Source organism: Streptomyces mobaraensis NBRC 13819 = DSM 40847 (assembly GCF_017916255.1).
GTDB classification, from domain to species: Bacteria; Actinomycetota; Actinomycetes; order Streptomycetales; family Streptomycetaceae; genus Streptomyces; species Streptomyces mobaraensis.
The window spans coordinates 1367310-1594451 of the sequence record NZ_CP072827.1; the positions used below are offsets into that span (position 1 = coordinate 1367310).

Annotated in this window: 203 protein-coding genes, 2 tRNA genes, 6 pseudogenes and 1 CRISPR repeat array (2 of these 212 running past the window's edge); of the genes and pseudogenes, 76 read left to right on the forward strand and 135 right to left on the reverse strand. The window is 73.0% G+C overall.

Going from position 1 to position 227142, the window contains the following annotated elements; all coding sequences use genetic code 11:
- The 5 genes from cbiE to J7W19_RS05320 all read right to left on the reverse strand — a co-directional run.
- Positions 1-1207: the 5' portion of a precorrin-6y C5,15-methyltransferase (decarboxylating) subunit CbiE gene (gene cbiE, locus J7W19_RS05300; RefSeq protein ID WP_004942269.1), read on the reverse strand. 41 nt of this gene lie to the left of the window's left edge; 1207 of the gene's 1248 nt are visible here — the first part of the coding sequence; it begins with the start codon at positions 1205-1207; the stop codon falls past the left edge of the window.
- A gap of 189 nt (positions 1208-1396) precedes the next feature.
- Positions 1397-2053, reverse strand: a complete 657-nt coding sequence (locus tag J7W19_RS05305; RefSeq protein WP_004942267.1) for a GNAT family N-acetyltransferase — start codon at positions 2051-2053, stop codon at positions 1397-1399.
- A gap of 269 nt (positions 2054-2322) precedes the next feature.
- The gene (locus tag J7W19_RS05310) at positions 2323-3192 is read right to left on the reverse strand and encodes a MetQ/NlpA family ABC transporter substrate-binding protein (protein ID WP_004942265.1); all 870 of its coding nucleotides are present in this window, start codon (positions 3190-3192) and stop codon (positions 2323-2325) included.
- A gap of 97 nt (positions 3193-3289) precedes the next feature.
- Positions 3290-4087, reverse strand: coding sequence for a methionine ABC transporter permease (locus J7W19_RS05315; RefSeq protein ID WP_004942263.1), 798 nt, complete (start codon positions 4085-4087; stop codon positions 3290-3292).
- Positions 4084-5139: a methionine ABC transporter ATP-binding protein gene (locus J7W19_RS05320; RefSeq protein ID WP_004942260.1), complete on the reverse strand. Its 1056-nt coding sequence runs from the start codon at positions 5137-5139 to the stop codon at positions 4084-4086. The genes J7W19_RS05315 and J7W19_RS05320 overlap by 4 nt, the downstream gene beginning before the upstream one ends.
- 476 nt (positions 5140-5615) lie before the next feature.
- On the opposite strand from J7W19_RS05320, the gene J7W19_RS05325 reads away from it, so the two are divergent.
- Together J7W19_RS05325 and J7W19_RS05330 are read left to right on the forward strand one after the other, a co-directional pair.
- Positions 5616-5975: a hypothetical protein gene (locus J7W19_RS05325; protein WP_004942259.1), complete on the forward strand. Its 360-nt coding sequence runs from the start codon at positions 5616-5618 to the stop codon at positions 5973-5975.
- 2 nt (positions 5976-5977) lie between these two features.
- The gene (locus tag J7W19_RS05330) at positions 5978-6403 is read left to right on the forward strand and encodes a hypothetical protein (protein ID WP_004942256.1); all 426 of its coding nucleotides are present in this window, start codon (positions 5978-5980) and stop codon (positions 6401-6403) included.
- Positions 6404-6526: 123 nt separating this feature from the next.
- Here J7W19_RS05330 and J7W19_RS05335 read toward each other — a convergent pair whose 3' ends face one another.
- The 3 genes from J7W19_RS05335 to J7W19_RS05345 all read right to left on the reverse strand — a co-directional run bounded on the left by J7W19_RS05335 (position 6527) and on the right by J7W19_RS05345 (position 8977).
- Positions 6527-7030 carry a GNAT family N-acetyltransferase gene (locus J7W19_RS05335; RefSeq protein ID WP_040892775.1) on the reverse strand — a complete coding sequence of 168 codons (504 nt, stop codon included), beginning with the start codon at positions 7028-7030 and terminating at the stop codon, positions 6527-6529.
- Between the two features lie 85 nt (positions 7031-7115).
- On the reverse strand, positions 7116-7679 hold the full coding sequence (locus tag J7W19_RS05340) for an RNA polymerase sigma factor (RefSeq protein ID WP_004955743.1): 564 nt from the start codon (positions 7677-7679) through the stop codon (positions 7116-7118).
- Between the two features lie 95 nt (positions 7680-7774).
- Positions 7775-8977 (reverse strand): glycerophosphodiester phosphodiesterase, encoded by a 1203-nt coding sequence (locus J7W19_RS05345; protein WP_040892776.1) that lies wholly within the window; start codon positions 8975-8977, stop codon positions 7775-7777.
- 246 nt (positions 8978-9223) lie between these two features.
- On the opposite strand from J7W19_RS05345, the gene J7W19_RS05350 reads away from it, so the two are divergent.
- A complete protein-coding gene (locus tag J7W19_RS05350; protein WP_004955746.1) occupies positions 9224-9901 on the forward strand; it encodes a lysophospholipid acyltransferase family protein in 678 nt (225 codons plus the stop codon).
- Between the two features lie 30 nt (positions 9902-9931).
- Here J7W19_RS05350 and J7W19_RS05355 read toward each other — a convergent pair whose 3' ends face one another.
- From J7W19_RS05355 to J7W19_RS05375, 5 genes are all read right to left on the reverse strand, one after another.
- Entirely contained in the window at positions 9932-10768 is an 837-nt protein-coding gene (locus J7W19_RS05355) for an alpha/beta fold hydrolase (protein ID WP_004955748.1), read from the reverse strand.
- Between the two features lie 261 nt (positions 10769-11029).
- Positions 11030-12592 (reverse strand): MFS transporter, encoded by a 1563-nt coding sequence (locus tag J7W19_RS05360; RefSeq protein WP_004955750.1) that lies wholly within the window; start codon positions 12590-12592, stop codon positions 11030-11032.
- On the reverse strand, positions 12589-13137 hold the full coding sequence (locus tag J7W19_RS05365; protein WP_004955752.1) for a TetR/AcrR family transcriptional regulator: 549 nt from the start codon (positions 13135-13137) through the stop codon (positions 12589-12591). The genes J7W19_RS05360 and J7W19_RS05365 overlap by 4 nt, the downstream gene beginning before the upstream one ends.
- A 316-nt stretch (positions 13138-13453) precedes the next feature.
- The gene (gene argH / locus J7W19_RS05370) at positions 13454-14887 is read right to left on the reverse strand and encodes an argininosuccinate lyase (protein WP_004952137.1); all 1434 of its coding nucleotides are present in this window, start codon (positions 14885-14887) and stop codon (positions 13454-13456) included.
- A gap of 82 nt (positions 14888-14969) precedes the next feature.
- Complete coding sequence (locus J7W19_RS05375; protein ID WP_004952138.1) at positions 14970-16163, reverse strand: argininosuccinate synthase; 1194 nt, start codon at positions 16161-16163, stop codon at positions 14970-14972.
- Positions 16164-16318: 155 nt separating this feature from the next.
- Here J7W19_RS05375 and J7W19_RS05380 point away from each other — a divergent pair, with 155 nt between their 5' ends.
- The 5 genes from J7W19_RS05380 to J7W19_RS05400 all read left to right on the forward strand — a co-directional run bounded on the left by J7W19_RS05380 (position 16319) and on the right by J7W19_RS05400 (position 22100).
- A complete protein-coding gene (locus tag J7W19_RS05380; protein ID WP_004952140.1) occupies positions 16319-16933 on the forward strand; it encodes a Uma2 family endonuclease in 615 nt (204 codons plus the stop codon).
- A gap of 101 nt (positions 16934-17034) precedes the next feature.
- Positions 17035-18441 (forward strand): hypothetical protein, encoded by a 1407-nt coding sequence (locus tag J7W19_RS05385; protein WP_004952143.1) that lies wholly within the window; start codon positions 17035-17037, stop codon positions 18439-18441.
- Between the two features lie 127 nt (positions 18442-18568).
- Positions 18569-18642, forward strand: a tRNA-Pro gene (locus J7W19_RS05390).
- Positions 18643-19078: 436 nt separating this feature from the next.
- Positions 19079-21376 (forward strand): sensor histidine kinase, encoded by a 2298-nt coding sequence (locus tag J7W19_RS05395; protein WP_210455281.1) that lies wholly within the window; start codon positions 19079-19081, stop codon positions 21374-21376.
- 115 nt (positions 21377-21491) lie between these two features.
- Positions 21492-22100 (forward strand): response regulator transcription factor, encoded by a 609-nt coding sequence (locus J7W19_RS05400; RefSeq protein ID WP_004952147.1) that lies wholly within the window; start codon positions 21492-21494, stop codon positions 22098-22100.
- 188 nt (positions 22101-22288) lie between these two features.
- Here the strand turns inward: J7W19_RS05400 and J7W19_RS05405 are convergent, their stop codons facing one another.
- The 4 genes from J7W19_RS05405 to J7W19_RS05420 form a co-directional block, all read right to left on the reverse strand.
- Positions 22289-23278: a glycerophosphodiester phosphodiesterase family protein gene (locus J7W19_RS05405; RefSeq protein WP_004952148.1), complete on the reverse strand. Its 990-nt coding sequence runs from the start codon at positions 23276-23278 to the stop codon at positions 22289-22291.
- 224 nt (positions 23279-23502) lie between these two features.
- On the reverse strand, positions 23503-24261 hold the full coding sequence (locus J7W19_RS05410) for a hypothetical protein (RefSeq protein ID WP_004952151.1): 759 nt from the start codon (positions 24259-24261) through the stop codon (positions 23503-23505).
- Positions 24262-24368: 107 nt separating this feature from the next.
- On the reverse strand, positions 24369-25700 hold the full coding sequence (locus J7W19_RS05415) for an IS701 family transposase (RefSeq protein WP_420877667.1): 1332 nt from the start codon (positions 25698-25700) through the stop codon (positions 24369-24371).
- A gap of 174 nt (positions 25701-25874) precedes the next feature.
- The gene (locus J7W19_RS05420; protein WP_004952155.1) at positions 25875-26210 is read right to left on the reverse strand and encodes a hypothetical protein; all 336 of its coding nucleotides are present in this window, start codon (positions 26208-26210) and stop codon (positions 25875-25877) included.
- A gap of 137 nt (positions 26211-26347) precedes the next feature.
- Here J7W19_RS05420 and J7W19_RS05425 point away from each other — a divergent pair, with 137 nt between their 5' ends.
- Both J7W19_RS05425 and J7W19_RS05430 read left to right on the forward strand, forming a co-directional pair.
- Positions 26348-27169, forward strand: coding sequence for a helix-turn-helix domain-containing protein (locus J7W19_RS05425; protein ID WP_158688825.1), 822 nt, complete (start codon positions 26348-26350; stop codon positions 27167-27169).
- The gene (locus J7W19_RS05430) at positions 27166-27351 is read left to right on the forward strand and encodes a DUF397 domain-containing protein (protein WP_004952160.1); all 186 of its coding nucleotides are present in this window, start codon (positions 27166-27168) and stop codon (positions 27349-27351) included. Before J7W19_RS05425 ends, J7W19_RS05430 begins: the two co-directional genes overlap by 4 nt.
- A 31-nt stretch (positions 27352-27382) precedes the next feature.
- Here the strand turns inward: J7W19_RS05430 and J7W19_RS05435 are convergent, their stop codons facing one another.
- Positions 27383-27733, reverse strand: a complete 351-nt coding sequence (locus J7W19_RS05435; protein ID WP_004952162.1) for a RidA family protein — start codon at positions 27731-27733, stop codon at positions 27383-27385.
- A gap of 17 nt (positions 27734-27750) precedes the next feature.
- Between J7W19_RS05435 and J7W19_RS05440 the strand changes: the two are divergent.
- Positions 27751-27963 (forward strand): annotated as a pseudogene (locus J7W19_RS05440) (winged helix-turn-helix transcriptional regulator); the annotation flags it as partial.
- 81 nt (positions 27964-28044) lie between these two features.
- Positions 28045-28433, forward strand: a pseudogene (locus J7W19_RS05445) (VOC family protein).
- 1 nt (position 28434) lies between these two features.
- On the opposite strand, the gene J7W19_RS05450 reads toward J7W19_RS05445, so the two are convergent.
- Positions 28435-29418 (reverse strand): BtrH N-terminal domain-containing protein, encoded by a 984-nt coding sequence (locus J7W19_RS05450; RefSeq protein WP_004952165.1) that lies wholly within the window; start codon positions 29416-29418, stop codon positions 28435-28437.
- 58 nt (positions 29419-29476) lie between these two features.
- On the opposite strand from J7W19_RS05450, the gene J7W19_RS05455 reads away from it, so the two are divergent.
- Together J7W19_RS05455 and J7W19_RS05460 are read left to right on the forward strand one after the other, a co-directional pair.
- Entirely contained in the window at positions 29477-29842 is a 366-nt protein-coding gene (locus J7W19_RS05455; RefSeq protein WP_004952166.1) for a DUF6980 family protein, read from the forward strand.
- Entirely contained in the window at positions 29839-30384 is a 546-nt protein-coding gene (locus J7W19_RS05460) for a hypothetical protein (protein ID WP_004952167.1), read from the forward strand. The genes J7W19_RS05455 and J7W19_RS05460 overlap by 4 nt, the downstream gene beginning before the upstream one ends.
- A gap of 17 nt (positions 30385-30401) precedes the next feature.
- Here the strand turns inward: J7W19_RS05460 and J7W19_RS05465 are convergent, their stop codons facing one another.
- On the reverse strand, positions 30402-31130 hold the full coding sequence (locus tag J7W19_RS05465; protein ID WP_004952168.1) for a GNAT family N-acetyltransferase: 729 nt from the start codon (positions 31128-31130) through the stop codon (positions 30402-30404).
- A gap of 118 nt (positions 31131-31248) precedes the next feature.
- On the opposite strand from J7W19_RS05465, the gene J7W19_RS05470 reads away from it, so the two are divergent.
- Positions 31249-31848: a DUF6058 family natural product biosynthesis protein gene (locus J7W19_RS05470; RefSeq protein ID WP_040892004.1), complete on the forward strand. Its 600-nt coding sequence runs from the start codon at positions 31249-31251 to the stop codon at positions 31846-31848.
- A 160-nt stretch (positions 31849-32008) separates the two neighbouring features.
- A complete protein-coding gene (locus J7W19_RS05475) occupies positions 32009-32455 on the forward strand; it encodes a nitroreductase family deazaflavin-dependent oxidoreductase (RefSeq protein ID WP_004952170.1) in 447 nt (148 codons plus the stop codon).
- A gap of 388 nt (positions 32456-32843) precedes the next feature.
- Here the strand turns inward: J7W19_RS05475 and J7W19_RS05480 are convergent, their stop codons facing one another.
- Genes J7W19_RS05480 through argC form a run of 5 tightly spaced genes read right to left on the reverse strand, consistent with a single transcriptional unit; the run spans position 32844 to position 37824 of the window.
- Complete coding sequence (locus J7W19_RS05480; protein WP_004952171.1) at positions 32844-33386, reverse strand: arginine repressor; 543 nt, start codon at positions 33384-33386, stop codon at positions 32844-32846.
- A 7-nt stretch (positions 33387-33393) separates the two neighbouring features.
- Positions 33394-34677: an acetylornithine transaminase gene (locus J7W19_RS05485; RefSeq protein ID WP_210455283.1), complete on the reverse strand. Its 1284-nt coding sequence runs from the start codon at positions 34675-34677 to the stop codon at positions 33394-33396.
- Complete coding sequence (gene argB / locus J7W19_RS05490) at positions 34674-35651, reverse strand: acetylglutamate kinase (RefSeq protein WP_004956498.1); 978 nt, start codon at positions 35649-35651, stop codon at positions 34674-34676. The genes J7W19_RS05485 and argB overlap by 4 nt, the downstream gene beginning before the upstream one ends.
- Positions 35648-36799 (reverse strand): bifunctional glutamate N-acetyltransferase/amino-acid acetyltransferase ArgJ, encoded by a 1152-nt coding sequence (gene argJ, locus J7W19_RS05495; RefSeq protein WP_210455285.1) that lies wholly within the window; start codon positions 36797-36799, stop codon positions 35648-35650. The genes argB and argJ overlap by 4 nt, the downstream gene beginning before the upstream one ends.
- Positions 36796-37824 (reverse strand): N-acetyl-gamma-glutamyl-phosphate reductase, encoded by a 1029-nt coding sequence (gene argC, locus J7W19_RS05500; RefSeq protein WP_210455287.1) that lies wholly within the window; start codon positions 37822-37824, stop codon positions 36796-36798. The genes argJ and argC overlap by 4 nt, the downstream gene beginning before the upstream one ends.
- Before the next feature lie 284 nt (positions 37825-38108).
- Here argC and J7W19_RS05505 point away from each other — a divergent pair, with 284 nt between their 5' ends.
- Positions 38109-38615 carry a hypothetical protein gene (locus tag J7W19_RS05505; RefSeq protein ID WP_004954731.1) on the forward strand — a complete coding sequence of 169 codons (507 nt, stop codon included), beginning with the start codon at positions 38109-38111 and terminating at the stop codon, positions 38613-38615.
- Here the strand turns inward: J7W19_RS05505 and J7W19_RS05510 are convergent.
- Positions 38554-39918, reverse strand: a complete 1365-nt coding sequence (locus tag J7W19_RS05510; RefSeq protein WP_004954728.1) for an MFS transporter — start codon at positions 39916-39918, stop codon at positions 38554-38556. The genes J7W19_RS05505 and J7W19_RS05510 overlap by 62 nt on opposite strands.
- 57 nt (positions 39919-39975) lie before the next feature.
- Here J7W19_RS05510 and J7W19_RS05515 point away from each other — a divergent pair, with 57 nt between their 5' ends.
- Positions 39976-40968, forward strand: coding sequence for an ArsR/SmtB family transcription factor (locus J7W19_RS05515; RefSeq protein ID WP_004954726.1), 993 nt, complete (start codon positions 39976-39978; stop codon positions 40966-40968).
- 197 nt (positions 40969-41165) lie between these two features.
- Positions 41166-41516, forward strand: a complete 351-nt coding sequence (locus J7W19_RS05520; RefSeq protein WP_004954721.1) for a hypothetical protein — start codon at positions 41166-41168, stop codon at positions 41514-41516.
- Positions 41517-41547: 31 nt separating this feature from the next.
- On the opposite strand, the gene J7W19_RS05525 is transcribed toward J7W19_RS05520, so the two are convergent.
- Positions 41548-42210, reverse strand: coding sequence for a hypothetical protein (locus J7W19_RS05525; protein ID WP_004954719.1), 663 nt, complete (start codon positions 42208-42210; stop codon positions 41548-41550).
- A 204-nt stretch (positions 42211-42414) separates the two neighbouring features.
- Here J7W19_RS05525 and J7W19_RS05530 point away from each other — a divergent pair, with 204 nt between their 5' ends.
- Complete coding sequence (locus J7W19_RS05530) at positions 42415-42960, forward strand: GNAT family N-acetyltransferase (protein WP_233478230.1); 546 nt, start codon at positions 42415-42417, stop codon at positions 42958-42960.
- Between the two features lie 116 nt (positions 42961-43076).
- Here the strand turns inward: J7W19_RS05530 and J7W19_RS05535 are convergent, their stop codons facing one another.
- On the reverse strand, positions 43077-43976 hold the full coding sequence (locus J7W19_RS05535) for a DUF2268 domain-containing putative Zn-dependent protease (RefSeq protein WP_004954713.1): 900 nt from the start codon (positions 43974-43976) through the stop codon (positions 43077-43079).
- 276 nt (positions 43977-44252) lie between these two features.
- On the opposite strand from J7W19_RS05535, the gene J7W19_RS05540 reads away from it, so the two are divergent.
- The 6 genes from J7W19_RS05540 to J7W19_RS05565 all read left to right on the forward strand — a co-directional run bounded on the left by J7W19_RS05540 (position 44253) and on the right by J7W19_RS05565 (position 49954).
- A complete protein-coding gene (locus J7W19_RS05540) occupies positions 44253-45056 on the forward strand; it encodes a S1 family peptidase (protein WP_004954709.1) in 804 nt (267 codons plus the stop codon).
- 304 nt (positions 45057-45360) lie between these two features.
- Positions 45361-45981 carry a LysE family translocator gene (locus J7W19_RS05545; RefSeq protein ID WP_004954706.1) on the forward strand — a complete coding sequence of 207 codons (621 nt, stop codon included), beginning with the start codon at positions 45361-45363 and terminating at the stop codon, positions 45979-45981.
- A 21-nt stretch (positions 45982-46002) separates the two neighbouring features.
- Positions 46003-46575, forward strand: a complete 573-nt coding sequence (locus J7W19_RS33605; protein WP_078588270.1) for an MOSC N-terminal beta barrel domain-containing protein — start codon at positions 46003-46005, stop codon at positions 46573-46575.
- Positions 46572-46784, forward strand: a complete 213-nt coding sequence (locus J7W19_RS33610; protein WP_078588269.1) for a DUF2867 domain-containing protein — start codon at positions 46572-46574, stop codon at positions 46782-46784. Before J7W19_RS33605 ends, J7W19_RS33610 begins: the two co-directional genes overlap by 4 nt.
- 106 nt (positions 46785-46890) lie before the next feature.
- Positions 46891-48594, forward strand: coding sequence for a glycosyltransferase family 39 protein (locus J7W19_RS05560; protein ID WP_233478070.1), 1704 nt, complete (start codon positions 46891-46893; stop codon positions 48592-48594).
- A 133-nt stretch (positions 48595-48727) separates the two neighbouring features.
- Complete coding sequence (locus J7W19_RS05565) at positions 48728-49954, forward strand: beta-ketoacyl-[acyl-carrier-protein] synthase family protein (protein ID WP_210455289.1); 1227 nt, start codon at positions 48728-48730, stop codon at positions 49952-49954.
- A 208-nt stretch (positions 49955-50162) separates the two neighbouring features.
- Here the strand turns inward: J7W19_RS05565 and J7W19_RS05570 are convergent, their stop codons facing one another.
- The 3 genes from J7W19_RS05570 to J7W19_RS05580 all read right to left on the reverse strand — a co-directional run bounded on the left by J7W19_RS05570 (position 50163) and on the right by J7W19_RS05580 (position 53621).
- Positions 50163-50777: a hypothetical protein gene (locus J7W19_RS05570; protein ID WP_004952873.1), complete on the reverse strand. Its 615-nt coding sequence runs from the start codon at positions 50775-50777 to the stop codon at positions 50163-50165.
- 311 nt (positions 50778-51088) lie between these two features.
- Positions 51089-52741: an ABC-F family ATP-binding cassette domain-containing protein gene (locus J7W19_RS05575; RefSeq protein WP_004952869.1), complete on the reverse strand. Its 1653-nt coding sequence runs from the start codon at positions 52739-52741 to the stop codon at positions 51089-51091.
- A gap of 367 nt (positions 52742-53108) precedes the next feature.
- Positions 53109-53621, reverse strand: coding sequence for a MarR family winged helix-turn-helix transcriptional regulator (locus J7W19_RS05580; protein ID WP_004952867.1), 513 nt, complete (start codon positions 53619-53621; stop codon positions 53109-53111).
- Between the two features lie 239 nt (positions 53622-53860).
- Here J7W19_RS05580 and J7W19_RS05585 point away from each other — a divergent pair, with 239 nt between their 5' ends.
- Positions 53861-54940, forward strand: a complete 1080-nt coding sequence (locus J7W19_RS05585) for an alkene reductase (RefSeq protein WP_004952864.1) — start codon at positions 53861-53863, stop codon at positions 54938-54940.
- On the opposite strand, the gene J7W19_RS05590 is transcribed toward J7W19_RS05585, so the two are convergent.
- The 3 genes from J7W19_RS05590 to J7W19_RS05600 form a co-directional block, all read right to left on the reverse strand.
- A complete protein-coding gene (locus tag J7W19_RS05590) occupies positions 54919-55830 on the reverse strand; it encodes an ATP-grasp domain-containing protein (protein ID WP_004952861.1) in 912 nt (303 codons plus the stop codon). The genes J7W19_RS05585 and J7W19_RS05590 overlap by 22 nt on opposite strands.
- Position 55831: 1 nt before the next feature.
- Positions 55832-56500: a response regulator transcription factor gene (locus J7W19_RS05595; RefSeq protein ID WP_004952858.1), complete on the reverse strand. Its 669-nt coding sequence runs from the start codon at positions 56498-56500 to the stop codon at positions 55832-55834.
- Between the two features lie 477 nt (positions 56501-56977).
- A complete protein-coding gene (locus tag J7W19_RS05600) occupies positions 56978-58318 on the reverse strand; it encodes a sensor histidine kinase (RefSeq protein ID WP_004952856.1) in 1341 nt (446 codons plus the stop codon).
- A 220-nt stretch (positions 58319-58538) separates the two neighbouring features.
- Between J7W19_RS05600 and J7W19_RS05605 the strand changes: the two genes are divergently transcribed.
- Together J7W19_RS05605 and J7W19_RS05610 are read left to right on the forward strand one after the other, a co-directional pair.
- Positions 58539-58754 (forward strand): hypothetical protein, encoded by a 216-nt coding sequence (locus tag J7W19_RS05605; RefSeq protein ID WP_040892168.1) that lies wholly within the window; start codon positions 58539-58541, stop codon positions 58752-58754.
- Positions 58755-58828: 74 nt separating this feature from the next.
- Positions 58829-59317, forward strand: coding sequence for a GNAT family N-acetyltransferase (locus J7W19_RS05610; protein ID WP_004952851.1), 489 nt, complete (start codon positions 58829-58831; stop codon positions 59315-59317).
- Between the two features lie 89 nt (positions 59318-59406).
- On the opposite strand, the gene J7W19_RS05615 is transcribed toward J7W19_RS05610, so the two are convergent.
- From J7W19_RS05615 to J7W19_RS05625, 3 genes are all read right to left on the reverse strand, one after another.
- Positions 59407-60627, reverse strand: coding sequence for an MFS transporter (locus J7W19_RS05615; protein WP_004952848.1), 1221 nt, complete (start codon positions 60625-60627; stop codon positions 59407-59409).
- An 88-nt stretch (positions 60628-60715) separates the two neighbouring features.
- Complete coding sequence (locus J7W19_RS05620; protein WP_004952845.1) at positions 60716-61297, reverse strand: TetR/AcrR family transcriptional regulator; 582 nt, start codon at positions 61295-61297, stop codon at positions 60716-60718.
- 32 nt (positions 61298-61329) lie between these two features.
- The gene (locus tag J7W19_RS05625; protein ID WP_004952842.1) at positions 61330-62904 is read right to left on the reverse strand and encodes an FAD-dependent monooxygenase; all 1575 of its coding nucleotides are present in this window, start codon (positions 62902-62904) and stop codon (positions 61330-61332) included.
- 50 nt (positions 62905-62954) lie between these two features.
- On the opposite strand from J7W19_RS05625, the gene J7W19_RS05630 reads away from it, so the two are divergent.
- Positions 62955-63602: a TetR/AcrR family transcriptional regulator gene (locus J7W19_RS05630; protein WP_004952839.1), complete on the forward strand. Its 648-nt coding sequence runs from the start codon at positions 62955-62957 to the stop codon at positions 63600-63602.
- A gap of 191 nt (positions 63603-63793) precedes the next feature.
- Positions 63794-64187: direct repeats of the CRISPR family, unit length 28 nt; unit sequence GGACCACCCCCGCGCGTGCGGGGAAGAC.
- 95 nt (positions 64188-64282) lie between these two features.
- On the opposite strand, the gene J7W19_RS05635 is transcribed toward J7W19_RS05630, so the two are convergent.
- Complete coding sequence (locus J7W19_RS05635; protein ID WP_004952837.1) at positions 64283-65737, reverse strand: aminotransferase-like domain-containing protein; 1455 nt, start codon at positions 65735-65737, stop codon at positions 64283-64285.
- Between J7W19_RS05635 and J7W19_RS05640 the strand changes: the two genes are divergently transcribed.
- Both J7W19_RS05640 and J7W19_RS05645 read left to right on the forward strand, forming a co-directional pair.
- Positions 65736-66638: a DMT family transporter gene (locus J7W19_RS05640; RefSeq protein WP_040892167.1), complete on the forward strand. Its 903-nt coding sequence runs from the start codon at positions 65736-65738 to the stop codon at positions 66636-66638. The genes J7W19_RS05635 and J7W19_RS05640 overlap by 2 nt on opposite strands.
- A gap of 328 nt (positions 66639-66966) precedes the next feature.
- Positions 66967-67167, forward strand: coding sequence for a DUF1918 domain-containing protein (locus J7W19_RS05645; protein WP_004944320.1), 201 nt, complete (start codon positions 66967-66969; stop codon positions 67165-67167).
- A 15-nt stretch (positions 67168-67182) separates the two neighbouring features.
- On the opposite strand, the gene J7W19_RS05650 is transcribed toward J7W19_RS05645, so the two are convergent.
- Positions 67183-68403, reverse strand: a complete 1221-nt coding sequence (locus tag J7W19_RS05650) for a glycoside hydrolase family 10 protein (protein WP_004944317.1) — start codon at positions 68401-68403, stop codon at positions 67183-67185.
- Positions 68404-68566: 163 nt separating this feature from the next.
- On the opposite strand from J7W19_RS05650, the gene J7W19_RS05655 reads away from it, so the two are divergent.
- Together J7W19_RS05655 and J7W19_RS05660 are read left to right on the forward strand one after the other, a co-directional pair.
- Positions 68567-69427 carry a 3-hydroxybutyryl-CoA dehydrogenase gene (locus J7W19_RS05655; RefSeq protein WP_004944315.1) on the forward strand — a complete coding sequence of 287 codons (861 nt, stop codon included), beginning with the start codon at positions 68567-68569 and terminating at the stop codon, positions 69425-69427.
- Between the two features lie 218 nt (positions 69428-69645).
- Positions 69646-70401, forward strand: coding sequence for an IPT/TIG domain-containing protein (locus J7W19_RS05660; protein ID WP_004944312.1), 756 nt, complete (start codon positions 69646-69648; stop codon positions 70399-70401).
- Positions 70402-70440: 39 nt separating this feature from the next.
- Here J7W19_RS05660 and J7W19_RS05665 read toward each other — a convergent pair whose 3' ends face one another.
- Together J7W19_RS05665 and J7W19_RS05670 are read right to left on the reverse strand one after the other, a co-directional pair.
- Positions 70441-70668 (reverse strand): hypothetical protein, encoded by a 228-nt coding sequence (locus tag J7W19_RS05665; protein ID WP_004944311.1) that lies wholly within the window; start codon positions 70666-70668, stop codon positions 70441-70443.
- A gap of 27 nt (positions 70669-70695) precedes the next feature.
- Entirely contained in the window at positions 70696-71319 is a 624-nt protein-coding gene (locus J7W19_RS05670) for a LysE family translocator (protein ID WP_004944308.1), read from the reverse strand.
- Between the two features lie 134 nt (positions 71320-71453).
- Between J7W19_RS05670 and J7W19_RS05675 the strand changes: the two genes are divergently transcribed.
- On the forward strand, positions 71454-71909 hold the full coding sequence (locus J7W19_RS05675; RefSeq protein WP_004944306.1) for an Lrp/AsnC family transcriptional regulator: 456 nt from the start codon (positions 71454-71456) through the stop codon (positions 71907-71909).
- Positions 71910-72061: 152 nt separating this feature from the next.
- On the forward strand, positions 72062-72319 hold the full coding sequence (locus tag J7W19_RS05680; RefSeq protein WP_004944304.1) for a hypothetical protein: 258 nt from the start codon (positions 72062-72064) through the stop codon (positions 72317-72319).
- A gap of 45 nt (positions 72320-72364) precedes the next feature.
- On the opposite strand, the gene J7W19_RS05685 is transcribed toward J7W19_RS05680, so the two are convergent.
- The 10 genes from J7W19_RS05685 to infC all read right to left on the reverse strand — a co-directional run bounded on the left by J7W19_RS05685 (position 72365) and on the right by infC (position 83099).
- Positions 72365-72895: an NUDIX hydrolase gene (locus J7W19_RS05685; RefSeq protein WP_004944303.1), complete on the reverse strand. Its 531-nt coding sequence runs from the start codon at positions 72893-72895 to the stop codon at positions 72365-72367.
- Positions 72896-72953: 58 nt separating this feature from the next.
- Positions 72954-74291, reverse strand: coding sequence for a tetratricopeptide repeat protein (locus tag J7W19_RS05690; RefSeq protein WP_004944301.1), 1338 nt, complete (start codon positions 74289-74291; stop codon positions 72954-72956).
- An 86-nt stretch (positions 74292-74377) separates the two neighbouring features.
- The gene (locus tag J7W19_RS05695) at positions 74378-75553 is read right to left on the reverse strand and encodes a PP2C family protein-serine/threonine phosphatase (RefSeq protein WP_004944299.1); all 1176 of its coding nucleotides are present in this window, start codon (positions 75551-75553) and stop codon (positions 74378-74380) included.
- 188 nt (positions 75554-75741) lie between these two features.
- Complete coding sequence (pheT, locus tag J7W19_RS05700; RefSeq protein ID WP_004944297.1) at positions 75742-78249, reverse strand: phenylalanine--tRNA ligase subunit beta; 2508 nt, start codon at positions 78247-78249, stop codon at positions 75742-75744.
- Complete coding sequence (pheS, locus tag J7W19_RS05705; protein WP_004944295.1) at positions 78249-79367, reverse strand: phenylalanine--tRNA ligase subunit alpha; 1119 nt, start codon at positions 79365-79367, stop codon at positions 78249-78251. The genes pheT and pheS overlap by 1 nt, the downstream gene beginning before the upstream one ends.
- 163 nt (positions 79368-79530) lie before the next feature.
- Positions 79531-80631 (reverse strand): sensor histidine kinase, encoded by a 1101-nt coding sequence (locus J7W19_RS05710; protein WP_004944293.1) that lies wholly within the window; start codon positions 80629-80631, stop codon positions 79531-79533.
- Between the two features lie 57 nt (positions 80632-80688).
- Entirely contained in the window at positions 80689-81522 is an 834-nt protein-coding gene (locus tag J7W19_RS05715) for a TrmH family RNA methyltransferase (protein WP_004944291.1), read from the reverse strand.
- Positions 81523-81639: 117 nt separating this feature from the next.
- Positions 81640-82026 (reverse strand): 50S ribosomal protein L20, encoded by a 387-nt coding sequence (gene rplT, locus J7W19_RS05720; protein ID WP_004944290.1) that lies wholly within the window; start codon positions 82024-82026, stop codon positions 81640-81642.
- 103 nt (positions 82027-82129) lie between these two features.
- Positions 82130-82324 (reverse strand): 50S ribosomal protein L35, encoded by a 195-nt coding sequence (gene rpmI / locus J7W19_RS05725; RefSeq protein ID WP_004944288.1) that lies wholly within the window; start codon positions 82322-82324, stop codon positions 82130-82132.
- A gap of 136 nt (positions 82325-82460) precedes the next feature.
- Positions 82461-83099, reverse strand: coding sequence for a translation initiation factor IF-3 (infC, locus tag J7W19_RS05730; protein WP_078588007.1), 639 nt, complete (start codon positions 83097-83099; stop codon positions 82461-82463).
- 355 nt (positions 83100-83454) lie between these two features.
- On the opposite strand from infC, the gene J7W19_RS05735 reads away from it, so the two are divergent.
- Positions 83455-83838: a DUF1844 domain-containing protein gene (locus tag J7W19_RS05735; protein WP_040889653.1), complete on the forward strand. Its 384-nt coding sequence runs from the start codon at positions 83455-83457 to the stop codon at positions 83836-83838.
- Positions 83839-84023: 185 nt separating this feature from the next.
- On the opposite strand, the pseudogene J7W19_RS05740 reads toward J7W19_RS05735, so the two are convergent.
- The 4 genes and pseudogenes from J7W19_RS05740 to J7W19_RS05755 all read right to left on the reverse strand — a co-directional run.
- Positions 84024-84710, reverse strand: a pseudogene (locus J7W19_RS05740) (MIP family channel protein); the annotation flags it as partial.
- Between the two features lie 101 nt (positions 84711-84811).
- On the reverse strand, positions 84812-85546 hold the full coding sequence (locus tag J7W19_RS05745; protein WP_004944281.1) for an SseB family protein: 735 nt from the start codon (positions 85544-85546) through the stop codon (positions 84812-84814).
- Between the two features lie 179 nt (positions 85547-85725).
- Positions 85726-86841 carry a type VII secretion-associated serine protease mycosin gene (gene mycP / locus J7W19_RS05750; protein ID WP_004944279.1) on the reverse strand — a complete coding sequence of 372 codons (1116 nt, stop codon included), beginning with the start codon at positions 86839-86841 and terminating at the stop codon, positions 85726-85728.
- A 293-nt stretch (positions 86842-87134) separates the two neighbouring features.
- The gene (locus J7W19_RS05755) at positions 87135-87980 is read right to left on the reverse strand and encodes a hypothetical protein (protein WP_004944278.1); all 846 of its coding nucleotides are present in this window, start codon (positions 87978-87980) and stop codon (positions 87135-87137) included.
- A gap of 222 nt (positions 87981-88202) precedes the next feature.
- Between J7W19_RS05755 and J7W19_RS05760 the strand changes: the two genes are divergently transcribed.
- Positions 88203-89420 carry an amino acid deaminase/aldolase gene (locus J7W19_RS05760; protein WP_004944276.1) on the forward strand — a complete coding sequence of 406 codons (1218 nt, stop codon included), beginning with the start codon at positions 88203-88205 and terminating at the stop codon, positions 89418-89420.
- A gap of 28 nt (positions 89421-89448) precedes the next feature.
- On the opposite strand, the gene J7W19_RS05765 is transcribed toward J7W19_RS05760, so the two are convergent.
- From J7W19_RS05765 to J7W19_RS05780, 4 genes are all read right to left on the reverse strand, one after another.
- A complete protein-coding gene (locus J7W19_RS05765) occupies positions 89449-90729 on the reverse strand; it encodes an HAD family hydrolase (protein ID WP_004944275.1) in 1281 nt (426 codons plus the stop codon).
- 109 nt (positions 90730-90838) lie between these two features.
- Positions 90839-91621 (reverse strand): 3-oxoacyl-ACP reductase, encoded by a 783-nt coding sequence (locus J7W19_RS05770; RefSeq protein ID WP_004944274.1) that lies wholly within the window; start codon positions 91619-91621, stop codon positions 90839-90841.
- A 251-nt stretch (positions 91622-91872) separates the two neighbouring features.
- Positions 91873-93228, reverse strand: a complete 1356-nt coding sequence (locus tag J7W19_RS05775) for an aldehyde dehydrogenase family protein (protein ID WP_004944271.1) — start codon at positions 93226-93228, stop codon at positions 91873-91875.
- 11 nt (positions 93229-93239) lie between these two features.
- Positions 93240-94607, reverse strand: a complete 1368-nt coding sequence (locus J7W19_RS05780) for a glutamine synthetase family protein (RefSeq protein ID WP_004944269.1) — start codon at positions 94605-94607, stop codon at positions 93240-93242.
- A gap of 87 nt (positions 94608-94694) precedes the next feature.
- Here J7W19_RS05780 and J7W19_RS05785 point away from each other — a divergent pair, with 87 nt between their 5' ends.
- Together J7W19_RS05785 and J7W19_RS05790 are read left to right on the forward strand one after the other, a co-directional pair.
- The gene (locus J7W19_RS05785; protein ID WP_004944267.1) at positions 94695-95426 is read left to right on the forward strand and encodes a FadR/GntR family transcriptional regulator; all 732 of its coding nucleotides are present in this window, start codon (positions 94695-94697) and stop codon (positions 95424-95426) included.
- A gap of 204 nt (positions 95427-95630) precedes the next feature.
- Positions 95631-96431 carry a gamma-glutamyl-gamma-aminobutyrate hydrolase family protein gene (locus tag J7W19_RS05790; protein ID WP_004944265.1) on the forward strand — a complete coding sequence of 267 codons (801 nt, stop codon included), beginning with the start codon at positions 95631-95633 and terminating at the stop codon, positions 96429-96431.
- 24 nt (positions 96432-96455) lie between these two features.
- On the opposite strand, the gene J7W19_RS05795 is transcribed toward J7W19_RS05790, so the two are convergent.
- Entirely contained in the window at positions 96456-97388 is a 933-nt protein-coding gene (locus J7W19_RS05795) for a LysR family transcriptional regulator (RefSeq protein WP_004944263.1), read from the reverse strand.
- 70 nt (positions 97389-97458) lie between these two features.
- Here J7W19_RS05795 and J7W19_RS05800 point away from each other — a divergent pair, with 70 nt between their 5' ends.
- Positions 97459-98634 (forward strand): TDT family transporter, encoded by a 1176-nt coding sequence (locus J7W19_RS05800; RefSeq protein ID WP_004944261.1) that lies wholly within the window; start codon positions 97459-97461, stop codon positions 98632-98634.
- Here the strand turns inward: J7W19_RS05800 and J7W19_RS05805 are convergent.
- The 3 genes from J7W19_RS05805 to J7W19_RS05815 form a co-directional block, all read right to left on the reverse strand.
- On the reverse strand, positions 98561-99307 hold the full coding sequence (locus tag J7W19_RS05805; RefSeq protein ID WP_004944259.1) for a helical backbone metal receptor: 747 nt from the start codon (positions 99305-99307) through the stop codon (positions 98561-98563). The genes J7W19_RS05800 and J7W19_RS05805 overlap by 74 nt on opposite strands.
- A 250-nt stretch (positions 99308-99557) precedes the next feature.
- On the reverse strand, positions 99558-101360 hold the full coding sequence (locus J7W19_RS05810; RefSeq protein ID WP_004944257.1) for an ABC transporter permease/substrate binding protein: 1803 nt from the start codon (positions 101358-101360) through the stop codon (positions 99558-99560).
- Positions 101353-102384, reverse strand: a complete 1032-nt coding sequence (locus tag J7W19_RS05815) for a quaternary amine ABC transporter ATP-binding protein (RefSeq protein ID WP_004944255.1) — start codon at positions 102382-102384, stop codon at positions 101353-101355. The genes J7W19_RS05810 and J7W19_RS05815 overlap by 8 nt, the downstream gene beginning before the upstream one ends.
- A 243-nt stretch (positions 102385-102627) precedes the next feature.
- On the opposite strand from J7W19_RS05815, the gene J7W19_RS05820 reads away from it, so the two are divergent.
- The 3 genes from J7W19_RS05820 to J7W19_RS05830 all read left to right on the forward strand — a co-directional run bounded on the left by J7W19_RS05820 (position 102628) and on the right by J7W19_RS05830 (position 105766).
- A complete protein-coding gene (locus J7W19_RS05820; RefSeq protein ID WP_004944253.1) occupies positions 102628-103548 on the forward strand; it encodes a 5'-3' exonuclease in 921 nt (306 codons plus the stop codon).
- A 74-nt stretch (positions 103549-103622) separates the two neighbouring features.
- On the forward strand, positions 103623-104489 hold the full coding sequence (locus J7W19_RS05825; protein ID WP_040889633.1) for a siderophore-interacting protein: 867 nt from the start codon (positions 103623-103625) through the stop codon (positions 104487-104489).
- Positions 104490-104725: 236 nt separating this feature from the next.
- The gene (locus J7W19_RS05830) at positions 104726-105766 is read left to right on the forward strand and encodes a hypothetical protein (protein WP_004944249.1); all 1041 of its coding nucleotides are present in this window, start codon (positions 104726-104728) and stop codon (positions 105764-105766) included.
- A gap of 82 nt (positions 105767-105848) precedes the next feature.
- On the opposite strand, the gene J7W19_RS05835 is transcribed toward J7W19_RS05830, so the two are convergent.
- From J7W19_RS05835 to J7W19_RS05905, 15 genes are all read right to left on the reverse strand, one after another.
- Entirely contained in the window at positions 105849-106622 is a 774-nt protein-coding gene (locus J7W19_RS05835) for an ABC transporter permease (protein WP_004944247.1), read from the reverse strand.
- Entirely contained in the window at positions 106619-107632 is a 1014-nt protein-coding gene (locus tag J7W19_RS05840; RefSeq protein WP_004944246.1) for a daunorubicin resistance protein DrrA family ABC transporter ATP-binding protein, read from the reverse strand. Before J7W19_RS05840 ends, J7W19_RS05835 begins: the two co-directional genes overlap by 4 nt.
- 253 nt (positions 107633-107885) lie before the next feature.
- Entirely contained in the window at positions 107886-108491 is a 606-nt protein-coding gene (locus J7W19_RS05845) for a PadR family transcriptional regulator (RefSeq protein WP_004944245.1), read from the reverse strand.
- Positions 108492-108722: 231 nt separating this feature from the next.
- Positions 108723-111539 (reverse strand): DEAD/DEAH box helicase, encoded by a 2817-nt coding sequence (locus J7W19_RS05850; RefSeq protein ID WP_004944244.1) that lies wholly within the window; start codon positions 111537-111539, stop codon positions 108723-108725.
- Between the two features lie 258 nt (positions 111540-111797).
- Positions 111798-112700, reverse strand: coding sequence for a diacylglycerol kinase (locus tag J7W19_RS05855; protein ID WP_004944242.1), 903 nt, complete (start codon positions 112698-112700; stop codon positions 111798-111800).
- Between the two features lie 66 nt (positions 112701-112766).
- A complete protein-coding gene (gene tatC, locus J7W19_RS05860; RefSeq protein WP_004944238.1) occupies positions 112767-113744 on the reverse strand; it encodes a twin-arginine translocase subunit TatC in 978 nt (325 codons plus the stop codon).
- Positions 113745-113809: 65 nt separating this feature from the next.
- Positions 113810-114091, reverse strand: coding sequence for a Sec-independent protein translocase subunit TatA (tatA, locus tag J7W19_RS05865; RefSeq protein ID WP_040889645.1), 282 nt, complete (start codon positions 114089-114091; stop codon positions 113810-113812).
- A gap of 270 nt (positions 114092-114361) precedes the next feature.
- Positions 114362-114577 carry a hypothetical protein gene (locus J7W19_RS05870; protein WP_004944231.1) on the reverse strand — a complete coding sequence of 72 codons (216 nt, stop codon included), beginning with the start codon at positions 114575-114577 and terminating at the stop codon, positions 114362-114364.
- Between the two features lie 192 nt (positions 114578-114769).
- The gene (locus J7W19_RS05875; protein ID WP_004944228.1) at positions 114770-115015 is read right to left on the reverse strand and encodes a CpXC domain-containing protein; all 246 of its coding nucleotides are present in this window, start codon (positions 115013-115015) and stop codon (positions 114770-114772) included.
- A 10-nt stretch (positions 115016-115025) separates the two neighbouring features.
- Complete coding sequence (locus J7W19_RS05880; protein WP_004944225.1) at positions 115026-115988, reverse strand: helix-turn-helix transcriptional regulator; 963 nt, start codon at positions 115986-115988, stop codon at positions 115026-115028.
- Between the two features lie 126 nt (positions 115989-116114).
- Entirely contained in the window at positions 116115-117224 is a 1110-nt protein-coding gene (locus J7W19_RS05885) for a helix-turn-helix transcriptional regulator (protein ID WP_210455291.1), read from the reverse strand.
- Positions 117225-117350: 126 nt separating this feature from the next.
- The gene (locus J7W19_RS05890) at positions 117351-117725 is read right to left on the reverse strand and encodes an FKBP-type peptidyl-prolyl cis-trans isomerase (protein WP_004944219.1); all 375 of its coding nucleotides are present in this window, start codon (positions 117723-117725) and stop codon (positions 117351-117353) included.
- 82 nt (positions 117726-117807) lie between these two features.
- Positions 117808-118896, reverse strand: a complete 1089-nt coding sequence (locus J7W19_RS05895) for an FKBP-type peptidyl-prolyl cis-trans isomerase (protein ID WP_004944217.1) — start codon at positions 118894-118896, stop codon at positions 117808-117810.
- A 167-nt stretch (positions 118897-119063) separates the two neighbouring features.
- On the reverse strand, positions 119064-120425 hold the full coding sequence (gene pafA, locus J7W19_RS05900; protein ID WP_004944214.1) for a Pup--protein ligase: 1362 nt from the start codon (positions 120423-120425) through the stop codon (positions 119064-119066).
- Positions 120426-120434: 9 nt separating this feature from the next.
- Positions 120435-121694, reverse strand: coding sequence for an MFS transporter (locus J7W19_RS05905; protein ID WP_004944211.1), 1260 nt, complete (start codon positions 121692-121694; stop codon positions 120435-120437).
- A 226-nt stretch (positions 121695-121920) separates the two neighbouring features.
- Here J7W19_RS05905 and J7W19_RS05910 point away from each other — a divergent pair, with 226 nt between their 5' ends.
- Positions 121921-122907, forward strand: coding sequence for a LacI family DNA-binding transcriptional regulator (locus tag J7W19_RS05910; RefSeq protein ID WP_004944203.1), 987 nt, complete (start codon positions 121921-121923; stop codon positions 122905-122907).
- Positions 122908-123124: 217 nt separating this feature from the next.
- Here J7W19_RS05910 and prcA read toward each other — a convergent pair whose 3' ends face one another.
- From prcA to arc, 6 genes are all read right to left on the reverse strand, one after another.
- Positions 123125-123877: a proteasome subunit alpha gene (prcA, locus tag J7W19_RS05915; protein ID WP_004946302.1), complete on the reverse strand. Its 753-nt coding sequence runs from the start codon at positions 123875-123877 to the stop codon at positions 123125-123127.
- A gap of 62 nt (positions 123878-123939) precedes the next feature.
- A complete protein-coding gene (gene prcB / locus J7W19_RS05920; RefSeq protein WP_004946301.1) occupies positions 123940-124785 on the reverse strand; it encodes a proteasome subunit beta in 846 nt (281 codons plus the stop codon).
- Positions 124737-125093: an endonuclease domain-containing protein gene (locus tag J7W19_RS33395; protein WP_078588064.1), complete on the reverse strand. Its 357-nt coding sequence runs from the start codon at positions 125091-125093 to the stop codon at positions 124737-124739. Before J7W19_RS33395 ends, prcB begins: the two co-directional genes overlap by 49 nt.
- The gene (locus tag J7W19_RS05930; protein ID WP_004946299.1) at positions 125090-125308 is read right to left on the reverse strand and encodes a ubiquitin-like protein Pup; all 219 of its coding nucleotides are present in this window, start codon (positions 125306-125308) and stop codon (positions 125090-125092) included. Before J7W19_RS05930 ends, J7W19_RS33395 begins: the two co-directional genes overlap by 4 nt.
- A 148-nt stretch (positions 125309-125456) precedes the next feature.
- Positions 125457-126968 carry a depupylase/deamidase Dop gene (gene dop, locus J7W19_RS05935; RefSeq protein ID WP_004946296.1) on the reverse strand — a complete coding sequence of 504 codons (1512 nt, stop codon included), beginning with the start codon at positions 126966-126968 and terminating at the stop codon, positions 125457-125459.
- Positions 126969-127301: 333 nt separating this feature from the next.
- Positions 127302-129068, reverse strand: coding sequence for a proteasome ATPase (gene arc / locus J7W19_RS05940; protein WP_004946292.1), 1767 nt, complete (start codon positions 129066-129068; stop codon positions 127302-127304).
- 242 nt (positions 129069-129310) lie between these two features.
- Here arc and J7W19_RS05945 point away from each other — a divergent pair, with 242 nt between their 5' ends.
- Positions 129311-129646 (forward strand): ferredoxin, encoded by a 336-nt coding sequence (locus tag J7W19_RS05945; protein WP_004946289.1) that lies wholly within the window; start codon positions 129311-129313, stop codon positions 129644-129646.
- Positions 129647-129650: 4 nt separating this feature from the next.
- Here J7W19_RS05945 and J7W19_RS05950 read toward each other — a convergent pair whose 3' ends face one another.
- The 3 genes from J7W19_RS05950 to J7W19_RS05960 form a co-directional block, all read right to left on the reverse strand.
- On the reverse strand, positions 129651-130208 hold the full coding sequence (locus J7W19_RS05950) for a hypothetical protein (RefSeq protein ID WP_004946287.1): 558 nt from the start codon (positions 130206-130208) through the stop codon (positions 129651-129653).
- Positions 130209-130351: 143 nt separating this feature from the next.
- Positions 130352-131251, reverse strand: coding sequence for a tRNA (adenine-N1)-methyltransferase (locus J7W19_RS05955; RefSeq protein WP_004946284.1), 900 nt, complete (start codon positions 131249-131251; stop codon positions 130352-130354).
- An 83-nt stretch (positions 131252-131334) separates the two neighbouring features.
- Positions 131335-132612, reverse strand: a complete 1278-nt coding sequence (locus J7W19_RS05960) for a site-2 protease family protein (protein WP_051072628.1) — start codon at positions 132610-132612, stop codon at positions 131335-131337.
- Between the two features lie 130 nt (positions 132613-132742).
- On the opposite strand from J7W19_RS05960, the gene J7W19_RS05965 reads away from it, so the two are divergent.
- On the forward strand, positions 132743-133720 hold the full coding sequence (locus J7W19_RS05965; RefSeq protein ID WP_004946277.1) for a RecB family exonuclease: 978 nt from the start codon (positions 132743-132745) through the stop codon (positions 133718-133720).
- 58 nt (positions 133721-133778) lie between these two features.
- Positions 133779-134450, forward strand: a complete 672-nt coding sequence (locus tag J7W19_RS05970) for a response regulator (RefSeq protein ID WP_004946275.1) — start codon at positions 133779-133781, stop codon at positions 134448-134450.
- A 79-nt stretch (positions 134451-134529) separates the two neighbouring features.
- Here the strand turns inward: J7W19_RS05970 and J7W19_RS05975 are convergent, their stop codons facing one another.
- The 4 genes from J7W19_RS05975 to metH form a co-directional block, all read right to left on the reverse strand.
- Complete coding sequence (locus J7W19_RS05975; RefSeq protein WP_004946273.1) at positions 134530-136125, reverse strand: ABC transporter substrate-binding protein; 1596 nt, start codon at positions 136123-136125, stop codon at positions 134530-134532.
- Between the two features lie 146 nt (positions 136126-136271).
- Positions 136272-137870 carry an ABC transporter substrate-binding protein gene (locus J7W19_RS05980; RefSeq protein WP_004946269.1) on the reverse strand — a complete coding sequence of 533 codons (1599 nt, stop codon included), beginning with the start codon at positions 137868-137870 and terminating at the stop codon, positions 136272-136274.
- A 454-nt stretch (positions 137871-138324) separates the two neighbouring features.
- On the reverse strand, positions 138325-139026 hold the full coding sequence (locus J7W19_RS05985; RefSeq protein ID WP_004946266.1) for an HAD family hydrolase: 702 nt from the start codon (positions 139024-139026) through the stop codon (positions 138325-138327).
- A 373-nt stretch (positions 139027-139399) separates the two neighbouring features.
- Entirely contained in the window at positions 139400-142900 is a 3501-nt protein-coding gene (gene metH, locus J7W19_RS05990) for a methionine synthase (RefSeq protein ID WP_004946263.1), read from the reverse strand.
- A 273-nt stretch (positions 142901-143173) separates the two neighbouring features.
- On the opposite strand from metH, the gene J7W19_RS05995 reads away from it, so the two are divergent.
- The 7 genes from J7W19_RS05995 (at position 143174) to J7W19_RS06025 (ending at position 152036) form a co-directional block, all read left to right on the forward strand.
- On the forward strand, positions 143174-143938 hold the full coding sequence (locus J7W19_RS05995; RefSeq protein WP_004946260.1) for an IclR family transcriptional regulator: 765 nt from the start codon (positions 143174-143176) through the stop codon (positions 143936-143938).
- 406 nt (positions 143939-144344) lie between these two features.
- Positions 144345-145127 (forward strand): MIP/aquaporin family protein, encoded by a 783-nt coding sequence (locus J7W19_RS06000; RefSeq protein ID WP_004946258.1) that lies wholly within the window; start codon positions 144345-144347, stop codon positions 145125-145127.
- A gap of 44 nt (positions 145128-145171) precedes the next feature.
- Complete coding sequence (glpK, locus tag J7W19_RS06005) at positions 145172-146698, forward strand: glycerol kinase GlpK (RefSeq protein WP_004946255.1); 1527 nt, start codon at positions 145172-145174, stop codon at positions 146696-146698.
- Between the two features lie 14 nt (positions 146699-146712).
- Complete coding sequence (locus J7W19_RS06010) at positions 146713-148320, forward strand: glycerol-3-phosphate dehydrogenase/oxidase (protein ID WP_004946252.1); 1608 nt, start codon at positions 146713-146715, stop codon at positions 148318-148320.
- A gap of 126 nt (positions 148321-148446) precedes the next feature.
- Entirely contained in the window at positions 148447-149505 is a 1059-nt protein-coding gene (locus J7W19_RS06015; RefSeq protein WP_004946250.1) for a glycoside hydrolase family 18 protein, read from the forward strand.
- 166 nt (positions 149506-149671) lie between these two features.
- Positions 149672-151030, forward strand: a complete 1359-nt coding sequence (locus J7W19_RS06020) for a PAC2 family protein (protein WP_210455293.1) — start codon at positions 149672-149674, stop codon at positions 151028-151030.
- 160 nt (positions 151031-151190) lie between these two features.
- On the forward strand, positions 151191-152036 hold the full coding sequence (locus J7W19_RS06025) for a LolA-like protein (protein ID WP_004946243.1): 846 nt from the start codon (positions 151191-151193) through the stop codon (positions 152034-152036).
- A 12-nt stretch (positions 152037-152048) separates the two neighbouring features.
- Here J7W19_RS06025 and J7W19_RS06030 read toward each other — a convergent pair whose 3' ends face one another.
- The 6 genes and pseudogenes from J7W19_RS06030 to J7W19_RS32760 form a co-directional block, all read right to left on the reverse strand.
- Complete coding sequence (locus J7W19_RS06030; RefSeq protein WP_040890220.1) at positions 152049-152750, reverse strand: bleomycin resistance protein; 702 nt, start codon at positions 152748-152750, stop codon at positions 152049-152051.
- A gap of 69 nt (positions 152751-152819) precedes the next feature.
- Positions 152820-153746 carry a ribosome-inactivating family protein gene (locus J7W19_RS06035; RefSeq protein WP_004946237.1) on the reverse strand — a complete coding sequence of 309 codons (927 nt, stop codon included), beginning with the start codon at positions 153744-153746 and terminating at the stop codon, positions 152820-152822.
- Positions 153747-153981: 235 nt separating this feature from the next.
- Positions 153982-154428 carry an ASCH domain-containing protein gene (locus J7W19_RS06040; protein ID WP_004946234.1) on the reverse strand — a complete coding sequence of 149 codons (447 nt, stop codon included), beginning with the start codon at positions 154426-154428 and terminating at the stop codon, positions 153982-153984.
- A gap of 61 nt (positions 154429-154489) precedes the next feature.
- Positions 154490-156757 (reverse strand): annotated as a pseudogene (locus tag J7W19_RS06045) (glycoside hydrolase family 31 protein); the annotation flags it as partial.
- A gap of 380 nt (positions 156758-157137) precedes the next feature.
- Positions 157138-157821, reverse strand: a complete 684-nt coding sequence (locus J7W19_RS06050; protein WP_040890201.1) for a response regulator — start codon at positions 157819-157821, stop codon at positions 157138-157140.
- Positions 157818-159038, reverse strand: coding sequence for a sensor histidine kinase (locus J7W19_RS32760; protein WP_004946222.1), 1221 nt, complete (start codon positions 159036-159038; stop codon positions 157818-157820). Before J7W19_RS32760 ends, J7W19_RS06050 begins: the two co-directional genes overlap by 4 nt.
- Positions 159039-159179: 141 nt before the next feature.
- Between J7W19_RS32760 and J7W19_RS06060 the strand changes: the two genes are divergently transcribed.
- A complete protein-coding gene (locus tag J7W19_RS06060) occupies positions 159180-160388 on the forward strand; it encodes an alpha/beta hydrolase family protein (RefSeq protein WP_040890194.1) in 1209 nt (402 codons plus the stop codon).
- Between the two features lie 199 nt (positions 160389-160587).
- Here the strand turns inward: J7W19_RS06060 and J7W19_RS06065 are convergent, their stop codons facing one another.
- The 5 genes from J7W19_RS06065 to J7W19_RS06085 all read right to left on the reverse strand — a co-directional run bounded on the left by J7W19_RS06065 (position 160588) and on the right by J7W19_RS06085 (position 165019).
- A complete protein-coding gene (locus J7W19_RS06065; RefSeq protein WP_004946216.1) occupies positions 160588-161025 on the reverse strand; it encodes a nuclear transport factor 2 family protein in 438 nt (145 codons plus the stop codon).
- A gap of 136 nt (positions 161026-161161) precedes the next feature.
- Positions 161162-162391, reverse strand: a complete 1230-nt coding sequence (gene mshC / locus J7W19_RS06070) for a cysteine--1-D-myo-inosityl 2-amino-2-deoxy-alpha-D-glucopyranoside ligase (protein ID WP_004946215.1) — start codon at positions 162389-162391, stop codon at positions 161162-161164.
- Between the two features lie 224 nt (positions 162392-162615).
- Positions 162616-163422 (reverse strand): SCO1664 family protein, encoded by an 807-nt coding sequence (locus J7W19_RS06075; RefSeq protein ID WP_004946212.1) that lies wholly within the window; start codon positions 163420-163422, stop codon positions 162616-162618.
- A 167-nt stretch (positions 163423-163589) separates the two neighbouring features.
- Positions 163590-164180 (reverse strand): DUF3090 domain-containing protein, encoded by a 591-nt coding sequence (locus J7W19_RS06080; RefSeq protein ID WP_004946210.1) that lies wholly within the window; start codon positions 164178-164180, stop codon positions 163590-163592.
- A gap of 134 nt (positions 164181-164314) precedes the next feature.
- Positions 164315-165019, reverse strand: a complete 705-nt coding sequence (locus J7W19_RS06085; RefSeq protein WP_004946207.1) for a histidine phosphatase family protein — start codon at positions 165017-165019, stop codon at positions 164315-164317.
- Positions 165020-165241: 222 nt separating this feature from the next.
- Here J7W19_RS06085 and J7W19_RS06090 point away from each other — a divergent pair, with 222 nt between their 5' ends.
- Positions 165242-166225: a magnesium and cobalt transport protein CorA gene (locus J7W19_RS06090; RefSeq protein WP_004946204.1), complete on the forward strand. Its 984-nt coding sequence runs from the start codon at positions 165242-165244 to the stop codon at positions 166223-166225.
- A gap of 111 nt (positions 166226-166336) precedes the next feature.
- On the opposite strand, the gene J7W19_RS06095 is transcribed toward J7W19_RS06090, so the two are convergent.
- Together J7W19_RS06095 and J7W19_RS06100 are read right to left on the reverse strand one after the other, a co-directional pair.
- Positions 166337-167128, reverse strand: coding sequence for a hypothetical protein (locus J7W19_RS06095; protein WP_004946201.1), 792 nt, complete (start codon positions 167126-167128; stop codon positions 166337-166339).
- Between the two features lie 238 nt (positions 167129-167366).
- Positions 167367-168416, reverse strand: coding sequence for an LLM class F420-dependent oxidoreductase (locus J7W19_RS06100; RefSeq protein WP_004946196.1), 1050 nt, complete (start codon positions 168414-168416; stop codon positions 167367-167369).
- A gap of 459 nt (positions 168417-168875) precedes the next feature.
- Here J7W19_RS06100 and J7W19_RS06105 point away from each other — a divergent pair, with 459 nt between their 5' ends.
- Positions 168876-169859, forward strand: a complete 984-nt coding sequence (locus J7W19_RS06105) for an aldo/keto reductase (RefSeq protein WP_004946193.1) — start codon at positions 168876-168878, stop codon at positions 169857-169859.
- Positions 169856-172660, forward strand: a complete 2805-nt coding sequence (locus tag J7W19_RS06110) for a helix-hairpin-helix domain-containing protein (protein ID WP_210455295.1) — start codon at positions 169856-169858, stop codon at positions 172658-172660. Before J7W19_RS06105 ends, J7W19_RS06110 begins: the two co-directional genes overlap by 4 nt.
- A gap of 445 nt (positions 172661-173105) precedes the next feature.
- Here the strand turns inward: J7W19_RS06110 and J7W19_RS06115 are convergent, their stop codons facing one another.
- Positions 173106-173975, reverse strand: a complete 870-nt coding sequence (locus J7W19_RS06115; protein ID WP_004953924.1) for a hypothetical protein — start codon at positions 173973-173975, stop codon at positions 173106-173108.
- A 47-nt stretch (positions 173976-174022) separates the two neighbouring features.
- Between J7W19_RS06115 and J7W19_RS06120 the strand changes: the two genes are divergently transcribed.
- The gene (locus J7W19_RS06120; RefSeq protein WP_078588254.1) at positions 174023-174211 is read left to right on the forward strand and encodes a DUF5703 family protein; all 189 of its coding nucleotides are present in this window, start codon (positions 174023-174025) and stop codon (positions 174209-174211) included.
- Positions 174212-174669: 458 nt separating this feature from the next.
- Here J7W19_RS06120 and J7W19_RS33620 read toward each other — a convergent pair whose 3' ends face one another.
- The 3 genes from J7W19_RS33620 to J7W19_RS06135 form a co-directional block, all read right to left on the reverse strand.
- Positions 174670-175575 (reverse strand): chaplin, encoded by a 906-nt coding sequence (locus J7W19_RS33620; RefSeq protein WP_004953927.1) that lies wholly within the window; start codon positions 175573-175575, stop codon positions 174670-174672.
- A 158-nt stretch (positions 175576-175733) separates the two neighbouring features.
- Complete coding sequence (locus J7W19_RS06130; RefSeq protein WP_004953931.1) at positions 175734-175967, reverse strand: chaplin; 234 nt, start codon at positions 175965-175967, stop codon at positions 175734-175736.
- Positions 175968-176121: 154 nt separating this feature from the next.
- Positions 176122-177438, reverse strand: coding sequence for a M20/M25/M40 family metallo-hydrolase (locus tag J7W19_RS06135; RefSeq protein WP_004953934.1), 1317 nt, complete (start codon positions 177436-177438; stop codon positions 176122-176124).
- Between the two features lie 238 nt (positions 177439-177676).
- Between J7W19_RS06135 and J7W19_RS06140 the strand changes: the two genes are divergently transcribed.
- A tRNA-Leu gene (locus J7W19_RS06140) sits at positions 177677-177761 on the forward strand.
- A gap of 87 nt (positions 177762-177848) precedes the next feature.
- On the opposite strand, the gene J7W19_RS06145 is transcribed toward J7W19_RS06140, so the two are convergent.
- The 13 genes and pseudogenes from J7W19_RS06145 to J7W19_RS06205 form a co-directional block, all read right to left on the reverse strand.
- Positions 177849-178703, reverse strand: coding sequence for a hypothetical protein (locus J7W19_RS06145; protein ID WP_004953936.1), 855 nt, complete (start codon positions 178701-178703; stop codon positions 177849-177851).
- Positions 178684-179589, reverse strand: coding sequence for an aldo/keto reductase (locus tag J7W19_RS06150; RefSeq protein ID WP_004953939.1), 906 nt, complete (start codon positions 179587-179589; stop codon positions 178684-178686). Before J7W19_RS06150 ends, J7W19_RS06145 begins: the two co-directional genes overlap by 20 nt.
- Positions 179586-180773 (reverse strand): cupin domain-containing protein, encoded by a 1188-nt coding sequence (locus J7W19_RS06155; RefSeq protein WP_004953942.1) that lies wholly within the window; start codon positions 180771-180773, stop codon positions 179586-179588. The genes J7W19_RS06150 and J7W19_RS06155 overlap by 4 nt, the downstream gene beginning before the upstream one ends.
- A 14-nt stretch (positions 180774-180787) precedes the next feature.
- Complete coding sequence (locus tag J7W19_RS06160) at positions 180788-180925, reverse strand: hypothetical protein (protein WP_162835720.1); 138 nt, start codon at positions 180923-180925, stop codon at positions 180788-180790.
- A 552-nt stretch (positions 180926-181477) separates the two neighbouring features.
- On the reverse strand, positions 181478-182311 hold the full coding sequence (locus tag J7W19_RS06165) for a helix-turn-helix domain-containing protein (RefSeq protein WP_040892413.1): 834 nt from the start codon (positions 182309-182311) through the stop codon (positions 181478-181480).
- The gene (locus tag J7W19_RS06170) at positions 182308-182820 is read right to left on the reverse strand and encodes a DUF6879 family protein (protein WP_004953946.1); all 513 of its coding nucleotides are present in this window, start codon (positions 182818-182820) and stop codon (positions 182308-182310) included. The genes J7W19_RS06165 and J7W19_RS06170 overlap by 4 nt, the downstream gene beginning before the upstream one ends.
- Complete coding sequence (locus J7W19_RS06175; protein ID WP_078588255.1) at positions 182804-183013, reverse strand: hypothetical protein; 210 nt, start codon at positions 183011-183013, stop codon at positions 182804-182806. Before J7W19_RS06175 ends, J7W19_RS06170 begins: the two co-directional genes overlap by 17 nt.
- A gap of 199 nt (positions 183014-183212) precedes the next feature.
- Positions 183213-184844 (reverse strand): AMP-binding protein, encoded by a 1632-nt coding sequence (locus J7W19_RS06180; protein WP_040892416.1) that lies wholly within the window; start codon positions 184842-184844, stop codon positions 183213-183215.
- A 111-nt stretch (positions 184845-184955) separates the two neighbouring features.
- Positions 184956-185975, reverse strand: coding sequence for an acyl-CoA desaturase (locus J7W19_RS06185; RefSeq protein WP_004953955.1), 1020 nt, complete (start codon positions 185973-185975; stop codon positions 184956-184958).
- Between the two features lie 65 nt (positions 185976-186040).
- Positions 186041-187342 carry an isocitrate lyase gene (gene aceA / locus J7W19_RS06190; protein WP_210455297.1) on the reverse strand — a complete coding sequence of 434 codons (1302 nt, stop codon included), beginning with the start codon at positions 187340-187342 and terminating at the stop codon, positions 186041-186043.
- Between the two features lie 33 nt (positions 187343-187375).
- Positions 187376-190543, reverse strand: a pseudogene (locus J7W19_RS06195) (type I polyketide synthase); the annotation flags it as partial.
- An 89-nt stretch (positions 190544-190632) separates the two neighbouring features.
- Positions 190633-196425, reverse strand: a complete 5793-nt coding sequence (locus J7W19_RS06200) for a type I polyketide synthase (protein WP_210455299.1) — start codon at positions 196423-196425, stop codon at positions 190633-190635.
- An 89-nt stretch (positions 196426-196514) separates the two neighbouring features.
- Positions 196515-197480, reverse strand: a complete 966-nt coding sequence (locus J7W19_RS06205; protein WP_004946064.1) for a beta-ketoacyl-ACP synthase III — start codon at positions 197478-197480, stop codon at positions 196515-196517.
- Between the two features lie 888 nt (positions 197481-198368).
- Here J7W19_RS06205 and J7W19_RS06210 point away from each other — a divergent pair.
- Positions 198369-198638: a helix-turn-helix domain-containing protein gene (locus J7W19_RS06210; protein WP_004946062.1), complete on the forward strand. Its 270-nt coding sequence runs from the start codon at positions 198369-198371 to the stop codon at positions 198636-198638.
- A gap of 272 nt (positions 198639-198910) precedes the next feature.
- Here J7W19_RS06210 and J7W19_RS06215 read toward each other — a convergent pair whose 3' ends face one another.
- From J7W19_RS06215 to J7W19_RS06235, 5 genes are all read right to left on the reverse strand, one after another.
- Positions 198911-199852 carry an SDR family NAD(P)-dependent oxidoreductase gene (locus J7W19_RS06215; RefSeq protein ID WP_004946058.1) on the reverse strand — a complete coding sequence of 314 codons (942 nt, stop codon included), beginning with the start codon at positions 199850-199852 and terminating at the stop codon, positions 198911-198913.
- Between the two features lie 66 nt (positions 199853-199918).
- Positions 199919-200923, reverse strand: a complete 1005-nt coding sequence (locus J7W19_RS06220) for an SDR family oxidoreductase (RefSeq protein WP_004946055.1) — start codon at positions 200921-200923, stop codon at positions 199919-199921.
- The gene (locus J7W19_RS06225) at positions 200920-202245 is read right to left on the reverse strand and encodes an NAD(P)/FAD-dependent oxidoreductase (RefSeq protein ID WP_004946052.1); all 1326 of its coding nucleotides are present in this window, start codon (positions 202243-202245) and stop codon (positions 200920-200922) included. Before J7W19_RS06225 ends, J7W19_RS06220 begins: the two co-directional genes overlap by 4 nt.
- 46 nt (positions 202246-202291) lie before the next feature.
- A complete protein-coding gene (locus J7W19_RS06230; protein WP_004946049.1) occupies positions 202292-203182 on the reverse strand; it encodes an SAM-dependent methyltransferase in 891 nt (296 codons plus the stop codon).
- The gene (locus J7W19_RS06235) at positions 203179-203427 is read right to left on the reverse strand and encodes an acyl carrier protein (protein WP_004946046.1); all 249 of its coding nucleotides are present in this window, start codon (positions 203425-203427) and stop codon (positions 203179-203181) included. The genes J7W19_RS06230 and J7W19_RS06235 overlap by 4 nt, the downstream gene beginning before the upstream one ends.
- Before the next feature lie 584 nt (positions 203428-204011).
- Here J7W19_RS06235 and J7W19_RS06240 point away from each other — a divergent pair.
- Positions 204012-205124: a 3-oxoacyl-ACP synthase III family protein gene (locus J7W19_RS06240; protein ID WP_004946043.1), complete on the forward strand. Its 1113-nt coding sequence runs from the start codon at positions 204012-204014 to the stop codon at positions 205122-205124.
- Between the two features lie 242 nt (positions 205125-205366).
- On the opposite strand, the gene J7W19_RS06245 is transcribed toward J7W19_RS06240, so the two are convergent.
- Positions 205367-205867, reverse strand: coding sequence for a hypothetical protein (locus J7W19_RS06245; protein ID WP_004946041.1), 501 nt, complete (start codon positions 205865-205867; stop codon positions 205367-205369).
- 111 nt (positions 205868-205978) lie between these two features.
- Here J7W19_RS06245 and J7W19_RS06250 point away from each other — a divergent pair, with 111 nt between their 5' ends.
- The 3 genes from J7W19_RS06250 to J7W19_RS06260 all read left to right on the forward strand — a co-directional run bounded on the left by J7W19_RS06250 (position 205979) and on the right by J7W19_RS06260 (position 209833).
- Positions 205979-206887: a class I SAM-dependent methyltransferase gene (locus J7W19_RS06250; RefSeq protein WP_004946039.1), complete on the forward strand. Its 909-nt coding sequence runs from the start codon at positions 205979-205981 to the stop codon at positions 206885-206887.
- A gap of 157 nt (positions 206888-207044) precedes the next feature.
- Entirely contained in the window at positions 207045-209474 is a 2430-nt protein-coding gene (locus J7W19_RS06255) for a hypothetical protein (protein ID WP_004946037.1), read from the forward strand.
- Positions 209475-209515: 41 nt separating this feature from the next.
- Positions 209516-209833 (forward strand): acyl carrier protein, encoded by a 318-nt coding sequence (locus tag J7W19_RS06260; RefSeq protein WP_004946035.1) that lies wholly within the window; start codon positions 209516-209518, stop codon positions 209831-209833.
- Positions 209834-210047: 214 nt separating this feature from the next.
- Here the strand turns inward: J7W19_RS06260 and J7W19_RS06265 are convergent, their stop codons facing one another.
- Together J7W19_RS06265 and J7W19_RS06270 are read right to left on the reverse strand one after the other, a co-directional pair.
- Complete coding sequence (locus tag J7W19_RS06265; RefSeq protein ID WP_040890086.1) at positions 210048-211619, reverse strand: APC family permease; 1572 nt, start codon at positions 211617-211619, stop codon at positions 210048-210050.
- Positions 211620-211728: 109 nt separating this feature from the next.
- A complete protein-coding gene (locus J7W19_RS06270; protein ID WP_040890084.1) occupies positions 211729-212745 on the reverse strand; it encodes a hypothetical protein in 1017 nt (338 codons plus the stop codon).
- 247 nt (positions 212746-212992) lie between these two features.
- Here J7W19_RS06270 and J7W19_RS06275 point away from each other — a divergent pair, with 247 nt between their 5' ends.
- Positions 212993-213874: a DMT family transporter gene (locus J7W19_RS06275; RefSeq protein ID WP_004946028.1), complete on the forward strand. Its 882-nt coding sequence runs from the start codon at positions 212993-212995 to the stop codon at positions 213872-213874.
- An 18-nt stretch (positions 213875-213892) separates the two neighbouring features.
- A complete protein-coding gene (locus tag J7W19_RS06280; protein ID WP_004946026.1) occupies positions 213893-214432 on the forward strand; it encodes an NUDIX hydrolase in 540 nt (179 codons plus the stop codon).
- A gap of 76 nt (positions 214433-214508) precedes the next feature.
- Here the strand turns inward: J7W19_RS06280 and J7W19_RS06285 are convergent, their stop codons facing one another.
- The gene (locus J7W19_RS06285) at positions 214509-214985 is read right to left on the reverse strand and encodes a MarR family winged helix-turn-helix transcriptional regulator (protein WP_004946024.1); all 477 of its coding nucleotides are present in this window, start codon (positions 214983-214985) and stop codon (positions 214509-214511) included.
- A gap of 73 nt (positions 214986-215058) precedes the next feature.
- Between J7W19_RS06285 and J7W19_RS06290 the strand changes: the two genes are divergently transcribed.
- The 4 genes and pseudogenes from J7W19_RS06290 to J7W19_RS06300 all read left to right on the forward strand — a co-directional run bounded on the left by J7W19_RS06290 (position 215059) and on the right by J7W19_RS06300 (position 218541).
- A complete protein-coding gene (locus tag J7W19_RS06290) occupies positions 215059-215973 on the forward strand; it encodes an alpha/beta hydrolase (protein WP_040890083.1) in 915 nt (304 codons plus the stop codon).
- Between the two features lie 143 nt (positions 215974-216116).
- Positions 216117-217289 (forward strand): hypothetical protein, encoded by a 1173-nt coding sequence (locus J7W19_RS06295; RefSeq protein ID WP_004946020.1) that lies wholly within the window; start codon positions 216117-216119, stop codon positions 217287-217289.
- A 209-nt stretch (positions 217290-217498) separates the two neighbouring features.
- A pseudogene (locus tag J7W19_RS32765) lies at positions 217499-218281 on the forward strand (helix-turn-helix domain-containing protein); the annotation flags it as partial.
- Positions 218282-218319: 38 nt separating this feature from the next.
- The gene (locus tag J7W19_RS06300; RefSeq protein ID WP_040890080.1) at positions 218320-218541 is read left to right on the forward strand and encodes a DUF397 domain-containing protein; all 222 of its coding nucleotides are present in this window, start codon (positions 218320-218322) and stop codon (positions 218539-218541) included.
- 55 nt (positions 218542-218596) lie between these two features.
- Here the strand turns inward: J7W19_RS06300 and J7W19_RS06305 are convergent, their stop codons facing one another.
- Positions 218597-218803, reverse strand: coding sequence for a tautomerase family protein (locus J7W19_RS06305; RefSeq protein WP_004946014.1), 207 nt, complete (start codon positions 218801-218803; stop codon positions 218597-218599).
- Positions 218804-218866: 63 nt separating this feature from the next.
- Positions 218867-219649: an SDR family oxidoreductase gene (locus J7W19_RS06310; protein WP_040890101.1), complete on the reverse strand. Its 783-nt coding sequence runs from the start codon at positions 219647-219649 to the stop codon at positions 218867-218869.
- Between the two features lie 106 nt (positions 219650-219755).
- Here J7W19_RS06310 and J7W19_RS06315 point away from each other — a divergent pair, with 106 nt between their 5' ends.
- Positions 219756-220628 carry a helix-turn-helix transcriptional regulator gene (locus J7W19_RS06315; RefSeq protein WP_051072626.1) on the forward strand — a complete coding sequence of 291 codons (873 nt, stop codon included), beginning with the start codon at positions 219756-219758 and terminating at the stop codon, positions 220626-220628.
- A gap of 187 nt (positions 220629-220815) precedes the next feature.
- On the opposite strand, the gene J7W19_RS06320 is transcribed toward J7W19_RS06315, so the two are convergent.
- Both J7W19_RS06320 and J7W19_RS06325 read right to left on the reverse strand, forming a co-directional pair.
- A complete protein-coding gene (locus tag J7W19_RS06320; RefSeq protein ID WP_004946008.1) occupies positions 220816-221736 on the reverse strand; it encodes an NADP-dependent oxidoreductase in 921 nt (306 codons plus the stop codon).
- A gap of 68 nt (positions 221737-221804) precedes the next feature.
- Positions 221805-223316, reverse strand: a complete 1512-nt coding sequence (locus J7W19_RS06325; RefSeq protein WP_004946005.1) for an MFS transporter — start codon at positions 223314-223316, stop codon at positions 221805-221807.
- Positions 223317-223466: 150 nt separating this feature from the next.
- Between J7W19_RS06325 and J7W19_RS06330 the strand changes: the two genes are divergently transcribed.
- Together J7W19_RS06330 and J7W19_RS06335 are read left to right on the forward strand one after the other, a co-directional pair.
- Positions 223467-223901 (forward strand): MarR family winged helix-turn-helix transcriptional regulator, encoded by a 435-nt coding sequence (locus J7W19_RS06330; protein WP_004946003.1) that lies wholly within the window; start codon positions 223467-223469, stop codon positions 223899-223901.
- A 191-nt stretch (positions 223902-224092) separates the two neighbouring features.
- A complete protein-coding gene (locus J7W19_RS06335; RefSeq protein ID WP_004946001.1) occupies positions 224093-225091 on the forward strand; it encodes an MBL fold metallo-hydrolase in 999 nt (332 codons plus the stop codon).
- Positions 225092-225115: 24 nt separating this feature from the next.
- Here J7W19_RS06335 and J7W19_RS06340 read toward each other — a convergent pair whose 3' ends face one another.
- The gene (locus J7W19_RS06340) at positions 225116-225742 is read right to left on the reverse strand and encodes a TetR/AcrR family transcriptional regulator (RefSeq protein ID WP_051072623.1); all 627 of its coding nucleotides are present in this window, start codon (positions 225740-225742) and stop codon (positions 225116-225118) included.
- 254 nt (positions 225743-225996) lie between these two features.
- Here J7W19_RS06340 and J7W19_RS06345 point away from each other — a divergent pair, with 254 nt between their 5' ends.
- Positions 225997-227142 carry the 5' portion of a hypothetical protein gene (locus J7W19_RS06345; RefSeq protein WP_004945997.1) on the forward strand. It continues 186 nt past the right edge of the window, so 1146 of the gene's 1332 nt are visible here — the first part of the coding sequence; its start codon is at positions 225997-225999; its stop codon lies beyond the right edge, outside the window.

Here is a 227142-nt window from a genome sequence, read left to right on the forward strand (position 1 = left end):
ACCGCTCGGCTTCGGTCCAGTCGGCGGTGTCCAGGCGCACGGCCTGGAGCAGGGTGCATTCGACGGCGTACCCGCCCTCGGCGAGCGCCCGTCCGATGGCCTCGGCCTCGTCGCGGGTGACGGCGTGCGCCACGATGGCCTCGGGGCGGCGGTCGGCGCAGGCGGCGACGACAGGCGCCCCGCCGCCGCCGACGCGGACGACGTCGGGTTCGGGCAGGTCCTCCAGGACGTGCGGCGCGGTGCCGTGCACGGTCTGGAGCTGGACGCCGTAGTGGCGGGCGGCGGCGAGGGTGCGGGCGCAGGCGTCGGCGTCGCGGTCGACGGCGATGACGGCCGCGCCGAACCGGGCGGCCTCGACGGCGGCGGCGCCGCTGCCGGAGCCGATGTCCCAGACGAGGTCGCCGACGCGGGGGGCGAGCCGGGCGAGTTGGGCGGCGCGCAGTTCGGTGCCCTCGCCCTCGCCGAGGACGGTGCCGTAGGCGCCGCCGGGCAGGGCCCAGCCGCGCGGGCCGGGGAGCCGGCCGGGGTCGCGGCCGGCGATCCAGCCGCCGGCGCGCTGGCCGGGGACGGCGGGGGCGGCGGGAGTGTCATCGGGGCCCGTCCCGGTCCCGCCGATGACGATGACGACGTTGGGGTCGCTCCAGGTGTGGTCGGCGACCTTGTCGGAGGTCAGGACGGTGACGCGCTCGCGGGCGGTGCCCAGTTGCTCGCAGATGACGAACGTGCGGTGGACCGGGCCGAGCAGCAGGGCCAGTTCGGCGGGTCCGGCGCCGGGCGAGGTGAGGACGGCGACCTTGGGGTGGGCGCGGCAGACGTTGACGGCCCGTCGCAGGTCGCGGCTGTGGGCGACGACGATCTGGGCGTCGTCCCACGGCATGCCGGCCCGGGCGAAGGCGGCGGCGACGGAGGAGACGGCGGGCACCACCTCGACCTCCAGGCCGTGCTCGGGGGCGCGCAGGGCGCGGACGACCCCGAAGAAGCCCGGGTCTCCGTCGGCGAGGACGACGGCGGTGCCGCGGTGCCGGGCGATGCGGCGGGCGGCGAGGTCGACGCTGCCGAGCCGGACGCGTTCGGCGGTGGGCGGGATCTCGGGCAGCGCCAGGTGGTGCGCGGCTCCGGCGACGAGGGTGGCGGCGCCCACGGCGGAGCGGGCCGCCTCCGTCAGCGGTGAGCCGTCCCATCCGATCACCGTGACCCGGTCGGCCATCGTCGTCTGTCTCCTGGGGGTGTCTCGGGGAGCCCCGTGGCGGGACTTCCAAGGCTGGGATGTCAACGGTGCCAGGGCGAGGGTGCCGAGGCGGGGGTCCCGCTCCTGCGCGGCGGGCATGGTGAGAGTACCCCGGCAGGTCCGGACCACCGTCCGGAACGCGGGGCGGATGGTTGCGCGCGGGGGGCGTCAGCGCCAGCCGGGCGACCAGCCGGGGAACGCGGCGGCGTAGCCGGTGCCGTCCCCGGTGTGCTGTTCACGCACCTCGTCGAGGTCCTCGGGGAGCAGGCTCCAGACGATGAGGTCGGTGCGGATGTCGGTCCAGCCGCCGTCCTCGGTGCGGCTGCGCGCTATCCAGGCGTTGCGGAGGACGCCCTCGCTGATGCAGCCGATCTTCTGGGCGACCTGCTGGGAGGCGGTGTTGTCGGCGGCGGTGCGGAGTTCGAGGCGTTCGAACTTCTGGTCCCGGAAGAGCCACTGGGCGACGGCGAGCACGGATTCGCAGGCGTAGCCCTCGCCGCGGGCCCAGGGGGCGGTGACGTAGGCGATCTCGCTGGAGAGGGTGTGCCAGTCGGTGTGCTGGAGGCGCACGGTGCCGACGAGGCGGTGGGTGAGGAACTCGGTGACCGCAAAGACGATTCCGCGTCCCGAGGCGCGTTCGCCGGGGGCGATCCTCAGGACCCAGTCGCGGGCGTCGGCGGTGGTGTACGGGTGCGGGGCGGACGTCCACGCGGTGATGAGCTCGTCGTTCATCATCTCCGTGAGCGCGGGGACGTCCGTCGCGTCGAACGGGCGCAGCACCAGCCGGTCCGTACTGATGGAGATGTCCGGAAAGGTGGAAGTCATGCGCTGCTCCAACGCCGGAGGGGGTTCCCCGCGCTCCGTGCGGGCGCGGGGAGGGTGGCCGGGTTCCGTCCCGGCGGTCGCGCCGGTCTCGGGTGCACCAGCATGCAGTATGGCCACAGTGGTGCGCCAAGCGCGGCGGCCCCGCGCACGCGTGGCGTGTGCGGGGCCTGCGTCCGCCGAGACGGCTGAGAGTACCGGCGGTTCCTGCGCTGCGCAGGGCGGGCGGCACGATCCGGCGTCCGTTTCGGCCGGGGCCGTCCGTTCGGGCGTCAGCTCTTGGCGGGGCCGAAGGCCGGGATGACGGCCCCGTTGCTGAACTTCTCCTCGATGAACTTCTTGACCTCGTCGGAGTTGAGCAGCTTGGCGAGCTTGACGATGCGCGGGTCCTGCTCGTTGCCCTTCTTCACGGCGAGGAAGTTGGCGTAGGGGTTGCCCTCGGCCTTCTCCAGGGCCAGGGAGTCCTTGGCCGGGTTGAGCTTGGCGCCGATGGCGAAGTTGCCGTTGATGACGGCGGCGTCCACGTCGGCGAGGCGGGGCGGGATCTGGGCCGCCTCGATCTCGGTGAACTTGACGCCCTTGGCGTCCTTGACGTCCTTCAGGGTGGCGGAGGCGCCCACGCCGTCCTTGAGCTCGATGACGTTGTTGTCGGCGAGCAGCTTGAGCGCGCGGCCCTCGTTGGTGGCGTCGTTGGGGACGGCGATGGTGGCGCCCTCGCCGAGGTCGGAGACCTTCTTGACCTTCTTGGAGTAGAGGCCGAGCGGCTCGATCTCGACGTTGACGACCGGGACGATGTCCGTCTTGTTCTTCTTGTTGAAGTCGTCGAGGTATGGCTTGTGCTGGAAGAAGTTGCCGTCGACCTCGCCGTTCTGGACGGTCGTGTTGGGCGCGTTGTAGTCGTTGTACTGCTTCACCTCCAGCTTCAGGCCGGCGTCCTTGGCGAGGTGGTCGCGGACGTACTCGAGGATGACGCTGTGCGGCGTGGGGCTGGCGGCGATGATCAGCTTGGCCGCCGGGTCCGCGTCCTTGCCCTTCTTGGTGGAGGACGAGGAGGTGTCGGAGGGGGCGCTGCAGGCGCTCAGGCCGAGGGTGAGTGCGGCGGCAGCGGCGACGGCGGCGGTGAGCTTGAGGGTGGTACGCACGAAGAGTGCCTCTTTCTTGTTCTCACGAGGTGTTGCCGCCCGGCAAAGGGTCCGGGCTCGTGGTGTCCTCGGGGCCGTCGATGGGCCCCGCGGAGATTCAGGGAGCGTCGACAGCCGCCTTGGGCTGGTCGGCGGCGTCGGCAGTCCGCTGGGGGGGGACAGCCGTGGTGTCCGCGGCCTTCGCGGCCTGCGGGGTGCGGCGCAGGCGCCACAGGCCGACGGGCGCGGACTGACGTCCGGTGCGCCGGGCGAGGCGGCGGACGGTCAGGTCGCCGGCGATCTGGACTACGGTGACGATGATGACGAGCAGCACGATGGTGATGTTCATCAGCTCGTGCTCCTGCCGCTGGTAGCCGTAGTTGATAGCGACCGCGCCGAGCCCGCCGCCGCCGACGGCACCCGCCATGGCGGAGTAGCCGATGAGGGCGATCACGGTGGTGGTCAGGCCGGCCACGAGCGAGGCCAGGGCCTGCGGGAGCAGCACCTTGAAGATGATCGTCCAGGTGCCGCCGCCCATCGCCTGGACAGCCTCGATCAGTCCGCCGTCGACCTCGCGCAGGGAGGTCTCGACCAGCCGGGCGAAGAAGGGGATGGCGCCGATGGTGAGGGCGACGACGGCGGCGCTCGGGCCGATCGACGTGCCGATGACCAGGCGGCTGAAGGGGATCAGCCAGACGATCAGGATGATGAACGGCACCGATCTGGCGATGTTCACCACCACGCCGATGACCCTGTTGACCACGACGTTCCGGATGAGTCCGCCGCGGTCGGTCAGATAGAGCAGGATGCCCAGCGGCAGACCGCCCACGACCGTCCAGACCGCGGACCACCACACCATGAAGAGGGTGTCGAGACAGCCGTCGCGCAGCAGTGGCTGCATCTCGTTCCAGGTCACTTGGCACCTTCCTTAAGGAGGGCGTCGGCCGCGGCCTCCGCACCGGCGGTCACGGGCGCCACCTCGACCTGGAGGCCCTGCTCGCGCAGGAAGCCGATGGGGACCACGTTCTCCTCGAAGCGGCCGGGCAGCTCGATGCGCATCCGGCCGACCTGGCGGCCGGCGACGGTGTCCATCGCGGCGCCGAGGATCGAGATGTCGATGTTGTACGTGCGGGAGAGCTGCGAGATGACCGGCTGGGTGGCCGCGTCGCCGTGGAAGGTGACGTCCACGACCGTGCGGTCGGGGCCGGACGGCTCGCCGCCCACCGGGAACAGCTCGGTCGCCAGCTCGGAGCCGGGCGTGGCCAGCAGCTCGGCGACGGTGCCGGACTCCAGCACCCGGCCCCCCTTCATCAGGGCCGCGGAGTCGCAGATGGACTTGACGACGTCCATCTCGTGGGTGATCAGCAGCACGGTCAGGCCGAGCTGCCGGTTGAGGTCGCGCAGCAGCTGGAGGATCGAGCGGGTGGTCTCCGGGTCGAGCGCGGACGTCGACTCGTCGGAGAGCAGCACCTTGGGGTCGCCGGCCAGGGCGCGGGCGATGCCGACGCGCTGCTTCTGGCCGCCGGAGAGCTGGCCCGGGTACGCCTTGGCCTTGTCGGCGAGGCCGACCAGGTCCAGCAGCTCCAGGGCCTTGCGGGAGCGCTCCTTGCCGGACAGGCCGAGGATCTCCAGCGGGAGCTCCACATTGGCCTGGACGGTCCGCGAGGACAGCAGGTTGAAGTGCTGGAAGACCATGCCGATGCGGCTGCGCGCCTGCCGGAGGGCGGCGCCGGCGCGCGGGCCGCGGCCGGCGAGCGCCGTGAGGTCCTGGCCGGCGACGGTGACCGTGCCGGACGTGGGCCGCTCCAGCAGGTTGACGCAGCGGATGAGCGTGGACTTGCCGGCGCCGCTCTGGCCGATGACGCCGTACACCTCGCCCTCCCGCACGTGCAGGTCGACGCCGTCGAGGGCGGTGACCTCGCGGCCGCGTGAGCGGTAGACCTTTGTCAGGCCCGTAGTGGTGATCACAGGGGTTTCCGTCACTGTCGAGTGCGCGGCTTGTGGGGCGCCGGCGCACGGGAATTCATTGCGGAACGCGGCGTGGGATCCCGTCGGCGGCCGTCGTGTCGGCGGCGGTGGCGGGGATCCGGTGTCGCGGAGGGTGGAGAGCGGGCGGTCCGGCGATGGACGCGGGCTCTACGGGTCTCGCTTCGGGGCGCGAGGCTCGGAACGGGGGCCCTCAGCGGTCACACATTCGACACATGCGACGAGCAGCACCGGGCGTCGTCATCGCCTCGGTCGCAGAGATGCGGGTGCTCGTCGTGGTCATGCGGGCAAGTAAAACAGACGTACGCGCGAACAGGCCAAGGTTGTCCGAATGGCGGACATCCTCGGTCACCCCGTGGACAGTGCGGGCCGGGCGCGGCGGGCGCGCGGGGGCCGTCTAAAGTCGTCCCCATGCCTGTCACGCCCCATCCGCACGCCGGTGCCGCCCGGGGGTCACGGTGATCGACGCGCTGACGCTCGCGGTCGGTGTGACCGCTCTCGCGCTCGCCGTCTGGTGCGGCCACGCCGCGTACCGTGACCAGCCGACCAAGGACTGGCACTTCATCGGCATGGCCGTCGTCTCCGTCCTCGCCCTCGCCCAGCTGGTCGTCGGCGTGGTGCAGCTCGCCCGGGGCGAGCGGCCCGTGAAGGGCACCGCCCTCTTCGTGGCGTACCTGCTGGGCGCCGCCGCGTGCGTGCCGGGCGCCGGATTCATGTCGCTCGCCGAACGCACCCGCTGGGGGTCCGCCACCGTGGCCGCCGGCGCCGTCATCCTCGCCGTGCTCCAGGTACGGCTCTACGACATCTGGGGAGGCTGACCGTGACCGAACCCGCCACCACCGCCGGGGAGGGCGGCCTGGGCAAGGGCCCGGGACGGCTGCTGGTCTGGCTGTACGGGGTGTTCACCGTGGCCGCCGCGTCGCGGTCCATCGTGCAGATGGCCCTGCACTTCGGGGACGCGCCGCTCGCGTACGTGCTCTCGGCCGTCGCGGCCGTGGTGTACGCGTTCATCACGTACTCGCTGGTGCGGGGTGGGGAGGGGGCTCGGCGGGCGGCCTTGGTGTGCTGCGCGCTGGAGCTTCTCGGAGTGCTCACGGTGGGGACGTGGACGCTCGCGGATCCCGGGGCGTTCCCCGATGCGACCGTGTGGTCGGACTACGGGATGGGGTACCTGTTCATTCCGGTGATCCTGCCGGTGACGGCGGTGGTGTGGCTGCGGCGGGCGCCGGTTTCCGCTTCGCGGTGAGGGTGCCCCGGACCCGCCCTTTCACCGTTTCCTGGGGGCGAGCCCCCAGACCCCCCTTTCGCGGCTTCGCCGCTCGTCCTCAAGCGCCGGACGGGCTGAAATCAGCCCGTCCGGCGGCAACCCTCACCCGGCCGCGGCCAACTCCCCCACCTCAGCGGACTTCTCGAGCGTCACCACCGTCAGCGCCTTGCTGACCACTTCCGTCCCCACCGCCTCGTACCCCCGCTTCCGGCACAGCCGCAGCGTCAACTCGCTCCGCCGGCCGACAGCCAGGCGGAAGCGTCGTGCCGAGCCGTCCGCGGCGAGGCGCTCCTCCACGGCGGCGAGGAGCCGGCCGCCGAGGCCGTGGCGGCGGAGGCGGGGGTGGACGATGAGACCATTGAGGGTTGCGGTGCCCTCAGGGTCGACCGTGCCGCGGACCGAGCCGACGACCTCCTCCCCCAGCCGGGCCACCAGCACGCACCCGGCCCCCAGTTCCGCACGCAGCTCGTCCAGGGTCTGGGTCAGCGGCTCGAGGGAGTAGTCCCCGTACAGCTCGGCCTCGCCCTGGTAGCAGAGGTACTGGAGCTTCAGGATCCGTTCGGCGTCGTCCTCGGTCGCCGCCGCGATGGTCACGCTCATACCCATGTGCGCATGCCTCCCCTGGTCAGTCCCGTACGTTCCGTCTGACAGGAGCCGCCGCGGTACACGTCGCCTCCGTGGCGCCTGTTGTCTACCGCTCCCTTCCCCAAGGTCCAGGAGCCGCAATCGCCGCCGTCAGCATTCTGCGCAGGCATCCCAGGCAACGGGAACGGATCGGCCCCAAAGATCCTTGTGAGATACCCAACTCTCCTGCGATTTCTCGGTAGGTCGGGTCTCCGGAGGAGAGGAGGGCACGCATCAGGCCGGGGCAGCGGCCGGGGAGGCGGCGGACCGCGGCGCGGAGTTCGCGGCGGGACTCGGCGGCCAGGACCGCCCGTTCGACGCCGGAGCCGGGCGCGTCCGCGCGGTCGGCCGGTTCGGCGGCGATGGGGTCGTACGGCACCTCGCGGCGGGCCAGGCGGCTCGCGGCGCGGGCCTCGGCGCGGACGGCGGCGCGTAACCGGAGGGCGGGCGGCTCGGCGCGGCGTCGGCCCTTCCGCCGGCCGGCGGGCGCGCCGTCGTGCCGGTCGCTCAGCAGTCGGACCCAGACGGCCTGTTCGAGGTCGGCCGCGTCGATGCCGGCCGCCGGCGCCTCGGCGGCGCATTCGGCGGCCAGCAGCGGCCGGAGCGAGGTGACGAGGTCGTTCGGTGTCATGCCCGGCGGGACGTGGGCCCACGCCCCGCCGGTTGCCGACGCCCTCGGGCGTCACTCGTCCGTGTGGATTCAACCGGAGGAAGACCCGGCGGACGTCAGCCCTTGCGTCCCTTCAGGAACTCCTCCCGCGCCAGGACCGCCGTGTCGCAGTTGTCCGAGAAGATGCCGTCGATCCCCGTCGCGTAGTACGTCTTGAAGGCGCCGATGGCGTCGCCGTACGCGTTGGGGTCGGTGCCGCGCCGGAAGTCGGCGGGCAGGAAGTTGTTCTCGTTGCGCATGGTGTACGGGTGCAGGACGAGGCCGGCCGCGTGGGCGTCACGGACGAGCGTGGTGGGCTTGGTGAGCCGGTCGTTCTTGTCCCGCGGGATGATCAGGTTGAGCCACGGGCCGATGCCCTGCGCGAAGCCGGAGACCCACTTGAGGCCCTTGGGGGTGATGAGGTCCGCGACCGTGCGCGGGTCCTTGGCCTCGACGAAGTCCCAGGGGCGGGTGGGCAGGTCGTCCAGGAGCAGGATCTTCGGGCAGTCGAGGCCGAGCCGGCCCAGCCGCTGGAGGCTGCTCGGCTCGAAGGACTGGAGGAACGTATACGAGTTCCGGCCCGCGCGCCCGTACCGGCGCAGCAGCTTCGCCAGCCGCTCCTCCAGACCGAGGCCCAGCTTGCGGAAGTAGGTGGGGTGCTTGGTCTCGACGTGCAGCCAGATGCGCCGGCCGCGCTTGCGCCCTTCCTCGTCGGCCCACTTGAGGACCTCTTCGAAGGTGGGCACGGTCCAGTGGCCGTCGTAGAGGGTGTTGTGCTGCCGGACCTGGGGCAGGCGTTCCTTCGCACGCAGGGTCTTCAGCTCGGCGAGGGTGAAGTCCTCGGTGAACCAGCCGGTGTGGGACTCGCCGTCGACGGTCTTGGTGGTCTTGCGGGAGGCGAACTCCGGACGGGAGGAGACGTCGGTGGTGCCCGTGATGTCGTTCTCGTGGCGGCAGACCAGGTGGCCGTCCTTGGTGGGGACGACGTCCTGCTCGATGACGTCCGCGCCGTTGTCCAGGGCGAACCGGTAGGAGCCGAGGGTGTGCTCGGGCCGGTATCCGCTGGCGCCGCGGTGTCCGACGACCGTGGGCACCGGCAGGTCCCGCAGGCCACCGCCGCCGTGGCCGTGGCCCGGCCGCCGGTCGCCCGCCGTCGCCGGGATCGCCGAGGGGGCCGCCGCCGCCACGCCGGCGCCGCCGCCGAGGGTGACCGCTCCCGCGCCGAGGGCCGCCGCGGCCCCCAGCACCGAGCGCCGGCCCGGCCGCTGCTCCTGCTGCATGTACATTCGCTCCTTCGTTCCGGGGCCGGTGGTTCCGGCTCCCTTTCGGACGCGCAGATCGTAGGTGCGTCCGTCTTTCGTACAGAAGGCCGTGGTCGAAACGGAGTGAAAACTCACGTCAACACTGCGTATCGAGTCGGTTAACCCGGTGTGCGGAAAGGCCGTACCCGCGAGTATCGTCCTCACCTGCCACCAGGCCCGGCCGTCCACCGACCGAACACGACACAAGACAAGACCGGAGGATCCGTGTCCCGCATCCTGCTCAAGGCGTTCCTCGGACTTCTCATGCGCGTCCTGTACCGCCCCAAGGTCGAGGGCATGGAGCGCATCCCCGCTTCCGGGCCGGTCATTCTCGCGGGGAACCACGTCACGTTCATCGACTCGCTGTTCCTGGCCCTGGTGGTCAAGCGGCAGGTGTTCTTCATCGGCAAGGACGAGTACGTGACGGGCAAGGGGCTCAAGGGCCGGCTGATGGCCTGGTTCTTCGGCGCCTCCGGCATGATCCCGGTGGACCGCGACGGCGGTCACGGCGGGGTCGCCGCGCTGATGACGGGCCGTCGGGTGCTGGAGGAGGGCAAGATCTTCGCGATCTACCCGGAGGGCACCCGCTCCCCCGACGGCCGCCTGTACCGCGGCCGGACCGGTATCGCCCGCCTCGCGCTGATGACCGGCGCGCCCGTGGTGCCGTTCGCGATGATCGGCACCGACAAGGTGCAGCCGAGCGGCAAAGGCCGCCCGCGCATCAGCCCGGTGACCGTCCGCTTCGGTGAGCCGCTGGACTTCGAGCGCTACGAGGGCATGGACCGCGACCGCTACGTCCTGCGGGCCGTCACCGACGAGGTGATGAGCCACGTCATGCGGCTGTCGGGGCAGGAGTACGTGGACATGTACGCCACCAAGGCGCGGGCGGCGAAGGCCGCCTGAGCCGGGCCCCGTTCGGGCAGCCGGTGGCCGTCAGGCCCCGCCGAGGCACCGCGGCTGGAAGCCCGGGTCGGCGGGGCCTTTCCGTGCCAGGGCGTTGAGCACCCACTGGTGGACGACCGGGTCCTTGGTCGCCTGGTCGTGCATGAACGGGTCGAACGGGCACTTGTCCTGGAGGACGACGTTGGTCAGCCGCTCGGCGGGACCGGTCAGCAGGGCGCTGGTGTAGGGGATGACGACCTCGTCGTACCGGGTGGTGACGACGGTGTAGTCGGGCCCGGCGGGCGTCTCGTCGCCCTCGTTGAGCTTCTTCAGCAGGTCGGATCCGGCGCGCTGGTCGAGACAGGACGGGCAGACGGTGTACCCGGCCGGGATGGCCAGCGGGTTCTTGGTGCCGTGGTTGGAGGGGACGATGGCGACGAGGTCGTCCACCTTGTCGGCGCCGCCGAGGAACTTCACGTAGTAGCGCGGCATCATGCCGCCCTGGCTGTGGCCGACGATGTCGACCTTGGCCGCGCCGGTCGCCCCGCGGACGGCCTCGACGAAGTCGCGCAGTTCGGCCGCCGCCTGCGGGATGGGGTCGGTCTCCATGTGCCCGTAGTTGAAGGCGAAGACGCAGTAGCCGTTCTCCTTCAGCTTCGGGGAGAGCTTGGCCCAGTTCTCCGCCATGAGCTTGAACGTGCCGTTGACCAGGACGACGGGCTCCGGATGCGCCGAATCCGGCTTGCAGGACCAGTCGTTGGCACCCTTGGGCGGGATGTCGAGCACCGACGCGGAGGCGGGGGCCGCCGTGGCGGACATTCCGGTGAGGGTGAGGGCCGCGGTGGCCGCCGCGGCGAGCAGGGCTCTCACTTTGGTGCGCAGACGCATGGGGGTTCCTTCCGCACAAGGACGACGTCGACTCAGGGCGTCGGGTTCACTTCGCCGAACCGCGTTCGGCAATACCGACCAGTAGTCGCAGATCGTTCCCGCGCGACAAGAACACGTCAAGGGACGGTACCGCCGGAAAAAGTCACACGGGCCGGGACTTGCCGCCCCGGCCCGTGTGCGATTAGCTCATCTGAGCCTTTTCGCGCTCAGCTCGGCGTCTCGGTCAGGCTCGGCATCCCAGCGCCTCAGTGCCTTGGCGCCTCAGTGCTCGGCGTCCGCGCTGTCCTCCAGGCGCTGGCCGCGCAGCAGGAACCACGCCGCCACCGCCGTCCCCAGCAGCACCAGCGCGCCGACCGCGGACGCGAGCCGCAGCCCGTCGACGAACGCGTGCTGCGCGGAGCTCAGCAGGGCTGACCCGGTGTCGGCCGGCAGCGTCATCGCCGCCTCGACCGCACCGCCCAGCGACTCGTGCGCGTCCGCAGCGGCGCCCGACGGGACCCCGGCCGGGACACCGAAGTCCCGGTAGACACCGGTGACGATCGAGCCGAGCAGCGCGATGCCGAGCGCCGCGCCCAGTTCGTACGCCGTCTCGGAGACGGCCGAGGCGGCGCCGGCCTGCTCCTTGGGGACGCTGGAGAGGATGACGTCGGCGGTGACGGTGAACGAGAAGCCCGCACCGACGCCGACGACCAGCAGCACCGCCCCGAGCAGCGGGTAGGAGGTGTCGGTCCGCAGGGCGGCGAGGGCGGCGAGGGCGATGCCGATGGCGCCGAGTCCACCGCCCACCACCGACCGTACCGACCAGCGGCGGGCCGCCTGCCCGGCCAGCAGGCCGGCCGTCACCGCGCCGACCGCGGCCGGGAGTTCGGCCAGGCCGGCCTCCAGCGGGTCGCGGCCCTGCACCAGCTGGAGGAACTGCGACAGGAAGAACACCATGCCGGACAGGCCGAGCACCGTCAGCAGGTCGGCCAGGACGGCGGCGGAGAAGCCCCGGTTGCGGAAGAGGCGCATGTCCAGCAGCGGCGCGGGCAGCCGGAGCTGCCGGCGGACGAACCAGGTCAGGCTCCCCACGCCGATGACCGCCGCGACGGCGATCTCGGCGCTGAACCCGTGCGTCGCGCCCTCCTTGACCGCGTAGACGACGCCCACGACGCCGGCCATCGACAGCACGACGCTCAGCACGTCCCAGGGGCCGGGCGACGGGTCGCGCGACTCGGGCAGCAGCTTGATGCCCACGAGCACCAGCACCGCCATCACCGGCAGGTTGATCAGGAAGACCGAGCCCCACCAGTAGTTCTCCAGCAGGAACCCGCCGACCACCGGGCCCACGGCCGCGCCGGCCGAGGCCATCGCGCCCCAGATGCCGATGGCGAGGCTGCGTTCGCGCGGGTCGTGGAAGAGGTTGCGGATCAGCGCCAGGGTGGACGGCATCAGGGTCGCGCCGGCGACGCCCAGCAGCGCGCGGGCGGCGATCATCATCTCCGGGCTGGAGGCGTACGCGTTGAGCACCGAGATCGCGCCGAACGCGACGGCACCGCTGAGCAGCAGCTTCTTGCGGCCGATCCGGTCGCCCAGGCTGCCCATGGAGACCAGCAGGCCGGCGATGACAAAGGAGTAGATGTCGCCGATCCACAGCAGCTGGGTGCCCGAGGGCTTGAGGTCCTCGCTGAGGAACGGGGTCGCCAGGCCGAGGACGGTGGCGTCGACGGCGACCAGCAGTACGGCCAGGACGAGGACGGCGAGGGCCAGCCAGCGGCCCCGGTAGGGGGCTTCCCCGGACCCGGAGGCGTCCGCGGGCTGGGTGATCGTGCGCTGGCCGCTCATCGTTCCATCCTCCGTCGCGCGCCGCCGAGCAGCAGCTCGGAGACCATCCGGGTGCGGTCCTTGGCCGCCACCCGGCCGTCCTGCACGGCCCAGGCGCCGATGCCGATCAGCCCGTAGAGCGCCTCGGTCAGCCAGGCGGCCGAGAGGTCGAGGCGGAAGGCGCCCTCCTCCTGGCCGCGGGTGAAGAGCCGCTGGACGCGGGTGTCGAGCCGCTTCCAGCCCTCGTTGCCGCCGTTCTCGTAGAGCTGGTTCTCGGTGAAGAGGAACGCGAGGATGCCGGAGACCGGCTCGGACAGGGCGATCAGCCGAGCGACCGCCTCGGCCGCGTCCCCCTCCTCCGGCCTCGCTTCGTCGAGCGCCCGCTCGAACTGTTCGATCCCCAGGTCCTCCAGCGCCCGGACGAGCGCGTCCCGCCCGGCGAAGTGCCGGTGGAGCGTGGCGCGGCTGATCCCCGCCGCTCTCGCGATCTCGTCCATGGAGGCCGTCGCCTTGCGGGTGAGCAGGGACGCGGCCGCGTTCAGTACGTGCTGTCGGTCGAGCCTCATGAGACGAGGGTAACCCGAATGAGACGGTGATGTCTCATTCGGGGCTGTGGTGTCTCGCACTGCGCGCGGGTGGGGTGCCCCGGTCCCGCCCTTTCACCGTTTCTTGCAGGGGCTGCCGCCCCCGCACCCCCGAAACCGCGCTCCGCGCGGTTGTCCTCAAGCGCCGGACGGGCTATTCAGCCCGTCCGGCGCTTGAGGACGAGCGGCGAAGCCGCGACAAGCGGGGTCTGGGGCGGCAGCCCCAGGAAACTGGGGGCACCTCCCAGCGGTAGCTGGGGGAGAAAGGGCAGGACCGGGGCACCCCCGCCCGAAGGGCTCACCCCCGCTTCGCGCCCGCCCACTCCCGCTGGACCACGAGGTCCGCCTTGACCTCGGCAAGCTGCGCGGCGACCGCGGAAGGCGCCGTCCCTCCCCGCCCACTACGGGAAGCGAGCGCCCCCGGGACGTCCAGAACAGTCCGCACCTCCGGCGTCAGATGCGGCGAGATCGCCGCGAACTGCTCGTCCGTGAGCGCGTCCAGCTCGATCCCCAGCCGCTCGCACTCCTTGACGCACTCCCCCGCCACCTCGTGCGCGACCCGGAACGGCACGCCCTCCCGCACCAGCCACTCGGCGATGTCCGTCGCCAGGGAGAACCCGGCGGGAGCCAGCTCCTCCATCCGCTCCCGGTGGACGGTGAGCGTCGCCATCATCCCGGTGAAGGCGGGCAGCAGGATCTCCAGCTGGTCGCAGGAGTCGAAGACCGGCTCCTTGTCCTCCTGGAGGTCGCGGTTGTAGGCGAGCGGCAGCGCCTTGAGAGTGGCGAGCAGTCCGGTGAGGTTGCCGATCAGCCGCCCGGACTTGCCCCGCGCCAGCTCCGCGATGTCCGGGTTCTTCTTCTGCGGCATGATCGACGAGCCGGTCGAGAACGCGTCGTGGAGGGTCACGAAGGAGAACTCCTTCGTGTTCCAGATGATGACTTCCTCCGCGATCCGCGACAGATCGACGCCGATCATCGCGGTGATGAACGCGAACTCGGCGACGAAGTCCCGGGAGGCCGTGCCGTCGATGGAGTTGCCCACCGAGCCGCGCTCGAAGCCGAGGTCGGCGGCGACCGCCTCCGGGTCCAGGCCCAGGCTGCTGCCGGCCAGGGCACCGGAGCCGTACGGGGAGACGGCCGTCCGCTCGTCCCACTGGCGCAGCCGCTCCGCGTCCCGGCCGAGCGCCTGGACGTGGGCGAGGACGTGGTGGGCGAAGAGGACGGGCTGGGCGTGCTGGAGGTGGGTCCGGCCGGGCATCGCCACGTCCTGGTGCGCCTCGGCCAGGCCGACGAGCGCTTCCTGGAGCTCGGCGAGCAGCCCGCCGATGATCCGCGCGTGGTCGCGCAGGTACATCCGGAAGAGGGTGGCGACCTGGTCGTTGCGGGAGCGGCCGGCGCGCAGCTTGCCGCCGAGGTCGGGGCCGAGCCGTTCGAGGAGGCCGCGCTCCAGCGCGGTGTGGACGTCCTCGTCGGCGACGGTGCCGGTGAAGGCGCCGGTGGCCACGTCGGCCTCCAGCCGGTCGAGGCCGTCCAGCATCGCGGCGAGTTCGTCGGCGGTCAGCAGACCGGCCTTGTGCAGCACGCGGGCGTGGGCGCGGGAACCGGCGATGTCGTAGGGGGCCAGGCGCCAGTCGAAGTGGACGGAGGCGGACAGCTTGGCCAGGGCCTCGGCGGGGCCGTCGGCGAAGCGGCCGCCCCAGAGCCGGACGTCGTCGGTGGTGCCGTTGCTCACGTGCGTGCTCCTCGTGGGTGGTGGGGGGCGGCCGGCCGCCGTGGGGGTGTCAGGCGGAGGGACACGGCGGCCGGCCGGTCGGTCAGACCAGGTCCCGCTTGGCGGCGATCTTCGACGAGAGGCCGAAGATCTCGATGAAGCCCTTGGAGAGCGACTGGTCGAAAGTGTCACCCGTGTCGTAGGTGGCGAGGTTGAAGTCGTAGAGCGACTTGGCCGACTTCCGGCCGGTGACGACGGCCCGGCCGCCGTGCAGGGTCATCCGGATGTCGCCGGTGACGTGCTCGTTGGCCTCGGCGATGAAGCCGTCCAGCGCCCGCTTGAGCGGCGAGAACCACAGCCCGTCGTAGACGAGTTCGCTCCACCGCTGCTCGACCTGCCGCTTGTAGCGGGCGAGTTCGCGCTCGACGGTGACGTTCTCCAGCTCCTGGTGGGCGGTGATCAGCGCGATGGCGCCGGGCGCCTCGTAGATCTCCCGGGACTTGATGCCCACGAGCCGGTCCTCGACCATGTCGATCCGGCCGATGCCCTGGGCGCCGGCCCGCTCGTTGAGCTGCTGGATGGCCTGGAGGACGGTGACGGGCTTGCCGTCGATCGCGACCGGGACGCCGGCCTCGAAGGTGATGACGACCTCGTCGGCGTCGCGCGGGGTGGCCGGGTTGGCCGTGTAGTCGTAGACGTCCTCGATGGGCGCGTTCCAGATGTCCTCCAGGAAGCCGGTCTCGACGGCCCGGCCGAAGACGTTCTGGTCGATCGAGTACGGCGACTTCTTGGTGGTGGCGATCGGCAGGCCCTTGGCCTCGCAGAACGCGATGGCCTTGTCCCGCGTCATCGCGTAGTCCCGCACCGGGGCGATGCACTTCAGGTCCGGCGCGAGCGAGGAGATCCCGGCCTCGAACCGCACCTGGTCGTTGCCCTTGCCGGTGCAGCCGTGGGCGACCGTGGTGGCGCCGTGCTTCTTGGCGGCGGCGACGAGGTGCTTGACGATCGTCGGCCGGGAGAGGGCGGAGACCAGCGGGTAGCGGTCCATGTAGAGGGCATTGGCCTTGATCGCCGGGAGGCAGTACTCCTCGGCGAACTCGTCCTTGGCGTCGGCGACCTCCGCCTCCACCGCACCGCAGGCGAGCGCGCGCTTGCGGATGACGTCCAGGTCCTCGCCGCCCTGGCCGACGTCCACGGCGACGGCGATGACCTCGGCGCCCGTCTCCTCGGCGATCCAGCCGATGGCGACGGAGGTGTCCAGGCCGCCCGAATAGGCGAGTACGACGCGCTCGGTCACGGGGTTCTCCTTACCTTGCATGCGGTGATGGGTATAACTATGCAGTCCCCCGTATGTTTCGTCAACGCCTCGGAAGAGTGAATCGTCTGCAGGCGGGCGGGGGAGGAGCGTTCTACGATGCGACTATCGCGAGACCCGAGCAGGGGAGGCAGACCATGACTGCGCAGATGGAGTCCCCGCACGACGCGCGGATCGAGTCCTCGCGCGACACGCGGACCGAGTCGCTGCGCCACGCGCGGATCGAGTCCATGCACCACGCCATCGAACGCGTCACACCCCTGCTGAAGGGCTTCAAGATCGAGGCAGTAGGGGACCGGATTGTCATGACGCCGCAGAGCAGCGTTCAGAGCCTGACCATTTTCGAAGTTCGGGATGCCACTCTGCAATCGGGCATCGGCAAGGAACGCGTCTTGTCCGACGTGGAGTTCACCTTCCCCGGAGAGCCCAAGCGCTGCCCGGATGTGTCGATCACCGAAGAGGGCGCCACGGAGCCGTTCTCCCACGAAGACCTGCTGATCGCTGTCGAAATCGTCTCGTCGAGGCACGACAGGAACGACTACGCGATCAAGACGCGGCAGTACGCCCACTTCGGCGTTCCCGCCTACCTCATCATCGACCCGTTCCGCGGCGAATGCGACCTGCTCACCAACCCCAGGGACGACGCGTACGCCTCCCGGCAGACGTACAAGTACGGCGACACCATCCCGCTGAGCCTGCAGGACGGCTCGGAGATCGAGATCCCCACCGCCTCCTTCAAGCGCCGGAGCTGAGCCCGACCCCGACCCCGACCCCGACCACTCCCCTCTTTCACGCCGGATCTACGATCATCACTTCCGGACGATCGAACCGACCGAAACAGGGACGCACCCCCGTGAACCGCGAGTACGGACTGGCCTACGCGACCCTCCGGGCCGCCCGCTCCGGGGGCGACGTCCCGTTCGACGCCGCCGATCCGGCGGCGTGGATCGACGTCGACTACGGCGTGCGCGAGCACCTGCTCTGGGAGAACCTGTCCATCGACTGGCTGCGCGCCGGCGAAACCGCGCCCGGCGGCGCGGCGGTGGCGGTCGCACTGTGCCATCCCGACGGGCGGGTGCGCGAGGCGGCGCTGCGGCGGCCGGAAGCGGCCGGGTTTCCGGCGCTGGTGGTACTGCGGTGCGCGGACTGGGCGCGGCCGGTGCGCGAAGAGGCACGGCGGGCGCTGGCCGGATTGCTGCCTGGTGTCTCGCCGGGCACCGTGGCGCTCGTCGCGGTGGTCGCCCTGCGCGCGGCCGTCCGGCAGCGGGGCGACTTCGCCCGCGACCTGGTCATGTCGTTCGTCCGGAGCCCCGACCGGATCGACGCGCTGCTGGCGTGCGCGGACCGGGGAGCCCGCCGGCTGGGGTACCGGGTGGCCGTCGAGGAGGGGCACCTGTCCGCCGCCGAGCTGGCGCGGGCCGCCGCCACGGACCCGGACGTCGTCGTGCAGGACCTGTGCGCGGACGCCGCGCTCGCCCACACCCGGGACGGGGATCACGGGAACGTCCTGCGTCCGCTGCTCGCCTCCCGGCAGCCGCGCGTCCGCGCCGCCGGGGTGACCGCGCTCGGGCGGACCGGGGAGACCGAGGAGGCGGCCGGCTTCCTCGCCGACCGCTCCGGGCTGGTCCGCGCCTGCGCCCGCTGGGTGCTGCGGCGGCACGGCGTCGACCCGTTGCCGCTGCACCGGGCCGCCTGCGCCGGCCCCGACGTCCTCCCCGGCGCGCCCGCCGGGCTCGGCGAGACCGGGACGCGTGCGGACGCGGCGCTGCTGTGGCCGCTGGTCGGCCACCCGCGTCCGGCCGTACGGGCCAAGGCCGTCGCCGCCCTGCGGGTGCTGGACGCGGGCGCGCCCGAGCGGCTGGAACCGCTGCTGGACGACCCGTCGGTCTCCGTCGTCCGCGAGGCGACCACGGCGCTCCTGCCCGTCGCCGACCGGCTGTCCGAGGACTGGTTGTACGACCGGCTGGCGGACGACCGCCCCCGGCATGTCCGCGTCTCCGCCTTCCGGCTGCTGTCCGCGCACGGCCCGACCGCCCAGCTGCGCTGCTTCCTCCGGCTGTCGGACGACGAGGACCCGGTGCTGCGCGAGCGGGCCCTGACCGCCCTCGACGGCTGGGGGCCCGCCGGTGCCGCGACGGCCTACCGGGCCCTGCCCGGGCCCCGCCGCGCCGAACTGGACGCGCTGCTGGAACGGGCCGCGGCCGGGCCGGGCGAGGGGCAGGTCGCCCGGGTCCGCTGGTTCCTGACGGCTTTCCGCTGACCTTGGAGGGACCTCCCTCGGAGTCCCCCGGGGAGCCCGCCCGCCCCCGGATTTGGATCACGGCGCGGAACAGGATATTTTCTTTCTGCACGCCCCACCGGGACGAAAACCGGAGGGAACGGGCAAACGGGACGTGGCGCAGCTTGGTAGCGCACTTGACTGGGGGTCAAGGGGTCGTGGGTTCAAATCCCGCCGTCCCGACACGTAGGGCAACCGCCTGATCCGGAATCTTCCGGGTCGGGCGGTTTCTCGTTGTGCGCCTTCGGCCGGCAGCGCGCTCCCGGCGGTGGCTCTCGTCCGGCCGCTGCTGCCCGGCTCTCGTCCCCCTCCGCCCGGCGACAGCCTCGCCGATCAAGACCCGTGGTAACCCTGACTTTTGGTCAGGTAACACACATTCTTTGCTGCGGCCCCTTACTACCGTCCCCTATGCTGCCCTCACATGTGAGACGCGTGTGATCGGGGAGGGGCGTCGTCGCAGATGGGATCGCGCGATCGGTTCGGGGGAGCGAGCGGGTCGGGAAACGGCGCCGAGGGGGACGGTGGGCGAGGGGCTACGGAGCAGGGCGGCGGCCGTCGTCAGGAGGGGCCGGGGCCGCACAGGGAGGTGCCCGGGCCGCCGACCCCCTGGCTGGCGCGTGTGCTCTTCGCCGGTGTCCTGATCTCGTATCCGAGCATGTGCATGCTCAACCTCGCCGAGGTGGTGGGCCTGGGCAAGCTGTTCTGGGCCGGCGTGCTGATCGCCGTGCTCTGCGCCCTTCAGTGCGCCCACTCCTCGTCGACGGTCAGGGGCCGCCTGGGCCGCTGCGCCTATCTGACCCTGGCCGCGCAAGGGGTCCTCACCTTTCTGCCGCTCACCGTCTTCGGGTTCTACTGGGTGACGATGGCCGGCCTGTTCGTCGGGTCGGTCCTCGTGGTGCTGCCGCCGCGCCTGACCTGGGTGCTGTTCGGCCTGCTGGGTGTCGTGCTGCTGGCCGTCACCGTCCACCACGGCTACGGGTGGGTGGAGTGCGTCTACTGGCCCCTGGGGCTGGAGGGCTGCGGTTTCATCGTCTTCGGCCTGTCGCACCTCTCGAAGCGCATCCGCGATCTCCGCGACGCCCGGACCGAGCTGGCCCAGGCCGCCGTGACCAAGGAACGCCTGGCCTTCGCGCGTGACGTGAACGACCTGCTCGGCAGCAGCCTCTCCGCCATCACCCTCAAGAGCGAACTCGTCCGCCGCCTCATCCCCACCCGCCCGGACCGGGCCGTCGACGAGGTCGCCGGGGTGCTGACCGTCTCCCGGCAGGCGCTCTCCAACGTCCGCGCCGTCACCAAGGGCTACCGCGACATGTCGCTGGAGCGCGAGATCACCTCCGCGCGCGAGGTCCTCGACTCCGCCGACGTCGACGTACGCGTACGGACGCGAGTCACGGTGGGGACCGTGGACCGGCGGGCCGAGACCGTCCTCGCGGCGGTCCTGCGGGAGGCCGTCACCAACGTCCTGCGCCACAGCCGGGCCACCACCTGCGACATCACCGCCGCCCGCACGGATCACGGGATGATCCGCCTGTCGGTGACCAACGACGGCGCCGCTTCCGCCCCGCGCGCTCCCTCCGAGGGCGACGGCACCGGGCTGGGCAGCCTGGCCGCCCGGCTGCGGGCCCTCGGCGGCGGCCTGACGGCGGACCGTACCGCCGACGGCAGGTTCCGCCTGGTCGCCGAGGTCCCGGCCGAACACGCGGAGGCGCCCGCCGCGCACCGCCGCCGGCCGAACGACCGCGCGAGCCTCTTCCCCACACCGGCGTCCCGGACGGCGCTGGGCATCTCCGTCGCCGTGCTGCTGGACTACGTGGCCACCATCGCCATGAACATCCTGCGCCGGGACATGTCCGCCACCGCCACCCTGGCCTGCCTCGCCGCCCTGGCCGTGAGCGCGGCGATCCAGTGCGTCCACTTCTGCCCGCGCGCCCGTCGCCGGCTGGGCCGTCGCGCGTACGTCACGCTGGGCGTCCAAGGCGTGCTGGCCTACCTGCCGATCGTCGTCCTCGGGCAGTGGTGGGGGTCCATGGCCGGATTCTTCTGCGGCTCGCTCCTGCTGCTCCTGCCCGCCCGGCCGGCCTGGGCGCTGTACTGGGTGGTGGGTCTGAGCCTGCCCGTCTCCGCGTACGTCGGCGGCCAGGCCGGATCCTGGTGCTACTACTACGGCCAGTCCACGCTGCTCTGCGGCATCGTCGTCTACGCGATCGCCCACTTCTACGACGTCATCTGGCAGTTGCACCGCACCCGCGACGGACTCGCCCGCGCCGCCGTCGCCCAGGAGCGGCTGCGCTTCGCCCGCGACCTGCACGACCTCCTCGGCTACAGCCTCTCCTCGATCACACTCAAGAGCGAACTCGTCCGCCGTCTCATCCCCGTCCGCCCCGAGCAGGCGATGGCGGAGGCCGACGAGGTGCTGGCCGTCGCACGGCAGTCGCTCGCCGACGTCCGGACCGTCGTGAGCGGCTACCGCGACCTGTGTCTGGAGGACGAGATCTCCTCCGCGCGCTCGGTGTTGTGTGCCGCCGGGATCGCCCTGTACGTCGAGTGCGCGCCCGGTCCCGTCGGGCCGGAGGCAGACACCGTGCTCGCCACCGTGCTGCGCGAAGCCGTCACCAACCTCCTGCGCCACAGCAAGGCACGGCACTGCACGCTCGCCGTGGCCCGGACGTCGGACGACCGGGTCCGTCTGACGGTCCGCAACGACGGTGCCGCACCCGCCCACCGCGACACCTCGCCCGACGGTGGCAGCGGTCTCGGCAACCTCGTCGTGCGGCTGGCGGCGGTCGGCGGCCGGCTGATGTACGAGCATGGGGAGAACGGAACGTTCCGGTTGACCGCCGAGGTCCCCGCACAGCGCTCCGCGTCCCTTCCCGCCCCCATGGACCCGGTGAACGAGCCTGAGCTGGCGGTACGTTGACAGGCCACGGGCGGTAAAGATCACCGAACGACGAGACCGCGGGCGATAAGATCACGTACCTCGCGGGACCGCACAGGACGCCGGCCCCGCGGCACGCTACAGACGAGGGCACCCCGTGATACGGATACTTCTGGCCGAGGACATGCACATGGTCCGCGGCGCACTCGTGGCCCTGCTCGACCTCGAACCGGACATCGAGGTCGTGTGCCAACTGGAGCGCGGCGACGAGATCGTCGAGGCCGCGCTCCGGCACCGGCCCGACGTGGCGGTCATCGACATCGACCTGCCGGGGACCGACGGGCTCACCGCCGCCGCCGAGTTGCGGGAGCGGCTGCCCGAGTGCCGCACCCTCATCCTCACCAACCTCGGCCGCCCCGGCACCCTGCGCCGGGCGCTGGCCGCCCACGTCTCCGGTTACCTGCTCAAGGACGCGCCGCCGGACGAACTGGCCGCCGCCATCCGCCGGGTGGCCGCCGGTCAGCGCGCCATCGACCCCGAACTGGCCCTCGCCGCCTGGGGTGGCGCCGAGAGCCCGCTGACCGCCCGCGAGACCGAGGTGCTGCGCCTGGCGGCGGAGGGCGCCGAGGCCGGGGAGATCGCCGCACGGCTCCACCTCTCCGCCGGAACCGTCCGCAACTACCTGACGACCGTGGTCACCAAGCTCAACGCCCGCAACCGGGTGGACGCCATCCGGATCGCCCGGGACTCGGGCTGGCTCACGTGAACGGGCTCTCGTAGGCGGACGTACGAAGGGGGGCTCGCGCAGGCGGACGCCGACGAATCCGGACGGCGGAGGCCCCGTGCTCACGGCCCGCCCTGAACTCGGGCCGTGAGCACGGGGCGCTCCCCGGTGCCTGTCGCCTGTCGCCTGTCGGCTCTCGCCTGACGCCTGACGCCTGACGGAACGGTCGGCTACTTGAACAGGCGGTCCGCGCCGGTGGCCATCCGGTGCGTCCCGCCGTGGCGGTCCACCCAGTCGCGGATGAGCTTGATGGCGTTGGCGCACTGCCAGCCGTTGTCGTACTCGCGCTCACCGGTGAAGTGGCCGTAGCCCGCGATGATGCCGTCCACCCGCGCGTCGCCCAGCAGCTTGTCGACGTACCACGGGTCGTTGTACGTGGTCGTCCAGGACAGCGTGGCCGCGAGGCGGCCGGCGGCGCGGTCCGCGGCGCCCTTCTTCAGCTCGGCACAGGTGTTGTAGGAGGGTTCCGTGCAGTTGCCGAACCCGTTGGGGATGTTGGTGTCGCCGTAGTCCATCACCCGGCGGCCGTTCGGGAACCCGGCTCCGGACCGGTTGAAGGCGTCGAGGACCTTCTCGCGCGACCCGGTCGTGGTGATGCCCTCCAGCTTGCCGAGCTTTCCCTCCAGGCTCTTCCAGCCCCGGCCGCCGACGTCCGGGTCGCTGCCGCCGTGGTACTCGTAGAAGCCGTAGAGCACCTGGATTCCGGCGGCCGTCAGCCGCTGCGCCTTGTCACGCAGACCGGCGACGCTGCACGTGCGGTTCGGCTGCTCGCCGCAGTAGTTGGGGTCCTTGATGTCCAGCCAGACCAGCGCCGGCCGGCGCCCCGCCTTCGCGTTGGAGAGGATCCGGTCGATCATGCTGTCGAAGCTGGGGCCCCGCCGGTTCTCACCGGCCGAGGAGCAGTCGTGGTAGGCACGCCATTCGTTGGGGTTCCACCAGGCGCAGACGTCGATCTCGATGGCGTTGGCGCCGTGGTTGAGCGCGGCGTCCACGCCGTCCACGGTGTCGACGCGGTGGGCGATGGCGTAGATCGCGTGCCGTTGGTCGGCCGCCGCGGCCGGGGTCGGCCCGAGCACGGTGGCGCCGATGAGCCCGCACAGTGCCGCCACCAGGGCGAGCACCGCCCGCGGGCCGGTGGCGCGGCGGAGGTGAGTGGTCAAGGAAGGCGCTCCTTCACGTGTCACATGAGTCCCGTCCTGAACGTTCGATCACCCGAGCTTGCGGGACGACACCGTCCGGCCGCCATGCGGACCGGCGACTTCGGGACACGGGAACGCGCCCGCGGGCCCGGCCAGGGGCGACGCGGACCGCTTGGAACGCCTGGGTGGGACGCGGGGGCGCGCCGGGCGGTCCATGTGATGTGACGCGGCCTCACCCGCCGCTCTCACCCCACGCGCAGCCCGGCCCGCTCCCCCGCCGGAGCGAGCATCTCCGCCGCGGCCAGGTAGGCCAGGATCTCCCGGGTCATCTCCCGCGGCAACGGCAGCCCGGCGGACGCCGCTTCGGGCGTCACCGGCCAGGCGAGCATGCCGAGCACCCACACGGCCTCCGGCCGGTGCAGCACCACGCGGTACCGGGCGTCCGCGCGTTCCAGCGTGAACCCGGAGCGCCAGGGCGTGAGTACGGCGTCGGCCGGCAGCCGTACGGGGGTCTCCTCCGGTAGCGGGGCCGGTACGAACGAGCCGGTCCTGGCCACTGGGGAGACCGAGAGTAAAGGGCCCCTGAGGTCGTCCACGCCGAGTGTCCGCACGATGAGGTGCGACAGCCGGCCCACCACCCGCATCATGATCAACCGGCCCTGGTCCGGCCCGTCACTCCGCCGTCGCCCACGCCCCTCCCCCGGGCCCTGTCCCGGGCCTTGTTTCTGCCCCGGGCCGGGTTTCCGACCTTGCCCCGTGCCCTGTCCGGCCCGCTCGCGCCCCGGACCGCCGACGCCCCGCTTTCCCGTCTCGACGTTCGCCAGCAGGACCGGCCCCAGCTCCATCCGCCGCAGCGCCTCGCGCACCGCGGGCACCGGCCGGTCGATCCACTCCGCCCCCCAGCGGCCCCTGACCACCATCGCGCCGTTCGCCCGGTGCTCGACCACCACGTCCTCGCTCAGTGACCACAGGTGCAGCACGCGGTGTCCGGTGCCGATCCGCATCGTCCCTGTCCCTCTCCCCCCGGCCCCCCGGCCCCCTGTCGCGCTCAGTATGCGATCAGTCGCCCATCAGGTGACAGCCATTCGGTCATCCCGGTGGTGTGAAGTTTTCACATGCCGCGGCGCCCCACCCCCGGGGCGGAGGACGCGCCCGGCCCCGGCAGGTGCGGGCCGTCGCCCGCCGGATCGGTCGGGTCGGTCGGACCGGCCGGCGGGGACAGCAGGGCGACGGCGTGGGCGACGGACGCGAGCGTCGCGTGCCGGTGCCAGCCGCCGAACGACCGCCCGGTGAAGTCCCGGATGCCCACCCGGTCGGCGATCGACGTGAAGTCGCGGTCCACCCGGTGCAGCAGCCCGCTCAGCCGGACGAGCGCGGCCGGTGCCACGTTCACCAGATCCGTCAGCCACAGTTCGTCCGGCCAGCGGTCCGCGTTCTCTCCCATGCCCACCAGCAGCATCTCCCGCAACCGCCCCCGGCCCGCGCCTCCCTGCGGCACCGGCAGCCCCACCCGTACCCCGGCGGTGAGCGATGTGCCCAACGCGTCCGAGTCCGGGTCGTGCCGCCAGATCACCGGGCGGCGCAACTCCCGCGCGCCCGCCATCACCAGCGACGCCGGCGACATCCGGGTCTCACGCCCCGACAGCGGCGAGTCCGCCACCGCCACCCGCAGCGAACCGCTCACCCGCGCCAGTACGGGCACCCCGCAGGCACGCAGCCGGTGCAGCGCGGACAGCGCGTCCGGTTCCCGCGCGTCCAGCACCAGGGGGCGCACCGGCAGCCCCCAGTCGCGCATCATCCCGGCGTACGCCTCCACCGCGCACTCCCCCGGCGTCTCCGTCCGCACCGCGTCCGGGATCGCCGCCTGCCCGCGCCGCACCGGGTCCCCCAGCCACCCCTCCGACAGCATCAGCCGCCAGTTGACCGGCGCGCTGCGGTACGCGGACGCCGCCCAGACGCCCACCGCCTGCTGGGCGTTGAGGACCTGCCCCGCCTCCCGGAAGAACCGCCGCTCGACCCCCACCGAGTTCTCCCCGGCCTTCGGTATCACCATCGGCCGCACCACCCACGCCTGCGGCGCGAGCGTCCGTACGAGGTGGTGCGCCAGCGCCTGCCGCATCGGCCGCCAGTCCCACGGCGAACTGGAGACGAAGTGGTGCAGGCTCTGCTCCGGCGCCGCCCCGCCCGCCAGCCCCGCGATGTTGCGGATCGACTTCCGCCCCCGCGCCCGCAGCAGTCCGCGCAGGTACGCCTCCCCGTGCCGGCGCTGGTCGCTGCGGGCCAGCGTCGCCAGCGCGACGCGGCACAGTTCCGCCAGCACGTCGTCCTGCGTCTGCGTCTGTGCACGGGCCCGGAATCGGGCCCGCGTCCCGGCGGCCGGCACCGCGACGGACCGCGCCCCGCGCTCCGCACCCGATCTCACGGCAATGGCAGCACCACTCATGGGGATCCCTCACATCCGCTGTACGAACACCCCGCCCGGGTTCCCCCGGTGACGGTGTCGACGGTCCCAGGTAGCGGGTGCGTCCCGGCAGTGAGCCGGGCACGAGTTGAGGGATGAATGCGAGCAGGCCCCGGGTATGTTTTTTTCATACCCGGGGCCCGCGGGGGCCGTGCGCTACGCGTGCGCCAGGCGGAGGTGGACCCCCATGGCCTCCGTCAGCTCCACCGCCGTCTTCAGGTCACCCGCCGCCAGCGCGAGGCTGCGCCTCCGCTTGATGTCCCGGCACTCCACGCACCGCGAGGGCCGGTACACCCGCCACGCGTCCTGGTCGGTCGCCGGCCGCACGTCGCACGGCAGCGCCTCCCACGGATCCCCGCCCGTCGGCGGCCGGAGCCGCACCCTCCCCTCACCGGTGTCGGTGACCTCCCCGACGCGCTCACGCCGCGCGTCGACCACCAACTCGCCGACGGCGGGCGCGCGCTGGTGCTGTGGAGCGGGTGGCTTGTCCATGCTGGTGTTCCTCTCGCGGGATCTTGCGATTCGATTCCCAGCATCTCCGCGCAGCGGTACCGTGACCAGGAGTAACGGCTGTAGGAAGGCCGCTCCCGTTGCAGGGATGCCCGGCTTCAACGGAGGGGCGAACAACTGTGCCCGCACCAAAGCGGATCGAACCCACCAATTTGAACGAGTGGTTCGGCGACAAGATCCGCAGACTGCGCAAGGCGCGCGGCTGGTCCCAGATTCAGCTGGGCGAGGTGGTACGGCTCTCGGGGAGCCGCATCGCCCAGTTCGAACGCGCGGAGGACGTTCCGCCGCAGGACATCACGGAGTTGCTGGACCGGGAGTTGGGGGCGGGGGGCCAGCTGGTCGAGATGCGGCCGTTCCTGGCGCGCAGCTGGGAAAAGAAATGGCCTGAGGAAATCGAGGACATCGAGGCCCAGGCCAGCCGGATCCAGCTCTACACTCACGTGGTTCCCGGTTTTTTCCAGACGAAGGAGTACGCGACGGCTCTGCTCGGGGCCGGCATCCCCTTCTTCGGTGGAGACCTCGACGAGAAAGTCGGCCTTCGCTTGGCCCGGCGTAGTGTCGTCGACGGGCCCCACTATCCGTGGGTCCGATGTGTGTTGGACGAGTCGGCGCTCTACCGGGCCGTCTGCCCCTCCCACGTCATGCGCGACCAGCTCCTGCACCTGCTGAAAGAATGCGAACAACCGCATGTGGTGGTTCAGGTACTGCCCTTCGCAGCCAATCGTGCCGTCATCCCGGGGCTGGCTTGGGCCACCATCTGGACACTCGCGGACGGGCGTACGGTCGTGTACCAGGAGACCATGAACAACGGGTACTTCGTGACGAAGCCCCGCGAGGTCGGTATCTACGTCAGCCTCTACGATCAATTGCACACGGATTCCCTGTCCGCTGAAGCGTCCAAGGCCCTCATCCGCCGAACGCTTGAGGACAGATACTCATGATCTGGCGCAAAAGCAAGCACAGCGCTACTTCCAATGACTGCCTTGAAATAGCCGGTTCCGCCGACGACCTCATACACATACGCGACAGCAAGCGCGCCGCCGACCCCACCCTGATCATCACCACACGCCCCGCCGCCTGGGCCGCGTTCCTCAGTTCCCTGCGAGCGTGTGCGCGCGACTGAATTCCGCGGCCGCCGCCCGCAGGGCAGCCGCTCAGTCGAGGATCGCGGTCGCCTCGATCTCGACCAGGTGATCGGGGGCGGAGAGCGCCGCGACGCCGGTCAGCGTGGCCGGCGGGACCGGGGTGACCCCGAGTTTCGCGCTCGCCCGGGAGATGCCGTCCAAGAGCGAAGGCATCTTGTCGGGGGTCCAGTCGACGACGTGGGCGGTCGGTTTCGCGACGTCGTCGAACGAGCCGCCGGCCCCGCTCAGGGCGGTGCCGACGTTGAGGTAGCACCGCTCGCCCTGGGCGGCGAGGTCACCTTCGCCGATCGTGCGCCCCTCGGCGTCCCAGGCGACCTGTCCGGCGACGAAGACCAGCTTCGATCCGGTGGCGATCGACACCTGCCGGTTGGCACCGAGGCATCAGCCACAAGATGCTCACGCGGAACCTGCGCATGCTGGAGCGCAACGGCCTGGTCGAGCGCACCGCGCACCCGACGGTGCCGCCGCGGGTCGAGTACACCCTCACCGCACCGAGCCGGGGCCTGCTCGCGACCGTCGACGCGATGTGCGAATGGACCCACACCTACCTCGGCCGCATCGAGACCGCCCGCCGCCGCTTCGACGCCTGACGCCCGCAGCGGTAATGAAGGCCCGCGCTGCACGGTTTTATTGGGCGGCAGGCACCGAAGCCCCTTCGCTACAGTGGCCCGATGGCATCGGTCAAGAAATTCCAGGTCACCTTCGATTGCGCGGAACCCGGACGCGTCGCGCGTTTCTGGTCCGACGTGTTGGGCTACGACGTAACGCTGCCGCCGGATGGCGGGACAAGTGGGCCGCGTGCGCCGATCCCACGGGTGCGGGTCCGCGCATGTACTTCCAGCGCGTCCCCGAAGGGAAGGTCGTCAAGAACCGGGTGCACCTCGACGTCCGGGCCGGCACCGGACTCGTCGGAGAAGAACGCCTGGCCGTGCTCAAGGCCGAATGCGAGCGCCTGGTCGCGCTCGGCGCGGTATGCGTGGAGGTGCTGCTCGCCGACGAGGAGAACGAGTCGTGCATCGTGATGCAGGACATCGAGGGCAACGAGTTCTGCCTCGACTGATCTAGAGCTCGATGAGCGCCCGCATCGCGTCGCGTTCGATGCGTGAGAGTTCGTGGAGGAGGGAACCGGCGGCCACGAGGTTCTCCTCGTCGCCGGATTCGCCTGCCGCCGCGACGAGTGCGGCCACCTGCGTCCAGAGGGCGGCGGCCGCCGCGTACAGATTGTGTCCGGTGCGCAGGTGGCGGCTGTCGTTCAACTGGACGCATTCGGCAAGGAAGTCGCGGTAGAGATTACGGAAGAGGGCACCGCCCGTTCCGGCTTTCTCCATGAGGACGGCGGCTCGGGGCAGGTCCTCCTGCGGATTGCCGCTGCGCCGCAGCCACTTCGGCACGAGCCCGGCGGCCTTCTCGATGCCCCGGTGGCCGAGGTTGGCGATGGGCGGGTTCAGGAAGGCGTCGGCACAGGACTTGATCGCGGGGACGATGTGTCCCCACGGTGAGACCGGGTCGCCGGACGCCGTGATGGTGAAGGAGCGGTGCCGGGCGGTCATCGGACCGCGCTCGGCCCGGGCCCTGGCGAGCCCGGCGAGGCCGGTCGTGACGGCTCCGCCCTGAGGGGCGGTGTCCACCAGGTAGGCATCCTGATCGTCGTAGCCGTACATGGCCACGACGTGCCCGCCGAAGTGCACCTTGGTGGTGAAGTAATCCAGGTGGTAGCTGTCGAGTTGCAGGCCGACCGGCCGGCCGCCGTCGATGGGTGCCGCCACGTTCCGCCACGCCTTGCGCGGGGACGTGGTCTCCCGGACGTGCAGGTCGAGCCCGAGGGCGGCGGTGAGGTTCCTGGTGAGCTCGAACGGCTTGACCCGGCCTCCCAGGAAGGGGAAGCCCATGTTCTTGCCGTCCCAGTAGACGAAGGACAGCCCGGAACCGAGGCCGAACAGCATGGGATCGGACAGGTCGAGTCCGTCATGCCGCAGCAGCACGCCCAGCGCCGTCGTCTGGCAGTGCTGCGTCCCGCGGACGTCGATGTCTTCGATCACGGCCATGCCGCACATTCTGCTCACCCCGGCCGGGCGCGCAGGGCGCGGGTGGGAGAATCGGCCGGTGAACGATCACTGCTGCGAGACGATGACGCGCCGGCTCGCATGGCGCTGCGAGACCCACACCGACGTGTACGCCTGCCCGGACGCGCTCGTCGTCTACAGCGCGAGGTTCCGGGAGTACGGGCTGGTCGTCCACGACGGAGGGACCTCGTCCATCGGGATCGACTTCTGTCCTTGGTGCGGGCTGCGGCTGCCGGAGTCGGAGCGGGACCGGTGGTTCGAGGAGCTGGAGGCGCGGGGCATCGACCCGTGGGAGGACGACGTCCCGGCCGAGTTCCAGGACGGCACCTGGCTGCGCTCGCCGTCCGGCGCCGTCGCCGCCGCGCTCCCCGGACCCCCGGCACCGAGCGGCCGGGAGAGAAGGTGAGCCGACCGCTCCTGTTCCTGGACGTGGACGGGCCGCTCAATCCCTACGCGGCCCAGCCGGAGCGGCGCCCCGACGGGTACACCACGCTCCGGGTGCCCCGGGACGGCGATCCGGACGGCTCGCCGTCGCTCCGCCGGCGCCCCCTGCGCGTCTGGCTCGCCCCGGAGCACGGGCCGGCACTGCTCCGGCTCGGCTACGAACTCTGCTGGGCCACCACGTGGATGGCGGAGGCCAACCGCTGGATCGCCCCGGTGCTCGGCCTCCCCGCGCTCCCGTTCGTCGACTTCGGCGAGGCCCTGTTCCGGGAGCGGCCCGACGGGGTCCACTGGAAGACCGCTCCGCTGGTGGAGTACGCGGCGGGCCGCCCGTTCGCCTGGGTCGACGACGAACAGAGCGGCGCGGACGAGGCGTACGTGACCGCCCACCACCCCGGACGCGCCCTCCTGCACCACGTCAACCCCCGACTCGGCCTCCGGAACCCCGACTTCCGCACCCTCGCCGACTTCGCCCGCTCGCCGGCCGCCCCGCGCCCCACGGACTGAGCCGGGCGGCGTTGCGCTCACGTGCCGTCGGCGAGGCGGATGCTGAGCTGCGTCCCCAATTCCCGGAAGCCCAGTGCGAGCGCGACCCGCCTCGACGCGTGCGTCCGCGCTCGCCACTGCGGGAGGAGCCCGGCGTCCAGCGCACGGGCCACCGCCGCGGACGCCACCACTCGCGCGAGCCCCCGGCCACGGGCGTCCGGCGCGACCAGGACGCTGAGGTGGGCGACCGATCGCGGCCAGGCGCGGAAGCCGGCCGCGGCGATCACGTCGTCGCCGTCGCGGAGAACGCACGCGGGAGAGGTGATCTCCGCCAAGCCGCTTTCCTCCACGTCCTCCTCGCCGGCGCGGGCCGGCAGTACCGCCGACCGGTCGCCGTCGCATGGCGTCACCTCCACCGCGGCGCCTTCGTCCCGGCGGCGGAAGGCGGTCCGGTCGAGGTAGTGGAGGGAGGCGGGTCCCCGTACGTCGAGGAGGGGGAGCGTGCCGCGCAGGCGGTCCGGGTCGACGAGTTCGCCGGGCGACAGCTCGTCCGCGGCATCCGCGAGCAGGGCGGCGGTCCGGGTGTTCGGCGCGGTGGCTATCCCGGCCCCGTCGAGCACCACGATCCCCGTCCACGACGGCGGGCAGAGCCGTGAGCGCGGGGAGACCGCCACGTCCACGTCGGGCGTGGTGGGGAACCGGACCGGCGCGGACGCCAGTTCGGTCCACAGTTCCCGGGCCCGGTGCGGCAAGAGGTCGGCGGGCATGGCCCTAGCGTGCCGGAAAGCTCGTCCGTCCACGGTTCGGTGAGCGCCGAACCGTCCGGCCTATAGCGTGCGGAGGCCCGCGCGGGAGACGCCCGCGCCGATGACGCCGGAGGCCCCCGTGCCGGATACGGACCTGAAACAGCGGCTCGCCGAGCGGTTCCGCGAGGTCAACGGTGACCATCCGATGACCGGTGCCGACGACGCCTACGTCAGCGCCCAGTTCGTCACCCTGGAGGAGCTGTGCGCGGCGCACGGCCGTGACGCCGACGCGGTCCGCCGGCTGATGCTCGGGCGGCGGCTGCCGCTGCCGGGGTACCTGCGTTCCGACGGAGCCGAGATGGTGCCGGCCGACCTGTTCGCCCTCGCCGACGAGGCGGGTGGCGTGGAACTGCTCGAAGGGTGGTTCACCGCGCACTGGGCCGACCCGGCCGCCGGGGAGGCGGAGTGGAACGCGTACCTGAGCGGACAGTACGTGTGTCTGCGTTCGGTGACCCCGGTCGCCATCCGGCGGAAGGAGTACCTGACGGCCGCGATCGGCGCGGCGGCGGGCGAGCCGGACGCCGGTTCGGCGCGGTGGTCGGCGCGGCTGCACGCTCTGGTCGACGAACTGGACGCGCTGGAGCCGGCGTTCACCGCCTACGACCGGCTCCGGTTCGGCGGTCCCACGTCCCGGGACATCTGCGTCGACGCGGTGCGGGCGCGCTTTCCCCGGCGGTGATCCCGGGGCGCGGCCGGAAGGGTCGCCGCTCTCTTCGGGCCGAGGGGGCTGCTGACCGAGCGGGAACGGCGGTCTCCCTTTCGCGCGCGGCTTGTGCTGGACTGTACCGACGTAGTCCCTGTCCCCGTCCTTGTCCGCACACGGCACTGGGGTGCATGCGATGCCTCTTGAGGGCGAGTACGAGCCGAGTCCGGCGCAGTGGGTGCGCGAGCAGGTCGAGTTGTACGAGAGGTCGGGTGGCACCGAGGGCACGACGCTCTGGGACACCGGCCTGCCGGTCGTCATCGTCACGATGCGCGGTGCGAAGAGCGGCAGGATCCGCAAGGTTCCGCTGATGCGCGTGGAGCACGAGGGGCGGTACGCGGCGGTAGCCTCGAAGGGCGGCTTCCCGCGCCACCCGGTCTGGTACTTCAACCTCAAGGCCGACCCGCGGGTGGACCTCCAGGACGGCCCCGAACGCCGGTCCATGGTGGCCCGTGAGCTGGCCGGGGAGGAGAGGGCCCAGTGGTGGCGGCGCGCGGTCGCCGCGTATCCGGCGTACGCCGAGTACCAGGAGAAGACCGACCGGGTGATCCCGGTCTTCGTGCTCGAACCCGAGCCGGTGTAGGCCCCGGCGGCGCTGAGGGACCGGATTCCGCGCCGGGCGGGACGGCCGGGCCCCTTTCGCGGGCTCGCCGTCAGCGTCCACGCGCCTGAGCGTGCCGTTGCCGCAGCCCTCGGTTGGGCATGCGTTCCGCCTCGTCCGCGGCGGGCGACGGCCGTCCGACGTCGGCACGCGGTCTCGTGCGGTGCCGCGGCCGAGTGGACCGGCGGGCCGGTCGACCGGGCTGATCCGTCAGCCGCACCGGCCGGTCAGTCGAGCCGGATCGGGCCGGATCGGGCCGGTCAGCCAGGCCGAACCGGTCAGCCGGACCGGGCCGTCAGCCTGCCAGGCCGGTCAGCCGGACCGGGCCGTCAGCCTGCCAGGCCCTCAGCCAGGCCCGGTCGTCAGCCCGTCACCGCTCCTTCTGCGCCAGCCGCAGCAAGTGGTCGGCCAGCGCCTGGCCGCCCGTCGGGTCGCGGCTGATCAGCAGGACCGTGTCGTCGCCGGCGATGGTGCCGATGATCTCGTGGACGCCCGCCTGGTCGATGGCGGAGGCGAAGAACTGGGCGGCGCCCGGCGGGGTGCGGAGGACTACGAGGTTGGCGGACGCCTCGGCGGAGATGAGGAGCTCGGCGGCGAGGCGGCCCATGCGGGCCTCGGTCGCCGACTCGCCGAGGGGCGCGCGGGGGGTGCGGTCGCCGCCCTCGCCCGGGACGGCGTAGATGAGTTCGCCGCCCGTGTTGCGGATCTTGACGGCGCCCAGTTCGTCGAGGTCGCGGGAGAGCGTGGCCTGGGTGACGGAGAGGCCGTCGTCGGCGAGCAGCCGGGCGAGCTGGCTCTGGGAACGGACGGCCTGCCGGCTGAGGATGTCCACGATCCGGCGGTGGCGTGCGGTGCGGGTCTGCGGCACGGCCTGCCCGCCGTGGACCGGCTCGGTCTCCTGCGCCTCGGTCATCGTCTCGTCAGTCTCCGGATCGTGGTTCTCCTGAGCCCCCCGTCAGGGCTGCGGCGGCCGCCCCTCCCCCGGCGGCGCCGGCGGCGGCGTCGAGGACGCCGGGGAGCGCCCGGAGGAACGTCTCCACCTCATCTTCCGTGATGATCAGTGGAGGAGCCAGCCGCACCACGTCGGGCGCGACCGCGTTCACCAGGAGACCGGCTTCCTGAGCCGCCCGCTGCACATCCGGTGCGAAGGGCTTGGAAAGGACAATACCCAGCAGCAGGCCCGCGCCACGGACGTGGTCGACGAGTGGGTGGCCGAGCGCAGCGATCCCGTCACGGAGCAGAGTCCCGGTCCGGCCGGCGCGCGCCGGAATGTCCTCGGCGGCGAGGGTGTCGAGGACGGCGAGGGCGGCGGCGCAGGCGACGGGGTTGCCGCCGAACGTCGAGCCGTGCTGACCGGGGGTCAGCAGGCCGGCCGCCTCGCCGAAGGCGAGGGTCGCGCCGATGGGGAGGCCGCCGCCGAGGCCCTTGGCGAGGGTGACGACGTCGGGTTCGACGCCCTGGGCGAGGTGCTCGAACCAGTGGCCGGTGCGGCCGATACCTGTCTGGATCTCGTCCAGGACGAGCAGGGCCCCGGCCGCCCGGGTGATCTCACGGGCCGCCGCGAGGTAGCCGGGCGGTGGGACGACGACGCCGTTCTCGCCCTGGACGGGTTCGAGGACGACGGCGGCGGTCTGTTCCGTCACGGCGGCGCGCAGGGCGTCGGCGTCGCCGTAGGGGACGTGGGTGACGCCGCCGGGCAGCGGGAGGAAGGGCTGCTGTTTGGCCGGCTGGCCGGTGAGGGCGAGGGCGCCCATCGTGCGGCCGTGGAACCCGCCGTGCGCGGCGACGACGTGCGGCCGCCCGGTCCGCCGGGCGATCTTGAACGCGGCCTCGACCGCCTCCGCCCCGGAGTTGGAGAAGAACACCCTGCCCTCGCGGCCCGCCAGCTCCAGCAGCCGCTCGGCCAGCGCCACCGGCGGCTCGGCCACGTACAGGTTCGACACGTGCCCGAGCGTCGCGATCTGGTCGGAGACCGCGCGGACCACGGCCGGGTGGGCGTGGCCGAGCGCGTTGACGGCGATACCGCCGACGAAGTCGAGGTACGCCTTGCCGTCGGCGTCCCAGACCGTGCTGCCCTCGCCGCGCACGAGCGGGACGCGTGGGGTGCCGTAGTTGTCCATCAGGGCGTGCTGCCAGCGGCGGGTCAGGGTGGCGTTGGTCGGTTTCACGTCGGGCCGCTTCGTGTCGGTGGCGGTCGTCGTCATGAGGTTCCCCCAGGCTGATCGGCGTCCGTGTCCGTACTCTCCGGGCCGTCCGGACTCTCCAGGCCGTCCGGGACGACCATCGTCCCGATCCCCTCGTCCGTGAAGATCTCCAGCAGGATCGAGTGCTGCACCCGCCCGTCGATGACACGGGCGTTGGCGACTCCGTTGCGGACGGCGTGCAGACAGCCCTCCATCTTGGGCACCATGCCGCTCGACAGTTCCGGGAGCAGCGCTTCCAGTTCGCTCGCGGTGAGGCGGCTGATGACGTCGTCGCTGTGCGGCCAGTCCGCGTAGAGCCCCTCGACGTCGGTGAGGACCATCAGGGTCTCGGCGCCGAGGGCGGCGGCGAGCGCGGCGGCGGCGGTGTCGGCGTTGACGTTGTAGACGTGTCCGTCCTCGGCGCTGCGGGCGATCGAGGAGACGACGGGGATCCGGCCGTTGTCGAGGAGGGCCTGGACGGCGCCGGTGTCGATGGCGGTGATCTCGCCGACGCGCCCGAGGTCCACGCGTTCGCCGTCGATGCGGGCGTAGTGCCGGGTGGCGGTCATGGTGTGGGCGTCCTCGCCGGTGAGGCCGACGGCGAGGGGGCCGTGCCGGTTGAGCAGGCCGACGAGTTCGCGCTGCACCTGTCCGGCGAGGACCATCCGGACGACGTCCATCGCCTCCGGCGTGGTGACCCGCAGGCCCGCCTTGAACTCGGACGCGATCCCGAACCGGTCGAGCTGCGCGCTGATCTGCGGCCCGCCCCCGTGCACGACGACCGGACGGAGCCCGGCGTGCCGGAGGAAGACGACGTCCTGGGCGAAGGCGGCCTTCAAGTCGTCGTCCACCATGGCGTTTCCGCCGAACTTGATGACGACCGTCTTGCCGTGGTGCCGCGTCAGCCAGGGCAGCGCCTCGACGAGGGTGCGGGCCTTGGGGAGGGCGGTGTGTTTGCGGGTGCTGCCGCTACCGCTGGTGGTCGTGGTGCTCATGAGGAGTAGGCGCTGTTCTCGTGGACGTAGTCGGCGGTGAGGTCGTTGGCCCAGATGACGGCGGATTCGCCGCCCTCGGCCAGGTCGGCGGTGATGCGGACTTCGCGGTAGCGCATGTCGACGAGGTCGCGGTCGTCACCGACGGAACCGTTGCGGCAGACCCACACGTCGTTGATCGCCACGTTCAGCCTGTCCGGATCGAAGGCCGCGGACGTGGTGCCGATCGCGGACAGCACCCGGCCCCAGTTGGGATCCTCGCCGTGCAACGCGCACTTGAGGAGGTTATTGCGGGCGATGGACCGGCCCACCTCCACCGCGTCCTCCTCCGACGCCGCGTTGATCACCTCGATGCGGATGTCCTTGCTCGCCCCTTCCGCGTCCCCGATCAGCTGCCGGGCCAGGTCGTCGCAGACCTCGCGCACGGCATCGGTGAACGCGGCGGCGTCCGGAGAGATACCCGAGGCGGCCGAGGACAGCAGCAGGACGGTGTCGTTGGTGGACATACAGCCGTCGGAGTCGACCCGGTCGAAGGTGGTACGGACGGCCGCGCGCAGGGCCTCGTCCAGGCCGGGGGCGTCGACGTCCGCGTCGGTGGTGAGGACGACGAGCATGGTGGCCAGGCCCGGCGCGAGCATCCCCGCACCCTTGGCCATACCCCCCACCACCCAGCCGTCCCGCTCCACGACGGCCGTCTTGTGCACCGTGTCCGTCGTCTTGATCGCGATGGCGGCCTTCTCACCGCCGTGCGCCGACAGGCTCGCCGCGGCCTTCTCCACGCCCGGCAGCAGCTTGTCCATGGGCAGCCGGACGCCGATCAGACCGGTGGAGGCCACCGCCACCTCGCCGGCGCCGCAGCCGAGCACCTCTGCCGCCTTCTCCGCCGTCGCGTGGGTGTCCTGGAAACCGGCGGGGCCGGTGCAGGCGTTGGCGCCACCGGAGTTGAGGACGACGGCCGCCACCTCCCCCGACCTCAGCACCCGCTGCGACCACAACACCGGAGCCGCCTTGACCCGGTTGGAAGTGAACACCCCCGCCGCCGCCCGACCCGGACCCCGATTCACCACCAACGCCACATCCGGCGCACCACTGTCCTTCAGCCCGGCAGCCACACCCGCCGCCGTGAACCCCTTCGCCGCCGTCACACTCACGGAGCCACCCCTGTCGTGGAAAGTCCCAGCTCCTCGGCCAGCCCGAGGGCGATGTTCATGCTCTGCACCGCACCACCGGCAGTGCCCTTGGTCAGATTGTCGATCGCACTGACCGCGATCACACGCCGCGCGGACTCGTCCAGGACGACCTGGACCTGCGCGGCGTTGGACCCGGTCACCGCCCCGGTCGACGGCCAGCACCCCTCGGGCAGCAGACGGGCGAACGGCTCGCCGCCGTACGCCTTCTCATACGCCGCGCGCACGGCGCCGGCGGTGACACCGGGCAACGCCCTGGCACTGCACGTGGCCAGGATCCCGCGGGGCATGGGCGCCAGCGTCGGCGTGAACGACACACTCACCGGCCCACCCGCCACAGCGGCGAGATTCTGCGCGATCTCCGGCGTATGCCGATGCCCACCCCCCACCCCGTACGGACTCATCGACCCCATCACCTCACTGCCCAGCAGATGCGGCTTGACCGCCTTGCCCGCCCCGGAGGTACCCGACGCCGCCACGACCACCGCCTCCGGCTCCACCAACCCCGCCCCGAAAGCAGGCCACAACGCCAACGACACCGCCGTCGGATAACACCCCGGCACCGCCACCCGCCGCACCCCCCGCAACGCCTCCCGCCCCCCGGGCAACTCCGGCAACCCATACGGCCACACCCCCGCATACGGCGACCCGTAGAACCGCACCCACTCCCCCGCATCCCGCAACCGGAAATCCGCACCACAATCGATAACCAGGACGTCCGGGCCCAGCCGCTCGGCGACCGCGGCCGACCGCCCGTGCGGCAGGGCCAGGAAGACGACGTCATGCCCGGCGAGCGCCTCGGCGGAGGTCTCCTGGAGGACCCGGTCGGCCAGCGCAGGCAGATGGGGCTGCACCTCACCGAGCGTCCGGCCGGCGCTGCTGTTGCCGGTCAGCGCCCCGATCTCGACACGGGGGTGCCCGAGCAGCAGACGCAGCACTTCGCCGCCCGCGTACCCGCTCGCTCCGGCCACTGCCGCTCGTATCGCCATCGGGGTGCCTCCTTCTCGATGGCATGACTATACGAATGGAAGAAGATTTATGCAATAGCGTGCGGCGACAGGCGGGGGGAGTGCCCCGGTCCCGCCCTTTCGCCGTTTCTCGCAGGGGCTACGCCCCCGCACCCCCCGAGCGCGCCTGCGGCGCGCGTCCTCTAAGGGGCGCGGGGGCTCCCCGCAGAAACGGCGAAAGGGCGGGACCGGGGAAGGACCCGCCAGAAACACCAGAGCGAGGAAATCGGTTTCCCGGGCCCGGGTCCGACCGGGGATACTGCCGCATGGCCGTCACACAGCAACTCGCCCGGGTGAGCGGGGAATATCTGGAGCGCTGCCGCGCCACGGCGGTGGCCCGTCCCGACGCCGATCCGGACTGGTACCCACCGGTCGACGACCTGCTCGACCTCGACTGGGCACCATCGCCCCTCATCGACGTCTTCGGGCTCGCCGGAGTGGCACCGTCCACGCGCGCGGCACTCGTCCGCGCGCTGGACGGTGACCCGGAGGTCGACGTCTCGTACCTCCGCCACCCGGAGGCGACGGGCTGCTTCGGGCCCCCGCCCACGGCTCTGGCTCCGGAATCGGTGGCCGGTGTCGCGGCCGAACTCACCGCGCTGGACGGGGTCGAGGTGCTGGCCGCGATCCCCGCGGACCGCTACGCGGCCCTCGTCGGCGACGGCTTCACAGGCGACCCGTCGGCCTATCTGACCACCCACTTCACGGCGCTCAGGGACTTCTACGAGAACGCGGCGCGGCGGGGCCTGTTCGTCGTGCTGTGGTGGGACTGAGCGCGCCCGCCCACCCGCACCCAGGCACCGGCCGGGCCTCCGGCGCCACCGTCAGGGCCGCGGACGGAGTCGTCGACGGGAGCGTGCGCAGTGTCCGCAGCGGCGAGCAGAGGACCGGGAGGAACGCGCCCGCCATGCACACCGCGCCCGTCCACGCCGCGGCGCGGACGCCCACGTACTCGCCGACAAGGCCGCCGAGCGCGGAGCCGATGGCGAGCGCTCCGGTCAGCAGGAAACGGAAGGTGGCGTTCATGCGGCCGGAGAGGGAGTCCGGGGTGAGGTGCTGGCGGAGGCTGACGCCGAGGACGTTGTCAATCCCTGTCTTCGTCATGGTGATCAGCCAGCCGGCGCCGGCCAGCCAGAGCCACGGACCGCGCCCGACCAGTCCCACGGTCAGGGCGGCGGGGGCGACCCACAGCCCGGCCAGTCCCAGGGTGCGCCCGTGGCCGAGGCGTCCGCCGAGGCGGCGGGCGCAGGCCGCGCCGAGGAGGAGTCCGACGCCGCCGATCGCCCAGTACAGACCGAGCGCCCCGACGGGGAGGTGCAGCCGGCGGGTGAACAGCACCGGCAGCATGGAGTTGATCATCTGCGCGCCGAGGTTGGCGAGCGTCCCGGTGAGCACGAGGGCGCGCAGCTCCGGGCTGCCGAAGACGTGCCGCAGCCCCTCCGCCACCTCGGCCCGCAGCCGACGGCGGGCGGCCGGCGCCGGGGCGGGCGCGCCCTGGCCGATCCGGGTGAGGCCGAGGGCCGAGGCCAGATAGGCGAGGGCGCCGCCCGCTATCGCCAGGGGGGCGGTGAACAGTTGCACAAGGAAGCCGCCGGCGCCGCGTCCCGCGATGGCGGCGCCGGCCATCAGGCTCACGATCACGGAGTTCGCCCGGACCAGGCGTTCGCGGCCGACGAGCGCCGGCAGGATGCTCTGCGAACCGACGTCGAAGAACACGGTGGCGCACCCGTTGAGCAGCACCACGGCGTACAACTGCGACAGTGACAGGGCGTCCAGCCACCAGGCGACGGGGACGGAGGCGAGCAGCGCGGCGCGGGCGGCGTCGGCGGCCACCAGGACGCGTCGTCCCGGCATCCGGTCCAGCCAGGCGCCCGCGGGCAGGCCGATCAGCAGGAAGGCGACGGTGGACAACGCGGCCAGTGCGCCCGCCTGTCCGGGGCTCGCGTCGAGGGTGGTGACGGCGAGCAGCGGAATCGCGACGTAGCCGACGTTGGTGCCGAGGTGGCTGAAGACGTCGGCGGCGAAGAGCGTGCGGAACTCGCGCAGGTGCCACGGGGAATCGGGTGCTGGGGTCATGCGGTGCACAGTGCGGGCCCGCCCGCCACCGCACCCACTGATTTAGCCTGGGCTGAAATGATCGAGTTCGAGTTCGGTACGGAAGACCTGGCCCATACGCGCTTCGCGCTGTCCCCGCTCTGGGAGGTGATGGCGAGCGTGCGCGTGCTGAAGGGCGTGGACGAGCAGGGCCTGCACCGCCCGTGGGTGGAGCGGGTGCGGCCGCGGATCGCCGCGGCGGACGTCGATTTCTCCCCGCTGTTCGACCTGGTTCCCGTACCGACGCGTTCGCCCTGGTCGGGCTGTGTCCCGGGGTTCGTGTGCCCACCGCCCGCGACCCCATTGCCGTCCCTGCGGGTGGAGTTGGCGATGGTCCGGGCCACCCCGCCGGCGATGCTGCGGACCACCGGCCGGGTGCCGGCCGCGCGCCTGGCGGCGCTGCGCGCGGATCCGGCACGGGAGCTCGGCCGGCTGACGGACGTCATCGAGGCGTACTGGGAGCTGGCGCTGGCCCCCTACTGGGCACGCGTCCTCACCCTGCTGGAGGACGACATCCGCTACCGGGCGGTACGTCTGGTGGAGGGCGGCACGCAGCACCTGTTCGCGGACCTGGACCCGCAGATCACCTGGGCGGGGGGCAGTCTGCGCCTGGAGCACCGGTCCGTCCACGGACCGCGCCGGCTCGACGGGCGGGGCCTGCTGCTGATGCCCTCCGCGTTCGTCTGGCCGCGCGTCTTCTCGACGATGACCGACGACGCGCCGCAGCCCGCGCTGCGCTATCCCCCGCGCGGCATCGGCACGTTGTGGCACGCGCGCCCGACGACGGTGTCGGAGGCCCTGGCGGGTGTGGTCGGCCGTTCCCGCGCGACGCTCCTCGCCGAACTGGCGGCCCCCGCCTCGACCACCGATCTCGCCCGCCGCACCGGCCTCACGCCCGGCGGCGTCTCCCAGCACCTGACCGCCCTGCGCACGGCCGGGCTGGTGAGCGCCCACCGCATGGGACGACAGGTGCTGTACGCGCGCACCCGGGCCGGGGAGACGGTGGTGGAGGCGGCCGGCTCGGGGGGCTGAGCGCGCGCCGGGCGCCGGGCGGGACACGGCGCACCGTGGGGAAGTGGCCGTCGGTGGCCCGGACGTCGGCGCAGTGTGAACACGCCGAGCAGCACGGCGGGGTCGGGCGCGGCCTCGGCGAACGCGGCTAGTTGGGGCGCGTGCCGGGTTGCCGAGGCGTGGCTGCGCCGTGCTGCGGGTCGCCTACGCTGCCTGTCATGCACAGCACCCTCACCGAGTACGCCCGCTGCCTCTACGGGGACGAGTACCGGCCCACGCCGGAGTGCGCCGCGCAGCACGCGGAGCACTACTTCGTCGAGGAGCTGACCTTCGCCGGCGCGGACGAGATCGTCGCCATGCTGCGCGAGTTGAGCCCGCACCTGGTCGACGGCCACCTGCCGGTGTGGATCCGGAACCTGGCGTACCGGCTGGCGCTGCTGCAACGGCCGGACGATCCGGTACTGCTGCGGGAGGCGGCGGACAGCCTGTGGCTGCACGGGCCGGACTGGGACGGCATCGCCGCGGAACTGAAGGAGCGGGCCGCCGCGCTGGAGGCGGGCGGGGCGTGAGCGTTCCGGCCTGAGGTGCGGCGGGGTGCCGTCAGCTCGTGGTCCGGTCGGCCCTTCGCAGGCGGTCGGCCTGGGCGCGGGCCAGGGTGAGGAGGACCTGGGCGCTGTCCTTGTTCTTGTCCGCGTCCTGGTAGGTCAGCTTGGCGACGGCATCGCCCACGCGGAACACCATGTCGGTGCTCGGGGTGGCGTGGCGGGCCGCCGGAGTGGAGTAGGCCGTGCTCTCGTCGCCGACCCTCGGCGTGGTGATCTCCCGGGTGCCCTCCGGCGCCTTCCTCCGGTTCGCGAACGCGGTCTCGGCGGTCCTCCGGTCCGGGTACGCCAGCAGCGTCCAGTACACGGAACCGGAGTCACCGGGCGCCCGGTACTGCGCGTCGGCGATGGCGTGGAACATCGAGCAGTCGTTTCCGTGCGCGGTGTCCTCCGCACACCGTCGCGCGCGGGGCACTTCCTTGGCCCTCGGCGGCGTCACGCCCGTCCGCCAGCCGGGCGGCAGGCCGTGCGGGTCCGGCAGGGCCTGCCGCAGGGCCTCGGCGTCGAGCGCTCTCCCCGAAGCGGCGGGCACGGACCCGCCCTTGGGGCCGGCCTCCGCGTCGGAGTCCGTTCCACCGTCACCGCAGCCGGCCGCGCAGAACAGCAGCCCGGCCGCCAGGACCCCCGCGCGCGAGCGCGCTCCCCACCTGGTGCGACGCACCGTTCCTCCCCCTCAGAGTCGATCGTTTCGGAACGGTCGAGCATAAGGCGGCGAACAGGCTGTGCGGTTCCGGCCGGGGCTCGGGGCCGTGCGACGATCACCGCCGTGAACGAGACACGCCTCTACCAGGACGACGCGAGCCGCTTCGGCGGCGGCGGGACGCGCTTCCGCCGGGTCGCCGGTACCGACACCGATCTCGCGGCCCTGGTCCGCCTCCGCGACGAAGCCGCCCGCTGGATGCTCGCCCGGGGCATCACCGGGCAGTGGCGGCCCGGTGAGCTGGACGCGGACCACTTCCGCCGGGTCGCCGAGCACGGCGAGGTGTGGCTGGCGGAGGCGGGCGGGCGGGTGGTCGGCGCCTGGGAGCTGTGGTGGGAGGACGAGGACGCGTGGGGGCCGCAGGCACCCGTGGCCGGGTACGTCCACCGGCTGATGGTGGACCGGGAGGCCGCCGCCCCCGGGACGGGCCGGCTGCTGCTGCGGGCCGCCGAGCGGCGGGTGGCCGAGGCCGGCCGGGACCTCGTCCGGCTCGACTGCCTCGCCGGCAACGCGCGCCTCACCGCGTACTACCTGGACGCCGGCTACCGCGTCGTCGGCCACAAGGCCGGCAAGCCGCAGCCGGGCGGCGCGCCGAAGGCATTCACGCTGCTGGAGAAGGCACTGCCGGGGAAGGCACTGCCCGGGAAGGCACTGCCCGGGATGGGGCCGGCGGAGAAGGAGCCGGCGGAGGAGGGGTTGCCGCGGGGCTGAGCCCGGCCGTCGTCGCGTCCGGCCGGATCGGGCGGCCTGAACAGGCGGTCTGCACAGGCTGCCTGATCCGGCGGCCTGAACAGGCGGTCCGCATCAGGCGAGCGGTCGCGCGGGGTTCACGCCTCCGTCGCCACCCCCGCGTTGCGCAGGATCTCGCGCGCCGGCAGCGCCACGCTCTCGGCGGCGGTCAGGCCGGTGGCCGCCATGTGCGCCTCGACGATGCGCAGGCCGACGCCGTAGCCCGCGAAGTCCGGGAGTCCGACCGGCTCCTGGCCCACCAGGCGGGCGGTGGCGTCGCCGAGGACGTAGGCGAACGCGTTCCCCATCCCGGCCACGTCGATGTCGGCGGTGATCCGCTCGTAGGCGCGGTCCAGGCGGTCGCCGGTCAGCGCCCTGGTCCAAGGGCACAGCCCCCGCTCGCCGGCCAGTTCCCGGGCGAACGCCTCGGCCAGCCCTTCCGCGACGACGTGTTCACCGACCGTCACGGCCGCCGGGTCCCAGGTCACATTGGCGTAGCGCACGTTGTGGTGCAGCTCGTGGGCGGCGGCGTGGCCGATGTTCCGCAGGCTGGTGTCCGTGGGCCACATGACGAGCTGGATGGCGCCGGGGAAGCCGCCGAGGCCGAAGTAGCCGGAGCTGCGGACGGTGAGGTGCTCGTCGTCGGGGTCGCCGAGGACGATGACGACGTGCACGGTCTCGGCGTGCTTGACGCCGGGCACGGCGGCGTCGATCCGCTCCCACGCGGCGTCGAGCGAGTCCGCCACCCGCTGCCACACCCCCGCGTCCCGCATCCGGTGCAGGGCGGCGGGGAGCCGCGGGTCGTCGCCGCCGCCGGCGTCGCCGAGTGGGAAGCCGCTGCCCATGCGGTGGGCCTGGACGGGGTCGAAGTGCCCGGTGACGGACATCGGGCCCGCGAGGGGGGCGTAGAGGTCCCGCAGGGCGTCGGGGCGCTCCGCCGGCGGGCGGCGGAGGAGGTCGAGGGTGGCGGAAGCGGTGTCGTGCACGATGATCTGCATGGGACGGAACCGTAGAAGTTGACGTTACGTCAAGGTCAAGCGTGGCCGGGAGTTCGAGTCGCCTGGGGAAACGTGCGTCCCGTGTTCCCGTCCGCCGTTCCAGGAGTGGGTGTTTACGCAGGTCAGGGCCGGGCGTAGCGTTCCGGCGTCCCGTATCCGGCGGTGGGTCTGGCGGGCCGGCGGGACGCGGGGGCAGGGTGTGCGCCGTCACCACCGCACAGACCGATCACGGGGGACCCCATGCCCGCAAGCACACCCGGGACCACGAGCGCGCTCATGCCCGCAGGCGCGCCCGAGCGCACGTCCACGTCCGCACGCCGCCGGTTCGCCGCCGCCCTCCTGGCCGGTGCCGCCCTCGCCGCCGCCGCGGGCGTCGCGGCGCCGCCGGCCGCCGCCGTGCGCGGCGGGGCGTCGGCCACGGTCGGCGAGGCGCCGTTCGCCGTGCTGATCAAGAACCCGGACGCCGCCGAGGGGCCCGACAGCACGTGGTGCGGCGGCACGCTCGTCGCACCCGACAAGGTGCTGACGGCCGCCCACTGCGTGTCCAACGCCCCCCGCCCCACCGCGCTGACCGTCGTCGGCGGCCGTACCGACCGGCTCTCGTCGGCCGGGCAGGAGCGGCGCGTCACCCGCGCCACGCTGGATCCGAAGTACACCCCGGACCTCGTCCATGACGCGGCCGTGCTCACCCTGGACCGCCCGCTCCCGTACAAGCCGCTGCGCGTCGCGAAGGACGAGGACGCCGCGCTCTACGCGAACGGGCGCACCGCCACGGTCTACGGCTGGGGGCACACCAGCGGGGACACCCAGGGGCGGAAGCTGCGGAAGGCCGCGCTGACCCTCTCCCCGCTCGCCGCCTGCGAGCCGTTCTCCGACACCACGGACACCACCCTGAAGGTGTGCGGCACACCGGCGAAGGGCCGGTCGGACAGCATCTGTTCGGGCGACTCGGGCGGGCCGCTGGTGGCGGACGGCGTGCTCATCGGCATCGTCTCGACGGGCAACAAGTACTGCGACGCGACGTACCCGGTGTCCGTCTTCACCAAGGTGAGCACGGTCGCTCCGGAACTGGGGCTGTGACGACCGGGGTCGCGTCCGGAGCCGCGCCCTGACCCCGTGCGTACTCCTGGGGCCGGTGGCCGCTCGACGCCGTCTACGCGCCGCCCCTCCTCTGGGGTCCGCTACCGGCCACGGCCACCGTCCCTTACTACCGGCGCCGGACGGCCGCGGCGGGCCCGGTGCCGGTGTGAGGCCCGTTCCCGGAAGGGCCGCCGAAGACACTGCGTAGGATCCACGGGAAGCCCGTCCGCCGACCCGCCCCGAACGGCACCGGCGGCATGGTGGGCGGACGCAAGGCCGACGAGACGCGACGGGGGAACGCACGATGTGGACGCAGACGGCGACGGCCGCGGGGGTGCTCGCCCTGCTCACCGTGGTACCGGGCCCCGACATGGCCGTCGTCACCAAACGGGCCGTCGCCGCCGGGCGGGCGGAGGGCCTGCGCACCGCCGCGGGCATCACCGCCGGCCTGCTGGCCTGGGGCGTGTTCACGGTGGTGGGGCTGGCGGCGGTGCTCGCCGCGTCGGCCGAGGCGTACCTCGCCGTCAAGCTGCTCGGCGCCGGCTACCTGGGCTTCCTCGGCCTCCAGGCGCTCTGGCAGAGCCGGCGCGGGGCGCCCGCCCCCACGGCGGAGGCGGCACCGAGGGGTTCCCGGGGCGCGTTCGTCACCGGCCTGGTATCCAACCTCCTCAACCCGAAGATCGCCGTCTTCTACACCGGCGTCCTGCCCACCCTGGCCCCGGACGGCCTCTCCGCGACGGCGGGCATGAGCCTGCTGGTCCTGCTGCACGCGGTGCTGACCCTGTCCTGGCTGGGCACGTACGCGTACGTCGTCTCCCGCGCCCGGTCGGTCTTCGAACGGCCGCGGGTGCGGCGCGCGTTGGACCGCGTGACGGGCGTCGTCCTGCTCGGCTTCGGCGTCCGCATCGCGGCCGAGGCCGGCTGAGCGGCCGGCCCGGGCGGGCGCATGCGCTCGGCACTCGGCACGGTCGAACGGATCCGGCGCTACCCGCTGAAGTCCACCGGCGGCGAACGGCTGGAGCGCGCGGACATCGAGGCGCGGGGGCTCGCGGGCGACCGGCTGTACGCGGTCCGGGACGCCGAGGGCCGGTTCGGCTCGGGGAAGAACACCCGCCGCTTCCACCGGATGCCCGGCCTGCCGCGGCTGCGTTCCCGCTACCCGGACGGCTCGGACGCGCCGCGGCTCCTCGACTCGCCGAGGACGAGGGGGAGTACGACTCCTCACCCGTCGCCCGGACCCTCTTCGCCATCCGGTGGAAGCTCGGGGCGCTGCTGGGCCGGGACCGGCCCGACGCCGGGCCGGCACCCGGGTGCCGACGCTGCCCGACCGGCTGCCGGCCGACCTCCGCGAGGGCCCGAGGCGGCCGGAGGCGCCCGGCGGTCCGTTCCGTCCCCTGTACCGGACCCAGGACGAGTGGGCCTGCGAGATCGCCGACCGGACCGTGCACGCGGTGCGGCACATCGGCTGGGTGCCGGACGGCAAGGGGAGGCTACCGCGGCCGGCCAGCCGTCCTCGTGAAGCCCGACGGCCTGCTCGGCAGGGCGTACATGGCGGCGATCAAGCCGTTCCGGTACACCGCGGTCCCACCCGGCGATGCTCCGGGGCATCGGCCGCGCGCGGCAGAGGGAGCTCGCCCCGCCTCCCGCCCCGCCGCGCACACGTACCACCCGGCACCCATCACCCCGCCCCGGCCGCACTTTTGGCCGCTAGGTCCGCATTGCGGATAATGGGCCGAACGAGGGGGGCGCATTCCGTTCGGTGTCGCGCGCGACGCCGTACGCCGCCCGGCCCGGCACCACCCGGTGCGGAAGTGCCGGTGACGAAAGCAGCACCGTGACGACGACCTCGCCCGATACCGCCCTGTCCCGGCCCGCCCCGCCCGGCGCGTCCGCGGCCGGCCGCGCCCGCTGGACGCGCGTGGCCGGGTGGGCGGCGCCCGTCGTCGCGTTCGTCCTGGGCGTGTGGGGGAACACGCGCCCCTCCGCCTGGACCGACGAGATCGTCACCATCGACGTGGCACGGCGGTCCTGGCCCGAACTGCTCGACCTGCTGGGCCGGGTCGACGCGGTGCACGGCCTGCACTACACCCTGATGTACCTGGTCGGGCGGGCGAACGGCGGCCTCAACGAGTTCACGGCCCGGGTGCCGTCCGCGATGGCGGTGGCCACGGCCGTGGCCGGCCTCGTATGGCTGGGGCGGCTGCTGGGCGGCCCGCGGCTCGGGCTGTGCGCGGGACTGCTGCTCGCCGTCCTGCCGACCGCGTCGCGGTACGCGCAGGAGGCCCGGTCGTTCGCCTTCGTCATGGCGGTGGCGGTCCTGGCCACGGGCGCCCTGGTGAAAGCGCTGGCCGGGCGGCCCGGACAGGCGGACCGGCCCCGGAAGCGGTGGCTCGCCGGTTACGCCCTCCTCATCGCCCTGCTGGGCTGGTTCAACGTGATGGGGCTGCTGCTGGTGGCCGCCCACGCGGTCACCGTGGCCCTCCGGCGCCCCGGCCGCCGCGTCACCGTACGCCTGCTCGGGGCCCAGGCCGCGGGCGTCGCCGCCGTCGTCCCGCTGCTGGTCCTCGGCTCCGCGCAGAGCTCCGCCGTGGGCGAGGCCGCACCGGTCACGGCCGGAACGCCGGTCAACTACTTCACCTGGCTCCTCACCCCCGGCCAGGACACCCTGCCCACCGCGCCGCGGCTCCTGCTCACCCTCACCGCCCTCGCCGCCCTGGCCCTCCTCGCGGCGCGCCGGCACGCGGCCCCGTCGCCGGCCCTCGCCGTCGGCGTGCCCTGGCTGGCCGTCCCTCCGCTGCTCCTGATGGCCGTCTCCTTCGGCCATCCCCTCTTCGCCTACCGCTACCTGCTGTTCTGCCTCCCGGCCCTGGCCCTGCTGATCGCCACGGCCGCCTCCGTCGTCCCCCCGCGCCGACGGCTGGTGCTGCCGCTCCTGGCGGCCGTACCCCTCGCCGCGTCCCACGTCGCCATCCGCCAGGAGGACAGCCGCCAGTGGGACACCCGCGCCGTGATCAGGACCCTGCGCATCCACGACGCCCCCGGTGACGCCGTCCTCTTCAGCGGCGCCCGGTGCGGCCTGCTCGCCACAGCGTTCAAGGAGGCGTTCACGAACCGCCCGGACCTGGGCCGGGCGGAGACCGCCGCCGGACTCGGCGCCCTGGACAACCTGCCCGCCGACCCGGCCCTGCTGCGCGAGCGCCTGGACGGCACGCTCCGGGTCTGGCACATCACCTGCACCCACCTCTCGTCCGGCGCCCGCGAGGCCGCCGCCCGTACCACCGAGGCCCAGGAACGGGTCCTCTCCGAAGCCGGCTTCTCCCCCGCCCTCCACCACAGCGCCCGCGGGGTGGACATCACCCTCGAACAGCGGCCCGGCGGGAGCCCGTCGGTCCGGGCCGTCGGCGCGCGGCGGGCTCCGGCGCCGGGCGACGGCTGGGAGCCGCCTGATCCCCCGCCCGGATCACACCGCTCAGGGGCGAGGGGCCACACGACGACCCTTGTAGGGATCTCACAGGGGAACATCACCGGAATGATTTGATCAAGGTATCCACAGATCGCCACTTCCCTTGGCAGGGTGGGCATATAAGCCGACACCCGCGCCGCTTCCACGACGCGGGATCTCGCTTGCCTGTTCTCGTACCACAAAGCCCGCACTACAGAGGGGACCACCAGTGAGCGCTGGGAACGCCGACGCCGTACTGGTCACCGGCCTGGGGGCCACGACACCGCTGGGCGGGGACACCGCGTCCACCTGGGCGGCGATGCTGGCCGGGGAGTCGGGGATCGGCCCCATCGAGGAGGAGTGGGCGGCCGCGCTGCCCGTCCGGATCGCCGGCCGGCTGAAGGTGGAGCCCACCGAGGTGCTGGACCGGGTGAAGGCCCGCCGCATGGACCGCTGTGAGCAGATCGCCCTGATCGCCGCCCGTGAGGCGTGGGCCGACGCGGGCCGGCCCGAGGTCGACCCCGAACGGCTGGCCGTCGTCATCGGTACGGGCACGGGAGGCGCCCTGACCCTGCTCGGCCAGGACGACGTCCTGGAGACCTCCGGCGTCCGGAAGGTCTCCCCGCACACCGTGCCCATGCTGATGGCCAACGGCCCCGCCGCCTGGGTCAGCATCGAACTGGGCGCCCGGGGCGGCGCCCACACCCCGGTCAGCGCCTGCGCCTCCGGGGCCGAGGCCATCGCCCAGGGCCTGGACCTGATCCGGCTGGGCCGCGCCGACGTGGTCGTGGCGGGCGGCACCGAGGCGTGCGTCTGCGCCCTGCCGATGGCCGGGTTCGCCCAGGCCAAGGCGCACTCGACACGCAACGACGAGCCGGAGCGGGCGTCCCGGCCGTTCGACGTCGACCGCGACGGCTTCGTCATCGGCGAGGGGGCCGCCGTGGTCGTCCTGGAACGCGCCGGATTCGCGGCGGCCCGGGCGGCCCGCGCCCACGCGGCGCTCGCCGGGGCCGGCGTCACCTCCGACGCGCACCACATCACCGCCGCGCACCAGGACGGTCAGGTACGGGCCATGCGCCGGGCGCTCACCGACGCCGGGCTGTCCCCGCGCGACATCGCGCTCGTCCAGGCCCACGCCACGTCCACCCAGCTGGGCGACCTGACCGAGGCCCGTTCGGTCGCGGAGGCCCTCGGCACCCATCCGGTCGTGACGGCCACCAAGTCGATGACCGGCCACCTCTTCGGCGCGGCGGGCGCGCTCGGCGCGATCGCCACGATCCTCGCCCTCCGCGACGGCGCCGTCCCGCCCACCCGGAACCTCGACACCCAGGACCCGGACATCCCCCTCGACATCGTCACCGGCGAGCCGCGCCGCGGCCCGTTGACGGCGGGCCTGGCGAACGCCTTCGGCTTCGGCGGCCACAACGCGTCGCTGGTGTTCACACCGGCGCCGTGAGGGCAGCGGCCGGCTTCGGGGGCCGACTCCCGCCAGGGGGACGGTAGTTCACGTGCCGGCCCGTCACACCGCCGACTCTGTCCGCCTCGTACGCGTCTTCGGTACCGCCGCCGAGGCCGCGATGCAGTGCACGGTCTTCCGCGCCGATCCGCCCGACGGCGGCGCGGTCGACGCCGTACGCCACGATGGCGCGCCGAAGCGGGCTCGGTCATCTCGGCTGGTAGGAGAGGACGGGGTCAGCCCACCCGCCGAGCCGACGGCTGATCCCGAAGCGCGCCGGGAGCCACCGACGCCTTCGGATGTGCCGCTCGCTCACGGCCGACCATCGGGGGCCCGAGAGGTCTCCCACCCCCCACCAGGTCTTCACCGCCTTGCTGCCGTTCAACTTCAGCAACGGCCAACGCGGCAGATGCAGTCCGACGAAGAACATCGACACGTCATGGCCGCACTTTGTCGTGTAGAAGTACTTCTCGGCGTCCGTATAGCTGGCACCCAGCCCGCACTCCAGTCCCATGGTTCCACCGAGCCACGTCAGAGCCAGCCTGCCGCCCACCGGGATCGACGGGACCAGCACAGGGTTGAACCACTGTTCCCCGTTCAGGCCACGCGTGAGCGAGGTCCGTTCGGTCTGGGCGACGACGATGTTGGTGGCGGGGCCGGTTCCGACATTGACCAGCCACCACTTCGGTTCCCCACGGCCTTGCCCGCTCTCCCACATGAACTGAAGGACGGGCATGTGGGACCGGCGGCTGGACGCATAGGAAACGCCCAGTGATCCCAGCGAGACGAGAACAGCCAAGATCGAAACCAAGAGCGCCAGCACGGTTGCTCCCCCTGCGCGACAGCGTTTCCACCGGACATACCCGTCGAGGTGGCCAACCCCTCTGCACCATCCGAAGCCGACGCAGACGCGCGGGCCCACCCCACTCGCGTTGCCATGGTCTCAACTACGGGCGGGTACAGTCCCGTTCGCGCTCGGAATCCCGCGAAAGCGGGGCAGGTCCCTTCCGGGACCCGCGTCCGCGAAAGCGCCGGTCCTGTCGGGCTCCCAGCGGCCTTCCGCTGCCGACCGGTCGGACGCCCCGCCACCGATGCCCGACCGCCCGGCCGCCGGCGCGCGGCCGGCGCCCCCGCTCAGGCGTCGGTCATGTCCGCCCGCACCTCCTCCACCGTCGTGTCCCGCAGCCCGCCGTCGAGCCGGAGCCAGCGGGTGACGCCGATGGACTCCAGGAAGCGGAGGTCGTGGGAGGCCACGATCAGCGCGCCCTCGTAGGACTCCAGGGCGGTGGTCAGCTGTCGGACGCTCGCCATGTCGAGGTTGTTCGTCGGCTCGTCGAGGAGGAGGAGTTGCGGGGCGGGCTCCGCGAGCATGAGGGCCGCCAGGGCGGCGCGGAAGCGTTCGCCGCCGGAGAGGGTGGCGGTCCGCTGCGCGGCCCGGGCGCCCCGGAACAGGAAGCGGGCCAGGCGGGCCCGGATCTCGTTGGGCGTCGCCTCGGGAGCGAACCGCGCCACGTTCTCGACGACGGTCAGCCCGTCGTCGAGGACGTCGAGCCGCTGGGGCAGGAACCGCAGCGGAACATGGGCGGTCGCCGTGCCGGAGACGGCGCCGAGCTCCCCGGCGACGGTCCGCAGGAGCGTCGTCTTGCCGGAACCGTTGCGCCCGACGAGCGCGACCCGCTCGGGCCCGCGCAGCTCCAACTCGCCGTCCACCCGGGCGCCATGGGGCAGCACGAGCTCGCGCAGCGTCAGCACCGAGCGGCCCGGCGGTACGGCCGTGTGCGGCAGGTCGACGCGGATCTCGTCGTCGTCGCGCACCGCCTCCACCGCCTTGTCGAGCCGTTCCCGCGCCTCGGCGACCCGTTCCTCGTGCAGGATGCGGTGCTTGCCCGCGGAGACCTCGGCCTGCCGCTTGCGCATCCCCATGACGATCTTCGGTTCGCGTTTGCTGTCCCGCATCTTCTGGCCGTACCGCTTGCGGCGCGCCAGGACGACGTGGGCGTCGGCCAGTTCGCGCCGCTGCTTGCGCAGGTCGGACTCGGCCACCCGGACCATGCGCTCGGCGGCCTCCTGTTCGGCGGCCACCGCCTCCTCGTACGCGGAGTAGCCGCCGCCGTACCAGGCGACCCCGCCGGCGCGCAGATCGGCGATCCGGTCGACGCGTTCGAGGAGTTCGCGGTCGTGGCTGACGACGATCAGCACACCGGACCACGCCTCGACGGCCGCGTAGAGGCGGCGACGCGCGTACAGGTCGAGGTTGTTGGTGGGTTCGTCGAGGAGCAGGACGTCCGGACGGCGCAGCAGCAGCGCGGCCAGGCGCAGCAGGACCGACTCGCCGCCCGACAGCTCGCCGGTGGTGCGGTCGAGGCCGATGTGGCCCAGGCCGAGTCCGGCGAGCACCGCCGTGGCGCGTTCCTCGACGTCCCAGTCGTCGCCGACCGCGGCGAAGTGCTCCTCGCGGGCGTCGCCCGCCTCGATGGCGTGCAGGGCGGCGCGGGTGGCGGCGATGCCGAGGACGTCCTCGACGCGCGGCGCGGTGTCCAGCGTGACGTTCTGCGGCAGGTAGCCGACCTCGCCGGCCACCCGGACGCTGCCGCCGGACGGCCGGATCTCGCCGGCGATCAGCTTCAACAGGGTCGACTTCCCGGACCCGTTGACGCCGATCAGGCCCGTCCGGCCGGGCCCGAAGGAGACGTCGAGCCCGTCGAAGACGGTGGTGCCGTCCCGCCACTCGTGGGTGAGGGACGAACAGGCCACGGAGACGGAGGAAGCAGGGGAGGGATGTGACATACGGGCCTCGCAAGGTCGTGTGAGGTGGGCACGTGGACGACGGCACACGAGAACACCGCGGGGCGACCTTGCGGAGCGGAGGGAAGCGGGAAGAGGCTCCCCGCACCGGCGGGAGGACGGCTGAAGCGTCGAGGTCGCACACGGAACGCGGGCAGCGGACGCGAGAACGGCGTGGCTGCGCGGCGCGCGGTGTCTCAGGACCTCAGACGAGCAACGTCCTTCTCCGATCGACGGCAACAGGGGCGGTGTACACCGTAGGGAGCGCGGCGGAGGCCCGTCAACGGGTTTTCCCGTCGCCGCGAACCGTACCGCCGCCGAGGGCGTACGGGCCCGGCCCGCCCCGGAACCGCCCGCCCCTGTCAGCGGCTCAGCCGCCGGCCGCTGTCCGGGCCAGGTTCTCCTCCAGGCGTTCCAGCGCCCGGAGGGCGGCGGTCCGCTCCTCGGCGGCGAGGCCGCCGGTGGCCGCTTCCTCCAGTTCGGTCCAGACGCGTTCGACCTCGTGCCGCAGCGCGCGGCCGGCCACGGTGGACTCCACCAGCACCGCCCGCCGGTCGTCCGGGCAGGGGCTGCGGCGGACGAACCCGGCCTGTTCGAGGCGCTGGACGGTGCGGGTCATGGTGGCCGCGTCGGAGTCGAGCAGCCGGACCAGATCGGCCTGCCGCTGCGGGCCCAGCTCCCACAGCTGCATCATCACCAACTCCTGCCCCGGGTGCAGACCGACGCCGCGCAGCAACTGCCCGGCGATCATGCGGTGCAGGCGGGCCACGCGGAAGATCGCGTGGCTGACCGGCCCGGTCCGCGCGGAGGCGGGGACGGGCACGGTGGCCCCGTCCGCCGTCTCCTCCGGACTCCCGGCGTTCCCACTCCTCGACCGGCTCATCCCGGCACCTGTCCTTTCGCTGGTCGCGCGGACCGTGGCCGACGACGGCGATCTCCGCCGCCGACCATGGAACTGTCTGGACAATCATTCTCCCTCATTCGAGGGCCTCACTCCACTCCCCAGCAGGCAAGTCGGCCACCGAAGGGGATTACTTGTTCGAACAGGTAACTCCGTGCATGATGGTCCCCACGAGCCGCTCCCCAAGAGCGCCCCCCGCCACACAGGCGAAAGGAACCGTCATGACCTCCGCATTCGAACCGATCGAGCTGGGCGGCAAGCGGCTGGCCAACCGCATCGCGATGGCCCCGATGACCCGCAGCCGCGCCTTCGGCCCCGGCGCCGCCCCGACGCCCTCGACGGCCACGTACTACGCCCAGCGGGCGAGCGCCGGCCTGATCGTCACGGAGGGCGTCCAGCCGTCCGTCGTGGGCCAGGGCTACCCCGACACCCCGGGCCTGCACTCCGCCGAGCAGGTGGCGGCCTGGCGGACGGTGACCGACGCCGTCCACCGCGAGGGCGGGACGATATTCGCCCAGCTGATGCACACCGGCCGGATCGGCCACCGCAGCCTGCTCCCCGACGGCCTGGCGCCGGTCGCGCCGTCGGCCGTCACCCCGAAGGGCCGGGTCTTCACCCACGAGGGCCCGCGGGACTTCGAGACGCCCGAGGCGCTCGACGAGGCCGGGATCCGCGCGACCATCGCGGACTTCGCCGCCGCCGCCCGCAACGCGATCGCCGCCGGCTTCGACGGGGTGGAGGTGCACGGCGCCAACGGCTACCTCGTCCACCAGTTCCTCGCCCCGAACGCCAACCGGCGCACCGACGGCTGGGGCGGCTCCGTCGAGGGCCGCGTCCGCTTCGCCGTCGAGGTGGTCACGGCCGTGGCCGAGGCGGTCGGCGCCGAGCGGACCGGCCTCCGGATCTCCCCCGGCAACCCGTTCAACGACATCGCGGAGAACGACCGGGACGACCTGGAGGAGACCTACGGCACGCTCCTGGAGCGGCTGGCCCCGCTGGGCCTGGCCTATCTGCACCTGATGGAGGGCCCGGACCGCGACCTGACCCCGCGGCTGCGCAAGGAGTGGCCGGGCACCTTCCTCCTGAACCCGTTCAACGCGCCCGGGTTCACCGGCCCGGAGGCGCTCGCCCTCGTCGAGAACGGCGCGGCCGACATGGTCGTCTTCGGTGCGCTGTTCCTGGCCAACCCCGACCTGCCCCGCCGCCTGCGGGTCGGGGGCCCCTTCAACACCCCGGACCGCGCCACCTTCTACGGCGGCGGCGACCAGGGGTACACCGACTACCCCGCGCTGCCCGCCTGAACGGCTTCCCCGCCCCCGTCCCCGTACCGTTCGCCGTTCCCGTACCGATCGCCGCTCCCGTACCGATCGCCGCTCCCGCTCCCGTTCCCGTCACGGTCCCGGCAGAAGCGGCGGTCCCGGCCGGACAGCCGCTCGCGGGGGCCCGCCGCGCGGAGGACGACGTCCAGCGCCCGGTCCGGGTCGGCCGCGTAACAGTTGCTGAACCAGGCCATGTTGGCCTCCACCACCGCCCACTCCGCGTCCGGCGCCCGCTCGGTGCGCAGCAGCCCGACGTCGACGACGACCGCGCTGGGCAGCGTGTCGCCACAGGCGCCGAGGAGGCGGCGGGCGAAGGAGAGGACGGCGGCGCGGTGCCGGTGCCCGTCGAGCGGAGCGGACTCCAGGCGCCCGTGGACGGCGTACTGACTGCCGGTGCGCACCTCGCCGTCCAGGACGAACAGCCGGAACTCGACCGCCCAGTCCACCACGTCGGCGACCTGCACCGGCGTCCCGTCCGGCAGGTCCGCCGCGGCCGGGAGCCCGCCGCCGTCGGCGTGGACGGCGGCCCGGAAGCTCTTGTCGGACGGCGGTTTCACGAAGGCGGGCCGGTCCAGGCGGCGGGCGGCGCCCAGGGTGGTCAGGACCGTGTTGCGGCGGCGGAAGGCGAACGGCAGCCGGGGCAGCCAGTCGTCGGCCGGCTCCAGGAGGGCCACCCCGAGGCCGGCGCCGAACCGGGCGGCGTAGTGAGGGCCGCCGTAGTAGTGGCCGCCCGGGCCCGTGCCGTCGCCCGTCGGCCGCGCGGGCAGCGTCACGACGTCCATGCCGCGGTGCCGGGCGGCGCGGGCCAGCAGTTCGCGGGTCGAGGTGTACTGCGGGGCGAGGCAGAGGGGGCCCGCGGCGGCCGGCGGCACGTCAGAGCTCCCCGGCGTCGTTCACCAGGAGCGCGATCTGCACCCGGTTGTTCAGGTCGAGCTTGGTGAGGATGCGGGAGACGTGCGCCTTGACCGTGGGCACGCTCAGGTAGAGCAGCGCGGCGATCTCCGCGTTGGACTGACCGCGGCCGACGGCCACGGCCACCTCCCGCTCGCGCTCGCCGAGCAGCGCGAGCCGCCGCCGGGCGAGGGCCGCCCGGTCGCCGGGCCCGGAGCCGTCCGCCACCTGGGCGATGAGCTGCCGGACGACGGCCGGGGAGAGCACCGGCTCCCCCGCGGCCACCTTCCGTACGGCCTCCACGATCTGCGGCGGCGGAGTGTGCTTGAGGACGAAACCGGCGGCGCCGGCCCGCAGGGCGCGCAGGACGTGGTCGTCGGTGTTGAACGTGGTCAGCATGACGACCTCGGGCGGGCGCGGGCGGCGGCGCAGCGCCTCGGTGGCCGTGAGCCCGTCGACGGTCGGCATCCGGATGTCCATCAGGACGACGTCCGGGGCGTGCGCGTCGACCAGCGGCTCCACCTCGGCACCGTCCGCCGCCTCCGCGACGATCTCCAGGCCGGAGGCGCCGCCCAGCATCAGCCGCAGCCCCGACCGGACGAGCGGGTCGTCGTCGACCAGGAGGACGCGGATGCTCGCGGGCTCGGTCACCGGGGTTCCTCGGGCTTCTCGGGCTCCCTCGGGGGTGGGAGGGCGGCTGCGGTCTGGGGACGGCTCGCTCACCTTATCGGCCGACCGGGTCCGGCGCCGGGGAGAGCGGGCCGTCTTCGGGGGCGGGGGGGCCGGGGAAAGCAGCCCGGGGGGGGCGGCCCGGGGAGGGCGGCCCGGGGAGGGCGGCCCGGGGAGGGCGGCCCGGGGAGGGGCGCTCCCCCGCCCAGGGGCGGGGCGTCTTGGTGGGAGCGTCTCGGGGGCGGACGGCCGCCACAGGGATGGCCCGTCTCGCGGGCGGCCGCCCCCGGGACGGCCCGTCTCGCGGACGGCCCGTCCCGGGGACAGCCCGTCCCGGGGACAGCCCGTCCCGGGGACGGTTCACCTCCAGCGAGCGGCGGCAAGCGGCGACAGGCGACAGGCGACAGGCGACAGGCGACAGGCGACAGGCGACAGGCGACATTAAGCAGCAGGGCAGCCTCACGCCACCCGTACGCCGTCCGCACCCCCACCACCCCCGACCGCCTCACGCGCCGGGAACGAGGACGAGCGCCGGCCGTCCCAGGGCAGCCACGCGCGCAGCCGGAACTCCCCGTCCACGCGGCCGTGTTCCAGCCGGCCGTCCGCCAGCCGGGCCCGTTCGGCGAGGCCGGTGAGGCCCTGCCCGGCGCCCGGGACACCGCTGCCCGGGATACCGCCGTCCGAGGCGCCCGCGCCCGGAAGGGCGGCGCCGAGCGTGCCGCCGCCCCGCAGCACGCCGCCCGGCAGCCCGCCACCGTGCAGAGCGCCGGCCGCCACCGCCACCGGAACGGCGTTGCGCACCTCCACCACCAGACCGGTGTCCGGACCGCCCTCGACCGTGACGGTGACGTCCGCACCGGGCGCGTGCTTGCGGGCGTTGGTGAGCCCTTCCTGAACGATCCGGTACGCGGTGCGCCCGGTGACGGCGGTCGGCGGCCCACCGGCGGACGTATCAGCGGAGGCACCGGCGGACGCACCGGCGGCGGCCCGCATGTCGACCTCCACCCGCATCCCGGCCTCCCGGGACTCCTCCACGAGCCGGGGGATGTCGTCGAGGGTCGGCTGCGGCCGGTCCGGGGCGTCCCCGGAGGGCAGCCGCAGGACGCCGATGATCTCGCGCAGGTCCTCCAGGGCCTGGTACGCCGCGTCCCGGATGATCCCGGACGCCCGCCGGACGTCCTCGGCGGGGGCGTCCGGCCGGAACTCCAGCGCCCCCGCGTGCACGCTGAGCAGCGAGAGGCGGTGCGCGAGCACGTCGTGCATCTCGCGCGCTATCTCCTCGCGCACCTGGCGCCGCGCCTCCTCCGCCGCCCGGTCGGCGCGCTCCCGCAGCCCGGCGATGAGCCGGCCCCGGGAACGGACGTACAGGCCCCAGCCGAAGGCGCCCGCGACCAGGGCGAAGTAGGTGAACGCGGAGGCGGTGCCGGGTTCGTCGAGCGCCGGCCGGCCGAGCAGGAAGACGGGCAGCGGCAGGACCGTGAACGCGGCGACCCACCCGGTGACGCGCGGCGGCCGGTGCGCCGCGACGGTGAACAGGGCGACCATGATCGGACCGGCGGCGAAGTGCGACAGCGAACCGGTCACCACGAGCGCCACCGCGACCTGGACGGGCCACCGCCGCCGCAGGAACAGCGCGGCGCACGCCAGGCCGCCGGCCAACTGGTCGGCGAAGAGGACCGTTTCGGACAGCCGGCGGCCGTCCAGCGCGTCCTCGGCGGTGGCCACCGAGAAGGCGGCGGCGAGCAGGAAGCAGCCGAGGTCGGCGAGCCGGTCGCGGGTGGCGGGACGGAGACGGGTCATGACCGGAAGGTACGCGTTCCGGGCGGCGGCCGTACCGCCCGGCGACCGGCCCGATACCTTCGGAGCCGACTCGCATACCTTCGGGGCACGGCCCGCATACCTTCGGACGCGGCCCGGTACCTTCGGACTTCACCGGGCCCGCCGGATGCCTCCCTTCGGCCGGCGCACCGTCTCCCGACGGCCGACGCCGCGCCCGCCCGGCACCTCCTACCTTCGCCGCATGAAGAGTGTGCTGGGTTTTCTGAGTTTCGTCCTGACGGCCGGCGGGATCAGCGGTCTGCTGCACGAATGGCTGGGCTGGTTCCGGCTCTTCGGCTTCCTGCGGTACCTCGCCCCCGACGGCTACGCGGTCTACGCGAACACCGTCTTCGTGGTGCTGGGCATCGCCCTGGGCCTCCTCAGCGGATCCCTGGGCCGGCGCGGCGGCTCCTCCTGAGGGGCGGGAGCGGGTACCCGGCCGCCACCGAAAAGCCCTGGCGCCCCACCCCTCCCCCGTGGAAGATCACGGCCATGCAGATCCGAGAGGCCACCGGGCACGACTGGGCCGCCATCTGGCCGTTCCTCCGCGAGATCACCGCGGCCGGCGAGACGTTCGTCTACCCGCTCGACCTCGACGAGGAGGCGGCCCGCGCGCTGTGGCTGCTCCCGGCCCCGAACCGCACCGTCGTCGCGACCGACGACGCCGGTACGGTCCTGGGCACCGCCAACATGACGGTCAACCGGCCGGGCAACGGCGACCACATCGCCAGCGCCAGCTACATGGTGGACCCGGTGCACGCGGGCCGGGGCGTGGGCCGGGCCCTGTGCGCATACACCCTGGAGTGGGCGCGGGCGGCGGGCTTCCGAGGGATGCAGTTCAACGCGGTCGTGGAGTGCAACGAGCCGGCCGTGCGGCTGTACCAGTCGCTCGGCTTCGAGGTGGTGGGCACCGTGCCGGGCGCGTTCCGGCATCCGCGGGAGGGCTACGTCGGCCTGCACGTGATGTACCGGGAGCTGTGAGCGAAACGAGGCAGGACGGGGGCGGAGCGCGTACGGGCGACGGTCGCCCCGCCCCCGTCCCGTTCCCGTCCGCCCGCGCCCCGCGCCCGTCACCCGCGCGCCGCGCACAGCTCCTTCTCGGCCTCCCTCGTCCCCTTCGCCACAACAGCCGTGCCGCTCCCCCGGCGCCGCAGGTCGGGGACGAGGGTGAGCAGGCCGAGGACGGCCAGGACGGCGCCGAGCCACACCGGTCCGCGCAGGCCGAAGCCGGAGACGGTCAGTCCGCCGACCGAGGACCCGATGATGATCCCGAGGGTGATGAACGAGGAGTGGACCGTGTTGACCAAGGGACGGGCGTTGGCGGTGCGGTGGACGCGAGTGATCATCGCCGGGTTCATGGTCACGCCGACCAGTCCGATGCCCATCATGCAGACCACCGCGGGCACTGCGAGGTGGGCGAGCAGGGCGAGGCCGGTGAGGAACAGGGCGTTGAGGAGAAGACCGGTGAACAGCACCGGGAGGGCGTGGCGGTCGGCGAGCCGGGCGACGACGGAGTTGCCGAGCACGGTGGCGGCGCCGTACGCGATCAGCAGCAGCGGCACGGTGCCGGTGCCGAATCCCGTGACCTCGGTGAGCAGCGGGTTGAAGTAGCTGAAGGCGGCGAAGGTGGCCCCGATGATCAGGGTGCTGGTGGACAGCACCAGCCACAGCCGGGGGTTGCGGAAGGTGTCCAGCTCCCGCCGGAAGCTCTCGCCGCCCTCGGGCCGGCCCGGGCGCGGGACGCCGACGGCGGTGCACAGCGCGGCGACGGCGGTGAGCAGGCTGATCGCCCAGAACGCGGCCCGCCAGCCCAGGTGTTCGCCGACGAGGGTGGCCAGCGGCAGGCCCAGCAGCGTGCCGAGCATCAGCCCGTTCATGACCGTGCCGAGCGCCCGGCCGCGCGTCTCGGGGCTCGCGAGCTGCGCCGCGAGGGAGACGCCGATGCCGAAGAACGCCTGGGAGGCGACGCCGGTGACGATGCGGGCGACCAGCATCACCGGGTAGTCGGTGGCGGTGGCGGCCAGTACGTTGCCGGCCAGGAAGACGGCGAACAGCACGTACAGCGCGCTCTTCTGGCACATCCTCATCAGCGCGACGGTGAGGAAGGGCCCGCCGAGGGCCATGGCGGCGGCGTAGGCCGTGATCAGGTACCCGACCTCGGGCACGGTGGCGTCCAGCCCCTCCGCGAGCTGCGGCATCAGCCCGGCGACCACGAACTCGCTGGTGACCATGGCGAAGATGCCCAGCGCGAGCACGTAGACGGGCCGGGGGACGGTGGTGGCTCGGCTCATACGGCAACACCTTTCCTAACCGATCGTTCCAATAAGGAGGCGAAGGAAAACCCCCTGGAGCACAGGGGGTTTCGGACGCCGGGCGGGCTCAGCGCAGGACGCTCAACGCCCCGTCGACCGCGTCCTCCACCCGTCGGCGCCCGTCGGCGGTCTTGCCGACGACGCGCAGGCCCTGGAGGAAGGTGACGAAGAACCGGGCGAGGGCGCGCGGGTCGGCGCCCTCCGCCAGCTCGCCCTGGTGGCGGGCCCGGACGAGGGCGCCGGCGACGGCCGTCTCCAGTTCGTCCAGGGCCGACGCGACCCGCCGTTCGGCCTGCTCGTCACCGGGCAGCACCTCGACGGCGGTGTTGGTGACCAGGCAGCCCTTGCGGTCCGGGTCGTCCAGGGTCTCGGCGGCGTACCGCAGCAGCAGTTCCCGGACGGCGGGCAGGGCGGGACCCGGCCGGCCGAGCAGCTCCAGACTGGCCTCGCCCTTGAGTTCGCAGTACCGGTCGAGGGCGCGCAGATAGAGGGCGTGCTTGCTGCCGAAGGTCGCGTAGAGACTGCCCCGGTTGACACCGAGGTGGTCCACCAGGTCCTGCATCGACGTGGCCTCGTACCCCTTGCGCCAGAACAGGTCCAGCGCGGACCGCAGCGCGGCGTCGGGATCGAACTCCTTGTTCCTGCCCATAGGGCGGACGCTATACGAATCGAACCGAACGTTCAAGAATGGAGCGGCACGGGCCGCGGCTCCCCGAACCACCGGCGGAGCGCGCCCTCCAGCCCCTTCCGGTCGCCCTCCCCGTCAGCGGCCCAGGCGACGACGCCGTCCGGCCGGACGAGCAGGGCGGCGAGCCCCGCCCGGTCCGGGCAGTCGGCAGCGATCACCTCGACCCGGCCCCCGTAACCGTCGGCGGACGCGCGGAGTTCCGGGTCGCCGAGGAGGTCGACGAACAGGGCGCGGCCGCGGTGCAGACGGTCGCCCAGCCTGCCGCCGTCCGCGAAGGCCAGATCCGGGGCGCTGCGCCCGGTCAGCGGGTGGTCGCCGGGGAGGTCGTACCGCTGCCACACACCGGAGATCCTCTTGACGAGGTGGGTGGTGCCGTCGACGGTCCCGGCCAGGTCGCGGACGACCGCCCGCAAGGCGCGGGCGTGCGGATCGGGCCGCATCATGGCCACTTGGGCCCGCGTCCACTCCAGCACCCAGGCGCCGATGGGGTGCCGCTCGGCGGTGTAGGTGTCGAGCAGGCCGTCGGGCGCCCACCCGTGGACGGTGGCGGCGAGCTTCCAGCCGAGGTTCATGGCGTCGCCGACCCCAAGGTTGAGGCCCTGGCCGCCGAACGGCGAGTGGACGTGGGCGGCGTCGCCGGCGAGCAGAACGCGGCCTTTGCGGTAGGTGGTCGCCTGGCGGGCGTTGTCGGTGAACCGGGTGGCGGTGTGCACGGCGGTGACGGTCACGTCGACGCCGGTGACCCGGCGCAGGCTGTCCTCGATCTCCCGGGCGGTGACCGGGGATTCGCGGTCGGCGGGCGGTCCGTCGAACTCCACTGTGAGGACGCGGCCGGGCATCGGGCCGTGGGCGTAGTGCCCGGTGGCGGTGGTCTGCCAGCCGGCGCCGAGCGCTTCCGCGCCGGTCATCTCGACGAGCGCCTGCCGGCCGGTGATCTCGGGGTCGGTGCCGGGGAAGGCGAAGCCGGCGTGCTTGCGGACGGTGCTCCGGCCGCCGTCGCAGCCGACGAGCCAGCCGGTGCGGACCGGGCCCGCGTCCGTGTGGACGGTCACGCCGGTGTCGTCGGCCTCGAAGCCGGTGAGGGTCACGCCGCGGCGGAACTCCACGCCCAGTCCGGCCGCCCGCTCGGCGAGCAGCCGCTCCAGGGGCTCCTGGGGGACGAGGCCGACGTCCGCCGCCGGTCCGGCGTTCCCGAAGTCGGGGTCGGACGCGTCGAAGAGGTCGGCGCGGAGCGGTATCGCCGCGAAGTGCCCGGCGAACCGGGGCGCCGGCGCGGGTCCGGACGCTCCGGCGGCCTTCGCCGCGGCGACGAAGGAGCTGAAACGGCCCAGCGCCTCCCGCTGGATCCCCGCGAGGGCGGGCAGCATGCCCCGGCGGTAGAACGCCTCCGCGGTCGGGGTGTTGATGGCGCCCGCCTTGATGGTCCGGTCCACCTCGGTGCGGCGTTCGAGGACGAGGACGCGGGTGCCGGCGAGCGCGAGTTCGCAGGCGAGGGTGAGTCCGACGGGGCCGCCGCCCGCCACGACGACGTCGTGTTCCGCGGATTCCGTGAGCTGCGTGGGCTTCATGGAGGTCACTGTAGTCACTAAATCTTTGTATTCGATATAGCCTCTTGCTCATGAGTGGACGGAAGGCACCGGAACCGGCGGAGCTGCCGCTCCGGGAGCGCAAGAAACTGCGGACGCGGCAGCGGATCTCGGACGTGGCCACGCGGCTGTTCTTCGAGCGGGGCTTCGAGGAGGTGACGGTGGCGGAGGTGGCCGCGGCGGCGGAGGTCTCCGCCATGACCGTCTTCAACCACTTCCCGCGCAAGGAGGACCTGTTCCTCGACCGCATCCCCCAGGGCATCGACCTGAGCGTCGCGGCCGTCCGCGACCGCGCCCCCGGGGAGACACCGGTCGCGGCGCTCCGCGGCCTCGCGCTGCGGCTCCTCGACGAGGGGCATCCGCTGTCGGCGGTCGGGCACCTGCCGTTCTGGCGGATCGTGTACGGGTCGCCCGCGCTGCGGGCCCGCCTGCGCGAGGGGATGGACGAGCTGGAGGCCGCGCTCACGGCGGCGATCGCGTCCCACCCCGGCCCGGCCCCCGCCGACCCCCAGCCCCGGATGACCGCGGCCCTCGCCGTCGCCGCTTACCGGGGCGCCTGCGCGACGTCGCTGCGGCGGCTGTTCGCAGGGGAGCCGACGGGCACGGTGCTGCCCGCCCACCGGGCGCTGCTGGAGCGGACTTTCGGGGAACTGGAACGGGTGCTGCCGCTCGGGGGGTAGCGGTCGGGGGCGAACCGCGGGCTGCGGCGTCGGCCGCCGGTGGGCCGGTGGGCCAGTGGGCCGGTGGGCCGGTGGGCTGGCCGAGGGCGTCGCCTTCGGACATCCGCGCCCCGGGACCGCCGGCCTCTGGGGCGGCAGCGCCGCGCGTGCGGGGAAGGCCCGACGCCGCGACGTAATAGTCCGGAACCTCCGGACCACCCCCGCGCGTGCGGGGAAGACGACGTTGATCAGCCCGGCAGCAGTGCGGCCGCGGGACCACCCCCGCGCGTGCGGGGAAGACCCCAACCACATGCTGAAGCAGTTCAGCAGGGAGGGACCGCCCCCGCGCGTGCGGGGAAGACGCGGCGGCGTACTTGTCCTGGGCGGTCGCCGCCGGACCACCCCCGCGCGTGCGGCGAAGACGACCTCCATCGCGGCCGGGATGAGCACGGCAAGGGACCACCCCCGCGCGTGCGGGGAAGACGTGTCGAAGGCGGTCGGCCGCCGCTGCGCGGTCGGACCACCCCCGCGCGTGCGGGGAAGACGAAGTACATGGCTGCATGGGGCATCACCGAGGGGGACCACCCCCGCGCGTGCGGGGAAGACACTTCGTGACCTGCAGCTTCTCACACGCTGCACCCGGTTTTCCTTCACATGCCGTTCCCGGCCCGAGGCCCTCGCATGCCCGGTGCACGCGGACGTCAGTCCCACCGGGGAAGGGCCAGGGCCTCCCCCAACCGCCGCACCCCCTCCACCAGTTCCGCCTCCCCCGCCACAGCCGCCACGCAGACCCGGACGTGCGGTGCCGGCGGCTCGGCCGCGTAGTACAGGCGGCCGGGTGCGACGGCGACCCCCGCGCGCAGTGCCGCCGCGACGAAAGCGGCCTCCTCCGTGCCGTCGGGCAGGCGCAGCCACAGGTGGAAGCCGCCCGGCGGCACGTGGTCGACCGCCACGGAGGGCAGTTCCCGACGTACCGCCGCGAGGAACGCCTGGCGCCGGGTGCGGAGTTCGGCGGCGACGGTCCGCGCGTGCCGCGCCCAGGCGGGCGATCCCACCAGTTCCAGGGCCGCCTCCTGGAGCGGCCGGGGCACGAAGAAGCTGTCGATGAGCTGGACCGCGCGCAACCGCTCGACCACCGGCCCCCGGGCCGCGAGCGCGCCGACCCGCAGGCTGGGCGAGACGAACTTCGTCAGCGACGTCACGTGCACCACGACGCCGTCCGGATCCTCGGACGCCAGGGTGGGCGGCTGCGGGGGCGCGTCCGCGTGGGCGAGGCTCCGGGCGAAGTCGTCCTCGACGACGAACGCCCCGGCGGCCCGGGCGAAGCGCAGGACCTCGCGGCGACGCTCGGCGGAGAGGACGGCGCCGGTCGGGTTCTGGTAGAGCGGCTGGCAGAAGAAGACCCGGGCCCCGGTGGCCCGGAACGCGTCGGCCAGCAGGTCGGTGCGGACCCCGTCGGCGTCCAGCGGGACGGGCACGGGGCGCAGCCCGGAGGCGTACGCGGCGGCGAGTACGCCGGGGTACGTGGGCGACTCGACGAGCACGGGAGCGCCCGGGGGCGCCAGGGCGCGCAGCGCGGTGGTGAGCGCGCTCTGGCCGCCGGCGGTGATCAGGACGTCGGAGGCGGCGACCGTGCCGTCCGGCCCGCCGATCGCCCGCGCGAACCAGGCGCGGAGCGCGTCGACGCCCTCGACCGGGGGCCGGCCCCAGGCGCCGGGGCGGCGGCCCGCCCGGCCGAGGGCCGCGGCGAGGGCGCGTTCGGGTTGCAGCGAGGCGTGCAGATAGCCGCCGGCGAGGTCGATGGTCCCGGACGGCGTGGGGGTGAACGTCGCGCAGACGCGGGCCGCCTCGACGGAACGCGGCACCGTGCGGTCGCCCGGTTCGGCGCTCAGCGCCACCTGCTGCCAGGAGGTGTCCCCCAGCGGCACCCGGTCGGCGGCCGTCCGCGTCTCGGCGCGGAACGCGCCCGCCCCCGGCCGGGTGACCACCAGCCCTTCCGCCGCGAGGACGGCGAGGGCCCGGGAGACGGTGACGGGGCTGACCCGGAACCGGTCGATCAGGGTCCGGCTGGACGGCAGCTTCTCACCCGGCGAGTAGCGGTTGACCTCCTGTCGCAGGAGTCCGGCCAGTTCGGAGACGCTGCTACGCTCGTGCATGACAGCACAAGATAGCGCTACTCGCCCGATGTCGATAGCGGTCAACGGCAGCCCGGCAGCGGGTGGCACGCTCCTCGCCCTGCTCGCCGTGGGCATGTTCTCGCTGACCTTCCCGGCGACGGTCTGGGCCCTGGACGGGCTCGGCCCCTGGTCGGTGGTCACCTGCCGCGCCGTCCTCGCCGCCCTGCTCGCGGGCGGCTTCCTGCTCGCCGGCCGGGTGCCGCCACCGGAGCGCCGGCACTGGGGCGGGCTGTGCGCGGTGGCGGCCGGCTGCGTCGTCGGCTTCCCCCTGCTGACCACGCTGGCCCTGGAGTCGTCGACGACCTCGCACGCGGCGGTGGTCGTGGGCCTGCTGCCGGTGACCACCGCCGTCTACGCCACCCTGCGCACCGGGGCCCGGCACTCCCGCGCCTTCTGGGTCGCGGCCGTGGCCGGGGCCGTGGTGGTCATCGCGTTCGCCCTCCACCAGAGCGGCGGCCGGCCGGGCACCGGCGACCTGTACCTGTTCGCCGCGCTGCTGGTGTGCGCCTCCGGCTACGCCGAGGGCGGCCGGCTGGCCAGGGAACTGCCCGGCTGGCAGGTCATCGCCTGGGCCCTCGTCCTCTGCCTGCCCGCCGGCGCCGCCGGGGCGGCGGCCGCGCTGGCCCTGGAACCCGTCCACGTCACGGCGAAGGCGACGGCCGGCCTCGGCTGGCTGGCGTTCTCCCAGTTCGTGAGCATGTGGCTCTGGTACCGCGCGATGGCGGCGACCGGCGTGGCCCGCGCGGGCCAGCTTCAGCTTTTGCAGCCGCTGCTCACTTTGGTGTGGGCGGTGGCGCTGCTCGGCGAGCGGCTTTCGGCTGCGGCGCCGGTTGCGGCTGTCGCGGTGCTTTTGTGTATCGCGGTGACGCAGCGGTCGTGAGGCGGTGGGGGTTGCCCCGGTCCCGCCCTTTCACCGTTTCTTGCGGGGGCAAGCCCCCGCACCCCCGAAACCGCGCTCCGCGCGGTTGTCCTCAAACGCCGGACGGGCTGATACAGCCCGTCCGGCGTTTGAGGACGAGCGGCGAAGCCGCGAAAAGGGGGTCTGGGGCGCAGCCCCAGGAAACGGTGAGAGGGCGGGACCGGGGCAACCCCCAATCGGGCCGTAGCCCGGGCCGGCGCGCCTCCGCGCCCCTAGACTCGAAGGGACCGCGCGCGTCAGCGCGCACGCGCACAAGCCACGGCCGACCCCGACGAAAGGAGCCGCGTCGATGCATGCGAGCAAGGGCGACCACCTGGTCGTACACGGCAGGGTCGTCGGAAAGCAGGACCACGTCGTGGAGATCGTCGAGGTCCTCGGGCCCAACGGCACACCCCCGTATCGGGTCCGCTCCGAGAACGGCCACGAGACCATCATGTCGCCGGGCCCCGACTCGGTGGTGGACCACCGCAAGGCGACGGGCGAGCGGTAGCCGCACGCCGCGGGATCAGCGCGGCGGGCGCGCGCGGCGGGGGTAGTGGTCCCCGACCACGCGCGCCATCGCCCCGATCGGGTCGTCGCGCACCTGCCGGGCGGAGAAGTAGACGTTCCCGCCCACCTCGCGATGGCGCCGGCAAAGCGTGAGGTGGCGGGAGAGTTCGGCCGGGTCCTGCCAGGGGGCGGGCTGTGACGGGTCGCCCTGCCGGTAGAGCGCCTCGCCGATGTACAGGCCGACGCGGGTGCCGCGCACGGTCCGGGCCCACCACGGTACGAGCGTCGCGTAGTCGGCCGCGGCGTTGCCGATGTGCCAGTAGACCTGGGGGACGATGTAGTCGATCCATCCCTCGCGCACCCACTTCCGGGTGTCCGCGTACAGGTCGTCGTACGTCTGCACGCCGGCCCGGGTGTCCGAACCCCGGGAGTCCGTCGCCTTATTGCGCCACACGGCGAACGGGCTCACCCCGAACCGCACGTGTTTCTTGCGCCGCTTGATGCGCTCGCCCGTCTCGCGCACCAGCCGGTCGATGTTGTCCCGCCGCCAGGCGCCCCGGTCGGAGAACTTCCCGCCGTACCGCCGGTAGGCCGCCGCGTCGTCGAACTCCTGCCCCGCCACCGGGTACGGGTAGAAGTAGTCGTCGAAGTGCACCCCGTCGAGGTCGTAGCGGAACACCGCGTCGAGCATGGCGTCCTGGACGAACCGCCGGACGTCGGGCAGGCCAGGGTTGTAGTAGAGCTTCCCGCCGTAGGGCACCGCCCAGCCCGGGTGCTTCCGCGCCGGGTGGGACGGCACGAGCCGCCCGGGGTCGGTGTGGTTGGCGATGCGGTACGGGTTGAACCAGCCGTGCAGTTGCAGGCTCCGCCGGTGCGCCTCGCGGACGGCGAAGTCCAGCGGGTCCCAGCCCGGGTCCTTCCCCTGCGTGCCGGTCAGGAACTCGGACCACGGTTCGTACCGCGACGGCCAGAACGCGTCGGCGGTCGGCCGGATCTGGAGGAGGACGACGTTGAGCCGCCGCTTCACGGCGGAGTCCAGGAGGGCGAGGAGTTCCTCGCGCTGCCGGTCCCGGCCGAGCCCCGGGCGGGACGGCCAGTCGATGTTGGCGACGGTGGCGGCCCATACGCCCCGGAACTCCGTGGGAGTCCCGGCGTCCGCCGCCCGTCCCGCGCCCGGGAACAGGCCCAGGGCCGTCACCGCCCCCGCCCCGACCGCCGTGAACCGTCTTCGCGTCATACGCACCATATGTTGCTCACTCCTTGTCGGATGTGTCACACCGTGCGCGCTGAGCATGCCCTCCCCGGGCCCCCCGCTACCGGACCGCGCGGAGTAACGTCTGACCGAGGCGGGAGCGACCCCGGCACCCGCCGGTCGACGAAGAGCACCGAAAGGCAACGTCTTGAGCGACATCGAACGCGTGGGAGTGGTCGGCTGCGGCCAGATGGGCGCGGGCATCGCGGAGGTGTGTGCCCGGGCGGGCCTGGACGTCAAGGTCGCCGAGACCACGGGCGAGGCCCTGGAGATCGGCCGCACCCGGCTGACCAACTCCCTCGGCAAGGCCGCCGAACGCGGCAAGATCACCGAGGCGGAGCGGGACGCCGCCCTGGAGCGGCTGAGCTTCACCACCGACCTCGGCGAGTTCGCCGACCGCGACCTGGTCATCGAGGCCGTCGTGGAGAACGAGCAGGTCAAGACCGAGATCTTCCAGGTACTCGACCAGGTCGTCACCCGCCCGGACGCCATCCTCGCGTCCAACACCTCGTCCATCCCGCTGGTCAAGCTCGCGGTCGCCACCTCGCGCCCCGACCAGGTCATCGGCATCCACTTCTTCAACCCGGCCCCGGTGCAGAAGCTGGTCGAGATCATCCCGGCGCTCACCACCTCCGACGAGACCGTCAAGCGCGCCGAGGCGCTGGTGGCCGGCGTCCTGGACAAGCACCCCATCCGCGCGCAGGACCGCTCCGGCTTCATCGTCAACGCGCTGCTCATCCCGTACCTGCTGTCGGCCATCCGGATGTTCGAGTCCGGCATCGCCAGCCGCGAGGACATCGACAACGGCATGGAAATGGGCTGCGCCCACCCCATGGGCCCCCTCAAGCTCTCCGACCTCATCGGCCTGGACACCGTCGCCTCGGTCGCGGACAGCATGTACGCCGAGTACAAGGAGCCGCTGTACGCCGCTCCCCCGCTGCTCCAGCGGATGGTGGACGCGGGCCGGCTCGGCCGGAAGTCCGGCGCGGGCTTCTACACCTACGGCTGATCCCGCCTTTCCCGCAGGGCTGATCCGGCCTCCGCGCACGGACGGTAAGCCGGGGCGCTCCGCACCGAGCGCCCCCTCGGCCGCCCTCAGGGCGCCGGACGCTCCTCCGGCCTCCGCGCGCCCCGCCACAGCGCTCCGGTGCGCCGGGCACCCCGGCCGGTATCCGGGGAAAAGGCCGGCCCGCCACGGCCGGGCCGCGACCCGCGAGGAGCGCCCCCATGCTGACGCGCCGGCCCGTCACCATCTCATCGGTCGAACCCTCCGAAGGCCGCGAGGGAACCCTCGTGACCATCCGGGGCACGGGTTTCGCCCCGCACGTGCGCAACAACTGTGTCGTGATCGGGGGCATGGGCGCCTGCGCCCGGCCCGAACCGGGCTCCACGGACACCGAGTTGAAGGTCAGGATCGGCCCGGTGGCCCGGGCGGCCGAGGGCGACCTGCTCATGTGGCCGGGCACGGGCACCGACGTCCACACCGAGCGCATCGCCTTCGGGGGGACGACACTGACGTTCTCCGAGGTCGCGGTGTTCCGCAACGGCGCTCCGGTCGCCTCGGCGGGCGTCGGCTTCCGGCTGACGGATCCCTCGCCGCGGACCTACGCCGGGTTCGTCGGCCGGTCCCCGACCCGGGTGGACCTCGGCGGCCTGGAGGGCGGGCCGGCGCTGTGCGTCCGTTTCCCGCACGGTTCCGGGGCCGCGTCCGTTCCCGAGTGGTCCTCGGTGGACATCTGCCTGGTGCTGAAGGAACCGACGCTCGCCATCGACTTCTCCGCCGAGTTCTCCGGCGACCGAAACCCGGCGAACTGCCTGGGCGCCGTGGCCAAGGCCGTCACCGCCAACGCCGCGCTGGTCGGGGAGCGGGTGTACGCGGACGTCGTCGACGGCGGGGATGCCGGGGAGTGCGAGCTGTACGTCACCAAGCCGTACCTGACGAACGGGATGCTCGTGCTCCGCTTCGGTGCCGCCGCGAGCTGACACCGCGTCCGACGCGCGCTCGCCGGCCCGACGGCCCCGTCAAGTGCGCCCGGCGGCTCCATCACACGCGCCCGTCGGCCCGGCACTGCCCCCGGCGTCTTCGTCGGCCCGGTGCCGTCGGACCGAGCGGACGGCGGCCCGGGCCAGGACGAGCGCGCCCGCGCCGAAGACCGCGTTGCCGGTCACGGCGACGGCGAACGGGGCGTCGGAGTCCGCCGCCTGGGTGAAGCCCGCCCAGACGTAGGTCAGCAGGGCCCCGACGGCCACGGCGACCCGGCCCCCGCCCGCGTCCCCTCAGGCGGCCACCAGCCGCTCCACCAGCAGGAACGCTCCGATGCCCACCATCGCCACGCCCGACAGCCGGCTCACCGTGCGGGCCACGGACGGCCGGGCCCGCAGTACCCGGCGGGCCAGTGTCCCGACGCCGAAGTAGACCACGCCGCAGGCCGCCACGTGCAGCACGCCGAGCGTTCCGGTCTGGAGCGCCACCGGCCACGTCCCGTGCCGGTCGACGAACTGCGGCAGCAGCGAGACGTAGAGCAGCAGCCCCTTGGGGTTGAGGCCGCTGGTGCCGGCGCCCTGGAGCAGGACGCGGGCCGGCCCGAGCCCGGCCGGTGCCTCCGCCGCCGCGCCGGGCACGGACGGCCGGCGCAGCGTCGCCACCCCCAGCCAGAGGAGGTAGCCCGCGCCGAGCACGGTGAGCGCGGTCAGCAGGCTCGGCGTCCCGGCGACCACCGCGGCGACGCCGGCCACCACGACCACCGTGAGTGCGACGTAGCCGAGCATCAGACCGCCGACCGCCGGTATGACCGAGCGGTCGCGCAGCCCGGCGGCTATCGCGTAGGCCCAGTCGGCGCCGGGGACGAGGAGGAGCAGGACGGAGACGGTGAGAAAGGCGGTCATGGAGCCGACGGCCATGCGCTGCGCACCCCTTCCGGACGGTGTCCGATTCCGATGAATTGCCGTTGCGGTGGGGAAGGTTATGCGTGATCCGGCGGGAAGTGTTGTCGGCTTTTGTCCCGTACCGGCGAGGCGGAGGGAGAATATCGCCCATGGACAGCCTCGATCGGAAAATCCTTGCCGAGCTCCAGCAGGACGGCCGCCTCACCGTCACGGAACTGGCCGCCCGGGTGCGGCTCAGCGTCTCCCCCTGCCACCGCCGGCTGCGCGAGCTGGAGCGCTCGGGGGCGATACGCGGCTACCGGGCCGTGGTGGACCCGCGCGCCCTCGGGCTGGCCTTCGAGGCCCTGGTGTTCATCACCATGCACCAGGAGGACCGCGAGACGGTCAGCGACTTCGAACGGGCCGTCGCCGCCGTTCCGCAGGTGGTGCGGGCGGAGCGGCTGTTCGGCGACCCGGACTACATGCTGCGCGTGGTCACCGCCGACCTCGACGCCTACCAGCGGCTCTACGACGAGCACCTGGCCACGCTGCCGGGTGTGCTGCGGCTGGACTCCACCCTGGTGATGAAACGCGTGGTCGAGGAACGCCCGCTCCCTGAGCGCTAGTTCGCCGCAAGCCCGTTCACACGGGGTGTGCGGAACTGACCCGTACTCACCCTCCGCACACGCTCCCGCCCCGGCCCGCCCCGCGCTTTCCTTGTCGTACAGCGCGTTCACCACGGAAACAGCCGTGGGGCCTTCCGGAAGGAGTACGGACCGTGACCATGCATCCCGAGCACGCCGCGAAGACGGCAGAGCTCGCGGAGCTCCGGCGCAGACTCGACGTGGGCGTCGTCCGCATCGACGGGCGCCTCGCCCTGCTCACCCAGCGCAGCGACCAGGCGCAACGCGAGATCACCGAAGTGGAGGAGCGCGTCAAGGCGCTGGAGAGCGGCCGCTGGCCGGTCTCCTCCCTTGCCGCGCTCACCGGCCTGGCCGGGCTGGGCCTCGCCGTCTGGCAGATGCTCGGCCGGTGAGCGCGGGGGTCCCCCGCCGCCCTCGCCGATCAAGTGATCAGGCGATCAGCCGAGGCGCGTGTGGTGCAGCAGGAGCAGGGCGGCGGCCATGTTGGCGGCCGGCACCTCACCCCGGGCGATCAGGTCCGGCACCAGCTTGAGCGGGACCCACTCGCGGCGGTCCGACTCGAAGCCGTCCTCCGGTTCACCGATGTACTCGGCCTCGTCCGTCCAGTAGACGTGATGCCGGGCGTCGGTGAGGCCGTTGGACGGCTCGACGGTCATCAGGTGCCGCAGCGGGCCGGGACGCCAGCCGGTCTCCTCCTCCATCTCCCGGGCCGCGGCCCGGGCGACATCCTCGCCGTCCTCGACGACCCCGGCGGCCAGCTCCCAGCCCCAGGTGTCGGTGATGAACCGGTGCCGCCAGAGCAGCAGGACCTCGTTGGCCTCGTTGACCACCGTGGCGACGGCCACGGGCCGCATCCGGATGAGGAAGTGGTCGAGGTGCCGGCCGTCGGGGAGTTCGACGTCCGCGAGATTGACCCGGAACCAGCGGTTCTCATAGACGTTCCGCTCCGCGAGATTCTTCCAACGCACGTGTTGCCACCTTCCGCCGAGGTGGCCACCTACCCGGGCGTCGCCCGCACAAGGGTCGTCACAAGGGCACCCGCAGCGCCCCTTCGATCATTTCGGCGGCCTCGGCGGTGGCCGCGCACCCGCTTTCGACCAGGTGCTCGCGCACCGCCCGGAGCCGGTCCCGTAAGCGCTGCGATTCCATGCCCCTCGCCTGCTCGGTCATCTCCTGAGCGGTGGCCACCGCCTTGTCCGCGTCTCCCTGACGCAGTTCGATGTGCGTGAGCATGGCGAGCCGGTGGACACGGCCCCGGTCGTGGGCGGGGGTGTCGACGGCCCGGTCGGCGTGCTCACGGGCGGGTCGGAGATCACCGAGGCTGAGCAGGGCCTCGGCCACCTGGACGTTGACCAGTCCCGGCTGGACGTAGCCGGTCTCGGCGGGCTCCTGGCCCCGGTGGATGCGCTCGGCGGCCGACTCGGCGCGGCGGATGCAGCCCAGCGCCCCGGCGCCGTCGCCGAGCCGCGCGTACGCCTTGGCCTGCATGGCGTAGAGGTCGGCGGTCAGGGCGGGGGTCAGGTGCGGGCCGCCGGAGCGCAGCGCGGACTCGGCGAAGGCGACGGCCTGCCGGTACTCCCCCAGGAACAGCGACTGGTTGACCAGCAGGGCTATGACGTAGGCGCCGAGCCCCCGGTCCCCGCTGGCCTTCGCCAGCCGCAGCGCCTGGTGGAAGTAGCGCTGGGCGAGGCCGTGCGCGTCGGAGTCGTAGGCGCAGATGCCGGCGACGGCGACCAGCCCGCCGGTGGCGCGGTGGAGGTGGCGGCCGGTGGCGTCGGAGTAGCTGCCGCGCAGCAGCGGGGCGGTCTCGGCGTTGAGGAAGCCGACGATCCGGGCGCGGGTCGCGATCCCGCCGGCCTTGCGGTACATCTGCTCGTAGTGCGTGCGGGCGGCGCGCAGCATGGCGATGTCGTCCATGGAGACGCGGGTGAGGCCGCGCCGGGAGACGTCGGCGTCGTCGGGCGGGTTCTCCCACTCCCAGACGGGCATGACGGCGTGGGTGCCGGTGACGGCGGGGGCGGTGACGACGTGCTCGCGCTGCTGTTCGTCGGAGCGCCACAGGGCGGTGGCCCGCTCGACGAAGCCGGACAGCGGGGTGCCGGGGACCCGGGGGGCGCCGGGGGTGCCCAGGCCGATGTCGTCGAGGGTCAGCGGCCGGTGCAGCCGCTCGCCCAGCACCTCGCAGATGAGGTCGGGCACCTGCCCGCGCGGCCGCTGGCCCTTCAACCAGCGGGCCACGGCGGTGTGTTCGTAACGCAACGCCAGACCCCGGGCCCGGCCCGCCGCGTTGACGTGGGCGGCCAGGCCGGCGTGGGACATCCCCGCCTCGTCGAGTATGGCGTCGAGCAGAGTGTTGGGCTCCATGCCGCCCCTCCGTGAGCGCTCGGTCGACCCAGCGTAACGGAAACGGATTCGCACGGGGTGTGAACGGGCCCGGTGGGCACGGGAGTTCAGCCGTGCGGGCAGCTGCCGACCAGCGGTCCGCGCGGGGTGCGGTCCGGGGCGCGGTCGTTGCGCAGGGCGAGCAGGGCGAAGTCGTCGGTGAGGACGCCGCCGGTGTGCCGGAGGACGGCCGCACGGACGCGGTCGACGACGGCGGCGGGGACGACGGGCGCGCTCGCGGCGGCCTCGGCGAGGGCGCGGGTGAGCGGGAAGAAGCGGCCGGCCGCGTCCCGGGCGTCCTCGACGCCGTCGGTGTGCAGCACCAGGGTCTCACCGGGCAGCAGCCGGGTGAGGCGGCGGACGGGCGGCTCGGCGGGGAGCGGGAACATGCCCAGTGGGGGCAGCGGTTCGCCGGCGGAGAGGACCTCGGCGCGGACGCCGGCGGGCGGGCGGTGGTCGCCGCCGGTCAGCCGGTGCGGCCAGGGGTGGCCGCAGTTGAGGGCCGTGACCTCGTTCTCCGGCCCGACCTGGAGGACGAGGACGGTCGCGAAATCCTCGCCGGACGGCGGCGACTGGCCGGACGCGCGGTCGCCGAGGTGGCGGTGGAAGGCGCGCTCCATGCGGCGCAGCACGCCGGGGAGGCCGTCCTCGTCGTGGGCGGCCTCGCGGAAGCTGCCGAGCAGGGCGGCGACCGTGCCGAGGGCGGGCAGGCCGTGGCCGCGGACGTCCCCGATGACCAGCCGGACGCCGTGCCGGGTGGCCAGCGCCTCGTAGAGGTCGCCGCCGAGGAGGGCGCCCTCGCTGGCGGAGCGGTGGCCGCCGGCCAGGGTGAGCCCGTCGAGGCGGGGCGGCAGTGGGCGCAGCACGGCGTGCTGGGCGGTGGCGGCGATCTCCCGGAGCCGTTCGAGCTCGCGGGTCAGCCGCAGTCGGCGGTGGCTGGTGAGCCAGGCCGCGGCGACGACGGCGAGGACGGCGCAGCAGGTGCCCAGCCGCATGGCCGGATCGGCGCGGCCCGCCGATCCCAGCGGGACGAGGGCGAACAGCGCGCAGCCGCCGCCGAGCAGCACGCACTGGCGGCGCCCGCTGCCGGCGCAGGCGATGGCGGGGGCGGCGGCGAGCAGTTGGACGAAGTGCACGCCGAGCGGGCTGAGCAGCTCCCAGACCACCACTCCGGCGACCCAGAGGCCGGGCAGCGCGAGCACCGCACCCCGTCGGCAGCGCGCCGCCGCCTTGGTACGGATCATGCCGTCGGCCCCCCTTGCGCAATGACGCGCTCGATTCTTGCGAGCGCCGGCGCGGAAGTAACGACCTGAACCCCGTTTTCCACCCCATCGGGTGAAGCCCGGTGGGTGCGAGGCTGACGGTGCGCAAGGGGCGCCCCGGAAAACCGGAGCGCCCCTTGGACCTTGGAGAGCAGTACGACCAGCCGTGCCTACGCGCCGCGCAGCACCGCGCCGGTGCGCTCGACGGCCGCCTGGACGGCGGCGTCACGGGCCGCGGACGCCTCGTCGGCGGTCAGCGTGCGGTCGGTGGCGCGGAACCGCAGCGCGTACGCCAGCGACTTCCGGCCCTCGCCCAGCTGCTCGCCGGTGAAGACGTCGAACAGCCGCAGCGACTCCAGCAGTTCGCCGGCGCCGGACCGCAGCGCGGCCTCGACCTCACCGGCCGGCACACCCGCGTCCACCACGAGGGCGACGTCCTGCGTGGCCACCGGGAAGGCGGAGACGCGCGGCGCCTCGACCGGCCCGGCACCGGCCTGCTCCAGCCGGTCCAGCTCGATCTCCATCGCGCAGGTGCGCTCCGGCAGGCCGAACGCCTTGATGACGCGCGGGTGGAGCTCACCGGCGTTGCCGACCAGCACCTCCTGCCCGTCGATCACGGCCAGCAGCGCGGCGCAGCGGCCCGGGTGGAACGGCGCCACCTGGTCCTGCCGGACGATCAGCTCGACACCGGCCTCGCGGGCCACCGTGCGGCCCGCCTCGACGGCGTCCGCCCAGCCCGACGGGCGGGCCTGGCCCCACCAGCCGGCGCGCTCCCGGGCGCCGGCGAGGACCACGGCCGCCCGGCGCGGCTGCCGGGGCAGCGCGGCGTCGAGGGTGGCGATCTCCTCGTCGGTGGGACGGCGGTCCACCGGCAGCCGGCGGGCCGGCAGCTCCTCGCCGGTGGGGCGGAAGACCAGGCCGGTCTCGAACAGGGCCAGGTCGTGCTCGCCCCGGCTGTCGTTGCGGCGCAGCGTGGCGAACAGCCCCGGCAGCAGGGTGGTGCGCAGCGCGGGCTCCGCCTCGGAGAGCGGGTTGACCAGCCGCACGGTCAGCCGGCGGGCGTCGTCGGCCTCCAGGCCCAGGTGGTCCAGGGCCCAGTCGCCGACGAACGGGTAACTGGGCGCCTCGACGTACCCGGCGCCGGCCAGGGCGCGGCCGACGCGCCGGTGCAGGCGCTGCCGTGCGGTCAGACCGCGGCCGGCGGGCGGCTTGGGCAGCGTGGAGGGCAGGCTCTCGTAGCCCTCCAGCCGGATGACCTCCTCGGCGAGGTCGTTGGGGTCGGTGAGGTCGGGCCGCCAGCTCGGGACGGTGACGATCAGCTCGTCCTGCCCGTAGACGTCGCAGCCGACCTCCTGGAGGCGGCGGACGACGGTCTCCCGGCCGTACGCCACACCCGCCACCCGGTCGGGGTGGTCGGCGCGCAGCGCGATGGTGCGGGGGGCGCTGGGGGTGATGAACTCGGTGACCCCGGCCTCCGGGGTGCCGCCGGCGAGCAGCACCAGCAGGTCGACGGTCCGCTGCGCGGCGGCCGAGGCCGCCTGCGGGTCGACGCCGCGCTCGTAGCGCTTGGCCGCCTCGGAGGACAGCTTGTGCCGGCGCGCGGTGCGGGCGATGGAGACGGCGTCGAAGTGCGCGGCCTCGATGACGACCTCGGTGGAGCCGCCCTCGGCCGCCCCGGCGATCTCGGTGCCGGCGCCGCCCATGACACCGGCGAGCCCGATGGGGCCGTTGTCGTCGGTGATGACCAGGTCCTCGGCGTCCAGGACGCGCTTGGTGCCGTCGAGGGTGGTCAGCTTCTCGCCCGGCTCGGCGCGCCGGACGCCGATCGTCCCGGCGATCCGGGAGCGGTCGTAGGCGTGCAGCGGCTGGCCGAGCTCCAGCATCACGTAGTTGGTGATGTCGACGGTCAGCGAGACCGGGCGCATGCCGGCCTTCTGCAGCCGGCGCTGGAGCCAGATCGGCGACCGGGCCTCGGGGTCGATGCCGGTGACCGTGCGGGCGGTGAAGCGGTCGCAGCCGGCCGGGTCGGCGACGCGCACCGGGTGGCCGTACGAGTTGGGCGCGGGCACGTCCAGCAGCGCCGGGTCGCGCAGCGGCAGGCCGTACGCGGTGGCGGTCTCGCGGGCGATGCCGCGCAGGGACAGGCAGTACCCGCGGTCCGGGGTGACGGCGATGTCCAGGACGTCGTCGCGCAGCTCCAGCAGCTCGATGGCGTCGGTGCCGACCTCGTGCTCCGGCGGCAGCACGATGATGCCGTGCGAGCCGTCGTCGCCCATGCCCAGCTCGTCGCCGGAGCAGATCATGCCGCGCGACATCCGGCCGTACGTCTTGCGCTCGGCGATGGCGAAGTCGCCGGGCAGGACGGCACCGGGGAGCGCCACGACGACCTTGTCGCCGACGGTGAAGTTGCGGGCACCGCAGACGATCTCCTGCGGCTCGCCGGTGCCGTTGGCGGCGCCGACGTCCACGGTGCAGAAGCGGATCGGCTTGCGGAAGCCCTCCAGCTCCTCGATGGTGAGGACCTTGCCGACGACCAGCGGGCCGGTGAGGTCGGAGCCGAGGTGCTCGACCCGCTCGACCTCCAGACCGGCGGCGACGAGCTTGGCCTGCACGTCGCGGCCGGTGGTGCCGGCCGGCAGGTCGACGTATTCCCGCAGCCAGGAAAGCGGGGCGCGCATCAGATCTCCATCCCGAACGGCCGGGTGAAGCGCACGTCACCCTCGACCATGTCTCGCATGTCCTCGACGTTGTGGCGGAACATCAGCATCCGCTCGATGCCGAACCCGAAGGCGAATCCGCTGTACTTCTCCGGGTCGATGCCCGCGGCGACGAGCACGCGCGGGTTGACCATGCCGCAGCCGCCCAGCTCGATCCAGCCCTCGCTGGAGCAGGTGCGGCAGGGGCGCTCGGGGTTGCCCACCGAGGCGCCGCGGCAGACGTAGCACTGCATGTCCAGCTCGGCGGACGGCTCGGTGAACGGGAAGTACGCCGGACGCAGCCGCGTCTCCAGGCCCTCGCCGAACAGCGCCCGGGCCATGTGCTCGATGGTGCCCTTGAGGTCCGTCATGGTCAGGCCCTCGTCGATGGCGAGGAGCTCGACCTGGTGGAACACCGGGGTGTGGGTGGCGTCCAGCTCGTCCGTGCGGTAGACGCGGCCGGGGCAGACGACGTAGATGGGGGGCTCACGGTCCAGCATCGAGCGGACCTGCACCGGGGAGGTGTGGGTGCGCAGCACGACGCCGGTCTCGGCGTTCTTGGGGCCGGCCACGAAGAAGGTGTCCTGCATGGCGCGGGCCGGGTGGTCCGGCTCGAAGTTGAGCGCGTCGAAGTTGAACCACTCCGCCTCGACCTCGGGGCCCTCGGCGACCTCGTAGCCCATGGCCACGAAGACGTCCTCGACCCGCTCCATGAACGTGGTCAGCGGGTGGCGGGCGCCGGCCGGCACGCGGTCGTACGGCAGGGTGACGTCCACCGCCTCCTCGACCAGCACACGGGCGTCGCGCTCCGCCTCCAGCTCGGCCTGGCGCGCGGCCAGGGCCTTGTTCACGGCACCGCGGGCCATGCCGACGCGCTTGCCCGCCTCGGCCTTGGCCTGCGGCGGGAGGGCGCCGATCTCGCGGTTGGCGAGGGCGAGCGGGGAGCGGTCGCCCATGTGGGCGGTCTTCGCCTCCCGCAGGGCGTCCAGGTCGGCGGCGGCGGCGAAGGCGGCGAGCGCCTCGTCCCGCATGCGCTCGATCTCTTCCGGTTTCAGTGCCTCGACCTCGACAGGGTCGTACGACTTATTGGGTGCCGACATCTCTTCCCGTACTTCCGAAGTGGCTGGCTCCGCTGGCTGCGCGGCTTCGCCCGACTGTATTGGCCAAAGTGGCCCCAGAAACGTGCCAAAGGTCGAGTCTAAGGGGCGCGGGGGTCCGGAGAGCCCGCGGGCCCGCTGCGTCGGCCCCGGGAGAAGGTGAAGCTCAGCCCTGGGACAGGAACGCCGGCGCGCCCACGGGCAGGGTAAATCGGAACCGGGCGCCGCCGCGGGCCGCCCGCCCGACGGTGATCGTCCCGCCGTGCGCCTCGACGATGCCCTTGACGATGTAGAGGCCCAGGCCCGTGCCGCCGCGCTTGCTGCCCCGCCAGAAGCGGGTGAAGACGCGGGTCATGGCGTCCTCGGGAATGCCGGGTCCCTCATCGCTCACGGTGACCGCCGTTCCCTCCGTACGCGCGTTCGTCAAGGCGGGTGCCACCTCTATGGTGACGGTTCCGCCGCCGTGGCGCACCGCGTTTTCCAGGAGGTTGCCGAGCACCTGGTCGATCTTGTCGGGGTCGGCCCAGAGCGGGGGCAGCGGCTCGACGACCCGGACCACGAAGCGGTCCGCGCGCTGGCCGCGGGTGATCTGCGCGGCGACGTGCCGACGGACGGCGGCGGCCATGTCGACGGGCTGCCGGCGCACCTCCAGCCGGCCGGAGTCGATCCGGGAGATGTCCAGCAGCTCGGCGATGAGCCGGGTGACGCGGTCGGCGTCCGCGTCCACGGTCTCCAGCATCAACCGCTTCTGGTCGTCGGTGAACCGTTCCCACTTCGCCAGCAGCGTCGCCGTGAAGCCCTTCACGGAGGTCAGCGGGGAGCGCAGCTCGTGGGCGACGGTGGCGATCAGCTCGGCGTGGCTGCGCTCGGTGCGCCGCCGGGCCTCGGTGCCGCGCAGCTGGACGACGAGCCGCACCAGCGGCCCGAGCGGGCGCTCACGGACGTAGCGGGCGGAGACCAGCACCTCGCGCCCGCCGGGCAGCAGCAGGTTGCGCTCCGGCTGGCCGGTGCGGGTGGCGAGGCCGCCGTACGGGTCGGACAGCGGCCACCAGCGGCGGCCGTCCAGGTCCTCCAGCGGCAGGGCGCGGTCCAGCGGCCGGCCGAGCGCGTCGGCCGGGCGGAGCGCGGTGATCCGGGCCGCCGCGGCGTTGAACGCGACGACGCGGCCCGCGGCGTCGGCGACGACCAGGCCGTCCGGCAGGTCGTCCGGGTGCAGCACGCATCCGGCCCCGACAACGCCGTCATCGATGACGGCGGCACCGCCCACGGCAGCTTCCCCACTCACACCCGACGCCCCCTCCCGAGCCCCAGGTGCGTCACCCTACTAGCTGGAGGTAACAGAGCGGCACCCTCCGGACGCGCGCTGCGCACGGGCGGACGCGTAGAGGCACACGGCGGCGGCCGTGGCGAGGTTGAGGCTCTCGGCCTTGCCGTGGATCGGCACCCGCACCACGGCGTCCGCCAGCGCGCGCGTCTCCTCCGGCAGGCCCCACGCCTCGTTGCCGAAGACCCAGGCGGTGGGACCGCCCATGGTGCCGCCGTCCAGCTCGGCGTCGAGGTCGCGGTCGCCCGCGCCGTCGGCGGCGAGGATCCGCACCCCCGCGCCGCGCAGGCCGCGCACGGCGTCCTCGACGGGGACGCCCACGGCGACGGGCAGGTGGAAGATGCTGCCCACGGAGGCCCGGACGGACTTGGGGTTGTACAGGTCGACGGAGGCGTCGGTGAGCACGACGGCGTCGGCGCCCGCGGCGTCCGCGCAGCGCAGGACCGTACCGGCGTTGCCGGGGTCGCGGACGTGGGCGAGGACGGCGACCAGCCGCGGCCGGGCGGCGAGGATGTCCTCGAAGGGCGTGTCCAGGAAGCGGCAGAGGCCGACCAGGCCCTGCGGGGTGACCGTCTCGGACATCTCCGCGATCACTTCGTCCGTCGCGGTGAGGACGGGCACTCCGGCGGCGCGCACGGCGGCGACGATGTCGGCGTGGCGCTCGGCCGCGTCCGGGGTCACGTAGAGCTCGACGAGGTGGTCGACGGCCTCGCGGACGGACTGCGGGCCCTCGGCGAGGAAGCGGCGCTCCTTGCCGCGGAAGCTGCGCTTGGCGAGGCGGCGGGCCGCGACGACGCGGGGCGATCGCAGGGAGGTCAGCTCGGGGGCCGCCATGGGCTCACTTTCGGTCGCTCGGTTGGGGTTGCGGAAGGGGCCGGAACGCGACCGGACCCGCAGACCGGGAGGGGCCTGCGGGTCCGGACCGTGCCAGCGGATGCCTCACGGCATCGGTCAGGCGGCAGCCTTCGGCGCGTTGACGTCGGCCGGCAGCGCCTTCTGGGCGACCTCGACGAGCGCGGCGAACGCGTTCATGTCGTTGACCGCGAGCTCGGCCAGGATCTTGCGGTCCACCTCGATGTTGGCGGCCTTCAGGCCCTGGATGAGGCGGTTGTAGGTCATGCCGTTCTGGCGGGCGGCGGCGTTGATGCGCTGGATCCACAGCTGGCGGAAGTCGCCCTTGCGCTTCTTCCGGTCGTTGTAGTTGTAGACCAGGGAGTGGGTGACCTGCTCCTTGGCCTTGCGGTACAGGCGCGAGCGCTGACCGCGGTAGCCGCTGGCCTGCTCCAGGATCGCCCGGCGCTTCTTGTGCGCGTTGACTGCGCGCTTGACGCGTGCCACTTGTTAACTCCTTGTAGCGGGGCCGCGGACGGTTCTCACGCGGCCCGGAAACGATTGGGTCCCGGTCTCGACGTGCGCCCTGCCGTACGGCGGGCGCGGTACGTCACTTGCCGAGAAGCTTCTTGATCTTCTTGGCGTCGCCCGGGGCCATCTCGGCGTTGCCGGTGAGGCGACGCGTCAGACGGGACGACTTGTGCTCGAGCAGGTGGCGCTTGCCGGCACGCTCGCGCAGGACCTTGCCGGAGCCAGTGACCTTGAAGCGCTTGCTGGCACCGCTGTGCGTCTTGTTCTTCGGCATCGCGCCGTATCTCCTCGTCGGTGGCGCTCCCCGCCCGTGGTGCGGGCGCATGGGAGCGTCAGCTCTGTTCGTTTGCTGTCCGGGGCCTGGCGGCACCGGCGGTGAACCGGGGCTGACGGGCATCAGCCCCCGGTGTTCACGCCTCTGCGGGCTCCTCGGCGGCGTCCGCACCCGAACCGCCCTGGCGCTCGGCCTTACGGGCGGCCTGGGCCTCGCGGGCTTCGGCCATCGCCTCGGTCTTCTTCTTGTGCGGACCGAGAACCATGATCATGTTCCGGCCGTCCTGCTTGGGGTTGGACTCGACGAAGCCCAGCTCCTGGACGTCCTCCGCGAGCCGCTGCAGCAGTCGGTAGCCCAGCTCGGGCCGGGACTGCTCGCGACCACGGAACATGATCGTGATCTTGACCTTGTCGCCCTGCTTGAGGAACCGTACGACGTGACCCTTCTTCGTGTCGTAGTCGTGCGGGTCGATCTTCGGCCGGAGCTTCATCTCCTTGATGACCGTGTGCGCCTGGTTCTTGCGCGCCTCACGGGCCTTCATGGCCGACTCGTACTTGAACTTCCCGTAGTCCATGAGCTTGCAGACCGGCGGGCGGGCGTTGGCCGCCACCTCGACCAGGTCGAGGTCGTACTCCTGCGCAAGCTCCAGGGCCTTGGCAAGCGGCACGATGCCGACCTGCTCGCCGCTGGGACCGACAAGTCGCACCTCGGGAACGCGAATCCGGTCGTTGATGCGGGGCTCGGCGCTGATGGATCCTCCTCGGTAGCACCACACGGCCGCCTGGCGGGCTGCCGCGTAACGTCTTTTCGTAAGACCAACCGCGCCGACGCATCAAAAAATGCCCCGGACGGGACACAGGCGGGGCTCCATTGCAACCGGAACACCGCCACGGTGCACCCGTGGGGCTATCGGACGGTTCCATCGTCCGTACGGAACGATGGTGACCGTCTGACCGGAGACCTGCCGACCGTGAGCCGGCGAGGTGGGAGTGCGGAGCCTCCACTTGTGGGTCGGGCACGCAGATGTCCGACCGGTCGATCCACCACTCTACCAGCAGGGGTGCGGGGGTGCTAACCCAGGACAAAACCCGCGGCGAACCCGTGTTCCCCCGGGACGTATCGTGTCCGCCATGAGCGACGCAACCCCCTCCGCCGGCTCCTCCGGCTCCTCCGAGGCCGGCCCCGACTTCGACAGCATGACCCGCGACATCGCCGACGTCCCGGCGGTCGAGGTGATCACCACCGTGGCGGTGCACCTGATGAGCTCGGCGGCCGTCAACCTCGGTCTGGCCGAGGAGGGCGACCAGCACAAGGACCTGGACGAGGCCCGGAAGCTGATCACCGCCCTGGCCGGGCTGGTCACGGCCAGCGCCACCGAGATCAGCAACTTCCACGCGGGACCGCTGCGCGACGGCCTGAAGTCGCTCCAGCTCGCCTTCCGCGAGGCGTCGGTGGTGCCGGACGAGCCGGGGCAGGGGCCGGGCGAGAAGTACACGGGCCCGGTGTTCGGCTGAGCCGTCGCCTAGAGCCCGACCGGCGGGTTGGGGCCGTCCGTGGAACCGCCCCGGCCGCCCTGGCCCGCCGGGGGCTCCGGGGGCCGGCGCCGCCCCGCCTCGACCTCGGCGGTGTCGGGCGGCAGCTCGTAGGCCCGGTGGCCGCCGATGGCCCGCTCGTCCGCGATCAGCACGGGCGCGCCGCGCGGCTGGACGACCTGGTGGACGAAGGCGGCCAGGGCGGCGCCGATCAGCGGCGCGATGAGGAACAGCCACACCTCGGAGAACGCGTCTCCGCCGGCGAAGATGGCCGGCCCCAGGCTCCGCGCCGGATTCACGGAGGCGCCGGTCAGCGGGACGCCGATGAGGTGGACCAGCGCCAGGGTGAAGCCCAGCGCCAGCGGCCCGAAGCCGACCACCGCCACCTTGTGGGTCACCGCGAGCCAGACGAAGACCAGCAGGAACGTCAGGACGACCTCGGCGAGGAACGCGCCCCCGGTGTTGATGTGGACCGCCGACCGGTCGCCGTACCCGTTGCTGCCGAACGTCCCGTCGGTGCTGAGCCCCGGGACCTGCTTGGCCAGCAGGAGCAGCAGCGCGGCGCCGACGATGGCACCGAGGATCTGCGCGATCCAGTACTCGATGGCCGTGCGCAGCGCGATGCGCCCCTCCAGCAGCATGGCGAGGGTGACCGCCGGGTTGAGGTGCGAGCCGGAGACCGGCCCCAGCGCGTAGGCCAGGGCCATCAGGGTGAACCCGAACGCCAGCGCGATGCCCAGGGCACCGATGTAGTCCGCCGCGAGGACGGCGGACCCCACGGCGAAGAAGACCAGCAGCAGGGTGCCGAGGAACTCGGCCGCGACCGTCCGTGTCTCCACGGGGTCCAGCTTCATGGGGTCCAGCTTCGCGTCCATGGCGTCCTCCCGGGGATCTCGTGGACTGTCCTCGCATTGTCGGACGGTCCGCTCCGGGGCGCCTGTCGAAAGATCGCCGCTCAGCGGCTGAACAGCGGCTCCCCGGGCACCTCGGCGCCCACCGGCAGCAGGGCCAGGTCGAGGCCGCGGACCAGCCGGGCGCGCAGCACCTCGTCGGCGGCCAGGGCCCCGGCGATCCGCCGGGCCACGTCGGCGGGCGCGGCCCCGTCGGCGAGCGCCAGCGCCAGCGTCCCGTCCGCGTCGCCGGAGGGGACGAGGTGCGCCCTGAGCACTCCGTCCTCGGCGGCCAGCAGCCCGCGCAGGGCGTCGGCGACGGCGGGGTCGGCGAGCGGGTCGGTGCTGGTCCGGCCCTCGGCGAGGGCGAGCAGTGCCCGGCCGGTCAGCGGGTAGGTGACGGGTCCCGCCATGTCCACGACGATCGTGTCGGCCTTCTCGTGCGCCGCGGCCTGGAGCGCCTGGTGCAGCGGGACGGCGACGGGCCGGGCGTCGGCGCGCCAGCGGTGGAGCGTCTCCATCGACGTGAACGCGGGCAGTGCCCGGCGCCCGTCCGGCGCCTGGAGGGTGGGGACGGCCATGTCGCTGGTCTTCTCCCGCTTCAGCCCGTCCGGCCCGGTCTCCACCTCCCCCAGCACGGCCACCACCGGCACCAGCAGCCGCGCGTCCTTGAGCGCGGCCAGCACCCGCCCCTCCGCCGCCCGATCGGCGGCCCAGGCGGCGAGCGCCTCGGCGAGTACGGGGTCGGCGGAGCCGTCGTCGTCGGAGAAACCGGGGTCCGGGATGTTCTTGAGGGCCACGGGTCGAGGGTATCGGCAGGCGAACGGTGCTCAGGGTGGGGGTTCGGCCTGGGGGTGGGGGCCGGGTGGCTCTTGCGGGGGGCCGGCTTCAGCCCGTCCGGCGCTTGAGGACAACCGCGCGGAGCGCGGTTTTGGGGGTACGGGGGCCTGCCCCCCGTAAGGAACGGCGAAAGGGCGGGTCAGGGGCACCCCACGCGCCCCCGGCGCCACCTCAGCACCCCCGCGGCCAGCAGCAGAACCACCCCCGCGGCCCCGGCACCCAGCACCGGAGCCCCCGGCCCGGGATCCGGCACGGCAGAGCGCCGAGCCCCCGGCCCCGCCCCGAAGTACCGCGGCGCCACCCCCACCGGCCCCGACGTGTCGGGCAGGGGCCGAGCCGCCAGAGCGAGCGCCCCCACCGGATCCACCACCCCGGCCCCGAGCTCGTCACTCCGCCCCCCAGCCGGCACGTTCCGCGCGCTCGCCACGAGAAGCCGCCGCACCTCGGCCGGAGCCAGCCCGGGATGAGCGGAGCGGAGCAGCGCGGCCGTCCCGGAGACGAAGGCCGCGGCGGCGCTCGTCCCCCACCCCTCGTAGTAGCGCCGGTCGGGATCGGCGATGACGACACCGACGCCCGGCGCGCTGAGCGTCGCGTACCACCGGCGGGTGGAGAAGGCGGCCCGGCCGCCGTTCCGGTCGACGGCGGTCACGGCGATGACGCCGGGGTACGCGGCCGGGTAGGAGGCGTGGTCGCCGTCCCGGCCGCCGTTGCCGGCGGAGGCTACGACGACGGCGCCCTTGGCGAGGGCGTAGCGGACGGCGGCGTCCTCGCCGGCGTCCGGGTGGGCGGTGGCGCTGTCGTCGCCGAGGGAGAGGTTGATGACGTCGGCGCCGTGGTCGGCGGCCCAGCGGATGCCGTCGGCGAGCGCGCCGCCGCGCGCGCCGCGCGCCCGGGCGCGGGCCGGGTCGGCTTCCTCCAGGATGACGCGCACGGGCAGGATCCGGGCCTCGGGGGCGACGCCCAGCACCCCGTCGCCGTCGCCGTACCCGTGCCCGCGGCCCGCGACGATCCCGGCCATGGCGGTGCCGTGCCGCGCCCAGGTCCGGTCGCCGCGCCGGGCGCCGAAGCCGACGAGGTCCTTGCCGGGCAGCACCCGGCCGCGCAGGTCGGGGTGGCCGGCGTCGACGCCGGTATCGAGGACGGCGACGGTCACCCCGGCCCCGCGCGTGGTCCGCCACGCCTCCTGGAGGCGCAGCGCGTCCAGGGCCCACTCCTGCACCCGGATCGCGTCGGCGCGCGCGGGGGCGGCGCCCACGATGGTGAGAACGGCCGCGAGAGCGGCTGCCGCGCGGCGCGTGCCACGCCTTGCGGAGGCGGGCCGCCGGGCGCCGAGCCCGCGTCCCGGACCGCGGAGGGCGGCGCGGAGGGACCGCGCGACGTGCGGGACCCCCCTGGGCCGGGGACCGCCCCGGGAGAGCCACCGGCCCGGCCGCGCTCCGACCGCTGCGGCGCGGGCACCGCTCGCGGCCGGACGAAGGGCCACCGCGGCGCGTGCCGCTCCGGACCGCGAGCCCGGACGGCCGGGCTCCCGCCCCGCCCCCGCCGCGCTCATCGCGCGCCCCCGCGCGCCGCCGCCCGGTACGCCCGCTCGACGTGCGCGGCCAGCGCCGTCGCGTCGTGGCCGAGGCCCGCTTCGGCGGGGGCCGTGGTGGCGGTGGGGGCGACGGCGCGGGCGGCCGGTTCGGGGCGGGCCACGGGACGGCCGTCGGCGAAGGCGCTGACCGACCAGACGACGACCGGCAGGTCGGTGAGCACACCGACGCGCCAACTGGCGCGCTGCGCCTCGCCGAACCGCTCGGCGGGGGTGCCGGACGGGGCGTACGGGCGCGGCAGCATGTCCGGCCGCTCGTCGAGCCGTTCGGCGGCGAACCGGTCGTGGAGCGCGCGCATGCCGTCGGCGTCCGCCTCGGTGACGAGCAGCCCGACGGTGGTGACGCTCGACGACGTGGCGTCGGCGTACGTCGCGCGCAGCAGCCGCGTGCAGCCGGCCGGGCGCAGGGCGAGGGCGAGCGCCGGGTCGAAGGCGTCGGCGCAGCCGGTGTCGGGGGCCACGCCCAGCCGGATCCAGTCGCGGGACGCGCCGCCGGGCCCGGCGGTCGCGTCGTGCACGGCGGGCGGGAAGAGGCGGTCGACCGGCACGGTCTCCCAGACGGTGGCCGCGCGGGCGTACGCGGCCTCGGCGACGGTCCGTTCCGGCGGCCGGGCGGTGAGCCAGCCGCCCGCCGCCGCGCCGCCGAGGAGCCCCGCGCCGAGGATCGCGCAGACGGCCGCGGCGGCCCCGCGCCCGGCACGCCCCGATCCGGCAACGGACGGGGGACGAGCGGGACGCGGCGGCAGGGCCACGGGGACGGGGACGGGGGCGGGCATCCGGAGCCGTTCCGCCTCGGTGCCCACCCTGCGCTCCCCCGCCCGGACGACCTGTCGTCCGCCTCTCGACTGCCCTGCGGGGCGGGCCGGTTGCCGCCGGGCCCGGCCTCCCCGCGCTGTACGCGGCCGTGGTGATCCACGGCGCGCGTCACTCTACGGGCACGCCGCGCCGGAGGCCATCCACCGGGGTTCCCGCTCCGCCGCGCACACCCCTACCCAGGGGTAATCCGCTCTGGCAAGCTGCGCGCCATGACGCCCGCCTTCGCCCACGCCACCGGCGCCTTCGCCGACCGGGCCCGCTACGACCGGGCCACCGCGCACCTCGACGCCCCGCTGGCCGTCGTCGACCTGCGGGCGTTCGACGCCAACGCGGCGGATCTGGTGCGCCGGGCGCGGGGCAAGCCGGTCCGGGTGGCCAGCAAGTCGGTGCGCTGCCGGGCCCTGTTGGAGCGGGTGCTGGAGCGGGACGGCTTCGCGGGGGTGATGAGCCACACGCTCGCCGAGTCGCTGTGGCTGGCCCGTTCGGGCGTGGCCGACGTGCTGCTCGCCTACCCGTCCGCGGACCGCGCCGGGTTCGCCGAGCTGACGTCCGACGCGCGGCTCGCCCGCGCGGTCACGGTCACGGTGGACGACCCGGCGCAGCTCACGCTGATCGACGCGGCCCGGACGGGACGCGAGGAGATACGGGTGTGTCTCGAACTGGACACGTCCCTCCGCCTGTTGGCCGGCCGCGTCCGCGTGGGCGCCCTGCGCTCGCCGCTGCACGATCCGGCCCGGCTGGTGGCGCTGGCCCGCGCGGTGGTCCGCCGGCCCGGTTTCCGGCTGGTGGGCCTGATGGCGTACGAGGCGCAGGTGGCGGGGGTGGGGGACGCGGTGGCGGGCCGCCCGCTGCGCTCCCGCGCGGTCCGGCTGCTGCAGGCGGTGTCCCGGCGGGAGTTGGCGGTGCGCCGGGCGGAGGCGGTCCGGGCGGTCCGGGCCGTCGCGGACCTGGAGTTCGTCAACGGTGGCGGGACGGGCAGCGTCCACCACACGGCGGCCGAGGCGGCGGTCACGGAGGTGGCGGCGGGGTCGGGGCTGTACCAGCCGCGCCTGTTCGACCACTACACCGGTTTCACGGGCCGCCCGGCCGCCCTGTTCGCCCTGCCGGTGGTCCGCCGGCCGGGCCTCGGCGTCGTCACCGTCCTGGGCGGCGGCCTGCCCGCCTCCGGCCCGTCCGGCCGCGACCGGCTGCCCGTCCCCCACCTCCCGGCGGGCCTGCGCCTGACCCGCCAGGAGGGCGCCGGCGAGGTGCAGACCCCGCTGCTCGGCGCCCCGGCGGACGACCTGCTCGTCGGCGACAAGGTGTGGTTCCGCCACGCCAAGGCCGGCGAACTCTGCGAGCGCTTCGCCGGCCTGCACCTGATCGACGGGGACCGGGTGGTGGCGACGGTGCCGACGTACCGGGGTGAGGGAAAGACGTTTCTCTGACCCCTGACCCCGGTACACCGGCGGCCTGTCAGAGGGCCGCGGTGTCCGTCTGGTCCGGGATCACCGAGCCGTCCGTGCGGCGGACGGGGGCGAGGGTGCCGTCGGGACGGGTGTAACCGGCCGTGGCGCAGGGGTACGTGCCGGTCTTGCGCGGCATCGGGTCGATGAACATCGGGTTGGCGACCCAGCGGCCGTCCTCGTTGTCGTACGCCCGGCACATCAGCTCGGCCTTGTTGCGGTTGATCGCCAGGTGGGCGCCGGTGGCGTCGCCGACGAAGGTGACGTCCGTGTCGGCGTCACCGGCGCCGAGGGCGATGCGGTGCCGGAAGTCCTGCTGCTGCCACGCCTTGGCGCCCTTGATGCCGAAGATGTGCTCGTTGATCATGCAGCGCTTGCCGTCCATGTACGGCAGGGCCTCGCCCATGCCGTCCTTGACGTCGCCGCAGCCCTTGATGCCCGCGGTGAGGCGGCCGTTCTTGACGATGCTGCGGATGCCGATGGTGTGGGCGCGGTCCAGACCGACGCCGCCGGACCAGGCCTCGGCGATGGGCTCGGAGGAGGCGGAGACGATGTAGACGTCGAAACCGGCCGCCTTGAGCGTCCGGATGAGGTCCTTCTGCTGGTCGTAGTAGCGGACGTAGCCGGCGATGGTGTGGGTGCCGACCGTCTGCTTGCTGCCCACGGGCGCGGCGAGCTGCTCGGCGCGGGCCTTGCGGGCGAAGGAGGAGAGCGCGGCCGGGGTGTGGCCGGAGAACAGCTGCGGGATCCAGGCGTACGCGGGAACGGTACGGCGGTGGTTCCAGTCGCCCGCGAACGCCGCCTCGCCGGCCATCGTCTTCGACTTCTCGCGGATCTCGAATATCTCGTCCGCGCAGCGGGTGTTCTTCGAGGTCGGCAGCGGCTTGCCGGCCGGCACGGAGGTGCCGCAGGCGGCGGTGAGGGCCCGGTCGGCGGCCGGGGTCAGCCACTTGCTGGTGTCCTTCCAGCTCTTCGGCCGGAGGATCTTGTCGTGCTTGAGCGACCAGGCGAGGGTGGCGTCGGTGATGTCGTTCTTGACGACGGTGTTGTCCCAGTCGAACGCGGCGACGGGACGGGGGCCGGTCCGGCCCGAACAGGTGCCGCGCTCGTCGATCATGCGCTGGAGCTTGGCGCGGTTGGTGCCGAACCAGGAGATGTTCTTGTCCAGCTGGGGACAGTGGGCCGCGGTCCGGGCGCCGTGCGCCGCCGGGGCCGCGCCCGCGGTCGGCGCCGAGGTGGCGAGGGTTGCGGTGACCAGGAAGCCGGCGGCGATGGCGTACTTCGTGCGCATGCGTACTCTTCGGTGCTCGGTGCTGAAAGGGCAGGACACACGCCCGGGCCGGACGGGAACGTCCGGCTCCGGCGTCTGATCATGGACCTTACAGGCGGAGCGCCGATGGCTACAGGGGGGTCACATACGCCCCGGAGATCCCCCCGTCCACCAGGAATTCCGCCGCGTTCACGAACGACGCGTCGTCACTCGCCAGGAACGCCACGGCCGCCGCGATCTCCTCCGCCTCCGCGAACCGGCCCACCGGCACGTGCACCAGGCGCCGCGCGGCCCGCTCCGGATCCTTGGCGAACAGCTCCTTGAGGAGCGGCGTGTTGACCGGCCCCGGGCACAGCGCGTTCACCCGGATCCCGTCCCGCGCGAACTGCACCCCCAGCTCCCGGGACATCGCCAGCACACCGCCCTTCGACGCGGTGTAGCTGATCTGCGACGTCGCCGAGCCCAGCACCGCGACGAACGACGCGGTGTTGATGATCGACCCCTTGCCCTGGGCGCGCATGTACGGCAGCGCCGCCTTGCAGCACAGGTAGACGGAGGTGAGGTTCACTTCCTGGACGCGCTTCCAGGCGTCGAGGCCGGTGGTCAGGATCGAGTCGTCGTCGGGCGGGGAGATGCCGGCGTTGTTGAACGCGATGTCGACCGAGCCGTAGGTGTCGTTCGCGGCTTTGAAGAGGGCTTCGACCTGGTCGGCGTCGGTGACGTCGGTGCGGACGAACAGGCCGCCGACTTCTTCGGCGGCCGCCCGGCCCGCCTTCTCGTCGACGTCGGCGCAGACGACGTTGGCGCCCTCGGACGCGAGGCGGCGGGCGGTGGCGAGGCCGATGCCGCCGGCTGCGCCGGTGATGACGGCCGTTCGGCCGGGGAGGCGGCGGCAGGTGGGGGTGTCGGACACGAGGGTTCCCTTTCCGTGGGTGGTGGGTGGTGCCTGCGGCGGGCTGGTGCCCCGGTCCCGCCCTTTCACCGTTTCTTGCAGGGGCTCTGCCCCCGCACCCCCGAAACCGCGCTCCGCGCGGTTGTCCTCAAACGCCGGACGGGCTGATTTTTCAGCCCGTCCGGCGTTTGAGGACGAGCGGCGAAGCCGCGAAAAGGGGGGGTCTGGGGCGCAGCCCCAGGAAACGGAGAAAGGGCGGGTCCGGGGCACCCTCACTCCACAGCAACGAACACGTTCTTCACCTCCGCGAACGCGGCAACCGCATCGGGCCCCAACTCCCGCCCCAGCCCCGACTGCTTGAACCCCCCGAAGGGCGTCCAATACCGCACGGAACTGTGCGAGTTGACGGACAGGTTCCCGGCCGCGACGGCCCGCGACACGCGCAGCGCCCGCGAGACGTCCCGCGTCCAGAGCGACCCGGACAGCCCGTAGTCCGTCGCGTTGGCGATCCGCACGGCCTCGTCCTCGTCCTCGAAGGGGATGACGACGGCGACGGGCCCGAAGACCTCCTCGCGCGCCACCCGGTCCCCGGCGGAGCCCTCCAGCACCGTGGCGGGGTACCAGAACCCCTTCCCCGAGGGGGCGTCGCCGCGGATCGCCGCGGGCGCAGACTCCGGGACGTACGAGCGGACCCGCTCCCGGTGGGCCGCCGAGATCAGCGGGCCCATCCCGGTGGCCGGGTCGGCGGGGTCGCCGACGACGACGGACCGGACGGCCGGTTCCAGCAGCTCCATGAAGCGGTCGTACACCGGGCGCTGGACGAGGATGCGGCTGCGCGCGCAGCAGTCCTGGCCGGTGTTGTCGAGGAACGAGCCGGGGGCGGTCGCGGCGGCGCGCTCGACGTCCGCGTCCGCGAAGACGATGTTGGCGGACTTGCCGCCGAGTTCGAGGGTCACCCGCTTCACGCGCTCGGCGCACTTCGCCATGATCCGCTTGCCGACGCCCGTGGAACCGGTGAAGACGATCTTGGCGACGCCGGGGTGCTCGACGAGCGCGTTCCCGGCCTCCGGGCCGGTCCCCGGGAGGGCTTGGAGCAGTCCCTCCGGCAGTCCGGCCGCCAGGGCCAGCTCCGCCAGCCGCAGCGCGGTGAGCGGCGTGGTCTCGGCCGGTTTGAGGAGGACGGCGTTGCCGGCGGCGAGGGCGGGGGCGAAGCCCCAGGCGGCGACGGGCATGGGGAAGTTCCACGGGACGATGACGCCGACGACGCCGAGCGGCTCGTGGAAGGTCACGTCCAGGCCGCCGGCCACCGGGATCTGCCGGCCGGTGAGCCGTTCGACGCCGCCGGCCGCGTAGTCGAGGAGGTCGCGGACGTTGCCGGCCTCCCAGCGGGCGCTCCCCACCGGGTGCCCGGCCTCGCGGACCTCCAGCAGGGCCAGTTCCTCCAGGTGCGCGTCGACGACGCCGGCGAAGCGGCGGAGCAGCCTGGCACGGTCGCCGGGGGCGAGGGCGGCCCAGCCGCGCTGCGCCTCGGCGGCCCTCCGGACGGCCGCGTCCACGTCCTCCGCCGTGGCGGCGAGGACGGTGGCGACGACCTCCTCGGTCGCGGGGTTGAGAACTTCCAGCAGCACGGTTCCGTCCCTCACATGCGCTCGAAGGAGCGGTAGCGCTCCCAGTCCGTCACGGCGGTGTCGTACGCCTCCTGCTCGACCCGGGCCATGGTCAGGTAGTGCTCGACCACCTCGTCCCCGAACGCGGCCCGGGCCAGGGCGCTGCCCTCCCACAGCTCCGCCGCCTCGCGGAGTGTCGCGGGAACGTGCCGGGCGTCACCGGCGTAGGCGTTGCCGGTGCACACCTCGGGGAGCTCCAGCTCGTTCTCCACCCCGTGCAGTCCGGCCGCGATCATGCCGGCGACGGCGAGGTAGGGGTTGACGTCGCCGCCGGGGAGGCGGTTCTCGAAACGGTGGGAGCGGCCGTGGCCGACGACGCGGAGGGCGCAGGTGCGGTTGTCCGGCCCCCAGGCGACGGCGGTCGGGGCGAAGGAGCCGGGGCGGAACCGCTTGTAGGAGTTGATGTTGGGCGCGTAGAGGAGGGTGAACTCCCGCAGCGCGGCGAGCTGCCCGGCGAGGAAGTGCCGCATGGTGTCCGACATGCCGTACGGGCCGTCGTCGTCGGCGAGCACCGGCCGCCCGGCCGCGTCGCGCAACGAGAGGTGGATGTGGCAGGAGTTGCCCTCGCGCTCGTCGTACTTGGCCATGAAGGTGAGCGCCATGCCCTCCTGGGCGGCTATCTCCTTGGCGCCGGTCTTGTAGACGGAGTGCTGGTCGCAGGTGACGAGGGCCTCGTCGTAGCGGAACGCGATCTCGTGCTGGCCGAGGTTGCACTCGCCCTTCGCGCTCTCGACGACGAGTCCGGCGGCGCCCATCTCGTTGCGGATGCGACGCAGCAGCGGCTCGACCCGGCCGGTACCGAGGACGGAGTAGTCCACGTTGTACTGGTTCACGGGAGTGAGCCCCCGGTAGCCGCCGTTCCACGCCTCCTCGTAGGAGTCCTTGAAGACCATGAACTCCAGTTCCGTGCCCACCTGGGCGGTCCAGCCGCGCTCGGCGAGCCGGTCGAGCTGGCGGCGGAGGATCTGCCGGGGCGAGGCGAGCACCGGGGAACCGTCGTGCCAGGTGAGATCGGCCGTGACCAGGGCGGTGCCCGGGTTCCAGGGGGTGCGGCGCAGGGTGGACAGGTCCGGGCGCATCGCGAAGTCGCCGTAGCCGCGTTCCCAGGAGGCCATGGCGTAGCCGTCGACGGTGTTCATGTCGGCGTCCACGGCCAGCAGGTAGTTGCAGCCCTCGGTGCCGTTCTCCAGCACGTCGTCGAGGAAGAAGCGGGCAGCGAACCGTTTCCCCTGGAGCCGCCCCTGCATGTCGGTGAAGGCGAGGACGACGGTGTCGGTCTCCCCGGCGTCGACGAGCCGGCGGAGCTCGTCGACGCTGAGCGGGGGCGTGCGGTCTGCCACAGGTGAGCCTCCCTGTCGGTGCGGTCCGTGCGGTGCGACCGGAGGTCTTAAGGTATGCCGGTAGACCATTGGTTGGGAAGGGGTCCGATGAACGGGAGCGCGGCCGACCGGCTGTCGTCGGTGCTGCGGCCGGTGCACGCGGGCAACGGCTTCGAAGAGGCCCTGGAGCGGATACTGCGGATCATACGCCTCGGCCTGGTGGCCGACGGCGAACGGCTGCCGTCGGAACGGGAGTTGGCCGAGCGGCTGCGGATCAGCAGGGTGACGCTCCGCGAGGTGCTGCGGGTGCTGCACGAGCAGGGGCTGGTGGAGAGCCGGCGCGGCCGGTACGGCGGAACGTTCGTCCACGCGCGCCCGGCACCGGCCCCGACGGCGGACGCGGCCGAACTGCGCCGCCGGGTCGCGGACGTGGACGTGGAGGACACCCTGCGGTTCCGCGAGGTCCTGGAACTCGGCGCGGCCGAACTGTGCGCCGCCCGGCCGCTCCCGCCCCAGGCGGCGGACCGGCTGCGCGCGGCCCTGACCGCCACCCGCGACGCCGCCCCGGACGACTACCGCCGCCACGACACCCTCTTCCACCTCACCCTGGCCGAGCTGTCCGGCTCGGCGTCGCTGGCCGCGCAGTACTCGGCGGTGCGGGCGACCGTCAACCAACTCCTGGACTGCATCCCGCTGCTGGTCCGGAACCTGGAGCACTCGCAGCGCCAGCACGCGGCCCTCGCCGAGGCCGTCCTCCGGGGCGACCGGGACGCGGCGCGCGCGGCCATGCGCGAGCACTGCGCGGGGACGGCGGCACTGCTGCGGGGCTTCCTCGCCTGAACCGGGCGCGGACGGGAGCGGGGGCGGCGGAGGGCGCGTCCAAGGGGCGCGAGGCGCGCGGGGGTTGCGCCACACGCCGTCCACGGGCAAAGGTACGGGGGGCGACCTTTACCGGCTCCCCACCGACGGGCGACGCCCGGCGGACGACGCCCGACCGGACCCCACCCCGGCCGGTCCCCGCCACCGGAAAGGACGCGAGGACGCGTGACAACCCAGCAGAGCCGGCCCGTGCCCGCCCCTCGGGCGCCCCGGACCCACCAGCCGCTGATCGGGGTCAGCACCTACTCCACCCGGGCCCGCTGGGGCATCGCCTGGGACCAGCACGCGGCGCTGCTGCCGAGCACCTACCCGGAGTACGTCCGGCGGGCGGGCGGCCTGGCCGTCATGCTGCCGCCCGACGCCCCGGACGCCGCCCCCGCGCTCGTCGCACGCCTCGACGGCCTGGTCCTGGCGGGCGGCGAGGACGTGGACCCCGCCCTCTACGGCGAGGAGCCGCACCCGCGCACCGGCCGCCCGGTCCCGGAGCGCGACCTGTGGGAACTGGCCCTGCTGGACGCGGCGTCGCGGCGCGGCATCCCGGTGCTGGGCATCTGCCGGGGCATGCAGCTGATGAACGTCCACGCCGGCGGCACCCTCAACCAGCACCTCCCGGAAACCGTGGGCCACAAGGGCCACAACCCTCGGGTCGGCACCTTCGGCGACCACCTCGTGGAGGTGGTCCCGGGCACCCTGACGGCCCGTCTGATGCCCCTCCCGGTCGACGTCGCCACCCACCACCACCAGGGCGTCGCCCGGCTCGGCCGCGGTCTCGTCGCCTCGGCCCACGCGGAGGACGGCACCATCGAGGCGCTGGAACTCCCGTCCCCCGAGGGCCGCTTCGCCGTCGGCGTGCAGTGGCACCCGGAGGTCCGCGACGACCTGCGCCTCATCCGCGGACTGATCGCGGCTACCACGTCCCCGGCCCTCGCCACCGGGCGCGCTCCCGGCCGCCACCGGGCCCCGTGAAGCCCGTCCCGCGAGAGGCCGCGCCTACCCCCGCGTCAGTCCCAGCAGGTCCCACGCCGGCCCCACCGGCCGCTGGCCCAGGGGCCAGACCGCGCGCAGGTCGCGTCGGAGGCCGAGTCCGGTGACGGGGACCTCGACGAGGCGGCGGGTGGCGAGTTCGTCGACGACGGCCAGTTCGCTGAGGACGGACGGGCCGGCGCCGCTCACGACCGCCGCCTTGACGGCCGTGGTCGAGGCGAGTTCCAGCAGTGGCGGGGCCGGGCCGTCCTCGGCGGCGAGGGCCGCGTCGAGGACCTGCCGGGTGCCGGAGCCGCTCTCGCGGAGGATCAGGGGGGTGGCTGCGAGCTCGGCGCGGGTGAGGGGCGTCCGGCGGCGGGCCCAGGGGTGGGTGGGCGCGGTGACCAGGACGAGCCGGTCGTGGCCGATGACGGCGCCGTCGAGGCCGGGCGGCACCTCCAGGCCCTCGACGAAGCCGAGGTCCGCCCGGCCCGCGAGGAGGCGGGCCGCCACGGCCGCCGAGTTGCCGGCGAACAGGGAGACGGCCGTCCCCGGCCGCTCGGTGCGCAGCGTGATCAGCCAGCCGGGCAGCAGGTACTCGGCGATGGTCATGCTCGCCGCGACCCGCAGCCGCGAGTCGCGGCGGGTGCGCAGCGCCTGGGCCCCGGCGTCCAGGGCCTCGGCCGCCTCGACGATCCGGCGCGCCCAGTCCGTCACCAGGACGCCCGCCGGGGTGAGCCGGGAGCCGCGCGGCGAGCGTTCCACCAGGGCGACGCCCAGCATCCGCTCCATGCCCCGGAGGCGCCCGCTCGCGGCGGGCTGGGTGATGCCCAGTTCGCGGGCCGCGCGGCCGAGGCTGCCCAGCCGGGCCACGGCGAGCAGCAGTTCCAGGGCGGCCAGGTCGGGGACGCGCTCCGCGATCGGCCGCGGCGGGCCGAACGAGTCCGACGGGTAGGTCATAAGTCCAGGTTATGTGGTCATAGGAAGGCGGTCCCTGGTACGGGAGGGCCGGAAGGGCGAGCGTGGAGGCATGAGCACGGTCGGTTCCCTCACCCCAGTCCCCCGCCCGGCGGCCCCGGATCCCGCCGCACCCTCCCCCGGCGTCCGCCGGCTGCGGCACCTCGGTCCGAACTGGTACGCGACGGTCATGGGCACCGCCATCGTGGCGAGCGCCGGCGCGGCGCTCCCGGGGCGGGCCCTGCCGCGCCCGGCACTGGAGGCCGTCTGGGTGCTGGCGACCGCGGCCCTCGTCGCGCTCCTCGCCGCCCGGGCCGCGCACTGGGCGCGTCACCGGGACCAGGCGGTCCGGCACCTCGCCGACCCGGCGGTGGCGCCGTTCTACGGCTGCCTGGCGATGGCCCTGCTGGCGGTCGGCGGCGCGACGCTCTCCGTGGGAGCGGGCGTGATCGGCGAACCGGCGGCGGTGGCGGTGGACGCGGTGCTGTGGTCGGCGGGCACCGTCGCCGGCCTGGTCGCCGCCGCCGGCGTCCCATACCTGATGGTGGCGCGGCACCGGGTCGAGCCCGGCACCGCCTCGCCCGTGTGGCTGCTGCCGGTCGTGGCGCCCATGGTGTCGGCGGCGCTCGGCCCGGCGCTCGTCGCGCACCTGCCGGCCGGGCAGCCGCGGGAGGCCCTGCTGCTCGGCTGCTACGCGCTGTTCGGGCTGAGCCTGCTGATGACGCTGCTGATCCTGCCGGTGCTGTTCTCCCGGCTGGTCCACCACGGCCCGCTGCCGCTCGCCCTCACCCCGACGCTGTTCCTCGTCCTGGGCCCGCTGGGGCAGTCCACCACAGCGGTGAACAACCTCGCCGACGCCGCCCCGGGCGCGGTCGGCGGCCCGTACCCGGCGGCGATGACGGCCTTCGCGGTGCTGTACGGCGTGCCGGTGCTGGGCTTCGCCCTGCTGTGGCTGGCCTTCGCCACGGCCATGGTGGTCCGGGCGGCCCGCTCCGGCATGGGGTTCACGATGACCTGGTGGGCGTTCACCTTCCCGGTCGGCACCTGCGTCACGGGCGCCGCGGGGCTGGCGCGCCACACCGGGCTGCACGCCCTCACCTGGCTCGCGGTCGCCCTGTACGCGGTGCTGGTGGCGGCCTGGGCGGTCGCGGCCGTGCGGACCGCGGGCGGGCTGGTCAGCGGACGGCTGTTCGCAGCGCCCGTCCCAGCACCTCGGGCGCCTGCGTCAACGACGGCCCGTACCAGGTGAGATGACGGCCGCTGACCAGCGCGGCGGGGAGCCCGGGGAACGCCTCGGGCCCGTCGTCGCGCGTGAAGCGGTACGGCTCGTCGGGCAGCACGACCAGGTCCGCGCCGCTCGCCCGCAGCTCCTCCAGCGGGACGCGCGGGTAGCGCTCGGCATGGTCGGCGTGGACATGGCGGACGCCGAGCCGGGCGAGGACGTCGCCGGCGAAGGTGTCCCGCCCGAGCACCATCCACGGCCGGCGCCACACCGGAACCACCGCGCTCAACACGGGAGTCGCGGCGCCCACATCCCGCCAGGCGTCCCGCGCGTCCGCCAGCCACCCGGGCGCGGACAGCCCGCAGCCGGCCACGAGCAGCCGCTCCAGCTCGTCGAACGCCTGCTCCAGCGAACGCACTTCGGTCACCAGCACCGCGAGTCCGGCCGCGCGCAGGGCGGCGAGGTCGGGAGCGCGGTTCTCCTCCTCGTTGGCGACGACGAGGTCCGGCGCGAGCGCGGCGATCCGCGCGACGTCGGGGTTCTTGGTCCCGCCGACCCGGACGACGTCCAGCCCCGGCGGGTGCTCGCACCAGTCCGTGGCCCCGACGAGCACCTCGGGCGCGGTGGCGGCGACGGCCTCGGTGAGCGACGGGACGAGCGAGACGACGCGGCGTACGGTTCGCTTGGGCGACGTGGTCACCGTGCCACGGTACGCCGCCGACGGGGGGATGCCCCGGTCCCGCCCCTTCGCCGTTTCTTGCGGGGGCAAGCCCCCGCACCCCCGAAACCGCGCTCCGCGCGGTTGTCCTCAAGCGCCGGACGGGCTGAATATTCAGCCCGTCCGGCGCTTGAGGACGAGCGGCGAAGCCGCGACAAGCGGGGTCTGGGGCGGCAGCCCCAGGAAACGGTGAAAGGGCGGGACCGGGGCACCGCCCGCCGCAGGCGCTACCTCAGGACGTCTTCACCGGCGCCAGCCGGTCCAGCAACCCCGGGTGGGCATCAAGCCAACGCCCGGCGGACGCCTTCTCCTTGCCCTTGCCGCCCTTCTGGATCTCGGCCTCCAGGGAGGCGAGGTCCTTCTCGGACATCGAGAACCCCTTCACCCACTCCGCGATCCGCGGGAAGTCGGCGGCGAAGTCCTTCTTGCCCACGACGTGCAGCTTCTCGCCCTTGCCCCAGGCCCCCTTGGGGTCCTTGAGCTTCTTGAGGTCGTAGGTGCCGTACGCCCAGTGCGGCGACCACAGGGTGGTGACGACGGGCTCCTTGTTCTTGATGGCCCGGTCGAGCTCGGCGAGCATCGTGGAGGTGGAGGACGAGACGACCTTGTACTCGCCGTCCAGGCCGTAGTCCTTGAGGACGTTGCCGTTGAGCTTGCCCATCATGCCGGCGCTGGCCTCGATGCCGACGATCTTCCCGCCGAACTTCCCGGCCTTGCCCTTGAGGTCCTCCAGCGAGTTCACGTCCTTGACGTAGGACGGGACGGTCAGCTCCAGGGAGGTGGGGCCGTACCAGGTGCCGAGGTCGCTGAGCTTGTCGCCGTAGCGGTCCATGTACTGCTGGTGCGTGGTCGGCAGCCAGGAGTCGAACTGGACGTCCATCTGGCCCTGGGCCAGCGCGGTGTACAGCGGCCCGGGGTCGAGCTGCTTGACCTCGGGCTTGTAGCCGCGGGCCTCCAGGACGTTCTGCCAGAGGTAGGTGGTGGCGACGGCCTCGTCCCAGGGGAAGTAGCCGATCTTCACCTTCTGGCCGCGGCCGACGTCGGCCCCGGCGGCGACGCTCTCCCGCTCGCCGCCGACCAGGTGCATACCGCCCGCGACGAGGGCGAGGACGACGACGCCGACGGTGGCGACGGCGGTGCCGGGCCGGTAGTTCAGCACGGCCGAGGGCCGGGCGGTCGCGGCGGACTTGGCGGACGCGCGGCGGCCGAGCGGGGAGACCCGCTTGCCGAGCGCGCCGGTCATCCGGTCCAGGTACATGGCGAGGACGACGACCGCGAGGCCGCTCTCCACACCGCCGCCGATGTCGACCTGGGTGACGGCCGCGTACACCGTCTCACCGAGGCCGCCCGCGCCCGCCATGCCCGCGATGACGACCATGGACAGCGCCAGCATGATGACCTGGTTGACGCCCGCCATGATGGTGGGCAGCGCCAGCGGGAGCTGGACGCGGGTGAGGGTGTGCCGCGGGGTGGTGCCGAACGCCCGGGCGGCCTCGACGAGTTCGCCGTCCACCTGGCGGATGCCCAGCTCGGTCATCCGGACGCCGGGCGGCATCGAGAAGATGATCGTCGCGAACAGGCCCGGGATCGGGCCGATCGAGAAGAACATCACGCCGGGGATCAGGTAGACGAACGCCGGCATGGTCTGCATCAGGTCCAGCACCGGCCGCAGCGCCCGGCTGACGCGCTGGTCGCGGGCGGCCCAGATGCCCAGCGGCACCGCGAGCAGCAGGGTGATGAAGCTGGCGACGAGGACGAGCGACAGCGTCGCGGTGGCCTCGTCCCACAGCTCGAAGGAGTCGATCAGGGCGAGCCCCGCGAAGGCGAACACCCCGGCGAGCAGCCCGCGCAGCCACCAGGCGACGACGGCCAGGATGCCCGCCATCAGCAGCGCGTCGGGGGCTTCGAGCACCGCGTGCACACCGTCGTAGAGGCCGGTCAGGACGGTGCTGATGGCGTCGAACAGCCAGGAGAGGTGGGTCTGGAGCCAGTCCACGGCGGACTGCGCCCAGGAGCCGAGCTTGATCCTAGGCATGGGCGGTCACCCCCGCCGGCTGCTCGCCGAGCACGGCCAGCAGCCGGTCCCGGGTGACCACCCCCGCCGGGGCGCCGTCGGCGCCGGTCACGGCGACCGGGCCGGTGCCGAGGGCCAGCGGGGCGAACAGGTCGGCCAGCGGCGTGTCCGCGGCCACGGTGGCGACGGCGTCCGCGCCGGAACCGTCCTCCGCGACGGAACCGGCGGTGAGGACCCGCGAGCGGTCGACGTCCTGGATGAAGGAGGCGACGTAGTCGTTGGCGGGCCGGACGAGGATGTCCTCGGCGGTGCCGTTCTGGACGATGCGGCCGTCGCGCATGACGGCGACGCGGTCGCCGAGGCGCATGGCCTCGTTGAGGTCATGGGTGATGAACACGATGGTCTTCTTCAGCCGCTTCTGCAGGTCCAGCAGCTGGTCCTGCATATCGCGGCGGATCAGGGGGTCGAGGGCGCTGAAGGACTCGTCCATCAGCAGCAGGTCGGCGTCGGTGGCCAGGGCGCGGGCGAGGCCCACGCGCTGCTGCATGCCGCCGGACAGCTCGTCGGGCCAGGAGCGCTCCCAGCCGCCGAGCCCGGCGAGTTCCAGGGCCTCGGCGGCCCGCCGGTCGCGCTCGGCGCGCGGGACGCCGCGCACCTCCAGGCCGTAGCCCGCGTTCTCGAGCACGCTGCGGTGCGGGAAGAGGGCGAAGTGCTGGAAGACCATGCTGATGTTGCGCGAGCGGACCTCGCGCAGCTCGGCGGGGGTGAGGGCGGTCAGGTCGCGCCCGTCGTAGGAGACCCGGCCGGAGGTGGGGTCCAGGAGGCCGTTGAGCATCCGGAGCAGGGTGGACTTGCCGGAGCCCGAGAGACCCATCACGACGAAGATCTCGCCGGCCTCGACCTCGAACGAGGCGTCGATCACGGCTGCCGTGGTGCCGTCCGCACGCAGCTCGTCGCGGCTCGCGCCGCCTTCGAGCCGCTTGACGGCGGCTTCGGGTCGTTTGCCGAACACTTTGTACAAGTGCTCGGCCTTCAGCCTGGACACATACACCTCACGGGTCGAACCTGGTGACGCCCGCCTCCCCCCGGCGGGCGGCCGTGGAACGGGACGGGCATCGGGCCCGCGTCCCGTGCGCGCCGTTCCGGCACAGACGGGTCCGCTCCGCGGCCGCGCCTGCCCCGGTTTCCCGGGAGCAAACGGAAGAGTGATCCACTTCACATCCGCTCCACTTGGGGCCGAGGGTGTGTCAGTGACGTACGGCATGATCGGGGTGTGACGCGACGCCTGATGCTCCTCGACACCGCCTCCCTCTACTTCCGCGCGTACTTCGGCGTCCCGGAGTCGGTGCGGGCCCCCGACGGCACGCCCGTGAACGCGGTGCGCGGCCTGCTGGACTTCATCGCCCGCCTCGTCCAGGACCACCGCCCGGACGACCTCGTGGCCTGCATGGACGAGGACTGGCGCCCGCAGTGGCGGGTGGACCTCATCCCGTCCTACAAGGCGCACCGGGTGGCCCGAGAAGGAGGGGCGGTCGCGGGCGGAACGGACGAGGAGGAGGTGCCGGACACCCTCTCCCCCCAGGTCCCGGTGATCGAGCAAGTGCTGGACGCGGTGGGCATCGCCCGCGTCGGCGCGCCGGGATACGAGGCCGACGACGTGATCGGCACGCTCACCGCGCGGGCCGCCGGCCCGGTGGACGTGGTCACCGGCGACCGGGACCTCTACCAGCTGGTCGACGACGCCCGCGGAGTACGCGTGCTCTACCCGGTGAAGGGCGTCGGCACGCTCCAGATGGTGGACGAGGCGGTACTGCGGGAGAAGTACGGGGTGGACGGCCCCGGCTACGCCGACCTGGCGCTGCTGCGCGGCGACCCCAGCGACGGGCTGCCCGGCGTGCCGAGCGTCGGTGAGAAGACGGCGGCGAAGCTGCTGGCCGCGTACGGCGACCTGGCGGGGATCCTCGCGGCCGTGGCCGACCCGGCGTCGAAGCTGACCCCGGCCCAGCGGCGGCGGCTGGACGAGGCGCGCCCGTATCTGGCCGTGGCGCCGAAGGTGGTGCGGGTGGCGTCCGACGTGGCGCTGCCGCCGTTCGACGCGGCCCTGCCCGCCGGCCCGCGCGACGCGCACGCCCTGAACGCGCTGGCCGAGCGGTGGGGGCTGGGCGGATCCTTGCAGCGGCTGCTGTCCGCCCTTCCCGGGGAGGAGTAATGTTAGGTTAGGCAGACCTAACTAAGATCTCGCCGCAAGACCCCGCAACCGCGCGTGCTCAGGGAGACCGTCCAATGGCAGAACGCCCCGCCCCCAGGAAACGACCGGTCCACCGGGCGCACGTGCTGCGCACCGAGCGCCTGACGCCGCACATGACACGGGTGGTCCTGGGCGGCGAGGCCCTGGACGCGTTCCCCGCCGGGGAGTTCACGGACCACTACATCAAGCTCCTCTTCCCGTACGAGGGCGTCGCCTACCCGGAGCCCTTCGACATGGAGGTCATCCGCCGGGACCTGCCGCGCGACCAGTGGCCGCGCACCCGGACGTACACCGTCCGCTCCTTCGACCGGCTCGCCCGCGAACTCGTCGTCGACTTCGTCGTCCACGGCGACGAGGGCCTGGCCGGCCCCTGGGCCGCCCGCGTCGAACCGGGCACCGAGGTGCTGTTCATGGGCCCGGGCGGCGCCTACGCGCCCGACCCGGAGGCCGACTGGCACCTCCTCGCGGGCGACGAGAGCGCCCTCCCCGCCATCGGCGCCGCCCTGGAGCGGCTGTCGGCGACCCGCCCCGACGCCACGGTCCGGGCGTTCGTCGAGATCGCCCACGAGGACGAGGAGCAGAAGCTCGACCTCGCCCCGGGCATCGAGGTGACCTGGCTGCACCGCGGCGCCGCCACCGTCGGCGAGGCCCTGGTCACCGCCGTCCGCTCCCTCGATTTCCCGCCCGGCGACGTGCACGCCTTCGTCCACGGCGAGGCCGGCTTCGTCAAGGAACTCCGCCGCCACCTCCGCCTGGAACGCGAGATTCCCCGCGAACGCCTCTCGATCTCCGGCTACTGGCGCCGGGGCCACGACGAGGACGGCTGGCAGGCATCCAAGCGAGAGTGGAACCAGCAGGTGGAGGCGGAACAGGAGAAGGCGGCGAGCCCGTCCGGCGTCTGAGGGCGGAACGCGAACGCTGCCCACGCCCATCCCTCCAGCGTTTGAGGACGGCGCGCGAACGCTGCCCCCGCCCGACCCTCCAGCCCGTCCGGCGTTTGAGGACGCGCGCCGCAGGCGCGCCGGGGGGGGTGCGGGGGCGCAGCCCCCGCAAGAAACGGAGAAAGGGCGGGACCGGGGCACTCCACAACAGCCACGGCCCGCAGCCGCCGCCCGCCCCCGGGGATAGGCTCAGCGCCATGCGCCCCGCACGGATATCCCTCGCGAGCACGGCCGCCGCGGTCCTCGCCCTGGCGACGGCCGGACCCGTCCTCGCCACGCCCGCCCCGGCCACGCCGCACACGGAGATCACCAGCGCCGCCCCGGCCCCGCGCGGCGGCGACGCCGAGTTCGTCGTGACCGTCGAGGGCCCCGCCCCCGAGGGCGTCGACTCCATAGTCGTGGAGTCGCCCGTCTTCGACGCGAAGATCACCGTCCCCAAGAAGGACTTCGGCCACAACAAGGCCGACGACACCACCGTGCCGGTCCGCGCCCGGGTCCGCTGCGACGCCCGGCCCGGCGACCACCCGGTCCAGGTGCTGCTGAACGGCGCGGACGAGCCCGCCGCCGCCACGCGGCTGACGGTGACCGGCGGGCGCGCCGGCGCCTGCGCCGGCGGCTCGCCCCGGCCCACCGCGTCCACCGCGTCCACCGGCCCGGCCGGCGCGCCCACGCTGGGCCTCCGCCCCGGCGGCCGGGAGCCGCAGCGCGGCGGCGAGGCCGTGTTCACCATCACCACCGACCGTGCCACCCTCGACGCGCACGACGCCCTCACCCTCCGCTCCCCCGCCTTCGTCACCCCCGTCAAGCGCCTGTCCAGGAACTTCAAGGAGGGCAAGGCCGACGGCTGGTGGACCGACCTCGCCGGCATGGTGCGCTGCGACGTCCAGCCCGGCACCTACGCGGTGGACCTCGTGGCCGGCGGGGGCGACGAGGAGGAGGACTCGCCCCTGGCGTCCGTGAAGCTCACCGTGCCCCAGGCCATGGACCCGGCCAACCGCGACTTCTGCGCCGGCCCCCACGCGTACAAGGAGATCGTCGACCGGACCAGCGAGACCGCGCCCGACGAGGACGGTTCCGGTGACGGCGATCACGCGGCCGGTGGCGGCGAGGGCGGCCCGGGCACCGGCGCGATCGTCGGCATCGCGTCCGCCGCGGCCCTGGTGGCGGCATCGACCACGTACGTCCTCGTCGGCCGCCGCCGCAAGCGGGCACGGAAGCGGCCTGACGAGTCCTGGTAGGCCCAGCCCGCTTCCCGGCGTTCAGGGGACAAGCGGCGAAAGGAGGGGGCAAGGCCGAGCCGGAACCCCGCCCCCACCCGGCCTACACGGACCGCTGGTAGGCCCGGAACGTCCGTCCCGAAACCCACACCGCGACCGCCCCGGCCGCCATCAGCAGCCCGCCCCGGCCCAGCACCAGGCCCCAGTCCGGGTCACCCGCCAGCGCGGACCGGCTCATGACCAGCGCCCAGTCGACGGGGTTGTAGTCGACGGCGTGCCGCATCCACCCCGGCATCAACTCGGGCTTCATGAAGGCGGACGAGACGAACGTCAGCGGCAGCAGCAGAAACGTGTTGAGCGCGATGATCGACTCCCGCTGCCGGGCCAGCACCCCGATCGTGTTGGACACCGCCCCCGTCACCACGGCCAGCAGCACGGAGGCGAGCACCAGCACGGCCAGGCCACCGGCCCCACCCGGATAGTCCGCGCCACCGGCCAGCCCCAGCAGCAGGATGACGACCGACTGGACGGCCGTGCTGACGGCCTGCTGCACGACGTTGGCGTTGAGCAGCGCGCCCCGGCTCACCGGCGTGGTGAGGAAGCGGTTGAGCGTGCCGCGCTCTATCTCGTCCAGCGTGCTCATCCCCGCCCACATGGCGCTGGAGAGGGCACTCATGACGACGACCCCCGGCACCAGGTAGTCGAGGTAGCTGCCGCCGAAGCCGGGCAGTTCGACCACCCGGCGGAAGAGGGCGCCGAAGAGGAACAGCCAGATCACCGGCTGGATCAGGGTGATCACCATGAAGGCGGGCTGCCGCACCACGGCGGTCAGTTGACGCTGCGTCATGTACCAGGTGTGCCGGAGGGCGACGCTCATCGGACACCCCCCGCCGGAACGGCCCGCGCGTCGACGTCGGCGTCCGCGAAGCGCCGCCCCGCGTGCCGCAGGTACACGTCGTCGAGGGAGGGCCGGGCCACGGTGACGGCCGCGACCGGGACCCCGGCCCCGGCGAGCACGGCCAGGACGGCGGGGACGGCCGCGGCGCCGTCGTCCGCCCGGGCGCTCAGCCGGCGCCCGTCGAGGACGGTCTCCCGGACGCCCGCGGACGCGCCGAGCGCCGCCGCGAGGGACGGTCCGGCCGCCGGGTCCACGGGATCACGCAGCTCGACGTGCACGGCGTCGCCGCGCAGTTCGCCCTTGAGCCCGTCGGGCGTGCCGGTCGTGACGACGCGCCCCCGGTCGACGATGGCGATCCGCTCGGCGAGCCGGTCGGCCTCGTCCAGGTAGTGGGTGGTGAGCAGGATGCTCAGCCCCTCCTCCCCGGCGAGCCGGTCGATCTCCTCCCACATGGCCGTCCGCGCCTCGGGGTCGAGCCCGGTCGTCGGCTCGTCGAGGAACAGCACCTCGGGCCGGTGGACCAGCCCGATCGCGACGTCGAGCCGGCGCAGCATGCCGCCGGAGTACGTCCGGGCGGGCCGGCCGGCCGCGTCGGCGAGGGCGAAGCGGGCCAGCAGTTCGTCGGCACGGGCGGCCAGGGCGGGCCCCCGGAGTCCGTACAGCCGGCCTTGCAGCAGCAGGTTCTCCCGGCCGGTGGCCGTGGGGTCGGCTCCGGAGCGCTGGGCGACGACGCCGATGGCGCGGCGTACGCGCTCGGGCCGGCGGAGGACGTCGTGGCCGGCGACGGACGCGGTGCCGGCGTCCGGCCGGGCCAGGGTGGTGAGGATCTTGACGGTGGTGGACTTGCCGGCGCCGTTGGGGCCGAGGAGCCCGAAGACGGTACCGGCCCGGACGGTCAGGTCGAGCCCGTCCAGGGCGGCGACCCCGCCGGGGTAGGTCTTGGTCAGCCCGCGCGCCTCGATGGCGGGCGCGGCGGTGCCGACGGGCATGGCTGTGCTCATGGCTGAGCGGCCTCCGTGTGTCGGTGGGTTCGGTGCAACCGAATCCGGTGCCGCCGGATTCGGGTGTATGACGAACCGGTCCACGGGGGTGCCGGGCTATCCTGGGTGTGCCGCACCTCGACAGCCGGCCTGCCCCGCAGGCCCGTTCGGGGTTCCGGGGTCCCGGTGGGGGCTGTTGCAGCAGCACCCGCCGGGACCTCGTCATCTCGCTCTCTTCGGGCGGTCTCGGGGAGACCGTCCCTCACTCCGCGTTCTCGCTCGCGGCCTCCTCCAGTTTCCGCAGGGTCTCCGGTATCCGGCCGGTCTCGCTCAGCTCCCGCCATTCGGCGGTGCCGCCGACCGCGTCCCGGTCGAGGTCGGCGCGGAAGCCGTGCAGCCAGTCCAGTTCGGCCTCCAGCATGTGCAGCCGGAACTCCGCCTCGACGAGCAGCAGCCGGGGCAAGGTGCCGTCGAGCTCCCGGAGCGCCTCGCGGTGCCCGGCGGCCTCGTCCTCGCGGGCGGCGATCCGCTCGTCGAACAGGGCGCGGGCGTCGTCGTACGGCAACGCCATGAGCAGCGACAGGGCCGTCTCGAACAAGGGGTACTCCCGCACCGGGACGGCCACCAGGTCGGCGAGCCAGTCGCGCGCCTCCCGCCGCCCGGCGGAGGTGAGCCCGTAGAGCGTGCGCTCCGGGCGGTTGCCCCGGCGGTCGGTACCGGCCTCCTCGACGAAGCCGTGCTTCTCCAGGTTGCGCACCACGGTGTAGAGCGAACCGTAGTTGATCTTGATGCTCTGATCCTTGCCCCGCAGTCGCAGCACCCTGGCGATCTCGTACGGGTGCAGCGGCCGCTCGAACAGCGTGACCATGACGGCCAGCGCCAGGGGATTGCTCAGCTTGCGACGGACTGTGCGGACTGCCCTCGACACGTCGACTCCTCGTCGTCGTATATCCGTTCGCAAGCATATCGCGTTACCCGAAAAAGACAAGCCCGCGATGTATCGCGTTTCGAGGATCCTCCGGAACGCGAGAGAGCCCGCCCCCGGAGGACTTCCGGGGGCGGGCTCTCACCGAGGAACCGATACGGCGACCGGCGCGGCTCACCCCACCGAGGAGTACGCCACCACCCCGCGCAGCAGACCGTCGACCGCCTTGCGGGCGTTGCGCGCGACCGGGCTGCCGTGCGGCGCGGCCGCCGCGATCTGGCCCAGGACGTCGATCAGCTGCTTGGTCCAGCGGACGAAATCGCCGGCCGGCATCTCGATCTCGCGCAGCACCTCGTCCAGCCCGTGCCCGGAGGCCCAGCGGTAGGCGGCCCAGGCGAACCCGAGGTCGGGCTCGCGCTGTCCCACGCCCTCCGCCTGGTTGATCCGGTGCGCCTCCTCCAGGGCGTCCAGCCGGCCCCAGATGCGGACCATCTCGCCCAGGGCCGCCTTGGCGGCACCGGACGGCAGCTTGGGTGCCACCGCGTCGTCGCTCATCCGCGCCTCGTAGACCAGCGCGGACGCGCAGGCCGCCAGCTCGGCCGGGGCCAGCCCGTCCCAGACGCCCTCGCGCAGGCACTCGGAGGCGAGCAGGTCCAGCTCGCCGTAGAGCCGGGCGAGCCGCCGGCCGTGCTCGGTCACCTCGTCGTTCCGCAGGTAGTCGAGGTCGGTCAGCAGCGCGCAGATCCGGTCGAAGGTACGGGCGATGGTGTTCGTCCGGCCCTCGATCCGCCGCTCCAGCTGCCGGGTGTCCCGCAGCAGCCGGTGGTAGCGCTCCGCCCAGCGGGCGTGGTCCTCGCGCTCGTCGCAGCCGTGGCAGGGGTGCGCCCGGATCGCCGTCCGCAGCCGGGAGATCTCGGCGTCGTCGACGGCCGCCGACCGGCCCTTGCGGTGCCGCTCGGGGACGATGTGCCCGGCCTTGGTGCGCAGCGCCGACGCGAGGTCGCGGCGGGACTGCGGGCTGCGCGGGTTGAAGGTGCGCGGGATGCGCATCCGCTCCAACGGCTCGACGGGCACCGGGAAGTCGAGCGCGGCCAGCCGCTTGACCTGCCGTTCGGCGGTGAGCACCAGCGGGCGCGGCCCGTCGTACGCGTCCCAGCCGCGGTGCCGGTCGGTACGGCCGGGCAGCCCGGGGTCGAGCACCAGGGCGAGCCCGGCGAACTTGCCGGTCGGCACATGGATCACGTCGCCCGGCTTGAGCTTCTCCAGGGCGGCGGCCGCGGCGGCGCGGCGCTGGGCGGCGCCCTGCTTGGCCAGCTCGGTCTCCCGCTCCTTCAGCTCGCGGCGCAGCCGCGCGTACTCGTCGAAGTCGCCGAGGTGGCAGGTGATCGCCTCGCGGTAGCCCGCCAGGCCCTCCTCGTTCTTCTGCACCTGACGCGAGATGCCGACGACCGAACGGTCCGCCTGGAACTGGGCGAACGAGGTCTCCAGCAGCTCCCGCGACCGGTGCCGGCCGAACTGGGAGACGAGGTTGACCGCCATGTTGTACGACGGCTTGAAGCTGGACCGGAGCGGGTACGTCCGGGTGCCGGCCAGACCCGCGAGGGCGCCCGGGTCCATGCCCCGCTGCCAGAGCACGACCGCGTGCCCCTCGACGTCGATGCCCCGCCGCCCGGCCCGGCCGGTCAGCTGGGTGTACTCGCCGGGGGTGATGTCCGCGTGCTGCTCGCCGTTCCACTTGACGAGCTTCTCCAACACCACCGACCGGGCGGGCATGTTGATGCCCAGGGCCAGCGTCTCGGTGGCGAAGACCGCCTTCACCAGCCCCTTGACGAACAGCTCCTCCACGACCTCCTTGAAGGTCGGCAGCATGCCCGCGTGGTGCGCGGCGATGCCCCGCTCCAGCCCCTCCAGCCACTCGAAGTAGCCCAGGACGTGCAGGTCCTCGTCGGGGATCGACGCCGTGCGCTCCTCGACGATCTCGCGCACCCGGCGCCGGGCGTCGTCGTCGTTCAGCCGCAGCCCTGCGTAGAGGCACTGCTGGACGGCGGACTCGCAGCCCGCGCGGCTGAAGATGAAGGTGATGGCGGGCAACAGGCCCTCGGCGTCGAGCCGTTCGATGACCTCGACCCGGCTGGGGGTCCAGATCCGGCTGCGCTGCCGCCGCTCCCGCTCGCGGTCGGCCTCCCGGCCGCGGCGACGGTCCCGGCCGCCCATCGGCCGGCTGTTCTCCATCCGGGCCAGCCGGACGAGGTCCGGGTTGACCTCCCGGCGCCCGGTGACGGGCGTGCCGTCCGGACCCGTCTTCTCCTCGAACAGGTCGTACATCCGCCGCCCGGCCAGCACGTGCTGCCACAGCGGCACCGGCCGGTGCTCGGAGACGATCACCTCGGTGTCGCCCCGGACGGTGTCCAGCCAGTCGCCGAACTCCTCGGCGTTGGAGACCGTCGCCGACAGGGACACCAGCGTCACCGACTCGGGCAGGTGGATGATCACCTCTTCCCAGACGGCGCCGCGGAAGCGGTCGGAGAGGTAGTGCACCTCGTCCATGACCACGTGGCCCAGCCCGTTGAGGGCCTGGGACCCGGCGTACAGCATGTTCCGCAGCACCTCGGTGGTCATCACGAGCACCGGGGCGTCGGAGTTGACGCTGTTGTCACCGGTCAGCAGCCCGACCTTGGCGGCGCCGTAGCGCTTGACCAGGTCGTTGTACTTCTGGTTGGACAGCGCCTTGATGGGGGTGGTGTAGAAGCACTTGCGGCCCTCGCGGAGGGCCAGGTGGACGGCGAACTCGCCCACGATGGTCTTGCCGGAGCCGGTCGGCGCCGCGACCAGCACCCCCTTTCCGGCCTCCAGGGCCTTGCAGGCGTCGATCTGGAACGGATCCAGCTCGAAGTCGTACATCTCACGGAAGGAGGCCAGCGCGGTGGCCTGCTCCGCGGCGCGCCGCTTCGCCAGGGCATAGCGCTCAGCAGGGGACATGTCGTCGGTCATCTTGTCTACGAGCCTACCGGGCGGGTCGGACAGGCACGCGATCTTTACCAAGGGGCGCCCTGCGGGCGGCTGTGCCCCGGTCCCTCCCCCTAAGGGGCACCCCCACTTCGCCGTTTCCCGGGGCCAAGCCCCCGGACCCCTGAAACCGCGCTCCGCGTGGTTGAGGACGAGCGGCGAAGCCGCGACAAGCGGGGTCTGGGGCGGCAGCCCCGGGAAACGGCGAAGTGGGGGTGCCCCCTTTGGGGGAGGGACCGGGGCTCACCCCCCTCGAACCCCCAGCACCCGCACCGCCCCCGGCACCATCTCCGCGACCAACGGCAGCGCCCCCACCCGCTCCCCATCCGCGTACGCCGTCACATCCGCCGCAGCCAACGAAACCCGCGCCGCCCGAAACACCCGCACCTTCGGATGCGAAAGATGCGTCCCCCGATATACCCGGGGAAACACCCGCAACAGCTCCCCCCGCCCACAGGCCCCCACCACCGTCACGTCGAACAGCCCGTCGTCCATCCGCGCGTCCCCGCAGATCCGCATGCCGCCCCCGTACGACCCGCCGTTCCCGACGGCGACGAGCGTCGCCTCGATCCGCCGCTCGGGCCCGTCGTCGAACCGCAGCCGGTAGGGGATCGGCCGCAGCGCGGCGAGCTCCGCGAGCAGCGCGAGGTCGTACCGGAGCCGCCCGGAGGGGAACCGCATCCGGTTGCCGCGGTCGTTGACGCGCGAGTCGAAGCCGGAGGCGAGCACGGTCCCGAAGTAGGGACCGCCGGCCACCCTCCCCAGATCGCGCGGGGCACCCCCGTCCCCCTTCAGCGAACCGGCGATCAGCCGCGCCGCCGCCTCCGGATCCCGGACGGGCAGCCCGTTGGCGCGGGCGAAGTCGTTGCCGGTCCCGACGGCGACGACGCCGAGCGGGGTCGGCGTCTCGGCGACGGCCTGGAGGGCGAGCGAGACCATCCCGTCCCCGCCCACGGCGATCAGCGCGCCGGTGCCGCCGGCGACCGCCTCCCGGGCCCGCCGCAGCGCGTCGGCCTCGTCCGCGCCCACGACGGTACGGACGGAGTGCCCGGCCGCGCGCAGCACCCGGGCGGCGGGCAGCGCGGCGCGGGCCCCACGGCCCCGGCCGGACGCCGGATTGACGAAGAGGGTGATGTCGCTGGTCACGCGCGGACCCTACGCGACGGGGCGGCAGTCGTATACCGACTGCCGCCCCGGGGGTACCGATGAGGATCAGGTGAAGTCGTCGTACCCGTTCCGCCGCACGGGCTGCCCGTTGTGGCCCTCACGACCGGACTCACGCCCGGACCGGTCCAGAGCGGGCAGCGGCTCCACATCGCCGACCGGCTCCGGCGTCAGGTCCAGGGGCGCCGCCTCGTCGTCGTCGAGGAGACGGTCCGGGTTGGCCCTGCCCCTGCGCTTGTCGTTGAGCAGGGCGATGCCGACGGCGATGAAGTACAGCGCGACGATCGGCCCGGCCAGCATGAACATCGAGTACGGGTCGACGGTCGGCGTCGCCACGGCCGCGAAGATCGTGACGCCCATGATCATGCCGCGCCACCAGCCCAGCATCCGGCGGCCGGTGAGAATCCCGCCGAAGTTGAGCAGCATGAGCAGCAGCGGCAGCTCGAAGGAGAGGCCGAAGACGATGATCAACCGCATGATCAGGTCGAGGAGGTCGTCCAGCGGCACGAGGTTGGTGACCCCGTCCGGTGTGAACTCGATCAGCACCTTGGCGGCCGTGGGCATGATCGTGTACGCGAACCAGGCACCCGCGGCGAAGAGCGGAACACCCGCCGAGACGAAGCTGAGCGCGTACTTCTTCTCGTGCCGGTGCAGGCCCGGCGCGAGAAAGGCCCAGAGCTGGTAGAGCCAGACCGGGCTGGACAGCACCAGACCGGAGACCATGGCCACCTTCATCGACAGGGCGAAGGGCCCGGTCAGCCCCGACATCGTGAGGGTGCCGCACTTGGTCTTGGTGCCGGACTTGGTGTCCAGCAGCTCCTTGATGGTGAGGTCACAGCCGATGGACTGCTGGATCGGGTGCTGGAACACCTCGATGATCTCGCGGTAGTAAATGAACGAGACGATCGAGACGATCACGATCGCGATGACCGACTTCGCCAACCGGTTGCGCAGCTCACGAAGGTGCTCCGCGAGCGGCATCCGCCCCTCGGGATCCTTCTCCTTCTTGCGGGCAGGCTTGAGCAACCCACGTCCCTATCTCGTGCGGCGGACGGTCGCCGACGGGCGGCCGCCCCAGTCGTCCTCGGTCGTCAGCGCTGCGTCGTACGGTCGGCCGGCTCCTGCACCGGGCGCGAGGTCACGTCGCCGGGGGCCGCCTTGATCGTACGCGGGGCCGCCGCCTGCTGGTCCGCGGGCTCGGCGGGCGCCGCGGCGTCCTTGCCCTCGGACTTCATCGCCTTGGCCTCGCTCTTGAGGATGCGGGCGGACTTGCCGAGGGCACGCGCCATGTCGGGGAGCTTCTTGGCGCCGAACAGGAGCACGACAACGACGAGAATGAGGATGATCTCGGGGGCCCCGATCCGTCCGAACAACATAAGCGTTTACCTTCTCACCGAAGCGGTTTAGGGGTGTGGAGCTGTGGACCGATAAGACGTTTTGTCCAGCAGTCGTACGGCAGCGATCGTAACGCGCAAGGATGAACGCCGGGCAATCCCCGCGCGTACTTCCCCGCCGTTCCCCCGCTGTTCCCGCGGGCGACCCTCCGCTTCGTCGGCCGGGTCACCCGCACCAGCGTACCGCCAGCGGTTCCGGCGCAGGAGACGGCCGTCGGCCGCTTCCGGTGCGGCCGTGCGCGCCCGGTGTCACTCCGGGCGCACGCCGTGCGCCACCCGCGCGGCCTCCGCCGCGAGCGGCGCGGCGGCCCGCTCCAGGTCCTCGGTCGCCCGGGCGATCCGCCGGGAGCTCTCCTCGACCTGCCGGGCCAGCCGGCGCACCTGCGCCAGGACGAGCGCGGCGAGCACGCCGAGCACGGCGATGCCGCAGAAGGAGAGGGCGACGGCCAGCATGGGGAAGAGCATGGGGACGAACCTACCGAAGCCGGAACGGAGCCCGGGCACAGGGCCGCCCCCCGGCGGACCCGCCCCCGCCCTGGGCCGGCAGACCTGGCGGGCCCGCCCGTCCCGTCGAACCCAGCGGAGACCCCGCCCGTCCCGCCGGACCCAGCGGAAACCCGCCCATCCCGTCACTTCCGACGGCCCCCACCCACCCCGTCACACCCGCGAGTGCAGCCGCAGCGTCCGCACGCCCCCGCCGGTCAGCAGTTGCACGATCCGCTCCCCCGCCGGCTTGCGAACCGACGCGCCGCAGTCGGGGCAGGTGAAGGAGTAGAAGGTGGTGCGCCGGCTGCCGCCGATCGCCAGCCGGAACGCGCCGGCGGCCAGTTCGAAGCTCCCCCGGCAGTCAGGGCAGGCGGCCTTGAAGACCGCGTCCGACAGCTCCCGCGCGTACCCGCTCACCGTGCCCACCTCACCCGCCGTACGCCGCGAGGGCCTCGCGCGCCGCGTCCCGGGCGCTCGCCGCCAGCTCCGGGGGCGAGACGATCCGGCCGTCCCGGCCCAGCCGCAGCGCCAGCCGGCGCAGCGAGGCGGGGTCGGGGGTGCGCAGGGTGATCCGCAGACCGCCGCCGGGCAGCTCGTCGGCGCTGTCATGGGGGTAGTACTCGGCCACCCAGCGTCCGCCGGGGCCCACCTCGACGACGACCTCGGGATCCTCGGCCGCGGGCTGCACCAGCCCGGCCGACAGGTCGCGGGGCTCGACCGGCGGCGGGTCGGAGACCTCGTCCAGCAGCCGGATCTCGGCCACCCGGTCCAGCCGGAAGGTGCGCCGGGCCTCGGAGAGCCGGCACCACGCCTCCATATAGGTGTGCCCGACGGCGAACAGCCGGATCGGGTCGACCTCGCGCTCGGTCAGCTCGTCGCGGGCCGGCGAGTAGTAGCGGACCCAGAGCCGGCGGCGCTCGGCGATGGCCCGGTCGACGTCGGCGAAGACGCCGCCCTCGGACTCGAAGGTGACCGAGAGCCGGGAGCTGGCGCCCGCCGTCTCCCCGGCCGCCGCCTCGATCTTGGCGGTGGCGCGCACCAGCGCCTGCCGGTCGCTCTCCCGCAGTCCGGGCAGGTTGGCCACCGCGCGGGCGGCCACCAGCAGGGCGGTGGCCTCGTCGGCGGCGAGCCGCAGCGGCTCGCCCGTGCTGGTGCCGGACGCGTCCGGGTTGTGCCACCAGATGCGGTCGCCGTCGGTGTCGATGTCCAGCAGGTCGCCGCCGCGGAAGCTGGTGCCGCACATCGGCAGCACGTCGAGGTCGCCGATCAGCTCGTCCTCGGTGATGCCGAAGGCCCGCGCGACGTCGGCGACGCGGGCGCCGGGGCGCTCGCGCAGGTAGGTGACCAGCGACAGCATCCGCCGGGTCTGGTCGATGGCGTTTCCGGCCATGGGGGGTCGGTCCGTACCTTTCCGTTCACAGTCCGATCGGACCCGTTCCCGGTCCGCTCGAACCTGCTCGAAGTCCGCTGGGTGTTCGACGGGGTCCGCTCGCCGGAACGCGCCGGCGGCGAGCCGTCAGCCCTCGGCCACGGCCCGCAGCCGGTCGAGGACGTCGGCCCGCAGGTCGTCCGGTTCCAGCACCACCACGTCCGGGCCGAACTCGACGAGCCAGGCGTCCAGCCCGTGCCCGTACGGGATCTCCAGCTCGTCCCAGCCGTCGCCCAGGTCGCGGCGGGACAGGGCCTTGGCCCGCAGCGGGTAGCCGTGCCCGGCCCGGACCCTGATCAGCGCGGTGCCGGTGGCCGTCTCGCCCGCCCAGCTCTCCACCGTCTCCCGGACGGTGACGTGGTCGGGGACCGGCGCGGTGAAGGGCAGGGCACGCGAACGGACGCGGCCGGTGATGCGCGAGAGGCGGAAGACGCGCTCCGCCTCGCGGTCGCGGTCCCAGCCCGCCAGGTACCAGTGGCCGCGCCAGCACTCCAGCGTCCACGGCTCGACGTGCCGCTGCTCGGGCCGGGCCGCGTTGGCCTTGCGGTAGTCGAAGACGACGGTCCTGCGGTCGCGCGCCGCCAGCATCAGCGGCTCGAACGCCGCCTCGTGCACGGGGATCCGCGTCTCCAGGGCGCCGCCCTCGTACGCGTCCTCCGCCAGCGGCATGCCGGCCGCGCGCAGCTTCTGCAGCGCGCCGCTGGCGGCCGACGCCAGCCGCGCCTGCTGCCAGACCTTCGCGGCGAGACCGAGCGCCGCGGACTCCTCGACGTCGAGGGTGATCGGGGGGAGGCGGTTGCTGTCCCGGCGGGCGAGGTAGCCGGTCTCCCCGTCGACGCCCTCGACCGTCTCGATGATCAGACCGAGCTCGCGGAGGTCCTCCTTGTCCCGCTCGAACATGCGGTTGAAGGCGTCGTCGCTGCCGGTGCCGGCGGCACGGTGGGCCGGGGCGGCGTCCGGGTCGCGATCGGCCGCGACGTCCGCGGAGGCCGCCTCACTCCCCGGCCCGAACGCCACCGCACTCCCCGGCCCGAAGGCCACCGCACTCCCCGGCCCGAAGGCCACCGCACTCCCCGGCCCGAAGGCCTCGATGTACGCCTCGATCGAGCCCCGAAGCTCCCGCTTGCTGAGCGGACGACGCGTCCCCAGCAGGCACAGCGCCAGATTCATCAGCCGCTCGGCCTTGGCAATCGCCATCGACGCCCTCTCGCCCTCTTCTCATGTTCTTTCAACCGATGACCGTACCGCTCACGGGTCACCCGGCAAAAGCCGAGGGCCCGCGCGGATCGCGCGGGCCCTCGGTCACGACCGGTCGGTACCCGGTCAGACGCCCATCAGGTCGCAGACGAAGATCAGCGTCTCGCCCGGGGCGATCACGCCACCGCCGGCGCCGCGGTCGCCGTAGGCGAGGTGGGCGGGGATGGTCAGCCGGCGGCGGCCGCCGACCTTCATGCCCTGGATGCCCTTGTCCCAGCCCTCGATGACCTGGCCGGCACCCAGCTGGAACTCCAGCGGCTTGCCGCGGTTCCAGCTCGCGTCGAACTCCTCGCCGGTGGAGTAGGCGACGCCCACGTAGTGGACCTTGACGAAGTCGCCGGCCTTGGCCACCGCGCCGTCGCCCTCCCAGATCTCGACGATCTCCAGGTCGGACGGGGCCGGGCCCTCGGGGAAGTCGATCTCCGGCTTGTCGATGTTCACGTAAGTGCTCCTACGAACGGATTCTGCGGACAACCGTGCAAGTTTCGCAGACGAGCGGTCCGGGCTCGTCCCCGAGAGGCGGTCAGACCTTGCCCACGATGTCCACGACGAAGACCAGCGGCGCGTCGGCGGGGATGCCGCTGCCCGGCGGCGGGCTGCTGCCGTACGCCTGCTCGGCCGGGAGCACCAGCAGCACCCTGTCCCCCACGTGCTTGCCGACCAGGCCCTTGTCCCAGCCGGAGACGACCGAACCGGTGCCGATCTGGAAGCCGGTGGCGCCGCCGTGGTCCCAGGACGAGTCGAACTTCTTCCCGCCGTCCCACAGCACGCCGGTGTACTGGGCGACCAGGCCGTCGCCGGCCTTGACCTCGGGGCCGTCGCCCTTGATCAGTACCTGTTCCTTGAGCTCCTTGGGCGCCTTCTCCCCCTTGGGCATGGTGATCTCGGCCGGCTTCCCCGACTCGGCCTTCACCTCCGGCATCCCCGGCTCGGGCTTCGCCTGCTCGCCCTTGGCCTCCGCCTTGGCGTCCACCGTGCCGGTGCCCACCACGTCGAGGACCCACACGAGCGTCTGGTCCGCGTTCTGCTGGACCTTGTCGCCGTACATCGACTTCAGCGTGCCCTCGGCCCACACCCGGGTGCCGACCTTGCGGCCCACCAGGGCGTCGGCGACCGCGTCCGGCACCTGGCCGCCGCCCTCTCCGCCGCCCACCCGCTGCACCAGCTCGCGGCGCGGCCCCTTGGTGTCCTGGCCCGGCTCGGGGTTCCAGGTGCCCTTCGGGGTGGCGCCCTCCTGGGCCGACTGCACCGCGAAGGCGAGCCGGGTGAACGCGCCCTTCTCCACCGTGGCGCCCTTGCCCTCGGTGATCGTGGTGATCCGCACCTTGTCCGGACCCCTGGCGTCCTTGGGAACGGAGATCTTCGGCTGCTCGCCGAAGGCGCCCGTCACCGTGATCTTCGAGCCGCCCTGCGCGGACCCGGAGCTCTCCGACGCCTTGGAGCTGCTCTCGGAGGACTTCTTCGAGCCGTCGTCCGAGCCGCAGCCCGCGGCGGTCAGCAGCAGGACGGGCACGGCCAGGGCGGCGGCCAGACGGCGGGACGGGCGGGTGCCGCTCGCGGTCCTCGCGAGGCGACGGGATTGCGGGAAACGTCCCGCGGTGAATCGCAGCATCGGTCCAACTCGGGCTAGGGGGTGGTGGCTGAACAGTGCCCGCCACTCTACGGCCTGAGTCCCGTCCGGCACCCCCGTCCGACACGGCGGTGCGCCGGACCGAGGGGTCCGGCGCACCGATGTCCCATTCGCTGCCCCGAATTCACGAATTCAGGCCGTGCGTCCGCTCACATTCCGGCAATCAGCTTTTCCACCCGGTCGTCCACCGACCGGAAAGGGTCCTTGCACAACACGGTGCGCTGCGCCTGGTCGTTGAGCTTGAGGTGGACCCAGTCGACGGTGAAGTCCCGGCGCTGTTCCTGCGCGCGGCGGATGAAATCGCCGCGCAGCCGTGCCCGGGTGGTCTGCGGGGGCACCGACTTGCCCTCGAAGATCTTGAGGTCGTTGCACACCCGCGCGGCCTGGCCGCGCCGCTCCAGCAGGTAGTACAGGCCCCGGCGACGGTGGATGTCGTGGTAGGCGAGGTCTATCTGCGCGACCCTCGGGTGCGACATGCTGATGGCGTTCTTCGCCCGGTAGCGCTCGATGAGCTGGTACTTCATCACCCAGTCGATCTCGGTGGAGATGCGGTCCAGGTCCTCGTCCCGGATCGCCTCCAGGGAGCGGCCCCACAGCTCCAGCACCCGCTCGACGACGCCCGTGCGGATGCCGCGCCGCTCGCAGAAGTCGACCGCCTTCTCGTAGTACTCCTGCTGGATCTCCAGGGCGGACGCCTCCCGCCCGCTGGCCAGGCGCACCTTGCGGCGGCCGGTGATGTCGTGGCTGACCTCGCGGATGGCCCGGATGGGGTTCTCCAGGGTGAGGTCGCGCATCACCGTGCCCGCCTCGATCATGCGGAGCACCAGGTCGGTGGCGCCGACCTTGAGCAGCATCGTGGTCTCCGACATGTTGGAGTCGCCCACGATGACGTGCAGCCTGCGGTACCGCTCGGCGTCGGCGTGCGGCTCGTCCCGGGTGTTGATGATCGGGCGGGAGCGGGTGGTGGCGGAGCTGACGCCCTCCCAGATGTGCTCCGCGCGCTGGCTGACGCAGTAGACGGCGCCGCGCGGCGTCTGCAGGACCTTCCCGGCGCCGCAGATCAGCTGACGGGTCACCAGGAAGGGGATGAGGATGTCCGCGAGGCGGGAGAACTCCCCGTGTCTGGCCACGAGGTAGTTCTCGTGGCAGCCGTAGGAGTTCCCCGCGGAGTCGGTGTTGTTCTTGAAGAGGTAGACGTCGCCCGCGATCCCCTCCTCGTGCAGGCGGCGTTCGGCGTCGACGAGCAGTCCTTCGAGAATGCGCTCGCCCGCCTTGTCGTGGGTGACCAGTTCGATCACGTTGTCGCACTCTGGTGTCGCGTATTCCGGGTGCGAGCCCACATCGAGGTAAAGACGGGCGCCGTTGCGCAGGAAGACATTGCTGCTGCGGCCCCAGGAAACGACACGGCGGAAGAGGTACCGCGCCACTTCGTCAGGCGACAGTCGGCGCTGTCCCCTGAACGTGCACGTGACGCCGTACTCGTTCTCCAGCCCGAAAATGCGGCGGTCCATGCCTGAACACTACGCCTGATGCCCTGCGCTGAAACCGGGTTCGACGGCACCGTTCCGATCGGATTCCGAACGCGCGACGACGGCCGACGCCTTCTCGGGGGCGGTCAGCGCCTTGCGCGCCGCCAGCAGGACGAGCGCCGCGGCGATCCCGCCGCCCGCCGCGACCGCGAACCCGGCCCGGGCGCCGCCCGACTGCACCGCCGGGCCGACGAACGCCGTGCCGATGGACGCGCCGACGCCGAACGAGGTGACCAGCCAGGAGAACGCCTCGGTGGCCGTGCCCGTCGGCGCGTGCCGGTCGACGACGACGAAGGCGCAGGCGAGCGCGGGCGCCAGGAACACACCGGCGACACCCGCCAGGACGGTCATCGGGACGACACCGGGGACCGTCAGCAGCGGCAGGTAGCAGACGGCCAGCGCGGCGATGATCACCCGCAGCCGGCCCTCCGGCGCGCCGGCCCACTGCCGGCCGCCGTAGACGACACCGCCGACCAGGGCGCCGGCGCTGAGCGCGGACAGCAGATAGCTGGAGATCATCTGGTCGCCGTGCGCGTCGGCGTAGGCGACGGAGGCCACGGCTATGGAACCCAGCGCCGAGCCGACGAAGAAGAAGGTGCCCAGGACGACCAGCAGCCCCCGGGAGCGCAGGGCGCCCAGCCAGTGCGCCTCGCGCGGCTCGCTGCGCCACTTCCGCGAGGGCGGCGAGCTGACCACCGCGAGCGCGCCGAGCACGCCCAGGACGTTGATGACCAGCAGCGCGGCGGCCTCGGACCACTCGCGGACGAACAGCATCACGATGAGCGGGCCGACCGCGTACATGACCTCCTGGGCCACGGCGTCCAGGGCGTAGGCCGCGTGGATGCGGTCCTCGCGCTCCAGGACGGACGGCCACAGCGCCCGCAGGCCGCCCTCCAGCGGCGGGGTGAAGAAGCCGGCGACGATCATGGCCGCGTAGGCGACGGGCAGCGGTTCCAGGCCGACGGCGGCGAAGAGGACCATGCCCAGCGCGGACAGCACGGCCGAGGGCAGCATCACGCGCGGCTGGCCGTACAGATCGACGGCCCGGCCGAGCAGCGGCTGGCCGAACGCGTTGGCGACGCCGTAGGTGGCGGAGAGGGCGCCGGCGAGGGTGTAGCTGCCGCCCTCGGCGCGGGCGAAGAGGACGACCGCCAGCGCGGCGGTGGCGGTGGGCAGCCGGCCCACCAGGGTGCCCACCAGCAACCGTGCGGCGTACCGCGTCCTGAGCATCTCGCCGTAGCCCGCCGCCATCATCTGCCTCTCTCGACCGGCATCCGAGCCGGTTTTACGTATAACGTTGACGCGTTATACGTACCATGTCGGCAGCTCACGGGTCCAGCCGTGGGCGAGGCGGCGGAGAGGGGCGTCACCGGTGGTGACGGACGGCGAACAGAGGTCGGACGGAGTGCGCGGCGGGGGCCGCTGGCCGACGGTCCGCGGGACGCACGCGGCGCCCGCCCGGGCGACCAGCAGGGACGTGGCCCGCGCGGCCGGCGTCTCCCAGGCGACCGTCTCCCTCGTCATGGGCGACAAATGGCGCGGCCGGGTCTCCGAGGCCCGCGCCGAGGCGGTCCGCTCGGCCGCCCGCGAACTCGGCTACCGGCGCAACCTCGCCGCCCGCGACCTGCGGCTGGGCCGCACGCGGACCGTCCTGCTCGTCGTCCCCGCGCTCACCAACGAGTTCTTCGCCCGCGTCTACGCCGGGGCCGCCCGGGTGGCCGGGGAACAGGGCGTCGGCGTCCTCCTCTACCCCTCCCCCGAGGGCATCGGCCCGGCCCGGGACCCCTTCGCCTCCGCCCGCGCCGCCCTCGACGGCGTGATCGCCTCCTCGATGGCGGTCGACTCCCTGGCCGCCCTGCGGGACGGCGGGCTGCCGGTGGTCATGCTCGACAGCGACCCCGACAGCGCGGAGGCCGCCGCCACCGTCAACCCGGACATCGCCGACGGCATGCGGCAGGTCGCCGCACACCTGCTGGCCCTCGGCCACCGGCGCTTCGCCCACCTGTCCGCCGACGTCGACTCCTGGACCTTCCGGGTCCGGGCGCGCGCCCTGGCCGACGCGCTGCGCGGCGTCCCCGACGCGCGCGTGGTGCGCACGGAGCCGGCCGCTCTGCACGTCGACGCGGGGCGGGCGGCGGCCGAACGCGTCCTCTCCGGACCCGGCCCGCGGCCGACCGCCCTGGTCTGCGACGACGACATGCTGGCCGCGGGGGCGTGCAAGGCGGCTCGGCGGCTGGGCTTGCGGGTCCCGGACGACCTCTCCGTCACCGGGTTCGCCGACCTGTCCCTCGCGACGGCCGTCGACCCGGAGCTGACGACGGTCCGGCTGCCCGCGGAGGCCGTCGGGGAGGCGGGGATGCGGGCGCTCGCGGCCGTGCTCGACGGGAGGCCCGATGGCGCGGCGGAATTGCCGGTGTCCTTGGTCGCCCGCGACTCCAGCGGCCCGGCGGCGGGTGGCGCCTGACGGCGGGGGTTGCCCCGATCCCGCCCTTTCACCGTTTCCTGCGGGGGCAAGCCCCCGCACCCCCGCAACCGCGCTCCGCGCGGTTGTCCTCAAGCGCCGGACAGGCTGAAATCAGCCCGTCCGGCGCTTGAGGACGAGCGGCGAAGCCGCGAAAAGGGGGGTCTGGGGGCGCAGCCCCCAGGAAACGGCGAAAGGGCGGGACCGGGGCAACCTCCCCTCAGGACGCCCCCGCGTCCCCGCCCTCGTCCTCGGAGGACGCGGACGTCTCCGCCCCTTCCTCCATCAACCGCGTCAGCTGACTCCCAAGCAACCGCTTGAACTTCCGCTGCTGCGGCCGCGTCCGATCCAGCACCGCCACCTCGAGCTGCTCCGCCGTCAACGTGCGCTCCGAGCCGTTCGCGTCCCGGGTGAGCGACTCGACGGCGAGCTTGAGCGCCTCGGCGAGGGTCATCCCGTCCCGGTGCCGCTGCCCGAGATAGCTGCTGATCTGATCGGCGTTGCCGCCGACCGCGACCGAGCCGTGCTCGTCGACGATCGAGCCGTCGTGCGGCAGCCGGTAGATCTGGTCGTCCTCCGGGCCGGCCCCGACCTCGGCGACGATCAGCTCGACCTCGTACGGCTTCTCGCCCGCGCTGGAGAAGATGGTGCCGAGGGTCTGGGCGTAGACGTTGGCGAGGCCCCGGGCAGTGACGTCCTCGCGGTCGTAGGTGTAGCCCCGCAGGTCGGCGTAGCGGACGCCGCCGATGCGCAGGGTCTCGAACTCGTTGTACTTCCCGACGGCCGCGAACGCGATGCGGTCGTAGATCTCGCTGACCTTGTGCAGCGCGCGGGACGGGTTCTCGGCAACGAAGATCACGCCATCGTTGTACTGGAGGACCACGACGCTGCGGCCGCGCGCGATGCCCTTGCGGGCGTACTCGGCGCGGTCGGCCATGGCCTGCTGGGGAGAGACGTAGAACGGCGTCGACACCGGTTATCCGTCCCTTTCTGGTCTGTGGGGAGTGCGTACGGAGGACTCGGACCCGGCGGGCCTCAGAGCAGCGCGGCCCGGGGCCCGTCGGGCTCCTGGAGCCGCCGCTCGTGGATGGCCCGGACGGTCTCGGCCAGGTCGGCGTCGGTGAGCCTCCGGTACCCCTCGTCGGAGATGACGGTGACGATCGGGTAGATGCGGCGGGCGAGGTCGGGACCGCCGGTCGCCGAGTCGTCGTCGGCCGCGTCGTACAGGGCCTGTACCACCAGTGTGGCGGCCTGTTCGGCGGAGAGGTCGTCCCGGTACAGCTTCTTCAGCGAGCCCCGGGCGAAGAGCGAGCCGGAGCCGGTGGCCGCGTAGCCGTACTCCTCGGAGCGCCCGCCGGTCACGTCGTAGGAGAAGATCCGGCCCTTGCCGCGGTCCACGTCCCAGCCGGCGAACAGCGGCACCACGGCGAGGCCCTGCATGGCCATGCCGAGGTTGCTGCGGATCATGGTGGAGAGCCGGTTGGCCTTGCCCTCCAGGGAGAGCTGGGTGCCCTCGACCTTCTCGAAGTGCTCCAGCTCCAGCTGGAAGAGCTTGACCATCTCCACGGCGAGGCCGGCCGTGCCCGCGATGCCGACGGCCGAGTACTCGTCCGCCGGGAAGACCTTCTCGATGTCGCGCTGCGCGATGACGTTGCCCATGGTGGCCCGGCGGTCGCCGGCCAGCACCACCCCGCCGGGGAAGGTCGCCGCGACGATGGTCGTGCCGTGCGGCGCCTCGACGGCGCCCATCACGGGCGGCAGCTGCCGGTTGCCGGGCAGCAGCTCGGGGGCGTGGTTCCCGAGGAAGTCCACGAACGAGGACGAGCCGGGAGTCAGGAAGGCAGCTGGTAGACGCCCAGTGCTACGAGGGTTGGCTTCCACACGTTTCCTTCCACGTATTCGGCGGCACGCCTGTCGGCGTCCGGCCGATCCTTGAACTGTCCTGGGGCGGCGTGGCGGCCGAAGCACAGCGCTCCGCGCACGGCGCCCGTTTTGTGATCATGATCCACGTGCTCCGCCGGAGCGGCAAGGCCGTTCGAACAGAGGGCTTGCCGGCCCTCCGGCGATCCGTCGCCCGCGGCGGCCGCCCGCGGTCCGTTTTCCCCGCACCGCGAGCGGCACTTCGCTACAGGCTTGGCGAAGATCCGACTCCCCGCGGGATTCGACCTACGATCCGTAGGCCAAATCACTGACCACCCTTCTGAACGAAGCTTCGAACGAAATCCTCGGCGTTCTCTTCCAGGACGTCATCGATCTCGTCCAGGACGGAGTCCACATCGTCCGACAGCTTCTCGTGCCGCTCCTTGAGGTCCTCGGACGCCTGCGCCTCCTGCGCCTGCTCCTCGGTCTCCTCGGTGGAACGCGTCGCCTTCTGCTGTCCGCCGCCGGTGTCCTTGGTCGCCATACCCCTCACCCCGCTCGGTTTCGACGTACACGTACTCAAGTCCTACAGATCAGACCCTACAAGCACGGTCCGACATCGGCCCCGTACTCCCGGGAACGTCCGGGAACCACCGTGATGATTCCCGTTCCGCCTCCTCCCCAGACCCCGCTCAGCCCCCCGACAGCACCCGCACCAGCTCCTCCGCCGTGCGGCAGCGGTCCAGCAGCTCCTTGACGTGGTTGCGGGTGCCGCGCAGCGGCTCCAGGGTGGGGACCCGCTGGAGCGAGTCCCGCCCGGGAAGGTCGAAGATCACCGAGTCCCAGGAGGCGGCGGCCACGTCGTCCGCGTACTGGTCGAGGCAGCGGCCCCGGAAGTACGCCCGGGTGTCCTCCGGCGGCGCCGTACGGGCCCGCTCGACCTCGGTCTCGTCCAGCAGCCGCTTGATCCTGCCGCGCGCCGCCAGCCGGTTGTACAGCCCCTTGTCGGGCCGGACGTCCGCGTACTGCAGGTCCACCAGGTGCAGCCGGGCCGCGTCCCAGTCCAGGCCGTCCCGGCGGCGGTAGCCCTCCAGCAGCTCCCGCTTGGCCACCCAGTCCAGCTCGCCGGCGAGGCTCATGGGGTCGCCCTCCAGCCGGCCCAGCACGTCCTCCCAGCGGGCCAGGACGTCCTTGGTCTGCTCGTCCGCGTCCGACCCGTACCGGTCCTCGACGTGTTTCCTGGCCAGCTCGCAGTACTCCATCTGGAGCTGGACGGCGGTCAGCGTCCGGCCGCTGCGCAGGGTGATCAGGCGGCGCAGCGAGGGGTCGTGGCTGACCCGGTGCAGGGTGCGGACGGGCTGGTCGACGGCGAAGTCGCCGGAGATGAAGCCGTCCTCGATCATGGACAGCACCAGCGAGGTGGTGCCCAGCTTGAGGTAGGTGGAGATCTCCGAGAGGTTGGCGTCGCCGATGATCACGTGCAGCCGGCGGTACTTCTCGGCGTCGGCGTGGGGCTCGTCGCGGGTGTTGATGATGGGCCGTTTGAGGGTGGTCTCCAGCCCGACCTCGACCTCGAAGTAGTCCGCGCGCTGGCTGATCTGGAAGCCGTGCTCGCGGCCGTCCTGGCCGATGCCGACCCGGCCGGCGCCGGTGACGACCTGGCGGGAGACGAAGAAGGGGGTCAGGTGGCGCACGATGTCCGAGAAGGGGGTCTCCCGCTTCATCAGGTAGTTCTCGTGGGTGCCGTAGGACGCGCCCTTGTTGTCCGTGTTGTTCTTGTAGAGGTGGATCGGCTGCGCCCCGGGCAGCCGGCCCGCCCGCTCGGCGGCCTCCGCCATGATCCGTTCGCCGGCCTTGTCCCAGAGGACCGCGTCCCGCGGGTTGGTGATCTCCGGGGAGCTGTACTCGGGGTGGGCGTGGTCCACGTACAGCCGGGCGCCGTTGGTGAGGATGACGTTGGCGAGGCCGATGTCCTCGTCGGTGAGCTGGCTGGCGTCGGCGGCCTCCCGGGCGAGGTCGAAGCCCCGGGCGTCCCGCAGCGGATTCTCCTCCTCGAAGTCCCAGCGGGCACGGCGTGCCCGGTGCATCGCCGCCGCGTACGCGTTGACGACCTGGGACGAGGTGAGCATGGCATTGGCGTTCGGGTGACCGGGGACGGAGATCCCGTACTCCGTCTCGATGCCCATTACTCGCCGTACGGTCATGCGGCCCTCCTTGCCCGGCGGCGCCCCCTGGTGGGGTCGCCGCTCAAGTACCGCTGCGCATCCGGTCCGTGTGCGTCCCCCACGCGCGTCGCGGTGGTACCGCAGAGCCTAGAACGGCTTTGCGGCCCTGGGGAGATCATTCCAGTCATTGCCCGGGTTCGTGCCGTACCGGACCCGTCCCTCGTGCCGTACCGGACCCGTCGCGCCCGCGGGCGTCGTCCCCCGGGGTCCGTGAACGCGTCCGGCCGCGGACGGACCGTTCCGGCCCGGTCCCGCGCCGTGGGGGCGGGAGCCGGGGATCCGGGGACGGTCGGCCGCGGCCGGACGGCGGTGTTACAGGTACTGACCGGTGTTGGCCACCGTGTCGATGGAGCGGCCGGTGTCCGCGCCCTGCTTGCCGGTGACGAGGGTGCGGATGAAGACGATCCGCTCGCCCTTCTTGCCGGAGATGCGGGCCCAGTCGTCCGGGTTGGTGGTGTTGGGCAGGTCCTCGTTCTCCTTGAACTCGTCGACGCAGGCGGCGAGCAGGTGGGAGACGCGGAGGCCCTTCTGGTTGTGGTCGAGGAACGCCTTGATCGCCATCTTCTTGGCGCGGTCCACGATGTTCTGGATCATCGCTCCGGAGTTGAAGTCCTTGAAGTAGAGGACTTCCTTGTCACCGTTGGCGTAGGTGACCTCCAGGAAGCGGTTCTCCTCGGATTCGGCGTACATCTGCTCCACGACCGACTGGATCATGCCGTCGACCGTCGCCCGGGGGTCCCCGCCGTGCTCGGCGAGGTCGTCCGCGTGCAGCGGCAGCGACTCGGTCAGGTACTTGGAGAAGATGTCCTTGGCCGCCTCGGCGTCCGGCCGCTCGATCTTGATCTTCACATCGAGCCGGCCGGGGCGGAGGATCGCCGGGTCGATCATGTCCTCGCGGTTGGAGGCGCCGATGACGATGACGTTCTCCAGGCCCTCCACGCCGTCGATCTCGGAGAGCAGCTGCGGGACGATGGTGTTCTCCACGTCCGAGCTGACGCCGGAGCCGCGGGTGCGGAACAGCGAGTCCATCTCGTCGAAGAAGACGATCACGGGCGTGCCCTCGCTGGCCTTCTCGCGGGCGCGCTGGAAGATCAGGCGGATGTGCCGCTCGGTCTCGCCGACGTACTTGTTGAGCAGCTCGGGGCCCTTGATGTTGAGGAAGAAGCTCTTCCCCGCGGGCTTCCCGGTGACCTCCGCGACCTTCTTGGCAAGGGAGTTGGCCACCGCCTTGGCGATGAGCGTCTTGCCGCAGCCGGGCGGGCCGTACAGCAGGACGCCCTTGGGGGGCCGGAGTTCGTGCTCCTTGAAGAGGTCGGGGTAGAGATAGGGGAGCTCGACCGCGTCGCGGATGAGCTCGATCTGGTTCCCCAGGCCGCCGATCTTCGTGTAGTCGATGTCGGGGACCTCTTCGAGGACGAGCTCCTCGACCTCGCTCTTCGGGATGACCTCGTAGACGTAGCCGGAACGGGACTCGAGCAACAGGGCGTCGCCGGGGCGGATGGTGACGTCCAGCAGCGGCTCGGCGAGCCTCACCACCCGCTCCTCGTCGGTGTGCCCGATGACCAGGGCCCGTTCGCCGTCCTCCAGGATCTCCTTGAGGGTGACGATGTCCCCGGCCCGCTCGAACGCCATGGCCTCGACCACGTTGAGGGCCTCGTTGAGCATGACCTCCTGGCCGGGCCGGAGCTCCTCGGGGTCGACGCCCGGGCTGACGTTGACCCGGAGCTTGCGGCCGCCGGTGAAGATGTCCACCGTGCCGTCGTCGTTGGCCTGCAGGAAGACGCCGAAGCCGGCCGGCGGCTGGGCGAGCCGGTCGACCTCCTCCTTGAGGGCCACGATCTGGTCGCGGGCCTCGCGGAGGGTGTTGGCGAGCCGCTCGTTCTGGGCGGACACCCCGGCCAGGTTGGTCTGGAGCTCGACGATCCGCTCTTCGAGAATCCTCGTGTGACGCGGAGAGTCGGCGAGCTTGCGGCGCAGGACGGCGATCTCCTGCTCAAGGTAGGCAACCTGGCCGGCGGGGTCGTCTGAGCCCCGTCCCGGCCGGATGCCGCGGTTCATGTCGTCGTCGTGGGCTGCCACGGTCCTCACCTCCTCCAAGGGGAGCTGGACGCTTCCAGACCCTACCTGGGCCGGTGCAGGTTGAAACCCCTAGATCACAAACCCGGTCGGAGTGTGTCCGATCTTCACCCTTGCGCACGTCCTCACGACTGGGGAATACCCACCCATCAACATCGGAAAGCGAGCGGTTGTATCGTCGAGTCGGTCAACACCCGTCAGTGCTGGCTCCAATTGATTCACGTAAGCAGGAAACGGCAGGCGAGATGACCGTCCGGAACGAAGACCGCGCGACCGTCACCGAGGACCCGGCGGCCGAGGGCCCCGACGGCGCCCTCGAGGTCTGGATCGACCAGGAGCTGTGTACGGGGGACGGCATCTGCGTGCAGTACGCCCCCGAGGTCTTCGAGCTCGACATCGACGGACTGGCGTATGTGAAGAGCGCCGACGACGAGCTGCTCCAGGAGCCCGGCGCCACCACGCCCGTTCCGCTGCCGCTGCTGGCCGACGTCCGCGACTCGGCCAAGGAGTGCCCGGGCGACTGCATCCATGTGCGGCGCGTCTCGGACAAGGTCGAGGTGTACGGCCCGGACGCCGAGTGACGGATCAGGCGCGGCCCGTGACGGGTCGTGCCGTCGGCTCGAACTGGCCGTCGCGCCACCGCCATTCGACCGGCCGGCGCAGGTCGGGGCAGCAGCGCGGCACGTTCCGCGCGGAGTAGCCGAGCAGAGTGGCCGAAATCGTGTCCCCCGTCACCCTGAACCGGCCGACGTTCATCCGCCGGGCGGGGTCGACGAGGGTGGCGACCACCCGCGGCGGTGCGCCCGCTCCCTTGCCCGCCGCCAGGACGTAGACGCCGTCGGGCGGGGTGCCCCCGCCGGCGCGGCAGTGGACCACGGCCACCGTCCCGGGCCGCCCGTCCCCGTCCGGGTCCACGACGGCCTTGTCCCGCACCTCGACGCCCACCGGGCCGCAGTCGAGCGGGTAGCGGGCGGCAGTCGGATCGGGTGCGGCGGCGGCCGGCGTGCGGGGCGCGTCCCCGGCGGTGGCGTCGGCCGGCCCGAGGAGTGCCGCGCCGGTCAGCACCACGGCCAGGCCAAGAGCGGTCAGCAGCCAGTGGACGGGCCTCGGGTGGGTGTGCGGAAGTCCGGCGGGGGGCTGCACGCGCGCCGCTCCTTCGAAGAGACTGTGACGAGAGCCGCATCGTCGCACACCGGTCCGGCGAACGGAACGGCGCCCCGGCCCCAACGCGCGGAAGCCGTCCCCGAGTTCGCCGGGGACGGCTTCCGCGCTGGTGGGAGAAAGGCTCAGCCTTCGGCAGTCTGACCGCCGGGACCCGTGTAGTCCTCGCCGTACGCGCCCTTCGCCGGGCGGCGGCGGCGCATCGGCGGCTCCACGCCGTCCGCGAGACGGCGGGCCGTGAGGAGGAAGCCGGTGTGCCCGATCATGCGGTGGTCGGGACGGACGGCCAGGCCCTCGACGTGCCAGGTGCGGACCATGGTCTCCCAGGCCGACGGCTCGGCGAAGCAGCCGATCTCGCGGATGGACTCGACGGTCCGCGCGAGCTGGGTGGTGGTCGCCACGTAGCAGCAGAGGATGCCGCCGGGGACGAGCGCCTTGCGGACGGCCTCCAGGCACTCCCAGGGGGCGAGCATGTCCAGGATGACGCGGTCGACGTCGGTGTCGGACAGGTTGTCCTGGAGGTCGCCGACGGTGAGCTGCCAGGCCGGGTGCGGACCGCCGAAGTAGCGCTCCACGTTCTTCGTGGCGATCTCGGCGAAGTCGGCGCGGCGCTCGTAGGAGTGCAGCATGCCCTGGTCGCCGATGGCGCGCAGCAGGAAGCTGCTCAGCGAGCCGGAGCCGACGCCGGCCTCCACGACGCGGGCGCCGGGGAAGATGTCGGCCATCGCCAGGATCTGCCCCGCGTCCTTGGGGTAGACCACGGCGGCTCCGCGCGGCATGGACAGGACGTAGTCGGGGAGCAGGGGGCGCAGCGCGAGGTAGGCGACGTTTCCCGTGGTACGGACAACACTGCCCTCGGGAGCACCGATCAGCTCGTCGTGCGGGAAGGCACCCTTGTGGGTGTGGAACTGCTTCCCGGCTTCGAGCGTGAAGGTGTAGTGGCGTCCCTTGGGGTCGGTGAGCTGGACCTGGTCCCCGACCTGGAAGGGCCCGCGACGGCGGGCGGCACCGGTCGGTTCGGACATGTGACCAGCCTACCGGGCGCGGAGCGGGACCGGGACCACGGGCCGGGGCCCTCTCCTGGGCCGGGCCTCGGGGGGCCGGGGTCTCAGGGGGCCGGGGTGCGGGCCATGGCGGCGACGAAGGCCCGTTCGACGTCCGCGGTGGAGAGGACGCCGTAGACCTCGCCGGTCTCCTCGACGACCAGGTACTCGGTGGCGGGCGTCTGCCGCAGGGCCTCCAGCAGGTCCTCGCCGGAGAGCTCGGCCGAGATCCGCATGCCGTCCTGGATGTCCTGGGCGAGGGTGTCCACCGTGACCCAGGGCCGGCGGTGGACGGGGATGCCGACGATGGCGGACTCGCGGACCAGCGCGGTGGGGGCGCCGGCCGCGTCGACGACGACCAGGGCGCGGGCGCCCTCCTCGTTGGCCCTGCGCAGCGCCTCGGAGAGCGGCGTGGTGGGGGCGACGGGCACGGCGCGCCGGGTGAGGGTGCGGGCGCGCAGGCCGGGGAGGCGCTCGCGGAGGCGGGCCATGCGGAGGCTGTTCCCGGCGCCCGTCCAGATGATCGCGGCGAGGATGGCGGCGAGCAGGGCGTCGGTGAGGGAGTCGACGCCGCCGAAGTCGTCGGCGCGGTACGCCTGGGTGAGCAGCGGGAGGCCGACGAGGACGCTGACGGCGAGCGCGCGGCCGACCCAGGCGGCGGCGACGGTGCCGGCCATGGGCCGGCCGGTGATCTTCCAGACGACGGCGCGGAGCATCCGTCCGCCGTCCAGGGGGAGACCGGGCAGCAGGTTGAAGACGGCCACCAGGAGGTTGGAGACCATGAGCCCGGCGAGCAGCACGCCGGGGACGGTGTCGGGCTCCACGGCCTGCATGCCGACCCAGAAGACACCGGCCAGCACCAGGGAGAGCAGCGGGCCGACGAAGGCGAGGACGAACTCCCGGCCGGGGGTCTCGCTCTCCTTCTCGATCTCGGAGACGCCGCCGAAGAACTGCAGCTGGATGCGCCGGACGGGGAGGCGGAAGCGGAGGGCGGCGACCGTGTGGGCCAGTTCGTGGACCAGGACGGAGGCGTAGAAGGCGACGGCGAAGAAGAGGGAGACCAGGTAGCGGGCCCGGCCGAGTTCGGGCAGGACGCGGTCGAGCTGGCCGCCGAAGACCCAGGTGATGAGGGCGGCGACCAGGAACCAGCTGGGGGCGACGTAGACCGGGACGCCGAACGGGCGGCCCATGAGGATCCCGCCGCCGCTCTCGCGCGGACGCCGCGGTCCGGGGCCGTGCTCTCCCGGGCCTCCCGGGCCTCCGGGTTCCCTGGGGTCTCCGGGCTGTCCGGCCTGGTGGTCGGCGCCCCCGCTGCCGGACCCGCCCTGCCCGCTGTTCTCCACGGTTTCCCCTCGTCGGTGCTGCTCCCGCACCCGCCCGGTGCGCGCGCCCTGCCACGATCATGCACGCGCGGAAGCTCTGCCGTCGATGGTATGCCGCGGAATGTCCGTGGGGGGCCGTAGGGTCTCTGCCATGGACACCGCTCTCGACGACACCGCCCGGGGCCCGGCCGGAGGGGCCGCCGGCCCGGCGGTCCCGCTCCCCGAGCCCGTACGGCAGGCTCCGGAGACCTCCGGTCCACCGGCGGCCGCCGCCCGGCCGGCCTCGCTGTCGCCCTCGCGTGCGGCCGATTTCATGCGGTGCCCGCTGCTGTACCGGTTCCGGGTGATCGACCGGCTGCCGGAGAAGCCCAGCCCGGCGGCGACCCGCGGCACGGTGGTGCACGCCGTGCTGGAGCGCCTCTTCGACGCCCCGGCGGCGGAGCGCACCCCGGACCGGGCCCGGGCGCTGCTGCCCGGCGAGTGGGAGAGGCTGCTGGCGGCGCGGCCGGAGCTGGCGGAGCTGTTCGCCGGCGAGGACGGTACGCACGAGCCGGAGCGGCTGGCCCGCTGGCTGGCGGAGGCGGAGCGGCTGGTCGAGCGGTGGTTCTCGCTGGAGGATCCGACGCGGCTGGAGCCGGCCGAGCGCGAGCTGTTCGTGGAGACGGCGCTGGACTCGGGGCTGGTGCTGCGCGGCATCGTCGACCGGGTGGACGTGGCGCCGACGGGCGAGGTGCGGATCGTCGACTACAAGACCGGGAAGGCGCCGGCCCCGCAGTACCGGGGGGACGCCCTGTTCCAGATGACGTTCTACGCGCTGGTGATCCGGCGGCTGCGCGGCGTCATGCCGCGCCGCCTCCAGCTCGTCTACCTGGGCAGCGGGGACGTGCTGACGTACGACCCGACGGAGGCCGAGCTGGCGGCCGTGGAGCGGAAGCTGCGCGCGCTGTGGGAGGCGATCGCGCTGGCCACCGAGACGGGCGACTGGCGGCCCCGGCCGACGAAGCTCTGCGGCTGGTGCGACCACCAGGCGCTGTGCCCGGAGTTCGGGGGCACTCCCCCGCCGTATCCCCTGCCGGTGCTGCCCGTACCGCGCGTTCCCGAGGCGGACGCGGGGCCTGCCGGGGTCTGACGGGCGCGCCCGGGATGGACTCAGGCAAAATGGCCCCGGTCTACCGAAGGAGTTCCCTGTGGCGATCCGTGTCCTGCTCGTCGACGACCAGCCCCTGCTGCGCACGGGCTTCCGCATGATCCTCGAAGCCGAGCAGGACATCGCGGTGGTCGGGGAGGCCGGTGACGGCCTGCAGGCGCTGGAGCAGGTCCGGGCGCTCCAGCCGGACGTGGTGCTGATGGACATCCGGATGCCCCGGATGGACGGGGTCGAGGCGACCCGGCAGATCACCGGCCCGGACCGGAACGGTCCGGCGAAGGTGCTGGTGCTCACCACGTTCGACCTGGACGAGTACGTGGTGGAGGCGCTGCGCGCGGGGGCCAGCGGCTTCCTGCTGAAGGACGCCCCGGCCCATGAGCTGGTGCAGGCGATCCGGGTGGTGGCGGGCGGCGAGGCGATGCTGGCGCCGAGCATCACCCGCCGGCTGCTGGACAAGTACGCCGGGCACCTGCCGTCGGGCGAGGAGCCGCTGCCGGACACGCTGAGCACGCTGACCGACCGTGAGGTGGAGGTGCTCAAGCTGGTGGCCCGCGGTCTGTCGAACGCGGAGATCGCGGCGGACCTGTTCGTCAGCGAGACGACGGTCAAGACGCATGTCGGCCATGTGCTCACCAAGCTGGGGCTGCGCGACCGGGTGCAGGCGGCGGTCTACGCGTACGAGAGCGGGCTGGTGCGGCCGGGCGCGCAGTAGCCGCGGCGCGAGACGAGGAGGAGCAACGCCGAAGGGCCCGCCGGATCGTTCCGGCGGGCCCTTGGTGTCTCGCCCGGTGTCAGCCCTTGTCGGACTTGGCGATCTCCCAGAAGCGGAAGACGGTGGAGGCGTCCAGGGTCCACTGGAGGCCGGTGATCCGGTCGTTGGCGACGGCGTACTGCTTGCCCTGCCAGAGCGGCAGCACCGGGACGTCCTGGGCGACGGTCGACTGGAGCTTGGCGAAGTCGCCGACGGTCGCGGTGCGGCTGCCCTGGGCGGCGGTGGCCGGGAGGATCCGGTCGGCTATCTCCTTGGACTCGTAGTGGTTGGCGAGTTCGTTGTCCTCGCCGAAGAAGGGCGCGGTGAAGTTGTCCGGGTCCGGGTAGTCGGGCACCCAGCCCTTCACGTAGACCGCGTACTTGCCGGCCTCGATGCCCTTCTCGTACTCGGGGAAGGGCGCGGTGCGCACGTCCGCGTCGAACAGGCCGCTGGCGTTGAGCTGCTTGGCGATGGCGTTGAGCTCCGGGACGGTGCCGGGGCCGTAGCGGATCGGCGTGCCCCAGAGGGTCAGCTTGACCTTGCCCTTGATGCCGGCGGAGACCAGCGCCTCCTTGGCCTTCTCGGGCTGCGGACGGTCGCCGTAGAGGTCGAAGAACGGCGTCCGGTGGCCGGTGATGCCGCTCGGGACGACGGAGTACAGCGGTTCGGCGGTGCGCTTGTAGACGTCGCGGACGAGGGCGCTGCGGTCGACGAGGTAGGCGACGGCGCGGCGGACGGCGAGCTTGCCGGTCACCGTGTCCTTGGTGTTGAACACCAGGTGCTGGACCTCGGCGCTGGTGCCCTGGACGACCTTGAGGCCCTTGCCGGCGGTGGCGGCGGCCTCCAGGGACGAGATGTCCTCGGTGGCCAGGCCACGGTAGGCGAGGTCGACGTCGCCCTTCTGCAGGGCGGTCTTCAGGGCGTCCTGCTCGCCGTGGAAGAACTTGAGGGTCATGCCCTTGTTCTGGACGGTCGCGGGGCCCTTGTAGTCGCCGTTGACCTTGAAGACGGCCTTGTCCTTGCCGTAGGAGTCCAGCGTGTAGACGCCCGAGCCGACGGCCTTGCCGTCGGTCCTGAGCTTGTCCATCGCGTACTCCTGGTGGTCCACGATGGAACCGGCGCCGGAGGCGATCTTCAGCGGGAAGGTGGCGTCCGGCCGCTTCAGCTTGAAGACGACGGTCTTCTTGTCCGGCGTCTTGATGTCCTTGATCGTGGACAGCATGGCCGACGCGGGACCGGACTTGTCGTTGATCTTCAGGGTGCGCCGGAAGGAGTAGGCGACGTCCTCGGAGGTGAGGTCGTGCCCGTTGCTGAACTTCAGGCCGCTGTTGAGCGTGCACTCGTAGACGGTGCTCGCCTGGTCCTTGAAGCCGCACTTGCGGGCGGCGTCGGGCTGCGGCACGTTGCTGCCCTTGGGGAAGCTCAGCAGCGACTGGAAGACGTTGTTGAACAGGATCCAGGAACCGGGGTCGTAACCCGCGGCCGGGTCCACCGAGACGACCTCGTCGGACATCCCCATGACCACCGACTCACCGGTGCCCGCCGCCTTGCCGTCCTCCGAACCGCACCCGCTCAGCAGGGCGGCGGCGAGCCCCGCACCGAGCGGGGCGGCAAGCCACTGGTCACGTTTCCTCACGTGCACGTTCCTCACAGTTCCAAGTGGAGGGGGCGGGCACGGGCCCGCCCCTCAAGGCCGTTCTGTGGAGCTTGTTGTACAGGTGGAGCGTTGTGTTGCAAAAGGGGTGTTCTCATCACGGCCGGGTGTCATCGCCGTGTTGTGCGTCACTTGCCGCGGGCGAGTTCCCAGGGCTGCAGCTCGGAGGCGGCGTTGAGCGCCCACTCCGCGCCGGTGAGGCCGTTCCGGATCGCCACGTACTGCTTGCCCTGCCACAGGGGCAGCACCGGCACCTCGTCCGCGACGATGTCCTGGGCCTGCTGGAAGAGCTTGGCCGCCGAGTCGCGCTGGGCGGTCTGCCGGGTCCGCGGGATCAGGTCGTTGATCTTGGCGTTCTGGTAGCGGGACCGGAGGAAGTTGTCCTTGCCGAAGAACGGGGCGATGAAGTTGTCCGGGTCCGGGAAGTCGGGGAACCAGCCCATGCCGTAGACCGCGTACTGGCCCTTGGCCGCGTTGGGGCGGAACTCCGACCACTTCACGTCCTGGAGCTTGACGTCGAACAGGCCGCTGCCGTTGAGCTGCTTCTGGAACGTCTTGTACGCCCGCGCGCTGGCCTCGCCGTAGTGGTCGGAGGAGTAGGCGAGGGTGAACCGCACCGGGGTGCTGATGCCGGCGCCCTTCAGCAGGGCGCGGGCCTTGTCGGCGCTGGGGTTGCCGTACTCGTTGGAGAACGAGTTCTGGTGGCCCGGGATACCGCTGGGCACCAGCGAGTACAGGGCGTCGCTGGTCCGGTCGTAGCCCTCGCGGGCCAGCGCCTGACGGTCCACCAGCTGGGCCATGGCCTGCCGGACGGCCTTGGGCTTCACGGCCGGGTCGTCGGTGTTGAAGGCCAGGTAGCCGATCTCCGAGCCGGCCGACTCCAGCAGCCGGACGTCCTGGCCGGTGGTGTCGCGCAGCCGGCCGATCTGCTCGGGCGACAGGGTGCGGTTCGCCAGGTCGACGTCGCCGCCCTTGAGGGCGTTCTCCAGCGTCTTGGCGTCGTCGTAGAAGCGCATCTCGACCTTGTCGTTCTGCACGTTGACCGAACCCTGGTAGTCCGGGTTCTTGGAGAGCACGACCTTGACCGCGCGGCCGTCCTTCTCCTCGGTGTCCAGGGTGTACGGACCCGAGCCGACGACCTTGAAGCCGTCGCCCATCAGCTTGTTCTTGGGGTACGACCGGCTGTCGACGATGGCCGCGGCCGGGGTGGCGAGCTTCTGCGGGAACGTCGCGTCGGGCGTCTTCAGCTGGAAGACGACCTCGCGGTCGTTCGGGGTCTCGACCCGGTCGATGTTGCTCAGCAGCGAGACCGGACCGTTCTCGAAGTTGATCGTGCGGGCGCGCTCGATGGAGAACTTGACGTCCTTGACGGTCATCTCGTGACCGTTGCTGAACTTGAGCCCGCTGCGCAGGGTGCAGCGGTACTGCTCGTTGCGGCGGTCGCTGAACGTGCACTTGGAGGCGGCGTCCGGCACCGGGTCCGAGCCGGAGCGGGGCAGCCGGAGCAGCGTCTGGAAGGCGCTGTGCAGCACGTTCCAGACGCCGACGTCGTACGCGGCGGCGGGGTCGAAGGGGGCCGGAGCGTCGGTCGTCTGCTCGAACCGGTCGGTGGTGCCGACGACGATGGCGCCCTTGCCCTTGCCCGCTCCGTCGCCCCCACCACAGGCGACGAGCACGGGGGCCAGCAGGCCCACCACGGTCGGCAGCACCAACGTCTTGCGGTTCATTGTCCGGTGTTCTCCCTGTGGTGCGAACGGCGCCCGGGACTCCGTACGGATGCGTTGCTGCACGGGCCCCACGGGGTGCCGTGAAGTACTCGCCAAGAGATTAGTGGCGGCGCCGAGGGGACCGGAACGCGGTCTCTCTGATGCGATATCACGCGGCGATAACGGCGGCGGGTTGACGGATATCCCGGCAGGGGAACGATTCGCGCACCAGCGAACCAATCGGGACACAAGGGTGCACCCAGCCCGTCGACAAAGCGTCAGAACGGCGCAGAATCGACGTCGCGATAGCCCCGGGCCGGTGACGAAGGTCACTCCTTAAATGACCTTGCACCTCTTGGCTTTTACCGTCGCTTTGATCACGGAAAACGACGGGACCGGCGCTCAGAGTTTCTTGAGCATTCCACCGTCAACGCTCGGTGTACGCGCCAAACACCTGTCGTGACCGGCCGTTCCCTCAAGATCCGACCAGGCTCCGCAGAAAACGGAGATCGACTTCTTCGAGGGAGCGGACGACCGTCCGGCCGGCCGCGGACGGGATCGCCCCCACCGAGGGCACCGCCACCACCCGGCAGCCCGCCGCCTCGGCCGCCGTCACCCCCGTCATGGTGTCCTCGACCACCGCGCAGCGCTCCGGGGCGACCCCGAGTCTCGCGGCGGCCGTCAGGTACGGGTCGGGGTGCGGCTTGGTGCGCTCCAGCTCGTCCCCCGCGACGGTCAGCGTGAAGTGCTCCGGACCCAGGGTGCGCAGCACCCGGTCGATGATGTGCCGGTGCGACGCGGAGACCAGCGCGGTCGGCACGTCGTGCGCCGCCAGCTCGGTCAGCAGGCGCTTGGCGCCCGGCATGAGGGGGACGCCGGAGCCGATCATCTCCGCGAAGCGGGAGTTCAGGAGGGCGGTCAGCTCGGCGAGGGCGATCTTGGCGCCCGTCGCCTTGATCAGGAACGCGGCGCTGCGGGTCATCGGGCCGCCGACGACGATCTCGCGGTACTCCTCCAGGAGCTGGTGGCCCAGCTCGGCGAAGACCGCGACTTCCACCTCCCACCAGAAGCCCTCGGTGTCGACCAGGGTGCCGTCCATGTCGAGGAGGACGGCTTGCAGGGCGTTGCCGCCGCCCTTGGCGGTCCTGGTCGCGACCGTGGGAATGCCGCTCGTCATCCGCGCACCTCCAGAGGGGACGAGAAGGCCGGCCCGCCTTGCCCTCGCGGGCGGCGGACCGGCCTTCTTCTACCGGACGACAAGTCTACGGCCGGGCGCGCCGGAGCGCTCCTTCGTTTTCGGGCGGGGGGGTGCCCCGGTCCCGCCCTTTCACCGCTTCTTGCGGGGGCGAGCCCCCGCACCCCCTGAAACCGCGCTCCGCGCGGTTGTCCTCAAACGCCGGACGGGCTGGATGTCGCGCCCGGGCGCACGATTCAGCCCGTCCGGCGTTTGAGGACGAGCGGCGAAGCCGCGAAAAGGGGGTCTGGGGCGCAGCCCCAGGAAACGGCGAAGGGGCGGGACCGGGGCACCCCAACCCCCACAGAGCCCCGCGCTACCGCGCGTTGAAGTACTTCGCCTCCGGATGGTGGATCACGATCGCGTCCGTCGACTGCTCGGGGTGCAGCTGGAACTCCTCCGACAGCCGCACCCCGATCCGCTCGGGCTCCAGCAGTTCCGCGATCTTCGCCCGGTCCTCGAGGTCGGGGCAGGCGCCGTACCCGAGGGAGAACCGCGCGCCGCGGTACTTGAGCGCGAACATGTCCTCCACGTCGGAGGGGTCCTCGCCGCCGAAGCCCAGCTCCGAGCGGACCCGTGCGTGCCAGTACTCGGCGAGGGCCTCGGCCAGCTGCACGGAGAGGCCGTGCAGTTCCAGGTAGTCGCGGTACGCGTCGGAGGCGAAGAGTTCGGCCGTGGCCTCGCCGATGCGCGAGCCGACGGTGACGACCTGGAGGCCGACGACGTCGCGCTCCCCCGACTCCTCCGGGCGGAAGAAGTCGGCCAGGCAGAGCCGCCGGCCGCGGCGCTGGCGGGGGAAGGTGAAGCGGGTGCGCTCGGTGCCGTCCTCGTGGAGGAGGATGAGGTCGTCGCCCTTGGAGTAGCAGGGGAAGTAGCCGTAGACGACGGCCGCTTCCAGCAGGTTCTCCGTGTGCAGCTTGTCGAGCCAGCCGCGCAGCCGCGGCCGGCCCTCGGTCTCGACGAGCTCCTCGTAGCTGGGGCCGCCCGCGCGGGCCTGCTTCAGGCCCCACTGGCCCTTGAAGAGGGCGCCCTCGTCCAGCCACGACGCGTAGTCCTTCAAGGGGATGCCCTTGACGACGCGGGTGCCCCAGAAGGGCGGCGCGGGGACGGGGTTGTCGGTGGCGACGTCGGAGCGGACCGCGCCCTTGGGCTCCTCGTCCACGACCACCGGGGTGTCCCGCTTGGGCACCCGCCGCTGCTTGAGTTCGGGGAGCGTGGCGCCGGGGACGCCGCGCTTGACGGCGATGAGGGCGTCCATCAGCCGGAGCCCCTCGAAGGCGTCGCGGGCGTAGCGGACCTCGCCCTCGTAGATCTCGTGCAGGTCCTGTTCGACGTAGGCGCGGGTGAGGGCGGCACCGCCGAGGATCACCGGATAGGTGGCGGCCAGCTTGCGCTGGTTCAGCTCCTCCAGGTTCTCCTTCATGATCACGGTGGACTTCACCAGGAGACCCGACATGCCGATCACGTCCGCGCGGTGTTCCTCCGCGGCTTCCAGGATGGCCGAGACGGGCTGCTTGATGCCCAGGTTGACGACGTTGTAGCCGTTGTTGGAGAGGATGATGTCGACGAGGTTCTTGCCGATGTCGTGGACGTCGCCGCGCACGGTGGCCAGCACGATGGTGCCCTTGCCCTCCGCGTCGCTCTTCTCCATGTGCGGTTCGAGGTAGGCGACGGCGGTCTTCATCACCTCGGCGGACTGGAGGACGAACGGCAGCTGCATCTGGCCGGAGCCGAACAGCTCGCCGACGACCTTCATGCCCTCCAGCAGGGTGTCGTTGACGATGTCGAGGGCCGGGCGCTCGGTCAGCGCCTCGTCGAGGTCGGCCTCCAGGCCGTTCTTCTCGCCGTCGATGATGCGCCGCCGCAGCCGCTCCTCCAGCGGCAGGGCGAGCAGTTCCTCGGCCTTGCCCGCCTTCAGCGACTTCGCCGTGGCGCCCTCGAAGAGCTGCATGAGCTTCTGCAGCGGGTCGTAGCCCTCGGAGCGGCGGTCGTAGATGAGGTCGAGGGCGGTGGCGACCTCCTCCTCGTCGAAGCGCGCGATGGGGAGGATCTTGGAGGCGTGCACGATGGCCGAGTCCAGGCCCGCCTTGACGCACTCGTCGAGGAAGACGGAGTTGAGCAGGATCCGCGCGGCCGGGTTGAGGCCGAAGGAGATGTTGGACAGGCCGAGGGTGGTCTGGACGTCCGGGTGGCGGCGCTTGAGCTCGCGGATCGCCTCGATGGTGGCGATGCCGTCCTTGCGGGACTCCTCCTGGCCGGTGCAGATGGTGAAGGTGAGGGTGTCGACGAGGATGTCCTCCTCCCGGATGCCCCAATTGCCGGTGAGGTCGGCGATCAGCCGCTCGGCGATCTCCACCTTCTTCTCCGGCGTGCGGGCCTGGCCCTCCTCGTCGATGGTCAGCGCGATCAGTGCCGCGCCGTGCTCCTTGGCGAGGCGGGTGACCTGGGCGAACCGCGACTCGGGCCCGTCGCCGTCCTCGTAGTTGACGGAGTTGATGACGGCCCGGCCGCCGAGCTTCTCCAGGCCGGCCCGGATGACGTCCACCTCGGTGGAGTCGAGCACGATGGGCAGGGTGGAGGCGGTGGCGAAGCGGCCGGCCAGTTCCTCCATGTCGGCGACGCCGTCCCGGCCGACGTAGTCCACGCAGAGGTCGAGCATGTGGGCGCCCTCGCGGATCTGCTCGCGGGCCATCTCCACGCAGTCGTCCCAGCGGCCGTCCAGCATGGCCGTGCGGAACTTCTTCGAGCCGTTGGCGTTCGTCCGCTCGCCGATGGCCAGGTACGAGGTGTCCTGGCGGAAGGGGACGGTCTGGTAGAGGGAGGCGGCGCCCGGCTCGGGGCGCGGCGTGCGCTCGGTCGGGGTCAGGCCGCGGACGCGCTCCACGACCTGCCGCAGGTGCTCGGGGGTGGTGCCGCAGCAGCCGCCGACCAGCGACAGGCCGTACTCGCGGACGAACGTCTCCTGCGCGTCGGCCAGTTCGGCCGGGGACAGCGGGTAGTGCGCGCCGTCCTTGCCGAGCACCGGCAGACCGGCGTTGGGCATGCAGGAGAGGGCGACGCGGGAGTGCCGGGCGAGGTAGCGCAGGTGCTCGCTCATCTCGGCGGGGCCGGTGGCGCAGTTGAGGCCGATCATGTCGATGCCCAGCGGCTCCAGCGCGGTGAGCGCCGCGCCGATCTCCGAGCCGAGGAGCATGGTGCCGGTGGTCTCCACGGTCACCGAGACGATCACCGGCAGGTCGGCACCGGTGGCCTCCAGGGCGCGGCGGGCGCCGAGGACGGACGCCTTGGTCTGGAGGAGGTCCTGGGTGGTCTCGACGAGCAGCGCGTCGGCGCCGCCGGAGATCAGCCCCTCGGCGTTGGCCTGGTAGGCGTCGCGGAGGACGGTGTAGGGGGCGTGGCCCAGGGTGGGGAGCTTGGTGCCGGGGCCGATGGAGCCCAGCACCCAGCGGGGGCGGCCGTCGGCGGCGAAGGCGTCGGCGGTCTCGCGGGCGACGCGGGCGCCGGCCTCGGAGAGTTCGAAGACGCGGTCGGCGATGTCGTACTCGCCGAGGGCGGCGTGGTTGGCACCGAAGGTGTTGGTCTCGACGCAGTCGACACCGGCGGCGAAGTACGCCTCGTGGACCGAGCGGACGATGTCGGGCCGGGTGACGTTCAGGATCTCGTTGCAGCCTTCGAGCTGCTGGAAGTCGTCAAGGCTGGGGTCCTGTGCCTGGAGCATGGTTCCCATGGCCCCGTCGGCGACCACGACCCGGGTGGCGAGTGCCTCCCGGAGCAGGTCGGAGCGGGATGAACGGACGGTCGATGGCTGCAGGGCCATGGAGGTGCTCCCGTGGTTGCGACGGCTGTCGGCTTTACGCCCTCCCGGAGAGGGCGCACGCCGCAAGCGTAGCCGCAGCGCCCGTGGAAAGCAGGGGGTGTCCCATGGCGCGGACATCGGGTATGGGGCCGGCTACGGCGTCCGGCGGGCCGTGCGGTACGCGCCCGGGCGGAGCCTCAGCGATCATGATCACGCCAGCGTCGGCTACCCCGTGGTCGGCATCGGCCGATAGTGTTCAGCAATGCCGAACGGCATTTTGGAGGAGGTTGCTCGATGGCACGGACCATCCAGTCGCTCGAACGGGCGGCGGCGATGCTGCGGCTGCTCGCGGGCGGCGAGCGGAGGCTGGGGCTGTCGGACGTCGCCTCCGCGCTGGGGCTCGCCAAGGGCACCGCGCACGGCATCCTGCGCACGCTCCAGCAGGAGGGGTTCGTGGAGCAGGACCCGGCCTCCGGGCGCTACCAGCTGGGCGCCGAACTCCTCCGGCTGGGCAACAGCTACCTGGACGTCCACGAGCTGCGCGCCCGCGCGCTGGTCTGGGCGGACGACCTGGCCCGGGCCAGCGGCGAGAGCGTCTACCTCGGCGTCCTCCACCAGCAGGGCGTCCTGATCATCCACCACGTCTTCCGGCCGGACGACAGCCGCCAGGTGCTGGAGGTCGGCGCGATGCACCCGCTGCACAGCACCGCCCTCGGCAAGGTGCTGTGCGCCTACGACCCGGTGGCCCACAGCCAGCTCACCGAGACCGGCCCCGAGGCGTTCACCGACCGCACCGTGACCGACCTCGCGGGCCTGGAGGGGATGCTGGACCTCACCCGCGCCCGGGGCTGGGCCGCGGACGTCGAGGAGACCTGGGCGGGCGTCGCGTCCGTCGCCGCCCCGATCCACGACCGGCGTCGGATGCCGGTCGGCGCGGTGGGCGTCACGGGCGCCGTCGAGCGCGTCTGCGAGGGCGGCGAGCTGCGGCCGCAGCTGATCGCGGCGGTACGGGACTGCGCCCGCGCGGTCTCCCGCGACCTCGGCGCCGGCCGGTTCTGACCCCTCTTCCGGCCCACCGCCCTCCGCCCTTTTCCGGCCCCTTCCGGGTCACCGCTCTCCCCCGGGCCCGCCCCTCCGGCGGGCCCATGAAGATCCACTTCGCCGCCCGTTCCGGGCCCCGCGAGACCCCTTCGTTACCGGTCGGTATCCAAACGTACATTTCAGGCCAGTTGGCCTGGAGTTTCCGGTCACAGAACCCTTGACGCGCCCCTTACGGTGCAGAAAACTGCCGTGCATCGGTCGGCATTGTCGAACACCTGACGACAATATTCGCTATGGTGTGCAGTGCGTGCAGTGCTGCAGGGCTGCAATGCCATGGGGCCGATCACCGCCCTCACGGAGGGCGCGGACCTCCGGAGGGACCCGGGGTTCGCCTTCCCCTGGACGAAGGACAAAGGAGTCGCGGGTGTCCAGCTCCGACATCTTCATCGGCGAGACCATCGGTACCGCCGTCTTGATTCTGCTCGGCGGTGGCGTCTGCGCCGCCGTCACCCTGAAGCGCTCGAAGGCGCTGAACGCGGGCTGGCTCGCCATCACCTTCGGGTGGGGCTTCGCCGTGCTGACGGGCGCGTACATCGCGAAGCCCTCCGGCGCCCACCTCAACCCGGCCGTCACCATCGGCCTGGCCATAGACGGCGGCACCAAGTGGAGTGACGTTCCGCTCTACATCGGCTCCCAGATGCTCGGCGCGATGATCGGCGCCACCCTGGTCTGGATCACCTACTACGGGCAGTTCCAGGCCCACCTGACCGACCCCGAGCTGGTGGCCACGCTCAACCCCAAGGAGGGGATGGTCGACCAGACCGCCACTCCGCAGGCCGGCCCGGTGCTCGGCATCTTCTCCACCGGTCCGGAGATCCGGAACGTCGTGCAGAACCTCGCGACCGAGATCATCGGCACCGCCGTGCTCGTGCTCGCCATCCTCACCCAGGGCCTGACGGAGGGTCTGGCCGTCAGCGGCACCGGCGTCCTGATGACCGCGTTCGTGGTCGTCGGCATCGGCCTCTCGCTGGGCGGCCCCACCGGTTACGCGATCAACCCCGCGCGCGACCTCGGCCCGCGTATCGTGCATGCGCTGCTTCCGCTGCCCAACAAGGGCGGATCCGACTGGTCCTACGCCTGGATCCCGGTGGTCGGCCCGCTGGCCGGCGCCGCCCTGGCGGCAGGCATCCACAAGCTCGCGTTCTGACGCACGACAGCCGAGACCCTCAGACTTCAGGAGCAAGAGACCACATGACCAGCACCCACGGGCACGGCCCGTTCATCGCGGCCATCGACCAGGGCACGACGTCCTCCCGCTGCATCGTCTTCGACCGCGACGGCCGCATCGTCTCCGTCGACCAGAAGGAGCACGAGCAGATCTTCCCCAAGCCGGGCTGGGTCGAGCACGACGCCAAGGAGATCTGGGAGAACGTCCAGCAGGTCGTCGCCGGTGCCGTCGAGAAGGCCGGCATCACGGCCGCCGACGTCAAGGCGATCGGCATCACCAACCAGCGTGAGACCACGCTGATGTGGGACAAGAACACCGGTGAGCCCGTCCACAACGCCATCGTCTGGCAGGACACCCGCACCGACGCCCTCTGCCGCGAGCTCGGCCGCAACGTGGGCCAGGACCGCTTCCGCCGCGAGACCGGCCTCCCGCTGGCCTCCTACTTCTCCGGCCCCAAGGTCCGCTGGCTGCTGGACAACGTCGAGGGCCTGCGCGAGCGCGCCGAGCGCGGCGACATCCTCTTCGGCACCATGGACTCCTGGGTCATCTGGAACCTCACCGGTGGTGTGGACGGCGGTGTGCACGTCACGGACGTCACCAACGCCTCCCGCACCATGCTGATGAACCTCCGCACCCTGGAGTGGGAGGAGCGCATCCTCTCCTCCATGGGCATCCCGGCCGCCGTGCTGCCGGAGATCCGCTCCTCCGCCGAGGTCTACGGCAACGCCAAGGGCGGCGCCCTGGACGGCGTCCCCGTCGCCTCCGCGCTCGGCGACCAGCAGGCCGCCCTCTTCGGCCAGACCTGCTACGACCAGGGCGAGGCCAAGTCCACCTACGGCACCGGCACGTTCATGCTGATGAACACCGGCACCGAGCCCGTCCAGTCGTACAACGGCCTGCTGACGACCGTCGGTTACCGCATCGGCGACCAGAAGCCCGTCTACGCCCTGGAAGGCTCCATCGCCGTCACCGGTTCGCTGGTGCAGTGGATGCGCGACCAGATGGGCCTCATCAAGTCCGCCGCGGAGATCGAGACCCTCGCCTCCAGCGTCGAGGACAACGGCGGCGCCTACTTCGTCCCGGCCTTCTCCGGCCTGTTCGCCCCCTACTGGCGCTCCGACGCGCGCGGTGTCATCGCGGGCCTGACCCGCTACGTCACCAAGGCGCACATCGCCCGCGCCGTCCTCGAGGCGACCGCCTGGCAGACCCGCGAGATCACCGACGCCATGACCAAGGACTCCGGCGTCGAGCTGACCGCGCTCAAGGTCGACGGCGGCATGACCTCCAACAACTTGCTGATGCAGACCCTCTCGGACTTCCTGGACGCGCCCGTGGTGCGCCCGATGGTCGCCGAGACGACCTGCCTCGGCGCCGCCTACGCCGCCGGCCTGGCCGTCGGCTTCTGGCCCGACACCGACGCCCTCCGCGCCAACTGGCGCCGGGCCGCCGAGTGGACCCCCCGCATGGACGCTGACAAGCGTGACAGCGAGTACAAGAACTGGCTCAAGGCCGTCGAGCGGACCATGGGCTGGATCGACGACGAGAGCTGACTGAGGAGCAACTCATGACTACCCCGCAGAGCGTGCCCACCCTGGGAACGCACCCGGCCGCCGGTGCCAACCCGGGCCGCGCCGAGACCCGGGAGCGCCTGTCCAACGCGACGTACGACCTCCTGGTCATCGGTGGCGGCATCCTGGGCACCTCGGTCGCCTGGCACGCCGCGCAGTCGGGACTGCGGGTCGCGATGGTGGACGCCGGCGACTTCGCCGGCGCCACCTCCTCCGCGTCCTCCAAGCTCGTCCACGGCGGTCTGCGCTACCTGCAGACCGGCGCGGTCAAGCTGGTCGCGGAGAACCACCACGAGCGCCGGGTGCTGGCCAAGGACGTGGCCCCGCACCTGGTCAACCCGCTCACCTTCTACCTGCCCGTCTACAAGGGCGGACCGGTCGGCGCCGCCAAGCTCGGCGCCGGTGTCTTCGCCTACTCGGCGCTGTCCGCCTTCGGCGACGGCGTCGGCAAGGTGATCTCGCCGTCCCGCGCCAAGGCCGACAACCCCGGTCTGCGCACGGACAACCTCAAGGCCGTCGCGGTCTACTACGACCACCAGATGAACGACTCCCGCGTGGCGGTCATGACCGTCCGCGCGGCCGTCGAGTCCGGCGCGGTCGTCCTCAACCACGCCGAGGTCACCGGCCTGCGCTTCACGCACGGCAAGGTCTCCGGCGCGGAGCTCAAGGACCGTATCGACGGCGCCGAGTTCGGCATCGACGCCCGTGTGGTGCTCAACGCCACCGGCCCGTGGGTCGACCACCTGCGCAAGATGGAGGACAAGGGCGCGGCCCCCTCCATCCGCCTCTCCAAGGGCGCGCACATCGTGATGAAGCGCAAGTCGCCGTGGAAGGCCGCCATGGCCACCCCGATCGACAAGTACCGCATCACCTTCGCCCTCCCCTGGGAGGACCAGCTCCTCCTCGGCACCACCGACACCCAGTACGAGGGCGACCCGGCCGACGTGCGCGCCACCGAGGAGGACATCCAGCAGATCCTGGACGAGGCCGCCTACTCCATCGTCGACGAGGACCTCGACCGCTCCCTGATGACCTACGCGTTCGCCGGCCTGCGGGTGCTGCCCGGCGGCCCCGGCGACGTGGCCCAGGCCAAGCGCGAGACCGTGGTCACCGAGGGCAAGGGCGGCATGCTGTCCGTCGCCGGCGGCAAGTGGACCACGTACCGCCACATCGGCCGTACGGTCATGAACAAGCTGGCCAAGGTACCCGGCAGCCCGCTGACCGAGGAGATGGAGCCCGTCTCCAACCTGGTCCGCCGCACCCCGCTGCCCGGCGTCGCCAACCCCAACGCCGTCGCCCACCGCCTGCTCGTGGACCGCGAGCCCGGCACCCGGATGGACCCGCTGACGGCCCGTCACCTCGCCACGCACTACGGCTCGCTGTCCTTCGACATCGCGCGCATGGTCAACGAGAACCCGGAGCTCGGCGAGCGCATCCACCCCGACGGCCCGGAGATCTGGGCCCAGGTCGCCTACGCCCGCGACCACGAGTGGGCGGAGACGGTCGACGACGTGCTGCGCCGCCGCACCACGCTGACCATCCGCGGCCTGGACGACGAGAACGTCCGCACCCGGGTCAAGGACATGCTGGAGCGCAAGGGCTGATCCGCACCGCGACCGGCATCGAAGGGGAGGGACGTGTGACGTCCCTCCCCTTCCCCGTCGTTCCCGGGCCCGCGAGGCAACCGGTGGCGCCCCTCCCCCGTCCCTGGAGGAGAAAGGGGGGCCATCATGACCTGGCCGCAGATCCGGGCCCGGCTGCGCCGGCTCCGGCGCCTGCCGCGCCGGCGGACCGTCAAGCGCGTCGCACTCGCCCTGCTCCTCGTCGTCGTGGTGCCGGTGGTGGCCGCCGCCGGGGCGCTGCGCGCCTCGTACGCGGGCGCGCCCGCCGACGACGCCGTCACCCGCGGCCGGGACGCCGTCTGGCTCGGGCACGCCTGGGTCGACGGCCGCCGCTCGGAGAAGGACCTGGCCGGGCTCAAGCAGCGCGTCGCCGGCACCGGCATCCGGGACCTGTACGTCCACGCGGGCCCGCTGGAGCACGACGGCACCCTGCCCGCCTCCGCCTACCGCGGCGCGCGCCGGCTGATCGACGCCGTCCACCGCGAGCTGCCCGGGGTCCGGGTGCAGGCGTGGCTCGGCGACGTGGTCGCGCACGGCAGTACGGACGGGCTGAAGCTGGGGTCCGCCGCCACCCGGGACGCGGTGGTGGCGAGCGCCCGACAGGTGCTGACGGCCGGTTTCGAGGGCGTCCACCTCGACGTCGAGCCGGTGTCCGACGGCGACGGCGGCTTCCTGGCGCTGCTGGACTCCCTGCGGCCGGCGGTCCGTTCGGGCGGCGGGGTGCTGTCGGTGGCCGCGCAGCAGATCGACCCGCTGCCGTCGATGCACGCGGCGTCGCGCGCGTTCGGCGGGCGGAAGTGGTGGTCGCAGGGGTACTTCGCGAAGGTGGCCCGGCGCACCGACCAGATAGCCGTCATGTCGTACGACACGGCGCTGCCCTGGGAGAGCCTGTACGGCGGCTACGTCGCCCAGCAGACACGGCTGGCCCTGGAGGTCACCCCGACCGGCACGGACCTGCTGATGGGCCTGCCGTTCTTCCACACCGACGACATGGGCCACCACGGTTCGGCGGAGACCGCCGCCGCGGCGCTGCGCGGCGCCCGGCTCGGACTGACGCGCGAGGACCGGCACCGCGAGCGGTTCGGCGTCGCCCTGTACGTGGACTTCGCCGCGACGGAGGGCGACTGGCGTGCGTATCGCGAGGCGTGGGGTAAGCGGGGGCAATGACGGAGGGGCCGGCGCGAGGGTGATGAGCATCCCTTGCGCGCACTGCGGACAGCGGTCCCGGAAGTCGTAGGCTTGGGGGCGCACGCACGAGACCTGCAATCAACTGCATTGAACGGCAACCGGCGGTGGAAGGGACCCCTCCGCGCCGGTCGGAAGGAGGCGCTGGGTGATCGAGCTTGAGGGAGTTCCCGAGCTGATCGACCCGGTCATGATCTGTGCCTTCGAGGGCTGGAACGACGCGGGAGACGCCGCCTCCAGTGCGGTCGCGCACCTGGACCGGGAGTGGAAGGGCGAGGTCTTCGCCGCGCTGGACGCGGAGGACTACTACGACTTCCAGGTCAACCGGCCCACCGTCTGGCTGGACGGCGGGGTCCGTAAGATCACCTGGCCGACGACCCGGCTGTCCGTGGTGCGCACCGGCGGCGCGGGCGGTTCGCGGGGCACGGGTGAGGCCGGGGACGCCGGGGGCACGGGTGGCATCGGGGACTCGGGTGGCATCGGGGGACCATTGGGCATCGGGGGCTCGAAGGGCCCGCGTGACCTGGTGCTCGTCCGGGGCATCGAGCCGAGCATGCGCTGGCGTTCGTTCTGCAACGAGATCCTGGGCTTCGCCCACGAACTGGGCGTGGAGATGGTGGTGATCCTGGGCTCGCTGCTCGGCGACACCCCACACACCCGGCCGGTGCCGGTCAGCGGGGTCACGTCCGACCCCGACCTGGCGCGCACCATGGATCTCGAGGAGTCCCGCTACGAGGGCCCGACCGGCATCGTCGGCATCCTCCAGGAGGCGTGCACGCACGCGGGCGTGCCCACCGTGAGCCTGTGGGCGGCGGTGCCGCACTACGTGTCGCAGCCGCCGAACCCCAAGGCCACGCTGGCCCTCCTCAACCGCCTCGAGGACCTGATCGACCTGCGCATCCCGCAGGGCGACCTGCCCGAGGACGCGCGCGCCTGGCAGCTCGGCGTGGACCAGCTGGCGGCGGAGGACAGCGAGGTGGCCGAGTACGTCCAGTCGCTGGAGCAGGCACGGGACACGGCGGACCTGCCGGAGGCGTCGGGCGAGGCCATCGCCCGCGAGTTCGAGCGCTACCTGCGGCGGCGGGACGGGCAGTCGGGGCCGGGGGCCGGTCCCGGGCCGGCCGGCGGTCCCGGCGGTCCTGCCGGTCCCGGCGCGGTTCCGGGGCCGGGGCAGCCGGGCGGCCTGGCGGCCGAACCGGGGTTCGGCGAGCCGGGCGGCCGGGACGCCTCGTACCTGCGTGACACGACGAGCGGACGGACGCGTCCGCCGCGCCGGGCGCCCAAGGAGCAGGCGGAGGGGGCCGAGGGCGGCGAAGGCGCTTCGGGCTCGGCTTCCGGTTCGGGCTCGGCTTCCGGTTCGGGCTCGGCTTCCGGTTCGGGCTCGGCTTCCGGTTCGGGCTCGGCTTCGGCTTCCGGCTCCGGCTCCGGCTCCGGCGAGGAGGGCCGTACCGGCGGCGAGCGCGGCGGCGGTGAGGACGAGAACGGTCCGCCGCGACAGGGCGAGTAGGCCCGACGCTTGAACGGAAGGGGCGCCACCCGACGGTGGCGCCCCTTCCGCTGTCCGCCCGGACCCGCTGTCCGCTCGGACTCGGGCGACGCGTACGCTTCTCTTTCACCCTATACGTCACATCGCTTGTCATATCGCTCAACAAAAGGACAGAACGGCCGTGAAGGCGCTCAGGAACTACGTCATGGCGGCCACCGGAACCGCCCTCGCGCTCTCGCTCACCGCGTGCGGCGGCGGTGAGAAGGAAGACACCCGCGACCCGCAGGCCGTACTGAAGGCCGCGGCGGAGAAGACGGCGGGGGCGAACTCCTACCGCACGAAGCGGCAGGTCACCAACGCCGAGGGCACGGAGCGCGGCGAGTACGCCTTCTCGCGCAAGCCCGACCTGGCGGAACGCAAGACCTGGCGGACCCGGGCGAAGGACGGCAAGAAGGAGCCGGAGCGCTTCACGCACACGATGAGCGAGGACCAGACCCTCTACACGCGCGACGCGAAGATCGCCGACGGCCGCTGGGTCAGCAGCAGCCTGCTGGCCAGGGGCGAGGAGCCGCCGAAGCCGGAGGACGTCCAGAAGACCGCCGAGGGCTCGCTGCCCAAGCTGCTGAGCGTCCTGCGCACGTCGAAGGACGTGCGGAAGGTAGGCCGCGAGACGGTGAACGGCCGCAAGGCCACGCACTTCGCCGGCACGGTCGTCCTCGCCGACCTGGCGGCGTACAAGGGCGACGTGATGCGGGACTGGCTCCGCGAGTTGTACGTCAAGAACCACCGGGAGGACGGCCTGGAGAAGGTCGACATCGACCTGTGGATCGGCAAGGACGACATCCCGGTCAAGGGCGCGGAGCACGGCAAGGGCTCCAAGGGGAGCACGGGCGTGACCGAGGAGTACGCGGACTTCGGCGCCGACCCCGGGATCCGCATCCCGAAGGGCAAGGACGTCGTCACGGAGGACGCCTGGCTCCAGGAGGTCCGCGACAAGGCGTACCGGGGCATCACTCCCGTGAGCTGATCCGCTCGCCGTTCAGCCGCGCAGTTCGCCGAGCCGGGCGAGGTCGTCGCGGAAGGACTCCCGCTCCTCGGCGGTGAGTTCGACGGCGGCGGCCCCGGCCAACGCCTCCTCCCGGGCCGCCTCGTCCCCGAGCCGTCCGGCGACGTCCGCCCGCAGCACCAGCAGCCGCAACAGCTGCACGGCCGTGGGGCGTTCGCCCTCCGTGCGCAGCGCCCGGTCGATGACACGGGCGGCGCCGGCCGCGTCACCCTTGGAGTCCGCGAACAGCGACGCGTAGTGCAGCGCCCGGGCGAACGTCTCCTTCGGCGCGGGCCGGTGGCTCTGATCGTCGCTCGTCACGGTCCCGATCCGGACGCAGTTGCCGCCCGGGTCCGTCATCAGGAACTGCCGCACCCCGTGCGAGGTGTCCCGCACCGCCCCGAACCGCGGCAACCCACGCGTCGGCACCTTCCCGTACGCCTCCTTCAACCCCCTGCGGAACGCCTCGTGCAGCCCGTCGACGTCGTCCGTGCGGACGTAGCAGGTGCTGTACGAGGTGGCGGGATCATGCTGCTTCACACCGAAGAAGTGCAACTCGATCCCGCCGTACCGGACCACGGCGTAGGGGTTGGGACTCGTCTGATGGTGCGTCACCTCGAACCCGAGGGCGGTGTAGAAGTCGAGCACGGGGCGAAGGTCCGGGCAGGGAAGGATGGGAATCGTCGTCTCGGCCATGCCCGGCACTGTAGTCAAACTTGACTAGCGAACGCACCGGCTTTCCCGAACGACGGTCGGCGAGACCGCTCAGAGCTCGTCGTGGTTCCAGTTGCCGTTGGCCATGTTGGTGCTGCCCAGGGCCAGGCGAAGGTAGCGGCGCACCTGGTCGAGGCCGTTCACCGTGCCGATCGACGGGATGAAGGGGGCCGTGGCGTTCTGGCCCGCCGAGACGCGCTGGTAGTACTCGGAGAGGGAGTCCCAGGAGTTCTCCAGCTCCTGCTGCTGGTGCGGCAGGCCGTACTGGAACTCCCACGTCCCCATGGCGGTGCGGAAGGTGCCCTCGACGTCGTTGAAACGGGCGGCCTCGGAGAGCATCTGGACCACCAGGCTGAGCGAACGCGCCGTGTTCTGGCGCTCGTTGCCGCTGTTCGGGTTGTTGACCGTGGCCAGCTGCACGAGGGAGGCCCGGATGTCGTTGTAGCTGATCGTCATGGCCTCCCGGCCGCGGCCGGCCGTGCCGCTGAGGGAGTTGTAGTTGGAACCGAAGTTCAGCGTCTGGACGTTGGTGTTGACGTCCGGACGCGGGGTGGTGGTCTCCGCCAGCCGGCTGCCCAGGGCGCCGTTGATGTCGTTGAACTGGTAGGTGGTGCCGCTCTCCGTGGAGAAACCCCAGACGTAGAGGTTGGAGGGGTTGATCCAGATGCGCACCTGGTGCCGGTTGCCGCGGTCGTCGGGCGCGGTCAGCGACGCCTGGATGATGCCGACGTTCTCGAGCTGCGTCTCCTGGGTGTTGTACCCGGCTGCGGCGTTGCGCAGGCTCTGGACGAACGCCGAGTAGGCGTCGCGCTGGTGGTCACTGGCACCCTCATCCGCCAGGTCGACGTACACGTGCGACATGTGGCGCCACTCGGTGCGCGCCTCGGCGGTGCCGGCGGTGGTGAGCGTGCCCGTGACGGCCATCGCCAGGCCGACACCGGACAGGAGGAGGGAGCGGGTGAGCCGGGACTTGCGCATGAGGTTGTGCTCTTTCTGCGGGGCTGGATCGGGTCTCTGAGGACCGTCCGCTTCCGCGCGGCCCCGCGCACGGGGGAGGCGCGCGGCCGACGGAAGCGGACGACCGGCTTCACCGTAGGCCCGGCCCCACGGCCCGAACTGTGCGCTGCGCGCACACTCGTACTCCGCGAGCGCACACCGGCCGGCGACCGGCGAGCGCGTTCGCCCGCGCTACCCACCCTCGCCCCCGAGCCCCCTACCGCCCGGCCCCGGCTCCCTCCCTCGGATCCGTCACCAGGCGGAACCGCTGCAGCACCACCAGGGTGGAGTCGTCCACCGTGAACTCCGGGTCGTCCAGGGCCTCCCGCATCTCGTCGCTGTGCCAGAACGCCTCGTGGTTGGCCCGCCATTCGGCGACGGAGGCGTCGCCCTCGCCCTCGTCGACGACGTGCGCGAAGTCCACCTCGGACAGCGGCACGACGCGTACGTCCGTCACCTCGATGACCGCCACCGGACGGTCGTCGGAGTCGACGACCACGCTCCGCTCCCCGACCCGGGGCAGCGCCTCGCCCTCGTGTTCGTAGTCGACGACCAGTCCGGTGGTGGAAATCTTCGAGCCGTCGAGAACGGCGGCGACGAGACGGTCCCGGAGAGGCCCGGGAAAGGCGAACTCGACGCGGGGCAGGCCGGCGGTGGGTTCCATGGCCGCACTCTAGTGCGGTGATCACCGTCGCGCCTGGGCGGTGGTTACGCCCGCGTCAGTCGAGCGCGCTCGCGCCCGGCAGGTTGAGGGTGAATGGGTGGTCGGTGGAGCGGCTGGGGGTGGTGAGGTGGATGGTGCCGCCGTGGTCGGTGGGGGCGTACCACCAGCCGGGGGTGGAGGAGTCGGATGTGACGCGGGGCAGGGGGCGGCCGTCCAGGAGGACCGTCCGGGGGGCCGTGCGGGAGTGGACGGTGAAGGTGTACGGGCGGGACGTCTGCTTGCCCGCGTAGGAGCCGTGGGAGGCGCCTACCCGGACCGTGACGTCCCCCCGGCCGGTGCGGGGTGCGTGGACGGTCACCGTCTGGCGGGCGGAGGCGCCGGTGCGGTGGGCGCGGGTGGCGCCGTCGTCCTCGTAGAGGGTGAAGGACGAGGTGCCCTTGGGGTAGAGGTCCCAGCCGAGCGGGGAGCCGGCGGTGCGGTCGCGGTGCGAGCGGATGCCGGGCCACATGGGGATGTTCGCCCCGGCCTTCACGAAGAGGGGGAGGGTGTCGAGGGGGGCGCGGTAGCCGTCGACGGTGATCGGACCGTGGTACGTACGGCCGGTCCAGTAGTCGGTCCAGGTGCCGCGCGGCAGGTAGATTCCGTCGCGCGTCTCCTTGTCCTCGTACACCGGGGCGACGAGGAAGTACTCACCGCTCAGGAACTCGTACTTCGCCGCGTCCGTGGCCGCCTTGGGGTCGTCCGGGTACTCCAGGGCCAGCGGGCGGACCGGGCCGACGCCCGTGCGGGTCGCCTCGGCCGCGTACGTGTACATGTACGGGAGCAGGGATTCCTTGAGCTTCAGGTACCTGCGGTTGATCGAGGTGTACGGCTCGCCGTACCGCCAGGGCTGCTTGTCGCTCGGCGCCCAGCCGTCCATGGTCATGACGGCGGGCAGGAACGCCTTCCACTGGAGGTCGCGGACGTACGTCTTGGGGCTGCCGCCGAAGATGCCGTCGATGTCGCCGGTGGTGTAGGCGAGGCCGGACATCGTCGCGCCCGCGTAGGTGGGGATCTGCCAGCGGATGTAGTCCCAGGAGCCCTTCTGGTCGCCGGACCACTGGACGCCGCAGCGCTGGGCGCCGGACCAGCTCTCGGGGGCCCAGGTGAAGCCGCGGGCGTCGCTGTTGTCCTCGATGCCCCGGTAGGCGTCCTTGCAGCCGTCGAGGGCGAACTTGTAGCCGTCGCCGACCCAGGCGACGTCCAGTTTGGCGACGCGCTGGCCGGCCCTCACCTGATCGGCGAGTTTGCCGAGGCCGTCCTCGGTCCACAGGCCCATGGTCATCTTGCGGTCGGCGAGGCCCTTGTTCACCTCGGGGAGGTTCTCGTAACCGCAGCCGTAGCCGTCGTTGACGAGCATCCAGCCGAGCGGCATGTCGTGCTCCACGTAGCCGTCGGCGACCTTGAGCGCGTCGAGGGTGCGGCGCTCGCCGCGGTTCTTGTTGTGCAGGTAGCAGTCGGAGTCGCCGACCTCCAGGCCGTACAGCGGCGGCAGGAAGGGGCGGCCGGTCAGCCGGGTGTAGCCGCCGATGACGTCCTTGGGCGTCCGGCCCGCGAAGTAGTAGGCGTCGAAGCGCTGTTCGCGGGCCGTGGCCCGCACCGGGTCGGCGAAGTCGTAGGTGTTGTGCGCGTACGTGTTGCGGTAGACGCCGTAGCCGGCCGAGGAGAGGTAGAAGGGTACGGAGTTGGGGTGGCCGCCGTCGTTCCAGTCGTAGTCGACGCCGACCTCGACCTTCTTGCCGCGGTGCGAGGTGTTGCCGCGGCCGTTCTGCATGCCCGCGCCGTAGAACCGCTCGTCGGCGCCGCGGGCGAGCGTCTGTGTCGTGCCGTCCTTGTCCCAGGTCAGGCCCTTGGTCTCGGACCAGAGGCGGGTGCCGTCGGCGCGGTGGAGGGCGAAGCGGAGCGGCGCCTTGTAGGCGCTCAGGGTGAGGCGGGAGGTGCTCAGCTCGTAGCGGTCGCCGCGGTCGCGCCAGCGGGTGGGCGGGGGCGCGCCCTGCGGCAGGACGATGTCCTTGCCCGTGGGATCGGTGAACTCGCCGTCGGGGGCGAGTTCGAGGCGGAAGGTGTCAGGGGTGACGAAGTGGATACGGGCCTCGGTCCGGCCCGCTGTTAAGCGGTAGTCGGGGCCTTGGCGGGTGAAGGAGGTGACGTCGCCGACGGTCCGCGGCTCGGGCGGGCCGTCGGCGCGGGCCACTGCCTGCGGGACCATGGCCGCGAGGAGGGCGAGGGGGCCGAGGAGGGCGAGAGGGCGGAGGGCCTTGGGGGTTCTGAGTCGGGTGCGGATGGTCATGCGGCATGCTTAGCGCACTGTCGTGCGCATGACTATGGGGCGTTCCTCGGCCCCCCAAAGGGGGCGCCCCCGTGCATGATCCTGAGTATGCGGGAGACCGCCACGGCGGCCCGTACGCCCACCTCCGTTCCGCGCGACATCGCCGACTGTTCGGCATCCTCGCCTGCCGTGCAGGTCAGGGTTGGTTTCGCGGCCCGCGGCCGCACGGGCCGGGATCGGCACCGGCCGGCCGCCGGCCCGGGCCTCCGGCGGCGCCGGCGCGAGCGACGGGTACTCCCCCGAGGCCCGGTCCCCTGCGACCAGGGGTGTGCCGGCCCGTCCGGAACGCGGCGGACTCGTGGTCAAGGTCGTTCTTCTGATCCCGCCCCTACCGTCCGCCCCTACCGCCTACGCGGCACAAGTCCGGTTTCGAAGGCGGTGATCGCCAGGTGGACGCGGTCCCGAGCCCCGAGCTTGGCGAACAGGCGTGCCACATGGGTCTTCGCGGTCGCCGCGCTGATCACCAGCCGCTCGGCTATCTCGGTGTTCGACAATCCCTGTCCGACCAGTGCCAGCACCTCGCGCTCCCGGTCGGTGATCCCCGCGATGGGACTCGAGTCCGCGGCGGGCTCGGCGTCCGGTTCGGGGGCCGGGGGGCCGGGCGTTCCGGCGAAGTCCGCGATCAGCCGTCGGGTCACGCTCGGCGCGATCAACGCGTCGCCCGCGGCCACCACGCGGATCGCGTCCAGGATCGCGTCCAGGGCCATGCTCTTGAGCAGGAATCCGCTTGCCCCGGCGCGCAGGGCACCGTAGACGTACTCGTCGTCGTCGAAGGTCGTCAGCACCAGGACCTTGGGCGGGTCCGGCTCGGCGGTCGCCTGCCGGGTCGCCTCGATCCCGTTCACGCCCGGCATCCGGATGTCCATCACCACGACGTCCGGCCGCAGTTCACGCACCAGGCGCACCGCCTCGCGGCCGTCGCCGGCCTCGCCGACCACCTCCAGGTCGTCGGTGTCGCCGATCAGGATCGCGAGCCCGACCAGCATCAGCGGCTGGTCGTCGACCAGCAGCACCCGCACGCTCATGCCGGGAGCCTCGCAGCCACCCGGAATCCGCCCTCCGGACGCCGGCCCGCGCTGAACTGGCCGGACAGCAACGTCACCCGCTCGCGCATGCCGAGCAGGCCGAAGCCGCTCCCGCCGGCCGCTGCCGGGAGCCTCGGACGGCCGGGCCCGCCGAGACCGTCGTCCCCGTCGCCCCCGTCGTCCACCACCTCGATCGTCACTCCTGTCGGCTCGTAGCCGACCGCGACCCGGCACGTCCGCGCACCGGAATGCCGCACCACGTTCGTCACCGACTCCTGGACGATCCGGAACGCCGACAGCTCGATCTCCGGCGGCAGCGGACGCCGCTCGCCCCGCCAGGTCACATGAACCCGCACCCCGGCGCCGGCCGTGCGTTCGGCGAGCTGCGGGACGTCGGCCAGGCTGCCGGCCGGCGCCAGTGGAGCGGCCTGCGGCATGGCGTCGTCCGGCTTGGCGCGGCGGAGCGCCCCGAGCATGCGCTGCAGCTCGAGCAGAGTCTCCCGGCTGGTGGTCTCGATGCCGGTCAGCGCCTGCCGCGTCTGCTCGGGCTTGGTCTCCACGACCCGCGCCGCCGCTCCCGACAGCACCGTGATGATCCCGATGCTGTGCGCGACGCTGTCGTGCAGCTCGCGGGCGATCCGCAGCCGCTCGGCCATGACGACGCGGGCCGCGGTCTGCTCCCGCAGGGCTTCGAGGTATTCACGGCGTTTGCGGTACACCCCGCCGAAAACCCACGCGACCGCGAACCACAACGCGAACTGCCCGGCCCACTGGGCCGCGTCGCCGACGTTCTGCTCGCGTTCGTGGAGGTCGTTGAGGAACGCGGCCGCGACGGCCGCGACCGAGCCGACGGCGGCGGCCCTGGGCCGCCGGACGGCGAGGTACCAGTCCAGGCCGACGAGCAGGACGAACACGATCAAGGGCCGCGCGCCGAAGGCGTCGCCGAGGACCGCTTCGCCCAGGACCACCGCGAAGACGACCGTCGGCAGCCGGCGCACCAGCAGAACCGGCAGGGCGAGCACGACGCAGAGACCGAGCATCTGGAAGGGCTCGAGGTCGGGGAACCGGAACAGCCCGTCGTAGTGCGCCCAGTCAGTGGGCAGCATCGTCAAGGCGAGGATCAGCGCGTACAAGCAGGTGGTGGTCAGCACCACGGCCTGTGACATCAGCCAGGTCACGCGCTTGGATGTCGACAGACGCTGGAGAAGCTGTTCCATGCGGTGATCGTATTCAGTGACGTCGGCTCGGCGCGTCGCCCCGGGGATGTACGCCGGATACACCCCCGGGCCGATGACCTGGGAAGAAGTGACATCCGCCGGCCGACGCGGTGGATCCGGTCGGTACCTAGCGTCGATCCCATGAAACGCGATCACCGTCTCAGCGCTGTCGCGGCGTTGGCACTCGCCGCCCTCGTCACCGGAACCGGCGCCGGGTCCGCCGCCACGACCACACCGTCGGCCACATCAGTGACCACGCACGCCTTCGACTCCGCACCGGCCACGGCCACCGCGCCCACGCACTCCTTCCGGGGCGTGCTCCCCGTGCCGACCGGCCCCCACGCCGCCGGCGAGGAGGTCATCCACCTCACCGACGCGAGCCGCCTCGACCCGTGGGTGCCGTCGTCCGGCCCTCGCCGACTGACCGTCACGATGGTCTACCCGGCCGTCCCCGGGACCGGAACCCCGGCCCCCTACATGACCCTCGGCGAGGCAGCCGGAATCATCCAGCGCCAGAAGTTCCCCGCGAGCTCCGGCATCACCCCGCAGACCCTCTCCGGCGTCACCACTCACGCCTTCGAGGGCGCACGGCCGGAGCACGGCAAGTATCCGCTGGTGGTCCTCTCGGCCGCGGCCGAGAACCCGCGCATGACGCTCACCTCGCTCGCGACCGAACTGGCCGGTCACGGTTACGTCGTCGCGCTCGTCGGCCACACCTACGAGGACTCCGGGGAGACGCTGGCGAACGGCGAGACGCCGTCGTGCGCGATCTGCGATCACCCGGAAACGAACGACCTCGACGTCCAGACCGCCGGCCGCGCGCGGGACGAGTCCTTCGTGATCGACCAGTTGACGCACGGCAACACCGCGTGGCGGCTGGCCCACCTCATCGACAAGCACGCGATCGGCGCGGCCGGACACTCCCTCGGCGGAGCGGCGGCCGCCGCCACGATGCTCGCCGACCCGCGGGTACGGGCCGGGGTGGACATGGACGGCTCCTTCCACCCGGCCCCGAAGCCCGGCCGGCTCAACCGGCCGTTCCTCATGCTGGGCAGGGCCGACAACCACTCGCCCGGTGGCACCGGCACCACCTGGGACCAGACCTGGGCCGCCCTCGGCGGCTACAAGAAGTGGCTGACGGTCTCCGGCGCCGACCACTTCAGCTTCGCCGACCAGAAGGTGCTCCAGGAGCAGGCCGGGTTCCCGACACCGCCCCTCTCCCCGGAACGCGGGGTGGCGATCACCCGCGCGTACGTGAGGGCGTTCTTCGACCAGACGCTGAAGGGGATTCACCGTCCGCTGCTGGACGGCCCCTCGCCGAACAATCCGGAAGTACTCTTCCAGCCCTAGCGCAGCGCCGCGTTGGTCCTTCGGGGGTTCATGCGGCTGTGAGTGGGCTGCCGTCGCAGGTCCCGCGGCAGGGCGTGGTGCCGTGTTCGTCGCAGGCCGAGCCGAAGGTGTCGTTGGCCGCGGCCGGTTCGTCGCGGGAGCCGTGCCCCCGCACCCCCCAGCACGCCGTCCGCCGTCTTCGAACACCGGACGGTCCGGATCATCCCTCCCCCCGCGTCGCCCCCAGATCGAAGTAGTCCCGCCACGCCGCGATCAGCCCGTCCCGGATCTCGAAGACGCCCGCCACCCGCACCCGCACCACCGCCCCCGACCGCAGCCGCATCTCGTCCGTCCGTTCGTTGAACACCACTCCCCCGCCCTCCGTCGCGGACGAAGCCTGGTGGTGGACGGTGAAGTCGGCGGCGGTGAAGCGGGCGAGGAAGTCGGTGAAGTAGGCGTGGATGCGGTCACGTCCGACCACGGGCGGCAGGGGCATGCTGTGGTAGGTCCCGTCCTCCGCGAAGAAGGACGCCAGCCGGGCGGGGTCCAGCCCGTCCCACGCCGCGAAGAAGCGTGCGACGACGTCCTCCGGCCCGGTCCCCGTCTCCGTCATGGACGTCACGGGCGTCACGGGCGTCAGGGGCTTCACGGACGTCATGGAAAGGCACCTCTTTCCGGCTCGGCTCGACGTGTCCGAAGCCTACGAGGACCCCGCGCGGCGGAACGGACGAGGGTGCCCGCCCGCCTTCCCGGCGGTGGGCACCCTCGTCGTACTCCCGAACGCGTCGCGACGCCTAGAGCGCCACGCCCAGCAGCGCGTCCACCGTGCGCGACACCAGGCCGGGCGCGCCCTCGTCCGTACCGCCCCCGGCGGCCTGGGCGGCGGCCCAGCGGTCGACGGCGGCCAGGGCGGCCGGGGCGTCGAGGTCGTCGGCGAGGGCCTCGCGTACCTCGTCGAGCAGGGCGTCGGCGGACGGGCCGTCCGGGCGGGAGACGGCGGCACGCCAGCGGCCGAGGCGCTCGACGGCCTCGGCGAGGACGTCGTCCGTCCACTCCCAGTCGGCCCGGTAGTGGTGGGACAGCAGCGCGAGGCGGATCGCGGCCGGGTCCACGCCCTCGCGGCGCAGGGCGGAGACGAAGACGAGGTTGCCCTTGGACTTGGACATCTTCTCGCCGTGCAGGGCGACCATGCCCGCGTGCACGTACGACTTGGCGAACGGGTGCTCGCCGGTCAGCGCCTGCGCGTGCGAGGCGCCCATCTCGTGGTGCGGGAAGATCAGGTCGGAGCCGCCGCCCTGGACGTCGAAGCCCATGCCGAAGTGCTCCAGGGCGATGGCGACGCACTCGATGTGCCAGCCGGGTCGCCCGGGGCCGAGGGAGGCGCCGTCCCAGCTGGGCTCGCCCGGGCGGGCGGCCATCCACAGCATCGGGTCGACGGGGTTCTTCTTGCCCGGGCGGTCCGGGTCGCCGCCGCGCTCGGCGGACAGCAGCCGCATGGCCTCGGCGTCCAGGCCGGAGACCTCGCCGAAGTGGGCGTCGGAGGCGACGGAGAAGTAGATGTCGCCGTCGAGCTCGTAGGCGGCGCCCGCGTCGCGCAGGCGCTCCACCAGCGGGACGATCTTGGGTATCGACTCCACGGCGCCCACGTAGTGGCGCGGCGGCAGCAGCCGCAGGGCGGTCATGTCCTCGCGGAACAGGGCGGTCTCGCGCTCGGCGAGGGCCTCCCACTCGTCGCCGTTGGCGGCGGCCCGCTCCAGCAGCGGGTCGTCGATGTCCGTCACGTTCTGGACGTAGTGGACCTGCCGCTTGGTGTCGAGCCACACGCGCTGCACGAGGTCGAACGCGTTGTAGGTCGCCGCGTGCCCCATGTGGGTGGCGTCGTAGGGCGTGATGCCGCAGACGTAGAGGCGGGCGACGGGGCCGGGGACGAGGGTCACTCGTCCACCGGTCGCGGTGTCGTGGATCCGGAGGTCGCGGCCCTTGCCGGGCAGGGCGGGAACCTCAGAAGCGGGCCAGGCATGCATGTCCTGAGCGTAACCGGATGCGGGTTCCGGATACGAACCGGAGGGGGCGGTTGGCTGAGAAGGGGGTCTTGCGCGGGGGGCTTGGGTGTGCGTCGGTGGGCTGCGCCCTTCGGCCCGTCCGGCGTTTGAGGACGAGCGGCGAAGCCGCGACAAGGGGGGGCCGGGAGCGCAGCCCCCAGGACACGGCGAAAGAGCAGGGCCGGCGCACCCCCCGCCGCAGGCGCCTACACCGGCGGCCAGGGAATCGCGGGCCACTGCCCGCTCGGCTCCCGGTGCCGCCCGGTCCGCAGCAGCTCCCCCACCCGCCCCCGCAGAGCGTCGATCTCCGCGGGAGTGATCAGCTCGGCCAGGCGGGCCGCCAGGGGGCGCCCCTCGGCCAGATCGGCCGAAAGTCGCCGTAGCGCCTCCAGCGCCTCCTCCGTCAGCGGCTCCCCCGCCCACCCCCACAGCAACGTCCGCAACTTGTCCTCGGCGTTGAAGGTGACACCGTGGTCGATGCCGTAGAGCCGGCCGTCGGCGGCGGGCAGCAGGTGGCCGCCCTTGCGGTCGCCGTTGTTGATCACGGCGTCGAGGACGGCCAGCCGGCGCAGCCGCTCGTCGTCGGCGTGCACGAGCAGGGCCGGGCGGCCCTCCCCCACCTCCGCGTAGCCGACGGCCTTCCAGCCGGGACCGGGTTCGTCGCCCTCGACCAGGGCGAGCAGCCGCCGGGTCTCCTCGGCGGCGCCGTCGTCGGCCGGGCCGTCGATCCACAGCTGGCACATGCCCGGCCCGTAGGGGCCGTCCCGGAGGACGGTCGGGGGGACCAGGCCCCAGCCCATCGCCTCGGAGAGTTCGTAGGCGGCCACCTCGCGCTGGGCGAGGGTGCCGTCCGGGAAGTCCCAGAGCGGGCGCTCCCCGGCGACCGGCTTGTAGACGCAGGCGGCGGTCACGCCCTCGTACGCGACCGTGCAGTACAGGACGGCGTTGGACGCCTCGCGGATCCGTCCGCGCACCGTGAGCTCGCCGCGGGCCAGCAGTTCCTGCGGGGTCACGCCCGGCCCGGCGGGCTCGTGCCCGTCCTTACGGGCGGGCTCACCCGACCCGGCAGGCCCGTCCGACCCGGCAGGCCCGTCCGACCCGGCAGGCCCGTCCGACCCGGTAGACCGGTCCAGCCCGGCAGACCCATCCAGCCCACCCGTCCCGGCGCGCTCGCGCGGGGTCACGCTCCCCGACGGTATCCGTTCTGGCGCGGACATACGTGTCCCTCCGGGTCGAGCGGCAGGCTGCACAGCGGGCAGGGCGGCCGGCCGGCGTTGACGATGTCCAGGGCGCGCTTGGCGAAGGCACGGGCCATGGTGCCGGTGATGCGCACCCGCAGCATGGGCGGCCCGTTGGTCTCGTCCTGGAGGAGGCGCTCCTCGGCGGCGGCCAGGTCCTCGTCGGTGTCGGCCTCCAGCTCGACCAGGGCCTGTGCCTCGACGACCATCCGCTGCCCCTCGGCGTCCCAGGCCAGGGCCATGGTGCCGACGCGGAACTCCTCCTCGACGGGGGTGTCCAGCGGAGCGGTGTCGGCGTACTCGACGGGCGCCACGGCCGGGACCGGGGCACTGCCGCCGGTGCGCCGGACGACCTCGTCCAGCAGTTCGTCGATGCGCTCGGCGAGCGCCTCCACCTGCGCCTTCTCCAGGGCGACGCTGGTGGTCCGGCCGGCCGCGCTGGCCTGGAGGAAGAAAGTGCGGCGGCCCGGCAGCCCGACCGTACCGGCGACGAAGCGGTCCGGCGGATCGTAAAGGAACACCTGACGGGACAACGTCCTGCTCCATTGGGTCGGTGGGGTCGGTGGGAAGTCAGCGATCGGAGGGGAGTCTGGGGAACCACGGGAAGCCCGGCGGGCTCAGGCGCCGCAGCGGTGCCCCCGCGCCCCCACCCTACTGCGCATGTGGATCACGGTGCTCCCGCACCGCCTCCCACCACGGCCTCTCCGGGGTCGTCCGCCGCTCCGCCCTGCGGCGTCGCGCGCGGGGCGAGCGACGCGGTCTCGCCGGTGTCCCCCAGCCGCAGCAGGTACGGCCGCAGAGGGGTGTAGCGGATCACCGTGAGCGAGCAGGGGTCGACGGCGATGCGCTGGAACTGGTCGAGGTGCAGCCCGAGCGCGTCGGCCACGACCGCCTTGATCGGGTCGCCGTGCGAGCACATGACGTAGACGGCGTCGGAGCCGTGCTCGCGCTCGATCCGGTCGTTCCAGTCGCGGACCGCGTCCACGGCGCGGGCCTGCATCGCGCGTAGGGACTCGCCACCGGGGAAGGAGGCGGCGGAAGGGTGCCGCTGGACGACGGTCATCAGCGGCTCGTCGTGGAGTTCGGCGAGCTTGCGGCCGGACCAGTCGCCGTAGTGGCACTCGCCGATCCGCTCGTCCGTGTGCGACGGCAGCTCCGGGCGGGCGGCGAGCAGGGGGGCCACGGTCTCCTGACAACGCTGGAGGGGACTGGTGACGAGAGCGGCGAGCGGGATCTCCCGCAGGCGGTCCGGGAGGGCCGCGGCCTGGGCGGCGCCCCGCTCGTCCAGGGCGACACCGGGGGTCCATCCCGCCAGCACGCCGCCGGTGTTGGCGGTGGACCGGCCGTGCCGGACCAGGATCAGGGTGGGCATGCCCGCCAGCCTACGACGGCCCCCGGACGGACACCGAGGGCGGTGGGCGACGGACACCGGCGGCGGGGCGGTACGCGCCTCCGGCTGGGCGACGGGCGCCTCCGGCAGTGCGGTGCGCGCCTCCGGCGGTGCGGCGGACATCTCCGACGGTACGACGGACGTCTCCGGTGCCGCGGACGACGAACGGCCCCGGGATCGGGGCCGGGAAGGGAGAATGCCCGCGTGATCGTGGACTTCGCCATCTACCGGAACGGACGCCGCACGGACGGCCCGGCCGACTTCTCCGACGCGCTCGACCAGGCGCGCGCCGACGGGGACGCCTTCCTCTGGGTCGGTCTGCACGAACCGACGGAGAGCGAGTTCGCGCTGGTCACCAGCGAGTTCGGGCTGCACCCGCTGGCCGTCGAGGACGCCCTCAAGGCGCACCAGCGGCCCAAGCTGGAGGTGTACGCCGACTCGCTGTTCGTCGTCCTCAAGCCCGTCGTCTACGACGACCACGCGGACACCGTGAGCACCGGCGAGCTGATGATGTTCCTCGGCGACTCCTTCGTGGTGACGGTCCGGCACGGCGTCGGCAACCCGCTGACCGAGCTGCGGGCCCGTCTTGAAGACCAGCCCGACCTGCTGCGCTGCGGGCCTACGGCCGTGCTGTACGCGGTGAGCGACGCGGTCGTGGACCACTACACGGAGGTGTCCGGGCTGCTCCAGGCCGACCTGGACGAGCTGGAGACCGAGGTGTTCGCCCCGCTGGGCATCGACAACAAGAACATCGCGTCGCGGATCTACGCGTTCAAACGGCAGGTGGTGGAGTTCCGGCGGGCCACCGTGCCGCTCGCCGACCCGGTGGCCCGGCTGGCGGGCGCCGGGCTGCCGTTCGTCAACGAGGAGGCGCGGCCGTTCTTCCGCGACGTGGGCGACCATCTGGCGCGGGCCAACGAGGCGGTGGAACAGCTCGACCGGCTGCTGTCCGACATCCTCTCCGCCCATCTGGCCCAGATGGGCGTGCAGCAGAACGACGACATGCGGAAGATCTCCGCCTGGGCGGCGATGGCGGCGGCCCCGACGATGATCGCCGGGGTGTTCGGGATGAACTTCACGCATATGCCGGAGTTGCGGCAGGTGTGGGGGTATCCGGCGGCGCTGATGCTGATGGTGGGTGTGGTGGCGCTGCTGTACCGGCTGTTCAAGCGGCGGGGGTGGCTGTAGGGGCGGTCCGTGGCGCGTCCAGGCGCGTCCGTGGGACGTTAGCGGGACGCCCATGGGACGTCCGCGGCGCGCCCGACAGCAGGCCCCTCCCACAGGACAGCCGGCCCGTCCTCAGGCGAGTTCCGGCGCCACCGCCACCGCACCGCCGCCCAGCGCGTCCCGCCGCTCCGGCATCCGCAGGGAGACCATCCGCCGCCAGCCGCCGAGCCGTTCGGCCGCGTACACGGCGTGGACGCCCCCGGCGAGGGCGGCCGACTTGGCGCGGGGCCAGCCCAGCAGGCGTCCCATGCGGCCCATGACGGCGAGGCCGACGTCCCGATGGATGCCGATCTCGGCGAGGGCGCACTCCCGCAGCAGGGTGTGGATCGTCCGGCCGTGCCCGGCGGCGGCGAGCCGCAGCAGTTCCTCGTGGCAGTACGCGAGGTGGTTGTCCTCGTCGTGGCAGATCATCCGGAGGGCGCGGCCGACCTCGGGGTGGTCGCCGAAGTGGTGGGTGAGCATCCGCATCTGGTCGGCGGAGCGCTGCTCGGTGACCCGGCTGTGCGCCAGGTACGCGATGACGTCCCGGACGGTCAGCGGCTCGTCCGCCCGCAGTTTGGCGTGCGGCAGCCCGATGCCACGGCGTTCGAGGAGCATCGTGTAGTCGGCCTCCGGGGGCACCTCGACCGGTTCCAGGCCGCGTCGGCGCAGCAGGGCCAGGAAGATCCGGCCGTGTTTGTCCTCGTCCGCGCCGTGCCGGGCGATCTTGGGGGCGAGGGCGCGGAGACTCTCGGGCACCAGGGCGGAGATCCGGCCGTTCTCCCAGCCGCCCTGCGCCTCGCCGCTCGCGGCGATGGAGCAGAACAGGCGGTACGCCTGGTCGTCGTCGAGGATCTCCTGGAACAGACTTCTGACCGTGAGCATGGCCCTCACCTCCGTGGGAACCAGTCAAGGTCCCCACGGAGGGGGGCGCCAGCCAGGAGGCGGCGGGCGCTCGGCCGAACGGACGACGACGGGCGCGCGCCCCACGCGCCCCCGGCCGCGTAACCCGCCGGACGTACGGGCGTTGAGCCCGGTGCCGGCCGTGGCGGGGAAGACCCCCGAGCCCCCACCACGGCCGCGGGGTCCCTCGGGGCTCGGGGCCACGCGGCCCCGGGGAGCGTCAGGCGAGCCCGGCCCGCTCCAGCGCCTCGACACCGGCGCGCAGCCCGGCGATCCGCTCCTCCAGCGTGAAGCCCGCGGGGTTGAGGGACAGCGTGGTGACGCCCGCGTCGGCGTAGGCGCGCATCCGGTCGGAGATCCGCTCCACCGGGCCGAGCAGCGACGTCGAGTCGATGAGCTGCTGCGGGACGGCCGCGGCGGCGCCCTTCTTGTCCCCGGAGAGGTACTTCTCCTGGATCTCGGCGGCCTCCTTCTCGTAGCCCATGCGCACCGCGAGCCGGTTGTAGAAGTTCTGCTTGGCGCTGCCCATGCCGCCGACGTACAGCGCGGTGTAGGGGCGGAACGTGTCGGCGAGGGCGGCGACGTCGTCGCCGAGGGCGAGCGGGACGGTCGGGACGAGGTCGAAGCCGTCCATGTCCTTGCCGGCCTTGGCGCGGCCCGCGCGGAGCGAACCGAGGGTCGTCTCCTCGGCGAGTTCGGGGGCGAAGAAGAGGACGAGGGCGCCGTCGGCGATCTCGCCGGTCTGCTCCAGGTTCTTGGGGCCGATGGCCGCGATGTACAGCGGGATGTGCTCGCGCACCGGGTGCACGGTCAGCTTGATCGGCTTGCCGGGGCCGCCGGGCAGCGGCAGCGTCCAGTGCTCGCCCTCGTGCGTCAGGCGCTCGCGGGCCATGGCCTTGCGGACGATCTCGACGTACTCGCGGGTGCGGGCGAGCGGCTTGTCGAACTTCACGCCGTACCAGCCCTCGGAGACCTGCGGCCCGGAGACGCCGAGGCCGAGCCGGAACCGGCCGCCGGAGAGCGAGTCGAGGGTGGCGGCGGTCATGGCCGTCATGGCGGGGGTGCGGGCGGGGATCTGGAAGATGGCCGAACCGACGTCGATGCGCTCGGTCTGCGCGGCGACCCAGGAGAGGACGGTGGGCGCGTCGGAGCCGTACGCCTCGGCGGCCCAGCAGACCGCGTAGCCGAGCCGGTCGGCCTCCTTGGCGACCGCGAGATTGTCCGCGTCCATCCCGGCGCCCCAGTAGCCGAGGTTGATTCCGAGCCGCATCCCGCTCTCCCTACCCATCAGTAACGTCGTCGTCGCGGGGACTCTAGCGCGCGGAGCGGTGGTACGTCACCGGGTGCTTCGGCGCGCGGGGGCGCCGGGGGTGCTGGGGACGGGGGTCGGGCCGGACCGTCCGGCGCCGGGGACGGGGGCCGGGCCGGGAACGCCCGGACACCAGAGACGGCGGCCGGGCCGGGAACATCGAACACCAAGGACGACGGCCGGTCCGGGAGCGTCCGGGCGCCAGGGACGGCGGCCGGCCAGGAACGCCCGAACACCAAGGACGACGGCCGGGCCAGGAACGTCTGACGTCGGCGGGGCGGGGAACCGGCCGTCGAGGTGCCGGAGGCCGGGTGCGCCGGGCCGGGTGCCGAGCCCGCGTGCCGGGCGCGAGTGCCGGGGCGCCTGCGGCTGATCGTCCGGGGCCGAACGGCCCCCGTCCGGCCGATACGCTCACCCGTCATGGAGCAAAGGCATGTCGGCCGTACGGGCCTGCGCGTCTCCCGGATCGGACTCGGCACGCTCACCTGGGGACGGGACACCGACGAGCAGGAGGCCGGCGAGCAGCTCAGGGTCTTCCACGAGGCGGGAGGGACGCTCGTGGACACGGCGGACGTGTACGCGGGCGGGGCCGCCGAGTACCTCCTCGGCCGGCTCCTCGACACGGTCGTCCCGCGCCGCGACCTCGTCCTGGCGACGAAGGCCGGCAGCGTCCTCGACCCCGCCCACCGCGCCGACACCTCGCGCGGCCATCTGCTGGCCGCCCTCGACGCCTCCCTCGCCCGCCTCGGCACGGACCACGTCGACCTGTGGCAACTGCACGCCTTCGACGCGGGTACGCCGTTGGAGGAGACCCTCCAGGCCGTCGACACGGCCGTCGCCAGCGGCCGCGTCCGGTACGCCGGCGTCTCGAACTTCTGCGGCTGGCAGCTCGCCAAGGCCGCGACCTGGCAACTGGCCGCGCCCGGCGCGCGCACCCGGCTGGCGAGCACACAGATGGAGTACTCCCTGCTCCAGCGCGGCATCGAACGGGAGGTACTGCCCGCCGCCCTGGACCTGGGCATCGGCGTCCTGCCCTCCTCCCCGCTGGGCCGGGGCGTGCTCACCGGCAAGTACCGGCGCTCGACCCCCGCCGACTCCCGGGGCGCCTCCGCGCACCTCGCGCCCTTCGTCGCCCCCTACCTGGAGGAGCCCGCGCGCCGGGTCGTCGACGCCGTCGCCACGGCCGCCGACGGCCTCGCCACCACGCCCCTCCGGATCGCCCTCGCCTGGGTCCGCGACCGCCCCGGCGTCACCGCCCCGATCGTCGGCGCCCGCACAGCGCGGCAGCTCAGAGCGGCGTTGTCAGTGGAAGCCCTTACGCTTCCGGACGAGATCTGCCAAGCGCTCGACGACGTGTCGGCGCCGGTGCACCGCTACCCCGACCAGGACTGGAGCGAGCTGTGAACACGGACCGCCTCGACGGCGAGGCCGCCCCCGCGGCCACGGACGGGACGACGTCCGCGACACCGAACCCGACCCCGGCCCGGGCGGACGGCCCCGACACGGCGGCCGGGGGCACCGAGCCCGGCGCGGACGCGGCCGGCACGGAACCCGCCCGCGCGGAGCGAGCCGACGCCCCGACGACAGGGGACGCGGGCGCGTCAGGTGCACCGGCGGTCGGCGCATCGGCGGCCGAAGGCATCGAGCCCGGCCCGCCGGAGGGTGGGGACGGGAACGGCCTGCGGACGACGGCCGACGACGCTCGGGACGCCGCTGGCGCGGAACCCGCCGGCGCTCCGGAACCTGCCGGTACGGAACGTGCCGGTACGCGGACAGCCGCCGTGCCGGCAGGCGGCGAGGCGCCCGCCGCTCCGTACGCCTCCGGCGCGTCGGCGGCTCGGACCGCCGAGCCGGCCCCGGGCGGGTCGGCCGCGGCCGAGGGCGCGGGAGGGCCCGGTACCGCACCGGGCCACGGGCCCGGCGCACCGGACGACGTACCGACCGGTCGGCACGCGGCTGACGTGCCCGACGCGGCGGCGGACGGCGAGCCGGTCGGGGGCCCGGAGGCGCCGAGCCCTCGTCGGAGCGCCGACACGCCCCCCGAGGACGCGGCGAGCGTCCCGGCCGGCCGGGAGACCGCCGACGAGGCGGACCCGCGGGCCGCCGCGCGGGCGAGCGGCGCGGCGCAGGATGGCCCGGCCGCTTCCGACGGCACCGGCACCGACGGCGGGGCACCCGTCGCTCCCGAGAGCGAAGAGGCGGCGGCCGCCCCTGCCGCTTCCGACGGTCAACGGGACCGTGCGTCCGCCCAGGACGCGGCCCCGGCCGCCGGCCGGGACGCCGGCACGCCCGTCGCCCCCGAAGGCGGCGGCACGCCGCCCAAGCGTTCCGCCGTCGCGGAGGCGCTGGCCGCGGCCGTGCGGGCCGTGGAGAGCGGGGAGCGGTCGGCCGCGTCGTTCTTCACGGAGCCGGCCCGGCCGGCGGCGCGGGCGCAGCGGCGGGTGAGCCGGCCCGCGGCCGCCGTGGAAGGACCGGTCGCCGAGGCGCCGGTGGACGAGGAGGTGCTCGCGGAGGTACGGCGGGTGCTGGCCGCGGGCGGGGCGCCCGAGGGGCTGGCCGGCGCGGTGGTGACCGCGCTCGGGGAGCCGGCCGCCGAGGCGCTGCGCGAGGACCCGTGGCTGCTGCTGGGCGTCGCGGGCGTGCGCCCCGAGCAGGCGGACGGCTTCGCCCGCGCACTGCTCGGCGACGCGTGCGGGCCGGACGACGCACGGCGGGCCCGGGCCCTCACGTCCTGGCTGCTGGAGCGGGCCGCGCTCGCCGGGCACACCGTCCTGGAGGCGCCCGCCCTGCGCGAGGAGCTCGCCCGCCGGGCCGTCCCGGATCCGGACGAGGCGCTGCGCGAGGTGATCGCGGACGGCACGGTGCTGGTCTTCCAGGAACCGCTGCGGGCCCCGCAGACCCCCGAGGAGGAGGCCGGCGAGGCCGAGGTGCCGGTCCGGACCCTGTTCGGCCTGGACCGGTACGCCATGGCCGAGGAGAGCCTGGCCGACGGGCTCGCCCGGCTGCTCGGCACGCTCGCCGCCGCCCCGGCCCGCGACTGGGAGGGCGCCGCCGCCGCTGCTCCCTCGCCGTCGGCGGCGGAGCTGATCCGCGCCGTGGCCGCCTCGGGCCTGGTGGCGCACAGCGGCGGCGAGGCGGCGCGCGCCGAGCCGGCGGCGGTCGTCGCGGCGGCTCGCGCGCTCGGCCTCCGCGCGGTGGCCGCCGCCTTCACCGAGGACGGCCGGCGGCGCCTGGCCGCCGCCGGGGACGCCGAGGCGGTCACGGTCGCCGGCCTGCTCGCCGGCCGGGAGGGACCGGAGCGCGACGCCGAGGGGACGCTCCCCGTCGACGTCCTGGCGGTGCTCGACGCGCCCCGGCTGGACGTCGAGACCGCCGCCGCGCTGGTGGAGTCGCTGCCCGACGGCGCCCGGCTGATCCTCTCCGGTGACCCCGCCGAGCTGTGGTCGGCCGGTCCCGGGCGGGTGTTCGCCGACGTCCTGGCGGCCCGCGCCTGCCCGGTCGTCGTCTCCCGCACCCCTGACCCCGGCCCCCTCGGCGAACTGCTCTCCGGCATCGGGGCGGGCGAGTTGCTGCGGGTGGACGCCCCCGGCAAGGAGGTCGTCATCGTCCCGGTGCGGGACGCGGGCGAGGCCGTGCACCGCACGGTGCAGCTCGTCGCCGACTCCGTGCCCCGCGCGATCGGCATCGCGCCCGAGGCCACGCAGGTCGTCACGGTCGGCCACGGCGGCCCGGCCGGCACCCGCGCGCTCAACGCCGCCCTGAAGGAGCGGCTCAACCCCGGGCCGGGCCGCTTCGGCGGCTTCGACCCGGGCGACCGGATCGCGTACGTCCCCGCCCCCGGCCGGATGGTCCCGGGGACCGTGGTCTCCGGCGACGCGGCCGGGCTGCGGCTCGACTGCTCGGGCACCCAGGTCGTCGTCCCGCCCGGCCGGGTCGCCGAGGCGGTACGGCACGGCTGGGCCGTCACCGCCCACCAGGCGGCCGGCACCCGCTGGCCGGCCGCGGTGGTGGTCCTGCCCGGCGACGCGGGTCCGGGCCTGACCAGGTCCTGGGTCTACACGGCGTTCGGCCGCGGCGAGCGCCACCTGTCCGTCGTCCACGGCGCGGGCCAGGACCTGCCCCGGGCCGTGGCGGAGTCCCCGGCGAAGGAACGGAGCACGCGCCTGCGGACACTCCTGAAGCCGCAGCCGGCACCCGCCGGCTGACTCCACGACAGTGCCCTCCTCCGGGCTCGGCTGCGGACGCCCGCAGCCGAGCCCGGAGAACCGGCGCCCAAGCCCCGGGGCCGAGGTCCGAAGCCCGAGGCCCAGGAAGCCGGGCCCGAAGCGGAACGCAAAGCCCAAGGCCCAGGGCCCGAGGCCCGGGCCAAAGGCCGGGAGGCCAGGAGTTCGGGAGGCCAGGAGTTCGGGAGGCCAGGAGTTCGGGAGGCCAGGAGTCCGGGGCCGGGGCCCACCCACCCGGGGTCCAGAACCCAGGACACCACCCCCGGGCGTCGGCGCCCGACCCACGGTCCGAGCCGCCCCGGGCCCCAGTGCCCGAGACACGCCCCGAAACCGGAGCCCCAGGTCCGCGCCCCGAAACCCGCCCGGAGGTCAGAGACCGCCCGGCACCGACCCAGGGCCTGCGGGCGGTGTCCGGGCACCGCGCCCGTCAGCGGGCGGTACCCGGGCCGCCCTTCCTGCCGCCGCCCGGCGTCCTCGCGCCGTCCCTTCCCGTCGTCGCCGCGCCACCGGCGTCGTCGGTCTCGCCCGTGCCGCCCTCGCTCTCGTCGTCGAGGTCCTCGACCACCTCGATGTCGTCGTCATCGGACACGACACCCAGCATCCCGTCGTCCTCCGCGACCAGCATCGCGTCGTCCAGCCCGTCGTCGTCGAGATCGTCCAGCTCCTCGTCGAACACGGCGCTGACGTCGAACCGGCAGACCACCCGCTGCGGATCGGCCTGGTCGAAGGGGGCCGACAGCCACTCCCCCGGTTCGGCCAGGTCGTCGAGCGCGGCCACCCAGAGCGTGGAGTCACCCTCCTCCAGGCCGAACTCCTTGTGCCGCGAGGCGATTTCGTCCGGTTCGTACTCGCCGAAGAGGACGCCGAGGGCCGCGTGCACACTGCCGCCCGCGATCCCCGCGCCGCCTCCGGGCCGGTGGGAGCCGGGCGCCAGGTCGGGGACGTCGGGGTCCAGGTCGGCGACCCGCTGGGCCTGGGCGAGCAGCCGTTGCGGCTCGGCCACCGCGTAGTCCCGGCGGATCAGCACGCTCAGCGCGCTGGGCTCGTCGGGGCCGGCGTAGGCGGGCAGCGAGTCGTCACCCGGGATCTCGAAGGGGGTGACCTCGTCGTAGGCGTCGTACAGCAGCTCGTCGTACGCCTCGGCTGCCGCGGCCAGCTCGTTGAACGCGGCGTAGACGGCCGGGTCGTCCTCCCCCGACCGGCGTTCGACGGCGTCGAGGTGGCGGTCCAGAGCGGCTTTGACCGCCTCGGCGGCGGCCCGTACCTCGGCAGCGGTTGGCTGCGCAGCATCAGACATAGTGCAGACGCTATCCGTACCGGGGCCGTTCCCGCACAATAGATGCGATGCCGGAATACGAATTCTGTGATGTGTATGTGCCGCGAGGGGTCTCCCGAGGTGCTGCCACGCGACTGCTGACCGACCACGCCGAGTACGGACACTGGGAGTTGGACCGACTGCGCCTCTTCCCCGACGGCAGCCGAAGAGTCCGGCTGCGCCGCCGGATCATCCGCCAGCTGCGCGCCACCTGGTAGGGCCGCGCCCGGACCGTGGAGCGGCGCCGAGAGCGCCTTCCGGCGCCGGGCGGCGGCAGCCGGGGCCCGGAGCCGAACGACGGGCCGCCGCGCGGCCGGACACGGCGGCCGGACACGACGGCGGCCCGGACGGCGACGGTGGCCCGGACCGCGACGGCGGCCCAGACGGCGACGGGCCGGACGACAAAGAACCGGACGCCGCCGAGCCCGGCGGAAACGACGGGAGCGGGCCCCGGTGTCCGGGACCCGCTCCCGCGCTTCGGTGCGCCCACTCGGCCGCGCCAACCGGCCCGGCCGGAAACCCAGCCGGACAGGCCGACAGCCCGACAGCCGAACAGCTCCGCCGGATCGACCCAGCGCGATCTCCCCAGCCGCGATCGGCTCCGCCGGCTCAACCCGACCGGATCACCCCGGCCGCCGAGCCGGCCTCACCGCCTCGGCCCACCGCCTCGGCGGACTCAGCCCTGCTGACCGGCGCGCGACCGGCGGTAGAGGACGGCGCCGCCGAGCAGCAGGGCCGCGCTCGCGGCACCGGCCATGCCCAGCTCACCCGCGCCGGTGTGCGCGAGCTGGTCGTCCTTCTCCTCCACCGCGGCCTGCTGGGCCGGCCGGTGCGCGTCCTTCACCACGGCCACCGGGACGATCGGGCCCGAGGCGAGCGGACCCGGGGTGACGTGACCGGGCTTGTGCGCCGAGTGCTCGGCGGGCGGGTTGTGGTGCCCGGCCGGCCGGTGCTCGTCGCACGGCTTGTCCTTGTCCCCGTGAGTCCCGTGGTCCTCGTGGGTCCCGTGGTCCCCGTGCGGCTTGTCGGCCGGCGGGTGGTGGTGCGAGGGCTCGCCCGGGTGGTGCGGCCGGGTGTGGTCCGGGCCCCTCCCGTGGTCGTGGCCCCCGTTGATGCAGGCGTTGCCGAAGGTGGGGTTGGCGACGGCGGCCACGTCCACGGTGTTGCCGCAGGCGTTGACCGGGACGTCCACCGGAGCCTGGACGACGTTGCCGGAGGCGATGCCGGGCGAGCCGACGGCCGCGCCCTCCGCCCCGGCGCCACCGCCGTGGTGACCGCCGCCGTGCCCGTGGCCCTGGCCGTGGGATGCGTGGCCGCCGTGGCTGCCGTGACCCCCGTGACCACCGTTGACACAGGTGTTGCCGGAGGCGGGGTTGAGCGCTCCGACGACGTTCACGGTGTTGCCGCAGACGTTGACCGGCACGTGGACCGGCACCTGGACGGTGTTCCCGGACGCGACGCCCGGGGAGTGCGCGGCGGCGCCCTGGGCACCCGAGTCCGCGTACGCGTAGCCACCGGTCACGGCGAGCACGCTGCCCGCTGCCGCGACGGTGAGCAGGCCCTTTTTGGCGACCTGTCGCATTGCTTTGCCCCTCTGCTACTACTGCTTGCCATGCGGAACGCGCGCGGGCGTGCCGCCCGCGCACGGTTGTCCGGGTCGAAAGCCCGGCGGCTCCGGGGCGCATGGCGCGCGCTCCGGAGCCGCCCGGTTCTCCATCCCTCACCCGGTGAGGGGCAACGTCACTTGTTGACGCAGATGTTGCCGTGCGTGGGGTTGAGCACCCCGACGACGTTGACCGTGTTGCTGCACAGGTTGACCGGAACCGAGACCGGCACCTGGACGACGTTGCCCGAGGCGACGCCGGGGCTGTTCACCGCCGCGCCCTGCGCCCCGCCGGCCGCTGCTGCCAGACCCGCGCCCGCGAGCACGAGACCACCGGTGGCAGCCGCGGTGGCGGCGACCTTCTTGAGCATTGGATTCCTCCTTGTTGGGATGCGGTCCCAGCCGCGGACCGCACCCCCTGTAACGACACGGAGGGAATCGGGCTACGTAACCTTGAGCGCGTTCACTCTTTCCGGCTAAAAAAGCGCCAACTCCGCACAACCTGACGCTCTTTCAGAAAACGTGTCAGCACTCATCCAGGAACCGGTCGAGCACGCGCGCACCGAATGTCAGACCATCGACGGGGACGCGCTCGTCCACTCCGTGGAACATCCCGGCGAAGTCCAGCTCGGGCGGCAGCTTCAGGGGGGCGAACCCGAAGCCGCGGATCCCGAGGTCGTCGAAGGACTTGGCGTCGGTGCCGCCGGAGAGCATGTACGGCACGGCGCGGGCGATCGGGTCCTCGGCCCGCAGCGCCGTCTGCATCGCCTGGACGAGGTCGCCGTCGAACCCGGTCTCCAGCGCCTTGTCGGCGTGCACGTCCTCGCGCTTGACCCGCGGCCCGAGGATCCGGTCCAGGTCGGCGAGGAACTCCTCCTCGTACCCGGGCAGGAACCGGCCGTCGACGTGCGCGGTGGCCTGCCCGGGAATGACGTTCACCTTGTAGCCGGCGCCCAGCATCGTCGGCGCGGCCGTGTTCCGCAGCGTCGCTCCGATGATCTTGGCGATGCCGCCCAGCTTGGCGAGGGTGGCCTCCATGTCCTCGGGGTCCAGCGGGGTGCCCAGCGCGTCCGACAGCTCGTCGAGGAAGGACCGCACCGTCTTGGTGACCCGCACCGGGAACTGGTGCCGCCCGAGCCGGCCGACCGCCTCGCACAGCTCGGTGATCGCGTTGTCGGTGTTGGTCATGGAACCGTGGCCGGCGGTGCCCTCCACGGTCAGCCGCATCCAGTGCATGCCCTTCTGGGCCGTCTCGACCAGATACAGCCGCAGGTTCTCGTTCACGGTGAACGAGAAGCCGCCGACCTCGCTGATCGCCTCCGTGACCCCCTCGAAGAGGCCGGGGTGCTTGTCCACCAGGTAGCGGGCGCCGTACGTGCCGCCCGCCTCCTCGTCCGCGAGGAAGGCCAGCACCACGTCGCGCGGGGGCTTGCGCCCGGTCCGCATCCGGTCGCGGACGACCGCGAGGGTCATCGCGTCCATGTCCTTCATGTCGACCGCGCCACGCCCCCACAGGCACCCGTCGGCGATCTCGCCCGCGAACGGATGATGGGTCCAGTCCGCGGCGTCGGCCGGGACGACGTCCGTGTGCCCGTGGATCAGCAGCGCCGGCCGCGAGGGGTCCTCACCCTCGATCCGCGCCACGGTCGAGGCCCGCCCGGGGTGCGACTCGAAGATCCGCGGCTCCAGCCCCACCTCGGCGAGCTTCTCGGCCACGTACTCGGCGGCGGCGCGCTCGCCGGGCCCGGAGTGGTCGCCGTAGTTGCTGGTGTCGATCCGGATCAGGTCGCGGCAGATGTCCACGACCTCGTTCTCGGCGCCCGTTGTGTGTTCCGCGCTCACGCTGCCTCCTCGTGGTTCGCCACCGGGAGCCGTCGCGCACGGGCCCCGGCGTGGGTCCACCGCCATCCTCCACCCGCCGCCGCCCCAGCCCAAGGCCGCAATCCTGCCGACACACTCCCGCAAGAACCCGCTGGTCGCAGCCCTGCGACGGCCCCCCGCCCAGGTGATCGAGCACCGCTCGAAACCTGGTATTGTTTTCCATGTCGCCGCGGGGAACACCCCGAGGAAACGACACCTGGTCCGGGTGGCGGAATGGCAGACGCGCTAGCTTGAGGTGCTAGTGCCCTTTATCGGGCGTGGGGGTTCAAGTCCCCCCTCGGACACACCGAAGAACCCCAGCTGAGCTGGGGTTCTTTTGTTTCTCTGACCATGGCGTGGCCATCCGAGTACGGCGCGGCCTAAGGGGGCAGTCAGGCGCTCACCTCGGAGTGCACCGGGACAGGTGGGCGCACTCCGGTAAGCGCCTCTGCACGGGCTACGAGGTGGGGCGTAAGGTCGGGATACCAGCCACGGGCCACGGCTTGCAGCATCTCGGCCAGGGCCGCGAGTTCCCCGGTTCGGCCGGCGGGAGTGGCGAGGATCGGTGCGAACTCCTTGCGGATGCGGGCGGCTACGTCGGGAACGAGGAGGCTGTTGGCGTGGAGGAGTCCCGCGTCATAGCCGAAGGGCACCCGTCCCCACCGCTCCCAGTCCAGCAGGCACAGGGGCGTGGCGGTGAGGTTGCCCCAGTGCAGGTCACCGTGACCGGTCACCCGCTCCACCGTGGCGGGGGCGGGGATGCCGAGGAACTGGGGGAAGGCTCGTTCGATCCAGCCGTCCCGGACCGTCGTCTTCACTCCCTCCGCTTCGGCGAGGAGGGCAAGGGCGTGGCGGAGGTCCGCCCACCACTCGTCAGGCAGCCCCGGGTCGTGGTCGATGTCGGCCCGGTCGGGGGACACGATGGGTTGCGTGAGGTAGTCCAGGACTTCCGATTCGAAGGCCCACTCGCCGTCAGTCCAGTCATGCACCGCGTACAGGTGGGGGCGGGGCACGCCGTCGGGCACCAGCTCCGAGGCGCCGACGATGCCTTCCCCCGCCTTCCTGCCCGCGTTCCTCCTCGCCGTCCGGCTCACCCGTAGCCACCGGTCCCCCGCTCGGCGCCCGAGGGTGACACCGAGGAAGCCCCACGCCGGCGGCCCCGTGCAGGTGAGGCCCAGTGCCTTGGCCGCCCGGTCGTGGGCGGCCTCCATCAGGGCCCGCACCTCCTCATTCACCGGCGAGTTCACCCGTCACCCTCCTGAGTTCCCGGACCGTCAGCGGCGCAGTCAGAGCCTTGGCCACATCGTCCCAGTGGTCGCGGGTGCTCGCGGAGGTGAGGACGGCATCGAGGCCGGGGCACGAGCCGGCGGCCAGCAGGGCAGCGGCTGCGGCCGACAGGCCGGGGCGGATGAGGTTCACCAGTTCGGATGTCATGGCGTCGAGGAGTTCGCCCCCGTGCAGGGGAGCGGAGCCGAACGTGATCAGCCCCGCATCCTTCGCCTGTACCAGTGGTCCGCCGCCGTTCAGGGCCTGTGCGATCGGGGCATCCATGATCAGGCTGACGGGCATCTGCAAGCCCGTGAAGTGATGCTCGGCGGAACCGGCCGCCTGCCGGGCGAGCGTGAGCAACTCGGGCACGCTGAACGCTCCGGAGGTCAGGCCCGACCAGGTGGCGACGCCGTACCCGCCGATCCGGCCCGCTTGGGCGAACTCCTCCAGCGCCGTGAAGGCTTCCCGTACACGCCCGTGCAGAGCGGAACGGTCAAGGCCGTGCCCGTGGTGCTCGGGGTTGTGCACGAACACCAGGTCCACGCGCCCGAGCGCGGCCAACGACCGCTCCGTCTGCCAGCGGACGAAGCCCCGCTCAAGGCTGTGCCTACCAGCCGCCTCTCCCCGGGTGAGCACGCCCTCAGCCAGGGCGGTGCGGCCTTGTTCCTCCGTGAAGAACCCTATCTTCGTGGCTACCCGCACGGTCGGGTACTCCCCGAGAACCGGGCGCAGTTCCTCCTGCGCCCGACCGTGGGCGTAGTTGGGTGCCGTGTCCACCCAGGGGCTACCGGCGGCCAGGGCGGTGCGTGCCGCCTGACTGACGGCACGCACGCGGTATGTCCCCAGGCAGAGCGCGGCGGTCACAGCGCCGTCCCCACGACTGCAACGGCGTGGCCGTCGATGAGGACGGAGACCAGTTCGGCCACCTCCTTGACCTCCAGCCCGGCGGAGTCGGCGAGTTCGCCCAGCGTGGTCGGCTGGTTGGTCAGCAGCGTGCCCAGCGCGGGAGCGGCGGACTCGGCGAAGTCCCACGCGGTACCGGCCGCCGAGAAGGTGACTGTGCCCTGTTCGCGGTTGGCCGTCAGGCGGCCCCTCGGAGTGGTGAGCTTGACCGTGATGTCCCGCTGGGCGGGGAGTCCGCCCACGTAGGGCAGGGACGGGATCGCGTGGCCCAGGTCCGTCGTGTCGATCGACTCTGCCCACCGCTCCACGAGGCGCGGGTCCGCCATCATGTCGGCCACCTCACGGCGCAGCGCGTCGGTGAAGTCCGCCTGTTCCGTCAGCGAGCCGAAGCGCGGGATGTCCCTGCGGAGCGCGAGGGACGCCCGAAGCTGGTCGACGACCCAGAGCATCAGGTCAGCGCCCGTGTGCGGGACCATCCCGAACGTGAGGTGAAGGGATTCTGTCCCCTGGTCAGCGGTGACCGAGTGCCACCAGCCGCGCGGCAGGTAGAGCACGTCACCCGGGGACATAACGAGGTCCGCCAATGGGTCGCTCTCCGGCTCCTCCGGCGACTCCACGTCCCGGAAGGTGGGCCCTTCACGGGTCATCCCCCACAGGCGCCACCGCTTCGAGCCGTGCAGTTGGACTACGACCACATCGTGGTCGTCCCAGTGCCGGCCGAAACCCTCCCGCTCGGTCCACGAGGCGTACACGTTGGCCTGCACGGAAGTCCCGAGGAAGCGTTCCAATCCCTCCGCAGCCGCTCCCACGGAGGGGTGGATCTTCTCCACCGCGTCCAGGACCAGCGACGCCCCGTCCCTGAGCTGGGCGTGGAAGTCGGACGGCTGGATGCGGGACCAGGTGACCGCTCGGCGGTTCGTGGTCGGGATCGCGTAGCGGTACAGCGGGACCGTCTCGCCGTCGACCGACAGGCGCAGCCGGGGCGGCTCCAGCCGCTGCGTGGCGATGATCCGGTTCAGGTCATCCCAGGAGAACATCCCTGCCGTGTCGGCGACCCCGGGGAAGTGCGCGTAGGAGCGGTGGTACGTCTGGGCGAGGAACTTGTCCCCGCCCAGACGCCCCGCCCACGAGGCTGCGTCAAGCAACGTGGGCGCTCCCGTCAGTCGTTGCCGTCGGAACGGCCACTGCTGACGTCGGATTCCTGCTCGGCACGGGTGCGCGCGGCCGCGATCTTCCGCTTCGCGACGAGCAGGCCACCCCCCTCGGGGGTCACCGAAGTGGTGTTCTCTTCCACCATCGGACTACCTCTCTTCTCGGGAACTCCCACCGGGAATCCGGCGGGAGGCATCAGAGACAGCGGCCAATGCGGTTACCAAAGAGCCACGGCGAGAACCAGGGCACAGCCGCCGAGGATCGCGGCCAGGTAGAGCGGCCCCGCGTACCGGCCAAAGTGGCGCAGCACCCACAGGCCCAAGCCACCCATCACGTCGCCTTCGGCTCCACCGCCACGGGGCGGAGAGCACTGGCAGGCAACGAGCTGCGGCCCGTGCACCGAGGGCACCCGCACGGCGGGTACTTGGTCGGCGAACCCAGGATCACCGCATTGCGCGGCTCCACCTGCACCTCACGCACCGGGCCGTACGTCCGGCCGCCGTCGTACGACACCCGCAGAGTCATACGCCCGGTCACGAGCGCACACCACCATCAGGGCCGAACGCCCGCCGGTACTCCAGCCCCCGACCTACGCCGTAGCGCACCCGCTCTTCGTTTCGCTCGGCCGCTGTCATGGGGGAAATCATTGGCCCAGAAATCGGCGGCTGTGTAGTTCTTTCCCGTCATGGACTAAAGATCATGAACGGCAGGCGGCAGCCCACTCCGTCAACAAGGCTCGCGCTTCGGCCCCGAACAGCGCGTACCCCTCCAGTGTCGAGAACAGTGCCAAATGCATTTCGATGTCGCGTGGATCTCTCAGGATCACGACACCGGTGGTGTTCTCCACAGTGGCCAGGGTGTTGTCGTAGACAGTGAAGGTGTCCATCGGAGCCATGGGCTTGTACCCCGCGATTGGGATGACACCGAGCTTCACATTCGGCAGGTGGGTCAGTGAGGCCAGCCGGTCAATCTGCATCGCCATCGCGGCCGGGGGCAGGAGCGGCCACCTCACGGCCTGTTCGGTGAGGATGAAGGTGAACCGCTTCTTCGTGTCGTAAAGAACCTCCTGCCGCTCCAACTTCCTCGCGATCGTCTTAGTGACATCAGCTGGGGAATGGGCGAGACTGGCGCGGATGTACTCAGGGGTGGACAGCAGTCCCGTAATCATCGAGAGCAGGAAGAAACGGAACTCGGTAGAGGAGGATTCGAGCGCGGCAAGTTCGGTCTGCTTCCTCTCCAGCCCCCTTCGCCGCAGCGAGCGCAGATCTTGCCACTCGGTGTTGGCCAGCCTCGCGAGGGCAATGACCTCCTCGATGACCTCGGGCGGAGCAACGACAGCCCGGAGGATTCTCTCCAGGTCGAGCAGGCTCGGTTGCGCTTTCCCGTTCTCGATCCGACTGATCTTCGATTGGGACATGTTGCAACGCCGAGCGAGCCGGTCCCCAGTGAGGCCGGCTCGCTTGCGTAGTTCTTTCAGCAGGGCGGCCAATTCTTGCTTCGGCTGCCCCGGCTGTAACGGGTCGAACGTCACCCGCTCACGTACTCCAGGAATGGAACCGATTCGGCAACGGCAATCCGCTTCCACTGCCGGTACGGCTCAGGATCACCCTCGTACAGTTCCCGGTTGATCTGCGTCCCGTCCGCCCGGTAGTTCATCAGGACCACCTTGGACTCATCGAACATCCAGAAGTCCTGATCCGGAAGCCCGGGGTTCTCTCGGTCGGTGAGGTCGAGAATGCGGATACCCTCGCCCGCCTTCACATGGTGCCGGTAGTAATACTCGAACTCGAACCGGAGGTAATCGGAGAGCGGGCGAGTCACGACGTGCACCCTGCCGACGCTCTTCCCTTCCGAGGCCCATTGCCGAATCTCGTCCATCCAGGCCGACATATAATCGTCCGGGGATTTCTCCCCGGCGAGGAAGCGCTTCAGCCTCTCTGCTTCCTGCGGCACGGTGTAGACGGGCAGCGTTTCCAGCCGCCACGCCTCACGCTCCATGGAATCGAAGCAGCCATTCCACGCGTCACCATCCAAGTGCACGGAACGCCTCCCTGAGAACCGCCTCCGGGATTTCCACGAGCCCTTCCCCGGAGGGCGTGGTGAAGGCGTTGGACACGTCACCCTGCACGACGAACGACCCCGTGGCCGTGCGGTACACGTTCGGGCAGTCCTTCTCTCCGCACGCGCCGTTGCCGTTGCCCGTGAGCCGGGTGAGTGCCGAACGTTCTGACATGCCAAACCCCTTGGCTCCGACCCCGTTCGGGCCGCCTGCCCACGGACAATAGAGGGGGCGGCGCCACGCGTCCATGCGTGAACGCGACTATGCGCGTACTTGCATAAACAGGTCCCGCTCGTGGCCAATATCCCTGTGCGACAACCGCGTGACCGGCGCCCGGCCGTCTCGCGTGACGGCCGGGGCCGTTCCCCCGTGCTCAGTTCAAGGGCACCCGCGCCACCGGTGCGAAGGTGGTGTCCGTGAGGAGGGCGCGGCAGCGGAAGCGTTGGATTTTGCCGCTGGGGGTCTTGGGGAGGACGCCTCGGGGGAGGAAGAGGCATTCGGAGAGGGCCACGCCGGCCTTTTCCAGGGCCAGGGTGGCGGCCTCTTCGGCGATGGGGCGGAAGTCCTTGGGGTTGCCCTGGGGTTCGACCATGAGGACGAGGCGGGTGGCGCCCGTGTCGCCGGCGTCCACCAGTGCCGCGCAGCCCTTGCGGATGTTGCGCATGGAGTCGACGGCCGACTCGATCTCCGTGGCATAGACCTTGCGGCCGCCGACCGAGAGCATGTCGTCGGCCCGGCCGAGGACGTACAGCTCGCCGTCGTGGAGGAAGCCGAGGTCGCCGGTGCGCAGCCGGCCGTCGGGGAAGCGTTCGGCGGTGCGGGCCGGGTCGGCGTAGTAGCCCTGGGCGAGGCTGGGCGAGGCCACCTCGATCTCGGCCACGCCGCCGGAGGCGCCGGCCCGGATCTCCACGCCCGGGAGGGGGACGCCGTTGGAGACGAGGCGGGTGGCGTGGGGGTCGTCCGGGGCGGTTTCCACCGCCTTGCCCTCCACCAGGGACGGGCCGTGGAAGGTGAGGGCCCGGGGCGCCTGGGCCCAGGGTTTGCCCGCCACGGCCAGCGTGGCCTCGGCCATGCCGTAGGCGGGCTGGAACGCCGTGTCGGTGAGGCCGAAGGGGCGGAACGCGGCCGTGGCGGTGGCCAGGGTGTCCCAGTCGACGCGTTCGGCGCCGATCACCGCCGCTCGGAGGCGCAGTGGTTTGGGGAGGGTGCCCCTCCCCTGGGCCCGGGCCGCCAGGTAGACGGCCGTGCTGGTGCCCGCCGTCATGGTGGCCTCGTACTCCGACATGTCGCGGAACCAGGACCGGGGCGCGAGGCCGAACCGGTCCGGCGTGGACAGGACGAAGTGGAAGTCGTACGCCCAGGAGTAGAGCAGGCAGCCGAACATGCCCATGTCGTGGGAGAGCGGCAGCCAGGACGCGACGGTGTCGGCGCCGGGGCGGCCGCCCGTCAGGTGCAGGATGATCTCCAACTGGCGTTCGATGGCACGGGTGGTGAGGGCGCAGCCCTTGGGGGTGCTGGTGCTGCCCGAGGAGTACTGGATGAAGGCCAGGTCGTCCCGGCCCGGTGGGGTCGGTTCGAAGGAAGCGGGGCCTCCGGCTCGTAGCGTCGTCCAGCCCGTGACGGGGAGGGACGCGGTCAGCTCGGCCGGGAGCGTCGCCGCTATCCAGTCGTCGGCCAGCAGGAGGACGGGGTCCAGCCGGGCGGTGAGGGCGACGAGTTGGTCCCCGTACGCCTGCCGGCTCTGGCCGCGGGTGGGCAGCGGGAGGGAGGCGACGGCGCCGCCCGCCAGCCAGGTGGCGAGCAGGCCGCGGACGGTGTCGGGGGTGTTGGTGAGGATGCAGGCGACGCGGGTGCCGGGGCGTACGCCGAGGGCGCGCAGCCGGGCGGCCATGCCGTGGGCGTCCCGGACGACGTCGCGCCAGGGGGTGTGGTCGAAGGCGTCGCCCGACCAGGCGTGCAGGACGCCGCGCGAGGACCCGTTCGTCAGGGCGGAGAAGAAATCCATGGTGTGGCCGTACTCCCCGTTGGTGGTGGATCCGACGGACCCGTGGTGGTGGTCCCGACGGGTCGGTGCGTCCGGGCCGGTGCGGTGTGCGCGCACCGGCGCCGGACGGCGTCATTCGACGTCGACGAGGGTGGGGTCGGTGGGCTGGTCGCTCTTCCTGCGCTCCGCGAGGGGCGCGAGGTGCTGCTGGGACTTGAGGAGCTGGGCCTGGTCGGCGGTGGAGCCGCCGCTCACCCGGCTGATGCCGGCCTCGCGCATCTCCATGCGCTCCGGGTCGATCCGGATGACCTTCCAGGCCAGGCCGGTCTTCTCCAGGCCCCAGATGAGGATGGCGGAGAGGTCGACCTCGTACCACTTCATGCCGTGCCGGGCGGACCGGGGGAAGGCGTGGTGGTTGTTGTGCCAGGCCTCACCGAACGACGGCAGGCTCAGCCAGGCGACGTTGCGGGACTCGTCCGTGGTCTCGAAGCGGCGCCGGCCGAAGTAGTGGCCGACGGAGTTCACCGCGTACGTCATGTGGTTGATGAGGAAGATACGCACGAGGCCGCCCCAGAGCATGCCGGTCAGGCCCGCGGTGACGCTGCCGCCGGTGATCGCGAAGGCGAGCAGGCCGGGCAGCACGCAGCCCGCGGCGGTGACCAGCACCAGGTGCTCGCTCAGCCAGCGCAGCGGCTTCTCGCGGACCAGGTCCGGGCAGTAGCGCATCGGGTCGGACGTCAGCTTCTCGTCGAACAGCCAGCCGAGGTGGGCGTGCCACAGGCCGGTCATGGTGCCCTTGAAGCCGGGCGGGAAGTCCAGGTGCGGCGAGTGGGGGTCGCCCTCCTTGTCGGCGACGCGGTGGTGCTTGCGGTGGTGGGCGGCCCAGATCAGCGGCGGCCCCTGCCCGGCCATGACGCCGGCGGTGGCCAGGGCGACCCGGATCGGCTTGTAGGTCTCGAACGAGCGGTGCGTGAGCATGCGGTGGTAGCCGGTGGAGATCCCGAACCCGGAGATCGCGTACATGATCACGAGGACCACGGCGTCGGACCAGGTGAAGATCTTGTTCCACAGCAGTGCCATGGAGGCCAGGACCCCCAGCAGCGGGATGACGGACGCGCCGAGGATGAACCAGCGGTGCTCCCTGCCGTCCATTTCCTCAACCCCTTCCAGCGGGAACGAACAACGGACAGGACACGGACAGGACGTAAAGGCGGCGCTCAGGGCGCCGGGTGGAACTGCTCCTCCTCGGTGGAGCCGGTCAGGGCGGTGGTGGAGGAGTCCGGGTTGAGCACGGTGGTGACGAGGTCGAAGTAGCCGGTGCCGACCTCGCGCTGGTGGCGGACGGCGGTGAAGCCGTGCTCCTGCGCGGCGAACTCCCGCTCCTGCAACTCCACGTACGCCGTCATGCCGTGCTCCGCGTAGCCGCGGGCCAGGTCGAACATCGCGTGGTTGAGGGAGTGGAACCCCGCCAGGGTGATGAACTGGAACCGGTAGCCCATCGCGCCCAGTTCGCGCTGGAACTTGGCGATCCGGTCGTCGTCCAGGGCGGCCTTCCAGTTGAAGGAGGGCGAGCAGTTGTAGGCCAGCATCGTGTCGGGGTACCGGGCGTGGATCGCCTCGGCGAAGGCGCGGGCCTCGTCGAGGTCGGGGGTGCCGGTCTCCATCCACAGCAGGTCGGCGTAGGGGGCGTAGGCGAGGCCGCGGGCGATGACGGGGGCCATGCCCGGTTCGACGCGGTAGAAGCCCTCGGCGGTGCGCTCGCCGGTGCAGAAGCGGGCGTCGCGTTCGTCGACGTCGCTGGTGAGGAGGTTGGCCGCCAGGGCGTCGGTGCGGGCGACGATCAGGGTGGGCACGTCGGCGATGTCGGCCGCCAGGCGGGCGGCGTTGAGGGTGCGGATGTGCTGGGCGGTGGGGACGAGGACCTTGCCGCCCAGGTGCCCGCACTTCTTCTCCGACGCCAGCTGGTCCTCGTAGTGGATGCCCGCCGCACCGGCCGCGATCATCGCCTTGGTCAGCTCGAACGCGTTCAGCGGCCCACCGAACCCCGCCTCCGCGTCCGCCACGATCGGCACCAGCCAGTCCACCGAGGCGTCCCCCTCGGCCGTGGCGATCTGATCCGCCCGCAGCAGCGCGTTGTTGATCCGCCGCACCACCTGCGGCACCGAATTCGCCGGATACAGACTCTGATCCGGATAAGTCTGCCCGGCCACATTGGCATCAGCCGCCACCTGCCACCCCGACAGGTAGATCGCCCGCAGCCCCGCCCGCACCTGCTGCACCGCCTGACCACCGGTCAACGCACCCAGCGCATGCACGTAATCCCGCTCGTGCAACTCCCGCCACAACCGCTCCGCACCCCGCCGCGCCAGAGAATGCTCCTCACGCACACTCCCCGACAACCGCACCACATCCTCCGCCGAGTACGTCCGCTCCACCCCCTTCCAGCGGGGGTCGGTCGTCCAGCGGTCGGCGAGCTCCGCGGCGGTGGTGGGCTGCGCCGGCGGGGGGTTGTGGGACATCGGTGACTCCTCGTTGCATCGGTGGTGGGGCCGTCAGGCCCGGCGTGGCGAGTCGGTGCGGACCCGGTCGAACCAGGCGCCGAGGACGCGGGCGGTGGTGGGGGCCCGGTCCTCCAGGATCGAGAAGTGGTCGGCCGGGACCGGTTCGGCCGCGTCGGCGGCCTTCCAGGTGGGGTCGACGGGGGCGCCGTGGGACGCCTCGGGGGCCACGGCCCGGACGGCGAGGGTCGGGACGTCGACCTCCACCGGCTCCCACTCGGCGTAGAGGCGCACATAGGCGCCCATGGCCATGAGGTTCTCGTCGTTGACGACGACGCCCGTGGGGTCCCGGTCGAGGATCTCGCTCATCGCCCAGACGAACAGGGCCTCCCGCTCCTCCGCGTCGTCGATGTCGTAGGTGTCGATCATCGCGACGCCCCGCGCCCGGGTGCCGGAGCGCAGCAGGCGCTCGGCGACCGCGCGGGCCATCAGCCCGCCCACGGAGTGGCCGACGAGGAAGAACGGCGCGCCCCCGGCGGCCTCGGCGGTGGCCTCGGCCATGGCGTCGACGGCGGCCGACCACGACTTCGGGAGCGGCGCGGACCGGCCGAAGCCCGGCAGCACCAGGGCGGACGTCCGCAGCCTGGGCCGCAGTTCGGCGGCGAGGCGGGCGAACTGGTGGGGGCCGGAGCCCGCGAGGAACGACGGGACGCAGACCACCACCGGGTCCGGGGCGCCGTCCGCGACCAGGACCGAGCGCGCGGAGCCGGCCAGTTCCGCGGTCGAGGCGAAGGACGGCTGGAAGCGGGACGCCGCCGCCAGCAGCGGTACGGCCTCGGAGATGGCGTGTTCGACGTGAGCGCGGCGGAGCAGCTGGGTGTACGTACCGCCGCGCCGGGTCTCCCCCTCGGCGGGCCCGGCGGGGACGGCGGGCCGGTCGGGAGTGCGCTCGGGAGCGCGCTCGGTGAGCCAGTAGCGCTGCCGCTGGAACGGGTAGGTGGGCAGCGGGACGGCGCGTGCGCCGCGCCCGTCGAACAGCGGTCGCCAGTCGACGCGTACGCCGCCGACGTGTGCCTGGGCGAGGGAGCGGAGGAACGCGGTGTGTCCGGGGGTCGCGTCCCCGCCCGTCGGCCGGGTGATCAGGAAGTCGTCCGGGTCGCCGCCCGCGGCGGAGACGGCGGCGGTGAGCGCGTCGGTGAGCGTCGGCCGGAGGCCGATGTCCAGGAACGCCTGGAAGCCCTCGGCCAGCCTCGCGCGCACGCTCTCGGCCAGCGGTTCCGCGTCGGCGGGCGCTTCCGTCAGGGCCCGCGCCGCCTCGGTGAGCGTGCGCCGTCCCGCGATCACCTCGGCGGCGGCCTCCCCGCCCGGCGCGGCCAGTACGGCGTCCGGCTCCACGCCGTACGCGCGCCACAGCGCCGCCAGCGACACCGTCACGGCGAAGGAGACGGCCCGTTCGAGCGCGGGGGTGCCGGGGGCTTCCCCGACGGCGTCGAGCACGTTCCCGTCGGTGTACGGGGCGAGCGCCTCCGCGCACTCCTCCATGCGGCGGGCGAACGCCGGTTCCGCGGCGAGGAGTTCGCGTACCCCGTCCGGGTGCCGCCCGTCGGGTCCCGGTACGACGAAGGCGACGCTGCCGGGGCGGGCCCGGGTGGGCAGCAGGACGCCGGGGGCCGCCTGGCCGGCGGCGACGCGGTCGAGGCCGGCCCAGAGGTCGTCGCGGGTACGGCCGACCACCGCCGCGCGGTGGGAGAGCGTCGCGCGCGTCGTCGCCAGCGAGAACGCCACGTCCAGCGGATCGGCGTCCGGGTGCGCCCGCACCCACTCCCCCAACCGCCTTGCCTGCGCCGCCAGTCCGGACGGCATCCGGCCGGACACCGGCCACACCAGCGGGCCGCCGGTGGACGGGCGGGAGGCCGGCCGCTCCGAAGGCGGCGGCTCTTCGACGATGACGTGGGCGTTGGTCCCGGAGGCGCCGAAGCTCGACACCCCCGCGCGGCGGACCCGTTCGTCCGTACGCGGCCACGCCCGCTCCTCCGTCAGCAGCCGCACCCGGCCGCGCGACCAGTCCACCTTCCCCGTCGGACGATCGACGTGCAGGGTCGCCGGCAGCCGCTCCGCCCGCAGCGCGCAGATCATCTTGATGATCCCGCCCACACCGGCCGCCGCCTGCGTGTGCCCGATGTTCGACTTCAACGAGCCGAGCCACAACGGGCGTTCGCCGGGGTCCCCGTAGGCGGCCTGGAGTGCCTGGACCTCGATCGGGTCCCCCAGCGTCGTCGCCGTCCCGTGTCCCTCGACCGCGTCCACGTCCGCCGCCGACAGCCCCGCGTCCGCCAGCGCCGCCCGGATCACCCGCTCCTGCGCCGGACCGTTGGGCGCCGTCATGCCGTTGCTCGCGCCGTCCTGGTTGATCGCCGAGCCGCGCAGCACCGCGTGCACCCGGTGCCCGTTCCGCCGCGCGTCCGACAGCCGTTCGAGGACGAGGACGCCCATGCCCTCGGCCCAGCCGGTGCCGTCGGCGGCGTCGGCGAAGGCGCGGCAGCGGCCGTCGGGGGACAGCGCGCGCTGCCGGGAGAACTCCACGAACACGCTGGGCGTGGCGAGGACGGTGACACCGCCGACGACGGCCAGCGAGGACTCGCCACGGCGCAGCGACTGCATCGCCAGATGAGTCGCGACGAGCGACGACGAGCAGGCCGTGTCGACGGTCAGAGCCGGGCCCTCGAAGCCGAACGTGTAGGCCACCCGGCCGGACACAAAGCTGCCGAGGGTGCCGGTGCCCCAGCGGCCGGCGACCTGGTCGGCGCGCGAGCGCGCGACCCAGGCGTAGTCCTGGAACATCGCGCCGGCGAACACGCCGGTGGCGCTGCCGCGCAGGGTGTCCGGGTCGATCCCGGCCTCCTCCAGCGCCTCCCAGGTGCCTTCGAGGAGCAGCCGCTGCTGCGGGTCCATCGCCAGCGCGTCACGGCGGCCGACGTTGAAGAAGCGGGGGTCGAACTCCGTCGCGGTGGACAGGAATCCGCCGGTGCGGACGTAGCTCGTCCCGGGGTGGGCGGGGTCCGGGTGGTAGACGGCGTCCATGTCCCAGCCGCGGTCCTCGGGGAAGCCGGTGATCGCGTCGCGGCCCTCGGCGACCAGCCGCCACAGGGCGGCGGGCGAGTCGGCGTCGCCCGGGTAGCGGCAGGCCATGCCGACGACGGCGACGGGGTCGTCGGCGGTCGCGTTCCGCCGCTTGAGGCGGGCGTTCTCCTTCATGGCCGCCCGGAGGGCCGCCACGAGGTCGTGGTTGTCGACGGTCATCTCTCGTTCCCTCATTCGTCGCCGCCGCGCAGTGCCAGGCGGACCAGGGTCTCGGTGTCCATGGCGTCGAGCGCCGCTTCCTCGTCGTCCGGGCTCTCCCGACCGGGCTCCTCCGCGTCCGGGAACAGCCCCGTCTGGAGGAGCGCGGCGACGGCCCGTGGGGTGGGGTGGTCGAACACCGCCGTCACGGGCAGCCGCAGGCCGGTGACGACGCCGAGGCGGTTGCGGAGCTGGACGGCGCCGAGCGAGTCGAAGCCGAGCTCGCCGAACGGCCGGTCGGGGCCCACGGCGTCCGGTCCCGGGTACCGCAGCACGGTGGCGATCTCGCTCCGGACGAGGCGCAGGAGCGCCCGTGCGCGCTCCTTGCCGGTACGGGCGGCGAGGTCGGCGAGGAGCGCGGCGGGCCCGGCGGTGGATCCGGCGGGCCGGGCCGCGGCCGGGGCCAGCGGGCTCAGCACGGCCGGCAGCGTCCCCGCCTCGGCCTGGGCGCGCAGGGCGGCCGTGTCCAGCCGGGCGGCCAGCGGCGCGGGGTCGGCGGAGCCGAGGGTGGCGTCGAAGAGGGCCAGGCCCTCGTCGGCGGTCAGGGCGCGGACGCCGTCCCGGGCGAGCCGTGCGGTGTCGGCGCCGCTGAGGTGGCCGGTCATGTCGCTGCGCTCCGCCCACAGGCCCCAGGCGACGGAGACCGCGGGCAGCCCCTGGGCGCGGCGCTGCCGGGCGAGGGTGTCGAGGAAGGTGTTGGCGGCGGCGTAGTTGGCCTGGCCGGGGCCGCCGAGGGCGCCGGCGAGGGAGGAGAAGAGGACGAACGCCGTCAGGTCGAGGCCGCGCGTCAGCTCGTGCAGGTGCCAGGCGGAGTCCGCCTTGGCGCGCAGCACGCGTTCCAGCTGCTCGTCGGTCAGGGAGGTGACGAGCGCGTCGTCCAGGACGCCGGCGGCGTGCAGGACGGCGCGCACCGGGCGGTCGGCGGGTACGGAGTCGAGCAGCCGGGCCAGGGCGTCGCGGTCGGAGACGTCGCAGGCGGCGATCCGGACGTCGGCGCCCTGGGCGGTGAGGTCGGCCGCGAGGTCGCGGGCGCCCGGGGCGTCGGGGCCACGGCGGCCGGCGAGCAGCAGGTGCCGGACGCCGTGCCGGGCGACGAGGTGCCGGGCGACCAGGGCGCCCAGGCCGCCGGTGCCGCCGGTGACCAGGACGGTCGCCTCCGGGTCGAAGGGGGTGCCGGCCGCCGCCCGGCCCCGGGCGGCCCGGGGGACGAGCGGTGTCCCTTCGCGGACGGCGAGTTGGGGCTCGTCCAGGCCCAGGGCGCGGGTCAGTTCGGCGGGCCCTGCGGCCTCGTCGAGGTCGACGAGGGCGAACCGGTCCGGGTGCTCGGCCTGGGCGCTGCGCACCAGGCCCCACACGGCGGCCGTGTCCGGCGCGAGGCGGGCCTCGTCCCCGGGCCGGGCGGCCACGGCCGTGCGGGTGACGAACGCCAGGCGCGGCCCGTCGGTGCGCTCCGCGCCCGGCCGCCCGTCCGCCTGCCACTCGCGCAGCAGGGCCAGGACGCGGCCGGTCAGCGCGCGGGCGGCGGCGGGCGGCGCGGCGCCCTCGGGCGGGGTGACGGGGACGACGAGCCAGCGGAGGCCGGGGTCGGGGTCGGCCGGGTCGTAGGCGGGGAACGGCCAGTCGCCGGTGGCGTCGAGCACCGCCACGGACCCGGGCGGCGGCGGGACGGGCGTCCCGGCCGCGGGCGTCCACGCGATGGTGAACAGGCAGTCGGCGGCCACCGGCCGGGCGGCGGCGAGCCGGTCGGCCGTCACCGGCCGGGCGAGCACCGACTCCACGGAGGCGACGAGGCGCCCCTCCGCGTCGTGCGCGGTCATCCGCACGGCGTCCCCGCCGGTGGGCGCGAGCCGCACCCGGAGTTCCCGGGGCGCGTTCCCGCCGTCCGGCAGCCGCACCCCCGACCAGGCGAACGGCAGCAGCGCCGCGCCGGACGCGCCGTCCGTGCGGTCGGCGAGGGCGGCGTGGAAGGCGGCGTCGAGGAGGGCGGGGTGCAGCAGGTGGCGGACGTCGGGGGCGTCGCCGCCCGCGTCGAGGACGACGTCGGCGGCGATCCCGTCCGCGTACCGCCAGGCGGCGCGGACGCCCCGGAACCAGGGCCCGTACGCGACACCGCACTCGGCGAGGCGGGTGTAGAGGCCGTCGAGGGCGAGGGGGGTGGCGTCCACGGGGGGCCAGGCGGTGGGGGGCGGGGTGGCGCCGATCGCCGCCCCGGCCGACGGACTCGGCCGGGTACCGGCCCCGTCCGCTCCCGGCGTGCCGTCCGCCGACTCGCCGGGCCGGAGCGCGGGGTTCCCCGGCGCCGACCGGAAGCCCGCCCGTTCCGCCGCCCCTGGCGCGGTGTTCGCGGCCGCCCCCACCGGCGCCCCCGCCGCCAGCACCCCCGACGCCGTCCGCGTCCAGCCGTCCGCGCCGTCCTCCGCGTGCAGGGTGAACGCGGCGCGCCCGGCGGCGTCGGGTTCCGCGACGTGGAGTTGGAGCGCGCAGCCGCCGTCGCGGACGAGGAGGGGTGCCTCCAGGGTCAGTTCCTCGACGACGGGAGTGCCCAGGCGGGTGCCCGCGGTCGCGGCGAGTTCCAGCAGCGCCGTTCCGGGGACGACGATTTCGCCGTGGACGGTGTGGTCGGCGAGCCAGGGGTGGCGTTCCGGGGAGACGTGGCCGGTGAACAGGTGGCCTCCGCCGGCCGCCAGGGGGACGCCGCCCGCGAGGATCGGGTGGCGGGCCGGGGTGAGGCCGGTCGTGCGGAGGTCCCCCGCCTCGGTCCGGTCTCCGGCGGTGGGCCAGAAGCGCTGCCGGGTGAAGGCGTAGCCGGGGAGGTCGACGCGGCGCGGGCCGGCGTGCGCGTAGGTCGGGGACCAGTCCACGTCGACGCCGCCCGCGTACGCCTCGGCGAGGGAGCGCAGGAAGTCGTCCGGTTCCCCGTGGCCGCGCTGGAGGGTGCCGACGACCAGGCCGGAGCCGGCCGGGTCGGTGTCGTCGAGGATCTGGCCGACCGGAGCGGTGAGCACGGGGTGCGGGCTGATCTCGACGAAGACCCGGTAGCCGGCACCGGCCATGTGCCGCAGGGTCTCCTCGAAGAGGACCGGCCGGCGCAGGTTGGTGTACCAGTAGTCCGCGTCGAGCCCGGCCGTGTCGGCGGGCCGCGCGGTGACGGTGGAGTGGAAGGGGACGCCGGCCGTCCGGGGACGTACCGGGGCGAGGGCGGCGGCCAGTTCCTCGCGGACGCCCTCGACCTGCGGCGAGTGGGAGGCGTAGTCGACGGGGATCCGCCGCACCCACACGCCGTCGGCGTCGCACTCCTCGTACAGCTCGTCCAGCGCCTCCGCCGGGCCCGAGACCAGCACCGAGGAGCGGCTGTTGACCGCCGCGACGGAGAGTCCGCCGTCGAGCGCGGCGAGCCGGGCCCGTACGTCCTCCACCGGTTCGGCGACGGAGAGCATGCCGCCGCCGGTGCCGAGGCCGCGGATCGCCTTGCTGCGCAGGGCGACGATCCGGGCCGCGTCGTCGAGGGTCAGCGCCCCCGCGACGTACGCGGCGGCGATCTCGCCCTGCGAGTGCCCGACGACCCCGTCGGGCTCGACGCCGTGGGCGCGCCAGAGGGCGGCCAGCGACACCATGACGGCGAACAGCACGGGCTGGACCACGTCGACGCGGTCGAGCGGGGGCGTGCCGGGGACGCCCTTGACGACGTCGAGCAGGTTCCAGTCGGTGTGGGGGGCGAGCGCCTCCGCGCAGCGCTCCATCTCCGCCGCGAACTCCGGTGCGGAGGCGAGCAGTCCGGTGGCCATGCCCTCCCATTGGGAGCCCTGGCCGGGGAAGACGAAGGCGATCCGGCCGGCGGGCCCGCCCCCGCGCGCGGCCGGGCCGTCGGCGGCGACGCGGTCGAGGCCGGCGAGGAGGTCGTCGCGGGTACGGCCGACCACCGCCGCGCGGTGGGAGAGCGTCGCGCGCGTCGTCGCCAGCGAGAACGCCACGTCCAGCGGATCGGCGTCCGGGTGCGCCCGCACCCACTCCCCCAACTTCCGTGCCTGCGCGGCCAGTCCGGTCGGGGTGCGGCCCGAGACCGGCCACGCCAGCGGGCCGTCGGTGGACGGGCGGGAGGCCGGCCGCTCGGAGGGCGGCGGCTCTTCGACGATGACGTGGGCGTTGGTCCCGGAGGCGCCGAAGCTCGACACTCCCGCGCGGCGGACCCTTCCGTCCGTACGCGGCCACGCCCGCTCCTCCGTCAGCAGCCGCACCGGCCCCTTCGACCAGTCGACCTTCCCCGTCGGACGATCGACGTGCAGGGTCGCCGGCAGCCGCTCCGCCCGCAGCGCGCAGATCATCTTGATGATCCCGCCCACCCCGGCCGCCGCCTGCGTGTGCCCGATGTTCGACTTCAGCGACCCCAGCCACAGGTCCGAGGACCGCTCCCCGTACGCGGCCTGGAGCGCCTGGACCTCGATCGGGTCCCCCAGCGTCGTCGCCGTCCCGTGTCCCTCGACCGCGTCCACGTCCGCCGCCGACAGCCCCGCGTCCGCCAGCGCCGCCCGGATCACCCGCTCCTGCGCCGGGCCGTTGGGGGCGGTGAGGCCGTTGCTGGCGCCGTCCTGGTTGATCGCCGAGCCGCGCAGCACCGCGTGCACCCGGTGGCCGTTCCGCCGCGCGTCCGAGAGGCGTTCCAGCAGCAGGACCCCGAGGCCGTCGGAGAAGCCGGTGCCGTCGGCCGCGTCGGCGAAGGCGCGGCAGCGGCCGTCCGGGGAGACGGCACGCTGCCGGGAGAACTCCCGGTAGACGGTGGGGGTGGCGGCGATGGTGACGCCCGCGACGATGGCCAGCGAGGACTCGCCACGGCGCAGCGACTGCATCGCCAGGTGGGCCGCGACGAGCGACGAGGAGCAGGCCGTGTCGACGGTCAGCGCCGGGCCTTCGAGGCCGAAGGTGTAGGCCACCCGGCCTGAGGCGACGGCGGGGAGGGTGCCGATGCCCCAGTAGCCCTGGAGGTTCCGGCCGTCGGCGTGAGCGACGTAGCTGTAGTCGACGCCGGAGACGCCGGCGAACACGCCGGTTCGGGAGCCGCGCAGCGCGGCGGGGTCGAGGCCGGCGTCCTCGAACGCCTCCCAGGTGCCTTCGAGGAGCAGCCGCTGCTGCGGGTCCATGGCCAGGGCCTCGCGCGGGCTGATGCCGAAGAAGTCGGCGTCGAAGTCGGCGGCGCCGCGGACGAAACCGCCGTGCCGGGTGGTGCTGGTGCCGGGGTGATCGGGGTCGGGGTGGTGGAGTTCGCCGAGGGGCCAGCCGCGGTCCTCGGGGAAGCCGGTGATCGCGTCGCGGCCGTCGGCGACCAGCCGCCACAGGGCGGCGGGCGAGTCGGCGTCGCCCGGGTAGCGGCAGGCCATGCCGATGACGACGACGGGGTCGTCGTCGGTCTCCGGGGCGGGTTCGTCGGCGGCGGCGTCCTCGGCGGGTGCCGTGTCCAGCCCGAGCCGGCCGAGCAGTTCGCCCGCCACGGCCCGTGGGTTGGGGTGGTCGAACAGCAGGGTCAGCGGCAGGTCGAGGCCGAAGGCGCGGCTCAGCCGGCCGGTGAGTTCCAGCGCGGCGAGGGAGTTGTAGCCGTAGTCGAGGTAGGCGCGGTGCGGATCGATGGTGTCGGGCGTCCGGCCGAGGAGGTCCGCCGTCTCGGCGAGCACGGCGTCCAGGACCCTGCGCAGACGGTCGCCGGGCGCGGCCTCGGCCACCTGCCCGGCGAGGGAGCCGGCGGTGCGGTTGCCGGCGGATTCCGCAGTACTCACGTGCATCCCCTCGCTGACGTGCTCTCGGGTCGGAACTCTCGGTGGTGCGGGTCGGTCGGCGGTCGCCGCGTCGCGTCCGGCCGGGCCCCTCAGGGGCAGCGGACGACCTGTGCGGCGTAACTGAGGCCCGCCCCGAAGCCCATGAGGAGCACGGGGTCCCCGGACCTGACCTCACCGAGGTCGATGAGGCGGGACAGGGCGAGGGGGACGGACGCGGCGGAGGTGTTGCCGGTGTGGACGATGTCGCGGCCTACGGCGGCCCGGTCGGCGCCCAGGCGTTCGGCCAGCCGCTCGATCATGCGCAGGTTGGCCTGGTGGGTGACGAAGCCTCGCAGGTCGGCGGGGGCCAGGCCGGCGCGGGCGCAGGCTTCCTCGGCGACGGCCACGAGTTCGGTGGTCACCCAGCGGTAGACGGCCTGGCCGCGCATGGTCACGCTGCCGTGCCGGCCGGGGATGGCGACCAGGCCCGCCTGGTCGCCGTCGCCGCCCCAGACGACCGGGTGGATGCCGGGGCGTTCGTCGGCGACGACGACCGCGGCGCCGGCGCCGTCGGCGAAGACGGTGGCGGTGTCCACGTCGGTGGGGTCCACCCAGTCGGTCATCCGCTCGGCGCCGACGACCAGGGCCCGCCGGCTGGTGCCGGAGCGCACCAGGCCGTCGGCGACGCCGAGCGCGTAACAGAAGCCCGCGCAGGCGGCGTTGACATCGAAGGCGGCGATGCGGGGGACGCCGAGCAGGGCGGCCACCGAGGCGGCTCCGTTGGGCATGGGCGAGGGCAGCGAGCAGGTGGCGAGGACCAGCAGGTCGACGTCGGCGGGGGTGAGGCCGGCGGCGGAGAGGGCCTTGCCCGCCGCGGTGGCGGCCATGGACTGCACCGAGTCGTCGGCGCCCGCGAAGCGGCGTTCGCGGATGCCGACGCGGCGCTCGATCCACTCGGCGGTGACGCCGAGGGGCGCGCCGAGCGTCTCGTTGTCGACGATCCGCTCGGGGCGGACGCCGGCGACGGCCGCGATGCGGGAACCGGGGGAACGGGTCTGTGGGGGCGGCGTGATCAAGGTGGCTCACCTCGTCGGGTCGGCGGCGGGGGACGGCGGGACGGGCGGGTGGCCCGGCACCTCCGTGCCGGCTGGTGGGTGCGGTCGCGACCGCCGGTGGGCGGGGTGCCGCCGCGTCGTGTCGCGCCCGTGGCGCCCGTCGGACCCAGCGGGCGGGGCCGTGGTTCGGCCGGGCCGGCGGGAACGGCCGGGTGGCCGCGGCGGGCGCACGCCCCCGGCTTCCGGGTGCGCGGCGCACGGCGGCGCACCGTCCGGCGGGGCGTCCGGCCGGCCGGGGACCCCTGGGCGCCGCCCCTCGGGCCCCGGACGCCCCAACGGGTTACCGCTGGGCACACGGCGTGCCGGACCGGCCCGCCCGGCGTCCCGCCGCGGCCCGGCCGGCCGGACGTCCGGGCATGATCCGAAAGCTTGTATCGGACCCCTCATCGTCCTAGGCTTCGCGAGCGGGGCGAATCGCCCGTAGCCACCGAGAGGTTCAGGCCGAGCACATTTCAAACATGAACCACCGACCGGGAGTTGTCCTGACTTCCCGGCCCCTCCGGTGACCTCGGAGAACGGTTGACGAGGGGGTGGGCCACCACTGGCAAGAGCGGCCGTCGAGGCCGCGCCGAACGACATCAGGCCGAAGGGGGAATGGCCGATCGTGTCCGTGTTTCCGCGACTCCGCAGAACGGCGCCGGCACATCCGTGCGCCGTGAGGCTCGACCGCCTCTTACAGACCTCCTGCCCTCTCTCCTTCGGCGGACATTCCCTCAGGGAGTTGGGAAGCACATGAACGGGGAACACGGGGTGAATCCTTCGCCGAATCGTCTCGTCGGGACGACTGCCGAGCAGAACGCCGCCGCAGGACCACCGGCGGTCCCGGTGCCCGGACGGGGAGCCTCCCCGGTGCCGGGCGGCGGCCTGGGCACGGGCGTACCGCGATCGGCCCTGCGGACGCTCACCCCGCGGGAACGCGAGGTGCTGAGCGTCCTGCCGAGCGGTGAGGGCAACGTTGCCATCGCCCGCCGCCTGGGCATCGCCGAGCGGACCGTCAAGGCACATCTGACCAGCATCACCAGGAAGTTGGGACTGCGCTCCCGGGTGGAGGCGGCGCTGCTGTCGGCCGAGTGGGCCGACGAGCTGCGGGCCGACCGGGCGGACGCGGACCGGACGTAGCGGAACGGGCGGGAGCACCGGGGAGACGGGGGCGGCGGACACGGGCGGCACCTCCTCCATGGGGACTGTCCTTTCCTGGACGGCGGATGGGTTGTCGGATGCGTTGTCGGGGGCCGGAGCGGCCCTCGTGACACGGATCCCGCGTGCCGCGGGCGGCCGTTCACGGGTCACGGGCGCCGGCTCCGGTGAACGGGCCACCCGCACCTGCCCGGACTTCCCGCCGACGGGCGGGCCACCGGCACCGGCCGGAGCCGGTGGCCCGCCCGGGCCCGCTATCCGCGGCCCGCGCCGTCGACCGCCTTGGTCAGCCGGTGCATGCGCGTGGCCAGGCTCATCCGGCCCTCCAGCCGGAACGCCGGCGGGCGCCGCCCGTCCACGTCCGCGAAGCCGTACTCGACCGCCAGGTCGCCGGTGCTGAGCACCTGCCCGGACTTCTCGCCGACCGCCGGGTCGGCGAGCAGCGCGGCGACGGCCCGGCCCACGTACTCCGGGGAGTGCACCACCGCCGCCGGGCCGCTGCCCATCAGCTCCCAGGCGGCGGCCACCCGCTCGGTGCGGACGAAGCCGGGGTGCAGCGACAGCGCGGCGACCCCGCGTTTGCGCAGGTCGGCGGCCATACCGCGGCACATCCGGTCGGCGGCGGACTTGAACACGTCGTAGCCGACCTGGCCGAGGTAGATGTCGCCGTCGGTGAAGCTGATGCCCACGACCAGGCCGCGGTCCTGCTCGAACATCAGCGGGACGAGCCGCCGGGTGACGTCGTACTGCCCGCGCAGCGACGCCTCGAACAGCTCGTAGCGCCACATCGGCTGGTCCCAGAAGGGGGCGTCGAAGCGGACGTCGGCGGAGCGTTCGTAGCCGCCCCAGGCGTTGTTGACGAGCAGGTCGAGGCGGCCGTGGTCGGCGCGGATCCGGTCGGCGAGCGCCTCGTTGTCGGCGGCGGTGCCGTGGTCGCAGCGGAGCGCCACGCCCTTGCCGCCGCGCGCGGTGACCTCGTCGGCGGTGTCGTCGACCGTGCCGGGCAGGCCCTCGGTGCGCGCGCCGCCGCGGGTGCTGCGGCCCGTCACGTACACGGTGGCGCCCGCGTCGCCCAGGGCGAGGGCGATGCCGCGGCCCACGCCGCGGCTGGCGCCCGTCACGACGGCCACCTTCCCCGACAGGTCCGGCGGGGTCCAGTCCTCGGTCGTCCCGGACGCGCCGGTCGCTTCGGTCATCGCTGTGTCCTCCGTTGTCGTTCGTGGTCCGGTCCGGCGTCCCGCGCGCGGGGGTTCAGCGGACGGTCAGGCGAGGTGCCGGGCCGCGTAGGCGAGGGTGGTGGCGTACGCCGCGGTGTCGTCGACCGCCGGCAGGCCGTAGCGGTCCCGGAGTTCGGGCATCGAGGTGGGCAGGACGCCGCCGCTGCACCGGGTGACCTCGCTGACGTCGCGCAGCACGGACAGGTACGAGCGGGTCATCGGCGGCTGCTCGGCGATGGTCTCGGGGGCGAGCCCGTCGGCGTCCAGCAGGGGCGGGACGGTGAGGTGGCGCCCGCGTTCGGCCGCCTGCTTCACCACGATCCCGACACAGGTCTCGACGTCCATGGCCTCGGGGCCCAGGGTGACCCACCACTCGCCCTCGTCGTCGCCGCGTTCGATCGCCCGCAGCACCGCCTTGGACAGCAGGTCCTGGGGGACGAAGTCCATCCGGATGCCCGGGTGGACGGGCAGGAAGGGGGCCCGGCCGCGGCCCAGCCAGTCCGACATCTGCTGGACGATCTGCGGGTGCGAGGTCCAGCCGGTGACCGAGTCGCCGATGAGGTTGGTGGGGCGGTAGATGGCGTGCGGGATGCCGGAGGAGCGCAGCAGCTCCTCGGCGGCGTACTTGGAGGTGATGTAGTTCCGGCACACGTTCTCCGCGCGCAGCGGTACGGGGGCGGTGTCCGCGAGGGCCGCGACGAAGGCCGTGCTCATGAAGTGCACGGGCGCGCCCGCCTCCCGGGCGAACTCGATCACCCGGCGGGTGCCCTCGACGTTGACGGGCGCGTAGCGCTCGGCGGGCAGCCCCCACTCCGTCAGTCCGGCGGAGTGGATCACGACGTCGACGCGGGCGGCGAGTTCGGCGTACGCGTCGGCGTCGAGGCCGAACCGCTCGCGGGTGACGTCGCAGCGCACCACGGGCTCGCCGGCGTCGGGCACGGTGGCCGCGCGGGCGGCCGGCAGCAGGCGGACGGCGCCGGGCTCGCGGAGCAGGGAGCGGCCGACGACACCGGTGGCGCCGGTGAGGAGGACGGTGCGGCGGGCGCTCACGGCCGCGACTCCTTCCAGTTCATGAGCCGCGTCGCGGCGCGCGCCCCGATGTAGAGGGCGGGTTCGGGCGGGAAGGAGGCGGGCGGGCGGCGCCGTCCGTCGTCCACGAAGAGGAGCCGCGAATGCGGGGTGTCCTTGCCGAGCGTCAGGTCGCGGAGGACCTTGCCGCCGGTGTGGGTAGCGGCGATACCGTTGCCGCAGTAGCCGTACCCGTAGAGCACCCGGCCGCCGGCGAGCGTGCCGAAGTGCGGCGCGTAGTCGCGGACGACGTCGGCGGTACCGCCGTAGGCGTAGCTGAACTCGACGTCGGCCCACATCGGGAAGAACCGCAGGAACTCGCGGTGGATCTCGCGGTAGACCTCGGGCCGGTTCATGTTCCGCTGCCGCTTGTCCCGGCCCCAGTAGTAGGGGGCGGGGCCGCCGGCGAACATGATCCGGTTGTCGTGGGTGAACCGGGCGCAGGTGAGCAGGGACTTGGCCTCGACCAGGCCCTCACGGCCCGCCCACGGGACGCGGGCGAGCTGGGCGTCGGTGAGCGGCTCGCTCACCATGGCGTACGTCCAGATCGGCACGACCTTGCGGCGGAACGGCGGGAAGGCGTCCATGTGCACGTTGGTGGCGAGGACCACCTTGTCGGCCTTCACCCGGCCGCCGGCGGTGACGACGACGGGCCGGACGCCCGGCTCGACGCGCAGGCAGGGGGTGCGGTCGTAGAGCGTGACGCCCTTCTCGCGGACCACCCGGGCCAGGCCGCGGGCCAGTTTGAACGGGTTGACCAGCGCGCCGCCGGTGCGCATGCCGGCCGCGATGGCGGGCGAGCCGACGACGGACATCGCCTCGTCGCGGGACATGATCTCGGGGGGCGCGGCGCCCATCCGGACGGCGAGGTCGCGGTCCTCCTCCAGCCGCCGGAGCTGGGCGGCGTCGGTGGCCACCATCAGGTAGTCGGTCGCCTCGTACTCGGCGTCGACCTTGTTCTTGCGGGTGAAGCGGCCGATCTCCAGGATCGACCGGCCGACCGCCTGGGACGCCTCCAGGGCGCGTTCCTCGCCGAATTCCTTGACGAGCGCCTGGATGTCCTTGCCGATGGTGGGAGTGACGAATCCGTCGGCGCGGCCCGAGGCGCCGTAACCGGAATGGTGGGCCTCGACGATACGGATGTCGAGGGCCGGCTCGGCCTCTTTCAGGAAATAGGCCGTCCACAGTCCGGTGAATCCACCGCCCACGATGCAGACGTCGCAGTCGACGGTTTCCCGCAAGGGGGGACCGGGCGTGACCGGTTCGGTGTCGTGCCAGTACACGACATGCTTGTACGCGTTCAATGAGTGCTCCTCAACGGCCCGCCGGGCGGTTTTTTCGGGCGGTTGCTCAGACGGCCTCGAAGACGATGCGCGCGAGGCCCAGGTGCCGGTTGGTGAAATGGCCGACCGTCGCGCCCAGGTACCGCTCGTAGTCGGCGACGTTCTTCTCGCCGGCGATGGCGACCGCGCTTTCCCGCCGCGCCGTCAGCCGGTTGAGCCATTCCCCGCAGGTCCGGGCGTAGTGGTCCGGGTCGTTGCGCAGCCGTACCACGTCGAACCGTTTCTCCGCGGCCTCCAGCACCTCGGCGAGCGCTGGGATCTCGGATTCCGGGAAGATGTGGTCGATGATGAACATCAGATCGCGGACGGTCTGTTTGTCCATCCGGACGTTGTTGCCCTTGACGTTGGTCTGGAGGGCGATCCGGCCCCCGGCGGGCAGCCAGGAGCGGCAGCGCTCGAAGAACTCCCGGTAGGCCGCGACGCGCTCGGCGCGGCTCAGCCCGGTGCGGGCGAAGTGCTCGAACGCGCCGATGGAGACGATCGCGTCGTAGGGCTCGGCCGGCTCGTGGTCGAGCCAGTTCTCGACCCGCACCTCGGTCCGCGGCAGGGCGCGCCCGCGCAGCAGCTCCGCCTGGCTGTCGCTGAGCGTGAGGCCCACCGCGTGCCCCACGCCGTGCACGCTCACCAGGCGTTCCAGCAGGCTTCCCCAGCCGCAGCCGACATCGAGCACGCGCCCGGCGCCGGCCGCCCGCGCGCCCTCGACCAGGTGGTCCAGCTTGCGCCGCTGGGCCGCCTCCAGGGTGTCGGACGCCGCGTCGGGGCCGTCGTCCCAGAGAGCGCAGGTGTACGTCATCGACTCGTCCAGCCACAGGGCGAAGAAGTCGTTCGACAGGTCGTAGTGGTGGCGGATGGCCTCGGCGGTGGCGCCCGCGTAGCCGGGTTGGACGGCCGCGGTCACGCCGCGCTGCCCGACTTGGTCTCCTCGGCGAGCCGCACCAGGTCGCCCACGGTCTTCACGCTCGCGGCCTTGGACGGGTCGAACTCGATGTCCAGGTCGTCCTCGATGGAGTAGACGATGTCGGCTATCTGCAGGCTGGAAAGACCGACCGAGTCGAAGGCGGTGTCGGCGTTCAGCACATGCGCGTCCGCCTTGCCGCCGAGCTTCTTGGCGATACGGGCGCAGACCTCTTCAGCAGTGATCACGAGACAGCCTTTCCGATCAATTCCGATGTCTCCGGTGCGCGGTGACCGAATGCCCGGGACGAGTGCGTGCGATGGGGGAGGGTGTTCCGGCGGTCGCGAGACGGACGCCGCGTGGAACGGTGGTGCGGATGCTCGGGAGGACGTCCACGAGGTGCGCACCCGGAAGGAATTCCAGCGGTTTTCCGGACGCCGCTGTACGCGATTCCGAACCTTTCCGTACGCGTTTTCGCGCACGGTCCCGTGCGGACTCGGCCCGCCCCGGCCGCGGACCGCCACCGGCCCCTTCCGGCCGCTCGCGTCCCGGCCGGGTGCGGTAACCGCCACGGTCCTCGTGACCAGTGGCTCCGGCATGGGTGTCACCGACCTTACCCAGCCATCCGGCGGCCCTCCATTGCCCTTTAGGGCAATGATCAACAGCCTCGGCGGATTGCTGGCGAAAAAGGACTCGAGGTGTTTTCCTTGCTCGGTACGAGCGGCCGGGGACCGAGCCCGTGACCGTCCTGGACCCGGCATGCCCGCCTCCGCGCCGGCCGGCGACGGACGGGCGGCGCACCGGCCGTGAGCAGGCGTCGAAAGGACCCGCCATGCAGCCCGACGGCACCGTCGGCATCGTTGATTTCGGCAGCTACCTCCCCGAGAACGTCGTCGGCCCCGAGTTCTTCCGGGACCCGGACGCGCCCGTCGACCCCCTCGCCGAGATACCGCTGTTCAAGGTGCCCGCGACCCGCCACCACGTGGCACGGGACGAGCGGGCGGCCGACATGATCGCCAAGGCGGCCCGGCCGGTCTTCGAGCGGCTCGGCGTGGACCCGGCCGGCCGGGTGGACGTCCTGCTCACCAACGTCCTGTTACCGGACGAGGCGTTCATGGGCGTCGGCGCGCAGGCCGCGCACCGGCTCGGCATCAGTCCCGAGTGGATCGTCGACCTGCACAACGCGGGCTGCGGCTCGTTCATGTACATGATGGCGCTGGCGCAGAAGATCATGGCGGGCGGCGGGGCGCGCACCGCGCTCGTCGCCAACGTGCAGAACACCGCCGGGCAGGTCTTCGCCCAGTCCGAGGTGCGCCGGCAGCCGCACGCGGCCGTGCCCGGGGACGGCTGCGGGGTCGCCTACCTGGAGGCGGGCGGCGGTTCGCCGATCCTGGGGGTACGGACCCTGAACGTCCCCGAGCACTCCTTCGACCTGGGACTGCGGACGCCCGACGGGCGCAAGTACTGGGAACCGGGCGGCGGCCAGATGGACATCGCCTTCGACCCGGCCCGGCAGACCGAGATCCTGGAGCGCGGCAACCGCCTGGTGCCCGAGCTGGTCGGGAAGCTCTGCGCGGACCTCGGGGTGGCGACCGACGCCGTCGACGTGCTGGTCACCAACCAGCCCAACCGGATCTTCCTGAAGAACTGGCGCGGGGCCCTGGGCATATCGGAGGAGCGCCACCTCGACACCTTCGACCGGTACGGCAACCTCTACGGCGCGGCCGTGCCCATCACGCTCGACCGGGCAGCCCGGGAGGGCCGGCTGCGCGACGGCGACCTGGTGGTGATGTCCGGCTTCGCGCACGCGGGCGACTTCGCCTCGGCGGCGGCCGTCCGGTGGCGCGGCGGCGCGGGTGACGCTGACGGCGCGGGTCGCGCTGGCGGCGCGTCCTCCTCGGCCGGCTCCCCCGCCGACTCCCCCGACTCCCCCGGCGCCGCATGAGCCGGCGGACCCGGCGGTGCTCCCGCCGCACGCCCGTCCGACACCGACCCTCGGCCGGAATCGGGCGCGTTACGGCGGGAATTGACCGTGGCGTGACCGGAAATGACCGCTGTCCGGCCGGGAATGGCAGTGCCCCGGCCGGGATCCGGCCGGGGCACTTCGGGGCGGGACACGCGGCGCCCCTGGAGGCGGGACGCGCGGGGCGGCTCCGGGCGGGACGCGCGGAAGGCCGCCGGACGGTGCTACCCCGCCGCCCGGCCGGCGGCGCGCTGCCGCGCCTTGCAGGAGCGGCGCAGCAGATAGGGCACGGCGATCTGGTGCACCGGCCGGGCCAGCCCCCACAGCAGGCCGGCCCCGCGCCCCTTGAAGTGCTGGGCCGTGGCCCACACCAGCGTCGAGTCCTCGGTGAGCACCACGTTGTAGGCGGAGAACAGGCCCGAATGCCCGTCCATGGTCAGCGCGTTCGGGCCGGAGTCGGTGATGCGCCATCCGAGGACGTGCTCGGCGGAGCCGGACTTGGGCCCCATGCGCAGCCCCAGCACCTTCGTCCACCCGAAGCGAAGGAAGAACCGCAGCGCGGCCGGGGCCTCCTCGATCGCGGCCCGCGCCCACTGCTCCGGCGTCCGGGAGTGGGCGTCGTCGACCGCTATGGCGTAGGCCGAGGCGTAGTGGGGGTCGGTGAATTCCTCGGTTTTCCGGAGGGATTGCGGAACTTCGACGCGACGCGCACGGGGGACGGTCATGACGCGAACTCCTTCGGCTGACGGGCGCGGACGGCACAGCAGCGTATCGGACGGCACAGCAGAGCGAACAGAGTAACGGATCGCTCACAAACTCCCCAGGAGGAAAGGCAGTTGAAACCTCTCGGTTCCCCTGAAAGGGTCCGCTCGGGTGAGCGGAAACCGGTTATCGACAATGTCTCGGATACCGCGCGCTGGGTCGCCGAGTACCGGGCCAGGGAATCCGCCCGGCGGGACCGGCTGTTCAGCGATCCGTACGCCGCCGCGCTGGCCGGGGAGCGCGGCCGGGTGATCGCCGAGGAGGCCCGGCGGGGGTTCGGCAACGGCTGGTTCTTCATCGCCCGGACCAAGCTCATCGACCTGCTGGTCGAGGAGTGCGTGGCGGAGGGCTGCACCCGGGTGATCAACCTGGCGGCGGGCTTCGACACCCGGCCGTACCGCCTTGACCTGCCCTCTTCCCTGGAGTGGGTGGAGGCCGACCTCCCCGGGATCATCGAGGAGAAGGAGCGGGCGCTGGCCGCCGAGAAGCCGCGCTGCGTCCTCTCCCGCACCGCCGTGGACCTCACCGACGCCGATGCCCGGCGCGCCTTCCTGGCCTCGGCGACGGCCGGCGGCGGCCGGACGCTCGTCATCACGGAAGGGCTTCTGCTATATCTGGACGCGTCCGAGGTCCACGCCCTCTCGGCGGATCTGAAATCCTGCCGGGTGACGTGGTGGACGGCCGACGTGATCGGCCCGCTCATCCGCAGGCTTTCGGCCCGCGCGAGCCGGGAGAACAACGCGCCCGTCGTATTCGCACCGGACGACGGAGTCGCATTCTTCGAACGCGCGGGCTGGGCCGTGGAACGCGTCGGCACGCAGTTGTCCGCGGCGGCGAAATGGCGTCGGCTTTCCCCGCTGATGCGGCTCGTCTCCCGGCTCCCCCAGGCGGATCCGCGGCACCCGGGGAACTCCCTCTGGTCCGCCGTCGTCCGACTGCGCGACCCGGATTCGGCGGGCCGTTCCGATCGGCGTCCCGCCTGACGATCCGACCGACGTCCGGCGCGACCAGCCGACCGGCGTCCGCCCGGCGCCCCAGCCGACGCGCGCACAACACCCCGCGACGTCCCGCCCGACGTCCCGCCCGACCCCGCCGCCTCCGGCAATCCGTTGAAACACCACTACCGTTGGGATGTGCCCGATGCCCGAAACCCCTCACTCCGGCGGCCTCCGGCGGCTGGTGGCCGTCGTCTCCGACCGTGACGTCGCAGGCCCCGCGGCGGCCCGCGCGCTGCGGGACCTGGCCGGCGCGCGCGACGTCGTCACGCCGGTGGAGCCGGCCGGTCACGACGCCACCGACGCCTACCGGGAAGTCGTCGAGCGCGGCCTGCGCTTCCTCGACCTGGTCGGCCCCGAGGACCGGTTCACGCTGGTCACGGCCGACTCCCTGGCCGGCGTGGAGAGCGCCGTCACCGAGGCGGCCGCCGGCGGGAAGGCCGTGCTCAGCCTGCTGGTCGTCGACCACCAGGAGCTCCGCTACCGGATGACCTCGCCCGACGACCTCAACACCCGGCTGGCCAAGCTGGCCGCGGCCCTCGGCGACGCCGTCGAGTTCGAGCCGAGCCCGTACACCGTGCACGTCTACACGGACCCGGACGTCGAGAGCTTCTACTCGGTCGAGCTGTTCACCCCGCGCTGGGCGCCCGACGAGGAGTGGGTGGTCACCGCCGACCTCGCCTGCGCGTTCGTCGACTCCGTGCAGCTGCACTCCAACCGGCGGCTGCGGCCCGCCCTGAAGACCAGCACCATGGCCGACGCCCTCGCCGACTTCCTCACCGCCGAGGCGGGGACGTCCTGGGGCCTGCACTACTACACCGGCTCGGGCGTCGCCACGTTCATCGACGACATCGAGCGGCGGGCCGTCGGCAACGGCAACCCGATCGTGCGCGGTCCGAGCGAGCACAGCCTGGCCTGCTCGGCGCTGGCCCGCTGGACCCTGGACGGCGCGCCGTTCGCGATCGTGGCGACCAGCGGCATGCACGAGGAGTTCCGCGGCACGCTCGCCAACCACATCTCCGTCGGCACCCGCGGCTTCATCGTCTGCTGCGACTCCAAGCTGGACGCCTGGCACCCCTTCCAGGGCACCATGCACCTCACCGAGGACAGCCGCCCCTCGCTGCTCGCCCGTGGCTTCCCGGTGGTGCACATCCCGCGCTCCGCGGACATCGCCCGCGGCCTCGCCGAGGCGTTCGAGGCGTACTCGGCCGGCAAGGGCCCGGTCATGATCATCGCGCCGCGCGACGTCCTCCAGACCACGCTCCCCGACGATCAGCGCCCCGAGATCCCCCGGGTCACCCCGCGCCCGGCCGTCGAGGCGGTCCGCTCCCCCGAGGTCGACCGGCTGGTCACCCTGCTCAACACCGAGCGCCGCCGGCTGCTCTGCCAGGTCGGCCCGTTGAGCGGCCCCGCCCTGGAGCTGATGTACGAGCTGGCGCGGGAGGCGGGCATCGGCCTCGCCGACTCGGTGGCCCAGCCCGGCACCGTCAACCGCTACCGGGACGGCCGGACCGTCGACGAGTACATCGGCACGCTGAGCATGTACGGCTACTCGCCGCGCGTCTTCGAGTACCTGTACAAGGACGGCGCGCTGCGGCCCTCCGGCGAGCAGGCCGTGATGTTCGTCGGCACCCCCATCCCGCAGATCGACACGCCCTTCTCGGAGATCTCGCTGCGGCAGCTCGCCCCCGTCCAGATCGTCGAACGGGAGGTGGACCGGGCGCCGTTCACCGGCCTGGGCGTGGTGGCCGACATCGAGGGCGTGCTCCGCGCGCTGCGCGAGCGGCTGGACGTCGACCCGGAGGTGCTGGCGTACCGCCGCGCGGCCATCGCCTCGTCCCGTGACTCCGACGGCGACGTCATCGGCCTGCTGCCGGTGCTGCCCATGACCACCAACCACTTCTTCCGGCGGCTGCGCGGCGTCCTGGACGGGCTGATCCGCGAGCAGGACTACCGCTACGTGGGCGTCTACGACATCGGCCGGGCCGGCCTGTCGGCGGTCAACAGCCTGCCGCGCACCAGCAAGTCGTTCTCCGGCTGGTACGGGCGCGGGCTGATGGGCGACGGGCTGATGGCGCTGCCGGGCATCGTGACCCGCCGGGACGAGAACGTCATCTCGTTCACCGGCGACGGCACGGCGGCGATGGTGCCGGACATCGTGCCGACGCTGGTCCAGCAGATCGCCGTGGACCACTCGGCGTTCCGGCGCAACCTGACGATTTTCCGGTTCGTCAACGGCAGCCACTCCGTGATCCGCACCTACCGGGAGAGCGTCGACCCGGGCGCGGTCGACGGCCAGTGCGGCGTGCTGACGTTCACGCCGGAGGACTACGACCGCCGGTACGGCTCGCTGCTGGTGCGGCACCGCCGGGTGACCCGGTTCGAGGACGTGCCGTTCGCGGAGCAGCTCCAGGAGCCGGAGACGGTCAACCTGTACTCGGTGCTGCTGGGCCACAACAACGAGGGCGACGGCCTGAGCCGGTTCTCGTCGCTCGGCTGGCAGCGCGACGAACTGTCGCCGAAGGCCCTGGCGGTGGCCGGCGTGCCGCTGCCCGAGCGCCCGGCGAAGCCGTGACGCCGGCGGGAACCGACACCCCTACAGACGAGGAGGCGGCCATGGACCGGGCCGAGATAGAGGAGCGGGTGATCAACCTGCTCGCGGAAGCCGTGGTGGTGCCGAGGGAGGACGTCGAGGACCTCCGCACCGATCTGCGGGAGGACCTCGGGGTCGACTCGATGGACTACGTCGAGCTGATCACCGTCCTGGAGCGGGACCTGGGGCAGCAGGTGGAGCGCGAGGAACTGGCGTACGTCCGCACGGTGGGCGACGTGGTGGACCTGGTGCAGCGGCTGGTCTCCCGACGGGACGCGGCGGCGGGCGCGGCCGCGGGGACGAACGCCGCGGCGGACGCCCCGGCCACGGCCGCCGGCTGACCGGCCGGGCGGCGCGGGCCGGACGCCCGCGCCGCCCGGGCCACGCCCGCCCGCGCCTGCGGGGGCTGTCCCGCCTGCGCCGCCAGGGGGCTCGCGCCGGCGCCACCGCCGGGGGGGCGCTCACGACTGCGCCCGGCGGCTACGCTCACCCCCGCCCGCCGACCTGGATCAAGCCCGCCCGGCGGCCACGCTCACCCCCGCCCGCCTACCTGGATCAAGCCCGCCCGCCGGTCTCGCCCGCAGCCGCCTTCTCCAGCTGGAACGCCTCGTTCCCGAGCCCGATCCGCGCGTGCACCTCCGGCCGTACGGACTTCAGGACGGCCCCCAGCACCAGCCCGGCGACCAGCGCGACCAGCACGATCCCCGGGAGCAGCCAGCGCAGCGGCGAGTCGGGCCCGGAGCCCACCAGCGCGTCGAAGTCCCGGACGGTGATCACGGCGATCACGGTCAGCGCCACACCGGCGACGCCCGAGGCGACGAGCCGCCACGCCTGGGCGCGGGCGGCGCCGCGCCGTACGAAGAAGACGATCACACCGGCGGACGCGGCGATCATCAGCACGGTGACGCCGAGCGCGCAGACGTTGCCCAGCCAGTTGGACAGCCGCAGGACCGGCGCCGTCGGGTCGCCGGTCGGCTTGTCGTCGGTGACGGCGAAGACGATGACGACGAGCAGCGCCACGGTGCTCTGGAGCAGCGAGCCGTGGGCGGGCGCGCCGCTGGTGCGGGAGGTGCGGCCGACGGCGGCGGGCAGCAGCCCCTCGCGGCCCATGGCGAAGGCGTACCGCGCGACGACGTTGTGGAAGCTGAGCATCGCGGCGAACATGCCGGTGACGTAGAAGAGGTGCATCACGTCGGTGAACCCGGAGCCGAGCCGGTCCTCGGTGAGCCCGAAGAGGAGGTTCGGGCCTTCGGAGAGCGAGAGTTCGTGGATCTTCGACGGTCCGGCGGCGACGGTCAGCGCCCAGGCGCTGATCGCGAAGAAGACGGCGATGAACCCGACGGCGAGGTAGGTGACCCGGGCGACGACGACCTGGGGGCGGCTGGTCTCCTCGGAGTAGACGGCGGCCTGTTCGAACCCGACGAAGGAGGCGATGGTGCCGCAGAAGGCGGTGCCGAGGCCGGGGCCGGAGAGCGTGTCGGGGTGGAAGGCGCGCAGCGAGACGCCCTCGGGACCGGGCGAGCCCAGGCCGGCGACGTCGAAGACGAGGACCATCACGACCTCGATCAGCAGCAGGACGCCGAGCACCTTCACATTCAGGTCGATCTTCAGCCAGCCGAGGACGCCGACCACCACGACGGCGATCAGGGCGGGTATCCACCAGGCGACGGTCAGGTCGAGGTGCCGCTGGAGCAGGTTGGACAGCTCGAAGCCGAAGAGGCCGTAGATGCAGCACTGCATGGCGCTGTACGAGACCAGGGCCACGATGGACGAGCCGGCGCCGGCCGTGCCGCCGAGGCCGCGGGCGATGTACGCGGTGAAGGCGCCCGCGTTGTGCACATGGCGGCTCATCTCGGCGTAGCCGAAGCTGAACAGCAGCAGGATCAGCCCGAGGATGACGTACAGCAGGGGCGAGCCGACGACGCCCAGCACGCCGAACGTGACGGGCATGCCGCCGGTGGTCACCATCAGCGGCGCGCTGGCGGCGACGACGGACATCAGGAGGCCGGTCAGGCCGATGCGGTCGGCGCGGAGGCTCCTCTCCTGTCCCTTGAAGGTGCTGATCTCGCCTGGTGCCGTGGAGCCCGGTGTCGTCCTGCCTGGTGGTGTCGTCCTGCCGGTTGGCATGCGGGGCCGTCCTCATCGGGGGTGGGTGTGCGGGGGGATGTTCCGCTTCTGCTGCTGCGGATTTCCGCTTCTGCGGGATGTTCCGCGGGCGCGCTGCGGACGTTCGCGGTCACCGGGAGCCGAGGGCCGTGCGCCGGGCGGCGCGGTAGGCGGCCTTGGGGTCCCGGTCGGGGTAGGCCCAGGGCTCCCGGGTGACGTGCGGGCCGATCCGGATGAGCAGCGCCGCGGCCTCGGCCAGCCGGCCCTCGTGGAGCTTGGCGTGGGCGAGGAAGTTCAGGTCGACCTTGTGCCGGGGGTGCGGCGGGGCGGCGGGTCGCCGGGCGGTGCGCGGAGCCCCTGGGACCCCACCCGCCTCGGGCGCGTCGTCCGTGTCGTTGACGTCCCACTCCAGCCACCAGTCGAAGGCCGTCTTGAGCACCTGGCGGGCCCGGCGGCCGGCCCAGTGCCCGGAGGCGGCCGGGTCGCGCGGCAGGGTGCCGGCGCGGGCCAGGGCGCGGAAGCGCTCCGCGTGGGCGACGACGGGGAGCAGGGCCAGCGGCGAGTCGGCGGGGGCCTGCTCGGCGGCCCAGGCGGCGAAGTCGTAGACCTCGTGCAACGGGTCGTCGTGGTCGGCCTTGTGCCCGGCCAGGCAGGCGGCCATCAGATGGTGGGCGTGGTGGTGCTCGGGGTGCCGGGCGCGGACCTGGCCGAAGCAGCGGGCGGGCTCGTCGTCGGTGACGCCGGCGTGGGCGAGCAGGAGCAGGCCCAGCCAGGGGGTGGGGTCGCGGGGCGCCATCCGGGCGGCGGCCCGGCACAGGCCCCTGGCGCTCTCGGCGTCGCTCTTACGGCGTACGGCGCGGTGGACGGCGGCGCAGGCCAGCAGGGCGGAGGCGTCGGCGCTGTCGGGCTCGGCCAGCAGCCACTCGCGCCCCCAGGCGGTGCTGGTGGAGACGGCGGCGAGGGTGGTGAGGCGGTGGCCGCGCAGGTCCCAGTCGTCGCCGGTCTCCGCCAGCAGCCGGCGGGCCTCGGCCCACCGCCCCCGGGCCAGCTCGTCACGGACGGTGACCAGCTCGGTGTCGTCGAGTGCGGAGTCGAAGGTCGGCCCGCCCCCCAGCCGAGAGCGGCCCAAGGGGGGTGGAGGGGTCATCGTCGGGCGTCCTCCGCGGCGTGCGTCCCTGCGGGGGCCCGGACCCGGGTGCCCGCTGACCGGCATTCTTGATCACGCACAGCAAAGCGTTAGTCACAGCTTCCCGTCAAGGGCGATACGGCCCCCTCCGCCCCGGTCTGGATGAACGTCCGAAAGCGGGGTACTCGGAGGTCGTACCGTCCGTGCGGCGACTATCGTCTCCCTGGTCAATTCGCTGATGACCGGCAGGTCTTGAGGTGCGCGACGTATGGTCTTCGCCTTCGCCCTGAGCGCGGCTTTCTGCCTCGGTGTCGGGTTCGTGCTCCAGCAGAACGCGGCACAGCGGGCCCCCATGAGCGATTTCCTCTCCTTCCGGCTGCTGCTGGACCTGGTCAGGATGCCGCGCTGGCTGGCGGGGATCGGCCTGATGGTGTGCGGCATGGCGCTCGGCGCGGTGGCCCTGGGCGGCGGCGAGGTCTCGCTGGTCGAACCGCTGCTCGCGACGAACCTGCTGTTCGCCATGACCCTCTCCCGCTGGCAGACCAAGCAGCCGCTCGGCTGGACGGGCTGGGGCGGCCTGTGGCTGCTGGCCGGCGGCGTGACCGCCTTCATCGTCGCGGGCCGCCCGCACGGCGGCGAGTCGGTGTCCGACCCGCTGCGGCACTGGCTGATCGTCGGCCTGGTGGTCGGCGGCGCGCTGGTCCTCGCGGCCGTCTCCAAGCGCCTCCGGATGAGCGCCGAGGCCGCGACCCTCGCCGTGGCGGCGGGCCTGCTGTACGGCCTCCAGGACGCCCTCACCCGGGTCAGCGGCCAGCGCTTCCGCGACGGCGGCTGGGCGTCCCTGGTGATCAGCTGGCAGCCGTACGTGGTGCTGGCCCTGGGCGTCACCGGCCTCGTCCTGGTCCAGAGCGCCTTCGAGACGGCTCCCCTGCGCATGTCCCTGCCGGCCCTCACCGCCGCCCAGCCCCTGGCGGGCATCGCCTGCGGCGTCGGCTTCCTGGGCGACCAGCTGCGGACGACTCCGGCGGCGCTCGCCTGGCAGGCGGCCGGCCTGGCCGCGATCGTCGTCGGCATCGTCCTGATCGGCCGCCACCCGGCGATGCCGCCGGGGACGACGGCACCGGAACTCCGCGACCTCCAGCCGCGCTGAGCCCGCTTGAATGTCCCCATGACCGACCGAACCGATCACCCCCAGCCCCTGTCGGCGGACGAGATCCTGGACGTGGTGGACGAACGGGACCGCGTCGTGGGCCAGGCCCCGCGCGCCGAGATCTACGCCCGCCGCCTCCTCCACCGCTGCACCTTCATCCAGGTACGCGACCCGGCCGGCCGCCTCTTCGTCCACCGCCGCACCGCCCGGAAACTGGTCTTCCCCTCGCGCTACGACCTCTTCGTCGGCGGCGTGGTCGGCACCGGCGAGACGTACGACGCGGCGGCGCTGCGCGAGGCGGAAGAGGAACTGGGCGTCACCGGCCTCCCCGCCCCCACGCCGCTCTTCCGCTTCCTGTACCGCTCGGAGGAGTACGGGGGCTGGTGGTCGGCCGTCTACGAGGTCCGCTGCGACCTGCCGGTCCGGCCCCAGGCGGAGGAGGTGGACTGGTACGGCTTCCTGCCGGAGGACGAGGTCGCGCGGCGGCTGCCGGAGTGGCGGTGGGTGCCGGACGGCCTGGAGGCGTGGCGACGGCTGCGGGAGTGGCGGGCGGGGTGAGGGCGCCCGACGCCGCCGGAGCGCCCGAGACGTTCCCGGGCGCCGATCGGCGCGGGTCGCGCCCGAGTCGCTCCGGTCAGCCTGCGGGCTGGCCGATCCCGTCGCGTTCGAGCACGGAGCGGAGCGCCGAGAGGACCCGTGCGACGGCCGGTCCCGAGGGGCCGCCGAGGGCTCCCGCGGTCAGTTCGGCCAGCGTTTCGGTGAAGGTCGCCTCCGCCGCCTCGACGAGCCGCAGGCCGTCATCGGTCAGGTCCAGCAGCGATGAGCGACGATCCGACGGATTGGTGCGCCGTACGACCCACGCCTGCTTCTCCAGACGGTCGACGCCCTTGCTGGTCGCACCGATCCCGATGGCGAACTCGGCGGCGAGGTCCGCCACCCGGGACCCGGGGCGGTCGCGCAGGAAGCGCAGGGATTCGAACTGCGAGGTGACGATCCCGTGCCGCTCGCGAAGACGGTCGTTCAGCGCGTTGTAGAGGCGCGTCTCACAGCGAACGAGGTCGGCGAAGAAGCCCGGGAGGTCGACCCGGCCACCACTTGACTTGGATGCCATGGCATATATCTTAACTCCCATATAGATGCCTAGGCATATGGTTCCTCGGCATGCTCTGGTGATGGAGGCGGCAATGAGCAGGCGACAGCGCGCGGAGATCGACGCGATGGTCCGGCGGCCCCGGCCCGAGACCCCCCGATCAATGGAGGAACTCCGCGCCGGATTCAGGGCGATGATGGCCGAGATGATCGTCCCGGCCGGGATCCGGACCCGGACCACGACGCTCGGCGACCGGCCCGCGCTGCTCGTCGAGCCGGCCGGCACTCCGGAGGCCGGGACGATCCTCTACTTCCACGGCGGCTCCTACGTGGCCGGTTCACCGGAGACGGCGATGTCGCTGACGGGGAACCTGGTGACCGGAACGGGGTTCAGGGCGCTCTCGCCGGACTACCGGCTCGCCCCTGAACACCCCTTCCCGGCCGCGATCGAGGACGGACTGAGCGCCTACCGCGCGCTCCTCGACAGCGGCGAGGCCCCTTCGGCGATCGCGTTCGCCGGGGACTCCGCCGGCGGCGGCCTCACCGTCACCACCTGCCTCGCCGCTCGCGACGCGGGCCTGCCCCTGCCCGCCGCGATCGTGGCGTTCTCCCCCGGACTCGACATGACCCGGACCGGCGCGAGCATGGACGGCAAGGCGGGCGTCGATCCGTTCTTCACGCGTGAGGGCATGGAACGCACCGGGGCCATGTACCTCGCGGGACAGGACCCGCACCAGCCCCTGCTCAGCCCCGCCGTCCACGCCGACCTGACCGGTTTCCCGCCGATGCTCCTGCAGGCGGGCACCAACGAAATGCTCCTGGACGACTCCACGCGCATGGCCGCGCGCGCGAGGGAAGCCGGAGTGGACGTCATCCTGGACGTCACCGCCGACGTCCCCCACGTCTTCCAGGCGTTCGCCGGCGTCCTGGACGAAGCCGACGAGGCACTGGAGCGCGCCGCCCTCTTCCTCCGCCGGCGCGTCCGCGCCAAGGGCCTCACCGCGGGGTGAGGGCGCGAGACTGCGTGAGCATGTCCATCATGACAGGTCAGAGGCGTATTTCGTAGGACGGAACGCACAGTTCGCGAGCCTTGTCCGGTCCGCTCCCCGACTCCCAGAATCTCCCTCGTGAACCGCCAGGAGACAGGGGGAACATGGGGAAGATCGATCACGACGCGGTATTGCGGGCCCGCGTGCTGCTGCTGGGTTCCGGCCGGCTGAGCCTGCCCGAACAGGTGGGCGCGTACCGGGTACTGGCGGAGGTGAACGCGAAGGCGTACGCCCCGAAGCTGGTCGACGCGCTCCTCTGGATGAGTTACGAGAGCCGGGACCCGGCAGCGATCCTGGCGCTGACCGCCGAGGCAGTCGAGGCGGGCCGGAGGATGGAGGCGGGGACGCCGAACCGGGCGGAACGGCTGTGCAGGGCGCTGGACGCCTACCAGTCGGCCCTGTTCGCCGTCGGGCGCCGAGCGGAGGGGCGCGCGGTCTGCGAGGAGATGGCCGAGGCCGGAAGGACCGGGGAGTTGGCGATCATCCTGGCCGAGGAGGGCCGCTTCGCGGAGGCCGCGGAGCTCAACGAGCGGGCAGCCCGGAACGGTGAACCGCACCACCGCTTCCGGAACTTGGTCGAGTGGGCGGCGAACCTGGAGGGCGCCGGCCGGCACGACGCGGCATCGGCCGTCTTCCGCGAGCTGCTCGACGAGTCCCGGCGCGAGGCCGCCGATCAGCGCGAGGCGCTGACCGTACTCACCTGGGAACTGGTGCACTTCTCCCGGATGCGGGAGGCCGCCGGGCACGAGGCGGACGCCGCGGACGTCCGGCGGGAGGCCCTGGCCGTTCTGGAGGAGCTGGCGACGACGGGCGAGTCACGAAGCTGGAGTTGCGTCCTCTCGTGGTGGGTCACCCTGTTCGCCCTGTCGGGGCGGGCCGACGAACCGCTCGCGAGTGCCGAGTCCCCGATGCCGGTGTTCGGCACCGGCCTTCACAGGTCGCGCAGCACGTGGAACGCCTTTCTCGGCACCCTGCCGGAACTCGAAGCGGAGGCGGCGGACTTCCGCGAGGCCGGCCGGCTGCCCGAACTGGTCGACGTCCAGCGCAGGATCACCCTCCGCGCGGCCCTCCGCGACGGCGATCGCCACTGCCGGTTCGAGGAGCGCTTCAAGCCGTACTTCGCCAAGGGCGTGGCCCTAGCCCGCCGCCTGCCCGACGACCCCGCACGTCTCGCCCGGGCCCTGACGGACCGCTCGATGTTCCTCGTCGCGGCGCGGTCCTTCGAGAACGCGTACGCCGACTTCGCCGAGGCCGTCACCCTCCTCGACCTCCGGTAGTCCCGTCCCGGGCCACCGGAAGGCTCTGTCCGCCGAGCGATGTGTGCGGCGCCGTTGCACGGGCATTACGACGACGGCGACAATCGAACACAACGTCAACCATTACGGTGCCACGCATCCGGTTCCGCCGACCGGCACCCGCTCCCGCCCTTATGCTCTGGCCCGCCCAGGCCCTGGGGAACCGGCTCTTTGACGTAGGGGACGCGACCATGCCCGAGAACAGGCCGTTTGACTCGTTCCAGAGGCGTGCCAACGAACTCGGTGACGCCATCAGGTCTCACCGGCTCGCCAAGGGCTGGTTGCAGAAGCAGCTGGGCAAGGCGGTCGCACTCGACAACACGGCCATCTCGCACTTCGAGAGGGGCACTCACGTGCCCCGCCGCGACGTCACCCTCCGGATCGACCACGCGCTGGGAGCGGGTGGGGCCATCTTCAAGCTTCGTGACGAGATGGATGACAATCCCGACTCCCCGCGCTGGCAGAAGTTCCTGAGTTCGCAGTCGGGCGCACGCACGATCTACCACGTCAGCAACATCATGCCGGCGGTTCTGGAGACGCCGGAGCACACCCGGGCGGCACTTGAGCGCGGCTTGGAGTTCTACGGCGGTTCGCTGGAAGACAAACTCGCCTACCGCGCCGAGCTGCGAAGCACTCTTCTGACACCCGACCCGCCACGCTTCGGGTGTGTCCTCTGGGAGTCCGCCCTGCACATCGTCACCGGCGGTCCCCAGGTGATGCGGGCACAGCTCCTGCACGTGATCGAGCGTTCTCACGAGGCGCATATCGATGTGAGGATTCTGCGCTTCGCGGACAGCGCCGGGCTGCCGGACACCGGAACGGCAGTGGTCTGGACGCGACCGAACGGTTCCATGCGCGCATGGCGCGACGAATCAGGCAGCCCTGGCGTGTTCATCAGCGACAAGAAGCGAGTCTCGAACCTTGCCCTCTTCTGTGATCAACTGCGTTCCCGCGCGCTTGATCAGGAAGAGTCAACGGCCCTTACCCGAAAGACTGTTGAGGATCTATACCCGTGTCGACTCCATACTCTGCCTTGTCCAAAGCCGCCTGGCGGTCCAGCACCCACAGCGGCAACGGCGGCCAATGCCTCCAGGTCCCCGTCGAAAAGGTCTCCGGCCTCATGCCGGTCCGCGACTCGAAGCGCCCGGACCGGGCCACCTTGACGTTCCCCGACGCGGCCTGGACCCGCTTCGTAGCCGCCATGACCGAACCGAACGGGGCCCTGGCACGCTGAGCGTCACCGCCCGCCGCCGAGGCCGTCGCACTCCCCGTACGCCGTGAGGCCGATGCTAACTGCGGCCCAGCATCTCGGCGTTGAGGACGGTCCCGCCCAGGCTCCAGCCGCCGTCGGCGACCTCCTCGAGGATCACGAGCGTGGTGGCGCGGGCCCGTTCCCCGTACACGTCGGCGAACGCGTCGGTGACGGCGTCCCGCAGCTTCTTCTTGGACTCGTCCGTGAGCGTGTCGGCGGGAACCTTGAGGTTGGCGAAGGGCATGGCGAAGTGTTCCTTCCAGGGGTGAGGTGAATCGTTCGGGTGTGTGGGGGGGGGGACGTCGTCTCAGGCCATGCCGCCGTTCGCCCGCAGGATCTGGCCGTTGACCCAGTGCCCCTCGGGGCTGGTGAGGAAGGCGACCACGTGGGCGATGTCGTCCGGCGTCCCCAGGCGCTCCAGCGCGGGGGCCTTCGCCAGCGTCTCGATCTGCTCCTCCGTCTTGCCGTCCAGGAACATGTCGGTCGCCGTGGCACCGGGCGCGACGGTGTTGACGGTGACGTCCCGGCCGCGCAGCTCGCGCGCGAGGATCAGGGTCATCGCCTCGACGGCGCCCTTGCTGGCGGCGTAGGCGCCGTAGGCCGGGAACTGGGTGGCGACCACGGAGGTCGAGAAGGCGACGAAGGAGCCGCCCGCGCGCAGCCGGCGGGCGGCCTGCTGCGCCACGACGAAGGTGCCGCGGATGTTGGTGCGGTGCATGGCGTCGAGCACGCTCAGGTCGAGGTCGGCGATCGGGGACAGGGCCAGCCGCCCGGCGCAGTGCACGACGACGTCCACGCCGCCGAACTCCTCGTGCACCCGGTCGAACGCGGCGTTGACGGCGTGTTCGTCGGCGACGTCGGCCTGGATCGCGATCGCCCGGCCGCCCGCCTCGGTGATCGTCCGCACGGTTTCCCGTGCGGAGGCGGAGTCCCGTGCGTAGTTGACGGCCACGGTCAGGCCCTCGCGGGCCAGGCGCTCGGCGACGGCGCGTCCGATGCCGCGTGAGCCGCCGGTGACGACGGCGACCCGGCGGGGCGCGTCGGTGTCGGGTCCGGTTCCGGTTTCGGTGGCGGTGTCGGTGGGGTTCATGTCTTCCACGATGCGGCGCGCGGCGCGGGCGTGCCAGGGGATGCCATCCCCTGCCTCGGCGGCGCGCCGGCCGGACGCCATCGCGCAGACTGGGTGGGTGGTTTCCCTGAAGTACACCGAGCTCGGCGCTTTCCTCCGCTCGCGGCGTGAGCGCATCCGCCCCGAGGACGTCGGCCTGGTCGCGGGCCCGCGGCGGCGGGTGCCGGGGCTGCGCCGCGAGGAGGTCGCCCAGCTCGCGGGCGCCTCGGCCGACTACTACAACGAGCTCGAACGAGGCGCGGGGTCACAGCCGTCGGAGCAGATGCTCGCCGCTCTGGCCCGGGCGCTGCGGCTGACGTCGGACGAGCGCGACTACCTCTACCGCCTCGCCGGGCGTCCCCTGCCGGCGCCCGGCGGGCCGCGGTCGCACGTGCACCCCGGGATGACGGACCTGCTCACCCGGCTGACCTCGACTCCGGCGCAGGTGATCACCGATCTGCACGTCACGCTGGTGCAGAATCCGCTCGCCGTCGCCCTGCTCGGCGATCAGTCGGGGTTCCGGGGCAGGGAGGCGAGTTTCGTCTACCGGTGGTTCACGGATCCCGGGGCGCGCCGGCTCTATCCCGCGGCCGATCACGATGCGCAGTCGCGGTCGTTCGTGGCCGATCTGCGGGCCGCTTCGGCGCGGCGTGACGCGAAGGATCCGGAGGCCCGGGCCCTGATCGACGATCTGGTGGGCCGCTCGGCCGAGTTCGCCGCGCTGTGGGCGCGGCACGAGGTCGGGGTTCGGCGGGGGGATCGGAAGCGGATCGATCACCCCGCGCTGGGGGTGGTGGAGGTGAACTGTCTCAATCTGTGCAGTGAGGATGGGCGGCAGAGGTTGTTGTGGTTCACGCCGGCGGTGGGGACGGACAGTGCGGGCAAGTTGGAGTTGCTCGGTGTCATAGGCCCCGGTCCCGCCCTTTCTCCGTTTCCCGGGGCTGCGCCCCAGACCCCCTGATCGCGGCTTCGCCGCTCGTCCTCAAACGCCGGACGGGCTGATCAGGGCGCCCACTCCAGCCCGTCCGGCGTTTGAGGACAACCGCGCGGAGCGCGGTTTCGGGGGTGCGGGGGCTTGCCCCCAGGAATCGGCGAAGTGGGGGTGCCCCCTCTGGGGGAGGGACCGGGGCACCGCCCGCCGCAGGCCCCTACGGCACGATCACCAGCTTTCCCCGCGTGTGCCCCTCCGCGCTCCGCCGCTGCGCCTCCGCGGCCCGCTCCAGCGGGAACACCTCCGCCACCTCCACGCACAGCCGTCCCCGCTCCGCCAGGTGCCCCAGGGCCGCCAGGTCCGCCGCGTCGGGGCGGACCCAGAGGAGCCGGCCGCCCATTTCCGTCACGGCGGGGTCGGCGATCGAGACCAGGCGGGCGCCGGGGACGGTGATGCGGGAGGACGTCTTGATGACGCCGCCTCCGACGAAGTCGAGGACGACAGAGGCACCCTCCGGGGCGAGTGCGCGGAAGCGGTCGACGAGGCCGTCCCCGTAGGCGACGGGCTCGGCGCCGAGCGAGCTCAGGTAGGCGTGGTTGCGCTCGCTCGCGGTGCCGATCACGCGGGCGCCGGTGTTCCGGGCGAGCTGGACGGCGAGGGAGCCGACGCCACCCGCGGCCGCGTGGATGAGGACGGTGTCGTCGGGGCCGACGCGGGCGGCGCGCAGCGCCTGGTAGGCGGTGAGGCCGGCCAGCGGCAGCCCCGCCGCCTGCTCGAACGAGACGTTGGCCGGTTTGCGGGCCAGGGTGCGCACCGGTGCGGCGACGAACTCGGCGTAGGTGCCGCGCGAGAGGAAGTCCTCCCGGACGTAGCCCATGACCTCGTCGCCGACCTGGAACTCGGGGGTGTCCGCGCCGAGCCGGACGACGATCCCGGACACGTCCCAGCCGGGGACGACCGGGAAGACCGCGTCGAGCTGCCCGTCCAGGTAGCCGGCCTGGGCCTTCCAGTCGACCGGGTTGACCGCCGCCGCCCTGACCCCGATGAGCACGGAGTCCGGGCCGATCTTGGGTTCGGGGACCTCGCCGTACTCCAGGACCTCGGGTCCGCCGTAGGCGCGGTAGCTGACAGCCTTCATGGTGATGCTCCTCGGGTCCTTGCGTCCTCGGGTCCTGGGTCCTGGGTCCTCGGGTCGGCGAGCGGGTCTCAGCGCGTGGCGTCTGCCGTTCCAGCGCCTGCCGTTTCAGCGTCCGCCGCCGGAGCGGAGCCCGCCACCGCAGTGGACCGCAGGGTGTGAATCGTCCGCAGTCCGAGCGCGGCCACCAGGGAGACCAGCGCGAACGCCGCGGCGGCGATCACGAAGGTCAGGGTGAACTGACTCTCGGCCGGCAGCTTGGGCAGGCCGGGCGGCAGGTGCTCGACGCTCTTGGAGGCCAGCACGGTGGTGACCATGGCACTGCCGATGGCGCTGCCGGTGGAACGGGAGATGGAGTTGATGCCGTTGGCGATGCCGGTCTGGTGGGGCGGCACGCTGCCGACGATCACGGCGGGCATGGCCGCGTAGCCGAAGCTGATGCCGGCGCCGACCAGCATCCCGCCGGCGATCACCGAGAACGCGTGGTCGTGGTCGACGACGAGCCAGGCGAAGCCCAGGGCGCCGGCGAGCGAGGCCAGGTAGAGCACCGGCCGGGGGCCGTGCTGCCGGACCAGCTTGCCGCCGACGGGCGCGGCGAGCAGCGAGACGAGCGTGCCGGGGAGCAGGAACTCGACGGAGGCCCGCAGGATGCTGGCGTCGAAACCGTACCCGGTGAGCTTGGACGGCATCTGGACGAGGTACGAGACGCCGATGAACAGGGCGAACGAGCCGAAGCCGACGAGCAGCCCGGCGAGGTTGGCGAAGAGGACCGGCCGGTGGGCGAACATCCGCATGTCGACCAGCGGCTCCTTGACCTTCCGCTCGACGAGCGTCCACACGACGGCCATGATCACCGCACCGGCGAAGCAGCCGAGGGTGCGGCCCGAGGACCAGCCCCACTCGTGGCCCTGGGAGACGGGCAGCAGGAGCAGGACGAGGGTGGCGGCCAGGGTGAGGGCGCCGAGGACGTCCGTCCGGCCGCCGGTGGTCTCACGGGTGGCGGGGACGAGCGTGGCGACGGCGATCAGGGCCAGCGCGGCGAGGCCGGTGGCCAGCCAGAAGGCGCTGCGGTAGTCGGGGTGGTCGCCCGAGGTGAGCAGGCCGACGGCGACCAGGGCGAGGCCGCTGCCGAACGCCAGGGTGCCGCTGACCAGGGCCATCGCACCGGGCAGCCGGGCCGGGCGGATCTCCTCGCGGAGCACGGACAGGGCCAGCGGGAAGATCGCGGTGGCGGCGCCCTGGAGTACCCGGCCGACGATCAGCCAGAGCAACGAGTGGGTGGTGGCGGCCAGCACGGATCCGGCCACCATGACGACGAGGACGCCGACGAGCGTCTGCTTCTTGCCGTGCTGGTCGCCGAAGCGGCCGAGCAGCGGGGTGAAGACGGCGGCGGAGAGCAGGGTCGCGGTGGTGACCCAGCTGACGTTGGCCGGGGTCGTCTCCAGATCGCTCTGGATCAGGCCGAGGATCGGCACCACCAGGGTCTGCATCATCGAGACCACCATGGCGGCCAGGCTCAGGGCGAAGACGACGACCGTCTCGCTCCGCTGCCGGGCCGGGGTGGCGGGCGCTGGTGTGGTCATGGCCGGTTCGTTCCTCCGTCTGTTTCATGCCATTGATGCTTCACGACATTGATGCTTGAGGTCGTCAAGCAACTGGGCAACGGTAGGCCCGATACTTGAGGTCGTCAAGTTAATGGTTTAAGCCATCAAGCTCTTCAGTAGACTGCCGTCATGACCGCCACGCCCTCCCCCAGCAAGTCCGAGCTCCTGGAACTCGTGGCGGCACTCGGCACCGCCCAGTGGCAGGACTTCTCCGCCTCCGCCGCCCGGCACGGCCTCACCGGCGTCCAGGCCAAGCTGCTCGCCCAGCTCAAGGGGCCGGTCCCGATGCGCGGGCTGGCCGCCCTGCTGGTCTGCGACGCGTCCAACGTCACCGGCATCGTCGACCGGCTGGAGGCCCGCGGCCTGGTCCGCCGGGAGCCCGACCCCTCCGACCGCCGGGTGAAGAACGTGGTCGCCACGGACGAGGGCCGGGAGACCATCCGCCGGGTCAGGGAGGAGATGCGGGCCACCCACGACGCCCTCGACTCCCTCGACGAGGAGGAGCGGGCCGTCCTGCACGGGCTGCTGGAGCGGCTGCGCACGGGCCTGGAGCGCCGGGGCTGAGCGAGCGCCGCAGCCCAGCGGACACCCGGGCCGAGCGAGCGCCGCAGCCGAACCGGCACCGGGATCGAGCAAGCACCGGAGCCGAGCGGAGCCCGCTCTCCCATATCCGCGCGTCCGTCCGTATTCTGACGGCCGGTCCGGTTCCGCGCACTCGGCGCGGCCCGGGCGCACCCCGAGGAGAGGCGCGCACGATGTCGAGCACCAGCACCCCCCTGTCCGGCTCCCACGGGGCCGACGGACCGAGCGCGGGAACGGAGAAGACCGCTCCCACCGGCCCGGACGCCGTCCCCGCCCCCTACACCGTGCCGCTGGCGCCCGGGGTGAGCGCCTACGTCCAGCCCGACGGCGGCTGGTGCCTGAACAACGCGGGCTTCGTCACCGACGGCGGCCGCACCCTGCTGATCGACACCGCCCCGACCGTCCGCCGCGCGGAGCTGCTGCGCGACGCCGTCGCGGCGAGCGGTGCCCCGGCGCCCTCCCTCGTCGTCAACACCCACCACCACGGCGACCACACCTACGGCAACTGCGTCTTCGCCCCCGAGGCGACGATCGTCGGGCACGCCGGCTGCCGTGAGCAGACCCTCGCCGTCGGCCCGCAGCTGCACGCCATCTGGCCGTGGGTCGAGTACGGCGACGTCCGGATCACCCCGGCCACCCTCACGTACACCGACGAACTCACCGTGCACATCGGTGACACCGAGGTCCGGCTGATCCACCCGGGCCCGGCGCACACGGTCGGCGACACCGTCGTCTGGCTGCCGGAGCGGCGGATCGTGTTCACCGGCGACCTGGTCTTCAACGGCGGGACGCCGTTCATCCCGTTCGGCTCGCTCAGCGGCTCGCTGGCCGCGCTGGACGTGCTGCGCGGCCTGGACGCCGAGACCGTCGTCCCCGGCCACGGACCGGTGACCGACCCCGGTGTGTACGACACCGTGGAGCGCTACTTCCACTACGTCGCGGAGCTGGCGCGGGCCGGGCACGCGGCGGGGCGCACCCCGCTGGAGGTGGCGCGGGAAGCCGACCTCGGCGAGTTCGCGGCGCTCCAGGAGAGCGAGCGGCTGGTCGGCAACCTGCACCGGGCCTACGCCGAGCTGGACGGGCTGCCGCTGGGCGCGCCGCTCGACCTGCCCCTGGTGCTGCGGGACATGGCCGAGATGAACGGCGGCAGGCCGCTGGCCTGCCACGCGTGACACCCCGGCCGGTCCGGCGGCGCGTTACGGCCGGAGCGCCCGCAGCAGGAGGTCGGCCAGGTGGTCGCCGACCTCCCGGGGCGTCATCGGCCCGTCCGGGCGGTACCAGCTGCCGAGGTGGTGCAGTGAGCCGAAGTGGTAGTCCACCACCAGGTCGGCGGGGGTCGCCCGGCTGAAGACGCCCGTCCGCTGCCCCTCCTCGATGAGCGCCCGGAACCGCTCGTGGTAGCGCCGGCGTTCGGCCCGGACCCGCCGGTACTGCTCGGGGCCGAGCTGGTGCATGGACCGGAAGAAGATCTTCGTGTCGTCCAGGTTCTCGATGGTCGTCACCGCCACGTCCGCCGCCGCGTCGCGCAGCCGCTGCTCGACCGGCGCGTCCCGGCCCGCGACGGCGTCGAGCCGTTCCTGCTGCTGGCGCAGGACCCGGGCGTAGATCTCGTGCAGCAGGTCGTCCTTGGACCCGAAGTAGTGGTACAGCGCGCCCTTGGTGACCCCGGCCGCCTCGACGATCTCCTGCACGGAGGTCCGGTCGTAGCCCTGGTCCGCGAACAGCCGGGTGGCGGCGGCCAGCAGCCGCTGCGGTACCGGCCGCCCGGCGCAGGCCGACGCCCCGTACGGTCCCGTCCTCCCGTTGCGCTCCACTCTCTTCATCGTTCCCACCCCTTTGTCGCCTGTGTCGCTGATGTGCCGCGCCGGCCGGCGCGGCTCCCCCGGGGGGATCTTGCCACTCACGCGTTCGATCGTTCCGGGCAGGACCCCCGCCTGGGCCGGGAGTTGGGGCGGCGGGCGGGAGTGACGAGGGGTGGCGAACCGCCGGACGAACGCAGGAACGGACGCAAGAAGGCTGGACAGCCCCTCTTGACAGCAGGACCATGCGCGCACACCGGACCGGCACAGGGGGCGCCATGGCGGACATGAGTGTGCATCCGTACTGGGAACTGACCTTCGGCAAGGACGGAAGCGTCGACACCGGCGAGCGGGACGCCCTGCTCCGGGACGTCGTCCAGGAAGTCACCGATCGAAACCTCACCGACTTGGTCATCTTCGCGCACGGCTGGAACAACACCCGCGCCACGGCCACCGCCCTCTACACCCGCTTCTTCGCCCCCTTCCCCACCCTCCTCAACGGCCTCACCGCCCCCGGAGACCGGCCGCGCGTCGGCTACGTCGGCGTCATCTGGCCCTCGCTCCGCTTCGCCGACGAGGCGCCGCCCTTCCTGGCCGGCCTGTTCACCGCCGCCGACGGGCCCGGCCTGCCGCCCGGCACCCGGGAGGCACTGGCCCTGGCCTTCCCCGGCCGGGAGGCGGTGATCGGCAGGCTGGCGGAGCTGGCCGAGCGGCAGCCCGAGGACCGGGCCCGGCTGGAGGAGTTCACCGGTCTCGTCCGCACCCTGGTCAGCCCCCGGCCCCGGGAGGGCGGACGGGACGGGAGCGCCGACGACGCGTGGGCGCGGGACACGGCGTCCGAACCGACCGTCCCGGCCATGTTCACCGACAGCGCGGTGGAGGTCTGCGGCCGGTTCGCGGACGCGCTGGAGGCCACCGGCTCCGCGCCGGCCCCCGGCCTCTTCGGCGGCGCCCTCGGCCGGGTCTGGCGCGGCGCGCTCGAACTGCTGCGGCAGGGCACCTACTGGGAGATGAAGCGGCGGGCCGGTGTCGTCGGGCGGCAGGGTCTCGGCCCGGCGGCGGGCGAACTCGCCGGGCGCGGCCCGCGGGTGCACCTGGTCGGGCACAGCTTCGGCGCCCGGCTGGTCGCGTTCGCGGTCGGCGGCCTGCCCGACGGCGTCCGGGTCCGGTCGCTGACCCTGCTCCAGGGCGCGTTCTCGCACTACGCCTTCTCGCCCCAGCTGCCGTTCGCGCCCCGCCGGGGCGGCGTCCTGGAGGGGACGGCCGACCGGATCGACGGCCCGCTCGTCTGCTGCCACTCCTCGCACGACAGCGCCCTCGGGACCCTCTACCCCCTCGCGTCCCGGCTCGCCGGCGACGCCGACTCGCTGCTGGGCCTCGACCTGACCCGCTGGGGCGCCCTCGGCTACCAGGGGATGCGGGAC

Coding starts and splice junctions, on each gene's coding strand:
- J7W19_RS06335 (WP_004946001.1), top strand. CDS start 224,093: ATGTCGAGCACCAGCACCCCCCTGTCCGGCTCCCACGGGGCCGACGGA.
- J7W19_RS05615 (WP_004952848.1), bottom strand. CDS start 60,627: ATGAGCCGAGCCACCACCGTCCCCCGGCCCGTCTACGTGCTCGCGCTG.
- J7W19_RS06085 (WP_004946207.1), bottom strand. CDS start 165,019: ATGCCCACCCTGATCCTGGTCCGGCACGGCCGGTCCACCGCCAACACC.
- J7W19_RS05845 (WP_004944245.1), bottom strand. CDS start 108,491: ATGGTCACGCTGTTCGAGCGGCCGCTGCACCCGTACGAGATCGCCAGG.
- J7W19_RS05640 (WP_040892167.1), top strand. CDS start 65,736: ATGACAGCACAAGATAGCGCTACTCGCCCGATGTCGATAGCGGTCAAC.
- J7W19_RS05610 (WP_004952851.1), top strand. CDS start 58,829: ATGCAGATCCGAGAGGCCACCGGGCACGACTGGGCCGCCATCTGGCCG.
- J7W19_RS05580 (WP_004952867.1), bottom strand. CDS start 53,621: ATGAGCCGGTCGAGGAGTGGGAACGCCGGGAGTCCGGAGGAGACGGCG.
- J7W19_RS05660 (WP_004944312.1), top strand. CDS start 69,646: ATGCTGACGCGCCGGCCCGTCACCATCTCATCGGTCGAACCCTCCGAA.
- J7W19_RS05515 (WP_004954726.1), top strand. CDS start 39,976: ATGATCGAGTTCGAGTTCGGTACGGAAGACCTGGCCCATACGCGCTTC.
- pafA (WP_004944214.1), bottom strand. CDS start 120,425: ATGGACCGCCGCATTTTCGGGCTGGAGAACGAGTACGGCGTCACGTGC.
- J7W19_RS06270 (WP_040890084.1), bottom strand. CDS start 212,745: ATGACCCCTCCACCCCCCTTGGGCCGCTCTCGGCTGGGGGGCGGGCCG.
- J7W19_RS05335 (WP_040892775.1), bottom strand. CDS start 7,030: ATGGGTATGAGCGTGACCATCGCGGCGGCGACCGAGGACGACGCCGAA.
- J7W19_RS06255 (WP_004946037.1), top strand. CDS start 207,045: ATGCCCGAAACCCCTCACTCCGGCGGCCTCCGGCGGCTGGTGGCCGTC.
- J7W19_RS05945 (WP_004946289.1), top strand. CDS start 129,311: ATGACCGTCCGGAACGAAGACCGCGCGACCGTCACCGAGGACCCGGCG.
- J7W19_RS06040 (WP_004946234.1), bottom strand. CDS start 154,428: ATGGAACCCACCGCCGGCCTGCCCCGCGTCGAGTTCGCCTTTCCCGGG.
- J7W19_RS05645 (WP_004944320.1), top strand. CDS start 66,967: ATGCATGCGAGCAAGGGCGACCACCTGGTCGTACACGGCAGGGTCGTC.
- J7W19_RS05715 (WP_004944291.1), bottom strand. CDS start 81,522: ATGGCGGCCCCCGAGCTGACCTCCCTGCGATCGCCCCGCGTCGTCGCG.
- J7W19_RS06340 (WP_051072623.1), bottom strand. CDS start 225,742: ATGAAGAGAGTGGAGCGCAACGGGAGGACGGGACCGTACGGGGCGTCG.
- J7W19_RS06030 (WP_040890220.1), bottom strand. CDS start 152,750: ATGGCCGAGACGACGATTCCCATCCTTCCCTGCCCGGACCTTCGCCCC.
- J7W19_RS05650 (WP_004944317.1), bottom strand. CDS start 68,403: ATGACGCGAAGACGGTTCACGGCGGTCGGGGCGGGGGCGGTGACGGCC.
- J7W19_RS05305 (WP_004942267.1), bottom strand. CDS start 2,053: ATGACTTCCACCTTTCCGGACATCTCCATCAGTACGGACCGGCTGGTG.
- J7W19_RS06305 (WP_004946014.1), bottom strand. CDS start 218,803: ATGCCCTTCGCCAACCTCAAGGTTCCCGCCGACACGCTCACGGACGAG.
- J7W19_RS05830 (WP_004944249.1), top strand. CDS start 104,726: ATGCGCCCCGCACGGATATCCCTCGCGAGCACGGCCGCCGCGGTCCTC.
- J7W19_RS05410 (WP_004952151.1), bottom strand. CDS start 24,261: ATGCGGATCGGCACCGGACACCGCGTGCTGCACCTGTGGTCACTGAGC.
- argC (WP_210455287.1), bottom strand. CDS start 37,824: ATGGCGATACGAGCGGCAGTGGCCGGAGCGAGCGGGTACGCGGGCGGC.
- J7W19_RS06240 (WP_004946043.1), top strand. CDS start 204,012: ATGCAGCCCGACGGCACCGTCGGCATCGTTGATTTCGGCAGCTACCTC.
- J7W19_RS05690 (WP_004944301.1), bottom strand. CDS start 74,291: ATGGAGCCCAACACTCTGCTCGACGCCATACTCGACGAGGCGGGGATG.
- argB (WP_004956498.1), bottom strand. CDS start 35,651: ATGAGCACCACGACCACCAGCGGTAGCGGCAGCACCCGCAAACACACC.
- J7W19_RS32760 (WP_004946222.1), bottom strand. CDS start 159,038: ATGGAACAGCTTCTCCAGCGTCTGTCGACATCCAAGCGCGTGACCTGG.
- aceA (WP_210455297.1), bottom strand. CDS start 187,342: ATGTCCCACAACCCCCCGCCGGCGCAGCCCACCACCGCCGCGGAGCTC.
- J7W19_RS05810 (WP_004944257.1), bottom strand. CDS start 101,360: ATGCCTAGGATCAAGCTCGGCTCCTGGGCGCAGTCCGCCGTGGACTGG.
- dop (WP_004946296.1), bottom strand. CDS start 126,968: ATGACCGTACGGCGAGTAATGGGCATCGAGACGGAGTACGGGATCTCC.
- J7W19_RS05540 (WP_004954709.1), top strand. CDS start 44,253: ATGCCCGCAGGCGCGCCCGAGCGCACGTCCACGTCCGCACGCCGCCGG.
- J7W19_RS05505 (WP_004954731.1), top strand. CDS start 38,109: ATGGCCGTCACACAGCAACTCGCCCGGGTGAGCGGGGAATATCTGGAG.
- J7W19_RS05415 (WP_420877667.1), bottom strand. CDS start 25,700: ATGAGTGGTGCTGCCATTGCCGTGAGATCGGGTGCGGAGCGCGGGGCG.
- J7W19_RS05465 (WP_004952168.1), bottom strand. CDS start 31,130: ATGCCCGCCGACCTCTTGCCGCACCGGGCCCGGGAACTGTGGACCGAA.
- J7W19_RS06285 (WP_004946024.1), bottom strand. CDS start 214,985: ATGGCATCCAAGTCAAGTGGTGGCCGGGTCGACCTCCCGGGCTTCTTC.
- J7W19_RS06010 (WP_004946252.1), top strand. CDS start 146,713: ATGACTACCCCGCAGAGCGTGCCCACCCTGGGAACGCACCCGGCCGCC.
- J7W19_RS06115 (WP_004953924.1), bottom strand. CDS start 173,975: ATGTCTGATGCTGCGCAGCCAACCGCTGCCGAGGTACGGGCCGCCGCC.
- J7W19_RS06065 (WP_004946216.1), bottom strand. CDS start 161,025: ATGACGTCCGTGAAGCCCCTGACGCCCGTGACGCCCGTGACGTCCATG.
- J7W19_RS06215 (WP_004946058.1), bottom strand. CDS start 199,852: ATGACCGAAGCGACCGGCGCGTCCGGGACGACCGAGGACTGGACCCCG.
- J7W19_RS05605 (WP_040892168.1), top strand. CDS start 58,539: ATGAAGAGTGTGCTGGGTTTTCTGAGTTTCGTCCTGACGGCCGGCGGG.
- J7W19_RS06185 (WP_004953955.1), bottom strand. CDS start 185,975: ATGGACGGCAGGGAGCACCGCTGGTTCATCCTCGGCGCGTCCGTCATC.
- J7W19_RS05930 (WP_004946299.1), bottom strand. CDS start 125,308: ATGGCGACCAAGGACACCGGCGGCGGACAGCAGAAGGCGACGCGTTCC.
- J7W19_RS06265 (WP_040890086.1), bottom strand. CDS start 211,619: ATGCCAACCGGCAGGACGACACCACCAGGCAGGACGACACCGGGCTCC.
- J7W19_RS05895 (WP_004944217.1), bottom strand. CDS start 118,896: ATGCTGCGATTCACCGCGGGACGTTTCCCGCAATCCCGTCGCCTCGCG.
- J7W19_RS05620 (WP_004952845.1), bottom strand. CDS start 61,297: ATGGGCAGGAACAAGGAGTTCGATCCCGACGCCGCGCTGCGGTCCGCG.
- J7W19_RS05980 (WP_004946269.1), bottom strand. CDS start 137,870: ATGAACCGCAAGACGTTGGTGCTGCCGACCGTGGTGGGCCTGCTGGCC.
- J7W19_RS06095 (WP_004946201.1), bottom strand. CDS start 167,128: ATGCTCACGGTCAGAAGTCTGTTCCAGGAGATCCTCGACGACGACCAG.
- J7W19_RS05965 (WP_004946277.1), top strand. CDS start 132,743: ATGGACACCGCTCTCGACGACACCGCCCGGGGCCCGGCCGGAGGGGCC.
- metH (WP_004946263.1), bottom strand. CDS start 142,900: ATGGCCCTGCAGCCATCGACCGTCCGTTCATCCCGCTCCGACCTGCTC.
- J7W19_RS05365 (WP_004955752.1), bottom strand. CDS start 13,137: ATGAGGCTCGACCGACAGCACGTACTGAACGCGGCCGCGTCCCTGCTC.
- J7W19_RS05380 (WP_004952140.1), top strand. CDS start 16,319: ATGACTGCGCAGATGGAGTCCCCGCACGACGCGCGGATCGAGTCCTCG.
- J7W19_RS06100 (WP_004946196.1), bottom strand. CDS start 168,416: ATGCGGCTCGGAATCAACCTCGGCTACTGGGGCGCCGGGATGGACGCG.
- J7W19_RS05475 (WP_004952170.1), top strand. CDS start 32,009: ATGCCTCTTGAGGGCGAGTACGAGCCGAGTCCGGCGCAGTGGGTGCGC.
- J7W19_RS05635 (WP_004952837.1), bottom strand. CDS start 65,737: ATGCACGAGCGTAGCAGCGTCTCCGAACTGGCCGGACTCCTGCGACAG.
- J7W19_RS06295 (WP_004946020.1), top strand. CDS start 216,117: ATGGGGAAGATCGATCACGACGCGGTATTGCGGGCCCGCGTGCTGCTG.
- J7W19_RS05340 (WP_004955743.1), bottom strand. CDS start 7,679: ATGACACCGAACGACCTCGTCACCTCGCTCCGGCCGCTGCTGGCCGCC.
- J7W19_RS05905 (WP_004944211.1), bottom strand. CDS start 121,694: ATGGCGGCGGGCTACGGCGAGATGCTCAGGACGCGGTACGCCGCACGG.
- J7W19_RS05575 (WP_004952869.1), bottom strand. CDS start 52,741: ATGTCACATCCCTCCCCTGCTTCCTCCGTCTCCGTGGCCTGTTCGTCC.
- J7W19_RS05885 (WP_210455291.1), bottom strand. CDS start 117,224: ATGGCGATTGCCAAGGCCGAGCGGCTGATGAATCTGGCGCTGTGCCTG.
- J7W19_RS06260 (WP_004946035.1), top strand. CDS start 209,516: ATGGACCGGGCCGAGATAGAGGAGCGGGTGATCAACCTGCTCGCGGAA.
- J7W19_RS06105 (WP_004946193.1), top strand. CDS start 168,876: ATGGAGCAAAGGCATGTCGGCCGTACGGGCCTGCGCGTCTCCCGGATC.
- J7W19_RS05510 (WP_004954728.1), bottom strand. CDS start 39,918: ATGACCCCAGCACCCGATTCCCCGTGGCACCTGCGCGAGTTCCGCACG.
- J7W19_RS05995 (WP_004946260.1), top strand. CDS start 143,174: ATGGCACGGACCATCCAGTCGCTCGAACGGGCGGCGGCGATGCTGCGG.
- J7W19_RS05360 (WP_004955750.1), bottom strand. CDS start 12,592: ATGAGCGGCCAGCGCACGATCACCCAGCCCGCGGACGCCTCCGGGTCC.
- J7W19_RS05480 (WP_004952171.1), bottom strand. CDS start 33,386: ATGACCGAGGCGCAGGAGACCGAGCCGGTCCACGGCGGGCAGGCCGTG.
- J7W19_RS06060 (WP_040890194.1), top strand. CDS start 159,180: ATGAAACGCGATCACCGTCTCAGCGCTGTCGCGGCGTTGGCACTCGCC.
- J7W19_RS05835 (WP_004944247.1), bottom strand. CDS start 106,622: ATGAGCGTCGCCCTCCGGCACACCTGGTACATGACGCAGCGTCAACTG.
- pheS (WP_004944295.1), bottom strand. CDS start 79,367: ATGTCGGCACCCAATAAGTCGTACGACCCTGTCGAGGTCGAGGCACTG.
- J7W19_RS05850 (WP_004944244.1), bottom strand. CDS start 111,539: ATGACCGACGACATGTCCCCTGCTGAGCGCTATGCCCTGGCGAAGCGG.
- J7W19_RS06325 (WP_004946005.1), bottom strand. CDS start 223,316: ATGACCACACCAGCGCCCGCCACCCCGGCCCGGCAGCGGAGCGAGACG.
- J7W19_RS05675 (WP_004944306.1), top strand. CDS start 71,454: ATGGACAGCCTCGATCGGAAAATCCTTGCCGAGCTCCAGCAGGACGGC.
- J7W19_RS05735 (WP_040889653.1), top strand. CDS start 83,455: ATGAGCGACGCAACCCCCTCCGCCGGCTCCTCCGGCTCCTCCGAGGCC.
- J7W19_RS05420 (WP_004952155.1), bottom strand. CDS start 26,210: ATGGACAAGCCACCCGCTCCACAGCACCAGCGCGCGCCCGCCGTCGGC.
- glpK (WP_004946255.1), top strand. CDS start 145,172: ATGACCAGCACCCACGGGCACGGCCCGTTCATCGCGGCCATCGACCAG.
- J7W19_RS05985 (WP_004946266.1), bottom strand. CDS start 139,026: ATGACGAGCGGCATTCCCACGGTCGCGACCAGGACCGCCAAGGGCGGC.
- J7W19_RS05535 (WP_004954713.1), bottom strand. CDS start 43,976: ATGCAGATCATCGTGCACGACACCGCTTCCGCCACCCTCGACCTCCTC.
- J7W19_RS05760 (WP_004944276.1), top strand. CDS start 88,203: ATGACGCCCGCCTTCGCCCACGCCACCGGCGCCTTCGCCGACCGGGCC.
- J7W19_RS33620 (WP_004953927.1), bottom strand. CDS start 175,575: ATGCGACAGGTCGCCAAAAAGGGCCTGCTCACCGTCGCGGCAGCGGGC.
- J7W19_RS05765 (WP_004944275.1), bottom strand. CDS start 90,729: ATGCGCACGAAGTACGCCATCGCCGCCGGCTTCCTGGTCACCGCAACC.
- J7W19_RS05825 (WP_040889633.1), top strand. CDS start 103,623: ATGGCAGAACGCCCCGCCCCCAGGAAACGACCGGTCCACCGGGCGCAC.
- J7W19_RS06280 (WP_004946026.1), top strand. CDS start 213,893: ATGACCGACCGAACCGATCACCCCCAGCCCCTGTCGGCGGACGAGATC.
- J7W19_RS05345 (WP_040892776.1), bottom strand. CDS start 8,977: ATGCAGCAGGAGCAGCGGCCGGGCCGGCGCTCGGTGCTGGGGGCCGCG.
- J7W19_RS05630 (WP_004952839.1), top strand. CDS start 62,955: ATGAGTGGACGGAAGGCACCGGAACCGGCGGAGCTGCCGCTCCGGGAG.
- J7W19_RS06035 (WP_004946237.1), bottom strand. CDS start 153,746: ATGCGCAAGTCCCGGCTCACCCGCTCCCTCCTCCTGTCCGGTGTCGGC.
- mshC (WP_004946215.1), bottom strand. CDS start 162,391: ATGCATGCCTGGCCCGCTTCTGAGGTTCCCGCCCTGCCCGGCAAGGGC.
- J7W19_RS05840 (WP_004944246.1), bottom strand. CDS start 107,632: ATGCCCGTCGGCACCGCCGCGCCCGCCATCGAGGCGCGCGGGCTGACC.
- J7W19_RS05520 (WP_004954721.1), top strand. CDS start 41,166: ATGCACAGCACCCTCACCGAGTACGCCCGCTGCCTCTACGGGGACGAG.
- J7W19_RS06330 (WP_004946003.1), top strand. CDS start 223,467: ATGACCGCCACGCCCTCCCCCAGCAAGTCCGAGCTCCTGGAACTCGTG.
- rpmI (WP_004944288.1), bottom strand. CDS start 82,324: ATGCCGAAGAACAAGACGCACAGCGGTGCCAGCAAGCGCTTCAAGGTC.
- J7W19_RS05800 (WP_004944261.1), top strand. CDS start 97,459: ATGAGCACGGTCGGTTCCCTCACCCCAGTCCCCCGCCCGGCGGCCCCG.
- J7W19_RS05485 (WP_210455283.1), bottom strand. CDS start 34,677: ATGACGACGACCGCCACCGACACGAAGCGGCCCGACGTGAAACCGACC.
- J7W19_RS06175 (WP_078588255.1), bottom strand. CDS start 183,013: ATGTCAGAACGTTCGGCACTCACCCGGCTCACGGGCAACGGCAACGGC.
- J7W19_RS06180 (WP_040892416.1), bottom strand. CDS start 184,844: ATGGATTTCTTCTCCGCCCTGACGAACGGGTCCTCGCGCGGCGTCCTG.
- J7W19_RS06245 (WP_004946041.1), bottom strand. CDS start 205,867: ATGACCGTCCCCCGTGCGCGTCGCGTCGAAGTTCCGCAATCCCTCCGG.
- J7W19_RS06015 (WP_004946250.1), top strand. CDS start 148,447: ATGACCTGGCCGCAGATCCGGGCCCGGCTGCGCCGGCTCCGGCGCCTG.
- J7W19_RS06160 (WP_162835720.1), bottom strand. CDS start 180,925: ATGGTGGAAGAGAACACCACTTCGGTGACCCCCGAGGGGGGTGGCCTG.
- pheT (WP_004944297.1), bottom strand. CDS start 78,249: ATGCGCGCCCCGCTTTCCTGGCTGCGGGAATACGTCGACCTGCCGGCC.
- J7W19_RS05625 (WP_004952842.1), bottom strand. CDS start 62,904: ATGAAGCCCACGCAGCTCACGGAATCCGCGGAACACGACGTCGTCGTG.
- J7W19_RS06120 (WP_078588254.1), top strand. CDS start 174,023: ATGCCGGAATACGAATTCTGTGATGTGTATGTGCCGCGAGGGGTCTCC.
- J7W19_RS06275 (WP_004946028.1), top strand. CDS start 212,993: ATGGTCTTCGCCTTCGCCCTGAGCGCGGCTTTCTGCCTCGGTGTCGGG.
- J7W19_RS06050 (WP_040890201.1), bottom strand. CDS start 157,821: ATGAGCGTGCGGGTGCTGCTGGTCGACGACCAGCCGCTGATGCTGGTC.
- J7W19_RS06130 (WP_004953931.1), bottom strand. CDS start 175,967: ATGCTCAAGAAGGTCGCCGCCACCGCGGCTGCCACCGGTGGTCTCGTG.
- J7W19_RS05585 (WP_004952864.1), top strand. CDS start 53,861: ATGACCTCCGCATTCGAACCGATCGAGCTGGGCGGCAAGCGGCTGGCC.
- J7W19_RS05670 (WP_004944308.1), bottom strand. CDS start 71,319: ATGGCCGTCGGCTCCATGACCGCCTTTCTCACCGTCTCCGTCCTGCTC.
- J7W19_RS05880 (WP_004944225.1), bottom strand. CDS start 115,988: ATGGCCGGAAACGCCATCGACCAGACCCGGCGGATGCTGTCGCTGGTC.
- J7W19_RS06320 (WP_004946008.1), bottom strand. CDS start 221,736: ATGAAGGCTGTCAGCTACCGCGCCTACGGCGGACCCGAGGTCCTGGAG.
- J7W19_RS05600 (WP_004952856.1), bottom strand. CDS start 58,318: ATGACCCGTCTCCGTCCCGCCACCCGCGACCGGCTCGCCGACCTCGGC.
- J7W19_RS05695 (WP_004944299.1), bottom strand. CDS start 75,553: ATGATCCGTACCAAGGCGGCGGCGCGCTGCCGACGGGGTGCGGTGCTC.
- J7W19_RS05785 (WP_004944267.1), top strand. CDS start 94,695: ATGAACGGGAGCGCGGCCGACCGGCTGTCGTCGGTGCTGCGGCCGGTG.
- J7W19_RS06310 (WP_040890101.1), bottom strand. CDS start 219,649: ATGAACCCCACCGACACCGCCACCGAAACCGGAACCGGACCCGACACC.
- J7W19_RS05955 (WP_004946284.1), bottom strand. CDS start 131,251: ATGTCCGAACCGACCGGTGCCGCCCGCCGTCGCGGGCCCTTCCAGGTC.
- J7W19_RS05355 (WP_004955748.1), bottom strand. CDS start 10,768: ATGCGTCTGCGCACCAAAGTGAGAGCCCTGCTCGCCGCGGCGGCCACC.
- J7W19_RS05795 (WP_004944263.1), bottom strand. CDS start 97,388: ATGACCTACCCGTCGGACTCGTTCGGCCCGCCGCGGCCGATCGCGGAG.
- J7W19_RS33605 (WP_078588270.1), top strand. CDS start 46,003: ATGCGCTCGGCACTCGGCACGGTCGAACGGATCCGGCGCTACCCGCTG.
- J7W19_RS05820 (WP_004944253.1), top strand. CDS start 102,628: ATGCTCCTCGACACCGCCTCCCTCTACTTCCGCGCGTACTTCGGCGTC.
- J7W19_RS06290 (WP_040890083.1), top strand. CDS start 215,059: ATGAGCAGGCGACAGCGCGCGGAGATCGACGCGATGGTCCGGCGGCCC.
- J7W19_RS05870 (WP_004944231.1), bottom strand. CDS start 114,577: ATGCTCTTCCCCATGCTGGCCGTCGCCCTCTCCTTCTGCGGCATCGCC.
- J7W19_RS05450 (WP_004952165.1), bottom strand. CDS start 29,418: ATGGCCGTGATCGAAGACATCGACGTCCGCGGGACGCAGCACTGCCAG.
- J7W19_RS05545 (WP_004954706.1), top strand. CDS start 45,361: ATGTGGACGCAGACGGCGACGGCCGCGGGGGTGCTCGCCCTGCTCACC.
- J7W19_RS05430 (WP_004952160.1), top strand. CDS start 27,166: ATGATCTGGCGCAAAAGCAAGCACAGCGCTACTTCCAATGACTGCCTT.